This is a genomic window from Heterorhizobium halophytocola, from assembly GCF_017873095.1.
GTDB lineage: Bacteria > Pseudomonadota > Alphaproteobacteria > Rhizobiales > Rhizobiaceae > Allorhizobium > Allorhizobium halophytocola.
In genome coordinates, this window is the sequence record NZ_JAGGJU010000003.1 from 225758 (window position 1) to 452774 (window position 227017).

General features: G+C 63.7%; 212 protein-coding genes, 5 tRNA genes and 3 pseudogenes (2 of these 220 cut by a window edge). 135 read left to right on the forward strand and 85 right to left on the reverse strand.

Annotated elements, in window-relative coordinates; all coding sequences use genetic code 11:
* Positions 1 to 1023 carry the 5' portion of a Si-specific NAD(P)(+) transhydrogenase gene (sthA, locus tag J2Z17_RS06565; RefSeq protein ID WP_209943349.1) on the reverse strand. It extends 393 nt beyond the left edge of the window, so 1023 of the gene's 1416 nt are visible here — the first part of the coding sequence; the start codon lies at positions 1021 to 1023; its stop codon lies off the left edge, out of view.
* 264 nt (positions 1024 to 1287) lie between these two features.
* On the opposite strand from sthA, the gene J2Z17_RS06570 reads away from it, so the two are divergent.
* The 3 genes from J2Z17_RS06570 (at position 1288) to recQ (ending at position 5415) form a co-directional block, all read left to right on the forward strand.
* Positions 1288 to 2022 (forward strand): SDR family NAD(P)-dependent oxidoreductase, encoded by a 735-nt coding sequence (locus tag J2Z17_RS06570; RefSeq protein ID WP_209943351.1) that lies wholly within the window; start codon positions 1288 to 1290, stop codon positions 2020 to 2022.
* 76 nt (positions 2023 to 2098) lie between these two features.
* Positions 2099 to 3451: an aspartate aminotransferase family protein gene (locus J2Z17_RS06575; protein ID WP_209943353.1), complete on the forward strand. Its 1353-nt coding sequence runs from the start codon at positions 2099 to 2101 to the stop codon at positions 3449 to 3451.
* A gap of 101 nt (positions 3452 to 3552) precedes the next feature.
* Entirely contained in the window at positions 3553 to 5415 is a 1863-nt protein-coding gene (gene recQ, locus J2Z17_RS06580) for a DNA helicase RecQ (protein ID WP_209943355.1), read from the forward strand.
* A gap of 11 nt (positions 5416 to 5426) precedes the next feature.
* On the opposite strand, the gene radC is transcribed toward recQ, so the two are convergent.
* From radC to J2Z17_RS06600, 4 genes are all read right to left on the reverse strand, one after another.
* Positions 5427 to 6263, reverse strand: a complete 837-nt coding sequence (radC, locus tag J2Z17_RS06585) for a RadC family protein (RefSeq protein ID WP_209943356.1) — start codon at positions 6261 to 6263, stop codon at positions 5427 to 5429.
* Between the two features lie 3 nt (positions 6264 to 6266).
* Positions 6267 to 7103 (reverse strand): type I methionyl aminopeptidase, encoded by an 837-nt coding sequence (gene map / locus J2Z17_RS06590; RefSeq protein WP_209943357.1) that lies wholly within the window; start codon positions 7101 to 7103, stop codon positions 6267 to 6269.
* Between the two features lie 25 nt (positions 7104 to 7128).
* Positions 7129 to 7857, reverse strand: a complete 729-nt coding sequence (gene sfsA / locus J2Z17_RS06595) for a DNA/RNA nuclease SfsA (protein ID WP_209943358.1) — start codon at positions 7855 to 7857, stop codon at positions 7129 to 7131.
* Between the two features lie 66 nt (positions 7858 to 7923).
* Complete coding sequence (locus J2Z17_RS06600) at positions 7924 to 9783, reverse strand: PHA/PHB synthase family protein (RefSeq protein ID WP_209943359.1); 1860 nt, start codon at positions 9781 to 9783, stop codon at positions 7924 to 7926.
* Between the two features lie 138 nt (positions 9784 to 9921).
* Between J2Z17_RS06600 and J2Z17_RS06605 the strand changes: the two genes are divergently transcribed.
* From J2Z17_RS06605 to recJ, 5 genes are all read left to right on the forward strand, one after another.
* On the forward strand, positions 9922 to 10338 hold the full coding sequence (locus J2Z17_RS06605) for a hypothetical protein (RefSeq protein WP_209943360.1): 417 nt from the start codon (positions 9922 to 9924) through the stop codon (positions 10336 to 10338).
* Positions 10339 to 10553: 215 nt separating this feature from the next.
* Positions 10554 to 11771: an LL-diaminopimelate aminotransferase gene (locus tag J2Z17_RS06610; RefSeq protein WP_209943361.1), complete on the forward strand. Its 1218-nt coding sequence runs from the start codon at positions 10554 to 10556 to the stop codon at positions 11769 to 11771.
* A gap of 73 nt (positions 11772 to 11844) precedes the next feature.
* Complete coding sequence (locus tag J2Z17_RS06615; protein WP_209943362.1) at positions 11845 to 13167, forward strand: homoserine dehydrogenase; 1323 nt, start codon at positions 11845 to 11847, stop codon at positions 13165 to 13167.
* A 210-nt stretch (positions 13168 to 13377) separates the two neighbouring features.
* Complete coding sequence (locus J2Z17_RS06620) at positions 13378 to 13578, forward strand: hypothetical protein (protein ID WP_209943364.1); 201 nt, start codon at positions 13378 to 13380, stop codon at positions 13576 to 13578.
* 143 nt (positions 13579 to 13721) lie between these two features.
* Positions 13722 to 15524 (forward strand): single-stranded-DNA-specific exonuclease RecJ, encoded by a 1803-nt coding sequence (gene recJ / locus J2Z17_RS06625; protein WP_209943366.1) that lies wholly within the window; start codon positions 13722 to 13724, stop codon positions 15522 to 15524.
* 98 nt (positions 15525 to 15622) lie between these two features.
* On the opposite strand, the gene J2Z17_RS06630 is transcribed toward recJ, so the two are convergent.
* A tRNA-Glu gene (locus tag J2Z17_RS06630) sits at positions 15623 to 15697 on the reverse strand.
* A gap of 387 nt (positions 15698 to 16084) precedes the next feature.
* Here J2Z17_RS06630 and J2Z17_RS06635 point away from each other — a divergent pair.
* The 3 genes from J2Z17_RS06635 (at position 16085) to J2Z17_RS06645 (ending at position 19589) form a co-directional block, all read left to right on the forward strand.
* The gene (locus J2Z17_RS06635) at positions 16085 to 16825 is read left to right on the forward strand and encodes a GntR family transcriptional regulator (protein ID WP_209943368.1); all 741 of its coding nucleotides are present in this window, start codon (positions 16085 to 16087) and stop codon (positions 16823 to 16825) included.
* Between the two features lie 122 nt (positions 16826 to 16947).
* Entirely contained in the window at positions 16948 to 18357 is a 1410-nt protein-coding gene (ligM, locus tag J2Z17_RS06640; RefSeq protein WP_209943370.1) for a vanillate/3-O-methylgallate O-demethylase, read from the forward strand.
* 317 nt (positions 18358 to 18674) lie between these two features.
* Positions 18675 to 19589 (forward strand): methylenetetrahydrofolate reductase, encoded by a 915-nt coding sequence (locus J2Z17_RS06645; protein ID WP_342454383.1) that lies wholly within the window; start codon positions 18675 to 18677, stop codon positions 19587 to 19589.
* Between the two features lie 72 nt (positions 19590 to 19661).
* Here the strand turns inward: J2Z17_RS06645 and J2Z17_RS06650 are convergent, their stop codons facing one another.
* The 4 genes from J2Z17_RS06650 to gloA form a co-directional block, all read right to left on the reverse strand.
* Positions 19662 to 20480 carry a sugar phosphate isomerase/epimerase family protein gene (locus J2Z17_RS06650; RefSeq protein WP_209943372.1) on the reverse strand — a complete coding sequence of 273 codons (819 nt, stop codon included), beginning with the start codon at positions 20478 to 20480 and terminating at the stop codon, positions 19662 to 19664.
* A 171-nt stretch (positions 20481 to 20651) separates the two neighbouring features.
* Positions 20652 to 20726, reverse strand: a tRNA-Glu gene (locus J2Z17_RS06655).
* A 209-nt stretch (positions 20727 to 20935) separates the two neighbouring features.
* Positions 20936 to 21472, reverse strand: a complete 537-nt coding sequence (locus tag J2Z17_RS06660; RefSeq protein ID WP_209943374.1) for a hypothetical protein — start codon at positions 21470 to 21472, stop codon at positions 20936 to 20938.
* Between the two features lie 116 nt (positions 21473 to 21588).
* Entirely contained in the window at positions 21589 to 22029 is a 441-nt protein-coding gene (gene gloA, locus J2Z17_RS06665) for a lactoylglutathione lyase (RefSeq protein ID WP_209943376.1), read from the reverse strand.
* A gap of 191 nt (positions 22030 to 22220) precedes the next feature.
* On the opposite strand from gloA, the gene J2Z17_RS06670 reads away from it, so the two are divergent.
* The 5 genes from J2Z17_RS06670 to J2Z17_RS06690 all read left to right on the forward strand — a co-directional run bounded on the left by J2Z17_RS06670 (position 22221) and on the right by J2Z17_RS06690 (position 24044).
* Positions 22221 to 22799: a cold-shock protein gene (locus tag J2Z17_RS06670; protein ID WP_209943377.1), complete on the forward strand. Its 579-nt coding sequence runs from the start codon at positions 22221 to 22223 to the stop codon at positions 22797 to 22799.
* Between the two features lie 31 nt (positions 22800 to 22830).
* Positions 22831 to 23310, forward strand: coding sequence for a DUF192 domain-containing protein (locus J2Z17_RS06675; RefSeq protein WP_209943378.1), 480 nt, complete (start codon positions 22831 to 22833; stop codon positions 23308 to 23310).
* A gap of 99 nt (positions 23311 to 23409) precedes the next feature.
* Positions 23410 to 23486, forward strand: a tRNA-Pro gene (locus J2Z17_RS06680).
* A gap of 98 nt (positions 23487 to 23584) precedes the next feature.
* Positions 23585 to 23890 carry an ETC complex I subunit gene (locus tag J2Z17_RS06685; protein ID WP_209943379.1) on the forward strand — a complete coding sequence of 102 codons (306 nt, stop codon included), beginning with the start codon at positions 23585 to 23587 and terminating at the stop codon, positions 23888 to 23890.
* Between the two features lie 77 nt (positions 23891 to 23967).
* Positions 23968 to 24044 (forward strand) — tRNA-Arg (locus J2Z17_RS06690).
* Between the two features lie 279 nt (positions 24045 to 24323).
* Here J2Z17_RS06690 and J2Z17_RS06695 read toward each other — a convergent pair.
* A complete protein-coding gene (locus tag J2Z17_RS06695; protein WP_209943380.1) occupies positions 24324 to 25487 on the reverse strand; it encodes a mandelate racemase/muconate lactonizing enzyme family protein in 1164 nt (387 codons plus the stop codon).
* Positions 25488 to 25764: 277 nt separating this feature from the next.
* Here J2Z17_RS06695 and J2Z17_RS06700 point away from each other — a divergent pair, with 277 nt between their 5' ends.
* The 3 genes from J2Z17_RS06700 (at position 25765) to J2Z17_RS06710 (ending at position 28235) form a co-directional block, all read left to right on the forward strand.
* Positions 25765 to 26664 carry a LysR family transcriptional regulator gene (locus J2Z17_RS06700; RefSeq protein ID WP_209943381.1) on the forward strand — a complete coding sequence of 300 codons (900 nt, stop codon included), beginning with the start codon at positions 25765 to 25767 and terminating at the stop codon, positions 26662 to 26664.
* Positions 26665 to 26892: 228 nt separating this feature from the next.
* On the forward strand, positions 26893 to 27135 hold the full coding sequence (locus J2Z17_RS06705; RefSeq protein WP_209943382.1) for a DUF6894 family protein: 243 nt from the start codon (positions 26893 to 26895) through the stop codon (positions 27133 to 27135).
* 347 nt (positions 27136 to 27482) lie between these two features.
* Positions 27483 to 28235, forward strand: a complete 753-nt coding sequence (locus tag J2Z17_RS06710; RefSeq protein WP_209943384.1) for a nuclease — start codon at positions 27483 to 27485, stop codon at positions 28233 to 28235.
* A 140-nt stretch (positions 28236 to 28375) separates the two neighbouring features.
* On the opposite strand, the gene J2Z17_RS06715 is transcribed toward J2Z17_RS06710, so the two are convergent.
* The 4 genes from J2Z17_RS06715 to J2Z17_RS06730 all read right to left on the reverse strand — a co-directional run bounded on the left by J2Z17_RS06715 (position 28376) and on the right by J2Z17_RS06730 (position 32674).
* Entirely contained in the window at positions 28376 to 29146 is a 771-nt protein-coding gene (locus tag J2Z17_RS06715) for an amino acid ABC transporter ATP-binding protein (RefSeq protein ID WP_209943386.1), read from the reverse strand.
* A gap of 38 nt (positions 29147 to 29184) precedes the next feature.
* Positions 29185 to 30342 (reverse strand): amino acid ABC transporter permease, encoded by a 1158-nt coding sequence (locus J2Z17_RS06720; protein WP_209943388.1) that lies wholly within the window; start codon positions 30340 to 30342, stop codon positions 29185 to 29187.
* Between the two features lies 1 nt (position 30343).
* Positions 30344 to 31537, reverse strand: a complete 1194-nt coding sequence (locus J2Z17_RS06725; protein WP_209943390.1) for an amino acid ABC transporter permease — start codon at positions 31535 to 31537, stop codon at positions 30344 to 30346.
* Positions 31538 to 31645: 108 nt separating this feature from the next.
* Complete coding sequence (locus J2Z17_RS06730; RefSeq protein WP_209943392.1) at positions 31646 to 32674, reverse strand: amino acid ABC transporter substrate-binding protein; 1029 nt, start codon at positions 32672 to 32674, stop codon at positions 31646 to 31648.
* 378 nt (positions 32675 to 33052) lie between these two features.
* Between J2Z17_RS06730 and J2Z17_RS06735 the strand changes: the two genes are divergently transcribed.
* A complete protein-coding gene (locus J2Z17_RS06735) occupies positions 33053 to 34243 on the forward strand; it encodes a cystathionine beta-lyase (RefSeq protein ID WP_209943394.1) in 1191 nt (396 codons plus the stop codon).
* 3 nt (positions 34244 to 34246) lie between these two features.
* Here the strand turns inward: J2Z17_RS06735 and J2Z17_RS06740 are convergent, their stop codons facing one another.
* A complete protein-coding gene (locus J2Z17_RS06740) occupies positions 34247 to 35410 on the reverse strand; it encodes an FAD-dependent monooxygenase (RefSeq protein WP_209943396.1) in 1164 nt (387 codons plus the stop codon).
* Positions 35411 to 35447: 37 nt separating this feature from the next.
* Positions 35448 to 35693 carry a zinc-finger domain-containing protein gene (locus J2Z17_RS06745; RefSeq protein ID WP_209943398.1) on the reverse strand — a complete coding sequence of 82 codons (246 nt, stop codon included), beginning with the start codon at positions 35691 to 35693 and terminating at the stop codon, positions 35448 to 35450.
* A gap of 170 nt (positions 35694 to 35863) precedes the next feature.
* Here J2Z17_RS06745 and J2Z17_RS06750 point away from each other — a divergent pair, with 170 nt between their 5' ends.
* Positions 35864 to 36646: an alpha/beta fold hydrolase gene (locus J2Z17_RS06750; RefSeq protein WP_209943400.1), complete on the forward strand. Its 783-nt coding sequence runs from the start codon at positions 35864 to 35866 to the stop codon at positions 36644 to 36646.
* A 35-nt stretch (positions 36647 to 36681) separates the two neighbouring features.
* On the opposite strand, the gene J2Z17_RS06755 is transcribed toward J2Z17_RS06750, so the two are convergent.
* The gene (locus J2Z17_RS06755) at positions 36682 to 37485 is read right to left on the reverse strand and encodes an enoyl-CoA hydratase-related protein (RefSeq protein WP_209943402.1); all 804 of its coding nucleotides are present in this window, start codon (positions 37483 to 37485) and stop codon (positions 36682 to 36684) included.
* Positions 37486 to 37558: 73 nt separating this feature from the next.
* On the opposite strand from J2Z17_RS06755, the gene cysE reads away from it, so the two are divergent.
* The 8 genes from cysE to J2Z17_RS06795 all read left to right on the forward strand — a co-directional run bounded on the left by cysE (position 37559) and on the right by J2Z17_RS06795 (position 44241).
* Positions 37559 to 38383 (forward strand): serine O-acetyltransferase, encoded by an 825-nt coding sequence (cysE, locus tag J2Z17_RS06760; protein ID WP_209943404.1) that lies wholly within the window; start codon positions 37559 to 37561, stop codon positions 38381 to 38383.
* Between the two features lie 127 nt (positions 38384 to 38510).
* Positions 38511 to 38714 carry a DUF3126 family protein gene (locus J2Z17_RS06765; protein ID WP_209943759.1) on the forward strand — a complete coding sequence of 68 codons (204 nt, stop codon included), beginning with the start codon at positions 38511 to 38513 and terminating at the stop codon, positions 38712 to 38714.
* 178 nt (positions 38715 to 38892) lie between these two features.
* On the forward strand, positions 38893 to 39243 hold the full coding sequence (locus J2Z17_RS06770) for a phasin family protein (RefSeq protein WP_209943406.1): 351 nt from the start codon (positions 38893 to 38895) through the stop codon (positions 39241 to 39243).
* A gap of 247 nt (positions 39244 to 39490) precedes the next feature.
* Positions 39491 to 39838, forward strand: coding sequence for an ATP-dependent Clp protease adapter ClpS (gene clpS, locus J2Z17_RS06775; protein WP_209943408.1), 348 nt, complete (start codon positions 39491 to 39493; stop codon positions 39836 to 39838).
* Between the two features lie 10 nt (positions 39839 to 39848).
* Positions 39849 to 42326, forward strand: a complete 2478-nt coding sequence (gene clpA / locus J2Z17_RS06780; RefSeq protein ID WP_209943410.1) for an ATP-dependent Clp protease ATP-binding subunit ClpA — start codon at positions 39849 to 39851, stop codon at positions 42324 to 42326.
* Positions 42327 to 42398: 72 nt separating this feature from the next.
* Positions 42399 to 43148 (forward strand): AzlC family ABC transporter permease, encoded by a 750-nt coding sequence (locus tag J2Z17_RS06785; protein ID WP_245223910.1) that lies wholly within the window; start codon positions 42399 to 42401, stop codon positions 43146 to 43148.
* Positions 43145 to 43489: an AzlD domain-containing protein gene (locus tag J2Z17_RS06790; protein WP_209943412.1), complete on the forward strand. Its 345-nt coding sequence runs from the start codon at positions 43145 to 43147 to the stop codon at positions 43487 to 43489. The genes J2Z17_RS06785 and J2Z17_RS06790 overlap by 4 nt, the downstream gene beginning before the upstream one ends.
* A gap of 398 nt (positions 43490 to 43887) precedes the next feature.
* Positions 43888 to 44241: a hypothetical protein gene (locus J2Z17_RS06795; protein WP_209943415.1), complete on the forward strand. Its 354-nt coding sequence runs from the start codon at positions 43888 to 43890 to the stop codon at positions 44239 to 44241.
* A 34-nt stretch (positions 44242 to 44275) separates the two neighbouring features.
* Here J2Z17_RS06795 and J2Z17_RS06800 read toward each other — a convergent pair whose 3' ends face one another.
* From J2Z17_RS06800 to J2Z17_RS06815, 4 genes are all read right to left on the reverse strand, one after another.
* A complete protein-coding gene (locus tag J2Z17_RS06800; RefSeq protein ID WP_209943417.1) occupies positions 44276 to 44698 on the reverse strand; it encodes an HIT family protein in 423 nt (140 codons plus the stop codon).
* A gap of 75 nt (positions 44699 to 44773) precedes the next feature.
* On the reverse strand, positions 44774 to 45976 hold the full coding sequence (locus tag J2Z17_RS06805) for a GNAT family N-acetyltransferase (RefSeq protein WP_209943419.1): 1203 nt from the start codon (positions 45974 to 45976) through the stop codon (positions 44774 to 44776).
* A 97-nt stretch (positions 45977 to 46073) separates the two neighbouring features.
* Positions 46074 to 46811 (reverse strand): glycerophosphodiester phosphodiesterase, encoded by a 738-nt coding sequence (locus tag J2Z17_RS06810; protein ID WP_377300225.1) that lies wholly within the window; start codon positions 46809 to 46811, stop codon positions 46074 to 46076.
* Positions 46811 to 47278 (reverse strand): RidA family protein, encoded by a 468-nt coding sequence (locus J2Z17_RS06815; protein ID WP_209943421.1) that lies wholly within the window; start codon positions 47276 to 47278, stop codon positions 46811 to 46813. Before J2Z17_RS06815 ends, J2Z17_RS06810 begins: the two co-directional genes overlap by 1 nt.
* A gap of 122 nt (positions 47279 to 47400) precedes the next feature.
* Between J2Z17_RS06815 and J2Z17_RS06820 the strand changes: the two genes are divergently transcribed.
* From J2Z17_RS06820 to lpxB, 14 genes are all read left to right on the forward strand, one after another.
* Complete coding sequence (locus tag J2Z17_RS06820; RefSeq protein WP_209943423.1) at positions 47401 to 48231, forward strand: cell envelope integrity EipB family protein; 831 nt, start codon at positions 47401 to 47403, stop codon at positions 48229 to 48231.
* Positions 48232 to 48426: 195 nt separating this feature from the next.
* Positions 48427 to 49200, forward strand: a complete 774-nt coding sequence (gene rpsB / locus J2Z17_RS06825) for a 30S ribosomal protein S2 (RefSeq protein ID WP_209943425.1) — start codon at positions 48427 to 48429, stop codon at positions 49198 to 49200.
* Positions 49201 to 49474: 274 nt separating this feature from the next.
* Positions 49475 to 50401, forward strand: a complete 927-nt coding sequence (gene tsf / locus J2Z17_RS06830) for a translation elongation factor Ts (RefSeq protein WP_209943427.1) — start codon at positions 49475 to 49477, stop codon at positions 50399 to 50401.
* A gap of 103 nt (positions 50402 to 50504) precedes the next feature.
* Positions 50505 to 51227 (forward strand): UMP kinase, encoded by a 723-nt coding sequence (pyrH, locus tag J2Z17_RS06835; protein ID WP_209943429.1) that lies wholly within the window; start codon positions 50505 to 50507, stop codon positions 51225 to 51227.
* 69 nt (positions 51228 to 51296) lie between these two features.
* A complete protein-coding gene (gene frr, locus J2Z17_RS06840) occupies positions 51297 to 51857 on the forward strand; it encodes a ribosome recycling factor (protein ID WP_209943431.1) in 561 nt (186 codons plus the stop codon).
* Positions 51858 to 51899: 42 nt separating this feature from the next.
* Complete coding sequence (locus J2Z17_RS06845; RefSeq protein ID WP_209943433.1) at positions 51900 to 52646, forward strand: isoprenyl transferase; 747 nt, start codon at positions 51900 to 51902, stop codon at positions 52644 to 52646.
* A 6-nt stretch (positions 52647 to 52652) separates the two neighbouring features.
* Positions 52653 to 53486 carry a phosphatidate cytidylyltransferase gene (locus tag J2Z17_RS06850; protein ID WP_209943435.1) on the forward strand — a complete coding sequence of 278 codons (834 nt, stop codon included), beginning with the start codon at positions 52653 to 52655 and terminating at the stop codon, positions 53484 to 53486.
* Between the two features lie 33 nt (positions 53487 to 53519).
* Positions 53520 to 54653: an RIP metalloprotease RseP gene (gene rseP, locus J2Z17_RS06855; protein WP_245223911.1), complete on the forward strand. Its 1134-nt coding sequence runs from the start codon at positions 53520 to 53522 to the stop codon at positions 54651 to 54653.
* A gap of 192 nt (positions 54654 to 54845) precedes the next feature.
* Positions 54846 to 57170, forward strand: coding sequence for an outer membrane protein assembly factor BamA (gene bamA / locus J2Z17_RS06860; RefSeq protein ID WP_209943437.1), 2325 nt, complete (start codon positions 54846 to 54848; stop codon positions 57168 to 57170).
* 53 nt (positions 57171 to 57223) lie between these two features.
* Positions 57224 to 58282: a UDP-3-O-(3-hydroxymyristoyl)glucosamine N-acyltransferase gene (gene lpxD / locus J2Z17_RS06865; protein WP_209943439.1), complete on the forward strand. Its 1059-nt coding sequence runs from the start codon at positions 57224 to 57226 to the stop codon at positions 58280 to 58282.
* Complete coding sequence (gene fabZ / locus J2Z17_RS06870) at positions 58279 to 58743, forward strand: 3-hydroxyacyl-ACP dehydratase FabZ (RefSeq protein ID WP_209943442.1); 465 nt, start codon at positions 58279 to 58281, stop codon at positions 58741 to 58743. Before lpxD ends, fabZ begins: the two co-directional genes overlap by 4 nt.
* Before the next feature lie 4 nt (positions 58744 to 58747).
* Positions 58748 to 59563, forward strand: a complete 816-nt coding sequence (lpxA, locus tag J2Z17_RS06875; protein ID WP_209943444.1) for an acyl-ACP--UDP-N-acetylglucosamine O-acyltransferase — start codon at positions 58748 to 58750, stop codon at positions 59561 to 59563.
* Positions 59564 to 59566: 3 nt separating this feature from the next.
* On the forward strand, positions 59567 to 60445 hold the full coding sequence (locus tag J2Z17_RS06880) for an LpxI family protein (RefSeq protein ID WP_209943446.1): 879 nt from the start codon (positions 59567 to 59569) through the stop codon (positions 60443 to 60445).
* Complete coding sequence (gene lpxB / locus J2Z17_RS06885; RefSeq protein ID WP_209943448.1) at positions 60442 to 61629, forward strand: lipid-A-disaccharide synthase; 1188 nt, start codon at positions 60442 to 60444, stop codon at positions 61627 to 61629. The genes J2Z17_RS06880 and lpxB overlap by 4 nt, the downstream gene beginning before the upstream one ends.
* 6 nt (positions 61630 to 61635) lie before the next feature.
* Here the strand turns inward: lpxB and J2Z17_RS25510 are convergent, their stop codons facing one another.
* Together J2Z17_RS25510 and J2Z17_RS06895 are read right to left on the reverse strand one after the other, a co-directional pair.
* A complete protein-coding gene (locus tag J2Z17_RS25510; RefSeq protein WP_209943450.1) occupies positions 61636 to 63528 on the reverse strand; it encodes an O-linked N-acetylglucosamine transferase, SPINDLY family protein in 1893 nt (630 codons plus the stop codon).
* Positions 63529 to 63598: 70 nt separating this feature from the next.
* Positions 63599 to 64561 carry a zinc ABC transporter substrate-binding protein gene (locus tag J2Z17_RS06895; RefSeq protein WP_377300232.1) on the reverse strand — a complete coding sequence of 321 codons (963 nt, stop codon included), beginning with the start codon at positions 64559 to 64561 and terminating at the stop codon, positions 63599 to 63601.
* Between the two features lie 104 nt (positions 64562 to 64665).
* On the opposite strand from J2Z17_RS06895, the gene J2Z17_RS06900 reads away from it, so the two are divergent.
* From J2Z17_RS06900 to J2Z17_RS06910, 3 genes are read left to right on the forward strand one after another with little or no spacing between them, the layout of a single operon-like run.
* Positions 64666 to 65619, forward strand: coding sequence for an ATP-binding cassette domain-containing protein (locus J2Z17_RS06900; protein ID WP_209943452.1), 954 nt, complete (start codon positions 64666 to 64668; stop codon positions 65617 to 65619).
* Positions 65612 to 66418, forward strand: coding sequence for an iron chelate uptake ABC transporter family permease subunit (locus tag J2Z17_RS06905; RefSeq protein ID WP_209943454.1), 807 nt, complete (start codon positions 65612 to 65614; stop codon positions 66416 to 66418). The genes J2Z17_RS06900 and J2Z17_RS06905 overlap by 8 nt, the downstream gene beginning before the upstream one ends.
* Before the next feature lie 13 nt (positions 66419 to 66431).
* Positions 66432 to 66833: a Fur family transcriptional regulator gene (locus J2Z17_RS06910; RefSeq protein WP_209943455.1), complete on the forward strand. Its 402-nt coding sequence runs from the start codon at positions 66432 to 66434 to the stop codon at positions 66831 to 66833.
* A 9-nt stretch (positions 66834 to 66842) separates the two neighbouring features.
* Here J2Z17_RS06910 and J2Z17_RS06915 read toward each other — a convergent pair whose 3' ends face one another.
* Positions 66843 to 67406, reverse strand: coding sequence for a DUF308 domain-containing protein (locus J2Z17_RS06915; protein ID WP_209943456.1), 564 nt, complete (start codon positions 67404 to 67406; stop codon positions 66843 to 66845).
* A 145-nt stretch (positions 67407 to 67551) separates the two neighbouring features.
* Here J2Z17_RS06915 and J2Z17_RS06920 point away from each other — a divergent pair, with 145 nt between their 5' ends.
* The gene (locus J2Z17_RS06920; protein ID WP_209943457.1) at positions 67552 to 68142 is read left to right on the forward strand and encodes a TetR/AcrR family transcriptional regulator; all 591 of its coding nucleotides are present in this window, start codon (positions 67552 to 67554) and stop codon (positions 68140 to 68142) included.
* A 27-nt stretch (positions 68143 to 68169) separates the two neighbouring features.
* Here the strand turns inward: J2Z17_RS06920 and J2Z17_RS06925 are convergent, their stop codons facing one another.
* From J2Z17_RS06925 to J2Z17_RS06955, 7 genes are all read right to left on the reverse strand, one after another.
* Positions 68170 to 68697, reverse strand: coding sequence for a gamma carbonic anhydrase family protein (locus J2Z17_RS06925; protein WP_209943458.1), 528 nt, complete (start codon positions 68695 to 68697; stop codon positions 68170 to 68172).
* 145 nt (positions 68698 to 68842) lie between these two features.
* Positions 68843 to 69112 carry a hypothetical protein gene (locus tag J2Z17_RS06930; protein ID WP_209943459.1) on the reverse strand — a complete coding sequence of 90 codons (270 nt, stop codon included), beginning with the start codon at positions 69110 to 69112 and terminating at the stop codon, positions 68843 to 68845.
* Between the two features lie 50 nt (positions 69113 to 69162).
* On the reverse strand, positions 69163 to 70596 hold the full coding sequence (locus J2Z17_RS06935; RefSeq protein ID WP_209943460.1) for a D-alanyl-D-alanine carboxypeptidase: 1434 nt from the start codon (positions 70594 to 70596) through the stop codon (positions 69163 to 69165).
* Between the two features lie 106 nt (positions 70597 to 70702).
* On the reverse strand, positions 70703 to 71449 hold the full coding sequence (locus tag J2Z17_RS06940; protein WP_209943462.1) for a hypothetical protein: 747 nt from the start codon (positions 71447 to 71449) through the stop codon (positions 70703 to 70705).
* Between the two features lie 278 nt (positions 71450 to 71727).
* Entirely contained in the window at positions 71728 to 72339 is a 612-nt protein-coding gene (locus J2Z17_RS06945; protein WP_209943464.1) for a transglutaminase-like cysteine peptidase, read from the reverse strand.
* Positions 72340 to 72482: 143 nt separating this feature from the next.
* Positions 72483 to 72779, reverse strand: a complete 297-nt coding sequence (locus J2Z17_RS06950; protein WP_209943466.1) for a hypothetical protein — start codon at positions 72777 to 72779, stop codon at positions 72483 to 72485.
* Positions 72780 to 73016: 237 nt separating this feature from the next.
* Positions 73017 to 73628 carry a PilZ domain-containing protein gene (locus J2Z17_RS06955; protein ID WP_209943467.1) on the reverse strand — a complete coding sequence of 204 codons (612 nt, stop codon included), beginning with the start codon at positions 73626 to 73628 and terminating at the stop codon, positions 73017 to 73019.
* Between the two features lie 308 nt (positions 73629 to 73936).
* Here J2Z17_RS06955 and J2Z17_RS06960 point away from each other — a divergent pair, with 308 nt between their 5' ends.
* Both J2Z17_RS06960 and J2Z17_RS06965 read left to right on the forward strand, forming a co-directional pair.
* Positions 73937 to 74680 (forward strand): rhomboid family intramembrane serine protease, encoded by a 744-nt coding sequence (locus J2Z17_RS06960; RefSeq protein WP_209943468.1) that lies wholly within the window; start codon positions 73937 to 73939, stop codon positions 74678 to 74680.
* Between the two features lie 148 nt (positions 74681 to 74828).
* The gene (locus J2Z17_RS06965) at positions 74829 to 75263 is read left to right on the forward strand and encodes a CBS domain-containing protein (protein ID WP_209943469.1); all 435 of its coding nucleotides are present in this window, start codon (positions 74829 to 74831) and stop codon (positions 75261 to 75263) included.
* Positions 75264 to 75472: 209 nt separating this feature from the next.
* Here J2Z17_RS06965 and J2Z17_RS06970 read toward each other — a convergent pair whose 3' ends face one another.
* From J2Z17_RS06970 to folE, 3 genes are all read right to left on the reverse strand, one after another.
* Positions 75473 to 76426, reverse strand: coding sequence for a patatin-like phospholipase family protein (locus J2Z17_RS06970; RefSeq protein WP_209943470.1), 954 nt, complete (start codon positions 76424 to 76426; stop codon positions 75473 to 75475).
* Between the two features lie 252 nt (positions 76427 to 76678).
* Positions 76679 to 77143: a phosphoribosyl-AMP cyclohydrolase gene (hisI, locus tag J2Z17_RS06975; protein WP_209943471.1), complete on the reverse strand. Its 465-nt coding sequence runs from the start codon at positions 77141 to 77143 to the stop codon at positions 76679 to 76681.
* A gap of 22 nt (positions 77144 to 77165) precedes the next feature.
* Entirely contained in the window at positions 77166 to 77768 is a 603-nt protein-coding gene (gene folE, locus J2Z17_RS06980; protein ID WP_209943473.1) for a GTP cyclohydrolase I FolE, read from the reverse strand.
* Positions 77769 to 78078: 310 nt separating this feature from the next.
* On the opposite strand from folE, the gene J2Z17_RS06985 reads away from it, so the two are divergent.
* From J2Z17_RS06985 to J2Z17_RS07000, 5 genes and pseudogenes are all read left to right on the forward strand, one after another.
* The gene (locus J2Z17_RS06985) at positions 78079 to 78519 is read left to right on the forward strand and encodes an iron-sulfur cluster assembly scaffold protein (protein ID WP_209943475.1); all 441 of its coding nucleotides are present in this window, start codon (positions 78079 to 78081) and stop codon (positions 78517 to 78519) included.
* Positions 78520 to 79575: 1056 nt separating this feature from the next.
* A pseudogene (gene yidD, locus J2Z17_RS25160) lies at positions 79576 to 79914 on the forward strand (membrane protein insertion efficiency factor YidD); the annotation flags it as partial.
* A 75-nt stretch (positions 79915 to 79989) separates the two neighbouring features.
* Positions 79990 to 80313 (forward strand): annotated as a pseudogene (locus J2Z17_RS25165) (nuclear transport factor 2 family protein); the annotation flags it as partial.
* Between the two features lie 131 nt (positions 80314 to 80444).
* A complete protein-coding gene (thrS, locus tag J2Z17_RS06995; protein ID WP_209943479.1) occupies positions 80445 to 82487 on the forward strand; it encodes a threonine--tRNA ligase in 2043 nt (680 codons plus the stop codon).
* Between the two features lie 122 nt (positions 82488 to 82609).
* On the forward strand, positions 82610 to 83491 hold the full coding sequence (locus J2Z17_RS07000) for a lysophospholipid acyltransferase family protein (protein WP_209943481.1): 882 nt from the start codon (positions 82610 to 82612) through the stop codon (positions 83489 to 83491).
* A gap of 51 nt (positions 83492 to 83542) precedes the next feature.
* Here J2Z17_RS07000 and J2Z17_RS07005 read toward each other — a convergent pair whose 3' ends face one another.
* Positions 83543 to 84568, reverse strand: coding sequence for a hypothetical protein (locus J2Z17_RS07005; RefSeq protein WP_245223912.1), 1026 nt, complete (start codon positions 84566 to 84568; stop codon positions 83543 to 83545).
* 101 nt (positions 84569 to 84669) lie between these two features.
* On the opposite strand from J2Z17_RS07005, the gene J2Z17_RS07010 reads away from it, so the two are divergent.
* A complete protein-coding gene (locus J2Z17_RS07010; RefSeq protein ID WP_209943483.1) occupies positions 84670 to 85260 on the forward strand; it encodes a nitroreductase family protein in 591 nt (196 codons plus the stop codon).
* Positions 85260 to 85871, forward strand: coding sequence for a flavin reductase family protein (locus J2Z17_RS07015; RefSeq protein ID WP_209943485.1), 612 nt, complete (start codon positions 85260 to 85262; stop codon positions 85869 to 85871). Before J2Z17_RS07010 ends, J2Z17_RS07015 begins: the two co-directional genes overlap by 1 nt.
* Positions 85872 to 85875: 4 nt before the next feature.
* Here J2Z17_RS07015 and J2Z17_RS07020 read toward each other — a convergent pair whose 3' ends face one another.
* On the reverse strand, positions 85876 to 86571 hold the full coding sequence (locus tag J2Z17_RS07020; RefSeq protein WP_209943487.1) for a hypothetical protein: 696 nt from the start codon (positions 86569 to 86571) through the stop codon (positions 85876 to 85878).
* Positions 86572 to 86695: 124 nt separating this feature from the next.
* Here J2Z17_RS07020 and J2Z17_RS07025 point away from each other — a divergent pair, with 124 nt between their 5' ends.
* Positions 86696 to 87835 (forward strand): DUF2336 domain-containing protein, encoded by a 1140-nt coding sequence (locus J2Z17_RS07025; RefSeq protein ID WP_209943489.1) that lies wholly within the window; start codon positions 86696 to 86698, stop codon positions 87833 to 87835.
* An 81-nt stretch (positions 87836 to 87916) separates the two neighbouring features.
* On the opposite strand, the gene J2Z17_RS07030 is transcribed toward J2Z17_RS07025, so the two are convergent.
* Complete coding sequence (locus J2Z17_RS07030) at positions 87917 to 88435, reverse strand: hypothetical protein (protein ID WP_209943491.1); 519 nt, start codon at positions 88433 to 88435, stop codon at positions 87917 to 87919.
* A 160-nt stretch (positions 88436 to 88595) separates the two neighbouring features.
* Entirely contained in the window at positions 88596 to 89729 is a 1134-nt protein-coding gene (locus tag J2Z17_RS07035) for an esterase-like activity of phytase family protein (RefSeq protein ID WP_209943493.1), read from the reverse strand.
* A gap of 263 nt (positions 89730 to 89992) precedes the next feature.
* On the opposite strand from J2Z17_RS07035, the gene J2Z17_RS07040 reads away from it, so the two are divergent.
* Positions 89993 to 91720: an ABC transporter ATP-binding protein gene (locus J2Z17_RS07040; RefSeq protein ID WP_209943495.1), complete on the forward strand. Its 1728-nt coding sequence runs from the start codon at positions 89993 to 89995 to the stop codon at positions 91718 to 91720.
* Between the two features lie 3 nt (positions 91721 to 91723).
* Here the strand turns inward: J2Z17_RS07040 and J2Z17_RS07045 are convergent, their stop codons facing one another.
* From J2Z17_RS07045 to parE, 5 genes are all read right to left on the reverse strand, one after another.
* On the reverse strand, positions 91724 to 92962 hold the full coding sequence (locus tag J2Z17_RS07045; protein ID WP_209943497.1) for an AI-2E family transporter: 1239 nt from the start codon (positions 92960 to 92962) through the stop codon (positions 91724 to 91726).
* Positions 92963 to 93086: 124 nt separating this feature from the next.
* The gene (gene pdxY, locus J2Z17_RS07050) at positions 93087 to 93935 is read right to left on the reverse strand and encodes a pyridoxal kinase PdxY (protein ID WP_209943499.1); all 849 of its coding nucleotides are present in this window, start codon (positions 93933 to 93935) and stop codon (positions 93087 to 93089) included.
* A gap of 193 nt (positions 93936 to 94128) precedes the next feature.
* Positions 94129 to 94890: a carbonic anhydrase gene (locus J2Z17_RS07055; protein ID WP_209943501.1), complete on the reverse strand. Its 762-nt coding sequence runs from the start codon at positions 94888 to 94890 to the stop codon at positions 94129 to 94131.
* Between the two features lie 563 nt (positions 94891 to 95453).
* A complete protein-coding gene (locus tag J2Z17_RS07060; RefSeq protein ID WP_209943502.1) occupies positions 95454 to 95765 on the reverse strand; it encodes a hypothetical protein in 312 nt (103 codons plus the stop codon).
* Between the two features lie 412 nt (positions 95766 to 96177).
* Complete coding sequence (parE, locus tag J2Z17_RS07065) at positions 96178 to 98259, reverse strand: DNA topoisomerase IV subunit B (RefSeq protein ID WP_209943503.1); 2082 nt, start codon at positions 98257 to 98259, stop codon at positions 96178 to 96180.
* 224 nt (positions 98260 to 98483) lie between these two features.
* On the opposite strand from parE, the gene J2Z17_RS07070 reads away from it, so the two are divergent.
* The 8 genes from J2Z17_RS07070 (at position 98484) to J2Z17_RS07105 (ending at position 106653) form a co-directional block, all read left to right on the forward strand.
* Positions 98484 to 99377 (forward strand): alpha/beta hydrolase, encoded by an 894-nt coding sequence (locus J2Z17_RS07070; RefSeq protein ID WP_209943504.1) that lies wholly within the window; start codon positions 98484 to 98486, stop codon positions 99375 to 99377.
* A gap of 117 nt (positions 99378 to 99494) precedes the next feature.
* The gene (gene tpiA / locus J2Z17_RS07075; RefSeq protein ID WP_209943505.1) at positions 99495 to 100265 is read left to right on the forward strand and encodes a triose-phosphate isomerase; all 771 of its coding nucleotides are present in this window, start codon (positions 99495 to 99497) and stop codon (positions 100263 to 100265) included.
* 187 nt (positions 100266 to 100452) lie between these two features.
* Positions 100453 to 100884, forward strand: coding sequence for a preprotein translocase subunit SecG (secG, locus tag J2Z17_RS07080; RefSeq protein ID WP_209943506.1), 432 nt, complete (start codon positions 100453 to 100455; stop codon positions 100882 to 100884).
* 151 nt (positions 100885 to 101035) lie between these two features.
* On the forward strand, positions 101036 to 102664 hold the full coding sequence (locus tag J2Z17_RS07085) for a CTP synthase (protein WP_209943507.1): 1629 nt from the start codon (positions 101036 to 101038) through the stop codon (positions 102662 to 102664).
* Positions 102665 to 102869: 205 nt separating this feature from the next.
* Positions 102870 to 103544, forward strand: a complete 675-nt coding sequence (locus tag J2Z17_RS07090; RefSeq protein ID WP_209943508.1) for a spermidine synthase — start codon at positions 102870 to 102872, stop codon at positions 103542 to 103544.
* 127 nt (positions 103545 to 103671) lie between these two features.
* The gene (locus J2Z17_RS07095; protein ID WP_209943510.1) at positions 103672 to 104085 is read left to right on the forward strand and encodes a hypothetical protein; all 414 of its coding nucleotides are present in this window, start codon (positions 103672 to 103674) and stop codon (positions 104083 to 104085) included.
* Between the two features lie 1350 nt (positions 104086 to 105435).
* Positions 105436 to 105969 carry a DUF992 domain-containing protein gene (locus tag J2Z17_RS07100; protein WP_209943512.1) on the forward strand — a complete coding sequence of 178 codons (534 nt, stop codon included), beginning with the start codon at positions 105436 to 105438 and terminating at the stop codon, positions 105967 to 105969.
* Between the two features lie 258 nt (positions 105970 to 106227).
* On the forward strand, positions 106228 to 106653 hold the full coding sequence (locus J2Z17_RS07105; protein WP_342454380.1) for a hypothetical protein: 426 nt from the start codon (positions 106228 to 106230) through the stop codon (positions 106651 to 106653).
* 40 nt (positions 106654 to 106693) lie between these two features.
* Here the strand turns inward: J2Z17_RS07105 and J2Z17_RS07110 are convergent, their stop codons facing one another.
* Complete coding sequence (locus J2Z17_RS07110; protein ID WP_209943514.1) at positions 106694 to 106981, reverse strand: putative quinol monooxygenase; 288 nt, start codon at positions 106979 to 106981, stop codon at positions 106694 to 106696.
* 197 nt (positions 106982 to 107178) lie between these two features.
* Between J2Z17_RS07110 and J2Z17_RS07115 the strand changes: the two genes are divergently transcribed.
* The 4 genes from J2Z17_RS07115 (at position 107179) to J2Z17_RS07130 (ending at position 110437) form a co-directional block, all read left to right on the forward strand.
* Entirely contained in the window at positions 107179 to 107595 is a 417-nt protein-coding gene (locus J2Z17_RS07115) for a winged helix-turn-helix transcriptional regulator (protein WP_209943516.1), read from the forward strand.
* A 289-nt stretch (positions 107596 to 107884) separates the two neighbouring features.
* Positions 107885 to 108607 (forward strand): glutaredoxin family protein, encoded by a 723-nt coding sequence (locus tag J2Z17_RS07120; protein ID WP_209943765.1) that lies wholly within the window; start codon positions 107885 to 107887, stop codon positions 108605 to 108607.
* A 115-nt stretch (positions 108608 to 108722) separates the two neighbouring features.
* Positions 108723 to 109187 carry a MarR family winged helix-turn-helix transcriptional regulator gene (locus J2Z17_RS07125; RefSeq protein WP_209943519.1) on the forward strand — a complete coding sequence of 155 codons (465 nt, stop codon included), beginning with the start codon at positions 108723 to 108725 and terminating at the stop codon, positions 109185 to 109187.
* A complete protein-coding gene (locus J2Z17_RS07130; protein WP_245223914.1) occupies positions 109187 to 110437 on the forward strand; it encodes a multidrug effflux MFS transporter in 1251 nt (416 codons plus the stop codon). The genes J2Z17_RS07125 and J2Z17_RS07130 overlap by 1 nt, the downstream gene beginning before the upstream one ends.
* Before the next feature lie 73 nt (positions 110438 to 110510).
* Here J2Z17_RS07130 and J2Z17_RS07135 read toward each other — a convergent pair whose 3' ends face one another.
* Entirely contained in the window at positions 110511 to 111605 is a 1095-nt protein-coding gene (locus tag J2Z17_RS07135) for a citrate synthase (RefSeq protein ID WP_209943521.1), read from the reverse strand.
* An 85-nt stretch (positions 111606 to 111690) separates the two neighbouring features.
* Here J2Z17_RS07135 and J2Z17_RS07140 point away from each other — a divergent pair, with 85 nt between their 5' ends.
* From J2Z17_RS07140 to J2Z17_RS07150, 3 genes are all read left to right on the forward strand, one after another.
* Entirely contained in the window at positions 111691 to 112836 is a 1146-nt protein-coding gene (locus J2Z17_RS07140) for a citrate synthase (RefSeq protein ID WP_209943523.1), read from the forward strand.
* Positions 112837 to 113248: 412 nt separating this feature from the next.
* Positions 113249 to 113665 carry a hypothetical protein gene (locus J2Z17_RS07145; protein ID WP_209943525.1) on the forward strand — a complete coding sequence of 139 codons (417 nt, stop codon included), beginning with the start codon at positions 113249 to 113251 and terminating at the stop codon, positions 113663 to 113665.
* A complete protein-coding gene (locus J2Z17_RS07150) occupies positions 113662 to 116403 on the forward strand; it encodes a KGGVGR-motif variant AAA ATPase (RefSeq protein ID WP_209943527.1) in 2742 nt (913 codons plus the stop codon). Before J2Z17_RS07145 ends, J2Z17_RS07150 begins: the two co-directional genes overlap by 4 nt.
* A 413-nt stretch (positions 116404 to 116816) precedes the next feature.
* Here the strand turns inward: J2Z17_RS07150 and J2Z17_RS07155 are convergent, their stop codons facing one another.
* Genes J2Z17_RS07155 through J2Z17_RS07175 form a run of 5 tightly spaced genes read right to left on the reverse strand, consistent with a single transcriptional unit; the run spans position 116817 to position 122280 of the window.
* Entirely contained in the window at positions 116817 to 118043 is a 1227-nt protein-coding gene (locus J2Z17_RS07155) for a molybdopterin molybdotransferase MoeA (protein WP_209943529.1), read from the reverse strand.
* Positions 118040 to 118537, reverse strand: coding sequence for a cyclic pyranopterin monophosphate synthase MoaC (gene moaC / locus J2Z17_RS07160; protein WP_209943532.1), 498 nt, complete (start codon positions 118535 to 118537; stop codon positions 118040 to 118042). The genes J2Z17_RS07155 and moaC overlap by 4 nt, the downstream gene beginning before the upstream one ends.
* The gene (gene trpC, locus J2Z17_RS07165; protein ID WP_209943534.1) at positions 118534 to 119349 is read right to left on the reverse strand and encodes an indole-3-glycerol phosphate synthase TrpC; all 816 of its coding nucleotides are present in this window, start codon (positions 119347 to 119349) and stop codon (positions 118534 to 118536) included. Before trpC ends, moaC begins: the two co-directional genes overlap by 4 nt.
* Positions 119350 to 119359: 10 nt before the next feature.
* Entirely contained in the window at positions 119360 to 120373 is a 1014-nt protein-coding gene (gene trpD / locus J2Z17_RS07170; RefSeq protein ID WP_209943536.1) for an anthranilate phosphoribosyltransferase, read from the reverse strand.
* A 20-nt stretch (positions 120374 to 120393) separates the two neighbouring features.
* The gene (locus J2Z17_RS07175; RefSeq protein WP_209943537.1) at positions 120394 to 122280 is read right to left on the reverse strand and encodes a peptidylprolyl isomerase; all 1887 of its coding nucleotides are present in this window, start codon (positions 122278 to 122280) and stop codon (positions 120394 to 120396) included.
* Positions 122281 to 122424: 144 nt separating this feature from the next.
* Between J2Z17_RS07175 and J2Z17_RS07180 the strand changes: the two genes are divergently transcribed.
* Positions 122425 to 122652: a hypothetical protein gene (locus J2Z17_RS07180; RefSeq protein WP_209943540.1), complete on the forward strand. Its 228-nt coding sequence runs from the start codon at positions 122425 to 122427 to the stop codon at positions 122650 to 122652.
* A gap of 68 nt (positions 122653 to 122720) precedes the next feature.
* Here the strand turns inward: J2Z17_RS07180 and J2Z17_RS07185 are convergent, their stop codons facing one another.
* Together J2Z17_RS07185 and gltA are read right to left on the reverse strand one after the other, a co-directional pair.
* Positions 122721 to 124106 (reverse strand): hypothetical protein, encoded by a 1386-nt coding sequence (locus J2Z17_RS07185; RefSeq protein ID WP_209943542.1) that lies wholly within the window; start codon positions 124104 to 124106, stop codon positions 122721 to 122723.
* 386 nt (positions 124107 to 124492) lie between these two features.
* Positions 124493 to 125782 (reverse strand): citrate synthase, encoded by a 1290-nt coding sequence (gltA, locus tag J2Z17_RS07190; protein ID WP_209943544.1) that lies wholly within the window; start codon positions 125780 to 125782, stop codon positions 124493 to 124495.
* Positions 125783 to 126070: 288 nt separating this feature from the next.
* Here gltA and J2Z17_RS07195 point away from each other — a divergent pair, with 288 nt between their 5' ends.
* Entirely contained in the window at positions 126071 to 128446 is a 2376-nt protein-coding gene (locus tag J2Z17_RS07195; protein WP_245223915.1) for a ComEC/Rec2 family competence protein, read from the forward strand.
* Here the strand turns inward: J2Z17_RS07195 and lexA are convergent.
* Positions 128427 to 129155: a transcriptional repressor LexA gene (lexA, locus tag J2Z17_RS07200; protein ID WP_209943546.1), complete on the reverse strand. Its 729-nt coding sequence runs from the start codon at positions 129153 to 129155 to the stop codon at positions 128427 to 128429. The genes J2Z17_RS07195 and lexA overlap by 20 nt on opposite strands.
* 240 nt (positions 129156 to 129395) lie before the next feature.
* Between lexA and J2Z17_RS07205 the strand changes: the two genes are divergently transcribed.
* From J2Z17_RS07205 to kdsA, 4 genes are all read left to right on the forward strand, one after another.
* Positions 129396 to 130445 carry an extracellular catalytic domain type 2 short-chain-length polyhydroxyalkanoate depolymerase gene (locus tag J2Z17_RS07205; RefSeq protein WP_209943548.1) on the forward strand — a complete coding sequence of 350 codons (1050 nt, stop codon included), beginning with the start codon at positions 129396 to 129398 and terminating at the stop codon, positions 130443 to 130445.
* Positions 130446 to 130631: 186 nt separating this feature from the next.
* Positions 130632 to 131165 (forward strand): DUF1003 domain-containing protein, encoded by a 534-nt coding sequence (locus J2Z17_RS07210; protein ID WP_209943551.1) that lies wholly within the window; start codon positions 130632 to 130634, stop codon positions 131163 to 131165.
* Positions 131166 to 131240: 75 nt separating this feature from the next.
* On the forward strand, positions 131241 to 132179 hold the full coding sequence (locus J2Z17_RS07215) for a VOC family protein (RefSeq protein ID WP_209943553.1): 939 nt from the start codon (positions 131241 to 131243) through the stop codon (positions 132177 to 132179).
* Positions 132176 to 133021, forward strand: a complete 846-nt coding sequence (kdsA, locus tag J2Z17_RS07220; RefSeq protein WP_209943555.1) for a 3-deoxy-8-phosphooctulonate synthase — start codon at positions 132176 to 132178, stop codon at positions 133019 to 133021. The genes J2Z17_RS07215 and kdsA overlap by 4 nt, the downstream gene beginning before the upstream one ends.
* 107 nt (positions 133022 to 133128) lie before the next feature.
* Here kdsA and J2Z17_RS07225 read toward each other — a convergent pair whose 3' ends face one another.
* Positions 133129 to 134964, reverse strand: coding sequence for a methyl-accepting chemotaxis protein (locus J2Z17_RS07225; protein WP_342454381.1), 1836 nt, complete (start codon positions 134962 to 134964; stop codon positions 133129 to 133131).
* Between the two features lie 346 nt (positions 134965 to 135310).
* Between J2Z17_RS07225 and eno the strand changes: the two genes are divergently transcribed.
* The 14 genes and pseudogenes from eno (at position 135311) to J2Z17_RS07295 (ending at position 147532) form a co-directional block, all read left to right on the forward strand.
* Entirely contained in the window at positions 135311 to 136585 is a 1275-nt protein-coding gene (gene eno, locus J2Z17_RS07230) for a phosphopyruvate hydratase (RefSeq protein ID WP_209943558.1), read from the forward strand.
* Positions 136586 to 136753: 168 nt separating this feature from the next.
* Positions 136754 to 137074 (forward strand): FtsB family cell division protein, encoded by a 321-nt coding sequence (locus J2Z17_RS07235; RefSeq protein ID WP_209943560.1) that lies wholly within the window; start codon positions 136754 to 136756, stop codon positions 137072 to 137074.
* A gap of 139 nt (positions 137075 to 137213) precedes the next feature.
* Positions 137214 to 138260 carry a pyruvate dehydrogenase (acetyl-transferring) E1 component subunit alpha gene (gene pdhA / locus J2Z17_RS07240; RefSeq protein ID WP_209943562.1) on the forward strand — a complete coding sequence of 349 codons (1047 nt, stop codon included), beginning with the start codon at positions 137214 to 137216 and terminating at the stop codon, positions 138258 to 138260.
* 17 nt (positions 138261 to 138277) lie between these two features.
* Entirely contained in the window at positions 138278 to 139681 is a 1404-nt protein-coding gene (locus J2Z17_RS07245; protein WP_209943564.1) for a pyruvate dehydrogenase complex E1 component subunit beta, read from the forward strand.
* 12 nt (positions 139682 to 139693) lie between these two features.
* On the forward strand, positions 139694 to 139987 hold the full coding sequence (locus J2Z17_RS07250; RefSeq protein ID WP_209943566.1) for a hypothetical protein: 294 nt from the start codon (positions 139694 to 139696) through the stop codon (positions 139985 to 139987).
* A 1-nt stretch (position 139988) separates the two neighbouring features.
* On the forward strand, positions 139989 to 141344 hold the full coding sequence (locus J2Z17_RS07255) for a pyruvate dehydrogenase complex dihydrolipoamide acetyltransferase (RefSeq protein WP_209943568.1): 1356 nt from the start codon (positions 139989 to 139991) through the stop codon (positions 141342 to 141344).
* 16 nt (positions 141345 to 141360) lie between these two features.
* The gene (locus tag J2Z17_RS07260; RefSeq protein ID WP_209943570.1) at positions 141361 to 141999 is read left to right on the forward strand and encodes an SGNH/GDSL hydrolase family protein; all 639 of its coding nucleotides are present in this window, start codon (positions 141361 to 141363) and stop codon (positions 141997 to 141999) included.
* 71 nt (positions 142000 to 142070) lie between these two features.
* Entirely contained in the window at positions 142071 to 142340 is a 270-nt protein-coding gene (locus J2Z17_RS07265; RefSeq protein ID WP_209943572.1) for an HP1242/YdcH family protein, read from the forward strand.
* Positions 142341 to 142423: 83 nt separating this feature from the next.
* Positions 142424 to 143869, forward strand: a complete 1446-nt coding sequence (gene lpdA, locus J2Z17_RS07270; protein WP_209943574.1) for a dihydrolipoyl dehydrogenase — start codon at positions 142424 to 142426, stop codon at positions 143867 to 143869.
* Positions 143870 to 143945: 76 nt separating this feature from the next.
* Complete coding sequence (locus J2Z17_RS07275; RefSeq protein ID WP_209943576.1) at positions 143946 to 144200, forward strand: GlsB/YeaQ/YmgE family stress response membrane protein; 255 nt, start codon at positions 143946 to 143948, stop codon at positions 144198 to 144200.
* A 143-nt stretch (positions 144201 to 144343) separates the two neighbouring features.
* Positions 144344 to 145321: a lipoyl synthase gene (lipA, locus tag J2Z17_RS07280; protein ID WP_209943578.1), complete on the forward strand. Its 978-nt coding sequence runs from the start codon at positions 144344 to 144346 to the stop codon at positions 145319 to 145321.
* Between the two features lie 58 nt (positions 145322 to 145379).
* Complete coding sequence (locus J2Z17_RS07285) at positions 145380 to 146426, forward strand: phytanoyl-CoA dioxygenase family protein (protein ID WP_209943580.1); 1047 nt, start codon at positions 145380 to 145382, stop codon at positions 146424 to 146426.
* A 75-nt stretch (positions 146427 to 146501) separates the two neighbouring features.
* Positions 146502 to 147070, forward strand: a pseudogene (locus J2Z17_RS07290) (P-loop NTPase family protein).
* 9 nt (positions 147071 to 147079) lie between these two features.
* On the forward strand, positions 147080 to 147532 hold the full coding sequence (locus tag J2Z17_RS07295) for a type II toxin-antitoxin system RatA family toxin (protein ID WP_209943582.1): 453 nt from the start codon (positions 147080 to 147082) through the stop codon (positions 147530 to 147532).
* Here J2Z17_RS07295 and J2Z17_RS07300 read toward each other — a convergent pair.
* Together J2Z17_RS07300 and J2Z17_RS07305 are read right to left on the reverse strand one after the other, a co-directional pair.
* Positions 147517 to 148023, reverse strand: coding sequence for a CinA family protein (locus tag J2Z17_RS07300; RefSeq protein WP_209943584.1), 507 nt, complete (start codon positions 148021 to 148023; stop codon positions 147517 to 147519). The genes J2Z17_RS07295 and J2Z17_RS07300 overlap by 16 nt on opposite strands.
* 4 nt (positions 148024 to 148027) lie before the next feature.
* On the reverse strand, positions 148028 to 149233 hold the full coding sequence (locus tag J2Z17_RS07305; protein ID WP_209943586.1) for a bifunctional 2-C-methyl-D-erythritol 4-phosphate cytidylyltransferase/2-C-methyl-D-erythritol 2,4-cyclodiphosphate synthase: 1206 nt from the start codon (positions 149231 to 149233) through the stop codon (positions 148028 to 148030).
* A 153-nt stretch (positions 149234 to 149386) separates the two neighbouring features.
* On the opposite strand from J2Z17_RS07305, the gene dusB reads away from it, so the two are divergent.
* The 9 genes from dusB to J2Z17_RS07350 all read left to right on the forward strand — a co-directional run bounded on the left by dusB (position 149387) and on the right by J2Z17_RS07350 (position 161979).
* Positions 149387 to 150412, forward strand: coding sequence for a tRNA dihydrouridine synthase DusB (dusB, locus tag J2Z17_RS07310; protein ID WP_209943588.1), 1026 nt, complete (start codon positions 149387 to 149389; stop codon positions 150410 to 150412).
* Positions 150409 to 151554 carry a two-component system sensor histidine kinase NtrB gene (locus J2Z17_RS07315; protein ID WP_245223916.1) on the forward strand — a complete coding sequence of 382 codons (1146 nt, stop codon included), beginning with the start codon at positions 150409 to 150411 and terminating at the stop codon, positions 151552 to 151554. The genes dusB and J2Z17_RS07315 overlap by 4 nt, the downstream gene beginning before the upstream one ends.
* A complete protein-coding gene (ntrC, locus tag J2Z17_RS07320) occupies positions 151551 to 153002 on the forward strand; it encodes a nitrogen regulation protein NR(I) (protein ID WP_209943590.1) in 1452 nt (483 codons plus the stop codon). The genes J2Z17_RS07315 and ntrC overlap by 4 nt, the downstream gene beginning before the upstream one ends.
* A 161-nt stretch (positions 153003 to 153163) precedes the next feature.
* Positions 153164 to 155434 carry a sensor histidine kinase NtrY-like gene (locus tag J2Z17_RS07325; RefSeq protein ID WP_209943592.1) on the forward strand — a complete coding sequence of 757 codons (2271 nt, stop codon included), beginning with the start codon at positions 153164 to 153166 and terminating at the stop codon, positions 155432 to 155434.
* The gene (gene ntrX / locus J2Z17_RS07330) at positions 155424 to 156788 is read left to right on the forward strand and encodes a nitrogen assimilation response regulator NtrX (protein ID WP_209943594.1); all 1365 of its coding nucleotides are present in this window, start codon (positions 155424 to 155426) and stop codon (positions 156786 to 156788) included. Before J2Z17_RS07325 ends, ntrX begins: the two co-directional genes overlap by 11 nt.
* Before the next feature lie 60 nt (positions 156789 to 156848).
* On the forward strand, positions 156849 to 158225 hold the full coding sequence (gene trkA, locus J2Z17_RS07335; protein ID WP_209943597.1) for a Trk system potassium transporter TrkA: 1377 nt from the start codon (positions 156849 to 156851) through the stop codon (positions 158223 to 158225).
* Positions 158226 to 158433: 208 nt separating this feature from the next.
* Entirely contained in the window at positions 158434 to 158676 is a 243-nt protein-coding gene (hfq, locus tag J2Z17_RS07340; RefSeq protein WP_209943599.1) for an RNA chaperone Hfq, read from the forward strand.
* Positions 158677 to 158751: 75 nt separating this feature from the next.
* The gene (hflX, locus tag J2Z17_RS07345) at positions 158752 to 160083 is read left to right on the forward strand and encodes a GTPase HflX (protein ID WP_209943602.1); all 1332 of its coding nucleotides are present in this window, start codon (positions 158752 to 158754) and stop codon (positions 160081 to 160083) included.
* 171 nt (positions 160084 to 160254) lie between these two features.
* A complete protein-coding gene (locus J2Z17_RS07350) occupies positions 160255 to 161979 on the forward strand; it encodes a peptidoglycan D,D-transpeptidase FtsI family protein (RefSeq protein WP_209943604.1) in 1725 nt (574 codons plus the stop codon).
* A gap of 38 nt (positions 161980 to 162017) precedes the next feature.
* Here J2Z17_RS07350 and J2Z17_RS07355 read toward each other — a convergent pair whose 3' ends face one another.
* From J2Z17_RS07355 to J2Z17_RS07380, 6 genes are all read right to left on the reverse strand, one after another.
* Positions 162018 to 162305, reverse strand: a complete 288-nt coding sequence (locus tag J2Z17_RS07355) for a DUF1330 domain-containing protein (RefSeq protein WP_209943607.1) — start codon at positions 162303 to 162305, stop codon at positions 162018 to 162020.
* Positions 162306 to 162346: 41 nt separating this feature from the next.
* A complete protein-coding gene (locus J2Z17_RS07360) occupies positions 162347 to 162742 on the reverse strand; it encodes a putative quinol monooxygenase (RefSeq protein ID WP_209943609.1) in 396 nt (131 codons plus the stop codon).
* Positions 162743 to 162823: 81 nt separating this feature from the next.
* Complete coding sequence (locus J2Z17_RS07365; protein WP_209943611.1) at positions 162824 to 163243, reverse strand: GlcG/HbpS family heme-binding protein; 420 nt, start codon at positions 163241 to 163243, stop codon at positions 162824 to 162826.
* Positions 163244 to 163540: 297 nt separating this feature from the next.
* Entirely contained in the window at positions 163541 to 164728 is a 1188-nt protein-coding gene (locus J2Z17_RS07370) for an FAD-dependent oxidoreductase (protein ID WP_209943613.1), read from the reverse strand.
* Positions 164725 to 165558, reverse strand: a complete 834-nt coding sequence (gene mazG / locus J2Z17_RS07375; protein ID WP_209943615.1) for a nucleoside triphosphate pyrophosphohydrolase — start codon at positions 165556 to 165558, stop codon at positions 164725 to 164727. Before mazG ends, J2Z17_RS07370 begins: the two co-directional genes overlap by 4 nt.
* A 60-nt stretch (positions 165559 to 165618) precedes the next feature.
* The gene (locus J2Z17_RS07380) at positions 165619 to 166206 is read right to left on the reverse strand and encodes a nucleoside deaminase (RefSeq protein WP_209943617.1); all 588 of its coding nucleotides are present in this window, start codon (positions 166204 to 166206) and stop codon (positions 165619 to 165621) included.
* Between the two features lie 250 nt (positions 166207 to 166456).
* Here J2Z17_RS07380 and cysG point away from each other — a divergent pair, with 250 nt between their 5' ends.
* From cysG to J2Z17_RS07405, 5 genes are all read left to right on the forward strand, one after another.
* On the forward strand, positions 166457 to 167905 hold the full coding sequence (gene cysG, locus J2Z17_RS07385; RefSeq protein ID WP_209943619.1) for a siroheme synthase CysG: 1449 nt from the start codon (positions 166457 to 166459) through the stop codon (positions 167903 to 167905).
* A gap of 1 nt (position 167906) precedes the next feature.
* Positions 167907 to 168221, forward strand: coding sequence for a DUF2849 domain-containing protein (locus tag J2Z17_RS07390; protein WP_209943621.1), 315 nt, complete (start codon positions 167907 to 167909; stop codon positions 168219 to 168221).
* A gap of 8 nt (positions 168222 to 168229) precedes the next feature.
* Positions 168230 to 169900: a nitrite/sulfite reductase gene (locus tag J2Z17_RS07395; protein ID WP_209943623.1), complete on the forward strand. Its 1671-nt coding sequence runs from the start codon at positions 168230 to 168232 to the stop codon at positions 169898 to 169900.
* A 14-nt stretch (positions 169901 to 169914) separates the two neighbouring features.
* On the forward strand, positions 169915 to 170415 hold the full coding sequence (locus J2Z17_RS07400) for a DUF934 domain-containing protein (RefSeq protein ID WP_209943625.1): 501 nt from the start codon (positions 169915 to 169917) through the stop codon (positions 170413 to 170415).
* Positions 170416 to 170604: 189 nt separating this feature from the next.
* Positions 170605 to 171417, forward strand: coding sequence for a ferredoxin--NADP reductase (locus J2Z17_RS07405; RefSeq protein WP_209943627.1), 813 nt, complete (start codon positions 170605 to 170607; stop codon positions 171415 to 171417).
* A 66-nt stretch (positions 171418 to 171483) separates the two neighbouring features.
* Here J2Z17_RS07405 and J2Z17_RS07410 read toward each other — a convergent pair whose 3' ends face one another.
* The 7 genes from J2Z17_RS07410 to J2Z17_RS07440 form a co-directional block, all read right to left on the reverse strand.
* The gene (locus J2Z17_RS07410) at positions 171484 to 171738 is read right to left on the reverse strand and encodes a hypothetical protein (protein WP_209943629.1); all 255 of its coding nucleotides are present in this window, start codon (positions 171736 to 171738) and stop codon (positions 171484 to 171486) included.
* Between the two features lie 365 nt (positions 171739 to 172103).
* Positions 172104 to 173309: an ABC transporter permease gene (locus tag J2Z17_RS07415; RefSeq protein WP_209943631.1), complete on the reverse strand. Its 1206-nt coding sequence runs from the start codon at positions 173307 to 173309 to the stop codon at positions 172104 to 172106.
* Positions 173299 to 174048 (reverse strand): ABC transporter ATP-binding protein, encoded by a 750-nt coding sequence (locus J2Z17_RS07420; RefSeq protein WP_209943633.1) that lies wholly within the window; start codon positions 174046 to 174048, stop codon positions 173299 to 173301. Before J2Z17_RS07420 ends, J2Z17_RS07415 begins: the two co-directional genes overlap by 11 nt.
* Positions 174048 to 175340: an efflux RND transporter periplasmic adaptor subunit gene (locus tag J2Z17_RS07425; protein WP_209943635.1), complete on the reverse strand. Its 1293-nt coding sequence runs from the start codon at positions 175338 to 175340 to the stop codon at positions 174048 to 174050. The genes J2Z17_RS07420 and J2Z17_RS07425 overlap by 1 nt, the downstream gene beginning before the upstream one ends.
* Before the next feature lie 601 nt (positions 175341 to 175941).
* Complete coding sequence (locus J2Z17_RS07430; protein WP_245223917.1) at positions 175942 to 176178, reverse strand: HepT-like ribonuclease domain-containing protein; 237 nt, start codon at positions 176176 to 176178, stop codon at positions 175942 to 175944.
* 115 nt (positions 176179 to 176293) lie between these two features.
* Positions 176294 to 176590 carry a nucleotidyltransferase family protein gene (locus J2Z17_RS07435; protein ID WP_209943638.1) on the reverse strand — a complete coding sequence of 99 codons (297 nt, stop codon included), beginning with the start codon at positions 176588 to 176590 and terminating at the stop codon, positions 176294 to 176296.
* Positions 176591 to 176758: 168 nt separating this feature from the next.
* Positions 176759 to 176834 (reverse strand) — tRNA-Lys (locus tag J2Z17_RS07440).
* Between the two features lie 280 nt (positions 176835 to 177114).
* On the opposite strand from J2Z17_RS07440, the gene J2Z17_RS07445 reads away from it, so the two are divergent.
* On the forward strand, positions 177115 to 177882 hold the full coding sequence (locus J2Z17_RS07445; protein ID WP_209943640.1) for a cytochrome c biogenesis CcdA family protein: 768 nt from the start codon (positions 177115 to 177117) through the stop codon (positions 177880 to 177882).
* A 45-nt stretch (positions 177883 to 177927) separates the two neighbouring features.
* On the forward strand, positions 177928 to 178890 hold the full coding sequence (locus J2Z17_RS07450; protein WP_209943642.1) for an AEC family transporter: 963 nt from the start codon (positions 177928 to 177930) through the stop codon (positions 178888 to 178890).
* On the opposite strand, the gene J2Z17_RS07455 is transcribed toward J2Z17_RS07450, so the two are convergent.
* On the reverse strand, positions 178858 to 180066 hold the full coding sequence (locus tag J2Z17_RS07455; protein ID WP_209943644.1) for a UbiH/UbiF family hydroxylase: 1209 nt from the start codon (positions 180064 to 180066) through the stop codon (positions 178858 to 178860). The genes J2Z17_RS07450 and J2Z17_RS07455 overlap by 33 nt on opposite strands.
* 193 nt (positions 180067 to 180259) lie before the next feature.
* On the opposite strand from J2Z17_RS07455, the gene pcsA reads away from it, so the two are divergent.
* The 10 genes from pcsA to J2Z17_RS07505 all read left to right on the forward strand — a co-directional run bounded on the left by pcsA (position 180260) and on the right by J2Z17_RS07505 (position 191481).
* A complete protein-coding gene (gene pcsA, locus J2Z17_RS07460; protein ID WP_209943646.1) occupies positions 180260 to 180988 on the forward strand; it encodes a phosphatidylcholine synthase in 729 nt (242 codons plus the stop codon).
* Between the two features lie 172 nt (positions 180989 to 181160).
* Positions 181161 to 182735: an ABC transporter ATP-binding protein gene (locus J2Z17_RS07465; protein ID WP_209943648.1), complete on the forward strand. Its 1575-nt coding sequence runs from the start codon at positions 181161 to 181163 to the stop codon at positions 182733 to 182735.
* Complete coding sequence (locus J2Z17_RS07470; RefSeq protein ID WP_209943650.1) at positions 182725 to 183819, forward strand: ABC transporter permease; 1095 nt, start codon at positions 182725 to 182727, stop codon at positions 183817 to 183819. The genes J2Z17_RS07465 and J2Z17_RS07470 overlap by 11 nt, the downstream gene beginning before the upstream one ends.
* Positions 183816 to 184733: an ABC transporter permease gene (locus J2Z17_RS07475; protein WP_209943652.1), complete on the forward strand. Its 918-nt coding sequence runs from the start codon at positions 183816 to 183818 to the stop codon at positions 184731 to 184733. Before J2Z17_RS07470 ends, J2Z17_RS07475 begins: the two co-directional genes overlap by 4 nt.
* Positions 184734 to 184779: 46 nt before the next feature.
* Positions 184780 to 185853: a BMP family ABC transporter substrate-binding protein gene (locus J2Z17_RS07480; protein ID WP_209943654.1), complete on the forward strand. Its 1074-nt coding sequence runs from the start codon at positions 184780 to 184782 to the stop codon at positions 185851 to 185853.
* A 170-nt stretch (positions 185854 to 186023) separates the two neighbouring features.
* Entirely contained in the window at positions 186024 to 186986 is a 963-nt protein-coding gene (gene ytfQ / locus J2Z17_RS07485) for a galactofuranose ABC transporter, galactofuranose-binding protein YtfQ (RefSeq protein ID WP_209943656.1), read from the forward strand.
* Between the two features lie 198 nt (positions 186987 to 187184).
* Positions 187185 to 188744 carry a galactofuranose ABC transporter, ATP-binding protein YtfR gene (ytfR, locus tag J2Z17_RS07490; protein WP_245223918.1) on the forward strand — a complete coding sequence of 520 codons (1560 nt, stop codon included), beginning with the start codon at positions 187185 to 187187 and terminating at the stop codon, positions 188742 to 188744.
* Positions 188741 to 189757, forward strand: a complete 1017-nt coding sequence (locus tag J2Z17_RS07495) for an ABC transporter permease (RefSeq protein WP_209943658.1) — start codon at positions 188741 to 188743, stop codon at positions 189755 to 189757. The genes ytfR and J2Z17_RS07495 overlap by 4 nt, the downstream gene beginning before the upstream one ends.
* Positions 189754 to 190716 carry a galactofuranose ABC transporter, permease protein YjfF gene (gene yjfF, locus J2Z17_RS07500; protein ID WP_209943660.1) on the forward strand — a complete coding sequence of 321 codons (963 nt, stop codon included), beginning with the start codon at positions 189754 to 189756 and terminating at the stop codon, positions 190714 to 190716. The genes J2Z17_RS07495 and yjfF overlap by 4 nt, the downstream gene beginning before the upstream one ends.
* Before the next feature lie 27 nt (positions 190717 to 190743).
* Positions 190744 to 191481, forward strand: a complete 738-nt coding sequence (locus J2Z17_RS07505) for a FadR/GntR family transcriptional regulator (protein ID WP_209943771.1) — start codon at positions 190744 to 190746, stop codon at positions 191479 to 191481.
* Positions 191482 to 191497: 16 nt separating this feature from the next.
* On the opposite strand, the gene J2Z17_RS07510 is transcribed toward J2Z17_RS07505, so the two are convergent.
* Complete coding sequence (locus J2Z17_RS07510; protein ID WP_209943662.1) at positions 191498 to 192391, reverse strand: AraC family transcriptional regulator; 894 nt, start codon at positions 192389 to 192391, stop codon at positions 191498 to 191500.
* A gap of 135 nt (positions 192392 to 192526) precedes the next feature.
* Between J2Z17_RS07510 and J2Z17_RS07515 the strand changes: the two genes are divergently transcribed.
* The 5 genes from J2Z17_RS07515 to J2Z17_RS07535 all read left to right on the forward strand — a co-directional run bounded on the left by J2Z17_RS07515 (position 192527) and on the right by J2Z17_RS07535 (position 198009).
* On the forward strand, positions 192527 to 193282 hold the full coding sequence (locus J2Z17_RS07515) for an SDR family NAD(P)-dependent oxidoreductase (RefSeq protein ID WP_209943663.1): 756 nt from the start codon (positions 192527 to 192529) through the stop codon (positions 193280 to 193282).
* 157 nt (positions 193283 to 193439) lie between these two features.
* Positions 193440 to 194804: a bifunctional UDP-N-acetylglucosamine diphosphorylase/glucosamine-1-phosphate N-acetyltransferase GlmU gene (glmU, locus tag J2Z17_RS07520; protein ID WP_209943665.1), complete on the forward strand. Its 1365-nt coding sequence runs from the start codon at positions 193440 to 193442 to the stop codon at positions 194802 to 194804.
* Positions 194805 to 194939: 135 nt separating this feature from the next.
* A complete protein-coding gene (gene glmS / locus J2Z17_RS07525) occupies positions 194940 to 196766 on the forward strand; it encodes a glutamine--fructose-6-phosphate transaminase (isomerizing) (protein WP_209943667.1) in 1827 nt (608 codons plus the stop codon).
* Positions 196763 to 197266, forward strand: coding sequence for a GNAT family N-acetyltransferase (locus tag J2Z17_RS07530; protein WP_209943669.1), 504 nt, complete (start codon positions 196763 to 196765; stop codon positions 197264 to 197266). The genes glmS and J2Z17_RS07530 overlap by 4 nt, the downstream gene beginning before the upstream one ends.
* A gap of 17 nt (positions 197267 to 197283) precedes the next feature.
* Positions 197284 to 198009 carry a DUF502 domain-containing protein gene (locus J2Z17_RS07535; RefSeq protein ID WP_209943671.1) on the forward strand — a complete coding sequence of 242 codons (726 nt, stop codon included), beginning with the start codon at positions 197284 to 197286 and terminating at the stop codon, positions 198007 to 198009.
* Between the two features lie 15 nt (positions 198010 to 198024).
* On the opposite strand, the gene recG is transcribed toward J2Z17_RS07535, so the two are convergent.
* Positions 198025 to 200130 (reverse strand): ATP-dependent DNA helicase RecG, encoded by a 2106-nt coding sequence (gene recG, locus J2Z17_RS07540; protein WP_209943673.1) that lies wholly within the window; start codon positions 200128 to 200130, stop codon positions 198025 to 198027.
* 97 nt (positions 200131 to 200227) lie between these two features.
* Here recG and J2Z17_RS07545 point away from each other — a divergent pair, with 97 nt between their 5' ends.
* Both J2Z17_RS07545 and mfd read left to right on the forward strand, forming a co-directional pair.
* Positions 200228 to 200545 (forward strand): FAD assembly factor SdhE, encoded by a 318-nt coding sequence (locus tag J2Z17_RS07545; RefSeq protein WP_209943675.1) that lies wholly within the window; start codon positions 200228 to 200230, stop codon positions 200543 to 200545.
* Entirely contained in the window at positions 200542 to 204054 is a 3513-nt protein-coding gene (mfd, locus tag J2Z17_RS07550; protein ID WP_209943677.1) for a transcription-repair coupling factor, read from the forward strand. The genes J2Z17_RS07545 and mfd overlap by 4 nt, the downstream gene beginning before the upstream one ends.
* 107 nt (positions 204055 to 204161) lie before the next feature.
* Here mfd and J2Z17_RS07555 read toward each other — a convergent pair whose 3' ends face one another.
* Positions 204162 to 204668: an MgtC/SapB family protein gene (locus J2Z17_RS07555; RefSeq protein WP_245223919.1), complete on the reverse strand. Its 507-nt coding sequence runs from the start codon at positions 204666 to 204668 to the stop codon at positions 204162 to 204164.
* Between the two features lie 408 nt (positions 204669 to 205076).
* On the opposite strand from J2Z17_RS07555, the gene J2Z17_RS07560 reads away from it, so the two are divergent.
* On the forward strand, positions 205077 to 205796 hold the full coding sequence (locus J2Z17_RS07560; protein ID WP_209943681.1) for a DNA helicase: 720 nt from the start codon (positions 205077 to 205079) through the stop codon (positions 205794 to 205796).
* 57 nt (positions 205797 to 205853) lie between these two features.
* Here J2Z17_RS07560 and J2Z17_RS07565 read toward each other — a convergent pair whose 3' ends face one another.
* The 4 genes from J2Z17_RS07565 to J2Z17_RS07580 form a co-directional block, all read right to left on the reverse strand.
* Positions 205854 to 206246, reverse strand: a complete 393-nt coding sequence (locus J2Z17_RS07565) for a VOC family protein (RefSeq protein WP_209943683.1) — start codon at positions 206244 to 206246, stop codon at positions 205854 to 205856.
* Positions 206247 to 206331: 85 nt separating this feature from the next.
* Positions 206332 to 207273, reverse strand: coding sequence for a DMT family transporter (locus J2Z17_RS07570; RefSeq protein WP_209943685.1), 942 nt, complete (start codon positions 207271 to 207273; stop codon positions 206332 to 206334).
* A 63-nt stretch (positions 207274 to 207336) separates the two neighbouring features.
* On the reverse strand, positions 207337 to 208008 hold the full coding sequence (locus tag J2Z17_RS07575; RefSeq protein WP_209943687.1) for a DsbA family oxidoreductase: 672 nt from the start codon (positions 208006 to 208008) through the stop codon (positions 207337 to 207339).
* Between the two features lie 118 nt (positions 208009 to 208126).
* The gene (locus J2Z17_RS07580; protein WP_245223920.1) at positions 208127 to 209938 is read right to left on the reverse strand and encodes an extracellular solute-binding protein; all 1812 of its coding nucleotides are present in this window, start codon (positions 209936 to 209938) and stop codon (positions 208127 to 208129) included.
* A 292-nt stretch (positions 209939 to 210230) separates the two neighbouring features.
* Here J2Z17_RS07580 and J2Z17_RS07585 point away from each other — a divergent pair, with 292 nt between their 5' ends.
* On the forward strand, positions 210231 to 210866 hold the full coding sequence (locus tag J2Z17_RS07585; protein WP_209943689.1) for an invasion associated locus B family protein: 636 nt from the start codon (positions 210231 to 210233) through the stop codon (positions 210864 to 210866).
* 107 nt (positions 210867 to 210973) lie between these two features.
* On the opposite strand, the gene hspQ is transcribed toward J2Z17_RS07585, so the two are convergent.
* Positions 210974 to 211303: a heat shock protein HspQ gene (gene hspQ / locus J2Z17_RS07590; RefSeq protein WP_209943691.1), complete on the reverse strand. Its 330-nt coding sequence runs from the start codon at positions 211301 to 211303 to the stop codon at positions 210974 to 210976.
* A 754-nt stretch (positions 211304 to 212057) separates the two neighbouring features.
* Here hspQ and J2Z17_RS07595 point away from each other — a divergent pair.
* The 3 genes from J2Z17_RS07595 to J2Z17_RS07605 all read left to right on the forward strand — a co-directional run bounded on the left by J2Z17_RS07595 (position 212058) and on the right by J2Z17_RS07605 (position 215140).
* Positions 212058 to 212927 (forward strand): hypothetical protein, encoded by an 870-nt coding sequence (locus J2Z17_RS07595; protein ID WP_209943693.1) that lies wholly within the window; start codon positions 212058 to 212060, stop codon positions 212925 to 212927.
* A gap of 19 nt (positions 212928 to 212946) precedes the next feature.
* Positions 212947 to 213972 (forward strand): TAXI family TRAP transporter solute-binding subunit, encoded by a 1026-nt coding sequence (locus J2Z17_RS07600; protein ID WP_209943695.1) that lies wholly within the window; start codon positions 212947 to 212949, stop codon positions 213970 to 213972.
* Positions 213973 to 214102: 130 nt separating this feature from the next.
* Positions 214103 to 215140: a TAXI family TRAP transporter solute-binding subunit gene (locus J2Z17_RS07605; RefSeq protein WP_342454382.1), complete on the forward strand. Its 1038-nt coding sequence runs from the start codon at positions 214103 to 214105 to the stop codon at positions 215138 to 215140.
* 93 nt (positions 215141 to 215233) lie between these two features.
* Here the strand turns inward: J2Z17_RS07605 and glnA are convergent, their stop codons facing one another.
* Together glnA and J2Z17_RS07615 are read right to left on the reverse strand one after the other, a co-directional pair.
* Entirely contained in the window at positions 215234 to 216643 is a 1410-nt protein-coding gene (glnA, locus tag J2Z17_RS07610) for a type I glutamate--ammonia ligase (RefSeq protein ID WP_209943696.1), read from the reverse strand.
* Positions 216644 to 216700: 57 nt separating this feature from the next.
* The gene (locus tag J2Z17_RS07615) at positions 216701 to 217039 is read right to left on the reverse strand and encodes a P-II family nitrogen regulator (RefSeq protein WP_029618203.1); all 339 of its coding nucleotides are present in this window, start codon (positions 217037 to 217039) and stop codon (positions 216701 to 216703) included.
* 352 nt (positions 217040 to 217391) lie between these two features.
* On the opposite strand from J2Z17_RS07615, the gene J2Z17_RS07620 reads away from it, so the two are divergent.
* Positions 217392 to 218906, forward strand: a complete 1515-nt coding sequence (locus J2Z17_RS07620) for an NAD(P)H-hydrate dehydratase (protein ID WP_209943698.1) — start codon at positions 217392 to 217394, stop codon at positions 218904 to 218906.
* A 6-nt stretch (positions 218907 to 218912) separates the two neighbouring features.
* On the opposite strand, the gene J2Z17_RS07625 is transcribed toward J2Z17_RS07620, so the two are convergent.
* From J2Z17_RS07625 to uvrA, 4 genes are all read right to left on the reverse strand, one after another.
* A complete protein-coding gene (locus J2Z17_RS07625; RefSeq protein ID WP_245223921.1) occupies positions 218913 to 220610 on the reverse strand; it encodes a Na/Pi cotransporter family protein in 1698 nt (565 codons plus the stop codon).
* A gap of 206 nt (positions 220611 to 220816) precedes the next feature.
* Positions 220817 to 221620, reverse strand: coding sequence for a DUF72 domain-containing protein (locus J2Z17_RS07630; protein ID WP_209943700.1), 804 nt, complete (start codon positions 221618 to 221620; stop codon positions 220817 to 220819).
* A 24-nt stretch (positions 221621 to 221644) separates the two neighbouring features.
* Positions 221645 to 222121 (reverse strand): GNAT family N-acetyltransferase, encoded by a 477-nt coding sequence (locus tag J2Z17_RS07635; protein WP_209943702.1) that lies wholly within the window; start codon positions 222119 to 222121, stop codon positions 221645 to 221647.
* A 7-nt stretch (positions 222122 to 222128) separates the two neighbouring features.
* Positions 222129 to 225053: an excinuclease ABC subunit UvrA gene (uvrA, locus tag J2Z17_RS07640; protein WP_209943704.1), complete on the reverse strand. Its 2925-nt coding sequence runs from the start codon at positions 225051 to 225053 to the stop codon at positions 222129 to 222131.
* Positions 225054 to 225304: 251 nt separating this feature from the next.
* Here uvrA and J2Z17_RS07645 point away from each other — a divergent pair, with 251 nt between their 5' ends.
* From J2Z17_RS07645 to J2Z17_RS07655, 3 genes are all read left to right on the forward strand, one after another.
* The gene (locus tag J2Z17_RS07645) at positions 225305 to 225859 is read left to right on the forward strand and encodes a single-stranded DNA-binding protein (RefSeq protein WP_209943706.1); all 555 of its coding nucleotides are present in this window, start codon (positions 225305 to 225307) and stop codon (positions 225857 to 225859) included.
* Between the two features lie 260 nt (positions 225860 to 226119).
* Positions 226120 to 226740, forward strand: a complete 621-nt coding sequence (locus J2Z17_RS07650) for a LysE family translocator (protein ID WP_209943708.1) — start codon at positions 226120 to 226122, stop codon at positions 226738 to 226740.
* A 141-nt stretch (positions 226741 to 226881) separates the two neighbouring features.
* Positions 226882 to 227017 carry the 5' portion of a hypothetical protein gene (locus J2Z17_RS07655; protein ID WP_245223922.1) on the forward strand. 107 nt of this gene lie beyond the right edge of the window, so 136 of the gene's 243 nt are visible here — the first part of the coding sequence; its start codon is at positions 226882 to 226884; its stop codon lies off the right edge, out of view.

The following is a 227017-nucleotide window of genomic DNA, read 5'->3' on the forward strand; positions in this document are numbered from 1 at the left end:
CGGTTCGCGGGCCGGTGCGTTGACCGCGTGGCGGGCGGCGATCCGGCCCTGTTCCATCGAGGTCGAGGCCAGCGCCGGGAAGCCGACGATGTCGCCTGCGGCATAGATGCCGGGGATATCGGTCTGGAAGGTTTCCGGATCGACCTTGATGCGTCCACGCTTGTCCGGCACGAGGCCGATGGCCTCCAGATTGAGGGTCTCCGTGGCGCCGGAGCGGCCGGCGGCATAGAGCACCATTTCCGCGTTCAGCACCCGGCCATTGGCGAGCGTCACCCGGCATTTGCCGCTGACCTCCTTCTCGATGCTGTCGATCGTCTGGCCGAAGATCAGCTTCATGTTGCGGTCGCGCAATTGATAGGAGAAGTCGTCGACGATCTCCTTGTCGATGAAGTCGAGCATGGTGTCGCGGCCCTCGACCACGGTCACCGTGGTGTCGAGCGCGGAAAAGATCGTGGCATATTCGATGCCGATGACCCCGGCGCCGATGACGACCATCGAGCGCGGCAGCTTCTTGATTTCCAGCAGTTCGTCGCTGTCGATGATCGATTCGCCGTCGAAGGGGATGTTGTCGGGGCGGTAGGGCTTGGTGCCGACAGCCAGCAGGATCGACCCGCCCTTGGCGTGCAGCACCTCGCCGTCATCCTTCTCGATCTCGATGGTCTTGGCATCGACGAATTTGGCGCTGCCGCGGATCTGATGCACGCGGTTGCGTGAAAACTGGTGCTCCAGCACGTCGACTTCGTGGTCGAGCGTGATCAACAGGCGGCGACGCAGATCGTCGATCGAGATTTCCTGCTTGACCCGGTAGCCGCGGCCGTAGAAGCCGCGCTCGCGCCAGCCGGTCAGGTTGAGCGCGGTCTCGCGCAGGGTCTTGGATGGGATCGTGCCGGTATGGACGGAGACGCCGCCCACCCGCCGGCCGCGTTCGACCACGAGCACCTGCTTGTCGAGCTTTGCCGCCTGGATCGCTGCGCGCCGACCTGCGGGTCCGCTGCCGATCACGATCAAATCATACTGGTTCATAGTCTGTCCCGTTTGCATGGGGTGAGTGAATGCCGCGCCGTGGCCGCTCGTCCGGCGCCAGAATAGCGCCTCAGTCTAACTGTTTCGTTATCGCACTGCGGCAAGACATGAGAAAGGCGATGACGGCAAGAATTGCTGCACCGCCGGCCGCGCGCCGCGGCGGCCCCGGAGCGCGGGAGAGGCCTCCGCGGAAAACCGCTGGACGTCCCTCGATATCCCGATATATGCCGGAGAGGCGAGGGCATGAAAGGGAACTGAGACACGATGGCAATTCCTTATATGCTTCTAACCGGAGCCAGCCGCGGCATAGGCCATGCGACGGTCAAGCTGTTTCAGGCGCATGGCTGGCGCATCCTGACCGTCTCCCGCCAGCCGTTTTCCGAGGAATGCCGCTGGCCGACGGCCCGGGAAAGCCATATCCAGGCCGATCTCGGCGATCTCTCCAGCATTGACGACCTGGCCGAAGAGGTCCGCTCGCGCCTGCCGGACGGCAAGCTTGCAGCCTTGGTCAACAATGCCGGCATCTCGCCCAAGGGCTCCGACGGCGCCCGGCTCGGGGTCAGGGAGACGGATGCTGCCACCTGGACGCATGTGCTTAATGTCAATCTGGTGTCCATTGCGCTGCTGGCGCGAGCGCTGATGCCGCAATTGCAGGCGGCCAAGGGCTCGATCGTCAACGTCACCTCGATTGCCGGTTCGCGCGTCCACCCCTTCGCCGGCGTTGCCTATGCCGCCTCCAAGGCCGGGCTCGCGTCGCTGACCCGCGAACTCGCCCATGAATTCGGCCCTCTCGGCATCCGCTCCAACGCCATCGCGCCGGGGGAGATCGACACCGCGATCCTGTCGCCGGGAACAGATGATCTGGTCGCGGCCGAGGTTCCGCTCGGCCGGCTTGGAACGACGCAGGAGGTGGCCGAGACCATCTTCTTCCTCTGCTCCGGCCCGTCCTCGTACATCAACGGCGCCCAGATCCACATCAATGGCGGCCAGCATGTCTGAGCCGGGCCATGTCCTCGGCCGCGCGGCCGCCTGAATCCGTTTCCATTTCCCGCCTTTGCAGCAGAGGAGCAGCACCATGACCGTCATGCCGAATTCCACCGAAGGCCGCGACATCGCCTATCAGATGCATCCCAACGTCAATCTGCGCAAATACGAGAAATCCGGCGGACTGGTGATCGAGCGCGGCGAGGGCATCTATGTCTTCGACAGCAGCGGCAAGCGCTATATCGAGGGTCTTGCCGGTCTCTGGTCGGTGGCACTCGGCTTCGGCGAAAAACGTCTGGCCGAAGTCGCCAAGGCGCAAATGGAGAAGCTGCCCTATTATCACACCTTCGCCTACAAGACGCATGGACCCTCGGTCGACCTCGCCGAAATGCTGATCCAGCTGGCGCCGGTGCCGATGTCCAAGGTGCATTTCACCTCGTCGGGCTCCGAGGCCAACGATCTCGTCGCCAAGATGGTCTGGTACCGGTCGAATGCGCTGGGGCAGAAGGACAAGAAGAAGATCATCGGCCGGATCAAGGGCTATCACGGCGTCACCATCGCCTCGGCCTCGATCACCGGCCTGCCGCGCAACCACGAAAGCTTCGACCTGCCGCTGGACCGGATGCTGCACACGTCCTGCCCGTCCTTCGTCCATTTCGGCGAAGACGGCGAAAGCGAAGCCGATTTCACCGCCCGCATGCTGAAGGATCTGGAGGACCTGATCCTGCGCGAGGGCCCCGAAACTGTCGCCGCCTTCTGGGGCGAACCGGTAATGGGCGCCGGCGGCGTTCTGGTGCCGCCAGCCGGCTATTGGGCGGGCGTGCAGGCCATCCTGAAGCAATACGACATCCTCCTGGTGGTCGACGAGGTCATCTGCGGCTTTGGCCGCACCGGCACCCTGTTTGCCTGCGAACGCTTCGGCATCGCCCCGGATGCGCTGGTGCTCTCCAAGCAGATCTCGTCGTCCTACATGCCGTTGTCGGCGATCCTGCTGAACGACAAGTTCTACCAGCCGATCGCAGACGAGTCGGACCGGATCGGGTCGTTCGGGCATGGCTACACGGCATCCGGCCACCCGGTCGCCACCGCCGTCGGCCTGGAAAACGTCAAGATCATCCTGGAGCGCGACCTGGTCGGCAATGTGCAGCGGCTGGAAGGACAGTTTCTCGACGGGCTTGCCAAGCTGGCCGGGCATCCGCTGGTCGCCTCGTCGCGCGGCGTCGGCTTGCTGGGGGCGCTGGAGATCAAGCCCTGGGCGGGAACGGCCAGCGGGGATGCGGCGACCGCCGTGCAGGCGGCCGTCCAGGATGCGGGCGTCATCACCCGCAATATCGGCGAATCGATCTGCTTCTGCCCGCCGCTGATCATCACGGGCGAGCAGATCGACGACATGTTCGCCGGCGTCGGCAAGGGTCTCGACGCGGCGGCCGCTGCTCGCGGCTGATAGGTCAGGCAGGGCAACAAACCGGCGGATTGCCGGCGTCAGGGTCGAAAGAGAGCCGCATTCCGTGCCATAGATGCGGCTCTTTCCACGAAAGCGATTCCATGCCGCAGTTGCAAGACCGTATCGATCCTGTTTTTGACCGCAAAGGGGTGAAGAACCCGCTTGCGGTGTTGAACGAGGTCTATGGCTATCCGGCCTTTCGCGGCAAACAGGCAGCAGTGGTCGAGCAGGTGGTGGCGGGCGGCGACGCCGTCGTGCTGTTTCCGACCGGTGCCGGCAAGTCGCTCTGCTTCCAGATCCCCGCTCTTTGCCGCGATGGCGTCGGCATCGTCGTCTCGCCGCTGATCGCCCTGATGCGCGATCAGGTCGAGGCGCTGAAACAGCTCGGCGTGCGGGCGGCCGCGCTGAACTCGACGCTGACCCGCGAGGAGTTTCTCGACATTCGCCGGGCGATCGCGGACGGCGAGCTCGATCTTCTCTACGTGACGCCCGAGCGCATCGTCACCCCTGGCTTCCGCGACACGATCGGCAATGCCAGGATCGCGCTGTTTGCCATCGACGAGGCGCATTGCGTCTCTCAGTGGGGCCATGATTTCCGCCCGGAATACCGCGAACTGGGGCGGCTTGCCGAAGACTATCCGGGCGTGCCGCGGCTGGCGCTGACCGCGACCGCAGATCCGCATACCCGCGACGACATCATCGAGCGGCTGGGGCTTGGCGGGGCCGAGGTGTTCACCACCTCCTTCGACCGGCCGAATATCGCCTACGAGATCGTCGAGCGCGACCAGCCGCGCCAGCAGCTGTTGCGCTTCCTGTCCGGCCACAAGGGCGAAAGCGGTATCGTCTACTGCCTGTCGCGCGCCAAGGTCGAGGACACAGCCGAATGGCTGGACAAGCAGGGCATTCGCGCGCTGCCATACCATGCCGGCATGGACCGCCAGAAGCGTGATGCCCACCAGGGTGCCTTCCTGAAGGAAGAGGACCTCTGCCTGGTCGCGACCGTCGCCTTCGGCATGGGTATCGACAAGCCGAATGTGCGCTATGTCGCCCATCTCGACCTGCCGGGCTCGGTCGAGGCCTATTACCAGGAGACGGGCAGGGCGGGGCGTGACGGGCTGCCCTCCGATGTCTGGATGGCCTATGGCATGGCCGATGTGATCCAGCGCGGCCGGATGATCGACGACGGCAAGTCAACAGACGAGATCAAGCGGGTGGAGCGGGCCAAGCTGAATGCGCTGCTGGCGATCTGCGAGACGCCGGGTTGTCGGCGCCAGGCGATCCTGGCCCATTTCGGCGAATCCCATGCCGGCAATTGCGGCAATTGCGACACCTGCCTGAAGCCGGTCGACACCTGGGACGGAACCGAGGCCGCGATCAAGGCCCTGGCCGCCATCTACCGCACCGGCGAACGTTTCGGCGCCGGCCATCTGATCGACGTGCTGCTCGGCAACGAGACGGAGCGCACGCGGCGCTTCGGCCATGCCGACATGCCGGTCTTCGGCGCCGGCAAGGATCTGCCGGCCAAGACCTGGCAATCGGTCTACCGCCAGCTTCTGGCGGCCGGCCTCGTGACCGTCGATCACGCCGCTTATGGTGCGTTGAAACTGGATGCCGAGGCCGCCCGCGCGGTCTTCCGGCATGAGCGCGAAGTGAAGTTTCGTATCGACCGCCCGACCAAGGGCAAGGCGGCGCGGGCGGCCTCGCCCCGCGCGTCGATGGCCAAGGCGTCGCTGGACGAGGCCGATGCCGAACTGTTCGAGGCCTTGCGCATGGCGCGGCTGGAAATCGCCAGGGAATTGTCGGTGCCGCCCTATGTGGTGTTCAACGACGCCACGCTGGTTGCCTTTGCCACCGAGCGCCCGATGGACGAGGAAGAACTGCTCGGCATATCCGGCGTCGGGCAGTCCAAACTCGAGCGCTACGGCGACGCTTTCCTCAAGGTCATTCGCGATAACAGCCGGTAGCGCCGGACGAATCAGATCAGCCGCAGCCCCTTCAGGCTGGCATGGCCGTCCTTGCCGATGATGATGTGGTCGTGGACGGTGATGCCGAGCGGCTTGGCGGTGTCGATGATCATCTTCGTCATCTCGATATCGGCGCGCGACGGGGTCGGATCGCCGCTCGGATGGTTGTGCACGAGGATGATCGCCGTCGATGACAGCTCCAGCGCCCGCTTGACCACCTCGCGGGTATAGACCGGCGTATGGTCGACGGTGCCACGGCCCTGCACCTCGTCGGCGATCAGGCCGTTGCGCTTGTCGAGAAAGAGGATGCGGAACTGTTCGCGCTCTTCATAGGCCATCGCCGCATGACAGTAGTCGATCACCGAGGACCAGGAGGACAGTACCTGCTTGCCCTGCAGCTCGCTTTTCAGCATGCGGTGGGCGACGGCGCCGATCAGCTTCAGGTCACCGGCGACCGTCTCGCCGATGCCGCTGATCTCGGTCAAAAGCGATGCCTTGGCACCGATCACGCCGCCAAGCGTGCCGAAGCGGGCGATCAGCGCCTTGGCGATCGGCTTGGTGTCGCGGCGCGGAATGAGCCGGAAGAGCAGCAGTTCCAGGAGCTCGTAATCGGCCAGCGCCGTATCGCCATTGTCGCGGAAGCGCTGGCGCAGGCGGTCGCGGTGGCCGTGGTAGTGTTCGGTGCCGCCGGCGTTTTCGGTCGCCGACTGGACCTTGCGCGCCTTGTGCGGTTGATCGGCGAAAAAGCCGCGCTCGTCGGCGGCCTCCGTCACGTCCTCCGTTTGCGATGGCTCCAGATCGGGATCGGTGTCGCCGAATTCGGGAAAGTCGCGGGGAGGTCTCGCCATGTCTTATCCTTGCAGCGGTGGCAGGCCCGGTCTGTCGAGGCCACCGGGCGATAGGGTGAAGATCTCGCAGCCATCGGCCGTGACACCGACCGTGTGCTCGTATTGGGCGGTGAGGGAGCGGTCCCGGGTGACGGCGGTCCAGCCATCCGACAGGACTTTGACATGCGGCTTGCCGAGATTGATCATCGGCTCGATGGTGAAGATCATCCCTTCGCGCATTTCCGGGCCCTCGTCGGCGCGTCCGTAGTGCAGGATGTTCGGCGAATCATGGAACAGCTGCCCCACGCCATGGCCGCAGAAGTCGCGCACCACCGAGCAGCGCTCCGCCTCTGCAAAGGTCTGGATGGCTTCGCCGATGGCGCCGGTGCGCGCGCCCGGCCTGACGGCCGCGATGCCACGCGTCAGGCATTCATAGGTGACTTCCATCAGCCGTTCGGCGGCCCGCTTTACCGTGCCGACCGGATACATCCGGCTCGAATCGCCGTGCCAGCCATTGAGGATGAAGGTGACGTCGATATTGACGATATCGCCTTCGCGCAGCGGCTTGTCGTCGGGCATGCCGTGGCAGACGACATGGTTGATCGAGGTGCAGACGGAATATTTGTAGCCGCGATAATTGAGCGTTGCCGGCAATGCGCCATTGTCCGCGCCGAATTCGAAGACGAAACGGTCGATCGCGTTGGTCGTCACGCCCGGCTTGACGATGTCGGCCAGCGCATCGAGGCAGCGTGCCGTCAGCTGGCAGGCCTGGCGCATGCCCTCGAAGGCCTCGGGCCCGTAAAGTCGGATCGCACCGGTATTCTTCGGGGGCGCCGTGGCCGCGTCGATATAGTTGACCATTGCAATGCCTTCGTGTGGATGGACGTCACATCGTACTTAAAGCAGCAAGAGCCGGTTCGTCCATGCCGATCCGTCTGAGAGGCGTGATTTCTGCGGCATTGACCCGGCAATCGACGGCATAGGCTTCGACGCCGCGGGCCGCAGCGGAACGATAGGCGGCGACATAGGCGGGATCGAGATCGCCCGACAGGCGAAACCTTTCGCAGTCGCCACGCTGGATCAGGTAAAGCATCACCGCCCGGTGCCCGGCATCGACCATCTCGCCCAGTTCCGCCAGATGCTTGGCGCCTCTGGCCGTCACCGTATCCGGGAATTCGGCAAGGCCCGGCGCGCGGGTGAAATGGACGTTCTTCACCTCCACATAGGCATCCGGCCGACCGGGCGACGACAGCAGGAAATCCACCCGCGAATTCCGGCCGTATCGCTGCTCGCGGCGGATCGTCTCGTAGCGTGCGAGATCCTCGACGAGGCCCGCCCGGATCGCCTCTTCGGCAAGCCGGTTGGCAAGTGCGGCATGGACGCCGACCACCGTGCCCTGCGCTTCCACCAGTTCGAGCGCATAGCGATGCTTGCGGGTCGATCCGGCATGGTCCGACATCCAGATCCGCGATCCCGGATCGGTCAGCCCCAGCATCGAGCCTGTGTTCGGACAGAAGCCGGTAATCCCGGTTCCGTCATCGAGCACGGCATCGAACAGGAAGCGCTTGTAGCGGCGGACAAGCCGCGCCGGAGTGAGGGCAGGCGAAAAGATCATGGATGCGCCTTTGCCGATCCGGGCGCCGGCTTGCAGGGCCTGATCACCACCCGTCCCGCCAAGGTCTCACACCCGCTCCAGCACATAGGCGCCGGGCGCATCGCCGATGGCGTTCAGCTTGCCGCCGCCCGGCTTGCGCGCGGGCACGCGCTCGGCGTCCTGCGCCTCGATCCAGGTTTGCCAGTTGGGCCACCAGGAGCCGGCCGTTTCCTTGGCGTCCTTCAGCCAGTCCTCGAATTCGCCGACCGGCGCGCCATTGGTCCAGAACTGGTACTTCTTCTTGTCGGGCGGATTGACCACGCCGGCGATATGGCCCGACCCGGACAGCACATAGCGGACATCACCGCCGAAGGCCTTCGAGCCGAGGAACACCGATTGGGCCGGCGCGATATGGTCTTCCTTGGTCGCCAGATTGTAGATCGGGATCGTCACGTCCTTCAGCGACAGCGTCTTGCCGCCAAGCTCCATCTTGCCTTGGCTCAGCGTGTTGTTGAGATAGCAGTTGCGCAGATAGAAGGAGTGGTTGGCAGCCGCCATGCGGGTCGAATCGGAATTCCAGTAGAGCAGGTCGAAGGGCATCGGCTCGCTGCCCTTCAGGTAGTTGTTGACGAAATAGGGCCAGATCAGCTCGGAGGCGCGCAGCATGTTGAAGGCCTGCGCCATTTTCGAGCCGTCGAGATAGCCGGCGGTCTTCATCCGCTTGTCGAGGTCTTCCAGCTGTTCCTCGTCGACGAAGACCTTCAGGTCGCCGGCATGGGTGAAGTCGACCTGCGTGGTAAACAGGGTGGCGCTGGCGATGCGCTGGCGCTTTTCCCTGGCATGCAAGGCCAGGGCGGCCGCCAGCAGCGTGCCGCCGACGCAGTAGCCGATCGCATTGACCTCGGTCTCGCCCGTCACTTTCTCGACCGTATCCAGGCCGAAATCGATGCCGTCGCGGATATAGGCCTCCCAGCCCATGTCGGCATGCCGCTCATCCGGATTGACCCAGGAGATGACGAAGACGGTGTGCCCCTGTTCGACGCACCACTTGATGAAGCTTTTCTGCGGGTTGAGGTCGAGGATGTAGAACTTGTTGATCCAGGGCGGGCAGATCAGCAGCGGACGCTTCAGCACGGTGTCGGTCGCCGGCTCGTACTGGATGATCTCGCAAAGATCGTTTTGCGCGATAACCTTGCCCGGTGTCATCGCCATGTTGCGGCCGACCTCGAATTTCGAGCTGTCGGTCTGGCGGATCTTCAGGTTGCCCTGGCCGGCGGCCAGATCCTCGGCCAGCATCTTCATGCCCTTGACCAGATTGGCGCCGTCGGTGGAGACCAGTTCGCGAAACAGCTGCGGATTGGTCGCGACAAAATTGGCCGGCGACAGGGCCGCCGTCATCTGCCGCACGTAGAAGGCCGCCTTGTGTCGGGTATGCGGGTCGAGATCCTCGGCTTCCGCCACCAGGCGCTCGGCCCAGGCGCTGACGATCAGATAGGTCTGGCGCAGGAAATCGAAGAACGGGTTCTTCTGCCAGTCCTCGTCGGCAAATCGCTTGTCATGGTTCGGGGCAGGCATCGGGGCTGCTGCCTGCTGGCCGCCCCATTTCTGCATGCTCTGCATCCACCCGCCATAGAGCTCCTGCAACAGCATGGATTGGGCCGCAAGGGTGCGCTGCGGATTGGCCATCCAGTATTCGGCGACCTTGCCGAGCGACTTGACCAGCTGGCTCATCGGATCGGCGAGCGGATCGTCGATCTCGCCCCGTTCGCGCGGCGCGATCCACGCGGAGGCGGCTTTTCCGAGATTCTCCAGCGCCCGGGCAAAATTCATTGTCAGCGCCTGCGGATCCCTGACGACATAGGGATCCAGCCTCTCCTGCTCCTTGCCGGGCCCGGCGCCTTGCGCGCCTGTCGTTCCCTTGGTGCTCCTCGCATCCGTCACTGACATCCTCCCGCACGGCGTCTTGTTATCGTTTTATATTTGCACATCATTGCGCAAAAGAGCTAGATGTTTCACCGAATAACAGGGTCAAGGCTCAGGCTTCCAGCCGTGCCGGAGACCCGCCGGCGCCGAAAGTCATCGTTCATGCAGTCTGACCAGTTCCGCAACTCTCTCAGCGCCTGTCTTTCCGGGCGCCGGCTGACGGTTCTGGCAGCCATGGCGCTGCTCGCCGGTTGCTCCGCCCGCGATGTGATGGTGCAGCCGATTTCAGCCGATACGGCCGATTCGTCGATCGTCACCATCGAGGAAGCCCATGACCCGATGTCTTCGGGGCAGCTGCGCACCGCTGACGGCTATCCGAGTTTCTCCACGCCGCTGACGGCTGCCAACAGCCAGATGAGCAACGAGGAGGCCGCCGCCCTGTCGGCCCGGATGAATGCGCTGTCGCATGCCCGCCGCGCCGGGAGCGTGTCGGAGGCCGAGTATCGTCGCCAGATGCTGGCGCTGCAGCAGCTGGCCGCGAATCACGGCCGCGATACCGAGGCGGCGATCGGCAAATAGGAATTGCCTGTCTCCTCGAACGGCCGCAATTCACCCATCAGATGAGGCCTTTCGCACGGCCGGATGCTACGCTAGAAGATGCGGCAATTCCGCTCTTGGGAGCAGGCACGGAAGATGCGATACTTCGGTTTTGACGTTCGTGGCCGAGGATCGCTTGAACCAAGCACGAACGCGCCGCACGCGGCCGGTAGCCGCGCCGTTCCACGGGGAAAGAAATGGAAGAATTTCACAAAGTCAGACGTCTGCCGCCTTACGTTTTCGAACAGGTCAACCGTTTGAAGGCAACGGCGCGAGCGGGTGGCGCTGACATCATCGACCTCGGCATGGGCAACCCCGACCTGCCGACGCCCAAGGCGATCGTCGACAAGCTGTGCGAAGTGGTCCAGGACCCGCGCACCCATCGCTATTCGTCGTCCAAGGGCATTCCCGGGCTTCGTCGTGCGCAGGCCGCCTATTATGCGCGCCGCTTCAACGTCAAGCTCAACCCGGACACCCAGGTCGTCGCCACGCTGGGCTCGAAGGAGGGCTTCGCCAACATGGCGCAGGCGATCACCGCGCCGGGCGACGTCATCCTCTGCCCGAACCCGACCTATCCGATCCATGCTTTCGGCTTCCTGATGGCAGGTGGCGTGATCCGGTCGATGACGGTCGAGCCAGACGAGACCTTTTTCGGCCCGCTCGAGCGCGCCGTGCGCCACTCGATCCCGAAGCCGCTGGCGCTCATTCTCAATTACCCGTCGAACCCGACGGCGCATGTGGCGAGCCTCGACTTCTACAAGGACGTCATCGCCTTTGCCAAGAAGCACGACCTGATCGTGCTGTCGGACCTCGCCTATTCGGAAATCTACTTCAACGACGATCCGCCGCCCTCGGTGCTGGAAGTGCCGGGCGCGATCGATGTGGCGGTCGAATTCACCTCGATGTCGAAGACCTTCTCCATGCCCGGCTGGCGCATGGGCTTTGCCGTCGGCAACGAGCGGCTGATTTCGGCACTGACGCGGGTGAAGTCCTATCTCGACTACGGCGCCTTCACGCCGATCCAGGTGGCGGCCACCCATGCGCTCAACGGTGACGGTGCTGACATTGCCGAAGTGCGTGGCGTCTACAAGCGTCGCCGTGACGTCATGGTCGAGAGCTTCGGCAAGGCCGGCTTCGAGGTTCCGCCGCCGGCGGCCACGATGTTTGCCTGGGCCAAGATCCCGGAAAAATTCCGCGCGCTCGGCTCGCTGGAATTCTCCAAGCTGCTGGTCGAGAAGGCGGACGTGGCCGTGGCGCCCGGCGTCGGCTTCGGTGAACTCGGCGACGACTATGTCCGCATCGCGCTCGTCGAGAACGAGCATCGCATCCGTCAGGCGGCGCGCAATCTGAAGCGTTTCCTGTCGACGGCGGACGACACCCTGCACAACGTGATTTCGCTCAACGCCCATCGTTGATTTCAGGCGCTGATTGCGAAAGGCGGCTCCGGCCGGAGCCGCCCCAAGTTCCAAGAACCATCAGGAAGACTACATGGCAGATGCCCTTAAGATCGGCGTTGCGGGACTGGGGACCGTCGGCGCCTCGCTCGTTCGCATCCTGCAGCAACGCGGCAATGCGCTGGCTGTTGCCTGCGGCCGCGCAATCGAGATCAAGGCCGTTTCGGCCAGGGACCGCACCCGCGGCCGCGGCGTTGACGTGAGCGGCATCGAATGGTTCGACGATCCCGTCACGCTGGCAGCAGAAGCCGATATCGACGTGTTCATCGAACTGATCGGCGGCGCGAGCGGACCGGCGGACCTGTCGGTCCGGCAGGCACTGTCGCGCGGCATTCACGTGGTTACCGCCAACAAGGCGCTGCTGGCGCGCTGCGGCGTCGAACTTGCCTTGCTGGCGGAAGAAAAAGGCGTGCTGCTGAACTATGAAGCAGCGGTCGCGGGGGGCATCCCGGTCATCAAGACCATGCGCGAGAGCCTCACCGGCAACAGCTTCAGCCGCGTCTACGGCATCATGAACGGCACCTGCAATTATATCCTGACGCGGATGGAGAAGGAGAACCTGACCTTCGACGCCTGCCTGAAGGAAGCGCAGCGCCTCGGCTATGCCGAGGCCGATCCGACCTTCGACATCGAAGGCAACGACACCGCCCACAAGCTGGCGATCCTGACGACGCTTGCCTTCGGCAACCAGATTTCCGCCGACGACATCTATCTCGAGGGCATTTCCAACATCACCATCGAGGATATCCAGGCGGCGGCCGATCTCGGCTACCGGATCAAGCTGCTCGGCGTTGCGCAGAAGACCGAAACCGGCGTGGAGCAGCGGGTCCATCCGACCATGGTGCCGCAGGATTCGGTGATCGCGCAGGTCGACGGCGTCACCAATGCGGTGGCCATCGAATCGGATATCCTGGGCGAACTGCTGATGGTCGGGCCCGGTGCCGGCGGCAATGCCACGGCGTCCGCCGTGCTCGGCGACGTTACCGATATCGCCAAGAGCCGGCCCGGCGAGCAGAAGGTTCCGGCCTTCGGCCGTCCGGCGCATCTGCTGGAACCCTATCGCCAGGCCGAGATCAAGAGCCATGAAGGCGGTTATTTCATCCGCCTGACGGTCGAGGATCGCACCGGCGTCTTCGCCTCGATCGCGACGAAGATGGCGGACAACCGCATTTCGCTGGAATCGATCGTGCAGCGGCCGAAAAACGGCGGCGAGACGCATGCCTCGCAGACCATCGTGCTGGTCACCCATGCCACCACGGAAGCCGATGTCCGCACGGCGGTCGCGGCGATCCAGCAGGAGGGATACCTGGTGCGCGAACCGCAGGTGATCCGCATCGAACGCCCCAAGGAAAACTGAGAACGACTCACGCCTCGACCGGCATCCGGCGCCCGGTGGGTGCCGGCTGCCGCGGTATTGCGGAGCGTCTCCGTCAGCGAGACGGAACCTATACTGGCGAAATTGCGCGAAACCTTGGATGACCGCGCAGCCGGTCGCGAATTTCGTCGTCAATACCGCAGAGATGGAGTAACCTCCCGCGATCATCTAAGGTATTGGGAGGTGCCTTCAATGATTGAACACATGGGGCGGCGGTCGTCCGTGCCGCTGAGGCGTGCGGCCGATACGCGCATGAGCATCGGATATCTCGGACATCGCGGCTATCTCTTCGACGGCAGCAGGATCGCGCCGGGCCGCAACTGGACTGTCATCATCGTCTTCGGCACCGTTCTGGCCGCCCCGTTCGTCGTGGCGGCCTCGCTGTTCCTGTAACCGGCTGAACCGGCCGGTCATCGGCGCCGCGATCTGTTGCAGGTGGCGACGACGTCACGATCGATGGCGCGGGCCGTCATGCCCGGGCTTTCCTTCGCATGCCGGCTCTGTCAAAGAAGAGGGGCATACGGAGACGAGCAGGCATGGAGCAGGAAGTCGATCCGGTCCCGCGCGCCTTTCTGGGCGTAGAGCGGTCGGTGACGGGCAAGCGGTGGATTTCGCGGATCGATCAGGCGGGGCAGAACCGGGCGCTGGCAATGAGCCAGCTGCATGGTCTGCCGGAACTGGTGGCGCGGGTGCTGGCCGGGCGCGGCGTCGCTGTCGACGAGGCCGTCGCATTTCTCGATCCGACCCTGCGTGGCCTCATGCCCGACCCCTCGACGCTGACCGATTGCGATGCCGCGGCCGACCGGCTGGCGAAGGCGGTCGCCAAAGGGGAGCGCGTGGCGATCTTCGGCGACTACGATGTCGACGGCGCCGCATCCTCGGCGCTGATGTACCGCTTTCTCACCCATTTCGGCCTTGAGGCGGAAATCTACATTCCCGACCGTATCTTCGAAGGCTACGGCCCGAATCCGGCGGCGATCGAGCAATTGATCGAACGCGGCGCGCAGCTGATCGTGACCGTCGATTGTGGTTCGACCAGCCACGAGGCCTTGCAGACCGCCGCCGATCGCGGTGTGCCGGTGCTTGTCATCGATCATCACCAGATGGGCCATGAACTGCCGCCCTGCCTGGCGCTGGTCAATCCGAACCGGGAGGACGATCTGTCGGGGCAGGGGCATCTTTGCGCGGCAGGCGTCGTCTATCTCGTTCTGGTCGCCACCGTGCGGAAATTGCGCGAGCAGGGCGACATGCGGGTCGGCAGCCTCGATCTGCTATCGCTGCTCGATCTGGTGGCGCTGGCGACCGTCTGCGACGTGGTGCCGCTGAAGGGCCTCAACCGCGCCTATGTGGTCAAGGGGCTGATTGCCGCCCGCCACCAGCAGAATGCCGGCCTTGCCGCGCTGCTGAAGGTGGCCGGCATCGGCGGGCCCGTGACACCTTACCACTTCGGTTTTCTCGTCGGACCGCGAATCAATGCCGGCGGGCGGATCGGCGACGCGGCGCTCGGCAGCCGCCTGCTGACCGTCGATGATGGCGCCAAGGCCGACGAGATCGCCGCACGTCTCGACGAACTGAACCGAGAGCGGCAGGCGATGGAGACGGTCATGCTGGCCGAGGCCGAGGCCGAGGCACTGGCGGAATACGGGACCGGCGATGGCGCCGCCGTGATCGTCACGGCGCGGGAGGGCTGGCATCCGGGCATCGTCGGCCTGCTGGCCGCCCGGTTGAAGGAGAAATTCCAGCGGCCGGCCTTTGCCATTGCCTTCGATCCGAACGGCAAGGGGGCTGGCTCCGGCCGCTCGATTGCCGGCTTCGATCTCGGCCGCATGGTCCGCGCGGCCGTCGACGAGGGGCTGCTGGTCAAGGGCGGCGGCCATGCCATGGCGGCGGGCCTCACCGTCGACCGCAAGAAACTCGGCGTGCTCAGGGCGTTTTTCGACGAGCAGGCGGCGCGTCAGGTCATGGATCTCGTCTCCACCAGCACGCTGAAGATCGACGGGGCGCTGGGCGCCTCCGGGGCCGGGCTCGAGCTGATCGACATGCTGGAAACCGCCGGCCCCTATGGTGCCGGCCATTCGCAGCCGGTCTTCGCCCTGCCGGCGCACCGGTTGAAGGATGCGCGGCCGGTCGGCACCACCCATGTCAAGATCACGCTGGAAGGGCAGGACGGCAAGCGGCTCGACGGCATTGCCTTTCGCGCGGCCGAAACGCCCCTCGGCCACCTGCTTTTGAATGCACGCGGCGAGCAGCTGCATGTCGCGGGGTCGTTGAGTGCCGATGTCTGGCAGGGATCGCGTCGGGTGCAGTTGCGCGTGACGGACGCCGCCAAGGCGTTCTGACGTCTGCAGAGTGGGCGAGGGCCGGCGATATGCGCGAGTAAAACGCGTCAGCGCCATTATCCGGGCATCGGGCTTCAAATTGTCATGAGGATCGACAGTGGCACGCCCTAGGGGAGTCGAACCCCTCTTTCCAGAATGAAAATCTGGCGTCCTAACCGATAGACGAAGGGCGCGTGCTGTGGGCGCCCTTATAGTCAGGCATCGGAAGTCCGGCAAGCGGAAAATGACGTTGTTTCGAAAAGATTTTGCGGCCGCGCAAAGCCGGCGCCGGAGCGTCCGCTGGTACTCATGGGCCGGTCCGGCCGGCGCCTTTTTCCGTGGCGAAACAGGATGGCGCCGGCAGCCTTGATGCGACACTCTTGCGGCAGGTCGCAGACGGGCCTTCGCGGCCTTGGTGGTTGAGACTTTGCCCGGTCGATGTACACAATGTAGGGGATTCAACGCCGCTGCGGCATGTCACTATATGAAAAGTGGCTGGCATGGTGTGGGCGATTCATGCATTGATAGTGCGATTCCAAGGGTTCAATCACAGGTCGCATTAATATTTGGGGGGAGTGGGGATGATGGAAGCGCCTGGAAAGACGCACGCGACCCGCAGTGTCATCGAGTTGCGAAAGAAGATTCTCTCGGGCGAACTGGTCGGGGGGACCCGCCTGCTGGAGGTGCCGCTCGCCGAAGAGCTGGAGATTTCGCGCACCCCCTTGCGGGACGCCTTGTCGCGGCTGGCGGAAGAGGGATTGCTGGAGCGCGGCCGCAGCGGCGGCTTCATCGTCCGCCGGTTCACGCTCGCCGATGTCATCGACGCGATCGAGCTGCGTGGCGTGCTGGAGGGAACGGCGGCACGGCTGGCGGCCGAGCGCGGCATAGAGGGCCCGAGGCTGAACCGGATGCTGGAGATCGTGGCCGCGGTCGACGACTGCTTCGGCAGCGGCCATGCCGACATCGATTTCGAGCGCTATGCCGAAATGAATGCGGCCTTTCACGATGAGCTGGCCAGGCTTCCGCAAAGCGACGTGATCGCCAGGGAGATCGAACGCGCCGCCCGGCTGCCTTTCGCCTCGCCATCCGCCTTCGTGCCCGAGCGGGCCGATGACATGGCCTTCACCCGCTCGCTGCATGTCGCCCATGCCGAACACAAGGCGATCGTCCAGGCGATAGCCGGGCGCGAAGGTGCAAGGGCCGAGGCTCTGGCGCGCGAGCATGCCCGGGCGACCCGGGTCAATCTCGAAAGCGTGCTGATGGCCGGCGACCGAAAAATCCTGGAGCGCGTCCCGAGCCTAGCGCTGGTGTTCAGGGACTGACCCTCCAGCATTTGCATCGCGATGACGGATTTACCGTCCCGGTTGCGAAAAAATCCCTTGCGCCTACCGGTCTCTTGATCAAGAATGTATACATTAACTGACGGATTTTGGGAGGAGTCATCATGTCAGCTACCAGCCTAGAAGGTCTTATCCAGGAATCCGGCAATGTCGTGGAGATGTTGCGGAATTCGAAAACCGGCATGTATGTATACCCGGTGGTGGCGCCGGAGTTCACCAATTGGCGCGACGAGCAGCGCGCCTGGCGCGACAGCGCGGTCCTGTTCGACCAGTCCCACCACATGGACGAGTTGATCGTCGAAGGGCCGCAGGCCGAAGCGTTTCTAAGCTATCACGGTATCAACGCGTTTTCGAATTTCTCGCTCAACCGCGCCAAGCATTTCGTGCCCGTGACGCCGGCCGGCCACGTGATCGGCGACCACATCATCTTCCGCGAGCGTGAGGACAAGTTCATTCTCGTCGGCCGGGCGCCGAACTCCAACTGGCTGCAGTTCTGCGCCGCCTATGGCAAGTGGAATGTACGCATCCGCCACGATCCCCGTTCGCCGTCGCGGCCCGACGGAGAGCGCGTCCAGCGGACCCATTACCGCTTCCAGATCCAGGGACCGGAAGCGCCGAAGATCTTCGAGAAGATGAACGGCGGACCGATCCCCGACATCAAGTTCTTCCACGTCGAGCCGATCAATGTCGGGTCGAAAAAGGTGCAGGCACTGCGCCATGGCATGTCGGGCGCGCCGGGGCTGGAAATCTGGGGCCCCTATGCCGACAAGTCCTATATCCATGCCTGCATCATGCAGGCGGCGAAGGATGCCGGCGTCGATCTGGTCCAATGCGGCGCGCGCGCCTATTCGACCAATACGCTCGAATCGGGCTGGATCCCGTCGCCGCTGCCCGGCATCTATACCGGTGACGGCATGTTGGCCGACTATCGTCAGTGGTTGGGTGCCGACAGCTACGAGGCCAGCGGTGCCATCGGCGGCTCCTTCGTCTCCGACAATATCGAGGACTATTACGTCACCCCCTTCGAGCTCGGCTACGACTTCTATATCGGCTGGAAGAAGGACGATTTCGTCGGCAAGCAGGCGCTCCAGGAGATGAAGGGCAAGGCGAGCCGCAAGAAGGTGACCTTCGAGTGGAATCGCGACGACGTGCTGAAGGTGATCGCCTCGGCCTTCGAGGACGGCACGCCCTACAAGTGGATCGACTTCCCGCAGCCGAACTATGCCTCGACCAGCGCCGACATGATCATGCGCGACGGCCAGATGGTCGGCATGTCGATGTTCAACGGCTATTCGTTCAACGAACGCTGCGTCCTGTCGCTCGGTGTCGTCAATCACGATGTCGAGGTCGGCGATGTGCTGACCCTCGTCTGGGGCGAGCCGGAGACGACGCAGAAGACCTCCACCGAGAAGCACCGCCAGGCCGAAATCAAGGTCCGGGTGGCGCCGACCCCCTATGCCAGCGAGGCCCGCGAAAACTACGCCGACAGCTGGCGCACCCGCAAGGCCGGCTGACGGCGGCGGTCATCGCCGGCTATTGCCGGATGCTGATGCGAGAGCGGGCCGCCCATTGGCGGCCCGCGCAATCCCGGTCGTGCTGACGATTGACGGGCGCGCATGGTCGTTGCCGTCAACTGCGCGACATCGAACGGCGCGGTTTGGCACGCGCGGCGTCGTATTCCTCTGGAAGATCGGGCTGTCGAACGGCCAGGGGTTCCCGGCATGCTCTGTAACGGGGTGAAAACCCGGGTGCCGGGTCGCGTTCGACGTTTTGGAAGGCAGGAGTGCGCGCTTCGGCGCCATGGGGCAAACAGGAGGCCGCCTTGCGGAATGTGTTCAGGACATTGATGGACAGCCAGCCGGCCGAGGCGCCGGTCGCGCCGCAAATGGCAGAGCTGATCCGGGGTTATTCGATCGAGGTGATGCCGCGCACTGCCGCGAAAGTGGAGGACTTTCGCCATTTGCTGCCGGCCGGCACCCGGGTCTATATCGCCCATATCGACGGAACGCCGATCGACGACATGGTGGCAACCGCGGTGCGCATCGCGGGCGAGGGCTTCCCGGTCATGCCGCATCTGCCGGCACGCAGCATCCGTGACGCCGGCGAACTCGAATTATGGCTGAAGCGCTACCGTGACGAAGCGGGCGTCGACCAGGCGCTGCTGCTCGGTGGCGGCAGCCGCAGCCCGGCCGGCATGCTGACAAGCTCGATCGAGATGATCGAGACAGGGCTCTTCGACCGCTATGGCTTTCAGCGGCTGCATGTCGCCGGCCATCCGGAAGGCAATCGCGACATCGACCTCGACGGAACGACAAGGCTCGTCGACGATGCGCTGACCTGGAAGCAGCGTTATAGCAAAAGCACCGATGCGGCGATGGCCATCACGACGCAGTTTGCCTTCGACGCCGAGACGATCATCGCCTGGGATCGGCGCTTGCGCGCGGCCGGCATCACCATGCCGGTGCATATCGGCGTCGCCGGCTCGGCCAAGCTGCAGACGCTGCTGAAATATGCGATCGCCTGCGGCGTCGGTCCCTCGCTGAAGGTGCTGCAGAAGCGGGCGATGGACATCACCAAGCTGATGTTGCCCTATGAACCGACGGATGTGCTGTCGGCGCTGGCCGATCATGTGGCGCAGGAAGACAGCCTGATCGAACAGGTGCATTTCTTCCCGCTCGGCGGGATAAGTGCTGCGGCCGAATGGGCCAATGCTCGGACCGGCGAAACCTTGCCGCAGAGCGCCTGACGCTCAAGCGGCGGGTTCAGTGAGGCGGGCGCACAAGGCGCCGGCCACCGGTTGCCTTGATCAGGCGTGGCGCTACTGCGCCAGGCCGAGATCTGCCAGATAGGCGGCCGAATCGCGGATGCGGTCGTGGTCGCGCAGTTCGAGGATCAGCCGCGGTTCGGACTGCAGATCGGCTATCGCCTCGAACACCGAATGCCAGCGGATATTGCCTTCGCCGAGCGACCAGTGACGGTCCGCATAGCCGTCGACATCCTGCAGGTGCACATGCCGGAGGCGATTGCCGGCGATCCGCACATAGTAGTCGACCGGCGGCGCGCCATGCGAGATGTGGGCGCAGTGGGCATGGCCCGTGTCGAGCGACACCGAGACCGCTTCCGAGCCGAAGGAATTGGCAAGCAGGGTCCGGTGGGCCGGATCCCGGTCCTCGATGTTCTCCAGGACCAGGTTGCAGCCGATCGATTCGGCCCGGCGCACCGCCTCGGCCAGCGTCATGTGGCACCGCTCGATCACGTCCTCGAAAGCGCCGGGATCCTTCGTCATGTTGGTGTAGGACCAGGTGGTGAACGGGCTATGCACCACCATATGGGTCGCTGCGAGCGCCTCGCAGACCTCAAGCCCCTGCAGCAGCCGTTTTGTAACGACGGCGCGTATATCCGGATCCTCGCTGGCGATGGTGAAACCCCAGAAGGGCCCGTGGATGCCCATCCGGCCCTGATAGCCGTCGAGCAGCGCGCGCAACCGTGTGACCAAAGGATGCCAGTCACCGTCAAGAATCTCGGCGTCGATAAAGTCCTGCAATTCAAGGTCACGCTGCCGCTCGATCAGCCAGTCGCGGTGGGTGTCGAGGCTGTCCAGCGTCAAAGCGGCGCCGACGATCGGAAGATCGGTCATCTGGTCTTGCTCCTTGGGCGAGAATGGGGTGGGCCGATCGCGAGGCGGTGTGATCGGTGGCCCCGAGCATGACAAGGCAGCATGACAGGCGCATGTCCGCGCCTGTGGGCAAACGCCGGCGGTGACGGACGTCACGACGGCGGAAAACGGATTTGTTTAAAAGGGAGAGAGTGGCACGCCCTAGGGGAGTCGAACCCCTCTTTCCAGAATGAAAATCTGGCGTCCTAACCGATAGACGAAGGGCGCGTGCGCTGAGCGGTCTTATAGTCAGGGGTTGCGGTTCTCGCAAGCGCAAAATGACGAAATTTTGAAAAATATGTCACGCTTGTCGCGAGCCTGTGGATGAGCGAAAACACCAACTATTTTCAGGCGGTTGGTCGAAATTCTTAAGGAAGTGATAAAGCCCGGGCGCCGGTGGTTTCGCCGTCCGTCATGCCTTGTGGCCTCCGGCGCGTCTAAAGTCCGTCATCCATCCCTGCGCCGGTGTCGGCGGCGGCTGCCACGACCGGGCGGCGGGCGCTGAACAGGCTGGCGCTCGCGGCATTATAGCCATAATGCGGCATGCCGACAGGCATCAGGCTCGCCTGGGTTTCCCGTCCGCCGGGCGTCTCTATTGCCGGCTGGGGAGCCGCGGCAAAGATGCTCGACTGATAGGCGGATACGCCGGTCGGCTGGGTCGTCAATTCGCCGAGATCGGCCGGAGCCGAATTCAGCGCGGTGGCCTGACCGGTGCCGGCCGGATGTCCTGCCGGCATGTCGTCGGCAGTGTCGATCGTCGCATTCGTGCCGGCGATCCGCGCATCGTCGCTCAGCACCATAACGCGGGGATCACTGTATCCGTCGACGGCTGCATCTGCGGTCTTTGCCGCCTTGCCCTTGCCCGCCGTGTTGACCGCCAGCAGTTCGCCGGCCGTCTTGCAGCCCGTGAGTGTCCCCGAAACGAGGCAGACGGCTGCAAGGCCGATGGCAATCCGGTGAAGGGCAGGGGTCATGGGGCCGTCCTCGTGCAAGCAAGACATCCCGGCGATACCTGTGCAGGTGGCCGGGATGCCCTGGTCTGTTCAGTCTCCAGTATCGGGGCTGAAGCTTGCGCGGGGCGTAAAGGGTCTTACCAGGCGCCGGTATTGGCCATCGATGTCCAGGGTTCCTGCGGCGACAGGCTCTCGCCCTTTTGCAGGATTTCGATCGAGATGCCGTCCGGGGAGCGCACGAAAGCCATGTGGCCGTCGCGCGGCGGGCGGTTGATCGTCACGCCATTGTCCATCAGCTTCTGGCAGATCGCATAAATGTCGTCGACCTCATATGCGAGGTGGCCAAAATTGCGGCCTCCGGTATAATCCTCCGGATCCCAGTTGTAGGTGAGTTCGAGGCAGGGTGCCTGGTCCGCCTCTGCGGCGTGCTTGTCCTGCGGGGCGGCAAGGAAGATCAGGGTGAAGCGGCCCTTCTCGTTTTCGATCCGGCGAACCTCTTCCAGTCCGAAGAGCTCGCAGTAGAAACGCAGCGAGCTGTCGATGTCCTTTACGCGGACCATGGTGTGTAGATAACGCATGATTGCCTCCTGGTTGATGGCCCCAGCATATGGCCCACAGCACAGGTTCGAGCAAGGCCGGCAGTGCATAAACAAGCAAACAGGAAACTTTGGAAACTAGGGCTTGCAACCACCCGTTACTGAAATGTTAATCTGTTTTGCAAGAATCAGTTAACTGTTATGAGTGACGCGTTATCGAGGGGCTGAGGGAAATGGCGGAAAGGCTATCATCGAAAGATCTCGAGAGTATCGAGAACTTGTCCGGCGACAACCTTGATCTTGTCGAGATCACGGGCGTCGTGAAATGGTTCGATGTGGCCAAGGGGTTCGGATTCATCATCCCCGACAAAGGGATGCAGGATGTCCTTCTTCACGTCACCTGTCTTCGCCGCGACGGCTACCAGACCATTCTGGAAGGCACCCGCATCGTTGCTCTCGTGCAGAAACGTGATCGCGGCTTCCAGGCCTTCCGCATTCTGTCGATGGACCAGTCCACCGCCATCCACCCCTCGCAGATGCCGCCGGTGCGCACCCATGTCCAGGTCACGCCGACCAGCGGGCTGGAACGGGCGCTGGTCAAGTGGTTCAACCGCACCAAGGGCTTCGGCTTCCTGACGCGCGGCGAGGGCACCGAGGACATCTTCGTCCATATGGAAACCCTGCGCCGCTTCGGCCTCACCGAGCTTCGCCCCGGACAGACGGTGCTGGTGCGCTATGGCGACGGGGAAAAGGGCCTGATGGCGGCCGAGATTCATCCAGATACACCCGGTCCCGCTGCCCGATCCCATTGACGGGTGTCCCTTGCTTATCAGAGAACCGATCATGGTCCGTTTTTCCTTCAGGAGCGCATCTGTTGCGCTCTTTTTGCTGTGTGGGGTGCTGTTTTCGGCCTTGGCCGTCGCGGCCAGGGCAGAGCTTGCCACCCGGGCGCTGACCGTCGAGATGGCCTCCGGCAAGACCCATGCCTTTACCGTCGAAGTGGCCCGCACGGCGCAGGAGCGCGAGCGCGGGCTGATGGAGCGGGATACGCTGGATCCGGATGCGGGCATGCTCTTCGATTTCGGTGCGCCGCGACTGGTCACCATGTGGATGCATGACACGCCGAAGCCACTCGACATGCTGTTTGCCGACAAGACGGGCCGGATCACCCGGATCGCCGCGATGACCACGCCGTTTTCCGAGGACCTGATCAGCTCGGGCGGCGACGTGCTCTATGTCGTCGAGATCAGGGGTGGGCGGGCAAAGGAACTCGGCATCAAGGTCGGCGACAGGCTCGGCGGTGCTGCCTTGCAGCATCCCTGAAATCGACAGCGAAAATGTTGTCTGTTTGGAACGGGATAGGCTTTTTTTAAGGTTGCGGCCCCTATATGAACCGTGTATTGCCACGGGGATAGCAAGGCACGGAGTGTAGCGCAGCCTGGTAGCGCATCTGGTTTGGGACCAGAGGGTCGGGAGTTCGAATCTCTCCACTCCGACCATCGTTCTGTTTCTTCCGCAGGGAAGCGACCGGACGGGCAGGCCTTGATATCGGCGGGGCACGGTAACCCTTTATCTGCTTATGGGAGCTTGAGAGCTGATGTCTGCCAAGATCTATCGCCCAGCAAAGACCGCCATGCAGTCGGGCAAGGCCAAGACGCATCTTTGGGTTCTGGAGTTCGACCAGTCGCAGCCGCGCAAGATCGACCCGATCATGGGGTATACCAGTTCGGTCGACACGCTGCAGCAGGTCAAGCTCACCTTCGAGACCCAGGAACTGGCGGAAGCCTATGCCATGCGCAACGGGATCGAATACCGGGTCGTGGCGCCCAAGGAGCCCAACCGGCAGAACGTCTCCTATACCGACAATTTCCGCTATACGCGCCAGCAACCCTGGACGCACTGAGGCCCGGCTTTCCGCGCCCAGTCGGCAATCGTCCGCTGCCAGCCGCCGGACGCTTCAGATGCCACAGCCTTGAGAAAGGCCCCTTAGCTCAGCTGGATAGAGCACCGGCCTTCTAAGCCGACGGTCGCAGGTTCGAATCCTGCAGGGGTCGCCAATCCTACCCTTAACATGTTGATTTCATTCAAGGTGCGATTGCTCGGGGAATAGGGTGCGCCTGAACTTTGCCAGAGGTGCCGAGGCTGGAATATGTCTTACGAGATCCGCCCCGGCCTCGGGAAAAAGACCGTCGCAAAAACATGGCGCAAAGGCGCGGACGCGAAGCTGCAGGGTCGCGACGGGGTTAGGGCAGTTTTTGTCAGATTGCGCCGGCGTGGATTTTCCCTTGGAACAGGCGCGGCCCGCGAAACCTGACGGGGCCGGGCTGCTCGGCTGCTCAATCCGCCAGTGCGCGCATCACCTTGATGAGGTCTGATTTGCCTTCGAAGCCGATGCCGGGCAGTTCGGGCATGGTGATGTGGCCGTCGATCACCTTCACGGTGTCGGGAAAGCCGCCATAGGGCTGGAACAGGTCGGGATAGCTCTCGTTGCCGCCAAGGCCGAGGCCGGCTGCGATGTTGAGCGACATCTGATGGCCGCCGTGGGGAATGCAGCGCGACCGTGACCAGCCGAACTGGCGCAGTATGTCGAGCGTGCGCAGATATTCCACCAGGCCGTAGGAAAGCGCACAGTCGAACTGCAGGAAGTCGCGGTCGGCGCGCATGCCGCCATAACGCAGGAGATTGCGGGCATCCTGATGCGAGAACAGGTTCTCGCCGGTCGCCATCGGCGCGTCGTAGAATTCCGAGATCGCGGCCTGCAGCGCGTAATCCAGCGGGTCGCCGATTTCCTCGTACCAGAACAGAGGATAGTCGCGCAGCATCTTGGCATAGGCGATGCCGGTTTCGAGGTCGAAGCGGCCATTCGCGTCGACGGCAAGTCTGGCTTCGGAGCCGATTTCCTCAAGCACCGATTCGATGCGGCCGCGATCGTCCTCGATCGACGCGCCGCCGATCTTCATCTTCACCACCGTGTAGCCGCGGTCGAGATAGCTGCGCATCTCCTTGCGCAGCGCGCCATTGTCCTTGCCCGGGTAATAATAGCCGCCGGCGGCATAGACGAAGACCCTGGGGTCGGCTTCGCGCTGCTCCCTTTCGGCAAGCAGGCGAAACAGCGGCTTGCCCTCGATCTTGGCGACGGCATCCCATATAGCCATGTCGATGGTGCCGACGGCGACCGAGCGCTCGCCATGACCGCCGGGCTTCTCGTTCTGCATCATCGCAGCCCAGATCCTGTGCGGATCGAGACTGGTGCCGGCATCGTTCATCAGGCCTGCCGGTTCGGCCTCGAGGATACGGTCCCGGAAGCGTTCGCGGATAAGCCCGCCCGGGCCGTAGCGGCCGTTCGAGTTGAAGCCATAGCCGACGACCCGGCGACCATCCCTGACCACATCCGTCACGACGGCAACCAGGCTGGCGGTCATCTTCGAGAAATCGATATAGGCGTTGCGAATGGGCGAGGCGATCGGCTTTGTCACTTCGCGGACATCGATGATGCGCATGGAGGGCTCCGGTCTTTGTTCGAATAAAGGGGGACTGCAGCCGACCTGCAGGGTGGCAATCCTGGACCAACGAACGTGGCAGGAAAGCGCCACCGAGGACAATCCTAGGAGGGATATCCGGTATGGTCCAATGCCGATCGGGATTGTATCAGTGCCTGATCGGCATAGCCGTTTCTCCCAAATCCAGCTGCGTGCGGCGCATAGCGGTTGAAGAGACCCGCCTTGCTGCTCTACCCTATGCCTCTTTGGCATGGACAAATCGGGATTGGAGTTGATCATGGACACGGCTTGGCTGGCGGACCTCCAGGCGCTGGCCGAAACGCTCAATTTTTCACGGGCCGCCGAGCGGCGGAACGTGACGCAGCCGGCTTTCGGCCGCCGGATCCGGTCGCTCGAAGCCTGGTGCGGCAGCGCGTTGGTCGACCGTTCGACGCACCGGCTTTGCCTGACGCCGGCCGGCGAGACGATGCTGGCGGCAGCGCAAGACGTGGCTGCGCGTCTGGCGCGTGCGCAACGCGACCTCGAACATATCAGCGCGACAGCGTCCACGGTGACTTTTGCGGCCACGCACGCCCTGTCCTTCGTGTTTTTCCCGCGCTGGATCCAGCAGCTGGGCTCGACGACATGGACGCTGCCGATCCGTCTGCTCTCCGACAATATGAACGAATGCGAGAGGATCATGCAGGAGGGGCGCGCGCAATTCCTGCTGTGCCACTACCATGCTGACAGCCCCATGGGCCTGGAGGCGGAGCATTACAGGCATGTCGAACTGTCGAGTGACCGGCTGATCCCGGTCACCGGCAGGGACGAGGCTGGCAAAGCGCTTTATCGGCTGCCGGGCACGGCGGATGCGCCGGTCCCAAGGCTGGCATTCGAAGAGAAATCCGGAATGGGGCGGATCCTGGCCTCATGCCTGTCGGAGCGCGGCGAAGGTCTGCATGCGCAGACGGTCTTCACATCGCATCTTGCCATGGCGCTGAAGGCGCTTGCCGAAGACGGCAAGGGTGTCGCCTGGATTCCAAGAAGCCTCGCCGCCGATCAGCTAAGCGCGGGCGGTCGGCTTGCGGATGCCGCCGGCTCCGACGACTGGTCTGTCGATGTCAGGATCGTTCTGATCAGGCCGCGCTCGCGTATGTCGGATATGGCTGAAGCCTTTTGGGAGCAGGTCCTGCCCTGAATGTGAGCGTGGCGACGCAAGGAGAGCCGTACACCGCATACTATCAATTTGCCGATCAAACCAATAAAAATGTAGGTAAGCCAGCCTGCATACAACTACAAACTTACCGAAAGCTTGCGGCCACTGTCATTTTATTCCCGGAATCTTGGGATTGTTGTGATCCGCTGAAAATGGAAACTCGTAATCATGGAAGCAATGATGTGATCATACGAGGAGCGTAGACAGCCGATGGCCCTGTATCAGTTCAATATTGTTGATGGCAAAAATACGGTTCTGGCGACGGACCGGTTCGACGAGGATAGCAACGGCGCGGCGATCGACGCGGCGATGGGGGCGCTTCGGATCTTCCTCGCCCGCAGCTACGATCTGCCGGACCATTCCTCGATCGAATTGTCCGACGAATGGGGCGCGCCGCTTGCGCGGCTGACATTCACCTTCAATATGGAGCGCTACAGTCCCGCCCTGAATTGAGCCTTGCCCGGTAGGACGAGGCAGGGCCCCCAAAAAAATGCCCCGCCTGGAGACCAGTCGCGGGGCAGGTGGGGAAGCAAGTCGCCTCCTTGCTTGCGGGCCCATTCTGTGCGGCAATGCCGGCGTCTGGCGAGGGCGGATAGCGCGCTTTTGGTACGCATTTGCTAAAAAGGCATGCCATGCGCGGCATTGCGGTGTGGCGCCCTCCCTCAGGGGCCCGCCTGGCCAGGGCCTGACGGCTTCAACCGTCCCGGCATGAGGCGGGATTAAGCACCGGCATTGACGAAGACTTAACCTTCTCCGGCCAAATCTTGAACCCAAGTGGCTCGCGATGATGAGGAGCTGGCATGGCTCGACGAAAATCCAGCAGAAAAACTCCGGTCCGCCGGCGCAAGTCGGCCGGTGGCGGGCGGACATGGCCGTGGGTCCTGTCGCTGCTTGCGGTCGGCGGGGCGATCTATGCCCATGACCACCAGCCGCAGCTGGAGCGGAATTTTGCCGGCTATTTCGGCAAGCCGGCCGCCCGTCACCAGCAGGTGGCGGTTGATGCGTCCAAGCCGAAGCCGATCTGGCGGCCGCCGGGCGGCGTCGATCGCGCGACGGTCGCGGCGATCAGTCCGGCCCGCGCCAAACCTGTCACCCCGGCGCCGGCCGCGACCAATGCCGCCTACATCCCGCCCGCAGCTGTCGGTGTGCCGGAAAAGCGTCCGCTGACCGCCAGCCTTGCCAGTGCCGGGCAGGCGATCAATGGTCGAAGCTTTACCAACACATTCTACTATTGCGGCACGTCCGGCCTCGACAATTGCGTCGCCTCCGGGGATACGCTCTGGTTCCACAAGCAGAAGATCGTCCTGGCCGACGTCACGGCGCCGGCGATGGAACAGGCGAAATGCCAGCAGGAACGCGATCTGGGCTTTGCCGCCAAGGTGCGGCTGCGCGAATTGTTGAATGCCGGCCGCTTCGAGCTCGCCACCACCGATGGTGCGGCGACCGCCGGCGCAGCAAGGCTGGTGATGCGCAATGGCCGTTCCGTCGGCGCCGTGCTGGCTTCGGAAGGTCTGGCGCACCCGCGAGGAGCCGCCGCCGGCTGGTGCCCCTAGCAGCGGGCTTTCCACACGCCCGGATGCGTCGCCATACCCAGCACCAGAACAGAAAAAAGGCCCGCTGCAAATTGCAGCGGGCCTTCAAATTGCAGCGGGCCTTTTTAAATTTGGACGGGCAGGGGCGCCCAGCCGCGTGATCAGTGCAGGATCTGGCTGAGGAACAGCTTGGTGCGCTCGTGCTGCGGATTGTCGAAGAATTCGGCCGGCGAATTCTGCTCGACGATCTGGCCCTGGTCCATGAAGATCACCCGGTTGGCGACCTGCCGGGCGAAACCCATTTCGTGGGTGACGCAGAGCATGGTCATGCCTTCTTCGGCAAGGCCGACCATGGTGTCGAGCACTTCCTTGACCATTTCCGGGTCGAGCGCCGAGGTCGGCTCGTCGAACAGCATGATCTTCGGCTTCATGCAGAGCGCCCGGGCGATCGCCACACGCTGCTGCTGGCCGCCGGAAAGCTGGCCCGGATATTTGTTGGCCTGTTCCGGGATCTTGACGCGCTCCAGATAGTGCATCGCGACCGCTTCGGCCTCCTTCTTCGGCATCTTGCGCACCCAGATCGGCGCCAGCGTGCAGTTCTGCAGGATGGTCAGATGCGGAAAGAGGTTGAAGTGCTGGAACACCATGCCGACTTCGCGGCGCACTTCGTCGATCTTCTTCAGGTCGTTGGTAAGCTCGATCTTGTCGACGAGGATATTGCCCGACTGGTGCTCTTCCAGCCGGTTGATGCAGCGGATCATCGTCGACTTGCCGGAGCCCGACGGTCCGGCAATGACGATGCGTTCGCCGCGCATCACCTTCAGGTTGATGTCGCGCAGCACGTGGAAGTCGCCGTACCACTTGTTCATGTTGATGATGTCGATCGCCACGTCGGTCTTGGAGATCTCTTGTTTTGCGGCGGGTTCAGCCATGGTCGTCATTCCTCTTGATACTGTTCTTGTTCCGCTGGTCAGCGCTTGTGGCCGGTGTCGAGACGCCGTTCGACGAAAGCCGAGTAGCGCGACATGCCGAAGCAGAACAGCCAGTAGATGAAGCCTGCGAAGATCAGGCCGGTAAGCGGTGTCACGGGGGTCTGCCAGGAGGCGTCGCCGAAGCTGGCTTTGACGGTTCCAAGCAGGTCGTACATGTTGATGATCGACACCAGCGAGGTGTCCTTGAACATGCCGATGAAGGTGTTGACGATGCCGGGAATGACCAGCTTGATCGCCTGCGGCATGATGATGAAGGTCATCTTCTGCCCATAGCTGAGGCCGAGGGAATCGGCACCTTCATACTGACCCTTGGGAATGGCCTGCAGGCCGCCGCGGATCACTTCCGCCATATAGGCGGAGGCAAAGATCGAGACGCCGACAAGGGCGCGGACGAACTTGTCGATATTGTTGCCGGGTTCGAGGAACAGCGGCAGCAGCACGCTCGCCATGAACAGCACCGTGATCAGCGGCACGCCGCGAACCAGTTCGATGAAGCCGACACAGGCCGCCTTGACGATCGGCATGTTGGAGCGCCGTCCGAGTGCCAGCAGCACGCCGGCCGGCAGCGACACGACGATGCCGACAAAGGACAGCAGCAGGGTGACCATCAGGCCGCCCCAGAGGCTGGTTTCCACATGGCGCATGCCGAAATAGCCACCGAGCAGCAGGATATAGGCGACGATCGGCAGGACGATCAGCAGCAGGATGGCGTTCAGGCCCTTGCGCGGTGCCGACGGGATCAGCATCGGCACGAGCAGGGCGACGAACAGGAGGGCCACCAGGATCGGCCGCCACAACAGGTCACGGGGGTATGAGCCCACCATGAACTGAGTGAAGTAGTCGCCGACATAGGCCCAGCAGGCACCGCTCCAGCCGTCGGCGCGAATGCCGCCCTGGACATCGGTTGCACAGACCTGGCGTCCGCCGCCCATCCACACGGCGTTGATGAACAGCCAGTCGAAGGTCGAGATCACGAACCAGATGACGATCACGCCGAAGACGACACTGACGATCGAATCGAACGGTGTGGCGAACAGGTTGCGGCGCATCCATCCGGCGGCCGACCGGTTACCGGTGGGGGCGGGCTTGGACTCGAGAAAGTCCTCGCGCACGTAAGGGACGTAATTTTCCTGCATCTCAGCGCTCCACCAGTGCCATCTTGGCGTTGAACCAGTTCATGAACAGCGATGTCACGAGGCTGATCGAGACGTAGACACCCATCCAGATCGCGATGATCTCGATCGAGTGGCCCGACTGGTTGAGGATCGTGCCGCCGACGGCGACGAGATCCGCATAACCGACGGCAACGGCAAGCGACGAGTTCTTCGTCAGGTTGAGATATTGCGAAGTCAGCGGCGGGATGATGATCCGCAGCGCCTGCGGCAGGACCACGAGTCGGGTCGTCAGGCCCGCACGGATGCCGAGGGCAGCGGCGGCTTCCGACTGGCCATGCGATACGCCGCGGATGCCGGCACGAACGATTTCCGCGATGAAGGCAGCGGTGTAGAACGACAGCGCCATGTAGAGCGACAGGAATTCCGGCCCGATCACGGTGCCGCCGCGCATGTTGAACTTGCCCAGCTCCGGAATGTCGAAGGTGAGCGGGGCGCCGACGATGAGGAAGACCAGCACGGGCAGGCCTATGATCAGCGCCAGGTTGACCCACAGAACCGGCGGGCGGATGCCGGTTGCGAGCTGGCGGGCATTGGCCCAGCGGCTGTAGAAGATCGCCGCGATGATGCCGATGGCGAAGGCGACAAGCACGAATTCGAAATTCGCGCCGAAAATCGGCGCCGGCATATAGAGGCCGCGATTGCAGATGAACACCGAGAGCGGCAGCGAGAGCGCATCGCGCACGCCGGGCAGGATGTTCAGGATGGTCATGTACCAGAAGAAGATGACCAGCAGCGGCGGGATGTTGCGGAACACCTCGACATAGACGGTGGTCAGCCGCGCGATCAGCCAGTTGTTGGACAGGCGGCCGACGCCGACCAGCAGTCCGACGATGGTGGCGGTGATGATGCCGGCGACGGCCACGATCAGGGTGTTGATCAGGCCGATGATCAGGGCATCGAAATAGGTTTCGTCGCTCGAATAGGCGAGCGGTGTCTGGGCAATGTCGAAGCCGGCTCGATTGTTCAGGAAGCCGAAACCGGCGGTCATGTTTGCCCGCGCCAGGTTCTCCGCGGCATTTGTGCCAGCGTACCAGATCAGTCCCACCACGAAGATGACGGTCAAAGCCTGGTAAAGAAACTGCCGAAGGACTGGATTATAAAGCAAGGACTTGCCCGAACGGCCTGAGCCGTTCCGGTCTGTCGCGACCAGTGCCATCTGTTATCCCCAACTGCGACGGCCCCCGTTTTTGTTTTTTGCAAGGCCGCATTGTTCTTCTCTAACGAATGGAAGGCGCCGAGGCGCCTTCCATGTTTTTTCGCTGTATTAGCGAATCGGCGGAGCGTACTGCAGACCACCCTTGGTCCACAGCGCGTTCAGGCCGCGCTCGATCTTGAGCGGCGAGCCGGAGCCGACATTGCGCTCGAAGGACTGGCCGTAATTGCCGACCTGCTTGACGATGTTGTAGGCCCACTTCTCGTCGAGACCGAGGTCCTTGCCGATCGTCTGGTCCTTTTCCTCGCCGAGGAAGCGCTTGATGTCCGGGTTGTCGGACTTGGTCATCTCGTCGAGGTTGTCCGAGGTGATGCCGAATTCTTCAGCAGCAACCATGGCGTAGTGAGCCCAGGACACGACGTCGAGCCACTTGGAGTCGTTCTGGCGAACGGCCGGGCCAAGCGGTTCCTTGGAGATGATTTCCGGCAGGATCATGTGATCATCCGGGTTCGACAGCGACAGGCGGATCGAATACAGGCCCGACTGGTCGGTGGTGTAGACGTCGCAACGGCCCGACTGGTAGGCAGCGTCGACTTCTTCCTGCTTTTCGAACACGACCGGCTTGTATTCGAGGCTGTTGGCCTTGAAGTAGTCGGCGAGGTTGAGTTCGGTGGTGGTGCCGGCCTGTACGCAGACGGCAGCGCCCGACAGTTCGAGAGCCGACTTTACGCCCAGTTCCTTGGTGACCATGAAGCCCTGGCCGTCATAGTAGTTGACGGCGCGGAAATCGAGGCCGAGCTGGCTGTCGCGGCTGGCGGTCCAGGTGGTGTTACGCGCCAGCATGTCGACTTCACCCGACTGCAGGGCCGGGAAGCGGTCCTTGGCCGACAGCGGCGTGTACTTGACCTTTTCAGCGTCGCCGAAGACGGCAGCGGCAACGGCGCGGCAGATGTCGACGTCGAGGCCGGACCACTTGCCGGACGAATCCTGCGCGCCGAAGCCGGCGAGGTTCGAACCGTTGACACCGCACTGTACAAAGCCCTTGGCCTTGACGTCGTCAAGCGTACCGGCGAAGGCTGCCGGTGCGACAAAACCGACTGCTGCGGCGCCGAGTACGGCTGACAGAATCTTGTTGTTCATTTTTTCCCAACCTTTGTCTGTTGTATTTTTGTTTACGGTGGATTGCGCGCGAAAAGTCTGAACTGCGCAAGGCCCCCCGTATCCGTTGACCTCCCGGGTACGGATACCCCCACTCTCTTTCGCAAAGGGGTGACGGGTCAAGCCTTCTTGACCAAAATCGGTCATAAAAAGGGCAATTTTCAAAAACGGACTTAAAATGCGGCAGAATGGTTTTCGAGCGGGCAGCTGGTGATCAAAAATGCGTCGCTCGCGCCATGTTTTAGCGATCCCCTTGGGCAAACGGCCGTCCGCGGCCTAAACCGCCGAGCCGTCTTGACCCGCTCGTCAAGCAAGGCCAAAACTTGACGCTCCCGCATTCTGAAAACAGGTATCTCAAGCATGGACGATCGGAAAAACGCGCTGGCTGCAGCCGGCAGGGACACGCAACTTTGCCATCTCGGCAATGATCCCTTCGCATATCATGGTTTCGTCAATCCGCCCGTCGTCCATGCCTCGACCGTGCTGTTTCCCGATGTCCAGACGATGGAAACACGGAATCAGAAATACACCTATGGTACCCATGGCACCCCGACGACGGACGCCCTGTGTTCGGCCATCGATGCACTGGAAGGCTCTGCCGGCACCATCCTCGTGCCGTCTGGGCTTGCCGCCATCACCGTGCCGTTCCTTGCCTATCTGTCGGCAGGCGATCATGCGCTGATCGTCGACAGCGTCTACGGCCCGTGCCGCCGCTTTTGCAACGGCATGCTGAAGCGGCTCGGCGTCGAGGTGGAATATTACGACCCCGAGATCGGCGCCGGAATCGAGGCATTGATCCGGCCCAACACCAGGCTGGTGCACACCGAGGCACCGGGCTCCAACACGTTCGAGATGCAGGACATCCGCGCGATCGCCGAGGCCGCGCACCGGCATGACTGCGTGGTCACGATGGACAATACCTGGGCGACGCCGATCTTCTTCAAGGCACTCGATTTCGGTGTCGACGTGTCGATCCATGCGGCGACCAAATATCCCTCCGGTCATTCGGATATCCTGATGGGCACGGTCTCCGCCAATGCGGCGCACTGGAAGAAGCTCGAGGACGCCTATACCGTGCTCGGCATGTCGGCCTCGCCCGACGACAGCTACATGATCCTGCGCGGTCTGCGGACCATGGGGCTGCGGCTGGAGGCGCATCAAAAGGCGGCCCTGCAGGTGGCCGAATGGCTGGAGCCGCGCGACGACGTCGCCCGCGTATTGCATCCGGCGCTGCCGAGCTTTCCCGGTCACGAGATCTGGAAGCGCGACTTCAAGGGCGCCAGCGGCATCTTCTCCTTCGTCCTGGCCGCCGACGACCCGGCGAAGTTCAAGCCGAAGGCCCGTGCCTTCCTCAATGCCCTCAACATCTTCGGGCTCGGATATTCCTGGGGCGGTTACGAAAGCCTGGCGGTGCCGGTCGATCTGTCGGACCGCACCATCCGCAAGGCGCCCGAGGAGGGGGCCGTGATCCGCCTGCAGATCGGACTGGAAAATGTCGAGGATCTGACCGCCGATCTCGCGCGCGGCTTTGCCGCGGCCGCCGAGGTCTGAGCGTCAGAGCCCGCAGCGGTAGCCGTAGAGCCAGTCGAGGTCTGCGGCCAGCCGCTCGGGCGGGCGCAGCGAAAACACCATGTCGCGTCCGAGCCGGAACGGGCCTCGGGCGTGATAGGCAAACCGGTTGAGGTCGGCGCGGCGGCGAACCTTTGCGATGCGCGGCTTGCGCATCTGCTCGAACTGCAAAAGCGCCTCGCCGAGGGGCCGCGTGGCGACCGCCGAGGCCAGCGCAAACGCATCCTCGATGGCCATGCCGGCCCCTTGGGCGGCAAAGGGCATCATGGCGTGCGCCGCATCGCCGATCAGCACGGTATCGCGATCATTGTGCCAGCGGCCGTCGCCGGCCTGGTACAGGGGCCAGAAGCTGGGATCGGGAGCGCCGGCCAGGAATTGCCGCACCGCCGGGTGCCAGCGTGCAAAGCGGCGCACCAGCATGGCGCGCTCGGCGTCAGACCCCTTGCTCGCCCAGGTCTCGCCGGTGGTCGCCCCGGCGGTGATCGCCACCACGTTGACCGCATCGGTCTCCCGCAGCGGATAGCTGACCAGATGGCTGTCGGGCCCGAGAAAGGCCATCAGGTTTTCGGCCCGGAGGAAATCGGGGGCATCCTTGCGCGGCACGGTGAAGCGCCAGGCGATATTGCCGGAAAAATCGACCTTCGGGCTATTGGCGATCGCGGCCCGCATCACCGACCAGACGCCGTCGGCGCCGATGGTCATCGCGGCCGCGCGGCCGGTCAGTGCCTCGACCGAGGCGCGGTCGGGCGACAGCAGCCGCGCGTCCAGATGCAGGCGGCAGAGGGGATTGTCGATGACCGCCTGCAGCAAGGCCTGCTGCAGGGTGGCCCGGTGCAGCACCCCGTAGGGCGCGCCCCAGCGCCGCTGGGCAAACTGGCCGGCGGGCAGGGCGGTGAGCGGTTTCAGCCGGCGACCATCCATCAGGTTCAGCCAGTCCGGCTCGTTCCACTTGTCTTTGAGCGTGTCCAGCACGCCGAGCGCGTCGAGAATGCGCGAGGCATTGGGCGAGATCTGCAGGCCGGCACCGACTTCGGACAGCTGGGCTGCCTGCTCGATGATATCGCTCTCGATGCCATGGCGGGCGAGGGCGAGGGCAGCCGAAAGTCCTGCGACCCCGGCTCCGACGATCGCTGCAGTTTTGATGGGCATGAAATTTCCTCGACGCTGCGGCAGGTGCCGCAGGCGGTCAGGCGGCCTTGACGTGGTAGACGCAGCCTTGCGGGTTGGTCTGGTCGGCCTTCAGCGAAGGATTGTAGCGGTAGAGGGTCGAGCAGTAGGAGCAGACCTTTTCAGTGTCGCCGCCGAGGTCGATGAAGATGTGCGGATGATCGAAGGGCTGGTTGGCGCCCGTGCACATGAATTCCTTGACGCCGATCTCGATCAGCGAATGGCCACCGTCGTTCTGGAAATGGGGAATGGTGTGCCCGGCCATGGGTTTGTCTCCGATGCATGGTCTGATTTTGCCGGACCTTAGACGCCTTCATGACAAATGTGTAGGGGCGCAATGCCGCACATTGCACAGAAAATCGCCGCGCAGCCGTTTGATCCGGCCCCGCCTTCTCTTACAGTGCGCCCGATTGTGTCCAAGGGATCCCGCCTGCAATGAACCTGAATGCCCCGGCTTTTTCGCTCTTTTATCATGACGGCCTGCAACTTGCCTATTTCGACGTGGGTGAGCGCGATGCGCCGCCGGTGCTGCTGATCCACGGCTTTGCGTCGACGGCATCGGTCAACTGGGTGCATCCGGGATGGGTAAAGACGCTGGTCGAAGCCGGTTACCGGGTAATCGCCATCGACAATCGCGGCCACGGCGCCAGCGACAAGCCGCATGATTCGGATGCCTATTTCCCGCCCGAAATGGCCGAGGATTCGCGCGCGCTTCTCGACCATCTCGGTATCGAGCAGGCGCATGTCATGGGCTATTCGATGGGCGCGCGGCTGTCGGTCTTCCTGACGCTCGCCCATCCTGAGCGCGTCCGCTCGCTGGTCCTTGGCGGACTCGGCATCGGCATGATCGAGGGTGTCGGCGACTGGGACCCGATTGCGGCGGCACTCCTGGCGCCGCAACTCTCCGACGTCACCCACGAGCGCGGGCGCATGTTCCGCATCTTCGCCGACCAGACCCGGTCCGACCGCTTCGCGCTCGCGGCCTGTATCGAGACCTCGCGCCAGCTCGTCACGCCCGAGGAGGTTGCCTCGGTGCGCCAGCCGACGCTGATCGCGGTCGGCACCAAGGACGATATTGCCGGTTCCGGCCAGGCTTTGGCCGATTTGATGCCGGATGCGCACGCCATCGACATCCCCAACCGCGACCACATGCTGGCCGTCGGCGACAAGGTGTTCAAATCCGCCGTTCTCGACTTCTACGGCAGGCTCGACGGCTGAACCGCGGCGCGAGCGGGCAGGGCGCCTTGGCGCCTCTATCGCCCGGTAAACAGCGGCTTGCGCCGGGCGGCAAAGGCCGCGCGTCCCTCGGCGTAATCGGCGCTGTCGACAGTCGAGGCACCGATGACGGCCGCCTCGCTCAGAAGCGCTGCATCGCCCTCCTCGACGGCGCGTATCGCCAGTTTTGCGGCCTGGACCGACAAGGGCGCATTGTCGGCGATCTGTCGGGCAAGCCTGAGCACGGTCTCTTCCAGCGCGACGGCGGCGACACGGTCACTGAGGAACCCTTGCGCCAGGAGCTGATCGGGCGGGATCGGCTGGCCGGTGAAAAGGGCGGTGCGGGCGAGCTGCGAGCCGAGACCATGCAGCAGATCCATCACCGCATCGGCCGGATAGGCAAGGCCCAGCCGCGCGGCCGGGATGCAGAAGCTTGCGGTCTCGTCGGCAAGCCGCACATCGGCTGCCGCGGCAAGGCCGAAGCCGCCGCCGTAACAGATGCCGCGCACGGCGGCGATCACCGGCACGCGCGCCCCCCTGACGGCGGCAAAGCCTGCGGAATTGGCGGCCTCGTAGACCCGCGCCGTCTCGGCATCCTTGCGCACCGTCGGGAATTCGGAAATGTCGGCGCCGGCGGAAAAATCCGTCGCGCCTGCGCCCGACAGCACGATGACGCGGGCACCGGCCTCGCCCGCAAGGAAGTGGATCGCATCCGGAAGGGCCCGCCACATCGCCAGCGTCACGGCGTTTTTGCGGGGCGGATTGTCGAGCACCAGGCTGCCTATGCCGTCGACGGTTGAAGCCGTCAGTCGGTCGCCCGCAAAGGCTTTGTTCATTTTCATCGCATCACGCCCATTTATAACACCCTGTTCTTCATCTATATAGAAGCTTCACCGGACTGACGAGGAGAACGCCATGTCGGCGAAGAGTGAAGAGCTGCGGGTCGAGCATGTGAAGTCGATGGACCCCATCTGGGACAGCCTGCGCCATGAAGCGCGCGCTGCCGCGCAACAGGAGCCCTTGCTGGCTGCCTTTCTCTATTCGACGGTGCTGAATCATCGTTCGCTGGAGGAATGCGTGATCCATCGGATCTGCGAGCGGCTGGATCATGCCGATCTCCAGGCGGTTCTCCTGCGTCAGACCTTCGAGGAAATGCTGGCCGACTGGCCGGAATGGTCGTCGATCCTGCGGGTCGACATCCAGGCCGTCTACGACCGCGATCCGGCATGCCTGCGCTTTCTCGATCCGGTCCTCTATTTCAAGGGCTTCCATGCGATCCAGACCCATCGCCTGGCCCATTGGCTGCATCGCCACGGCCGCCGCGACCTTGCGCTCTATCTGCAAAGCCGCTCGTCGAGCGTGTTCCAGACCGACATCAATCCGGCGGCACAGATCGGCAAGGGCATCTTTCTCGATCATGCCACGGGTCTCGTCGTCGGCGAGACGGCGCGGATCGGCGACAATGTCTCGATCCTGCACGGCGTCACCCTTGGCGGCACCGGCAAGGAAGGCGCCGATCGCCATCCGAAGATTTCCGATGGCGTGCTGATTGGAGCGGGCGCAAAGGTGCTCGGCAATATCGTCGTCGGCAAATGCTCGCGCGTGGCCGCAGGCTCGGTGGTGCTGAAGGCCGTGCCGCCATGCTCGACCGTTGCCGGTGTTCCGGCCCGCGTCGTCGGCGAGGCCGGCTGCGCCGAGCCGGCGCGCTCGATGGACCAGCTGCTGCGCGGCGAGGATTGAGGTCGCAGGCATGGCCGGCCGGTCAAAACCGGCCATGCCGGGAAGAAATCCGGTCGCCTCGGGTTTACACCGCCAATTGCGCCGTGCGACAAGGCGCACCGATTTGAACAGCCCGATGGAGACACTGGTGAAGCCCGACGAAATCAAGAAGCTCGACGTCTATTTCAAGCGCATGTTCAACCCGAACATGGTCGTCAAGGCCCGTCCCCGCAAGGACGATTCCGCCGAGGTCTATATCGGGGAAGAGTTCCTGGGCGTGGTCTTCAAGGACGATGAGGACGGCGACCTGTCCTATAATTTCTCGATGGCGATCCTCGACGTCGATCTCTGAACCGCAAGGCTTGAGACTGCGTCTTGTCAAAAGTCTGCGGCGCATCAGCATCGCAGGCTTTTTTTGACAGAAATAATACAACCACGGGTTTATGTGCGTCGCACAAAAAACACTTGACCAAAAGTTAAGCTTTCCTTATATTTGAGGCTCAACTCGCGATAGGGAAGGAGATTTCAAGATGTTCAATTTTGAAGAAGCCAACAAGCAGAGCAAGGAAGTGATGGACACGGCGCTGAAGAATTATTCGGAAGTCGCCAAGGCCTTTCAGGCGATCGCTGCCGAGGCGTCCGAATATTCGAAGAAGTCTTTCCAGGACATGACCTCCTACATGGAGGCCCTGACCGGTGTGAAAAGCATCGAGGCCGCCGTCGAACTGCAGCAGGGCTATGTGAAATCCTCCTATGAGGGCTTCATTGCCGAGGCCACCAAGCTGAGTGAAATGTATTCGGATCTGGCCAAGACCGCCTACAAGCCGGTAGAGACTCAGATGAAGAAGGCCACACCGGCCGCTGCCAAAGTCGCAGCCTGAGGCCCATCCATGCATCCTTGCGGGTGCAAATTCAGTGGTTTTGTCGGAACCGGCCGTTCATCGCGGCCGGTTCTTCTGTTTTTATCATCGCAAATCCCCCGCTTTGCGCCTACATTGGACGAACCGCTGCACAATTTCCGTTGGCACCGGAGAGTGGTGGGCTTAAAATCGGCTCAAATCGAACTACTTAATGACAGACGCGCTTCGGACGCTTTTCGCTGGCGCCCGGGCAAGGAGAACGAACGGAATGATCGCCAAGCCACTTCTCATGCAACAGCAAGGGGATGGGGACAACGCCAGTCGCAGCACCTCGGTGATCACGCGTACCAAGCCTAAGACGAAAAAGCCCAATCTGTATCGCGTGCTACTTCTCAATGACGACTATACGCCGATGGAGTTCGTCATTCACATTCTGGAGCGGTTTTTCCAGAAAGACCTGGAAGCCGCGACACGTATCATGTTGCATGTGCATAATCACGGCGTAGGCGAATGTGGCGTGTTCACCTACGAGGTTGCCGAGACCAAGGTCAGCCAGGTGATGGACTTCGCAAGACAGCACGAGCATCCGCTTCAATGCGTGATGGAAAAGAAATGAGGATCTGACTGTGCCAACATTTTCTCCCAGCCTCGAGAAAGCACTGCATCAGGCACTGACCTACGCCAACGAGCGTCACCATGAATATGCGACGCTCGAGCACCTGTTGCTCGCCTTGATCGATGATGCTGACGCTGCCGCCGTAATGGGGGCGTGTAACGTCAATCTGGACGCCCTGCGCAAGACCGTGACCGACTATGTCGACAACGAGCTTGCCAACCTGATTACCGGCTACGACGAGGATTCCAAGCCGACATCCGGCTTCCAGCGCGTCATCCAGCGCGCGGTGATCCATGTCCAGTCGTCCGGTCGCGAGGAAGTCACCGGTGCCAATGTGCTGGTGGCGATCTTTGCCGAACGGGAAAGCCATGCTGCCTATTTCCTGCAGGAGCAGGAAATGACCCGCTACGACGCGGTCAACTACATCAGCCACGGTATCGGCAAGCGCCCCGGCGCCACCCCCTCCCGGCCGCCGCGCGGTGCGGAGGAAAGCGAGGGCGAGGCCAAGCAGGGCCGCGACCCGGAAGAGGCCGGTCAGAAGAAGCAGCAGGAAGCCCTCAAGGCCTACTGCGTCAATCTGAACGAAAAGGCCAAGGGTGGCCGGATTGACCCGCTGATCGGCCGCAATGACGAAGTCAACCGGACCATTCAGGTCCTGTGCCGCCGCTCGAAGAACAATCCGCTCTATGTCGGTGATCCCGGCGTCGGCAAGACGGCGATCGCCGAAGGTCTGGCCAAGCGGATCGTCGAGGGCAAGGTTCCCGAAGCACTCGCCGACGCGACGATCTTCTCGCTCGACATGGGCACGCTTCTGGCCGGCACCCGCTATCGCGGCGATTTCGAAGAACGGTTGAAGCAGGTCGTCAAGGAGCTCGAGGACTATCCTGGCGCAGTGCTGTTCATCGACGAGATCCACACCGTCATCGGTGCGGGCGCGACGTCGGGCGGTGCGATGGATGCCTCCAACCTTCTGAAGCCGGCTTTGTCTTCGGGTGCGATCCGCTGCATCGGTTCGACGACCTACAAGGAATACCGCCAGTTCTTCGAAAAGGACCGGGCCCTTGTTCGCCGCTTCCAGAAGATCGACGTCAACGAGCCGTCGATCGACGATGCGATCGAGATCATGAAGGGGTTGAAGCCGTATTTCGAGGATTACCACAAGCTGCGTTATACCAATGACGCGATCAAGGCTGCGGTGGAACTCTCGGCCCGCTACATCTCCGACCGCAAGCTGCCGGACAAGGCGATCGACGTGATCGACGAGACCGGGGCGGCCCAGATGCTTCTGCCGCAGTCGCGTCGCCGCAAGCTGATCACCGACAAGGAGATCGAGGTCACGATCGCCACCATGGCGCGGATCCCGCCGAAGACGGTGTCGAAGGACGACGAGCAGGTGCTTGCCAATCTCGAGCAGGAACTGCGCTCGGTCGTCTACGGCCAGGATGCCGCCATCGAGGCGCTCTCGACCGCGATCAAGCTGGCGCGTGCCGGCCTTCGCGAGCCCGACAAGCCGATCGGTGCCTATGTCTTTTCCGGCCCGACAGGCGTCGGCAAGACGGAGGTCACCAAGCAGCTTGCCTCGTCGCTCGGGGTGGAACTGCTGCGCTTCGACATGTCGGAATACATGGAGCGGCACACGGTTTCGCGTCTGCTCGGTGCACCTCCCGGCTATGTCGGCTTCGACCAGGGCGGTCTCTTGACCGATGGCGTCGACCAGCATCCGCATTCGGTGGTCCTGCTCGACGAGATCGAGAAGGCGCATCCCGACATCTTCAACATCCTGTTGCAGGTGATGGACCATGGCTCGCTGACCGACCATAACGGTAAGAAGATCGACTTCCGCAACGTCATCCTGATCATGACGACGAATGCGGGGGCGTCCGAAATGGCACGCGCGGCGATCGGCTTCGGCTCGTCCAAGCGCAGCGGCGAAGACGAAGAGGCGTTGAACCGCCTGTTCACCCCGGAATTCCGCAACCGTCTGGATGCGGTCATTCCCTTCGCACCGCTGCCCACCGACGTCATCAACCAGGTCGTGCAGAAGTTCGTCATGCAGCTGGAGAGCCAGCTGTCGGAACGCAATGTCACCTTCGACCTCAGCGATGCGGCCGTCGAATGGCTGGCGACACGCGGTTACGACGAGAAGATGGGTGCGCGACCGCTGGGCCGCGTGATCCAGGAATATATCAAGAAGCCGCTCGCCAACGAGATCCTGTTCGGCAAGCTCAAAAAGGGCGGCGTCGTCAAGGTCGGCACGAAGAAGGACGACAAGGGCGAGGATATCCTCGACCTGGAAACCGTCTCCGAACTGGCGCCGGTCAAGCCGAAGAACGAGCCTGAGCTCGAAGATGCCAAGGACGACGGCAAGAAGAAGAAGCCCGCCAAGGCGAAGTCCAAGGCCAAATCGGCCGCGAGCGACTCGGCCAAGGCCGATGCGGACGACGCGCCGAAGCGCAAGAGTGCCGTACCGCGGGTGCCGAAGAAATAACGCCTGCGAGCGTACCGAGAGCAAGGGGACCGGGCATTGCCCGGTCCCCTTTTTTGCGCTAGCGCATAGGGCATGTCCGATATCCTCGATGACCGCCCCGCCTCCTATTGGCTCCTTCAGGGGATGCGCGGGTTGTTCTCCATTCCCGCCCTGATCCTGATGTGTTCCTTCGTCGGCTTCGCCGCCTTTGCCTTCGAGGCAGGCCTGACGCGCGGCGAGGCGATGTTCATGACCTTCAGCGTCTGGGCCTTGCCGGCGGCGATGATCCTGACCGGCATGCTGTCGGGCGGCGCGCCGCTGATTGCGATCATCGTCGCCGTCTCGCTGTCGTCGATCCGGATGATGCCGATGGTCGCAGCCCTCGTGCCGGAAATCCGCACGAAAAAGACCTCCGTCCTGATCCTGCTTCTCTGCTCCCACGTGGTCGCCATCACCGCCTGGGTGTTCGCCATGCAGACGGTGAAGTCGGTGCCGCGCGAGCACCGCGTCATCTATTTTCTTGGCTTCGGCTACACTCTGACGGCGGTCAACACGCTGATCGTCGGCATCTGCTACGGCCTGGTGGCCGGCTTCCCGCCGCTGGTGGCCGGAGCGCTGTTCTTCCTGACGCCGGTCTATTTCATCGCCTCCATCTGGCTCACGTCGAAACAGGCGGTGGTGCGGCTTGCCTATGTCATCGGCCTGGTGTCCGGCCCGACGCTGGCGCTCCTGCTGCCCGGCTGGGATATCCTGATTGCCGGCATCGGCGGCGGCACGCTTGCCTATCTGATCGATCGCGGCTGGCGCAGCCGCAGGGCTGTCGCGGAGGGTGGCAAGGCATGATCGAGAACTGGTGGGTCTATATCGTCATCATCCTCGGCGGGTGGCTGGCGACCGATGTCTGGCGCTGGCTGGGGGTGATTGCCGGGAGCCGGCTGAATGAAGAGTCCGAAGCGCTGAGATGGGTCCGCGCGGTTGCCACCTCGCTGGTCATGGCCGTCACCGCCAAGCTCGTCGTACTGCCGACCGGCACGCTCGCCGATGCACCGCTCTGGCTGAGGATCGGTGCCGCAGCCCTCGGCTTCTGCGCCTTCCTCGCCAGCGGACAGAAGGTCTTCGTCGGCGTCCTCGTCTCCGTCGGGCTGTTGGTGGGCGGCCTGCTGGCGCTCGGTTGGAGCCTCTGAGGCGCGGGCCTCTTCGCGGCGTCCGCTCTGTTCCCATGATACCGCGCCCGCTTCACAGATACGGTTTCGCCCCCCGTCGGCCATGAGCCAACTCGGCATCCGCGATCACTGGTGATTGGCAGAGCCGCCCTCGTGTGTTGGCGCTCTCGTTTGTCCTCGCGACCGCGATGACGCCGGCGCCACCGGGCCGCGAGTTGGCGATGCGGTGAGGACGGCCGGTTTCTCAGATCTATCGTTTCCAATGACATCTCGACGATCAAGGGCTGGTGTCCGTACCAATCAGGGCGCCGCCTACCGGCAGTCCCAACGTCAGAAAAGCGAACAATCAGGACTGTTTCGAACCTTTTCCCTCTGCCTTGGCACACAGAAGCATGGGTATTTCATCATGGAGGCATACGATGCCGGATGACTTGAATTGGCAGCGAGCGGGGCAAGGTATCGGACCCGGGGACACCGTCCTCCGCGGCGCGCCGTGTGCAGCGTCCGGCTCCACCGCCGTCCGACCGCCGCAGGCTACGCGCCGGCTGCAGGACGAAATTGATGAGTCGATGGATGGCATTGTCCATGCCTTGTCGCGGGGCGCCGATATCCTCGCAGCCGCCAGGGCGGACGAGCTGGCTGCCTATTTGCGGGCAAGGCACATCCAGGTGACCGGCACGCAGATCCTGAAATCGGCCGCCCTGCGTCTTCCTGATGTCATCGATTTCAGGTCGACGGCCCGTCCGTCCGGCGGACAACGGCCGCCAAATTGACAGGACCGTCGACCGCCGTGATCGTGTCGGCGTCTCAGAGCACCGCCTTGATGCGCTCCGCCTGTTCCTTCAGCATCTCGACATCGGCCATGCCGCCGGCATGCGGCTTCAGGGGGACGCCGTCCATGCGCGGCACGACGTGGAAATGCAGGTGGAAGACGGTCTGGCCGGCCGCCGGTTCGTTGAACTGGGCGACATAGACGCCGTCGGCGGCAAACGCTGTCTTGGCGGCCTTGGCCAGCATCTGCACCACGGCGATCAGCTTGCCGAGCACGGCGGGGTCGGCGTCGAGAAGGTTGCGGGCGCGCGATTTCGGAATCACCAGCAGATGGCCCGGCGCCTGCGGCATTACATCCATGAAGGCCAGCGTGTCCTCGTCCTCGTAGAGTTTGACCGAGGGAATTTCGCCGGCGATGATCTTGGCGAAGATATTGTCGGGTTCATAAGCGGCGGTCATCGGGAATCTCCTCGGCTGTTTGGCAGCTAGTTAAAGGGTCACGGCCGTCCGGGGCAAGCCTTTGAGCCGGCCCGGCTATTCGTCCGGCTCGACGCAACGCTGCTGCAATTCCCCGCGGCGGAACGGGCTGTGCTCCTGCAGATATTCGCCGGTATGGGCGACGTCCTCCCGCTCGTGATCGAGATAGTCCGATATCGCCTGCCGCAGGCCCGGATGCGGAATGTAGTGGGCGGAATGGGTGGTAACCGGCAGATAGCCCCGCGCCAGCTTGTGCTCGCCCTGCGCGCCCGCCTCCACGGTCTTCATCTTGTGGGCGAGGGCAAAATCGATCGCCTGGTGATAACAGACCTCGAAATGCAGGAAGGGGTGATCCTCGATACATCCCCAGTGGCGCCCATAAAGCGTGTCCGAACCGATGAAATTGATCGCGCCCGCGACATAGCGACCCTCGCGCTTGGCCATGACCAGCAATATGTCGTCCGGCATGCGTTCGCCGATCAGCGAATAGAAGTTCCGCGTCAGATAGGGCTTGCCCCATTTGCGGCCGCCCGTGTCGGCATAGAAGGCATAGAACTGGTCCCACACGTTCTCTGTCAGGTCGCGGCCGGTCAGCCAGTCGATCGTGATCCCGCCTTCCAGCGCCGCCCGTCTTTCCTTGCGCAGGTTCTTGCGCTTGGACGACGAGAGTTCCGCCAGGAACGCCTCGTGATCGGCATAGCCCTTGTTGATGAAATGGAACTGCTGGTCGGTGCGGTGCAGATAGCCGGCGCTTTCGAAGGCGGTCAGCTCGTCTTCCGGCAGGAAGGTGACATGGGCGGAGGATGCGCCGAGGCGCTGGGTGACTTCCGCCAGGCTCTCGGCGAGCACAGCCTGGGCGCTCAACGCCTCGACCCCGCGGCCGGTCAGCAGGCGCGGTCCTGTCGCCGGGGTGAACGGCACCGAACACTGCAGCTTCGGATAATAGCGCCCGCCGGCCCGCTCGAAGGCATCGGCCCAGCCCCAGTCGAAGACATATTCGCCGCGGCTGTGGTTTTTCAGATAGCAGGGCATGGCGCCGATCAGCGGTCCGCCTTCGGTTTCCATCAGCAGATGATGGCCCAGCCAGCCGGTTTCGCGCGTGGCGGAGCCGGACTGTTCGAGCGAGGAAAGGAAGGCGTGGCTGAGAAACGGATTATAGGTCTCGCCGTCGCGCCGGACGGTGCCGGTGAGCCGCCCCCAGTCCTCGGGCGCGATCTCGTCGAAGGATCCTGCGATCCTGATGGTGACGTTTTGCGTCATGCGGTCGCTGTCTGCTGTTTCCTGGAGCATCGGGCCGGAAGTCGGAACGGCCGTTCCGCAAGGCCCGATGCCGGGTTTGAAAGAGCTGGAGCGTTCCCTATGCGTCCGATCGGGCGCCGGTTGCTCCAGGGTCGAAGCCTTCGAAGGTCATCTGATCAGCATGCATATAGGTCCGCTCGCGCATCATTTCATCCCTGACCGTCCAGGTAATGACCGGTAGCCCGCGCGCGCGCTGGGCGGCGATGAAGCTGTTGGGCAGATGCGCCACGGCATAGGAGATGAAGTCCAGGCCATAGGCCATGGCCTCGTCGTGGATGAAGAAGTCTTCCGGCTTGGCGCCTTCCGCCGTCAGTCCGACGGGGTAGGGGCATTTGGCCTCCTTCAGCGCCTTCAGCAGGTGATGATCGAAACTCATCAGCGCGACGGGGCCCTTGTAGCCTTCGAGCACTTCCAGCACGTCGTCGGCAAAGCCGTCATCGTCCTCGGCCTTGGCGCCCTTCAGTTCGATCACCAGCGGCACCTGGCCCTTTACCCGGTCAAACAGCTGTTTCAGCGTCGGAATCTTTTCCTTCGTCCCGCCGATGGAGAGAGCCTGCAGTTCGACGGCGGTGCGCTCGCGCACCTCGCCATTGATGCCGCAAAGCCGCTTCAGGTCGCCGTCATGAAAGACCATCGGCACGCTGTCGGCCGACAGCTGGATATCGCATTCGATGGCAAAGCCCGCCTCGATGGCGCGGGTTGCCGCCGCCAGGGTGTTTTCCCAGACGGCCTTGTTCATGTCGTGAAGCCCGCGATGGGCGATCGGCTGCTCGGTGAGAAAGGCCAGTGGCGCCATCAGGCGATCTCGATGATGGCGTCGATCTCGACGGCGGCGTTCATCGGCAGCGCGGCCATGCCGACGGCGGCGCGGGCGTGGCGGCCGGCATCGCCCAGGATGTCGGCGATCAGGTTGGAGGCGCCGTTGATGACGAGATGCTGGTCGGTGAAGCCGGCGCCGGAAGCGACGAAGCCGTTGAGCTTGATGATCCGCACGATGCGCGACAAGTCGCCGCCGAGCGCCGCCTTTGCCTGCGCCAGGATGTTGATGGCGCAGAGTTCGGCCGCGCGCTGCGCGTCTTCAAGCGCCACTTCGGTGCCCACCAGCCCGGTCACCCCAACTTTGCCGTTTTCCATCGGCAATTGTCCGGAGAGATAGAGCAGGTTGCCGCTGATGACATAAGGAACATAGTTTGCGGCAGGGGCGGCCGCTGCGGGCAGGGCGATGCCCTTGGCCTCGAGGCGGCTTTCGATGGTCTGTGACATTTTAATTACCCGGTTTTGTTGTAAAGTGGCCCGGAATCCTGCATTCAAGGGGCAAGGGGCCGTGAGAGAAACGCACGGGATTCTCATATCGCATCTGTGGCGAGTCCGACAGGAGGAATTGCATGAAACGCGCGACGACGGCGATTGCGTTGAGCGTGGGCGCTCTGTCACTTTGCATCGGCACGGACGGCGCACGCGCCGGCGTCGGTGAGGGCCTGATCGGCCACCGGGCGGTCTATGACGTTGCCCTTCAGGATGCCTCCGACCGCTCCGGCATCGAAGGGCTGGAAGGCCGGCTGGTCTACCAATTCAGCGGCACCGCCTGCTCGGGCTACACCACCAATTTCCGCTTCGTGAACCGGATCGACACCGGCGACGATGTGCGCATCACCGACCAGCAGAGCGTGATGTACGAGGACGTGAAGAGCGGCCGCTTCGAATTCGAGACCAAGTCCTTCACCGACCAGCGTCTCGACAAGGGCGTCAGCGGCGCGGCGCAGGAAGACGACAAGGGCATCAAGATCAATCTGACGAAGCCCGACCAGCGCATGGTCGAGATTGCCGACAGCCGGTTTCCGGCCGCCCACATGATCGAGATCATCAAGCATGCCGAGCGCCACCAGCACATTTTCGAAACCCGGATCTTTGACGGCTCGGAAGACGGCGATATCGGCTATCTGACGACCGTCGTCGTCGGCGACCAGGAAAAGCCGAAAAAGCCGGATGCGGAAACCAGGGCGATGGGGAAGGATCTTGCCTCGATGCCCTATTGGCCTGTGTCCATCGCCTATTACGATGACAAGAACCCGGGCGACCAGCTGCCGGTCTATACCCAGACCTTCAAGCTTTACGAGAACGGCATCACCCGGGATCTGACGCTCGACTATGGCGACTTCGTGCTGAAGGCACGGCTGAAGACGCTGGATGTTCTCGACGACGGCGCCTGCCACTGACGCCTGACCGCTGCCGGGCGGCTTGTCCCGTCTTTTGTCACAAATTCCTTGCTTTCCCGTCCCGGGACCTATATGGGCACCTCCATTCCACACGCGTGGCTTGGGATTGACCGGGAGAAATCCGGTCCGTTCCGCCGGTGGCATCGAAGATGCTGTTTGCTGCGCGGGGGTTAAACCGGAAAAAGGAGAACAGGCATGGCATTGCCCGATTTTACCATGCGCCAGCTGCTGGAAGCAGGCGTACACTTTGGTCACCAGACGCACCGCTGGAACCCGAAGATGAAACCTTACATCTTTGGTGACCGCAGCAACGTCCACATCATCGACCTCGCTCAGACCGTCCCGATGCTTTCGAAGGCCCTTCAGGTCGTTTCCGACACGGTAGCCCGTGGCGGTCGCGTTCTGTTCGTCGGCACCAAGCGTCAGGCATCCGAGCAGATCGCCGATGCTGCCAAGCGTTCGGCCCAGTATTACGTCAACTCCCGCTGGCTCGGCGGCATGATGACCAACTGGAAGACCATCTCGAACTCGATCGCGCGTCTGCGCAAGCTCGACGAGATCCTGAACTCGGAAGCGCAGGGCTTCACCAAGAAGGAGCGTCTGACCCTCGACCGCGAACGCGAGAAGCTTGAAAAGGCCCTCGGCGGTATCCGCGACATGGGCGGCACTCCGGACCTGATGTTCATCATCGACACCAACAAGGAAAAGATCGCGATCGACGAAGCCAAGCGCCTCGGCATCCCGGTCGTCGCGATCATCGACTCGAACTGCGATCCGGACCAGATCGACTATGCGATCCCGGGCAATGACGACGCATCGCGCGCCATCGCCTTCTACTGCGACCTGATCGCACGCGCTGCCATCGACGGCATCGCGCGCCAGCAGGGCGCATCCGGTCGCGATCTCGGTGCTTCGGACGAAGCGCTGATCGAGCCGGCTCTGGAAGAAGAAGCAAGCGCCAGCGCCTGAGGCGTCGGCCATCGAGGCGGGGCCGTTCAGGCGGCCCCGGCTTCGGTCAGGACCTGGCCGCCACACCCTTTGACAAAAGGATGCTTGGGCGGCCTGTTCCTTTGAGGCGTGGCGATCGCCGGATCCGTCCGGCCTGTTGCGCCTTCGGGGACATTTTGACGTGATGGGAGTTTCATCACGACGTCATATTCAAGGGTACATTTCGTGCCTATGCGCGCCGATCGCGGCCGACTGAGCTGCATCTGCGCCGAGCGAAACGATCAAGAGGCAAACAATGGCTGAAATCACTGCTGCACTGGTGAAGGAACTGCGCGAAAAGAGCGGCGCAGGCATGATGGACTGCAAGAAGGCGCTCACCGAGAACAACGGTGACATGGAAGCCGCCATCGACTGGCTGCGCGCCAAGGGCATCGCCAAGGCCGACAAGAAGTCGGGCCGCACGGCCGCCGAAGGTCTGATCGGTGTGGCCAGCGCCGGCACGGCGGCTGTCGTCGTCGAAGTCAACTCGGAAACCGACTTCGTGGCCCGCAACGATGCCTTCCAGGACATGGTCCGCGGCTTTGCCCAGGTCGCCCTGGAAACCGACGGTTCGGTCGAGGCTGTTGCGGCTGCAACCTATCCGGCAACCGGCAAGTCGGTCGCCGACTCGATCAAGGACGCGATCGGCACGATCGGCGAGAACATGAGCCTTCGCCGCGCAGCCCGCCTCGAGGTCGAAGAGGGCGTCGTCGCCACCTACGTCCACAATGCGGTTGCCGACGGTCTCGGCAAGCTCGGCGTTCTCGTGGCGCTGAAGTCGACCGGCGACAAGGAAAAGCTGACGCAGATCGGTCGCCAGATCGCCATGCATGTTGCCGCCACCAACCCGCTCGCCATCCGCGCGGAAGAAGTCGATGCCGCCGTCGCCGAGCGCGAGCGCAACGTCTTCATCGAGCAGTCGCGGGAGTCCGGCAAGCCGGAAGCGATCATCGAGAAGATGGTCGAAGGCCGCATGCGCAAGTTCTTCGAGGAAGTCGCGCTTCTGTCGCAGGCCTTCGTCATCAACCCCGACCTGACGGTCGGTGCTGCGCTGAAGGAAGCCGAAAAGGAGGTCGGCGCGCCGATCGAACTGACCGGCATGGCCCGTCTGCTGCTCGGCGAAGGCGTCGAGAAGGAAGAAAGCGACTTCGCAGCCGAAGTGGCGGCTGCTGCCAAGGGTTGATTCCTGTCGAAGGGATCGCCCTCGTTAGGGAAAACTCAGGGCATCGCGTGACAACGCGATGCCCTTCGTGTATCCGGCTGTGAGTTCATTTTGAGGAGCCGACATGACGTCAAAACCGCTCTATAAACGGGTTCTTCTGAAGGCCTCCGGCGAGGCACTGATGGGCAGTCAGGGCTTCGGCATCGACGTGGCCGTGGCCGACCGGATTGCTTCTGACATTGCCAATGCACGCCAGATGGGCGTCGAGGTCGGCGTTGTCGTCGGCGGCGGCAACATTTTCCGTGGCGTGGCCGTGGCCTCCAAGGGCGGCGACCGGGTAACAGGCGACCACATGGGCATGCTCGGCACGGTGATCAATGCGCTGGCGCTGGCGACCTCGCTGCGCAAGCTCGATGTCGAGACCGTCGTCCTCTCGGCGATCGCCATGCCCGAGATCTGCGAAAGCTTCACCCAGCGTCGTGCCCAGCACCATCTGGCGCAGGGGCGCGTCGTGATCTTCGCCGGCGGCACCGGCAATCCCTATTTCACCACCGACTCCGCCGCCGCCCTGCGCGCGGCCGAAATGAATGCCGAGGCGATCTTCAAGGGCACCCAGGTGGACGGCATCTATTCCGCCGATCCGAAAAAGGTGCCGGACGCCACCCGCTTCGATCAGCTGACCCATAGCGAAGTCCTGGAAAAGGGCCTGGCGGTGATGGATGTGGCGGCCGTGGCCCTGGCCCGCGAAAACGCGATTCCGATCATCGTCTTCTCGATCCACGAGACGGGCGGCTTTTGCGATATCCTGGCAGGCGGTGGCCGCAAGACCATCGTCTCCGACACTTGACTTGAACGAGGCATCCCGCGCGCAATGATGATGCGAGGCGATGCCGGGGAAGAACGGGAGTTACCGACAATGACTGAAGGCATTGACCTGAATGACATCAAGCGCCGCATGGACGGTGCGATCAACGCGTTCCAGAGCGACATCGCGTCGCTGCGCACCGGGCGCGCCTCGGCCAACATTCTCGATCCGGTGACGGTCGAGGCCTATGGATCGCGCGTGCCTTTGAACCAGGTGGCCAATATTACGGTCCCTGAGCCGCGCATGCTCGGCGTCTCGATCTGGGACAAGTCGATGGTCGGCGCCGTCGACCGCGCCATCCGCGAGAGCAATCTCGGCCTCAATCCGATCATGGATGGGCAGAACCTGCGCATCCCGTTGCCGGAACTCAACGAAGAGCGCCGCAAGTCGCTGGTCAAGGTCGCCCATGACTATGCCGAAAAGAGCAAGGTCGCGATTCGTCACGTGCGCCGGGACGGCATGGACGGTCTGAAGAAGTCCGAAAAGGACGGCGTGATCGGCCAGGACGAGAGTCGCGCGCTTTCCGAAAAGGTGCAAAAGATGACCGACGACACGATTTCCGACGTTGATCGCTTGCTCGTCGAAAAGGAAAAGGAAATCATGCAGGTCTAATTGCCTGCGACTGTGCTGAAATCTCGTCTTAGCGGAAAGCCTATGTCGACACACGACCATCGTCAGCCGCCGGAGCATGTGGCCATCATCATGGACGGCAACGGCCGTTGGGCGAGTGCGCGCGGCCTGCCGCGCACGGTCGGGCATCGTCAGGGCGTCGAAGCCGTGCGGGAATGCGTGCGCTGCGCCGGCGAGGTCGGTATCCGCTATCTGACGCTGTTTGCCTTCTCCTCGGAGAACTGGCGCCGCCCGGAAGCGGAGATCTCCGATCTGTTCGGCCTGCTGCGCGCCTTTATCCGCCGCGACCTGGCCGAACTGCATCGGGCCAATGTCCGCGTTCGGGTCATCGGCGACCGCCACAACCTCAAGAGCGACATCCTGCCGCTTCTGGTCGAGGCGGAAGAGACGACCCGCGCCAATACCGGGCTGACGCTTGTGATCGCCTTCAACTACGGCTCGCGCGACGAGATCGCGCGCGCCGCAGCGGCGCTGGCGGCCGACGTGGCCGCCGGCCGGCTGTCGGCCGACGCGGTGACGGCCGATGCGATTGCCGGGCGGCTCGACACGGTCGGCATGCCGGATCCCGATCTCATCATCCGCACCAGCGGTGAGGAACGCCTCTCCAACTTCCTGCTCTGGCAGGCGGCTTATTCCGAATTGATGTTCGTGCCGGAGTTCTGGCCGGATTTCAGCCGGGAAACCTTTCTCGGCGCTCTGGAGCGCTACTATGCGCGCGAACGCCGCTTCGGCGGGTTGACGGCGGAGCCGGCCATTGCGGTCAGGTCCTGAGGTTTGATGTCAGAAGAACTCAGACTGCGCATCCTTTCTTCCATCGTCCTGATTCCCCTGGTGCTCGGCGCGACCTGGCTCGGCGACATTGCCTTCCGGGCGATCTCCGCCCTGATCGGCCTGCTGATCTATTATGAATGGTCGACGATCACCGGCCTGGCCGACAAGTCGCTGCGCGGCAATGCCTGGGGCTGGCTGTCGATCGTCGTCGTCTGCCTGAATTTGCTGTTCGGTTCGCCGGACATGACGCTGCCGCTGCTGTCGGGCTTTGTCGTGACCGTGCTGATCCTCGCCATTCTCGGGCGGGTCTGCGGCTGGCTGCCGGGCGGTATTGCCTATGCCGGCCTGTCGGCCGTGTCCCTTGCCGCGATCCGGGGCGATGATGCCGTCGGCTTCAGCGCCATGATCTTCGTCTTCGTTATCGTCTGGGCCACCGACATTCTGGCCTATTTCGTCGGCCGGGCGATCGGCGGCCCCAAGCTCGCGCCGCGCATCTCGCCCGGCAAGACCTGGTCGGGCGCAATCGGCGGCACGATTGCCGGCGTGATCGGCGGTCTGCTGGTGGCCCTGACGATCTTCCAGACGGTCAGCGTCTGGAACGTCGCGGTCGCCCTGCTGCTGTCGGTCTCCAGCCAGATTGGCGACCTGTTCGAATCCTTCATCAAGCGCCGGTTCGGGGTGAAAGATTCCAGTCGCCTCATTCCGGGCCATGGCGGCGTCATGGATCGGGTGGACGGACTTGTTTTCGCCTGTTTTGCAGCCTTCTTCTTGGCGATTATCTATGCGGCGATCGATGCACGCTCGGTTGACACGCTTGGCAGCTTCCTGTTCGGTCTCTGAGAGCCGATACGCGAGCGAAAGGTTGAAGCTAAAATGCAGTTCATCATGTCGATCGGCCATCTGCTTGTCGGATACATCGTTCCGTTCGTGCTGGTCCTGACGCTGCTCGTCTTCGTTCACGAAATGGGCCACTATCTCGTCGGCCGCTGGTCGGGCATCCGCATTCTGGCCTTTTCGGTCGGCTTCGGGCCGGAGCTGATCGGCCGGACGGATGCCAAGGGCACGCGCTGGAAGATCTGTGCCATTCCGCTTGGCGGCTATGTCCGCTTCTTCGGCGATGCCGATGCGGCGAGCAAGCCGGAACAGGATGAGCTCGAGGCGATGAGCGATGAGGACCGCGCCCAGACGCTGGCAGGTGCCGCGCTGTGGAAGAGGGCGGCCACCGTTGCGGCCGGCCCGATCGCCAATTTCCTGCTGGCGATCCTGATCTTCGCGGTGCTGCTTGGCGTGTACGGCAAGCCGATTGCCGATCCCGTCGTCGCCGAAGTCAAGCCGGAGAGTGCCGCAGCCGTTGCCGGCGTGCGTGCGGGCGACCGGCTGCTGTCGCTGGACGGCGAGAAGGTCGCCACCTTCGACGACGTCCGCCGCTATGTGAGCATGCGCCCCGAGGTCCCGATCGCCGTGTCGCTGGAACGCGGCGGCGAGGTCGTCGATCTTCAGATGACGCCGCGGCGCACCGAGATCACCGACCAGTTCGGCAACAAGATGGAAGTCGGCCTGATCGGAATCGTCACGAATCAGGAAAGCGGCAATTTCCGGATCGAGAATCTCGGGCCCGGTCAGGCCCTCGCGGAGGGTGTTCGGGAGACCTGGCACGTGGTTGCCGGGACGTTCGATTACCTGTCCAACCTGTTCAGGGGCCGGATGAATGCCGATCAGCTGGGCGGACCGGTGCGTGTTGCACAGGCATCCGGTCAAATGGCATCCCTGGGCGTTGCAGCCGTGCTACAGCTTGCGGCAGTACTTTCGGTATCGATCGGTCTTTTGAACCTGATGCCGGTCCCGGTCCTCGACGGTGGTCATCTGGTGCTTTATGCATTGGAGGCGGTCCGTGGGAAACCGGTGGGACCGGGGGTCCAGGAAATTGCATTTCGCATCGGTCTCGCGATGATTTTGTCGCTGATGGTGTTTGCGACATGGAACGACATAAGCAGGTTAATCGGCTGACCCGGCTTGCGGGTCGCAGGAAGGATTTGTTTACGATGTTTCAAACTGATAGTGGCGTATGTGACACGCTTGGAAATGAAGTAAACAGAATTTAACGCTCCTGCTTGCTTGTAGGGAAAAACCGGTTAAAAAACACACGAGCCGGAGTCGGGGCATAGGGCTGCGGGAAACGGAAAAGGTTAAAGTAATACGATGAAAGCTGGTTCAAGATTTTTGAACGCGGTCTCGGCGGTAGCGCTGTCTGCAGGTGTCCTTTCGACAGGCGCAAGCGTAGTCCTGATGGCTTCCACCGTGTCGGCCCAGGCGGCCGTTATCAGACACGTTGAGGTCCGCGGCGCCGAACGCACCGGTCCCGATGCTGTCCGGTCCAACATCACCATCCGCCCCGGTGAGAGTTTTTCCAATACCGACATCGACGATTCGGTGAAGAAGCTGTACGCCACGGGCTTCTTCTCCAATGTCCGCATCTCGGTTTCCGGTAGCACACTGGTCGTCACGGTCTCGGAAAACGAGCTGGTCAACCAGGTCGTGTTCAACGGCAACCGCAAGATCAAGGACGAAAAGCTGGCAGCCGTCGTTCAGACGCAGCCGCTCGGCCCCTACAGCGACAGCCTGATCAAGTCCGACATCGAGCGCATTCGCGAAGCCTACAGCGCCATCGGCCGCAGCGACGTGGAAATCACGACGCAGACCGTTCAGGTCGCTCCCGGCCGCGTCAACCTCGCTTTCGTCATCAACGAGGGCGACCGCACCAAGATCCAGTCGATCAATTTCGTCGGCAACCATGCCTACAGCGATGGCCGCCTTGCAGCCGTTCTGACGACGAAGGAATCGAGCATCCTGTCCTTCATCACCCGCAAGGACGTCTACAATTCCGACAAGCTGCGTTCCGACGAAGAGGCGCTGAGCAAGTTCTACTACGACCACGGCTATGCCGACTTCCGCGTCGTGTCGACCGATGCGCAGCTGGACGAGACCTCGAACCAGTACACCATCACCATCACGGTCGATGAAGGTGAAAAATACCGCTTCGGCAACATTGCCGTCGAGTCAACGGTTCCGGGCGTGGATGGTTCCAGCCTGCAGGGTCTGGTCAAGGCCGGGCAGGGTGATACCTACAGCGCCACCAAGGTTCAGAAGTCGATGGAAGCCATTGCCGACCGCGTGTCGTCTGCCGGCTATCCGTTTGCCCGCGTCGTTCCGCGCGGCGACCGCGACTTCTCCAACAACACGATCGGTGTGACCTATCTGGTCGACCAGGGCGAGCGTGCCTATGTCGAGCGCATCGAAGTGCGCGGCAACACCCGTACCCGCGACTATGTCATTCGCCGCGAATTCGACATCGCCGAAGGGGACGCGTTCAACCAGACCGCCATCACCAAGGCGAAGCGTCGTCTCGAGGCCCTCGGTTACTTCACCAAGGTCAATATCTCGACCCGTCCGGGCAGCGCGTCCGACCGCGTCGTCATCGTCGTCGATGTCGAGGACCAGCCGACCGGTTCGTTCGGTATCGGCGCCGGTTACTCGGTGGGTGACGGTCCGGTGATCGAAGCCTCTGTCGAAGAGAAGAACTTCCTTGGCCGCGGCCAGTTCATCCGTGTCGCCGTGGGTGGCGGTCTCGATGACAACCGCTCCTATAACCTGAACTTCACCGAGCCCTATTTCCTCGGGTATCGTCTGGCCGCCGGCTTCGATCTGTTCAAGAACACGACCAGCAGCTACGACAACTATGATTACGCCGAGCAGGGTGTGACCTTGCGCGTGACCGCGCCGATCACCGACGATCTGGCGACCACGTTCAAATACACCTACAAGGAAATCGACTACGACAGCGACGGCAGCGACTACCTTGATTTGTCGGCGCCGTATCAGGATCTGGTCGATGCAAGCCCGCTCAGCCAGTCGATCATCTCCAACACGATCACCTACAACACGGTGGATGACCGCCTGAACCCGCATGACGGCATCTACGGCACCGTCACCAACGAGTTTGCAGGTCTTGGTGGGGATTCCGAATACTACAAGATCTACGGCAAGTTCCGCTATTTCCACACGCTTTCCGACGAGATGGACCTGGTCGGTTCGGTCGCCGTCGGCGGTGGTTATGTGGCGCCGACCGGCGATCACCTGAACGTCTTCGACCAGTTCCAGATCGGCGGCAAGGAAATCCGCGGCTTCGAAAGCCAGGGTATCGGTCCGCGCCTGGACGGCGATGCGCTCGGCGGCACGACCTACTTCACCGCTTCGGCTGAAGCCAACATGCCGATGCCGTTCGTTCCGCAGGACTTCAACATGCGGCTTGCCGCCTTTGCGGATGCCGGCACGCTCTACGGCAACAAGGTCGACAACAGCGCCGGCGCCCTTGGCACCGACATGGAAATGCGTGCCTCCGTCGGTGCAGGCGTCATCTGGCTTTCGCCGTTCGGGCCTCTGCGCTTCGACTATGCCGTGCCTGTCATGAAGGAAGACTACGACAAGACGCAGAACTTCCGCTTCTCGATGGCCGGCCAGTTCTAATCTCTCGGCGGCCATTGGCCGCCGACCGACGATGTTCAAAGGCAATACGCTCGATGGAGCATGATCACTTTTTTCCGCCCCAGGACGGCATCAGTCTTGGGGCGTTGGCGTCCCGCATAGGCGCTGAGCTTGTCGATCCGACGAAGTCAGACATTGCAATCACCTCTCTTGCGCCGGTCTACCGCGCCAGGGAAGGGGATATCTGCTACATGCTGACCCGCCGCAATCGCGGTGAGCTCGAGACATGCCATGCCTCGGCGATCATCTGCCCGCCGGAGCTGCGCTCCCTGATCCCGGACCACATTCCGATGCTGGTCAGTGCGCAGGCCCATGCGGCCTTTGCCATTGCCGGTTCGATCCTGTTTCCCGATGCCATGCGTCCGCGCACGTCGGCGGTGGTGCCCGAGGGTATTCACCCGACGGCTTTCGTCGATCCGACGGCAAGGCTCGAAGCCGGGGTTATCGTCGATCCCAATGCGGTGATCGGCGCGGATGTCGAAATCGGCACCGGCAGCCGCATAGGCGCCGGCAGCGTCATCGGACGCGGTGTCCGAATCGGCCGCAATACGACGATTGCCACCGGCTGCTCGATCCAGTCGGCCCTGATCGGCGACGCGGTCATCATCTTCGACGGTGCACGTATCGGGCAGGACGGCTTCGGCTATGCGCCCGGCCCGCGCGGCATGCTGAAGATCGTTCAGGTCGGCCGGGTAATCATCCAGGACAGGGTCGAGATCGGCGCCAATTCGACGATCGACCGCGGCACCATGGACGACACGGTGATCGGCGAAGGAACGAAAATCGACAATCTGGTGCAGATCGCCCACAACGTCCGCATCGGCCGCCATTGCGGCATCGTCGCCCAGGTCGGCATTGCCGGCAGCACGGTGATCGGCGACGGTGTGATGATCGGCGGCGCATCGGGCATCAACGGACACATCACCATTGCCGATGGCGCGCAGGTCGCCGCCATGAGCGGTGTGATGGCAAGTCTGGGACCGGGCGAAAAGGTCGCGGGCGTACCGGCGCGACCGATCAAGGATTTTCTGCGCGATGTCGCCCATCTGATCGGACAGGCGGACAAGGCGAAGGCCAAGGGGAAAAAGGAATGAGCGAACAGGAAAAGGCAAGCCTGGGAACGGCGGACATCATGGAGATCATGCGGCTTCTGCCGCATCGCTATCCTTTCCTGCTGGTGGACAGGATCGTGGAGATCGACGGAGACGATTCCGCCATCGGGATCAAGAATGTCACGGCCAACGAGCCGCATTTTACCGGTCATTTTCCCGACAAGCCGATCATGCCGGGCGTCCTGCTGATCGAAGGCATGGCCCAGACGGCGGGCGCCATCTGCGCCCGCAAGCAGGGGGCTGCCGGCGACCTCGTCTATTTCATGACGATCGACAATGCCCGCTTCCGCAAGCCGGTACTGCCGGGTGACCGGGTGGAATACCATGTCGTCAAGCACAAGCAGCGCGGCAATATCTGGAAATTCCACTGTGACGCCAAGGTCGATGGCGTGCTGGTCGCCGAGGCCGATATCGGTGCGATGATCGCTCCAAGGGACAAGTGACATTATGAGTTCGATTGCCCCCAGCGCCCGCATCCACGCGCATGCCGTCATCGAAGACGGTGCCGTTATCGGTGAAAACGTCACGATCGGCCCGTTCTGCCATGTCGGCCCGAAGGTGGTATTGGGCGAAGGCGTCGAACTGATCTCCAATGCGGTGGTGTCCGGCCGGACCGATATCGGTCGCGGCTGCCGGATTTTCCCGGGCGCCGTGATCGGCGGCATCCCGCAGGCGATCGATTATCACGGCGAGGAAACCACGCTGTCGGTCGGCGACAACTGCACGATCCGCGAGGGCGTGACGATGAATTGCGGCACCGTCCATGGCGGCGGCAAGACGGTGGTCGGCAACGACAATCTGTTTCTCGCCAATTCGCATGTCGCGCATGATTGCCAGCTCGGCAGCAACATCATCCTGTCGAACAATGTCATGCTCGCAGGTCACGTGACGATCGAGGACCGCGCCATTCTCGGCGGCGGCTCGGCCGTACACCAGTTCACCCGGGTCGGCCGGCAGGCCTTTGTCGGCGGCCTGGCGGCGGTCAATTACGACGTCATCCCCTATGGCATGCTGAACGGCAATCCCGGCGTGCTCGGCGGCCTCAATGTCGTCGGCATGACGCGGGCAGGGCTTGACCGGGCCACCATCCATCGGGTGCGCAAGGCGTTCAAGGCGATCTTTGCCGAAGACGGTACCGCACGCAGCAATGCGGCCGCCATCCGTGATGATTTTGCCGACTGCAAGGAAGTCATGGAGATCCTCGACTTCATCGCCGTCGACAGCGACCGGCCCCTGTCTTCGCCTTATCGCGGCAAGGCCTGAGCCATGCCCGAAGCGGCCGCGGCATCCTCGGGCCGGTTGGCGATCATCGCCGGCGAGGGGCGGCTGCCGCATTACGTTGCGCAGGCGGCGCGCGACAGCGGCGAAAATCCGCTGATTCTCACCTTGAAGAACGAGGCGGGCGGCGACTGGTCCGGTTTCGACGCCGCGACCATCGGCGTCGGCGACATGGCGGGTCTTGCCCGGCTGATCAAGCGCCACGGCATTGGCCGGGTGGTGATGTCGGGCGGGGTCAAGCGGCGTCCGGATTTCAAGGACATTCACGTCAATCTGAAGACGATCGCCAAGCTGCCCTCGACCATCCGCACGCTGCTGTCGGGGGGCGACGACGCCGTCCTGAAAATGGTGATCTCGCTGATCGAGGCGCAGGGATGCCAGGTGGTGGGCGCGCAGGACATTGCGCCCAATCTCCTGGCGAATCTCGGGCCGGTCGGCCGTCATGCGCCGGATGATGCCGCGCGCCGCGATATCGCCCGCGCCGGCGAGGCGGCCGAATTGCTCGGCAGGCTCGATGTCGGTCAGGGTGCCGTCTCGGTCGGTGGCCGTGTCGTGGCGCTCGAAGGCGTCGAGGGCACCGATGCCATGCTGGAGCGGGTGGCCGCCCTGCGCCAGGCCGGGCGCATCTCGGCCAAGCGTCGCGGCGTGATCGTCAAGCTCTGCAAGCCGCAACAGGACATTCGCGCCGACCTGCCATCAATTGGCCGCTCGACCGTGGAAAATGCCGCGCGGGCGGGCCTTGCCGGCATTGCGGTCGAAGCGGGCAGGGCGCTGGTCATCGAACGGGAGGCCGTCTGCGCGCTTGCAGATGATCTCGGCCTCTTCGTCTGCGGCATCGACCGCAGCCTGGCGGAGGACGGCTTATGACGACAACACGCACACTGAAGATAGCGATCATCGCGGGCGAAGTGTCCGGCGACCTTCTGGGTGGCGACCTCATCCAAAGCCTGAAGTCCAGGCATGACGGTCCGATCGAACTGATGGGCGTCGGCGGCGAGGCGATGCGGGCACAGGGGCTGGAGCCGATCTTCGACGTCTCCGAACTGTCGGTCATGGGCTTTACCGCGGTGTTGAAGACGCTGCCGAAGATCATCCGGCTGATCAACGAGACAGTGGATGCGGTCATCGCCGCCAGGCCCGACCTGCTGATCATCATCGACAGTCCGGATTTCACCCATCGGGTGGCGAAAAAGGTCCGCAAGAAGCTGCCGGACCTGCCGGTTGTCGACTATGTTTGCCCGAGCGTCTGGGCCTGGAAGGAATACCGGGCGCCGGTGATGCGCGACTATGTCGATCTGGTGCTCGCGGTGCTGCCGTTCGAGCCGGAGGTCATGGAGCGGCTTGGCGGACCGAAGACGCATTTCGTCGGCCACCGCCTGTCGGCCGACGAGGATGTGGCCCGGGTGCGTGCCGCCCGCGCCGTCCGCCCCCTGCCGCAGGATGGCGAGCAGCGCACGCTGATGCTGCTGCCCGGTTCGCGCGGCGGGGAAATTCGGGCACTGCTGCCGGTCTTCGGCGAGGCGGCGCTGGAATTCATCAACCGCAATGGCCCGACGCGGCTGCTGTTGCCGACCGTGCCGCGGCAGGAACAGCTGGTCCGCGAAATGACGGCCGGCTGGCGCCATCAACCGGAGATCATGGTCGGTCCGAAGGCCAAGTGGGACGCCTTCGAGGCGGCCGACATGGCGATTGCGGCTTCGGGCACGGTGATCCTGGAACTGGCTCTTGCAGGCATACCGGTCGTATCCGCCTACAAGGCCGACTGGATCGTCAAGATGATGACCTTCCGGATCAAGATCTGGACCGCAGCGCTTCCCAATCTGGTGGCCGACTATGCGGTGGTACCGGAATATATCAACGCGGTGGTGCGCCCCGGCAGCCTCGTGCGCTGGGCCGAACGGCTGACGACCGACACGCTGCAGCGCAAGGCCATGCTGGCCGGTTTCGACACCGTGCTGGAGCGGCTGCAGACCGACGTCCCGCCGGGCGAAAAGGGGGCCGCACTGGTGCTCGACCTGCTGCACGGCCGCGAGATCCTGCCGCTCTCCTGACCCCGACTATCGCGGCAAGGCTTCGACGTCGAAGGCCTGCGGCTCCAGGCCGGCCTTGGCCCGCTCGGTCATCGTCCCATAGGCCTGCTCCAGATGGCGGCAGAACCGGTCGGCATCGAACAGCGGCGTCGACATGCGGTTTGCGGCAAGCCTTTGCTTCAGCTCCGCGATGCGGGCGCGGTCGCTTGCAAGCGCTGCACACAGATCGATGAAACCCTCTGCATCGTCAGCCACGAGCTCGGGCAGGCCGATGGCTTTCAGCAGGCTTTCCGACACCCGCGAGGCGAAATTGGTGCCCCGCTTGGTGACCACCGGCACGCCGGCCCACAGCATGTCCGAGGTCGTCGTATGGCCGTTATAGGGAAACGTGTCGAGGCAGGCATCGGCCGCCTGTGCGCGGGCGAGATGGGCGTGATAGGCCATTTTGGGTGCAAACAGGATGCGGGCCGGATCGATGCCCAGGGAGGCGAAATGGCGGCGGGTCGAGGCCTGTTCCGCGTCACCGTCGACCATCATCCAGTAGACCGCACTCTCGCAGCGCTGCAGCACCCGCGCCCAGAGCGCCATGCTTTCGAGCGAATTCTTCCGCGGGCTGCAGAAATTGGCAAACACCACGGCATCTGCCGGCAGCCCCAGGGTTTCGCGCGGCAGCGGGTCCGGCAGGGGACGCCGATGCGGATCGTTCGGCTGATAGCTCTCCGGCAGGCGGCAGAAAGCTTCGCGGTAATGCGCCTGCGCGGTCTGCGGCAGGACCACCGGGTCGCCGATCACATAGTCGCAATCGACATTGACGCCCGTGCCGGGGAACCCGAGCCAGGCGACATGGACCGGCGCCAGAGGCCGGTTCATCAGCCGTGAACGGGAATCGGCGGAATGGCCTTTCAGGTCGACGAGGATGTCGATTCCGGCCGCGCGGATGGCGTCGGCCGCGGCCTGATCGGACAGTTTCTCCAGCCGCACGATGCGGCCCCAGTCGGCCCGGCCACCGCCGTCGAAGCCGACAAAGCGGGCATTGGTGTAGCAGAACAGGGTGACCTCGAAGCGCGCGCTGTCATGCGCCGTCAGCACGCTCTGGAACAGCCGCATTGTTGCGTGATCGTCCCAGAAATCGTTCGACAGATAGCCGATGCGGATCTTTTCGCCCCAGTGATGCGGCATCGCACGCCGTCTGGCGCTTGCATCGCTTGCCGGCGGCTCCAGCCCGCTGACATTGGTGGCAAGCGCGTTCAGCGCCTCGTCGCCGCACCAGAGCAGGTTCTGGTAGGGTGTCTCGCCGGCCAGAACGGCTGCGGCGTCCTTCTCGACGGCGCGACGCAGCAGCGGTTCCTCGCGTGTGAGAATGTCATAGGCCTGGAAATAGCGCGCGCTGGCCAGCAGCGCCGCGCGAATGAACGGGTCCTCGGGAAAATGGCTCCGCAGCCTGGAAAACAGCGTCAGGTTGCGGCGGTCGCGCTGGTCCTCGGCAATCAGGCCGACCGCCTTCAGCAGGCGTTCGGGATCGTCGCTGGCGATCAGGTCGTCCACCGTCTCCACCTTGCGGCTGGACAGCACGGCGGCGGGCATGGCTTCTGCCAGCACTTCGGCGGCAACCGTGTCCGCCGGGTCGATTCGCCGCAGGCGGGCGGCCAGTGCCATGGCCTTGTCACGCCGGCCGCTGGCAAGCTGCAGACGGGCGGCCCGCTGCAGCAGATAATGCGTCTCGGCGTCGGGCCGCGCAGCGGCCATCTCGAACACCTCCGCCGCCTCGGCAGCCATGCCGAGCCTGTCGAAGGTTTCCCCCAGAAGCGCTACCGGCTGCCAGTCCGGCGTTTCTGCCAGCATCGGCGCCAGCAGGCTGATTGCCTCCTCGTAACGGGCGCCGTCATAGGCAGCCCTTGCGGTGGCGAATATATCCTGCACGTCGTCAAACTCTCCCGGTCGATCGTCAGGCAGGTCTAGTCGAACGGCCTTGTCCCGGGCTTGAGCAGGCTCAGCTGCCGAGGCAGGCGACCAGCGACTTTGCCAGATTGCGCATCAGCTGCGGATAAAGGGCAGGGCCGGGGTTGAGGTCGGCGCCGAGCGGGTCGAGCACACCGCCCCGCGCGTCGGTGCCTTCGGCAACCACATCGATCAGCTTCGAATTGAACTGCGGTTCGGCAAAGACGCAGGCAGCCCCGTGGCGGGCAATCTTGTCCTGGATCTCGCGGACCCTCTCGGCCCCCGGCATGACCTCGGGGCTGACAGTCACCGAGCCGGCGACATAGAGGCCATAGCGATGCTCGAAATAGTGATAGGCGTCGTGAAAGACGATGAACGGCTTGTCCTTTATCGGCGCGACGGCCCGGGCAATCTGCGCGTTCAGCGTATCGAGCGAGGCTTCCATCGCCGCCGCATTCTTCTCGTAGGTTGCGGCATTGTCCGGGTCGAGACGGACAAGGGTCCTGGCGATATCGGCGGTCATAGCCTTGGCATTCATCGGATCGAGCCAGAGATGGGTGTCGTAGCCATGCGGGTCGGCATCGTGATCGTCATGCGCCGCGCCACCGGCCTCCGTCTCGTGGTCATGGGCATCCTCGGCCTCCGGCTCGAACGACCCCCCGTCGCGAAACGCCAGATGGGTGAGGCCCGGCGCGTCTTCGAGCGTCAGGATCGTCGCACCGCCGCCCAGCGTTTCCAGCGGCTTTTCCAGAAAGGCTTCCATGCCGTGGCCAACCCAGACCACCAGGTCGGCCTGTTCCAGATTGCGCGCATTCGACGGCTTCAGGTTGTAGGTATGGGCGGAGGCCGCACCCTCGACGATCAGCGCGGGCACGCCGACCCCCTGCATCACGCCGGCGACCAGTGAATGGATCGGCTTGATCGACACCACCACGTTCGGCGCGGCAAGGGCGAGCTGGGGCAGGAGGGCGAGGGCTGGCAGCCCGAGAAGGCCGGTCATGGCGGCGGATCGCATGGATGTCGCACTCCTTGTAACGCGATAGTAATGTTATTACATTTGTTGCGTTATGCTATAACGTGTGCGATTGTGTGCCGCAAGAGTGAATTTCAAAGCCGAACATGAACAGCTTCACCCCCGTCGACCGTCTCTCCGGCGCTGCCTCCAGGGCCGCTGCAAAACCCTTGGTGCGCCTCGACAATGCCGGCCTGCGGCGTGACGGCCGCTGGCTGGTGCGCGGCATCGAATTCCAGGTGGCGCGCGGCGAGATCGTCACCCTGATCGGTCCCAACGGCTCCGGCAAGTCGACCAGCGCCAAGCTGGCCATCGGTGTCCACAAGCCGGACGAGGGCAGGGTGGAACGTCTCGACGGCCTGCGCGTCGGCTATGTCCCGCAAAAACTGTCGGTCGATCGCACCATGCCGCTGACGGTTCGCCGGCTGATGACCCTGACCGGGCGACTGCCGGCGGCCGTGGTCGACGACGCCCTGGAGCAGGTCGGCATTCCCCATCTGGCCGGGGCCCAGGTTCATAATCTCTCCGGCGGCGAATTCCAGCGCGCCATGCTGGCGCGGGCCATTGCCCGCAGGCCCGATCTGCTGGTGCTGGACGAGCCGGTGCAGGGCGTCGATTTTGCCGGCGAGCTGGCGATCTACGAGCTGATCACCCGCATTCGCAGCGCCACCGGCTGCGGCATCCTTTTGATCTCGCACGACCTGCATGTGGTCATGGCGCAGACCGATACCGTCATCTGCCTCAACGGTCATGTCTGCTGCCGGGGCACGCCGCAGACGGTCAGCCAGAGCGCCGAATACCAGCGCCTGTTCGGCGCGGGGGCGGCGGGCAAGCTTGCCGTCTACAATCACAATCACGACCATACCCACCTGCCGGACGGCCGTGTGCGCCATGCCGACGGTTCGGTGACGGAACATTGCCATCCCGACGACGGCCATCACCAGGGTCATGATCATGGCGCTCGCGATCCCGGGGATCACGCCGGTCACGCCCATGCCCATGGTGAAGAACATGCACACGGCCACGGCCATGAGGCCAGCGGGGAGCACCGCCATGTTTGACGACTTCTTCGTGCGCGCCATTCTGGCCGCCGTCGGTGTGGCGGCGACTGCCGGCCCGCTCGGCGCTTTCGTCATCTGGCGCCGCATGGCCTATTTCGGCGATACCATGGCCCATTCGGCGCTGCTTGGCGTGGCGATCGCCTTCATGTTCGAGCTTAACCTGACGCTCAGCGTGTTTGCCGTCACCGTGGTGATCTCGCTTCTGCTGCTCACCCTGCAGCGGCGCCAGAGCCTGTCGGCCGATGCGCTGCTCGGCATCCTCAGCCATGCGACGCTGGCGATCGGCCTCGTCATGGTCGCCTTCATGAGCTGGATCCGCATCGATCTGATGGCCTATCTGTTCGGCGATATCCTGGCGGTCAGCCGCACCGATCTGGCCACCGTCTGGATCGGTGGCGTCGTGGTTCTCGGCTGTCTGGCGCTGCTTTGGCGGTCGCTGCTGGCCTCCACCGTCTCGGAGGAGATCGCTGCCGCCGAAGGCCTGAGCCCCGAGCGGGCACGCCTGTGCTTCACCCTTTTGATGGCGCTGGTGATCGCCATCGCGATGAAGATCGTCGGCATTCTGCTGATCACCGCGCTGCTGATCATCCCGGCCGCGGCCGCCCGGCGGCTTGCCGCCACGCCCGAACAGATGGCCGCGCTTGCCGGCCTGATCGGTGCCCTTGCGGCGGTCGGCGGGCTGTTCGGCTCGCTCGAATTCGACACGCCCTCCGGGCCCTCGGTGGTGGTGGCCGCCCTGGTGCTCTTCCTGTTGACGCTTCTGCCCCTCACCCGGGGGCTTCGGGCGCAACCCAGCTGACGGAGATATCGACATGGCGAACAGCCTGACCAAGAACCAGTCGCTGGTGCTCGGCGTGCTCCAGAAGTCGGAGCAGCCGCTGTCGGCCTACACCATTCTGGAGCGTCTGCGCGACAACGGTTTTCGCGCACCATTGCAGGTGTACCGCGCCCTGGAAAAACTGCTGGAGGGTGGGCTTGTCCACCGCCTGGAAAGCATCAATTCCTTCGTCGCCTGTGCCCACCAGAGCGAAGCCTGCTGCGCCCATGCGCACGGCGTGGTGGCGTTTGCCATCTGCTCCAATTGCGGCCAGGTTCAGGAATTCCATGATCACGAGATCGAGGCGCGGCTCGGCGCCTGGGCGAGCCGCAAGGCCTTCAAGCCGGAAAAGACCACGATCGAATTGCGTGGTCTTTGTGCCAGCTGCGCCGCCTGACGGGCTGCCTCACACGGTGGCGGCCCGGCGCGACAGCACGACCAGCCACACCGCCGACACCAGGAAATAGAAGGCGCCGAAGCCGACATAGGGCGTGATGTCGAGAATGGTCGGCATGGCGGCTGCGAGCGACCGGCTGATCATGAAGCCGCCGGCCAGCGCCGATTGCCCGCCACTCAGCACCATCGCCCATTGCGCGCCATAGGCCCGCCAGCGCCGGACAGCCGTGTAGAGCTGCAGCAGGCCGGAAAAGATCGCCCATACACCGAAGGCCGCCAGGACCGCATAGGGACTGTGGCCGACGGCGACGATGACGGCCAGTGTCATGGTCGTGCTGACGGCGACGTTCAGCGCCTGCGACGGATTGGCCTTCAGCCCGCCATTGCGCCGGGCATCGACCAGATTGGCCAGCGCATCCCAAGCCGGATAGAGCACCAGCAGCAGGGCGGTTGCCAGCGCCTGACCGTGCAGGGCGACGGCGGCTAGGATCCACAGGATCGAAAAGCCGGCGCGGGCGAAATAATAGGATTGCAGCCAATGGCTGCCGGATTGGTTCAAGACTTGGTTTTGCATGTCGAGGTTCCCGTTGATGAATGAATCTACCAACTGATAGGTAGATTCATTCATTCCGTCAATCTGGCCTGCGTGCACCTTCTCGTGAAGCTGCGACCGGTGGGGAAATGCTTGACAAGCAGCCTACCTGAAGGTAGGCAGCGGCATGACACCAACCGTCTCGACCTCCGAAAAGATCCTGGACATCGCCCAGTCACTTGTCATTGCGGGCGGCTATAACGGCTTCAGTTATGCCGATATCGCGGTGGCGATCGGCATCCGCAAGGCGAGCATCCACCATCACTTTCCGGCCAAGGCCGATCTCGTGGCTGCGCTGGTCGAGCGCTACCGGCTGCAGGCGCGGACGGGTCTCTCCCACCTGCGGGAGCAGGTGCCGCATCCGGCCGATCAACTGCGCGCCTATCTCACCTACTGGAAAACCTGTATCGGCGATGCCTCGCAGCCCTTCTGCGTCTGCGCCATGCTGGCGGGCGAAAAGGACATGCTGCCCAAGCCCGTGGCGGCGGGCGTGCGCGCCCATTTCGAGCATCTGGCAGGATGGCTGACCGAGATCCTGCGTGCCGGCAGCGAGCAGGGGCTGTTTCGCCTGACCAGCTGCCCGCAGGACGAGGCCCAGGCACTGATGGCGACCGTCCACGGCGCCATGCTGTCTGCCCGCGCGCTGGACAACACGCAGATATTTGCCCTCGTCACCGACAGCCAGCTGGAGCGGCTGCTGGCGACGGCCGGCCGGTAGCCGAGCCGCGGCGCCCGGGTGGCCGGCTCAGAGTTCGACCAGATCGGCCCGAAACCGCTTCCAGTTGGCGATATAATGGGCGGCGGAAAGCTTGAGCCCGGCGACCGCCTTGTCGTCGAGGGTGCGCACGGCGCGCGCCGGCGCGCCGACGATTAGCGAATTGTCCGGAAATTCCTTGCCCTCGGTCACCAGCGCATTGGCGCCGATCAGGCAGTTATTGCCGATCTTCGCGCCGTTCAGCACCGTGGCGCCCATGCCGACCAGAACATTGTCGCCGAGCGTGCAGCCATGCACGATCGCGTGGTGGCCGATCGTGCAGCCCTTGCCGATCGTCGTCGGGTAACCGGCATCGGCATGCACCATCACGCCCTCCTGCAGATTGGTACCGGCACCCACCGAAATCGTCGCCTGGTCGCCGCGCAGCACCGTGCCGAACCATATCCCGACATCCTCGCCGATCACGACATCGCCGATCACATGGGCATCCGGCGCGATCCAGTGGCGATCGGCGTCCGGCAGGGTCGGGGTGAGGTCGGCAAGGCGGTAGACAGGCACGTTTTAAATCCTCCGGGGTCGTCGGCATCATCGACGCAATCGCCCTTTGCGGAAACGAAAAGGCGCCGCGCAATAGAAGGATGCGCGGCGCCGTCTAAGGATGCAAGGTGCAATACCGTCCGTTGCTGGAAAAGGCCAAGCTCTCCTAGCGAAGTTTCATCACCACCGGGCACCGCCGCTCGGGCGTGCTGATGTGCAGATGGATGGCGACCGGCGGCTGCGACTGGCGCCAGGCGCGGGCGCCGTGGCCGAGCAGCAGCCCGATCAGGTCCTTGGTCCGCGAACGCTGCCGCCCAAGGCCGATTTCGGCCAGTCGCATCGCCGCTTCGTGCAGCGGATGCAGGGTAGGGCGCTGCGGCATCGCATCGGCAACGTTGTGCCGTGCGAGATCCAGGCCGTTCTCTAAAGTCGCCATCAAAAAATCCTCGTACGCAATACAAAAAATCGAGGTCGGGCAGGCCGGGTTTAAAGCGGCGCCGCCCAGCAGCCGACGCCATGCCGCTTCAGCGACTTGCAGGCATCGACTGCATCATTCTGGTTGTCGAAACCGCCGAACCGGGCGCGATACACGTCGCCGGAACCGGTGTTGTAGGCGACGGCAAAGGGGGAGGCGGAACGCAAAACCTTTCCGCCCTTGTTCTGCGCATGGCGCAGAAGCTCTTCGGCACCGTCGCGGCTTGGCGAGGTGCCGACCTGCACGATCCAGCCGGAACTGGGCTTGATCGAGCCGGTCTTGATAGAATCCGTGGCGGCAAGCTCCGCTGCGGACGAACCGCCCGGCAGGAAGGCCGGGGCGGGCGCAGGCACCGGCACCTCGGCCGACGGTACACGGGCCGCCAGCGCATTGACGGCAGCCGTAGCCGTGCCGGCGGATCCGTCGGCATAGGCAAGTGCAGCGTTTGTCGAGGCCACAGCACCGTTGTCGTAGCGCGGGATCGGCATCGGGCCGACGGCCGGCAGCGACGCGACCGGGACGTTGACATTCGCCGCACCCGGCGTGCGGGCAATGGTGAAGCGCTGCGGGCCGCGGCTTGCCTTGGGCATGTAGCTGGCGATCAGCTTCTTCATCTGCGCGTCGCGGCTGCGGCCGGTCTTGCCGCCGAGCACCACGCCCACCACCGAGCGGCCGCCATATTCGGCGGACGTGGCGAGATTGAAGCCGGAAGCATGGGTATAGCCGGTCTTGATGCCATCGACGCCGCGAACCTTGCCCAGCAGGCGATTGTGATTGCCGATCCGCTGCTTGCCGAACTTGAACACGCGGGTGTTGAAGTAGTGGTAATATTGCGGGAAATGCTGGCGCAGCGCGATGCCGAGCAGCGCCTGGTCGTGCGCCGTGGTCATCTGCGCCTTGTTCGGCAGGCCATTGGCGTTGCGATAGGTGGTGTTGCGCATCCCGAGGCTATGGGCCTTGGCGGTCATCAGCTGCGCGAAATGGGCTTCCGAGCCGCCGCCGACATATTCGCCGAGCGCGGTCGCCATGTCGTTGGCGGACCGCGTGACGAGCGACAGCATGGCCTGTTCGACGGTCAGGCTGCCGCCGGCACGCACGCCGAGCTTGCTCGGCGGCTGGGCCGCCGCATGGCGCGAGACGGTGATCCGGTCGCTGAGCTTGATGCGCCCGGACTCCAGTGCCTCGAACGTCAGGTAGAGCGTCATCATCTTCGTGAGAGAGGCCGGGAAGCGCTTGGAATCCGCATGGCTCTCATAGAGAACCTTGCCCGTCTTGGCATCCATGACGATGCCGGCATAAGGGGCGGCGGCGGCAGGCGCGGCACAGGCAGCAAAGGCAAAACCGGCGACAACCGTCAAGCGTACGAGAGGGTTTGCGAACGGCCGGGAGATGGCCTTCGTCAAACTGCGGGTAAAATTAGATAGTTGCACCGCTGAACTCTTCATTCGTTCGTATTTGTCGGACGCCCCCGCGACCCTTGACCGAAAGACTAGCTTGGTGCCGTTACCAAGAGGTTTATGATGAAGAAAACCTTGCCTGTTCAGGGCGGATTTATTGCAAATCGGCGGTCTGGACCTTGCTGACGCGGTCGGAAACATAGCCGACGACGCTGCTGTCGAGCTTGGCCCAGTCGGGCAGAAGCTTGGCGGAGAACCGGTAGAGCACGGTGAGGTCCTGTCCGACATGGACGTCGCGCTGGCAGTCTCCCGAAGAGGTCGGCTGGCCGGCGGCCGGCATCAGGCAGCGCACCACGTAGTCGGGCTCGCCGGGCCGCGCTGCGGTCAGCACGATCTCACCGTCGAAACCGGTGCCGGGGCGAAGCCGGTGCTCGACGAGCCCGTGGGAAAACGGTTTCGGGCTGCCCTCGAACAGGTGATCATAGATCGCGTCCAGCCGTCCCGACATGTCGCGCGACATGGTGCTTTGCGACAGCTGGAGAAAGATCAGCCCGTCGGAGCGCGAGACGTCGTCGAAGCGGTCGCGATATTCGCGGCGATAGCCGCTCATCTCCGGCCAGAGAAAGGCCAGATCAACCCGCTCGGTCAGCCCGGAATGGCGCTGGCTGGCAAATCGCAGCGTATTGGCCGGCAGGCGCAACGCATCCTGTCCGACGACAATGGTGAGGACCTCGGTGCTGTCGGTATGGCCGGCGATCACCAGCCGGTCGCCGAGCATGCGGGCGCCGATGTTGATTGCGACGGAGAGGGCGGCGATGACCAGTACGACGGCGGTGACCTTGGCCACGAAGCCGCTCGAAAGAAGCGGAAGGTCTTCGGCCTTGCTGCCCGCATTTGACATGATCGTCCTCGCCCCTGTCGCTTTTGCCGCCGAACCCCGCCGGGGCCGGTGGTCAAGCCATGGCCGCATCCCTTGAGTCGGCCTTGGGATCACCGTGATTTACTATGGTTAACGGGCAGTTAAGTGCTTCAGGCGTCAGGGGAGGAAGGCTGCGGTGAAAACGGGGAAGCCGACCCCGGGCGTTCGGGGTCGGCTTTTCTGGCTCCGGTCGGGGACGGGGATGCGGGGGGACGGACCGAGGCCAAAACTGGCTGTTCTTGAGGCGGGCGCTTGTGGCCTCAGTTGCTCGAGACGCTGCCGACGGCGACGGCACGACCGTCCTGCAGCTTGACCCAATGCGCCGGATTGTCGGTCGCCTGGCGCTTCAGGTAGGTGTATTCGGTCTCCGACCACAGCAGCACCTTGTTGCGCATGTTGTCGAGCACGAAGTCGCCGCGGTCTGTGCGGACCGTCAGCACGGCATGGCCTTCGCCATTGGGCTGCAGCACAACGGTCAGCAGCAGGTCGGACGGCGAGAAGCCGGCCTGTTCCAGCAGCTTCTGCTTCAGCAGCGCATAGTCTTCACAGTCGCCGACGGTGCGCGGATAGGTCCACAGTTCCTCGACGCCGTAGATCTGCTGATCGGTCATCGGACGGATCTCGGTGTTGACGTCGTAATTGATCTCCAGAAGACGCTTCCAGCGCGCCTGGGTCAGCACCGACGGCCCCTGGTCGCCGGCTGTCGGCTGGCATTCGGCCTGGTGGGTCTTGCAGAATTCATAATGGCCGATCGGCGGATTGGCGCGGCCGACCACATGCATGCTGATCGGCAGGGCTGCGGCCTGCAGGGCCGAGAGAGCCGCAAAAGCCGCGGCGGCGATGATCGTCTTGGCGAAGGTTGCCGTTGTCATGAGCTTGTCTCCCCGTTGTTGGAAGGACAATCGCACGAAGATTTTTAGCCATCGCAAAATCGCAAAGTAAAACTAAGTCTAAATCAGACTAAACTACGGATCAAATAAGAATAGAATAGTATTAAAATGCGAAGCAAATTTATCTAAAACTGTCGATAAATGCCGTGAAATTTCAGATGCGTGCGCGAGCGTAAGATATGAAAATTCAATGAAAACAGCACGTTGATCCGCGCGATCAGCTGGCGACAGGCGGAAAACCTGTGCCGCGGACGCCGCTGCGGATGGCCCGTTTTGCTTGCGCGGCGCGGGATATTGCACATCGACATGCGCGCGCGGATGCTCAATCGGTCGTTATCGACCGCGAAAAAAACTGTGTCATCGTGAGATTTTTTTGTCGCGCGGCCCGCATTCTCGTCCTGCGAGCTGTCGCAAAGCCGCAATCGGCCGTGCGGTCCCTTCCCATGGAGCCCCGTTGAGGACACTTAGCCAGGCTTCAGCGCCGCCGGCGGCCATCCGGTGATGTCGGCACGACGTCGCGCAGGCGCACTCTGGGTGCGCTCAAGCTTTGGGATATGTGAAGGGGTGGGGCGGCCCGATGGTCATCCGGCCCGACAAGGGGCTCGAAAGATCACAGCCTGGCCGCCGCGGTTGCCGTGCGTAGCGGGGCGAAGCCCCCGTCAGAGAAATTCGGTGAGGTTTTCGCGCGACTGCAGGGTGGCGAACTCGATGGCAATGCCTTCGAGGAAGTGGCGCACCACGCGCCCGCGCATATTGCCGACCTGCACTTCGGTGCCGAGCTTTGGGCGAATGTCGACATCGACTGCGGCACCCGACAGCGACAGGTCGAGCAGGCGGCAATCGAAATAAGTGCCGTCTCCAAGCGTCAGGCGCGTTTTCGTCTGGCGCGGCGACAGGCGGTCATGGCGGCGATCTTCCGGCAGGCCCAGTTCGTGCTTGTTGGCAATCCAGATCAGCTGCGCTGCAAGCTTTTCGCGCTTGCGGTCGGTCGCGTTGATCGACATGACGAAGCCGTTGTCGTTGACCCGTGTGACGATGCCCTCGAGCCGTCCGAGATGATCGATATAGGCGATCACCCGTTCGCTGGTCCGCGGCCGGCCCTGGCAGGCAAAGGCGACATCGCCCGGCGACATATCGGTCGCCGTGCAGACATATTCCTCGTAATTGGCCAGCATCAGACGGCCTTCCAGATTGATCGTGACGCGCTGGAAGGCGCCTTGATCGACATGGGCAGGGTGGGTCGCGCTCGGCTCTGATCTGAATGAATACATCGAATTATCTCAACTGTAATGCCTCAACATAAGACCTGCGCGGTTAACAGAAGGTTTTGCTTTTTAAGATCGCGAAAATTAGAGGCACACCGGTATTAAGGTTAAAAGAGAGTTTCAGTTGCGCGTTACTGGGCCAGATGCGATTGGATCCCCACAAGGCAGCGCGTCATGCAGCTGTCGGCACCAATTGGTAGGGGCTGAAAAACCCCGCTGAGCCGTCCGGTTAACTGCCCGGACGGCTTTTTTTTGGCGCAGCACTGCTGTATGGCTCGCCCGGTGGCGCGAGTGAGAGACAGTCAGGCAGGTCGATGAACGCAGCACTTCCCGAGCAGAGGCCGGATAGCGGCCCCGGTCCCATCCCTCCCGGTCCGACGCCTCCCGGTCGCCCGCCGCGCGAGCCGGTGTTCAACCTGCCGGGCCCGGTGCTGGCGGCACTTGCCGTGATCGTCGTGATCTTCGCCATCCAGTCGATCGTCCCGCCGGATGTCGAGGAATGGATGGTCATCGTCTTCGGCTTTTCGCCGCTGCGCTACGCGCCGGTATTTGCCCCGGACGGGCTTGCCTATCTGTGGACGCCGGTCACCTATTCCCTGCTGCATGGCGGCATTGCCCATCTCGGCTTCAATGCGCTCTGGCTTGCCGCCTTCGGCACGCCGGTCGCCCGCCGCATCGGCCCGCTGCGCTTCCTGCTGTTCTGGATCCTGTCTTCGATTGCCGGCGCCGCCTTCCATCTTGCGGTCAATTTCGGCGATCCGTCGCTGATGATCGGCGCCTCCGGCGTGATATCCGGCCTGATGGGCTCGGCCTGCCGCTTTGCCTTCTCGCCGCCGGTGCTGCGCGCGCCGGGCGTCGTCGCCTGGCCGCGGCTGTCGATCCTGCAGGCGCTGCAGACCCGTACCGTCCTAATGTTCACCATCGCCTGGCTGGTCGGCAATCTGCTGGCGGCCTTCGGCGTCTTTGGCCAGGTCGGCGGCGCGATCGCCTGGGATGCCCATCTCGGCGGTTTTCTCTTCGGCTTCCTGCTGTTCGGTCTGTTCGACCCGCAGCGGTGATCTGCCGTTGGCCGCGGCGGCGGAACCGCGCTTATCTGCGGCGCCCGCGTTGTTATTGCGGATTCCTGCAAATAGAGGCAGACTTGCGATCGCGCGACCCGGTTGGGGGCGGCCGGCAGCGCATGGGACTGTAGCAGAGGAGGACAACATGCCCGTACTCGTGAAAACCATTCTGGACGCAAAGGGCCGCGACGTGGTGACCATCGGTCCGCAGACGACGCTGGCCGAGACCGCAAAAACCCTTGAGACCCACAAGATCGGTGCTGTCGTCGTGGTCGGCATGGAAAACCGCATTGTCGGCATCTTCACCGAGCGCGATCTGGTCAAGGCTGTTGGACAGCGCGGTGCCGCCTGCCTCGACGAGCCGGTCGCAAGCACGATGACGGCGAATGTCTATCGTTGCGGTGACGACACCACGGTCGACGAGCTGATGGAAGTCATGTCATCCCGGCGATTCCGCCATGCGCCCGTCGAGGAAGCGGGCAAGCTTGCCGGCATCATCTCGATCGGTGACGTGGTCAAGAGCCGCATCCGCGAGATCGAAAACGAGGCCGAGCAGATCAAGGCCTATATCGCCGGCTGACAATTCCGGCGCCCGGCGACCGGCCGCGTCTTGCCGGTTCCGTCTCCCGCGTCAGACTGCGCCCCGCCTTGACCGGCGTGGAACGGCGCATCCGTCCTCCATGCGTCGCGGCATGTCGGCAAGAGCGCATGTCGACAATGGAGCATGTCGACAATGGAGCCTGTCGAAGTGGGAGGCGATGGCGAGCGCCATGGCGGCGCTGTGGCCGATCAGCGTGCAATCACTTCCTGCATGCGCCGGATCTCGACGATCCGCGCCTTGGCCTCCTCATAGCCGCGGTCGATCGCTTCGCCGGCCCGGTGGAATTCGGACAGGCCGATATCGTTGACCCGCGGCTGCAGCGCCAGATCCGGCGGATCGCCGGCAAGACGCGCCCGCGACAGCCGGTCCTGAATGATGTTGAAGGCCTGCACCATGACGCTGCCCGCACCGAGGCCGCGCCCCTGGGGCGCCGTTGGTGCCGGCGGCTGGTCGCTGGGCCGGTGCTTGACGACGGCCGAGCGGCCGTAAAGGTCGTAGTTCAGGTTGACCGCCATCACCAGCTGCTGTTCATGCGCGCGACAGACGGAGACCGGTACCGGATTGACCATGGCGCCGTCGACCAGCAGCCGGTTCTCGCTCTTCACCGGCTCGAAAATGCCGGGCAGGGCATAGGAGGCGCGGATCGCGTTGATCAGGCTGCCGCCGTCGATCCAGACCTCGTGGCCGGTGCGCAGTTCGGTGGCGACCGCCACGAAGGGGATCGACAGGTCTTCGATGTTGAGGTCGGCCAGATGCTCCTGCATCCGCTTGGTCAGCCGCATGCCGCCGAGCAGTCCGCCGCCGCCGATGGTCAGGTCCAGCAGGCCGGCAATGCGGCGCATGGTGAGCGAGCGGGCAAAGGTTTCCAGCTCGTCGAGTTTGCCGGCCAGATAGCAGCCGCCGACCAGCGCGCCGATCGAGGTGCCGGCAATCATGCTGACTTCGATCCCGGCCTCGTCGAGCGCCCGCAGCACGCCGATATGGGCCCAGCCGCGCGCCGCACCGCCGCCGAGCGCCAGAGCGATCTTGGCACGAACAGGCTTTGCGGGGGCTTCGTCGTCACCGGGGTGCAGCGGCTCGAGCGCCTTGAGACCCTCGGTCTCGATGGCTGATGTGTGGCGGCTGAGCGTAAAGTTCAGCATGGACGCGGCTCCCGGTATATTAAATGTCCCGAATATTGAATTAGCGCATGACAAGTTTACCATTTCATTTACAGCCCCAATGGGACTGTTCAAAGATGGTGCAGAAAACAACTTGTAACGCAGGCTCGAAGAGTGTGAAGACGGCTTATCAATTGGCCGGCACCCACGAGAGGAGACCGTGCACGCCAAGGCGCCGGCAACGATAATATTGGGCGGTAAAGGCCGGCTCCCGCACCGGGTCGGCGGCGTTTCTCAGGCCTTGTCGGCGCTTTCGGCATAGACCTCTGAGGGGTCGAAATGGCGGTGATCGTCGGTAATCGTCAGGGCGGCCCCGTCGTCGCTGGCGGTCGCCACCCGGTAGAAGCAGGAGCGCCGGCCGGTGTGGCAGGTCGCGTCATGGCCCGCCACCTCGACCTTCAGCCAGATGGCATCCTGGTCGCAGTCGGTGCGCAGTTCCACGACCGTCTGCAGATTGCCGGAGGTCTCGCCCTTCTTCCACAGCGCCTGGCGCGAGCGCGAGAAGTAGTGCGCAATGCCGGTCTCCAGCGTGCGCGACAGCGCCTCGGCATTCATGTGGGCAACCATCAGCAGTTCACCGTCGCGCGCATCCGTCACCACCGCGGTCACAAGACCGTGATCGTCGAATTTCGGAGTGAAGGGGCCATTGCCCTCCAATGCCGATTTGTCGGACGGGGGCGGGGCAAACTCGATCGTCATCGTCGTGTTCCTGCGAAAAGCCTCAGCGGCCGCGCACCATGGTCATGAAGCGCACCTGCTCGGTCGGCTCCTCGAACGAGCCGCGGAAAGTGGTCGTCAGCGTCGTCGAGCCGGATTTGCGCACGCCGCGCATGGACATGCACATATGTTCGGCCTCGATCATCACCGCTATGCCGCGGGGAGCCAGCGCGCTTTCGATCGCCGAGGTGATCTGGGCGGTCATCGCTTCCTGCGTCTGCAGCCGACGGCCGAAGATATCGACCACGCGGGCGAGCTTCGACAGGCCGATCACCCGGTTGTCGGGCAGGTAGCCGATATGGGCCTTGCCGATGATCGGTACCATGTGATGTTCGCAATGGGAAAAGAACGGGATGTCGCGGACAAGCACCATGTCGTTATAGCCGGCCACTTCCTCGAAAGTGGTGCCGAGCACGCTGTCGACGTCGGCGTCATAGCCGCCAAACAGTTCCTGGTAGGCCTTTGCCACGCGCTTGGGCGTGTCCAGCAGGCCTTCGCGGTTCGGATCGTCTCCGGCCCAGCGCAGTAAGACCCGTACGGCCTCTTCGGCCTCTTCGCGGCTCGGTTTGCCCTCCACGGGAACCAGCTTCTTCACAATGGCATCCATACTATTTTTCTCCACGGCAAGCGCGTGTCGCCGCTTTGTCCTTGAATACGGTCCGTAAATGAGGACTTTCCCCCGCCTTGGCAAGTGCGGCTCTCGGTTTTGTCCGGCGCCTTGCTTGGAAAACGCCGTTTTCTTTGATTGGCGCCGGGACATCTCCTATATGGAGGAGAGGCGCTGCTCGGGAAGGGGCTGCGGATACGACGCTGTGTTCGCGCAGGACGCCGCGAACCCTTTTCCGCCGACGCAAATCGGCTCCTGTCATTTCTCGGGCCGGCACGCCGCCCTTGTTTGCCTTCTGGATGTCATGGTCATGGATGAGATTTACAACAGCAAGATCCTCGATTTCGCCGGCAATATCGAGCGCACCGGCGCGCTTGCCGATGCCGATGCCGTTGCCGACAAGCATTCCAAGCTCTGCGGCTCCAAGGTGCGCGTCTACCTGAAGATGGACGGCGATACGGTCAGCGATTTCTCCCACGAGGTGAAGGCCTGCGCCCTCGGCCAGGCCTCGTCCTCGATCATGGCCCGCCACGTGATCGGCGCCACCGCGGACGAACTGCGCCGGGCCCGCACCGCCATGCTCGCCATGCTGAAGGAAGGCGGCGAGGGGCCGGACGGCCGCTTCGAGGACATGCGCTACCTGAAACCGGTCAAGGACTACAAGGCCCGCCATCCCTCCACCATGCTCACCTTCGACGCCGTGGTCGACTGTCTCGACCAGATCGAGGCGAAGGCGGTCGCGACCGCGTGACGGCGCCGGGGCAGATGGCCGGGCTCTTGTTCGCCGGCGACGCCAGTCCAGCTCGGGGCAGGCGTGCGATGACGATGCCGGCTGCCGTTGCCGAACTGTGTGCGGGGGGCGCTCGGGAGCGCTGCGACGGGCGCCGCCGGTTCTCGGCTGTGTCGAGAGACAAAAGGCCCGCCAGCCATGTTCGCGCCGGGCCTACCCCCCTCTGTCCTGCCGGACATCTCCCCCTCAAGGGGGGAGATCGACGTGCGGCACGCGCCCGGCCGCCTCGGATGTCGCATCCGCTGAAGCGGTGCCTCTCGCGTGTCCTCTTCTCTCATCGCGACGATTCCGCAGTCTCCATCAAAGAATATCCTCTCCTTTCTCCCCGAACGCGGCTTGCACCGATTTCCCGCCTCCAACTGATCTCCCCCCTTGAAGGGGAGATGTCCGGCAGGACAGAGGGGTGTATGTCCCAGGCGCTGACCTTCCCGCAGCCACGGGTCCACGCCTCTGGCGCGGCTCGGATCTTTCCGTTTTCCCTAGTCCCGCAGAACCGCGTTTCCTCCCGCCCGGCGCGGCTTGCGCCGATTCCCCGGCTCCAGCCGATCTCCTCCATTGAGGGGGAGATGTCCGGCAGGACAGAGGGGGGTATGCCCCAGGTGTCGACCTTCCCGCAGCCACGGGTCAACGCCCCTGGCGCAGCGTGGATCTTTCCGTTTCCCCTAGTCCCGAAGAACCGCGTTTCCTCCCGCCCGACGCGGCTTGCGCCACGCCTGCGCCTCCAGCCGATCTCCCCCCTTGAGGGGGATATGTCCGGCAGGACAGAGGGGGGTATGCCCCAGGCGCTGACCTTCCCGCAGCCACGGGTCAACGCCTCTGGCGCAGCGTGGATCTTTCCGTTTCGCCTTGTCCCGCAGAACCGCGTTTCCTCCCGCCCGACGCGGCTTGCGCCACGCCTGCGCCTCCAGCCGATCTCCCCCCTTGAGGGGGAGATGTCCGGCAGGACAGAGGGGGGTAGGCCCCAGGCGCTGACTATAGAGAGCATCCCAGACACGTCTCACCGTGGGGCCCGCTGACATGTGCGCCGGCGATCACCATCACCATCCGCGCTCCCGCAACCATCCCGGCCCGTATCGCAAGACCCCGGACCGCCTGCTCGCCATGGGGCTGATCCGCGCCTATCAGCTGACATTTTCCTCCTTGATCGGCCAGGCCTGCCGGCATCAGCCGACCTGTTCGGAATACGGCTATGAGGCGATCGGGCGGCACGGCCTCTGGCAGGGCGGCTGGCTGACCTTGTTCCGGGTCGGACGCTGCGGGCCGGGCGGCACATGGGGTTTCGATCCGGTGCCGGAAACCTTGGCGGGCGATATGCGTTGGTGGGCGCCATGGCGCCTGTTTCGCGTCGGCCACAAGCCTGTCTCGTCAACCAGAGAGGAAAACCAGATGTCCTTTGATCCGGCCGAGCGCCTCCACCTGTTCCATGCGGCGGTCAACGCCATCGATTATCCGGTGCTGCAAGCCATGCTTGCCGAGAACGCCGTCTATCTCTCCGGCGGCACCGGCGATCTGGAAGGCAAGGCGCAGATCATGGCCGCCTTCCGCAAGTATTTCGCCGCCTATCCCGACCAGGTGGCCCATGACGACAGGGTCGAGCGGCTCGGCGATCGCGAGGCCCGCTCCTTCTGGCACCTGACGGCGACCCATGCGCAGACCGGTGCCCCGATGAGCCGCAACGGCGTGGAGACCATCACCTTCGACGAGCGCGGGCTGATCACGACGGTCGTCGTCGAGGACCTCAAGGACTGGAAGTAACCCGCAGCCGCCCGCGCCTTTACTCGCTTGCCTTTTCGGATTATCACGCGAGCCTTCATCATAAGGCATTGCGTGATGCCGCACCGTTTCACCACCCGCATTCGTTGGCGGGACTGGTACAGGAGAGCAGAATGTCCGTTTCCCTTACATTTCCCGATGGCTCCGTGCGCGAATACGACGCTGGCACGACGGGTGCTGCCGTCGCCGAATCGATTTCGAAGTCGCTCGCCAAGAAGGCCGTCGCGATCGCGCTGGACGGCGAACTGCGCGATCTCTCCGATCCCGTGACCAATGGCCGGATCGAGATCGTCACCCGCACCGACCCGCGCGCGCTGGAACTGATCCGCCACGACGCCGCCCATGTGATGGCGGAGGCCGTGCAGGAATTGTGGCCCGGCACCCAGGTCACCATCGGCCCGGTGATCGAAAACGGCTTCTACTACGACTTCAAGCGCCTCCATCCGGACAGCCGCGAGGACTGGCCCTTCACGCCCGACGATCTGCCGAAGATCGAAAAGAAGATGAAGGAGATCATCCAGCGCAACGCCGCCTTCACCAAGCAGGTCTGGTCGCGCGACAAGGCTCGCGACGTGTTCGCCGAAAAGGGCGAGGCCTACAAGGTCGAGCTCGTCGACATGATCCCCGAGGGCCAGGACCTGAAGATCTACAGCCAGGGCGACTGGTTCGACCTCTGCCGCGGCCCGCATATGGCCTCGACCGGCCAGATCGGCACGGCCTTCAAGCTGATGAAGGTGGCCGGTGCCTATTGGCGCGGCGACAGCACCAAGCCCATGCTGACGCGCATCTACGGCACCGCCTGGGCCACCCAGGAGGAGCTCGACAACTATCTCCACATTCTGGAGGAAGCCGAAAAGCGCGACCATCGCAAGCTCGGCCGCGAGATGGATCTGTTCCATTTCCAGGAGGAAGGCCCCGGCGTCGTCTTCTGGCACGGCAAGGGCTGGCGCATGTTCCAGGCGCTGACATCCTATATGCGCCGTCGTCTCGCCGGCGTCTACGAGGAGGTCAACGCCCCGCAGATCCTCGACAAGTCGCTCTGGGAGACCTCCGGTCACTGGGGCTGGTACCAGGAAAACATGTTCGCGGTGAAATCCGCCCATGCCTTCACCCATCCCGATGACGAGGAAGCCGACCAGCGCATCTTCGCCCTGAAGCCGATGAACTGCCCGGGCCACGTGCAGATCTTCAAGCACGGGTTGAAGTCCTACCGCGATCTGCCGATCCGGCTTGCGGAATTCGGCAATGTCCACCGCTACGAGCCGTCCGGCGCCCTGCACGGGCTGATGCGCGTGCGCGGCTTCACCCAGGACGATGCGCATGTGTTCTGCACCGACGAGCAGCTGGCCGCCGAGTGCCTCCGGATCAACGAGCTGATCCTCTCGGTCTACGAGGATTTCGGCTTCCAGGAAGTGGTCGTCAAACTGTCGACCCGCCCGGAAAAGCGCGTCGGTTCGGATGACCTGTGGGACCGCGCCGAGGCGATCATGACCGAGGTGCTGAAGACGATCGAGGACCAGTCGGAAGGCCGCATCAAGACCGGCATCCTGCCGGGCGAGGGCGCCTTCTACGGGCCGAAATTCGAGTACACGCTGAAGGATGCCATCGGCCGGGAATGGCAGTGCGGCACGACGCAGGTCGACTTCAACCTGCCGGAACGCTTCGGCGCCTTCTACATCGACCAGAACTCGGAAAAGCAGCAGCCGGTGATGATCCACCGCGCCATCTGCGGCTCGATGGAGCGTTTCCTCGGCATCCTGATCGAGAACTTCGCCGGCCACATCCCGCTGTGGTTCGCGCCGCTGCAGGTCGTGGTCGCGACGATCACGTCGGAGGCCGACGATTACGGTCGCGAAGTCGCCGAGCAGCTGCGTGACGCCGGCCTGCATGTCGAGACCGACTTCCGCAACGAGAAGATCAACTACAAGGTCCGCGAGCACTCGGTCACCAAGGTGCCGGTGATTCTGGTCTGCGGCAAGCGCGAGGCGGAAGAGAAGAGCGTCAACATCCGCCGTCTCGGTTCGCAGAACCAGACGGCGATGCCGCTTGCCGAAGCGATCGCGCTGCTTTCCGGCGAGGCAACGCCGCCCGACCTGAAGCGCAAGCTTCTGGCCCGCGCGCAAAGGGAAGCGGACGCGGCGGCCAGCGCCTCCTAGGGGCGCCGGATCGAACGGGTCTGAGATCAGGCGGCGGGTCGTTTTTGACGACCCGCCGTTTTTATGTCATCGCCTTGTCACGAATGGCGCCCATAGCACGGTAACAACGACGGAGCGCTGATGTGCAATTCGAGGAACTGACCTATTCCAACGCTGCCGATCCGCGGCTGAAGCGTTGGTTGATCCGCTCGATCGAAAACCTCTCGGGCCGGGACCGCTATGCCCGTCTCTACGACATCTGGCGCACCGACATCGTCGGCAAGTCGGACCGCACCTTCGGCAAGATGCTCGACCTGATCGACGTCCATCTGGAGATCTCCGGTCAGTGGCCACCGATCGACATTCCCGAAGGTCCGATCGTCATCGTCGCCAACCATCCGTTCGGCATCGGTGACGGTATCGCCGTTCTCGCCATGGCCGAGCAGCTCGGCCGACCCTTCCGCGTGCTGATCAACAACGAGCTGCTGAAGGTGCCGGAAATGGCGCCTTACTCGCTGCCGGTCTCCTTCGAGGAGACCAAGGAAGCACTGGCGCTCAACATGAAGACCCGCCACGAGGCCGTCCGGCTGCTGAAGGAAGGCGTCACCATCGTCGTCTTCCCGGCCGGCGGCGTGGCCACCGCGAAGAAGGGCTTCGGGGCCGCCGAGGATCTGCCGTGGAAGATCTTCCCGGCAAAGCTCATCCAGTCGGCCAATGCCAGCGTCGTGCCGGTGCATTTCGCCGGCCAGAACGGCCGCCTGTTCCACCTGGCAAGCCGGATCTCGATGACCTTGCGCGTCTCGCTGCTGATCCGCGAATTTGCCCGGCTGTCGGGCTCGACGATTGCAGCCAGCGTCGGCCGGCTGATGCCCGCAGACGAACTGGCGGCCATTCCCGACCGCAAGCTGTTGCTGGCCAAGCTCTATGACGCCGTGTTCTCGATGAGCGAAAAGGCCCGTCCGCCGAAGGTGCGCGGCGTGCGCTCCATCCGCCGCTTGCGCTTCGGCCGCCAGAAGGCCGCCTGAGCCGCCCATGCCCGGGGCGCCGGTTGTCTGCCGGGGCCGACACCGTGCCGATCAGTCGGTTTCCTCGAAGGTCGGGCCTGTGTCGACCGGCGCGCCGCCGTCGGCGCCGGAGCCGCCCAGCATCAGTTCGACATCCTTGTTGACGCCGGCAGCGACGCTGAAATCGGTCTGGTAGATCTTGTCCTTGTTGCGGGCAACGGCGGTATATTCGCCCTCCGACAGCACCATGGTCGGAAAGGCCGACACGCTTTCGCCGACGATGTCGCCGGCCGAGGTGAGGATCGACCAGGCGGTATCGGCAATTGCCTCGCCGCCCTTTTGCGACACCAGCTTGAAATTGATCTGGGCTGCCCGGTGCTGGATCGAGGCCTCGATCAGCTTGCCGGGCTCGACCTTGATGTCGGCCCGCACCTGCGCATTCAGCTTCCCGTATTCCGAGACGATGTGATAGGTGCCGGCATTCAGCCGCACGATGGTGTTCGGCTTGACGGCCGACATCACCATGCGGCGCTCGCCGTTCTCCCCGACATCCTCGGAATAGATCGAGAATTTCAGTTGCTGGGCGGGAATGCGCGTATCGTCGCCGGACACGGCGTTGAGCACCAGGCCGCCGGCGTCGAGCACCATGACCTGATGCGCCACTTCGCCGTCGGCGGTGACCGAAAGCTTCTTGGTCGCCCCGGCACGCCCGAAGGCGACATTGACGAAATAGTCGCCGGGCGACAGATGGAAATCGGCGGTGCCCCCGCGAAAGCTCGCCACCAGCGGCAGCTTGCCGTCATCGCCGGGGATCGGCGAGAATACGCGCCAGGACAGCCCTTCCTGCATCGGCTCGCTGTCCGAAGTCAGCCGCGCCTCCATCGAGACGTCCTTGGTACCGGCCGCGACCGACGAGCCGGCATTCGGCAGAATCGGTGAAAACGCTTCCACCTTCGGCATTTTCGGCGCGCCGCTCAGCTGCTTGAATTCGGAGAAGGCGTTTTCCGCATCCGCCTGTTGCGCGCACGCGGCCGATGCGAGCAGAAAAACTCCGAAAATGGCGGCAAGCACGGGCTTGGCCGGACACAAGGCTGACATGGAGACGGGCACCGGTTGACTTCTTGATCCAGGAAAGCAAGTTCAAGCGCAATGGCGTGGCTTTTTCAAGTCCGCATGCCCCACGTCCCTCAGGAGTCCCAATGAAAGCCAGTCCGAATACAAGCCTGCTCGACTATCTGAAAACCCGACGCTCGACCCCGGCGTTCCAGATGTGCGAGCCGGGTCCGTCGAAACCGGAGCTCGAGGAGATCCTGCGCCTGGCGATCCGCGTGCCCGATCACGGCAAGATCGCGCCCTGGCGTTTCATCGTCTATCGCGGCGAGCGCCGGGCCGAACTCAGCGCCGAACTGCTGAAAATGGCACTGGAGAACAAGCCGGACCTCAGCGCCGAAATGATCGAGGTCGAGCGCACCCGGCTGACCAGGGCGCCGGTCGTCATTGCCGTCATCTCGACCGCGGCGCCGCACGTCAAGGTGCCGGAATGGGAACAGGTGATGTCGGCCGGCGCCGTCTGCCTCAACCTGCTGATGGCCGCCAACGCCCATGGCTATGTGTCGAACTGGCTGACGGAATGGTATGCCTTCGACGGGCGCGCCCTTGAACTTCTGGGCGTGAGAGACGGCGAGAAGCTCGCGGGCTTCATCCATATCGGCTCGACGGAATTCCCGGTCACCGAACGGCCGCGTCCGGAGCTTGCCGAGGTCGTCAGCTGGGATGGAGGAGATCTCTGATGTTCTATGACACCGAAACCAATGGTCACGGCATGGAGCGCGATCCGTTCAAGGCGATCGTCGTGCCGCGGCCGATCGGATGGATCGGCACGCGCGGGCGCGACGGGGTCAACAATCTCGGCCCCTATTCCTTCTTCAACGCGGTCTCCGACCGGCCGAAACTGGTGATGTTTTCCTCCACCGGCTACAAGGACAGCGCCCGCAATGCGCAGGAGACCGGCGTCTTCACCTGCAATTTCGTCAGCCGCAATCTTCTCGACCGGATGAACCAGTCCTCGGCGGCCTATCCCTCGGAGATCGACGAATTCGCGGAGGCGGGACTGACGCTCGGGCAGGGGCGAATGATCGACGCGCCCTATGTCGCGGACGCCTTCGCCGTGCTCGAATGCAAGGTGACCGAGATCATCCGGCCGAAGGGTCTGGACGGCGAGGCGAGCGACAACTGGGCGGTCTTCGGCCAGGTGGTCGGCATCCATATCCGCGAGGAGATCATCGTCGACGGTCGGCTGGACATGGCCCGCGCCCGTCCTGTCGCCCGCATGGGCTATATGGATTATGCCGAAGGCAGCGATGTCTTCGAGGTCCTGCGCCCGTCGATGAACCGGTCGTGACGACTCAATCCTGACCGGCCGCTGCCGGGCGTGCCGCACGGCCCCGCCGGATGACGCCGGAAAATCCTTGAGCGGTGGCGCTGGCCGTCTGCGCGGCCAGGTCTTGCGCCGCCTCCACCTCGGAAAGCACCGCATGGGCCGGCACGCCGGCGGCGGCCGCGGCCAGCAGCACCAGCCCGGTCGCCGTCCGCACGCCGGCCGAGCCCTGCGGCGCCTTCAGCCTTGCGGCGAGCGATTCGGCGTCGAAGGCCAGCGCGGCGACCCGTGGTGACGCGGCGGCAAGGGAGGCTGCCGAAAACAGCGCGGCGGGATGGACACCGAACAGCACGATGATGCCGGTGCTGCCGTCGCGCCGTCCCGACACCACCTCTTCGACGCGCAGCAGTGTGCAGAGCCTCTCGATCATCGCCGGCGTCTGCGCCTCGACGATCACGGCACAGGCTTCGAGCGCAACCGCGAGCGCGATCTGACGCTCTGTCGGCAGGTTGTCCTGCGGCTCTGCGATCAGGCAGGCAAGCGCTGCCGAATCGCGCCCTTGCCGCAGCGTCTGCGTAAGCTCCGCCCAACCGTCATCCGGCCCCCCAAGACCACGCAGGTCGAGGATCCTGGTCTCTGCGGCCGGCCCGTCCTCTGCGCCGGCGCCTGTTGGCGCTGCCGCCTGCAGATGCCAGACCGGCAGGGCTTCGAACCTCTGCGCCATGCTCTTTTCCGGCTTCGATGAACGCTCTGAAAACATGGTGAACCAATCTTAAACTTTTGCGATCTAATATATATCCAAGGCGCGCACAGTATTGGCGAGCGGGTGTTGGTGAGTAGGACCGGACGTGATTGTACAGGCTTTTCTTCGCTGGGCCGATAAGGCAAAGGCAAACGACAGGGCGCAAGCCGCAAATGCTTTGGCACGGGCCTACATAACCTCCGGCATGGCGCCGGCAGAAAAGCGCGCAGCCGCGATCGCGATGACCTATCTGCTGGACGATCCCGCCCCGCAGGTGCGGGTTGCGCTGTCGCGGGCGCTTGCGCCGTCGGCCGATGCGCCGCATTCCATCGTGTTGGCGCTTGCCGAAGACCAGCTGGAAATCGCAGCCCCCGTTATTCTTTCCTCGCCGGTGCTGTCGGCCGCCGACCTCGTCGATCTGGCCGCCGGCGGCAGTGCCCATACCCGCGCCCTGATCGCCTCGCGCCCCTCGCTCGACATCCGGGTGGTGGCGGCCCTGGCAGAGGTTGCCGGTGTCGAGGAACTGCTGATCCTGCTTGAAAACCCGACGGCCCGTTTCGGCCGGGTGGCGCTGCGCCGCATGGCCGAACGCCACGGTGCCGATGCCAGCCTGCGCGAATGCCTGCTCAACCGCGAAGATCTGCCGGTCGATGCGCGCCACGTGCTGGTCGAACATGTCTCCGACGCGGTCTCGGGCCTGCTGCTTGTCACCGCCGCCATGGGCCGCATGCGCGCCGAAAAGATCGCCGGGGAAGCCAAGGTCAGCGCCGCACTGGAACTCGCCGGTCAGGGTGATGCGCAGGAATGCGACGCGCTGGTCGAACAGATGCGCGCAAGGGGCGAGCTGACACCGGCCTTCCTGATGCAGGTCCTCTGCGCCGGCCGCACCGATTTCTTCGCCGGTGCTCTTTCAGCGCTGACGCAGATGGAAGAGCGCCGCGTGCGCTCGATTCTCGCGACCGGCCGCTACCATTCCGTCCGCGCGCTGATCGAAAGCGCCGGCCTGTCGCGCAGCGTCAGTTCGCTGTTCGTCGATGCGATCCTGCTCTGGCGCCAGACGCTGGAACAGGCGCCGCATGTCGCGGTCTGCGATGTGCTGGAAAAGCTGGTCGAGCGCAGCGGCAAGGTGGGCGAGACCGATGGCGATGCGGCCGAGCTGCTCGAGATCGTGGTGAAATTCCAGCGTCTCGAAGAGCGCCGCCGCGCCCGCGATTTCGCCTCGGCCCTGTCCCTGGCCGCCGCCTGACGGCATCCCTCACCATCATCACGCAAGCTGTGATTGGCCCCGTGTAGCCGACAGCCGGGAAGGCTGGAAGGCTGCGGCGCGTCAGTGCTTGACGCGCTTGGCGACCCAGGAATAGCTGTCGGTAATCACGTGCAGCGGTGCGGTGAACACCATGCGCACGCGCTCCTTGCCCGGCAGCGCACGCTTGATGGTTTCGAGGGCACGGGCTGCCAGGTTCTCATGCGCATGCGGGTCGTCCGCCGGAACCGCCCCGGGGAGGGCTGCCGCAGGCGGTGTGCTGCCGCTGCCCGCCGGCGGCAAAGCGGCGACCTGACCGTCGGCGTTTTCCCCGCCCTCGTCCGACAGGTCGGAAAGGTCCTGCTTGACCGCCCCCGGCGTCGGCGCATCTTCCGGCCGCACGGCACCGCCTGGAAGCGCGGCAACCTGTTGGCCGGGCTTCTGGCATACGGCGATCACGGTCGGATAGTTGATGTCGCCATAGCCGTCGAGAATGTTTTCCGACGCCGCGTCGCAAAGCTCGACGCTGACATAGCGCTCGCGCGCCGTGTCGACGTATTTGCACTGATTGAGGCCGTCGTCACAGCCCAGAATGGTCATCATAATCAGTGCCGCCTGCATGGCTTCGCCTCATTCGTCTCGGTTCGGGTCGAAGGGGCAGAATGCAGAGGATTGTGCCGCAAGCAAGGCCGTGTTTTGCAGGCGGCTTGGCTGACCGGGTATTTGCCACCCGGCGGGCCGCCAAGCCCGGTATCCGGGCCGGTTATTGCGGCCGGGCCAAAACCTTGAAGGCGTAGAACTGGTTTTTCTGCTCTGCCGAGAAATTGTTGTCGGCGGCGAGAATCAGCAGATCCGTGCCGTCCTTCGCCTTGGCAAAGGTCATTGCCTCGATATTGTCCGGCTCCAGTCCGATGCCGCGCAGGTCGAGCAGCTGGGACTTGCGGACCGGGACGATGCCGGCATCGGTCTTGGCAAGCGCGGCGATGTCGCTGACATCGGTGGCGCCGTCGAGGTCGATCATGAACAGCTTGATGCTGCTGCCTAAGCCCTCGGCGAAGCCGCGCTCCAGCACCAGCAGACGGTGTTCGTCGAGCGCCAGCATTTCCGGCACGCCATTGTCGTTCCAGCCGCCGGACTTGTCGGGCGCCTGCGGGATCGGCGATACCGGGTAGACATACTGCGCCTTCGCCTTGCCGGTCTTGGCATCGTAGCGGATCATCCGGGCGAGGCTGCCGGTCGTCAGGCTTGCGGCCGGGCCATCCTGATGGAGCGCTGCCTCCAGTCCGACGATCACATCGCCGGAAGGCAGCACGGTGACGCTTTCGAAGGCATTGTTGTTGCGGATGCCGCTTGACCGGTCGGCCGTCGGGGCAAAGCCGTCGGGCAGGTCGAATTCGCGGAGGAAGGCGCCGTCGCGGTCGTTGACCCGCAGGAACGGCGAAACGCCGGCCTTGGCGTCGCCCTCGCTCGACCAGTAGACGCCCCCGGCCGTCACGCGGATGGCTTCCGGATCGACGCCCTTTGCGGCAAACGGCTTGCCGTCCCGGTCGCGCAGCACCGTTGTCCTGGCGACGCTCACGCCTTTCAGTCCGTCAGTGTCGACATCGATATCGAGGTCGTAGAAGCGGGCCGGCGCCTTTTCCGAGCGGTCGTGGGAAATCGCCACATAGCGACCGCTCGCCGGATCGAAGTCGAGACCGGAAATGCCGCCGAATTCCACGCCGTCGAACACCGTGCCGGTCGGAATGGAGAATGCGCCGAGATAGCCGAGCGCCAGATGCGCTGTGCAATCGCCGAACGGGCAGGGGGTATCGACCACCGTTGCGATCTCGGTTGCCGATGCGGCCCGTGCGACCGCGATCACCAGCGCGGCGACAGTGAAAAAGGTTTTGGTCATGGAAAAACCTCGGGGACGCTTCGCTGTCTGGGGCGCGGCGACGAATGGATAATCGAATAGCCCTCTTGTCGCCGATTTCGATGTCAGGCGTGTGAAGGACCGATCCGTCCGGCAGGGATCGAGCAGATGGCCGCCCGGCGTGGCAGAACGGACACGGCCGCCGCATCCCGGCTCGGGAAAGCGACGGTTCGCACTTGGCCGCGCGTATCAAACATGACAAACAGACACATCTTTCCCGATGTGTCTTGCTGCAAAGCCGTTTCATGTTTTCCCGTTTTTTGACGTTTTATCGCCCCTACCGGGTGCTCTTCTTTCTCGACTTCGGCTGCGCGGTGCTGTCCGGCCTGCTGGAGCTCGGCTTTCCGATGGCGGTGAAGCTGTTCGTCGACCGGCTGATGCCGAGCGGCGACTGGCGGCTGATCGTGGCCGCCTCGGTCGCCCTGATCGTCATCTATGTGCTCAACACCGGCTTGATGGCGACGGTCACCTATTGGGGCCATATGCTCGGCATCAATATCGAGACCGACATGCGCCGGCTCGCCTTCGCCCATGTGCAGAAGCTGTCCTTCCGCTATTTCGACAACGCCAAGACCGGTCACCTGATCACCCATCTGACCAAGGACCTGGAAGAGATCGGCGAGGTCGCCCATCATGGTCCCGAGGATGTGTTCATCGCGGTGATGACCTTTATCGGCGCCTTCCTGCTGATGCTGTCGGTCAATGTGAAGCTCGCCCTGCTGACCGCCCTGATCGTGCCGCTGACGGCCTGGCTCACCGGCCGCTACGGGGCCCGGATGACCGAGAATTTCCGCGCGCTCTACAGCCGCATCGGTGCCTTCAACGTGCGGATCGAAGAGAATGTCGGCGGCATCCGCGTCGTCCAGGCCTTCGCCAACGAGGATCACGAGCGTCGCCTGTTCGAGAGCGAGAACCAGAGCTACCGCACGACCAAGCTTGCCGCCTACCGGATCATGGCCGCCAATGTGTCGATGAGCTATATGAGCATGCGGCTGGTGCAGATGGTGGTGATGATCGCCGGCGCCTGGCTGGTGCTGAAGAACGAGCTGTCGGCCGGCGGCTTCGTGTCCTTCCTGCTGCTGGTCGCCGTCTTCTTCCGCCCGGTCGAGAAGATCAATTCGGTTCTGGAAAGCTATCCGAAGGGGATTGCCGGTTTTCGCCGCTTCCTCGAACTGATGGACACCGAGCCGGAGATCGCCGATGCGCCGCATGCGGTTGAGGCCCCGGCCTTGCGCGGCGCCATCCGCTTCGATCACGTGGCCTTCGGCTATAGCGATGGCCGCACGGTGCTCGACGGCGTCGACCTGTCGATCGCGCCTGGCGAGACGATCGCCTTTGTCGGCCCGTCCGGTGCCGGCAAGACCACGCTCTGTTCGCTCCTGCCGCGCTTTTACGAGCCGACCTCGGGCCGTATCCTGGTCGACGGGCTGGATGTGCGCGATGTCACGCTCGCGTCGCTGCGCGGCCAGATCGGCATCGTCCAGCAGGATGTCTTCCTGTTCGGCGGCTCGGTGCGCGACAATATCTGCTACGGCCGGCTCGGCGCCTCCGATGCCGATGTCTGGGCGGCGGCGCGCAAGGCGCGGCTCGATGGCGTCATCGAGGCCATGCCGCATGGTCTCGACACGACCATCGGCGAGCGCGGCGTCAAGCTGTCCGGCGGACAGAAGCAGCGCATGGCGATCGCCCGCATGTTCCTGAAAAATCCGCCGATCCTGATCCTCGACGAGGCCACCTCGGCGCTCGACACCGAGACAGAGCGGGCGATCCAGCAATCGCTGTCGGAGCTTGCCGAGGGCCGCACGACGCTGGTCATCGCCCACCGGCTGGCCACCATCCGCGACGCCGCCCGCATCGCCGTGGTCGATCGCGGCGGCATAGTCGAGATCGGCAGCCACCGCGAGCTGATCGCGAGGAACGGCGCCTATGCCCGGTTGCACCGGGCGCAGTTCGGCTCGCAGGCGGCAGAGTAATCTCTAGCGGTCGGAGCGGATGACGGTCTTGTGCAGGACGGCGACTTCGCCGTCCTCATCGCGCACGGAGATGATTTCCGTCTCGGTTTCCGTGCGGGGTGTGGTCGTTGCCTCGCGCACATCGGACAGCTCCACCTCGCGCATCCATTCGCGCCAGATCGACACCATCAGCGCCATCAGCACCGGGCCGATGAACAGGCCGAGCAGGCCCATGGTCTTCACCCCGCCGACAAGGCCGAAAAAGGTCGGCAGGAAGGGCAGCTTGATCGGTCCGCCGATCAGCCGCGGGCGGATGGTCTTGTCGACGATGAAGAGTTCGACCGCACCCCAGGCAAACAGCGCTATGCCCGCGACATAGGAGCCGCTCGCCAGCAGATAGAGCGAGACGAGGGTAAAGGAGAGCGGTGCACCGCCGGGGATCAGGGCCATGATGCCGGTGATCAGGCCGAAGGTGACGGGCGAGGGGACGCCGGCCAGCCAATAGGCCGTGCCGAGCACCAGGCCCTCGCCGATGGCGATCAGCGTCATGCCGGTGACGGTCGAGCTGATGGTGGCCGGCACCACGCGGGAAATCCGCTCCCAGCGGGTCGGCAGGATGCGCTCGCCGAGCAGGTCCACCTGCCGGGTGAAGCTGGAGCCGTCGCGATAGACAAAGAACAGGGTGATCAGCATGAACAGCAGCGTCAGCACCAGGTGGAAGGCGCTGCCGCCGGTCGCCACCACCGCGCGGTAGATATTGCCGATATGGGCGCCGCTGACGATCTGCATCAGGTCGCCGATCGCGCCGGGATTGCCGATATAGGCAGCCCATTGATGTCCGAGCCAGCCGCCGATCACCGGCAGGCGCAGGATCCACATCGGCGGCGGCGCGCCGAACTTGTTGACCTCTGCCGCCCAGCCGATCCATTCGCGCACCTCGCCCACCGTATAGGTGATGGCGATGCTGATCGGCACGATGAGGAAGAGCAGGATGAACAGGATGGCCAGGCTTGCGGCAATTGTCCGGCTGCCGCCGACGCGCGCGACCAGCCGCGTGTAGAGCGGCCAGCTGGCAAAGGCGAGCACCAGCGCTGCCAGCATCGGCACGACGAAGCCATGGAAGAAATAGATGCCGGCGATGACGATCAGCACCAGCAGCCAGCGCGCCGCCGTGATCGGCGGAATGAGCGCCGTGCCGTTACGGGCGACCGGCCCGAGCCAGCGGGGCGCGTTCTGCGGCTTTCTGTGTTCTTTGTCTGTCAAGAGCTCTGGTCATCCGCCTTCAAGTCCCTGTGCATATGTGCCCCTTGTGGCCGTCGTGCAAGCACAAAGCGCCAGGGGTGGGCTGAAGAGATGCGTTTGCTGCGGGATTCCTTCAGACGAAATGTCAGAGACGCTGCACGCTAAGGGGAGCTGGATCGGCGAACGCGTCCTGCGCGCCGATCAGGTTCAACTCGCGCCTTTTCAGCGCCATGGTCTTTTCGAACAAAGCCAGGATGCTGGACGCTGTCTTCGACAGCGCCTGATCGAGCGATGCATCCGACAGCAGATGGGCGAGGAAGAGGGCCGATGTGCAGTCGCCGGCGCCATTCGGAGCGGGATCGAGCGGCAGCAGCGGGGTGGTGACGAGATATTGTGCGCCGGACGCCGACGAGGCAAGCATCTGGATCTCGTCGCTTTTCGTGTCCTCGTGGATCAGCGAGGTCAGCAGCACCGTGTCCGGTCCCATCTCGTGTGCTGCCCGCGCGGCCATCCGGGCGTCGTCCAGCGTGGTGATCGTGCGGCCGGTCAGATATTCCAGTTCGAACTGGTTCGGCGTGATGATCGTGGCGCGCGACAGCGCCCGGTCGCGGAAATAGTCGGGAATGCCGGGGCGGACGAAAAAGCCGCGGCCGACATCGCCCATCACCGGGTCGCAAAGCCAGACGGCCTTTTCCGGCAGGCGCTCCCGCAATGCCAGAATGATGTCGCCGACCGCCGGATCGCCGAGATAGCCGGTCAGCAGGGCATCGGTCCTGTCCAGCACCCCGCGTGCGCCCAGCCCGTCGATGACGGCCTCGATATGGGCGGCGGAAAACACCTCGCCGGTCCATTCGCCGTAACCGGTATGGTTGGAAAACTGCACGGTATTGATCGCCGTGACTTCGTGGCCGAGCCGCTGCAGCGGAAACACCGCGGCGCGATTGCCGACATAACCGAAGGCGACATGCGACTGGATGGACAGGATCTGCTTCATGGATCAACGCGATAGCCGATGGAACGATGGCAGAAGCAGTAAAGCCAATGGCCGCGCGATGCCAACCGAAATTTGTCATCATGACAAGGGCAGCCCGTCGGCAGCGGTGCCCGGCGCCGGGCAGGGCCAGGCATCGGGCGGAACCCCCGGCATATCGTCGGCCGCGCCGCCGATATGCCGGGCAGGGCCGTGGTCAGTCTTCGAACGCGGTAATGTCGCGGCCGGTGCTCTGCTGCAGCGGACGGTTGTTGTGCTTGTAGAACTTGTGGAACGCGCTGATCTGCTTCTCAGAAGCGGTGATCGGCTTTTCCATGACCAGCCAGCTGACGCCTTCGGTGCAGGGCGGTGTCGTCAGCGAGCCGGAAAAGCGATAATATTTGCCGTCCGCCGGCAGCAGCTTGGTGATGTCGAATGCGGCATCGCTGAAGGCCGCCGGCGCGGCGCCCGCCTTCGGCGTCTTGGCAAACAGCGCTGCCAGGTCCGGATTGGCCTTGCCGCGCTTGACCATGACGGCCAGCACCGCCAGCGACCCGTCGGCCGCCTTGTTGACGAAGTGGACCTCCATCGGGAAGGCCACGCCCTTGATATGGTTTTCGCTCGGCGTGTGGAAATGGAACTGCGCCAGCGTATAGGTCTTGCCGTCCAGCGTCAGCGTATTGCCGTCGGCGACATCGGCCTGCACCGTATGGCCGTTATTGACGATGTCCTTCGGGCCGAACGTGTAGTGCAGGTCGAGCTTGCTCAGCGGCGCCGCCTTGCCCGGATGGATGTCGATCGGCGACTGGCTGGTCCCGCTGCCGCAGGCCTTGAACGCGTCGGAGAGGGTGGACCAGTGCTCCGGCCCTGTTTTGCCGTCATAGCTCCAGTGCGGGGCGGTTTTGGTCTCGGCGAGGGCCGGTGCCGCGACGCTGGAAGCGGCCAGTACAAGGGCGAGACAGAGAGGGGCGGAGCGCATGGGGAATTCCTCAAATGTGATGGAGGGTTGGAAGGGGCCTTCAATCAGCCCGGTGGGTCCGGGCCTTTAAAACGAGCCCCGGCGTCTTGGACCGTCCGACGATGACATCCCATCCCGGCCTGGCCGCCAAGAAGGGCCGTTGCCCGCCCAATAGACACAGGAGGGATTGCAGAAATGTAGCGGCAACCGGGCGAAAATCGGGCAAGTTCGGGATGATACTAAGACGCATGCTTCGTATAAGATGCGTATGCAAACTAGATCGACTTTGGGTAGTCGAAACAGCGGGGGAACTGGAGGACGAACGGGAAAGCGCAAGCTGTTGCGCCTTGGCGGAGAGCCAGGTTGGCAAAGCAAGCCGGGCGGCTGCAGCCTACCCCTGTTGCGGTTGATCACCACGTCGTCCATGCGGGAAAGCCGACCCATGCGAATAGCGCCATCTTTATAGGCGCCGTCACCGGATCAACGGAATTCACGACCACGTCACGCTACCTGGCCGGGGCGTGCGCAGCCGTGAATTCATCTTGGATGCTAGCGGGAAGGCCAGTCAATTCGCATCAAAGCGATCACTTGTGATCCTTGTTGTATTGATTGACCTCCGTCTGGAGGTGAGCCTTGATCGCCTTCTTGACATTCAACCAGCATGTATAGGGATCTTTCCATCCGTTCATATGCTCCTTGGCGATGATCTTCGCTGTAGGGCCGAATTTGTTGAGGTAATCATATTTCGCGGCCTTGAACTGGTCTACGTCGAGATCCGCGAAGTAGAACATCAGCATATTCCATTTAGACGTGAGGCGCCCAAGAGATAAAGAGAATTCTTTAAAAGCTTTGGCATCCTTTTTGATGGCGTCGATATCTTTGAATGTAACGGCCATTTATGAATTCCTTAAATAAGTTGAACTCTTTTTGCTCCTTTGTGTTGCTGGTTTGCGCGAAAAGGTTCGCAGCCATGGCGCAATATTTGATTTTTTGCCGTGCCCGCATGGATGCGCCGACTGGAAAACCTCTCGCGGTCTGCCAGGCTGTTGCAGGATTTGAGAAAGTTGCCGGCGCGCCCCGCAGGGGATATCGCGAGATCCGCAACAGGAGAGGCGGCGGGCCTGCTGCATCACGGGGATGGCGAACCACAGCCGGCAGGCCGGGGGACCATCGCGGCGTGCCGGAGCCGTACCCTCATTCATCGACGCAGCGGGCCTTGCAAAATGCGCGTCCGATTTCCGGCAGATGCCGTCGTCCTCATGGCACGGTGTGGGCATAGCGCGTCGGCGTGCACCGACGCGTCAGGTCTCAGATGTCGAGATTCTCGGCGAACTCGGCGCGCTCCTGGATGAAGCGGAAACGGGCTTCGGGCTTGGTGCCCATCAGCGCGTCGACCGCACCGCGGGTGCCCTCGAAATCCACCTCGTCGATCTCGACCCGAAGCAGCGTGCGCTTGGCCGGATCCATGGTGGTTTCCTTCAGCTGCGCCGGCATCATTTCGCCCAGGCCCTTGAACCGGCCGATCTCGACCTTCTTGCCCTTGAACACCGTTTCCATCAGTTCTGCCCGGTGCGCATCGTCGCGCGCATAGACGGTCTTGGCCCCCTGACGGATGACATAGAGCGGCGGCACGGCCAGATAGAGATGGCTGCCGCGCACCAGTTCGGGCATTTCCTGGTAGAAGAAGGTGATCAGCAGCGAGGCGATATGCGCGCCGTCGACATCGGCATCGGTCATGATGATGATCCGCTCGTAGCGCAGGTCCTCGTCGCGATATTTCGTCCGCGTGCCGCAGCCGAGCGCCTGGATCAGGTCGGCGATCAGCTGGTTGGCATGCAGCTTGTCGCGACCGGCGCTGGCGACGTTGAGGATCTTGCCGCGCAGCGGCAGGATCGCCTGGTTGGAGCGGTTGCGCGCCTGCTTGGCGGAGCCACCGGCGGAATCGCCCTCGACGATGAACAGCTCGGCGCCCTCGGCGGTGTTCTGCGCGCAGTCGGCAAGCTTGCCCGGCAGGCGCAGCTTGCGCACCGCCGTCTTGCGCGAGACTTCCTTCTCCTTGCGCCGGCGAAGGCGCTCCTCGGCCCGCTCGATCACCCATTCCAGCAGCTTGGCCGCCTCGTTCGGATTGTCGGCGAGATAGTGGTCGAAGGGATCGCGCAGCGCGTTCTCGACGATGCGTTGCGCCTCGACGGTCGCCAGCTTGTCCTTGGTCTGGCCGACGAATTCCGGCTCGCGGATGAAGACCGAGAGCATGCCGACGGCCGAGATCATCACGTCGTCGGTGGAAATCTGCTGGGCGCGCTTGTTCTGGGTCAGCTCGGCATAGGCCTTCAGGCCCTTGGTCAGCGCAATCCGCAGGCCGCTTTCATGCGTGCCGCCCTCAGGCGTGGGAATGGTGTTGCAGTAGGAATGGATCTGCGGATCGCCGCCATACCAGGTGACGGCCCATTCCATGGCGCCGTGGCCGCCGGTCTTCTCGGTCTTGCCGGCGAAGATCTCGCGGGTGACGGTAAAATCCTTGCCGAGGGTGGCGGCCAGATAGTCCTTCAGCCCGCCGGGGAAGTGGAAGACCGCCTTGTCGGGGATCTCGCCGCCTTCCGGCACGACGCCCGGATCGCAGGACCAGCGGATCTCGACGCCGCCGAACAGATAGGCCTTCGAGCGCGCCATGCGGAAGATGCGGCCGCCGTCGAATTTCGCGCCGTCGCCGAAGATCTGCGCGTCCGGGCGGAATCGCACACGGGTGCCGCGCCGGTTCTGCACATCGCCGAGTTCCTCTAGCCCGCCGACCGGCACGCCCCGTGAAAACCGCTGGCGGTAGAGCTTGCGATTGCGCGCAACCTCGACTTCCAGATCGTCGGAGAGCGCGTTGACCACCGAAACGCCGACGCCATGCAGGCCGCCGGAGGTCTCATAGGCCTTGCCGTCGAACTTGCCGCCGGCATGCAGCTTGGTGAGGATCACTTCGAGCGTCGACTTGCCGGGCACCTGTGGATGGTTCTCGACCGGGATGCCGCGTCCGTTGTCGGTCACCGTCAGATAGCCGTCGGCGCCCAGATGCACGTCGATGAAATTGGCATGCCCCGCCACCGCCTCGTCCATCGAGTTGTCGATGACTTCGGCAAACAGGTGATGCATCGCCTTTTCGTCGGTGCCGCCGATATACATGCCGGGCCGCATGCGCACCGGCTCCAGGCCTTCGAGCACGCGGATCGAGGAGGCGCCGTAGTCGTCGCCTGCATTGCCGTTCCCGGCCGGTGGGGCAGGGGCTGCCGGGCGTGCGTCTGCTGCCGGGCGCGCAGCGGCCGGCCGGCTCTCGGCTGCGGGGGCCTCGGGCGCTGCCGGCTTCTGGCCGCCGGGCACACCGGAAAAAAGGTCGTTGTCTTCCATCGTCAATCGGTACCGTGAACTCTGTCGGGTCGGCGCGCTGAGCGGCAAGGGGGCGATCCGCATCTCGGGGGGTAGCCCCGGCTCCGCGAATCGGCGAGATTTTGCCAGAAAGGCAGGTCGGACGCGAGCTTGCCGCATATCGCGTGCAGGTATGGGCCGGATTGTTGGGGGCCGCGCGCCGCGAAGGCAAGCCCCTTGCCCCTCACTGGCCCCGTTGGAGACCAATGTCCACAAGTCATTTCCCCCGCTTTGCATTTTTCGCCCTGCTCACGGCGCTTGTCGCCCTGCCGCTGCCGCTGCGGGCGGCCGGTGCCGATGGTCCGCTGGCCCCTTACCGCGACGACCAGTTCGCCGGCCAGGCGGTGTTGTCCAGCGACGACAACGGCGATTTCGAGGTGCTCGACTATCAGGAGCTGCGCGACATCAATGGCCGCGACCGCATTCCCGAGCGCCGGGTCAAGGATGCCTATGTTTCGCTCGGCGTGCGCCGCCAGCAGCAGAACCAGACGCTGTCGCTGCCCAATGGCACGCTCCAGCTCGCCCGCGTCGGTGTCGACCAGGGACAGGCCTTTACCGTCATCTTCATCCATGGCCGGGGTGGCGACCGCCGCCTCGGTGTCAACGATTTCACCTTCGGCGGCAATTTCAATCGCCTGAAGAACCTGGTGGTGCGCGCCCATGCCACCTATTACGCGCCGAGCGTGCCGGCCTTCGACACCGGCGGCGTTGCGCTGATCGGCGATCTGATCGCCCATGCGAAATCAAGCTCCGGCGGCAAGCCGGTGGTGCTGGCCTGCGCCTCGATGGGCAGCATTCTCTGCTGGGGGGCGGCCCGCGACCAGACCGTCGTCGACAATCTCGCCGGCATGATGATCATGGGCGGCGCCCCCGATCCGGACTATGCCAAGAGTGCCGGCTATGCGGCAAAGCTGCCGATCTATTTTACCCATGGCGGCAATGATCCGGTCTATGCGCCCGATGCCCAGATCGCGCTCTACCGCAAGCTCCATGCCAGGGGCGAGGCCACCCGCTTCCGGCTGTTTGCCACCGGCTCGCACGGCACGCCGGTCCGGATGACCGACTGGCGCGAGGCGCTGAATTTCCTCCTGACACGCTAATAGACGCCGCGTAATTCGCCTCATTCCCCCTGCAATCGATTAAATCGGCGGCTTATCTTTCTATCCCCTGTCAGGTTTGCTAGAGGGCTTGTCGTGACAATACAGACGGAGGACTGCATGACGCCGGAAATTCGCCCGCTCGTCGCTGGCAATTGGAAGATGAACGGCACGCGGTCAGCGCTTCCGCAGATCAAGGCGATTGCCGAAGGCATCGAGGGCCCGCTCGGCGCAAAGCTCGACGTGCTGCTCTGCCCGCCGTCGACGCTGCTGTATGTGGCGACCGCGCTCTGCGACGAAAGCCCGCTCCTGATCGGCGCGCAGGACTGCCACCAGCAGGTCTCCGGCGCCCATACCGGCGACGTGTCGGCCGAGATGATCGCCGACTGCTTCGGCACCCATGTGATCGTGGGCCATTCCGAGCGGCGCAAGGACCATGCCGAAACCGACCATCTGGTGCGCGCCAAGGCCGAGGCGGCGCATGCGGCCGAACTGACGGCGATCGTCTGCATCGGCGAGACCGGCGACGAGCGCTCCGCCGGCCAGGCGCTCGACGTGCTGAAGCGCCAGCTCGACGGCTCGCTGCCTGACGGTTTGACGGCGCAAAACACCGTGATCGCCTATGAGCCCGTCTGGGCGATCGGCACCGGTGTGACGCCGACGCCCGACGACGTGAAGGCCGCCCATGCCTTCATCCGCGCCGAGCTGACATCCCGTTTCGCGGAGGAGGGCGCCAGGACCCGCATTCTCTATGGCGGCTCGGTCAATCCGCGCAATGCCGCAACGCTGATGGCGATCGACAATGTCGATGGTTGCCTGGTCGGCGGCGCGAGCTTGAAGGCGGAGGACTTCCTCGCCATATACCGCGTCTATGAGGGGCTTCTGGCCTGACAGATGATCTCGGCGACCCGCCCGCGCTCGCCCGTTTGGGCTAGCGCAGGCACCGCCGGTTGAAGGGCGAATTTGCGGCACCGTCGCGGATTTGGCTGAATTATGGCTTTTCATGCCGCGGCGCCTCATGTAAAGAGCCGCAAAACCCGAATTGCATGAGCCCCGTCTAGGGCAGGTGGATTTATATATGCAGACCGTCTTGATCGTCATTCATCTCATGATCGTGCTTGCGCTCGTCGGCGTCGTGCTGATCCAGCGCTCCGAGGGCGGTGGCCTTGGGATCGGCGGCGGTTCCGGCTTCATGTCGGCGCGCGGCACGGCCAATGCGCTGACCCGCACGACCGGCATCCTGGCGGCCCTGTTCTTCGTCACCTCGATGGCGCTGACGATCCTGGCGCGCTACGAGGCCAAGCCGACCGACATTCTCGACCGGATCAACCAGACCGAACAGCAGTCGGAAGGCTCCAGCGTTCTCGACCAGCTTCCGGGCGCAGCACCGGCCACCAATGGCACGGCACCGGCGGCCAATGGCGCGGCACCGGCCACCGACGGCGCGGCAACGCCCGCCAAGCCCGCGGCCCCCGCCCAGGACCCGAACGCGGTCCCGACCGGCAACTGATCGGTCGAGCATGACATCGCTCCGGCGGACTTCGTGAAAAGGGTCCGCCGGTTTTCTTTTGCGTGAATTCAGTCCGCCAACCGTAAAAAGCCTGTGTGTTGTGCTTTTAGGGGTGGCGGAATCAGAAGTGAAAAGGTAACCGGTGACTCCCATGGCGCGATATGTATTCATCACTGGCGGCGTGGTATCCTCACTTGGTAAGGGCATCGCAGCAGCCGCACTCGGAGCATTGTTGCAGGCGCGGGGCTACCGCGTGCGCCTGCGCAAACTGGACCCCTATCTCAATGTCGACCCGGGCACCATGAGCCCGACCCAGCACGGGGAAGTCTTCGTCACCGACGACGGTGCCGAGACCGATCTCGATCTCGGTCACTACGAGCGCTTCACCGGGCGCTCGGCGACCAAGACCGACAACATCACCACGGGTCGCATCTACAAGAACATCATCGACAAGGAACGGCGCGGCGACTATCTCGGCGCCACCGTCCAGGTGATCCCGCATGTCACCAACGAGATCAAGGATTTCGTCATCGAGGGCAATGACGATTACGATTTCGTCATCTGCGAGATCGGCGGCACGGTCGGCGACATCGAGGCGATGCCGTTCATGGAGGCGATCCGCCAGCTCGGCAACGACCTGCCGCGCGGCACCGCCGTCTATCTCCATCTGACGCTGATGCCCTATATCCCGGCCGCCGGCGAACTGAAGACCAAGCCCACCCAGCATTCGGTCAAGGAACTGCAGGCCCTCGGCATCCATCCCGACATCCTGCTGGTGCGCGCCGACCGCGAGATCCCGCAGGCCGAGCGCCGCAAGCTGTCGCTGTTCTGCAATGTGCGCGAAAGCGCCGTCATCCAGGCGCTCGACGTTGCCAATATCTACGACGTGCCGGTCGCCTATCACCGCGAGGGTCTCGACAACGAAGTGCTTTCGGCCTTCGGCATCGAGCCGGCACCGAAGCCGCGGCTCGACCCCTGGGAAGAGGTCTGCAACCGCATCCGCACGCCGGAAGGCGAGGTGACGATTGCCATTGTCGGCAAATACACCGGTCTGAAGGACGCCTACAAGTCGCTGATCGAGGCGCTTTATCACGGCGGCATCGCCAACCGTGTCAAGGTCAATCTCGAATGGATCGAGTCGGAGGTCTTCGAAAAGGAAGATCCCACGCCCTGGCTCGACAAGGTCCACGGCATTCTGGTGCCCGGCGGCTTCGGCGAGCGCGGCTCGGAAGGCAAGATCCGGGCGGCCCAGTTCGCCCGCGAGCGCAAGGTGCCGTATTTCGGCATCTGCTTCGGCATGCAGATGGCCGTCGTCGAGGCGGCCCGGCATCTGGCCGGCATCGAAAAGGCCTCGTCGACCGAATTCGGCAAGGCGGAGGAACCGGTCGTCGGCCTGATGACCGAATGGGTCAAGGGCAATGCGCTGGAGAAGCGCGCCGCATCCGGCGATCTCGGCGGCACCATGCGTCTCGGCGCCTACAAGGCGGCGCTGAAGAAGGACACCCGGATCGCGGAGATCTACGGCTCGACCGACATTTCCGAGCGTCATCGTCACCGCTACGAGGTGAATGTCGACTACAAGGAACGTCTCGAATCATGCGGCCTCGTCTTTTCCGGCATGTCGCCGGATGGCGTGCTGCCGGAGACGGTCGAATATGCCGACCATCCCTGGTTCATCGGCGTCCAGTACCACCCGGAACTGAAGTCCCGCCCGCTCGACCCGCACCCGCTGTTCGCCAGCTTCGTCGAGGCGGCACTCGCCCAGAGCCGCCTGGTCTGAGGGCAGGGCGCTTTCGCTTGCGTGATTATCGGAACCCGGCGGAAACGCCGGGTTCTCTGCTTTTCGGGGCTGGCGGATCAGCGCGGGCGCACCACGCAGGATGCCGGCCGCCCTGGCTCGTCCCTTTCCGAGCGCGGCATTTTCCCGTGACCTTCCGCCCCGATATGCTATGTCGCGGACAATCACACCAGCCAAGGCCGATCCCATGCTTCCCTGGATCCAACTCGACAGCGCGAAAATCCCCGGCGAAGCCGGCGATCTGAGGCTCAAGCAGCGCGGCCAGGAATTTTCGATCATGCTCGGCACCAACGAGTTGATGAACAGCCGGTTGAGCGGCTCGGAGGAGGCGCTGGCGACACTGGCCGAAGCGCGCATCCGCGGCCGGCCCGGACCCTGCGTGCTGATCGGCGGCCTCGGCATGGGCTTTACCCTGCGCGCCGCCCTTGCCGTGTTGCCGGCCGATGCGCGCATCACCGTCTGCGAACTCGTGCCCGCTGTCGTCGCCTGGGCGCGCGGCCCGATGGCGCAGGTGTTCAAGGGCTGCCTCGACGATCCGCGCGTGAGCGTCCACGAAGGCGATGTGAAGGCGCTGATCCGCGCCGGCCGCAACGCCTATGACGCGATCCTGCTCGATGTCGACAACGGCCCGGACGGGCTCACCCGTGCCGACAATGACGGGCTCTATGACGCGGCGGGGCTTGCGGCGTCCAATCTTGCGCTGCGCCCCGGCGGCGTGTTGGGCGTCTGGTCGGCGCATCCCGACGCCGCCTTCACCCGGCGGCTCACCCAGGCCGGCTTCACGGCCGAGGCGATCAATACCCGCGCCAATGGCAGGCGCGGCGGCGCCCGCCATGTCATCTGGATGGCCGGGAAGCGCTGAGGCGATGTCGGCCCTGACACCGCGCCCGGCAACCCCGCAGCGTTTGCCACCTTCAACCTCGGCCGGGAATCCGTGTTTCCCGACGCCCCGCTCCGAGCACCCCTTCGATGTGTCCGATACGCCGGACATGCCTGCTGCGAAACTGGCTTTGCCGGAGCGCGCCTGCGACGGCTGCATTCTCTGCTGCTGGCTCCCCGATATCGACGAACTCGACAAGCCGGCCAACCGGCCCTGCCGTCATTGCCGGGCGGGCGACGGCTGCTCGATCTATGCCGAACGCCCGCAGACCTGCCGCGACTTCCTCTGCCTCTGGCGCACCGATCTTCGATTCGGCGATCACTGGGACCCCAAACGGTCCGGCATGATGCTCTACCGCCAGGGCCTGCAATTGACCGTGCTGGTCGATCCCGCCATGCCGGACGCCTGGCGAGCGCCCCCCTATGCCGAGGCACTCGTCGACTGGGCGACGACCCTTGCCGCGACCGGCGGCTACGTCATCGTCTTCGTCGGCGACGACGTGTTCAAGATCGATCCGCGATAGCGATTGGCCTGCGCCGTCCTGCCGGAACCGTCAAGCCGAGGGGCAACCCGTAACCCGCCGACGCGCGCTCTCGCCTTTATGGAAAGGGTTGGGGAGGGGTCTTGCCTGCAACGCTCTCCCAAGATCTCCTCGCGCTGCGCCCGCCGAACCCAAAACCCCTCCCCGTCGCTGCGCTCCGACCCTTCCCACAAGGGGGAGGGTTATGTCGCGCAAGCCGCGAGGCCATGCCACAGGCGACGACGACGGGGAAAATCAAAACCGAAAAATCTCGGTGACAGCGATTTTTCCTCGCTCTCCGCTCGCTGCCGGGATCGTTTCACCGCAAGCCGGGACAGAACCACGCCGCACCCGTTCACGTTCAGCGCGGCTGATGGCGTTCATCAACGAAAGCATTGTGGGATCAAGATGCTGGCCCTTGCCGAGCCACCGCATCACCCCCGGCGGTCTCACCATCGCCACACTTTCCTCCTCCCCGCACGCAGCCAAAACCTGTCCCCCCAGCCTCGCATCAACCGCGCTCCACCAACCCAGACCCCACAAAAAACTTGCCCCCGTTTTCCCCACCCTCCGACCCCGTGCCACACTCAACCCGTCCCGCCCTCGGATACACCGGTGAACGTCGCCGGCGAGGCGGGGCCGGTGCCCTGGGGGCGTGGTCGATGACGTGGACCGCGATGCCAGGGGCCGCGTGATGACGGATCTCCCTCTCGCCTGACTGCAGGCGGGGCGTGCCTGTGGGGCACACATGACATGACCGGTGACTGTCGGGGTTTCCCGGCTTTCGCGGTGCCGGACCTGACACGTCCCAAGGGGGTAGCGCCCCGATGAGCACCGTCCCTGGAAAAGGCACCGGATCCGCGCAGAGGGATCGCACAGCACCGGCACAAGAACACCGAACGGGGCGCCTGCGGGTGTCTTATTTAATTACTTAACGCGGCAGCCGGAGGCGCCCCGTCCGTCTTCCCGAGAGGAAGACAACAGAAATGGCAGCATCCACCGGAGGGTCTCTGGCCCGGCCGGGGTTTTGCCGTGGGTGGACGGCGGCACCATCGGGGGAGGGTGCTTGCCGACACGAGACAAGGCGCCGTCGCAAGCTGCGACGTCACAGCTGGCCGGCAAGCGGGTCTGTCGGTGAGGCCTTGCCTGCGCACCGTCTGTCACGCATCGGCCGCAATCCCGTGAGACGGCGTCAGGGCAAGCAAATTCACACGAAAACATAATTTGTGACATTTCGTGTGCGGTCGCATGGATCATATCGGCCGCGCTTGCGTTTTGTTCGGGACTGCCGGGCTGCAAGGGTGACGACGCATCATCCTTGACCGCAGCATATGGAATTCGAAGGAGTGCATTATGAACAAGATCCTCGCAACCGCCGTCGCCACCCTGCCAGTTCTGGCCACTGCCGCAAACGCCTTTGCCGCAGACATGGTCGTTGCCGACCCCGCACCGGCTCCGGTCTATCAGGATGGCGCCCGTGACGGCGTTCGCATCGGCTACCTGACCTGCGACATCGGTGGCGGTGTCGGCTATGTCATCGGCTCGTCCAAGTCGGCTGACTGCACCTTCTCGTCCGCCATCGGCAGCGAGCCGCTGGATCACTATTCGGGCGTCGTGCGCAAGATGGGTGTCGATCTGGGCTTCACCACCCAGGCCAAGCTCGTCTGGGCCGTCTTTGCCCCGACCGCCGGCTATCACCACGGTTCGCTCGGTGGCCTCTACCAGGGCGCCACGGCGGAAGCCACGGTCGGTCTCGGCGTCGGTGCCAATGTCTTGGTCGGCGGCACCTCCGGCTCGATCCAGCTGCAGACCATTTCGGTACAGGGCCAGGTCGGCCTGAACCTCGCTGCCACAGGCACCTCGGTGACGCTGACGCCGGAAGGCTGATCCGTCTCGACTTAAGCGACAGCTCCAAGAACAGGACCCGGTGCCACGCGCCGGGTCTTTTGCCATGCGGGTCACGCGATTGGCTTGACGATACGCATGCGGCCTAATAGAGGTCGGAGGTCCGGCGCTACTGCCGGGACGGCAATGCGCATCCGGCCGGGCCACACCGCCGCGGCCAGACAGCCATCGCCTGACCCCGTGCCGAGGCGTCCGGCCAGCCTCTCTGTCCTCCTCCCCTTTTGATCTGCCGGAGTTCCCATGATGTTCAGGTCCGCCATGACGGCCGCCACGCTCCTGGCCGCCACTGTTCTTGGCCATGCGACAAGTGCTTCCGCCGCAGCCTGCACCAGCCATTATGCCCAGACGGGCATACCGCTGGTCACCGGCGTCACCTACAAGAGCTGGGACAGCTTCTCGCTGAAACCGGCGACCGCGCTCAACAATGTCGCCCGCGCGATCATGGCCGAGGGCTTTTCCGACGTCACGGTCCAGCAGGAATACGGCACGGTGACAGCCGTCCAGGAAACCAGCGGTTCCGGCCGGCCGCAGACGCTGCAGGTCGTGGTGCGCCAGAGCGGCAAGGGCAGTCGCGTCGATGCCACCTTCACTGTCCAGCCCGGCCAGAGCGCCCCCAATATGCGCGCCAATATCTGCCGGATCATCGCCGGCGCCGGCGGCGTCTGATCCTGCCGATGGTGCGAGAGGCGGCGAGGTCCCGTCGCCTCTAGAGCCGCTGGTAATGCCGCATCTCGCGGATATCCTTCAGATAGGGCTGGATATGGGCGAAGAAGGCGCGGAAGTCCTGACTGGCGCGAAACCGCTGCATGTGGTCCTCGGCACTCGTCCATTCGATGCGCAGGATGAAGTGCGCCGGGTCCTCGACGCATTGACAGAGGTCGAAACTGGTCGCATAGGGCGAGGCGAGCAGCGGTGTCTCGGCCGCCTTGTAGGCCGAGACGAAGGCCGCCTGGCGCGCGGCATCGATTTCATAACGCAGATATTCGACGATCATCGGTGGAGTTCCTGATTGGGTGCGACGATGCCGGCGACAGACGATGGCCGCCCCTGTCTGACGGGGCGCATCCCTCTGCCGGGCCGGCGAGAACGAACGGTTGTCTGAGTGCTGCCGGAATGTCTCTTTCCTCGGCCGGCGGTATCCGGCAAACTTCGCGCCTGCCTTCAAGGCGGCACTCTAGCGAGGCGGTTTCGATGACCACAAGAGGTTACCTTCAGGTGACGACCCCGGACGATGACAGAAAGCTGTTCGACTGCCCGGTGCTGACGGCGCTCGGTGTGATCGCCGGCAAGTGGAAGACCCGCATCCTCTGGCTGCTGCGCGAGCGGCCCTATCATTTCGGCGAACTGCGCCGCCGGCTGCCCGGCGTCTCGGCCAAGGTGCTTGCCGCACAATTGCAGGAACTGGAGGCGGACGGGCTGATCGAGCGCAACGAGGAGCGGCGCGATGCGGTCGTCTTCGTCCGCTACTCCTATTCCGACTATGGCCGCCGACAGATGCCGGTGCTCGACATGCTGGCCGCATGGGGCCTGGAGATCGCCGGCCGGCGGGTCGAGGAGGGCGAGAGCGCAGGCCGGGAAAGCGACGGCCGAAAGATGTCCGGGACCTGAACACGCTCCGGCGGCCAGCAGGTCTGGACTTGCAATTGCGGAACCTTGCCCCATGGGAAGGCCGTTAACCCTTCGAATGTGACGATAAGGAGGAACGGCCATGCTGCGCAAGGATGCGAACCCGCAAGACACGCCAGACGACGACATGCTCGGCCTGGACCAGACGCCGCCGCTCGGAACCCCGATCCCGCTTGCAACCCCGCTTGCCGCCGGCATCTCGGTGCCGGACCCGGGGCTGGAACCGGTATCGCAGGCCCCGGCGCAGGACCGCACCGCCAGCCTTTACCGCATGGTCATGCCCAAGCATATCTGCCCCTATGGCCAGAAGGCCAGATGGCTGCTGGAACGCAACGGCTACACGGTCGACGACCATTGGCTCGAGACCCGCGAGGCGACCGATCGCTTCCAGCGGGAGCACGACGTCGAGACGACGCCGCAGGTCTTCATCGGCGGCGAGCGGATCGGTGGCTATGACGAGCTGGGCCAGTTCTTCGGACACCCTCTGCCGGTAGAGGGATCGACGAGCTACAAGCCGGTAATCGCGATCTTTGCAACCGCGTTGCTGATGGCGATCGCCGTCTCCATCGCGGCCCTCGGCACGCTCGCGCCGGTGCGGATCGTCGAATGGTTCATCGCCATCTCGATGTGCATCCTCGGCATCCAGAAGCTGCAGGATGTCGAGAGTTTCTCGACCATGTTCCTGAACTACGACCTCGCCGCCCAGCGCTTCGTGCCCTATGCCTATCTCTATCCCTTCCTCGAGACCGGCGCGGGCATCCTGATGCTCGCCGGCATCCTGACCTTTGTCTCGGCGCCGATCGCGCTGGTGATCGGGACCATCGGCGCGGTCTCGGTCTTCCGGGCGGTCTACGTGCAGAAGCGAGAGCTCAAATGCGCCTGTGTCGGCGGATCGTCCAACGTGCCGCTCGGCTTCGTCTCTCTGACCGAAGACCTGATGATGGTGGCGATGGGGCTCTGGATGGGGGCGCGGGCACTCGGCATCCTCGGATAGGCGTATGCTTGGCTGCCGAAATCGCCGGATCTTGCCGCACGCACCCCCTTGTCGTCTGTCATGCGGTAAATTAGATGTAGCAGCAACAATTGCGAATGCATCTAAGCAGGTCTTCATGTCTCAGCACCAGTTCGAGCGCGCGGTGGATATCGCGCGCCTTCTCAGCCAGACCGCCAGGCTCTGGCGCCGCGCCGCCGACCGGCGGCTTCAGCCCTATGGTCTCGGCGAATCCGCCTGGCGGGCGCTGTTGATGATTTCGAATGCGGACAAGCCGCCGCGGCAGAAGGACCTAGCCGATTTCCTGTCGCTGGACGGTTCCTCGGTGGCCCGGCTGGTCGACGGGCTGGAAAAGTCCGGCCATGTGCGCCGCACCGAGGGGACGCAGGATCGACGGGCCAAGCAGCTGGCGCTGACCGAGCAGGGCGCCGAACTCGTCGCCTCCGTTCAGGAGGTGGTGTTCACGCTCTCGGCCGAGGCCGTCGCCACCCTTGCGGCGTCCGAGGTCGCGGCCGTCGAAGCCGGGCTGTCGGCGCTGCGTGGCTTCTTCGAGGCGGAGATCTCCGGTCAGGACGCGGTCTGATGGCGGACACCGACTTTGCCGCTGTTCCGGACATGGTCTGCGACAGGTCCGGGCGTGCCGGGCCGCAAGACGGGCTGCCCGCTGCCCGGCCGAAGGTCGCGATCTGGCTTCTGGCACTGATCACGCTGTCCGGCACGCTGGCCATGCATATCTTCGTGCCGGCCATGCCGGCGGCCGCCGAAGGGCTGGGCGTCGGAATCGGCCGGATGCAGATGGCGGTCAGCCTCTATATCCTCGGTCTTGCCGTCGGCCAGCTTTTCTACGGCCCGATCTCCGACCGCTATGGTCGCCGGCCGGTGCTGATGGCGGGACTGGTGATCTATACGGTCGCCGGCGCGGTGGCGCTGTTTGCGCCGGGCATCACCTCGCTTCTGGCCGCCAGGCTGTTTCAGGCGCTGGGCGGCTGTGCGGGCCTGGTGCTGGGGCGGGCGATCGTGCGCGACATCACCGCGGCGGAAGACACGGCCCGCAAGATGGCGCTGATGAACCTGATGACGGTGATCGGCCCGGGTTTGGCGCCGATCATCGGCGGCGCGCTGACGGTGACGCTCGGCTGGCGTTCGATCTTCGTCGTGCTGACCGCCATGGGCTGCGGCCTGCTGCTGCTCGCCTGGCGCAAGGTGCCGGAAACCGCGTCGCCCGGCCAGGGCGCCTCGGCCCGCGAGGTCGGGCGCAATTACAGGGCGCTGGTCTCCTCGCCGGTGTTTCTCGGCTTTGCCATCGGCGGCGGCTGCGCCACCACCTCGATGTATGCCTTCGTCACGGCGGCCCCCTTCATCTTTACCCAGGATCTCGGCCGTCCGGCCAGCGAGACCGGTTTTTATATCGCGACCCTCGTCTTCGGCGTCTGGATCGGCTCGATGATCGTCAGCCGGCTGATCGGCAGGCTGGCGATGCGCACCATCCTGATCGGCGCCAACCTGATCAGCGTGGCGGCTGCGGCGGCGCTGTTTGCCACCGTCGTCACCGGCACGATGACGGTCGCCGGCACGGTGGCGCTGATCTTCATCTTCACCCTTGGCTGCGGCGGCGCCTCGCCGATGGCGCTGACCCAGGCGGTGAGCGTCAATCCGAAGGTGACGGGCTCTGCCTCCGGGCTCTATGGCTGCGCGCAGATGCTGGTCGGCGCGCTCTGCAGCGCGCTGTCCGGCGTCGGCACGGACCCCGCTTTTTCGGCGGCCCTCATCCTGCTCTGCGCCGGTCTGGTGGCGCAGATCTCCTTCTGGGTCGCCCTGCGGCTCAGCCGCTGAAAAGCCGGGCCCGCACGCGGCATGCCGGCGACGGGCCGACAGGCCCGGCGCAAGCGATGCTCTTTGCAGTCCGTCAGGCGGCGCGCGGCAGCGGGCCGATATAGACGGAACTCGGCCGGATCAGCCGCCCTTCGAGCGCCTGTTCGCGGGCATGGGCAATCCAGCCGGTCATCCGCCCGATGGCGAACACACCGGTAAAGGCGTCCCGGGGAAAGCCGAGGCTTTCCAGCAGCAGCGCCGTGTAGAACTCGACATTGACGTCGAGCGGCCGGTCCGGCTTGCGGGTCTTCAGGATGTCGAGTGCGGCGGCCTCGATCGCTTCGGCCAGTTCGATGCGGCCGGAATCGACCTGGCCGCTTGCGATGAGCGGCCTCAGCGCCTGTTTCAGGGCATCGGCGCGGGGGTCGCGCACCCGGTAGACCCGGTGGCCGAACCCCATCAGCCGGTCGCCACGGTCGAGCGCCGCATTCAGCCAGGCGGCGGCATTTGCCGGAGTGGCGACTGCATCGAGCATGTCGAGCACCGGGCCCGGTGCGCCACCATGCAGCGGCCCTTTCAATGCGCCAAGCGCGGCCAGCGCCGACGAGGTCAACCCGGCACGGGTCGAGGCGATCACCCGCGAGGCGAAGGTCGAGGCATTCAGCCCATGATCCGAGATCGTCACCAGATAGGCATCCAGCGCGGATGTCTGTTCCGGCGTGGGGTGGTTGCCGGTCAGCATCCGCAGGATATCGGCGGACTGCGACAACGCGGCATCCGGGGCGACGGCCGGCAGTCCCTGCTGCAGGCGCAGGACCGCCGGCAGGAAGACGGCCGGCGCCGCCAGGAGCCGCAGTGCCGTCGCGGCATCCTCGCCGTCGGGGAGGCGCGCCACGAGCGCCCGCATGGCATCGACCGGCGGCAGTGCCAGGATCGTGGCATCGATGGCCGCCACTTGCCCGAACGCCGCCGCACGGGCAGCGCCCAGGGCCGACTGCAACGCCGCGACGTCGCGCGGGCCGTCGGCGTCGAAGAGCCCGTCGAGCAGCAGGACCGCCACGCTTTCGAACGTGCCGTCGCGCACCAGCGTGTCGAGCGACACGCCGCGGATCACCAGCCGGCCTGCGGCGCCATCCACATCCGAGAGCCGGGTTTCGGCGGCCACCACATTTTCCAAACCGTTTGTCATCAACAATTCTCCTTTGCTCCGGCAAGGATCGGGTCTAGGTTGATTGACGTCAATCTTGATGAAAAAGATCAATGTGAGGTCGTCCATGTCTTGGCTCACCGCCGGCGATGCGCTCGCCCGTCTCGGCACCAAACCGCAGACCCTCTATGCCAATGTCAGCCGCGGGCGGATCAAGGCAAAGCCGGATCCGGCCGATCCAAGGCGCAGCCTCTATCACGCAGCCGATGTCGAGCGGATGGCGAAGCGCCGCCAGGGCCGGCGCAAATCCGAGACCTTGGCGGCAGAGACGATCCACTGGGGCGATCCGATCCTGCCCTCGGCGGTCTCCACGGTGGTGGATGGACGGCTGTACTATCGCGGTCGCGATGCTGTCGGTTTGGCGGCGCGCGCGACACTTGAAGAGATCGCTGTAATTCAATGGGATCATACGGAATTAAACGTTGGCACACCTGCCGTCGGGACGGCGCCGACCAATCCTTCGCTGGCCGCCGCCTTCGTCATGCTGGCCTCGCGCGTGCCGAACGATCTGCCGACCATGGGGCGCAGCCGGCGGGCGCTGGTGGGCGATGCCGGCTCGGTCTTTTCCGACTTGAGAGCAACCCTGGCGCCGGGGTTTCCCGCCCTTGCCGCGCATGAGGCGCTGGCGCGGGCCTTCGGCCGGCCGGATGCGGCAGAGAGCATCCGCTGCGCCCTGGTGCTGATGGCCGATCACGAACTGAACGCCTCGACCTTTGCCGCCCGTGTCGCGACCTCGTCAGGAGCGTCGCTTTCGGCAGCGGTGCTGGCCGGCCTGTCAACATTGACGGGGCCATTGCACGGCTCGGCCTGGCTGGCGGTGGCGAACCTCGCCGAGGCCGCCAAAGCCGATGGCGTCGAGACCGCGCTCCGCCGCGCGCTTGCCCGCGACCAGACCCTGCCGGCTTTCGGCCACGCGCTCTATCCGAACGGCGATATCCGCGCCGAAGCCCTGCTTGCCGGGCTCGATCTGCCGCCTGTTTTGGCCGAGATCCGCCGACGCGGCGAGGAGATCACCGGCGAAAAGGTCAATATCGATTTCGCCCTGACGGCGCTTGCCGCGACCTACAGCCTGCCGCCCGACGCTCCGATCATCCTCTTCGCGCTCGCCCGTTCGGTCGGCTGGCTGGCGCATGCGCTGGAACAGGCAGATGGCGGCGCGCTGATCCGGCCGAGGGCACGCTATGTGGGACCGGCGGTGGAGGGGGCGGGGTGAGGCGGGTGACGAGCTTGGCCGGATATCGGTGGTTGACCGTATTGGGGCCGGAAGCGGACCGTCCGCTTCTGGGGCCTGAATTGTGCTGACTGACGTACACCAGACAATCGGCAAAAGGCAGCTCCCGACTCCAAATCGGTCAGTACGGGCCGATTTTCGACGCGGAAAGCTGTCGTTGGCTGTTGTCCCCATAGGCGCAGCAACACGCCCCATTCTGCTATTGTGATAGCTGCCACCATCATGGAAGCAGACCCTACTGTTTGGCAGGATGGAAATGCTTGAGATAAGGCAGTTAATACTATGATAGAATGCGTCCTGGCCAGCGCCGTATCGACTATCGACATCGCCTCGTTTCTACGGGATAAGGGGACACTACCCGCTCGCTGAATGTGGCAAGGAGCATTAGAGCCTCGTGATCAACCCTCCAGCGATGGCACTGCGTCGACGATCAGAGGAGCTCTTCGCATCCGCTGAGCGCGAGAAGCCGAACGATTCTGACTCCGCTGCATTGCTGCTATTCTATGCGGTCGAATGTGGTCTCAAGTCCGTTTACATGCTGCAGAACAACCTGAAATACACCGACGAAGAGCGCGGCAGCGCAAGATCGGCGCGCAGCTTTTCGCACAACATCGTCGCGCTAATTCAGGCGCTGAACATCCCCCGTGCGAGTGTGGTATCGGCACCGGCTGTAGTGACGGTTCGGCTCCGCTTGAATGGGACGCCAACGGTCCTCCACGAGGCATGGCGGTATGGCGAAAAGATCCAGGGTACCGACGCAATCTACGATTGGCTAAAATCTTTGCTAGAATGGTGTAAGAAAAACCGATGAGCACTCCCGATCATTCCCCGGTAACCTGGGTTGACGTTGCCCGCTGCCTGGCGGGTATCGATCCTGCGCATTCCCCCTTGCCCAAAGAAATCGCAAGCGCACGGGTTGGCTGGTTCGGTTTGTTGTTTCAAGCTACCGCAGCCGTAGACACCGCGCAGCTCATCGTCGGGCTCGAAGCGCTGTTCCCCTCGCGTATCAAAGATAACCCGGTGCGAATCGAACTCGAAGGCAGCCAGTCAGCAAGCGACCTTGCGGTAGAGATCGACATCGTCACCGATCAGGGGGCATCAAGACAGCCTTTCGGCGTGATCGACGGTTGGATTGATTTCCGGCCTGCCGAAGCACAAAGCATGCAAAGGCGCATCCCGATCGCGGCGGCGCTGAGTGTCAAGGGGGGCACGGGCCGAACAACGACTGCTGTCGCATTCGCCCTACATTGGGCTTCCACAGGCGGAACTCCTATACTGCTTGTCGACGCGGATCTCGAGGCGCCGGGGATCAGCTATTTGTTTGAGGCATTCGCCGGACAACCTAAGACGTCCTTGGAGGACCTGATCGCCCTGGCACATGCCGAAGAGACTGATGGCGCGCCGGAGACCACGCGTTTCGTTGCTGAACGCCTTCGCGACCATCTGCTGCCCGGCAATATCTTTGTTCTGCCCCTGCGGCGCGACATTGCCGAGCTGGCAAGTTCGTCAGTCCGATCAGAACATCTTTCCACTCCAGAGAGGCCATTCGCGCTTGCTGATCTGCTTGCTGAAGTTGCGGCCCATCTCGGCGTCGCGGGGGTTGTTGTGGATGTAAGAGCGGGTCTGGTCCCGATCGGAGTCAACCTGGCGATGGACCCAAACGTGTCGCCCATCTTCGTCACTACCTTGGCCGACCAGTCGATCAAAGCGACGGCGGGCTTCGTCAGCTTCCTCGCACGCGAATTTCGCAGAAACGGCGCGACGCCGCGCCGACCATTACTGGTCGTAAATCGCGTGCCCGTTCTCTTCCGACAGACGGGAATGGACAAGAAGGTCACCGAACCCTTGACCACCGAGCTCCTGAATTCGCTTGTCGGAGATGCCTCGGTCGAGATAGGTGCGGGCGAAGACCTGTTCTCAAGCGCTTTCGACATTCAGCCTTTTGTCCAGGTCGACGTACCGGAACTTCCAGACATCCAAGTACCTACGGGAAATTGGCGCGACTTCGTCGAGCAGCTCGGCAGCAGCGGATTTTCGCGTGCCTTAGCAAATGGCAGTGAAGAATTTGTCGCCACCGAATTGTCCTTCAGTACGCTGCCGAGCGGCATCGAACCGGAAAGATCATCGCCGGCCGTCGCCGAAAAGCGCCTAGCACTTAGCGACTTCGCCAACCAACTGATCGCTGCCGAGAATGTCCAGGGGACAGTGCCGCGCCCTCTGGTCACCCAGCCGCTCAGTGCCCTGGCGTTGCGGTATAAGTCCGAGGTACCGATCGCGATCGCGGAAGGCGCTAAGGGCACCGGCAAGACTCTCGCGGCACGCTTCATCGTTTCCAAAGCTGAATGGAGCCAGGTCGCCACAGATTTGGTCGGCGGCGATAATGCCGTTACCGCCGCGGTTTTGCCAATCGCCGCATCGATACAGTCAAGCGCCATCTTGCAGCAGGAGGCAGACGATGCCCGTCGCGCCGCTGCCACTAGAATGGGTCACGGTTCGCCGCTGAACATCTTCGAGACAACGAGCCATATTAAGGAGAAGCTCCAGAGCAATCTGAGCGAAAGCAAATGGGTATCGGTCTGGCTCGATGTGATTGCATGGAGCGTAGGCTACAACGTTAAAATCGAAGGGGCAGGTGAAGCGCTCTTCGACGCGCTTCGCGCGGGTACTAAGACAATCGTGGCCGTTTTTGAAGGGCTAGAGGAACTCTATACTTCCGCCACTGACGCAGGTGTCGAAGTGGCGATGCGTGCGCTCCTTGTCTCGCTTCCACAGAGACTCCGGTCCGAATTGCGGCGGCCGATCGGGATGATAGCCTTTGTGCGCCGAGATACCGTTGAAGCCGCGATCCGTCAGAACCTTGATCAGTTTAGGCGCGAATATGCAGCCTTCGCGCTCACCTGGACGGAAGATGACGTCCTGGAGCTGGCCGCATGGCTCGCATCGCAGTCTGGGGCGATTCCAACCCTTTGGGATCCAAATTTTCAGAATCTTTCTTCGGCGGAACGCGCCGCAAAGCTTGAGCCGCTCTGGGGCACCAAACTTGGCCCAGATGACAAGCCGGGCCAACGCACACGGGAGGCCTATACGGCCACCTGGATCGTCGCCGTCCTTTCTGATCTGCGCGGGCGTCTTGTGCCTCGCGATCTCGTCCGTCTTCTCGCCAACGCGGCAGCGGTCCCGCCAGAAGGGGAGGAAGCCACGCTCTATGCGGGACGTCTGTTGACGCCCCGCTCGTTACGGGTGGCGGTCGAATCCACGAGCAAATCGAAGGTGGAAGAGACCGAGGAAGAGATTGGCGAGCTCAAACCTGCCTTCGCTAAGTTCAAGTCGCAGGCCGATGAGCTTGCCGTTCCGCTCAGCCAGGAAGTAGTTGATAAGCTTGGCCTCACAGAAACAGAACTCTCCGCCCTGATCCGTCACGGCATCATCTTTGGCGAGAAACCGCCATACGAGGTACCGGAACTCTTTCGGCGAGGGCTTGGCCTGAAGCATGCCGGGGCGCGGCGAAGCGTGGTAAACCTCTACAATCGTGCACGAAAGCGATCCTAGGAGGCGGCACCGCGCGCCCGCCGCTGACGGGTCTCGGATTTACAGGTTAGCTGCCGCCTCGCGAGTTGCCGATCAGGAGGTGGCAAACCGCCGGTTCAGCGCAGTTACTCTGCAGCGTCCTCCCTATACCTGCCAGTCAGCTTGCGGGCCCTACACGCCAAGCGGGAAACGTCCGCTCTTTGCTGCCCGAAGATCAAAAGCGGACTGTCAGGTTTCCACCCCATATTGCCGACGCTGGCTTGTTAGCGGAGCGACAGCTTTTGGGGCATCGTCGAGGTGGACTTAATGTCTGAAATGGAGGGCGCAAAGCAGCCAGGCCTTTTCAATAAGTGATGACCTTTCGGCTCGAGTCAGACGACCACCACCACGCTTCCAGTTCTAAAACGACGAACGTGTAGCAAATCCGCAACCCCTCACACCCCAACCGGCCTTAACAGCAGCACGTCGACCGCGCTCCCCGCCTCCGCCTTCGGCGCGAACGGGGGGCGGACGATCAGGCAATCGGCTTCGGCGAAGATGCGGGTCATCGAGGAGTCCTGCTTCTCGAAGGGCATGGCCAGCATCTGGCCGGTGCTGTCGCGGGCGAGCGTGGCGCGCAGGTGATCCTGGCGCTTGTCGTTGGCCTTCAGGCTCACGCCGGCGATGGCCGGCATCAAACGCGCGGTGCGGCCGCGATGGGCGAGCTTGAGGATCAGCGGTTCGAGGAACAGCAGGCTGCAGACCATGCTGGAAACCGGGTTGCCGGGAAGGCCGAGCACCGCCATGCCGTTCAGATCGCCGACCATCAGCGGCTTGCCGGGACGCATGGCGATGCGCCAGAAATCGAGCGTCATGCCGGCCGCAACCAGCGTCGACTGGACGAGATCGTGATCGCCGACAGAAGCGCCGCCGAGGGTGACCAGTATATCGGCTTTGGCGGCAACGGCTGCATCGACGGCGGCGGTGATCGCTTCCGGGCTGTCGGCGGCAATGCCGAGATCGATCACGTCCGCGCCGCATCCGCGGGCAAGGGCCGCCACGCCGAAAGTGTTGGAGCAGACGATCTGCGAGGGCCCGAGCGCGGAGCCGGGCGTCACCAGTTCGTCGCCGGTCGCAAGGATGGCGACGCGCGGCCGTCGGTAGACGGAAAGTGCTGCATGGTTGGCGGCGGCCGCCAGCGTCAGGCGGGGAAAGTCGAGCAGGGTGCCGGCTGCAAGCACCGTCTCGCCCTCGGTGAAATCCTGGCCGCGCGGACGGATATGGCGTCCGGGGGCCACCGGAAAGGTGGTGCGGATCGTCTTCTCGTCGAGGCGCTCGGCATCTTCCTGCAGCAGGATCGCATCGGCATTGTCCGGCACCGGCGCGCCGGTGAAGATCCTGACGGCCTCGCCCGGGCCGATCTCGCCGTCAAAGGCATGGCCGGCCGCCGATTCGCCGATCACCGTCAGCGCCGCGCCGGGCCTGGGCGCATCCTCGGCGCGCAGCGCATAGCCGTCCATGGCCGATGCATTGAACGGCGGCTGGGTCAGGCGGGCGGTGACGGCGTCTGCGAGGATACGGCCGGCGGCGGTGTCGAGCGGCAGCGTTTCGGTCTCGATGACCGGCACGGCCGCATCCAGAATGCGGGCCAGCGCATCGGCGACCGGCAGCAGATCGCTCATGCCGTGGCCTCGGGATTGCGGTAGTCTCCCGACTTGCCGCCGGTCTTTGCGACGAGACGGATGCCGGAGATCTCCATGCCCTTGTCGACGGCTTTCGCCATGTCGTAGATCGTCAGGCAGGCGACCGAGACGGCGGTCAGCGCTTCCATCTCGACACCGGTGCGGCCGGTGAGCTTGGCGGTGGCTGTGACCCGCAGGCCGGGCAGGGCGGCATCTTCCGCGATCTCGACGGTGACCTTGGTCAGCATCAGCGGGTGGCAAAGCGGGATCAGGCTGGCCGTCTGCTTGGCCGCCATGATGCCGGCGATCCGGGCGGTGGCGATCACGTCGCCCTTTTTGGCATTGCCGTCGCGGATCAGCGTCAGCGTGTCTGCCAGCATGCGCACCGATCCCTCGGCGACGGCGACCCGCACGGTCTCGCCCTTGTCGCCGACATCGACCATATGGGCTTCGCCCGTGGCGCCGATATGGGTGAGGCGGGGTGCGTCGCTCATGGGGCCGCCTGAGCGGCCGTTTCGCCGAACAGCAGGGTTCTTGTCGCGGCCGCGACATCGTCTTGGCGCATCAGGCTTTCGCCGACGAGGAAGGTGGATATGCCGACCTTTTCCAGGCGCCGGCAATCGGCATGGGTGAAGATGCCGCTTTCGCCGACCAGCAGTCTGCCCTCCGGCACCATGGAAACCAGGCGCTCGGAGGTTTCGAGGCTGACCGCGAACGTGCGCAGATTGCGGTTGTTGATGCCGAGCAGCGGGGAGGCGAGCTTCAGCGCGCGCTCCATTTCCGGCTCGTCATGCACCTCCACCAGCACGTCCATGCCGAGATCGAAGGCGACCTGTTCCAGTTCGCTCGCTTCCCCGTCCGACAGCGAGGCCATGATCAGCAGGATGCAGTCGGCGCCCCAGGCGCGCGCTTCATAGACCTGATAGGCCTCGAACATGAAATCCTTGCGCAGCGCCGGCAGCGAACAGGCATTGCGCGCGGCGGCCAGAAATTCCGGGGCGCCCTGGAAGCTCGGGCCGTCGGTGAGCACCGAGAGGCAGGCGGCGCCACCGGCTTCATAGGCTCTGGCAAATCCCGGCGGATCGAAATCCGGACGGATGAGACCCTTGGACGGGCTTGCCTTCTTGATCTCGGCGATCAGGCCGTAGCGACCGGCCGCCCTCTTTGCCTCGAGCGCCTGCAGGAAGCCGCGCGGCGGCTCGATATCGGCAAGCCGGGCCTTGAGCTCGGCCAGCGAGACCGTGGCCTTGGCGGCGGCGATCTCCTGGCGCTTATAGGCTTCGATGCGGGTCAGGATATCGCTCATGCAATCCTCCTCAGGCGCGGTTGGAGACGTTTACCAGGCGGGCAAGGGCGGCCTTCGCCGCGCCGCCGTCGAGCGACTGGGCGGCCAGCATCATGCCGTCGGCGATCGATGCGGCGCGGCCGGCAATCACCAGGCCCGCGGCCGCATTGCAGAGCGCAACGTCGCGGTAGGCATTGCGCGCACCGTCGAGCACGGCGGTCAGGGCGGCCGCATTGACGACGCCGTCGCCGCCTTTCAGCTGGTCGAGTTCGACCATCGGCACGCCGAAATCATCCGGCGTCAGTTCGAATTCGCGGATCTCGCCATTTTCCAGCGCCGCGACCGAGGTCGTGCCGGTGGTGGTGATCTCGTCGAGGCCGTTGCCATGCACGACCCACACGCTTTGCGAGCCGAGATCGCGCAGCGCGACGGCGAGCGGGCGCACCCATTCCGGGGCAAACACGCCGAGCAGCTGCTTCTTCACGCCGGCCGGATTGGTCAGCGGGCCGAGCAGGTTGAAGATCGTGCGGGTGCCGAGCTCGACGCGGGCCGGGCCCACATGGCGCATGGCCGAATGATGCAGCTGGGCGAACATGAAGCCGATGCCGGCCTCGCGAATGCAGGCGGCGATCGTCTCCGGCGGAATGTCGAGCTTGACGCCCAGCGCCGCGAGGCTGTCGGAGGCACCCGACTTGGAGCTCAGCGCGCGGTTGCCGTGCTTGGCGACCGGCACGCCGGCGCCGGCGACGATCAGGGCGGCCAGCGTCGAGATATTGTAGGTGCCGGTGCCGTCGCCACCCGTGCCGACAATGTCGATCGCATCGACAGGCGCCTCGACCGGCAGCATCTTGGCACGCATCACCGACACGGCGCCGGTGATCTCGTCGACGGTCTCCCCGCGCACGCGCAGCGCCATCAGGAAGCCGCCGATCTGGGCGGGGCTTGCCTCGCCCGACATGATGATGCCGAAGGCCTCGCGCGCGTCTTCGCTGGTCATCGGTTGTCCGGCGGCCAGCGCGGCGATATGGGTCTTCAGATTTCTCATCGCGACGCGCTTCCTTCCGCTCAGCGAACCATGGCCTGTTCGGCCAGCTGCTGGTTGATGCTGACACCGTACTGGCTCTGCAACTTCTGTACCATCTGGTCGAGGATGTCGTCGCCGGCCGCATTGGCAAGCGCGGTGACCTGGCGGTTGTCGTTTTCCAGAACGTCGGCGCTCGGCGTGTCGTCCACATGGGTGACGGACAGCACGATCTGGGTCGAAGGGTCGCCGCCGGGGGCGGAGCCCGCGGTGCCGACCGGACCGCTGAAGGCGGCCGCAATGGCGGCCGGGCCGAGCACGCTGTCCTGCGCGCCGCGCTTCAGGCCGGCCTTGGTCTCGACCGCGATCTTCAGTTCGCCGGCGATGTCGGCAAGCTTGTCGCCCTTCTGCAGGCGTGCCTTCAGGCTTTCGGCCTTGGCGCCGAGGGCGGTGCGCTGCTGTTCCGTCGTCCAGTCCTTCACCGCCTGGTCATGCACTTCGTCGAGCGATCGATCGCGGGCTTCCTCGATATTGGTGACGTCGAACCAGAGGAAGCCGTCGGCGCCGATCGACAGCGGCTGGGTTTCGCTGCCGACATCGGCCTGGAAGACCTGGGTGACGAGCGTCTTGCCCTGGGGCACGTCGATCGCCTTGCCGTCGCGGTCCTGTCCCTGGCTGTCGATCGCCGGGATCTTGACGACGTTGAGCTTCAGCTGGCGGGCGACGTCTTCCAGCGTGGCGCCGGAGGCGCGCAGGTCCTCGAAATTGTCATGGACGCTCAGGATGTCGTCGGCAGCCGCCGTGGTTGCCAGCTGCTGGCGGATCTCGTCCTTCACCTCGTCGAGGCTCTTGACGCGGGTCGGCTTGATATTGGTGACGCGCAGGATCACGGGGCCGAAGGCGCCGTCGATGACCGGCGTCGTGCCGCCGTCCTTGTCGACCGCGAATGCGGCGTCGGCAAGCGTCTGGTCGGGCATGTTGTCGTGGCTGAAGTCGCCGAGCAGCACGTCGGTCGGGGTCTTGCCGGTATCGGTGACCAGCTGGTCGAAGGAGGTGCCGGAGGACAGCTTGGCTGCGGCGGCATCCGCCGCCGCCTTGTCGGCGAAGGTCAGCTGCTCGATCGTGCGGGTGCCGGCAATCTCGAACGACTTCTTGCGCGCCGCGTATTCGTCGGCGATCTGCTGGTCGGTGATGTCGCCGGGATGGGCGATGTCGGCGGGCTCGAGCTTGACATAGGAGAAGCTGCGATATTCCGGCGCGCGGTAGCGGCTCTTGACGGTGTCGAACCACTTTTTCAGCACCTCGTCGGAGGGCGCCGGGATCGGATCGATATTGGCATTGGTCAGCAGCAGATAGTCGATGTCGCGGCTTTCGGTGCTGTATTTCGTCATCGCGTCGACGAGCACCTTCGGCGGCTTGAAGCCGTCGGAGATCGCCTCGACCACCTGGCTGCGCACGGCCACGTCCGAGCGTTCCTTGATATAGTCTTCCTGGCGGATGCCCGAATTGGCCAGGCGCGAGGCAAACAGCTGCCGGTCGAAGCGACCGTTCGAGCCCTTGAAGGCCGGATCCTCGGCGATCAGCTGCGCCAGCCGGTCCTGGGACAGCCCCAGATGCATCTCGTCGGCCAGCTGGTCGAGCGAGGCGCCGGCCGAAAGTTCGGCATAGACCTGGTTGACGACGCCGAAGGCGCGCGCCTGCTCGGTCGTCAGTCTGGTGCCGAACTGCTGGCTGAGGGCATCGAGGCGGCGCTGATAGGCAAAGCGGAATTCATTGGACGAGATCTGCTGGTCGCCGACCGTCATCACCGTGTCGGCCTGACCCGAGACGAGCGAGCGCGACACGCCCCATACCCCGAAAGAGGCAACGAGCAGCAGCAGCAACAATTTGGCGACCCAGGTCTGGGCGGCGTTTCGCAGGGAATCGAGCATCGGGACGGCAAACCTCTAGTCTGTGCTTTCAATGGGCAAAGCAGTGGAGGTTCCTTAAAGCAAAGCGCCGGCGAATTGAAGGGATCTTTGGCGAAAATGGCAGGCGGCCGTCGAGGGCCCGATCCGGACGGTTGCCCAGTCTCGATGCCGCTGCTGTTTCTCGGAATCTGGACGAGCCAGGCGCTCCATCTCGTCGGCATCTGTCTTCCGGACCTCAGCTCTCTGCGCCGTATCCGGCGGTCCGGCCTTTCGCAATGGGGACATATGGTCCTGCTGGCCTCCGGCCCGCTGCTGGTGGGCGAGGTCGACAAGCTGTGGGCGCGCCATCCGCGGAGAGCTTGCCCTGCCGGCCTGGCGAGCCGTGATCGGTGAATGGCGACGATCGCCTGCCGCGGGACCGGAGAGCCCACGACTGGGCGCGGTCTCTCCGGGTGCAGGTCCTAACTTTCGTCGTCCTGCTCCGACATTTTCCAATTGCGGCTGTACTTGATGACCTTTTTGACCGGTTTATCCCGGAGCTTCAGATTTGCAGCCTGCCAGAGCGCCTGTGCCAGATGGTCACTGTTTTCGAATTTCGTTCCTGCCAGCGATATTTTGCTTTTCTTGAGCAATGTTTCGCAGGCCGCCTTGCGTCCAGCGGGCTGTTCCTTTTTGGCAACCGCGACGGCGAAGTCTTTTAGCTGCTTGTCACTCATAAGCTTCTTCGTGCCGTATATCGTGTGGAAATTGGCACATTCCAGCCGCCTGGCTGCCTTGACGATTTCGGATTCCGCGCTGGGCACATTCGCCATGTTGCGAACTGGCGCCGCAGGAGGCTGTGCATCACGAGTGGCGAAGTATTCCCGAAGCGAATCATGTTCCGGATCTTCCTCAGTGGAATCGTCGCTTTCACCCCACTCCCAATCGTCTGGGTCAAAAGACGTTAGAGAGTCGTCATCACTCTCCTCGACTTCGTAGCGGTCCGGCGTGTGCTGTTCCACCTCTTCCTTGAATCTGACGAGCCTCTTTTTCATGGCGCGCTTCTTGCGCTGCCCGATGCGATTAGAGTCAGCGATCGACTTGCGAAGCTGCGCGGCATCCAACTCGCTACCTCCAGGAAGGCTTCGGAAGAGAGCGACGAGATCGTCGATTATTTTTCTCGCTTCTCGCAGGTCCACCGCACTGCCCTTCTCGAGCGCCTCGATTAGGGCGGCGTCAAGCCGCTTGATGTTTTGCCTGTCTTTGCCCGTGCCTGCAGCGACGACCTCTTGCAGGGTCTTTGCTGTTAACGTCTGAGGGTCTTTCTGTTTTCCGTCCATCCTGACGCGCTTCTTGGTAGACCGAACGATCATCTGGCGAAGCTGCTCGGCGTTCAAAAGATCGCCTCCAGGAAGCCTTTGGAAGAGCCTGACGAGGGCTGCGAGTGCCTGACCCGCCAACTTGAACCCTTCCTCACCTCCCTTGCGGTACTCGGTGTAGATGACAGAGTTGAGCCGGAGGATGTCTTGCCTGTCTTTGTTCGTGCCTGCATCGACGAGGTCTTGCAGCGCCTCAGCCGTTATCTTCGTGAGGTCTTTCTGCTCTCCGCCCATCCGGAGGTGATGTTCCCTGAAGATATCGGATTCCCAGAAGGCGGCCATCTTCGTTTGAATGGATGTCTCCAATTTGTAAGCGCGCCGTTTCGGTTTCAGGTCGTCAATTGTCCACTCTGTATTATAGAAGTCTTCCAGCTGGCGGAATTCCCGCTTCATGTTGCAGAACGCCTTGAGCGCTTCCCACAACCCATCTTTCCGTAAGAAAATCTCCTCTGGGATCTCGGGATAATCCTTGGTGCCAAACTTCTTCATTCAGAGTGATCTCCCGCGCTCATAGCCGTAGAGCGCTGCTTTATGGCCGCGTTATTGCTAAGTGTCGGCGAACGCGCGGGAGGTTCATGTGGAGAGTGCAGGGGGCATGGATGTGGGGGCAGTGAGCCGGTCGGCGGGCTATTTGCGGATTGCGCGGGGACCGGCGCGGCACTGGTCAGGTCGTGCGCGAACGACTGGCGTGCGAGACGCCGCGTCGTGGCGAGGCTGCCGAGACGTCAGGGATACCGAGAGATGTCCGGCGGAGTGGACGAGGGGCGATACCGGTCGCCTTGCCCGCGTCCGCACGCCAACCCAGCGGCATGCCGGCCAAAGAAAAAGCCCGGCGCGACGGCCGGGCTTGGAGGTCTTCGGGTACTGCGTGCCAATCAGCGCTTTTCGCAGGGCACGTAGTCGCGCTGGGCAGCACCGGTGTAGAGCTGGCGCGGACGGCCGATGCGCTGCTGCGGGTCCTCGATCATCTCGTTCCACTGGGCGATCCAGCCGACGGTGCGGGCGAGCGCGAACAGCACGGTGAACATGGTCGTCGGGAAGCCGAGCGCACGCAGCGTGATGCCGGAATAGAAGTCGACATTCGGGTAGAGCTTCTTTTCCTTGAAGTAGGGATCGTTGAGCGCGATCTTCTCGAGCTCGAGCGCCACCTGCATCAACGGATCGTCGGCGCGGCCGGTCGCTTCCAGCACCTCGTACATGGTCTTCTGCATGATCTTGGCGCGCGGGTCGTAGTTCTTGTAGACCCGGTGACCGAAGCCCATCAGACGGAACGGATCGTTCTTGTCCTTGGCACGCTCGATATATTCCGGGATACGGTCGACCGAGCCGATTTCCGTCAGCATGTTGAGTGCTGCCTCGTTGGCGCCGCCATGGGCAGGCCCCCAGAGGCAGGCAATGCCGGCCGCGATGCAGGCGAACGGATTGGCGCCAGACGAGCCGGCCAGACGCACGGTAGAAGTCGAGGCGTTCTGCTCGTGATCGGCATGCAGGATGAAGATGCGATCCATGGCGCGGGCCAGAACCGGGTTCACCTTGTAGTCTTCGCAAGGCACGGCAAAGCACATGCGCAGGAAGTTCGACGCATAGTCGAGGTCGTTCTGCGGATAGATGAACGGCTGGCCGATATGGTACTTGTAAGCCATGGCGGCGATCGTCGGCATCTTGGCGATCATGCGCAGCGACGCGACCATGCGCTGGTGCGGATCGGTGATGTCGGTCGAGTCGTGATAAAAGGCCGAGAGCGCCCCGACGGTGCCGACCATGACGGCCATCGGATGGGCGTCGCGGCGGTAGCCGGTGAAGAAGCGGCTCATCTGTTCGTGCACCATCGTGTGGTGAACGACGCGGTCATCGAAATCCTTCTTCTGGGATTCGGTCGGAAGTTCACCGTAGAGCAGCAGGTAGCAGACTTCGAGGAAGTCGCCCTTTTCGGCCAGCTGTTCGATCGGATAGCCGCGGTGCAGGAGGACACCTTCGTCGCCATCGATATAGGTGATCTTGGATTCGCACGACGCCGTCGAGGTAAAGCCCGGGTCGTAGGTGAAAGCCCCGGTGTGTTTGTAGAGGGCGCCGATATCAACGACGTCCGGCCCAAGCGTACCTGACTTGACCGAGAGCTCGACCGTGCTCTCACCCAGTTTAAGTTCAGCGCTTTTTTCCGTCATTCTAGTTCTCCAAAGTGGCAGAAGGCGCCCAAAAAAAAGGCGCCACCGGTGAAGCGTAGACCTTAGCTATATGAGTTTCGGGCGAATGCCAAGTTCAAGCGCAGGCAAATTGTGCGTTGCGAAAGCTTGGGCCTTAAACTCAGCGTGTGTATGGCGTTGCGCTCTTTTCGCGCCTGCAACCTGCTGTTAGTTTGGCTTCAATCGCAGAGGTAGGGCGCAGCGGGCCGAAGGGCAATGTCGCTTGGAGAGGGCGTACCACGGAACGAGCCTGGGAATGCGGCAGCCGACATGTTTCCGGCCCCTGCCGGCGTGTTCGCGCGGCGCTCCCTGACGGCCGCCCGGCTGATGGCGTATCTCGAGGCCGAGGCCGATCACGGCCACCTCTTCCTGTTCGTGCCGGTCGCCCTTGCCACGGGCGCCGCCTATCATCTTTCCACATCGCAACCGTTCCACCTCCTGCCCTTGCTGGCCGGCCTTTGCCTCGCCCTGGCGGCGCTCGTCCATCTGCGGGGCAGGGGCGATCTCGCCTGGCGCGTGCCGGCGGCCGCAGCACTGGTCGCCGGCGGCATGCTGCTGGCGGAAGCGGAAACGCAGCGGTGCCAGACGGTGGTTCTGGACAGCCCGGTGACCACCCATATCCGCGGCATCGTCGATGCGCGCGAGGTCGATTCGAGTGGCGTGTGGCGCTACCGGATCCATCTCCTCGACACCGCCCAGCCGACGCTGCGGCGGCCGCCCGAGACGGTGCAACTGGTGGCGCGCAGCCGCCACGATCCGGTTGACATCGGTGCGCCGATCGCCGGCCATGCGCGGTTGAGCCCGCCGTCCGGGCCGGCCTTGCCGCGCCTGCATGATTTTGCTTTCCCGTCCTATTTCGACGGCCTCGGAGCGATTGGCTATTTTTTAGGCAGTCCTGCGCATATCGCTCCGGAGGCCGCCGTCCTGCCGGACGATCCCGGTCTGTCGGGGCGGCTGGAAAGACGGCTGGTGGCGCTGCGCTCGGCGATCACCGGACGGATCCGCGCGGTGCTGCCGGGCGACGCCGGCGGTTTTGCCGCGGCGATCATCACCGGCGAGCGCCGCGGCCTGTCCGATGAGACGACCGAGCAGTTGCGGGTCTCCGGGCTTGCCCATATCATCTCGATCTCGGGCCTGCACATGGCGCTGGCGGCCGGGCTTTTCTTCGTCGGCCTGCGCATTCTCCTCAGTCTTTCGCCGACGATCGCGCAGCGCTGGCCGACCAAGAAGGTCGCGGCTGCCGGCGCGCTGATTGCCGCCCTGATCTATCTGCTGATCTCCGGCGCGCAGGTGAGCGCCACCCGCGCCTTCATCATGACAGCGGTCATGCTGGTCGCGGTGATGACCGACCGACCGGCCATCAGCCTGCGCAACCTGGCACTGGCGGCGATCGTTGTCGTCATCGTCTGGCCGCACGAGGTGCTGGGGCCGAGCTTCCAGATGTCCTTTGCCGCCACGGCGGCGCTGATTGCCGGTTATGCCGCCTTGCGCGGACGAAGCCGCCGCGACGGTGTGCTGCCGGCCGGTATCGTCCCCGGGCCGGTCGGCGCCATGGCCACGGTGATCGGCGCGATCGCGCTGAGTTCGACGATCGGCGGGCTCTCGACCGCGATGTTCGCCGCCGAGCATTTCCACCGGGTCAGCCTATACGGCCTTCCGGCCAATCTGGGGGCCATGCCGATCGTCTCCTTCATCGTCATGCCGGCCGGACTGGTGGCCATGGTGCTGATGCCGTTCGGGCTGGACTGGCTGCCGCTGAAGGTGATGGGGCTCGGGCTCGACCTGGTGATCCGGATCGCCGCCACCGTCGCCGGCTGGGGCGGCAATGGCGGCGTCGAGAGGCTGCCGGGCTGGTTCCTGCCGCTGGCCGTCTGCGGCTTCGTCCTGCTGACATTGCTGCGCACCCGGCTGCGCCATCTGGGCACCGGGCTGATCGCTTTGGCGCTTTTGGGCCTGATCGCCCTGCCGCGCCAGGCTCCGGGAGACATCCTGATTGCCGAGACCGGCGATCTTGTCGCCTTCACCGGCCCGGCCGGTCTTGCCACGAACCGCACACGCCCGCCGTCCTTCCTCTTCGCACAATGGCAGGAGGCGCTGGAGCGCAACGCGCATATGGCGCCCGACCGGCTCGAGGGGAGCGACACCCATGCCGGGCTAATGGCGGCTCTGGCCGACCGCGAGACGCCGCTGCCCGCGGTCCGGGCACTGGCGCTGCCGGTGGTGGTGGGCTTGGCCGCCGCGGCGCGGCAGACACGCGGGCGTTTCGTCTGTTTCGGCAAGGACTTCTGCCTGGGACAGTCAGCCAGCAGGGATGGGGGGAGAGGGCTGCTGGTTGCGACCATCGAGGACCCCCGTCTGATCGGCCTTGCCTGCGATCACGCCGATATGGTCGTGACGCCGAGGCATCTGCGCTTCGATACCTGCCGGTCCGGCGCCCGGCTGATCCATGGCCAAACCCTGCGCATCACCGGAGCGCTTGAAATCACCCCCGACACGGCAAGGCCGGCGCATCTGCAGATCCGGTCCGCCTTTGCCGGCGCTGCCAGGGCCTGGCAACGCCATCGCCGCTATGACTGGAGAAGCGGGACGTACCGGCCGGCGCCCGTCGAAGCGACGCTGGCGCGGCTCAGTGATAGCGGCGGATGAGGCCGACGAGCTTGCCCTGGATCTTGACGCGGTCGGGACCGAATATCCGGGTCTCATAGGCCGGATTGGCGGCCTCCAGCGCAATCGAGGCGCCGCGTCGGCGAAACCGCTTCAGCGTCGCTTCCTCGTCGTCGACCAGGGCGACGATGATGTCGCCGGGGCTGGCGGTCGAGGTGTTGCGAATGATCACCGTGTCGCCGTCGAGAATGCCGGCCTCGATCATCGAATCGCCGCGCACCTCGAGGGCGTAGTGCTCGCTATTGGCATTGGCCAGCATCTCCATCGGCACCGAGATGTCGTGGGTGTTGTTCTGGATCGCCGAGATCGGCACACCGGCGGCAATCCTCCCCATCACCGGCACATTGACCGAATTGGAATTGTCGGCCGGCGCGGACTTGGCGGAGAAATTGACAGGCGGCTGCTTCTTGCCGAGGCTGCCCTCGATCACCGCCGGCTCGAAACCGCCGCGGCGCGGCTGCAGACTGGCCGAATAGGCCTCCGGCAGCTTGATGACCTCCAGAGCGCGGGCCCGGTTGGGCAGCCGTCGAATGAAGCCGCGTTCCTCCAGCGCCGTGATCAGCCGGTGAATGCCGGATTTCGAGGCCAGATCGAGCGCGTCCTTCATCTCGTCGAACGATGGAGGAACGCCTGATTCCTTCATGCGCTCGTGGATGAACAGAAGCAGTTCTTGTTGTTTGCGGGTCAGCATGAGGTGAGTCCTGCGTGAAACAAATGCAGAACGAACACTATCTGTTCCAGTTGTGTTCCGCAAGACATTTAATTTGCGTGATGCGTGCGACAGTCAAATTGAAGCATCGGGCGTGTCGTGAGGGCAGGCCTGCACTGTTGCTTGGCGAAATGTGCGCCGCAGCATTTCGTTGCTTCCCTCATAGGGAAATGTGCGGTAATGTCGCAACCAGAAATTGATCAGTTCAAGATAGGGGGCCTCATGCGTAGCCTGCTTTTCATGCTGACGATCCTTCTGCTGTCCCTGAATGTGTCGCTGCAGCCTTCGGTGGCGCACGCGGCCGAGCCCCTGCCGAAGCTGAACCTCGACATATCCAAGACCACCGTATCGGGGCTTTCGAGCGGTGCCTTCATGGCCGTGCAGCTGGAGACGGCCTTTTCCAGCGCCATTGCCGGGGCCGGGGTGGTGTCGGGCGGCCCCTATAATTGCGCCGAGGACAGCGTCTACAAAGCGGTGTTCGGCTGCCTCGTGCCGCCGTGGTATATGTACTGGCCGGCCCCGGTGGCCGACGAGAGCTTCGCAGCCTTCAAGACACTGGAAGGCAGGATCGATCCGCTCTCCGATATCGCCTCCGACAGGATCTATCTTTTTCACGGCACTGCCGACGATACCGTGCGGCGCAAGAGCATGGACGTGCTGGCCGAGGTCTATGGCCGTCTCGACGTTCCGGCGGCCAATATCCGCTATGTCACCGATGTCGGCGCAGGGCATGGTTTCCTGACCGATGAAGGGCCGGTCGCCTGTGGCGTCACCAAGCCGGATTTCCTCAACGACTGCGATATCGACCAGGCGGGCGACATCCTGAAATGGCTCTATGGGGAGCTCGCCCCGCCGGTCGGCCCCACCGGTGTGGCGGACAATCTGCTGAGCTTCGACCAGTCGGCCTATACCGAGGGGGCGCTCGGCATGGACGATACCGGTTTCGTCTATATCCCCGCCAGCTGCCGGTCGGGCGCGCCGTGCAGGCTGCATATCGCTCTGCATGGCTGCCAGCAGGGCCGCAAGACGATCGGCGACGCCTATGCGCGGCTCACCGGCTATAATGGCTGGGCCGAGGCCAATGGCATTGTCGTGCTCTATCCGCAGGCGGTGGTGATCCCGGCCTCGGCATTTTCGCCCTTTGCCGGCAATCCGAAGGGCTGCTGGGACTGGTGGGGCTATTCCGCCGACGATTATCTGAGCCGCGATGCGCCGCAACTGGCCGCCATCGCCCGCATGGCCGCAGCGCTGGGGGCGCCGATCCGCCGCTGATCGCGGCCTGCTGCCCCGCACAGCACGCCCGGCATGGGATGCACAGCAGTCTGCTGAAACCGCGCGGGCGCCGGTCGCATCCGCTCTCTTCCTGTTTCGCCGTCTTGACGACTCGGGCGCGTCGTTCTCCTTGTAGCCTCGGTGCCGCCATGTCGCGGCGCGATCAAACAAGCGCGGAGCACGACAATGACGGGCAGTCTGGGGCAGCGCCTGCTGGGCAAGCCGGCGGAAGAGTTGAACGCCGTGGAAAAGCGGGTGCTGCGGCACGCGCGCGAACGGCGGGTGGTGTCGAGCGATGCGAACGAGGATTTCCTCTCCAATGCCAGCTTCGGCGACCGGCTGGCCGATTCGATTGCCCGGATCGGTGGCTCCTGGGCCTTCATCATTGCCTTCCTGGTCTTTCTGCTGGCCTGGGTCGCGATCAACACGCTCATCCTGACGCGGGGCGCGCCCGACCCGTTTCCCTTCATCTTCCTCAATCTTCTGCTCTCGATGCTGGCGGCCATCCAGGCGCCGATCATCATGATGAGCCAGAACCGCCAGGCCGAGCGCGATCGCTTCATGGCGGCCAAGGATTACGAGGTGAATCTCAAGGCGGAAATCGAGGTGCTGGCGCTCGACAGCAAGATCGACCTGCAGGTGCTGCAGGAATTGCGCGCCGCGCGCGAGGAGATCGCCGCGCTGCGCAGCGCCGTGGACGCGCTGGCAGGGCCGCGCTAGACACAGGGACAACAAGCCGGGATGGGTCTTGCAGGCTTTTGCATGCCCCAAAGCCCGATGCAGAAGGATCCGGCCATGCCCGAGATTGCAACCCCCGCTGCGGCCATCGACCATCTGGTCCTGCCGGTGACGGAGCTCGCCGTGGCGCGCCAGCGTCTGACGCAGCTCGGCTTTACCGTTGCCAGTGACGCCCGCCATCCCTTCGGCACGGAAAACGCCTGCGTGTTCTTTGCCGACGACACCTATCTGGAGCCGCTGGCGATCGGCGATAGGGCGGCCTATGCCGCGGCGATCGAGGCCGGCAATGTCTTCGTCGCCCGCGACCGGCAATACCGGATGGCGAAGGAGGCGGGCCTGTCGGCGATCGTCGCGAAGTCTGGCGATGCCGCAGCCGACGATGCGCGGTTCAGAGCGGCCGGCGTTTCGGCCGGACCGATGCTCGATTTCGAGCGGCCGCTTGCCCTGCCGGATGGCAGCCGCACGGTTGCCGGCTTCCGCCTGGCCTTTGCCGCCACGCGGAAATCCGAGCCGCTGTTCGCCTTTGCCTGCGAGCGGATCAACGCGCTGCCGGCCGATCGCGGCGCGCTGCAGCGCCATGCCAATGCGGTGCACGGCATGGCCGGCCTGGTGCTGGTCGCAGCACAGCCGCAGGCGCCGGCTACGCTGCTTGCGGCATTGCTGGGGGTACGTGAAGCACCGGCGACGGACGCGGACACCACGGTGAGGGGCACGACAGACAGGGATGCGACGGGCTCGGTGTTGACATTCCGCACCGGCAATCTGCGCCTCGAGGTCGTCACACCGGACGCATTCGAGCCGCTGTATGGCGCGCCGCTGCCGGAGGATCAGGGCGGCGTCGAAGCCGGTCTGGTGCTGTTTGCCACCGCGGATATGCAGGTGACAGAAAAGCTGCTGGCTGCTAAGGGGCTGCCATTCAGCCGCAGTCACGGCCGCTTGGTCGTTCCGCCGGCAGCGGGACAGGGTGTGGCCTTCGCGTTCGAGGAGATTTCATGAGCATGTCACCGAATTCCGTCGTCACCGTCGGCGAAGGGTCGACCAGGGTTTCGTTTTCCAACACCGCCCGGTTCTCGCTGATCTGCGGACCCTGCCAGATGGAAAGCCGCGACCATGCCTTCATGATGGCCGGCAAGATCAAGGAGATCTGCGACACGCTCGGCATCGGTCTGGTCTACAAGTCGTCCTTCGACAAGGCCAACCGCACCTCGCTGAAAGGCGCGCGCGGCATCGGCCTTGACCAGGCGCTGGAGATTTTTGCCGACCTGAAGAAGGAATTCGGCTTTCCGGTGCTGACCGACGTGCACACCGAAGGCCATTGCGCGACCGTCGCCCCCGTCGTCGACATCTTGCAGATCCCGGCCTTTCTTTGCCGCCAGACCGACCTGCTGATTGCCGCGGCCAAGACCGGCCGGGCGATCAACGTCAAGAAAGGCCAGTTCCTGGCCCCCTGGGACATGAAGAACGTGCTGGCCAAGATCGTCGACAGCGGCAATCCGAATGTGCTGCTGTGCGAACGCGGCGCGTCCTTCGGCTACAACACGCTGGTCTCGGACTTCCGCGCACTGCCGATCATGGCGGACATGGGATCGCCGGTCGTCTTCGATGCCACCCATTCGGTGCAGCAGCCGGGCGGGCAGGGCGGTTCGACCGGTGGCGACCGCCGCTTCGTCGAGACGCTGGCGCGTGCCGCCGTCGCCGTCGGTGTCGGCGGGCTGTTCATCGAGGCGCATGACGATCCGGACAACGCGCCCTCCGACGGTCCGAACATGGTCAAGCTGGAAAACCTCTCCGAACTCCTGGAAAAGCTGCTCGCCTTCGACGCGATCGCCAAGGGCTGACGGTCGACAATGCGCCGCTCATGCAGCAAGCGCCGCTCCAACCGGGCGGCGCTTGCCTTCGGTGTGTCGCCACCGACAGCGGGGCCCTCAAACCCCGGGCGACCTCTTCACGCGGCGCGCGACGTCTGGACGCGGGAACCCGCGCCGCTGTCGGTTGGCGACAGCTGAAACCGCGAGATCAGATCGTTCAGGTTGAGCGCGCGGCCGTTGAGCTCGCGACAGGCCGCATTGGTCTTTTCCACCATCGAGGTGTTCTGCTGCGTGACCTGGTCCATCTGGTTGACCGCCTGGTTGACCTCGGCGAGAGCATGGGACTGCTCCTGCGACGCCTGAACGATCGAGCCGATCAGCGTATTGACCTGCTGCACCTGCTCATCGATCGCCGTCAGCGCCTCGCCGGTCCGGTAGACGAGGGAGACCCCGGTCGAGACCTGATTGGACGACGTCTGGATGAGCGCCTTGATTTCCTTGGCGGCCGTTGCAGACCGCTGGGCAAGTTCGCGCACCTCCTGGGCGACGACGGCGAAACCCTTGCCGGCTTCCCCGGCGCGGGCCGCCTCGACGCCGGCGTTCAGGGCCAGCAGATTGGTCTGGAAGGCGATCTCGTCGATGACGTTGATGATCTGGCTGATCTGGCTGGACGACCCCTCGATCTCTTCCATGGCGGCAACCGCTTCCTTCATGATCCGTGAAGACTGTTCGGCGCTGTTCTTGGTCTTGCCGACCATGGTGCTGGCCTCACGGGCCCGTTCCGTCGCCGTCTGCACGGTGACGGTGATCTGATCCAGCGCCGCGGCGGCCTCCTCGAGCGATGCCGCCTGCGTTTCGGTGCGCCGGGCGAGGTCGTCCGTTGCCATTGCGATCTCCGAGGAGCCGCCACGCACCGCATCGGTGACGCTGGCGATCTCGCCCAGCGTCGTCGCCAGGATCTGCAGGCTGTCGTTCAGCTCTCCGCGCAAGGCCTCGTAGCTCTCAGAAAAGGTCTCGCCGATCTTGCAGGTCAGGTCGCCCTGGGACAGTCGCGACAGCGAGGCGCTGATGCGATCGATAACCAGCGCCCGCTGACGGTCCTCTTCGGCGCGGTCGGCCATCTGCCGCCGCTCCTGGTCGATCGCCTTTTCCCGGTCCTCGTCCTGACGCTTGCGCAGGGCAATGCGCTCCAGCGCCGCCTCGCGGAACACCGACACGGCGTTCGACATTTCGCCGATCTCGTCCGTGCGCTCGGCATAGGGTACCTTTTTGCCGTAGTCGCCACCGGCCAGCAGCGCCATGTAATCGCGCATGGCAGAAAGCGGCCGCACGACCCGCCTGCGCATGCCATAGAGGCCGGCCATCAGGATGGTCAGCGACAGGGCACCGGCGCCGAGGGCAAGGCCGGAGCGGATTGCGGTCTCCTGCGCCGCTGCCGTCTCGGTCGTTGTCTGGAAGGCCGTTGCCATGCCCACGAGTTCGGTGACGGCGTCCTCGTGCCGGTGGAACGCGTCCTTCAGCGCGTCGAAGGCGGCCATCGCGTTTTGTGCCTGGGAAGCCTGAAGCACCGGCAGGATCTGCTGCGTCATGACCTGCCAGTATGCGTCGCCGCGCTGGAGGACGTCGTTTAGCAATTTGTCCTTCAGACCGGCTTCCAGATCCGATGCCTGCCAGTAGCGGCGGCGCTCCTCATACTCGGTCTTCAGGGTATCGGCGATGCGGGTTGCATGCTGTGGCCCGAGCTCCGGATGCTCCGCGCCCTCAAGCGCGAGCATGTAGGATTCGACGACATAGAGCGGTGGCGGCAGGATGTCGGCGACAAGATCCTTGCCGTTGACGATCTGGTGGTAGACCGGTCCGTTGACCTTGAGTTCGTGGAAGCTGGTAGTCTGAATGCCGATCGAGGCTGCGACCGCCATGCCGACGACCGCGCCGAATATGACCAGACTGCGTGCAATTGTTATCTTCATCATTACCCCCAAAACATGCACAGGCGCCCGGCGGCGCAAGTGCGTGCGACAAGCCCGGAATCCCAGGCAAAACGGCGGTTTTGCAGGTCCAAGCGTTAAGGGCTTAGATCGGGCAAATTGCCGAAATATTAACGGGATGGTACATTCGCATGGCATGATTTCGCATATGTCTGTTTTTCATTATGTATTTTATTAGCAAAACCAATTGTTGCGGAGGGTGCGGGTCGGACTTTTGCATTGCTGTCGGCCCTTGCGCGTAGTTTTACATTGTTGCCATTGTCTTTTTCGCTCCGTGGATTAAGACATGCCCCGACCCAATGTCCCCACCCATAAGCCAGGGAGGCCTCCCATGACCGCCATCACCGACATCATCGGCCGCGAAATTCTCGACAGCCGCGGCAATCCGACCGTCGAAGTCGACGTCTATCTCGAAGACGGCAGCATGGGGCGCGCAGCGGTTCCCTCGGGTGCTTCGACCGGTGCCCACGAGGCCGTCGAACTGCGTGACGGCGGCAGCCGCTATCACGGCAAGGGCGTGGAAAAGGCGGTCGAAGCCGTCAATACCGAACTGTTCGACGCCATCGGCGGCCATGACGCGGAAAACCAGATCCAGATCGACAACATCATGCTCGAGCTGGACGGCACGCCGAACAAGGGCCGCCTCGGCGCCAACGCCATTCTCGGCGTCTCGCTCGCCGTTGCCAAGGCCGCTGCCGAATCGGCCGGCCTGCCGCTCTACCGCTATGTCGGCGGCGCCAATGCCCATGTGCTGCCGGTGCCGATGATGAACATCATCAATGGCGGTGCGCATGCGGACAACCCGATCGACTTCCAGGAGTTCATGATCATGCCGGTCGGCGCCGACACGCTGCGCGATGCCGTGCGGATGGGCTCGGAAGTCTTCCACGTGCTGAAGAAGGAACTGAGCGCCAAGGGCCTCAACACCAATGTCGGCGATGAAGGCGGCTTTGCACCCGACCTGAAGAGCGCGCCCGAAGCGCTCGACCTGATCATGAAGGCGATCGAAAAGGCCGGCTACAAGCCGGGCGAAGACATCTGCCTGGCGCTCGATCCGGCCTCGACCGAATTCTTCAAGGACGGCAAATACGACCTGCAGGGCGAAGGCCGCGTGCTCGAAAGCGCCGAAATGGCCGCCTACTACGCCGAACTGGTCGCCAAATATCCGATCATCTCGATCGAGGACGGCATGGCCGAGGACGACTGGGATGGCTGGAAGACGCTGACCGAGATGATCGGCTCCAAGTGCCAGCTGGTCGGCGACGATCTGTTCGTCACCAATTCGCAGCGCCTGCGCGACGGCATCAAGATGGGTGTCGCCAACTCGATCCTGATCAAGGTCAACCAGATCGGCTCGCTGTCGGAAACCCTGGACGCCGTGCAGACCGCGCACATGGCCGGCTATTCCGCTGTCATGTCGCATCGCTCCGGCGAGACGGAAGACTCGACCATTGCCGATCTGGCGGTCGCCACCAATTGCGGGCAGATCAAGACCGGCTCGCTGTCGCGCTCGGACCGTCTGGCCAAGTATAACCAGCTGATCCGAATCGAGGAGGGTCTGGGCCCGCAGGCCGTCTATGCCGGCACCTCGATCCTGAAGGCGTAAACGCCACAGCGACCGTTGCTGGCCGGTGCTGCCCGGCTTTGACGATCCGGACCCGCGCCTTCACGGCGCGGGTATTTTTTTTGACTGCGGCCGGTCAGAGTCAACAATCGGTTAAGCAATACGCACTAGCATTGGAATCCTAGTATTGCGTACCCAAGGCTTATCTGTATGTGGACCCGCTACCACAAGAAACGGAAGACCGGCCGGCTGATATTGCCCGCCGTGACCATCGCTTTCCTCGGCTATTTCGGCTATCATTCCGTTCATGGCGAATATGGACTGATCGCTGCGCAGCGGTTCGAACAGGTTCGATTCGAACGGGAGAGGGAACTCGCGGGCCTGGTCAAGAAGCGCAAGTCGCTCGAAACCCAGGTGCAGCTGATGAGCGACGGATCGCTCGAACGCGACATGATCGACGAGGAGGCGCGGTACCAGCTGAACGTGTCGCGTCCGGACGAGATCGTGATTTTCAACTCCTACATGGATTAACCTGTAATTGGTTAAGTTGAATATGTCCATGTATTTCAGATGCTTATCCGGAATACAAGGCATGCATTTATAGCATTGCCGTGCCTCCCTTTTCTGCTTATGGTGGTTTCAAAGACTTCTATCAAACAGGGAGGTTTGTATGGCGCCGCGCAAAACCGCGTCTGCTGCCGGTCGTAAATCCGCAGTCAAAACCCAGAAACAGGATCTCGAGTCCGGCAGGATCGCCGAGTTCGACAAGAAGGCCGAACTGACGGCCTATCGCGAGATGCTGTTGATCCGCCGATTCGAAGAGAAGGCCGGCCAGCTTTATGGCATGGGCTTCATCGGCGGCTTCTGTCACCTCTATATCGGCCAGGAAGCTGTCGTCATCGGCATGCAGATGGCGCAGAAGGACGGCGACCAGGTCATTACCGGCTACCGTGACCACGGTCACATGCTGGCAACCGGCATGGAAGCCCGCGGCGTGATGGCCGAGCTGACCGGCCGCATGAGCGGCTATTCCCACGGGAAGGGCGGCTCGATGCACATGTTTTCCAAGGAAAAGAATTTCTACGGCGGGCACGGCATCGTCGGTGGTCAGGTCTCGCTCGGCACGGGCTTGGCCTTTGCCAACCGCTACCGCGAGAACAAGGCGGTCTCGATCGCCTATTTCGGCGACGGCGCGGCCAACCAGGGCCAGGTCTATGAGAGCTTCAACATGGCGCAGCTGTGGAAGCTTCCGGTCGTCTACGTGATCGAGAACAACCGCTATGCCATGGGCACCTCGAACGCCCGTTCGACCGCCCAGTCCGACTATTCCAAGCGCGGTGCCTCGTTCGGCATCCCCGGCATTCAGGTCGACGGCATGGATGTGCGCGCTGTCATGGCCGCTGCCGAGCAGGCGCTCGAGCATGCCCGCTCCGGCAAGGGGCCGGTCATCCTGGAAATGATGACCTACCGCTATCGTGGTCACTCGATGTCCGACCCGGCCAAGTACCGCTCCAAGGACGAAGTGCAGAAGATGCGCTCCGACCATGATCCGATCGAGCAGGTCAAGGCCCGTCTGATCGACAAGGGCTGGGCCACCGAAGACGAGCTCAAGGCGATCGACAAGGACGTCCGGGATATCGTCGCCGACAGCGCCGACTTCGCCCAGAACGAACCGGAGCCGGATGCATCCGAGCTCTACACCGATATTCTTCTGTGAGCGGGGAGGCCTGATCCATGACTGTTGAAATCCTTATGCCTGCCCTGTCTCCGACGATGGAAGAGGGCACACTTTCCAAATGGCTGAAGAAGGAAGGTGACAAGGTCACCTCCGGCGACGTCATCGCGGAAATCGAGACCGACAAGGCGACCATGGAAGTGGAAGCCGTTGATGAAGGCGTGATCGGCAAGCTGCTGATCGAGGCCGGCACCGAAAACGTCAAGGTCAACACGCCGATCGCGGTGCTGCTGGAAGAAGGCGAGAGCGCCGACGACATCAAGTCGGGTGGCTCTGCCGCCAAGAGCGAGGACGCCGCCCCCGCTTCCGACGCTGCCGCCGGCAAGGCGCGCGAAGCCAAGGAAGAGGCCCCGTCGGAAAAGGCGCCGGCTGCTCCCAAGGTCGATGTGGCCGCCGATCCGGATATTCCCGAAGGCACCGAAATGGTGATGACGACCGTGCGCGAAGCGCTGCGCGACGCCATGGCCGAGGAAATGCGGGCCGACCCCAATGTTTTCGTCATGGGTGAGGAAGTCGCCGAATACCAGGGCGCCTACAAGATTACCCAGGGCCTGCTGCAGGAATTCGGCGAGAAGCGCGTCGTCGACACCCCGATCACCGAGCACGGCTTTGCTGGCGTCGGCGTCGGTGCGGCGATGGCCGGCCTGAAGCCGATCGTCGAGTTCATGACCTTCAACTTCGCCATGCAGGCGATCGACCAGATCATCAACTCGGCGGCCAAGACGCTCTATATGTCCGGCGGCCAGATGGGCGCGCCCATGGTGTTCCGCGGCCCGAACGGGGCGGCTGCCCGCGTCGGCGCACAGCACTCCCAGGACTATGCGGCCTGGTACAGCCAGATCCCGGGCCTCAAGGTGATCATGCCCTACACGGCAGCCGACGCCAAGGGCCTGCTGAAGGCCGCGATCCGCGATCCGAACCCGGTCATCTTCCTCGAAAACGAGATCCTCTACGGCCAGTCCTTCGAGGTTCCCAAGCTCGACGACTTCGTCCTGCCGATCGGCAAGGCGCGCATCCACCGCAAGGGCAAGGATGTGACCATGGTCTCCTTCGGCATCGGCATGACCTATGCGGTCAAGGCGATCGAGGAACTGGAAAAGGATGGCATCGATGTCGAGCTGATCGACCTGCGCACCATCCGTCCGATGGACCTGCCGACGGTGATCGAATCGGTCAAGAAGACCGGCCGTCTGGTGACCGTCGAGGAAGGCTATCCGCAGAACTCGGTCGGCGACTTCATCGCCAACTCGGTCCAGCGCGCGGCCTTCGACTATCTCGATGCGCCGATCCTGTCGATCGCCGGCAAGGACGTGCCCATGCCCTACGCCGCCAACCTTGAAAAGCTGGCGCTGCCGAATGTCGGCGAAGTCGTCCAGGCGGTGAAGACCGTTTGCTACAAGTGAGGGAGCTGGCTCATGGCTAAGTCTTCTGTGAAGCAAATCCTTCCCGTTTCAGGGTCGTGGTTCAGGGTCGTCAATACGAAGCAGAACCCGGTTCTGGACAAAATCGTGTTGTGGGCCCTGGTAAAGGCCGAGGATACCGAGGTCATCGTCGGTGTTCCCCAGCAAGAGATCGGTGTCATCGGTGCAGTCGACGGGTGGCTCGAAAACGTTGCTGGCTACATCGAAGTGTCTAGCGAGCAGGCGGTCCGGCTGATGGAAAATCCGGAAGAACTTGCTGAATTCGAACTTTTGTGGGCGGAGGATTAATATGCCAATCAATATCACGATGCCGGCGCTCTCCCCGACCATGGAAGAGGGCAACCTTTCGAAATGGCTGGTCAAGGAAGGCGACAAGATCGGTCCTGGCGATGTGATCGCCGAGATCGAGACCGACAAGGCGACGATGGAAGTCGAAGCCGTCGATGAAGGCACGGTCGCCAAGATCGTCGTTCCGGCCGGGACCGAAGGCGTCAAGGTCAATGCGCTGATCGCGATCCTTGCCGAGGAAGGCGAAGACGTGAAGGCGGCAGCGGCGTCGGGCGGTGACGCACCGGCACCCAAGGCCGAGGCAGCACCGGCAAAGGCCGAGGCAGCACCGGCCGACAAGGCCGCCGAAAAGGCACCGGTCGCCGATCAGGGCCCCGCGCCCTCGACGCCGGCACCGAAGTCGCAGAGCGGGGAGCGGATCTTCGCCTCGCCGCTGGCACGCCGCCTGGCCAAGGAAGCCGGTCTCGACCTGACCGCGATTTCCGGTTCCGGTCCGAAGGGCCGCATCGTCAAGTCGGATGTCGAGACGGCCAAGTCTTCGGGCGGCGCCAAGGCACCGGCCGCAGCTGCGGCTGGCGGTGCTGCTGCACCGGCCATGGCCAAGGGCCCGTCGGACGACGCCGTGCTGAAGCTGTTTGCGGAAGGCTCCTACGAGCTGCTGCCGCATGACGGCATGCGCAAGACGATCGCCGCGCGCCTGACGGAATCGACCCAGACGGTTCCCGCCTACACCATTTCGATGGAGTGCAGCCTCGACGCGCTGATGAAGCTGCGCGGCGAGATCAACGCCTCGGCACCGACGAAGAAGACCGAAAAGGGCGATGTCCCGGCTTTCAAGCTTTCGGTCAACGACTTCATCATCAAGGCGATGGCGCTGGCGCTGCGCGACGTGCCGATGGCCAATGCCTCGTGGACCTCGACGGCGCGCGTGCTGCACAAGTTCTCCGATGTCGGCGTTGCGGTTTCCATTCCGGACGGACTGATCACCCCGATCGTGCGCAAGGCGGAAACCAAGACCCTGTCTGCCATCTCCAACGAGGTGAAGGACATGGCCAAGCGCGCCCGCGACAAGAAGCTGAAGCCGGAGGAATACCAGGGCGGGACCACGTCGGTGTCGAATCTGGGCATGTTCGGCGTCTCGTCCTTCACCTCGATCGTCAACCTGCCGCAGGCCTCGATCGTCTCGATCGGCGCCGGCGTCGAGAAACCGGTCGTCAAGAACGGCGAGATCAAGGTCGGCACGGTGATGACCGCGACCTTCGCCTTCGATCACCGCGTGATCGACGGCGCGCTCGGCGCGGAACTCGCAGCGGCCTTCAAGCGGCATATCGAGAACCCGATGGGCATGCTCGTCTAAGCGGGGACCTGGGCCGATGAAGTCCGTTCTCTGCTATGGCGACAGTCTGACCTGGGGCTACGATCCGGAAAATCTGGGTCGTCACGCCCTGGAGGACCGTTGGCCGAGCGTCCTGCAAAGGGCGCTCGGGGCAGGGGTGAACGTTATCGCCGAGGGGTTGAACGGCCGCACCACCGCCTATGACGACTATCTGGCGGATGCCGAGCGCAATGGCGTGAAGCTTCTGCCGAGCGTGCTTGAAACCCATGCGCCGCTCGACCTGGTGGTCATCATGCTCGGCACCAACGACATGAAGCGCGGGGTCGCCGGCACGGCGATGGATGCGGTCAAGGGCATGGACCGGCTGGTCAAGCTGATCCGCCATCACGAATGGGCCTTCGGCTACGAGGTGCCGGATGTGCTGCTGGTCTCGCCGCCGGCCATCTGCGAAACGGCCAATGCGCCGTTTTCGGCGATGTTCCAGGGCGCGATCGGCGAGTCGGCGATGATGGCGAGCCTCTACAGGGATCTGGCGGACGAAACCGGCTGCGGTTTCTATGATGCGGGATCGGTGGCGAAAACGACGCCGCTCGACGGCATTCATCTGGATGCGGACAATACCCGCGCCATCGGGCGCGGGCTGGAGCCAGTCGTCCGGATGATGCTTGGGGTTTGATCGGGATCAAGGAGGAACGGCAGGGCGTATTTAAGCTGGCGAGATGAAACCCCACATGAAGGAGGCTCATCATGTCGCATACGCCCCATGAACTGGCCGCGGAATTTCCGCAGTTCACCGCACTGATGCGTCATCTGCGAGAAACGGATGGTCACTTTGCCAGGCTCTGTGAGAGCTATCACGCGGTGAACGGCGAGATCCACAGGGCCGAAACGGATATCGCGCCGGTCGGCGACTTTCGCATGGAGGACATGCGCAAGGAGCGGATGCGGCTGAAGGATGAAATTTACGGGATGCTGGTTCGAGCCGAACCGGAAGCCGAATTGCCGACCACGCACTGACAGCGGGCGGCCGGACGCTTCCAGTCCCATCGGATGCCGGACCAACCGGTGCCCGAGGCAAACCCCAAGGAGTGGAAGCGCCCATGTCCAATGCCTATGACGTCATTATCATCGGGTCCGGTCCCGGCGGCTACGTCACCGCGATCCGCTCGGCCCAGCTGGGCCTGAAGACCGCCATCGTCGAGCGCGAGCATCTCGGTGGCATCTGCCTCAACTGGGGCTGCATTCCGACCAAGGCGCTGCTGCGCAGCGCCGACGTCATGGACCAGGCCAATCACGCGAAAAGCTACGGCCTGACGCTGGAAGGCAAGATGACGGCCGACGTCAAGGACGTGGTCGCCCGCTCGCGCGGCGTGTCGCAGCGCCTGAACGGCGGCGTCGGCTTCCTGATGAAGAAGAACAAGATCGACGTCATCTGGGGCGAGGCGAAGCTGACCAAGCCCGGCGAGATCAAGGTCGGCAAGTCGACCAAGCCGGTCGTCGAGCCGCAGAACCCGATCCCGAAGAACACGCTGGGCGAGGGCACCTATACCGCCAAGCACATCATCGTCGCCACCGGTGCACGCCCGCGCGCGCTGCCCGGCATCGAGCCGGACGGCAAGCTGATCTGGACCTATTTCGAGGCGATGAAGCCCGATGTCATGCCGAAATCGATCGTCGTGATGGGCTCCGGCGCCATCGGCATCGAATTCGCCTCCTTCTACCGCTCGATGGGCGTCGATGTCACTGTCGTCGAAGTGATGAGCCAGGTGATGCCGGTCGAGGACAAGGAAATCTCCGCCCTTGCCCGCAAGCAGCTGGAAAAGCGCGGCATGAAGATCCTGCTCGAGTCCAAGGTCGCCAAGGTTGAGAAGGGGTCGAACTCGATCACCGCCCATGTCGAGACCAAGGACGGCAAGGTCGAGAAGATCACCGCCGACCGGCTGATCTCGGCCGTCGGCGTGCAGGGCAATATCGAGAATCTCGGGCTCGAGACGCTGGGCGTGAAGACCGACCGCGGCTGCATCGTCATCGATGGCTACGGCAAGACCAATGTGCCGGGCCTCTACGCGATCGGCGACGTTGCCGGCCCGCCGATGCTGGCCCACAAGGCCGAGCACGAAGGCGTGGTCTGCATCGAGAAGATTGCCGGCCTGCCCAATGTCCATGCGATGGACAAGAGCAAGATCCCCGGCTGCACCTATTGCAACCCGCAGGTTGCCTCGGTGGGTCTGACCGAAGACAAGGCCAAGGAGGCCGGCCGCGACATCCGCGTCGGCCGCTATTCCTTCGGCGCCAACGGCAAGGCGATCGCGCTTGGCGAGGACCAGGGCCTGGTCAAGGTGATCTTCGACAAGAAGTCGGGAGAACTCCTGGGTGCCCACATGGTCGGCACGGAAGTGACCGAACTGATCCAGGGCTTCGTCGTCGCCATGAACCTGGAGACCACCGAAGAGGAACTGATGCACACGATCTTCCCGCATCCGACCCTGTCGGAAATGATGAAGGAAGCGGTGCTCGATGCCTATGGGCGCGTGCTGAACGCCTGATGAGGCCAAGCGCCGGGAACTTTGTCGACGCCGTGCCATTCTCCTTCAAGATTTTCGAAAGAGAGGGAGAAATCAAATGGATCTGAACGGCGTCGGTTTCCTCGGTGCGATCATTATCGGCGGTCTCGCCGGCTGGCTTGCGGAAAAGTTCATGCGCTCCGACATGGGGCTGATCATGAACATCATCCTCGGCATTGTCGGCGCGATCGTGCTGAACTTCATTCTGGCGGCGATCTTTCACGTGGGATACACGGGCTGGCTCGCCTACCTGCTGATCGGCTTTATCGGCGCATGCCTGCTGATCGCTGTGGCCAGGGTGGTCCGACGATAGTCTGTGTCGCAAGACATATGCAGATCTGCTCGGGCCGCCATGCAAATGGCGGCCTGACTTTTTCCGTCGGACCGTTTATGTAAGACGCCATAAAAGGAAAGCGCAGGCGCCATGGGCGCCCCCGCGCAACCGACGAGGACTTGATGGTTACGATCCTGGACAGAACGGCCCCGGAAAAGCGGCAGCGTCACCCGGAAAAGGCCCACCGGCCTGATACCGAAGTGCTGCGCAAGCCGGAATGGATCCGGGTCAAGGCGCCGACCTCCAAGGGCTACCACGAAACCCGCGATCTGGTGCGGTCCCACAAGCTGGTGACGGTCTGCGAAGAAGCGGGCTGCCCGAATATCGGCGAGTGCTGGGACAAGAAGCACGCCACGTTCATGATCATGGGCGAGATCTGCACCCGCGCCTGCGCGTTCTGCAATGTCTCGACCGGCAAGCCGAACGCGCTCGACATGGACGAGCCGCAAAACGTCGCCAAGGCCGTGGCCCAGATGGGGCTCAACCACGTGGTGATCACCTCGGTCGACCGGGACGATCTGGAGGACGGCGGTGCCGAGCACTTCGAGAAGGTGATCTGGGCGATCCGCGCGGCCTCGCCTGAGACGACGATCGAGATCCTGACGCCGGACTTCCTGAAGAAGCCGGGTGCCCTGGAGCGGGTCGTCGCGGCCAAGCCCGACGTGTTCAACCACAACATGGAAACGGTGCCGGGCAATTACCTGACGGTGCGCCCGGGCGCACGCTATTTCCATTCGATCCGTCTGCTGCAGCGGGTCAAGGAACTCGATCCGACGATGTTCACCAAGTCGGGCATCATGGTCGGGCTTGGCGAAGAGCGCAACGAAGTGCTGCAGCTGATGGACGACCTGCGCACCGCCGATGTCGACTTCCTGACCATCGGCCAATATCTGCAGCCGACCCGCAAGCACCACCAGGTAATGGCCTTCGTCACCCCGGACGAGTTCAAGTCCTATGAGACGGTTGCCTATTCCAAGGGCTTCCTGATGGTGTCGTCGAGCCCGCTGACGCGCTCCTCGCACCACGCCGGCGACGATTTCGCCCGGCTGAAGGCCAACCGCGAAAAGAAACTTGCGGTCAGACCATCGACAGTATCGTAGGTTGCGCTAAATTTGCTCCGCATTGGCAAGATTCATTGCATATTGCGGAGCAGATTCCATGACGCGGTTTACGGATATTCTGAAAATGCCCTGGTATCTGTTTCAGATCATCAGCGGGCAGAAGGCATTCAACAACAATCCGGTCCTGAAGAGCGAGCGGCTCAACCGTCGCGGCCTGCATGTCTGGCGGGTGAAGACGGCAGCCCGTCTCGCCGCCTATCGCCGCCGCAAGCTGCAGAACCTGATACCGGAACCCGAGCGGCTGTTCTTCGAGCAGAACGGCTATATCGAGAAACGGGACTTCCTGCCGCCTGAGCAGTTTGCCGCCCTCGTGCAGGAAGTCGAGACGCTGCGCGTCCCGGCGCGCGAGATGTATGAGGGCAATGCCGTGACCCGCCGCACGCCCTTGACGCCGGAGGTTCTGGCACGGCTGCCAGCGGTGAAGGCGCTGGTCGACAGCCTCGAATGGCGCAACCGCATCTATTATGTCGGCAGCTTCAAGAACGAGCCGATCATCTCGATCCAGACGATCTTTTCCGATGCCACCGCCCAGCAGAAAGGCGGCAAGGATCCGCAGACCAATCTGCACATGGATACCTTTCACCCGACGGTGAAGGCCTGGTTCTTCCTCCACGACGTCGAGGAGGCGGAGGGGCCGTTCAACTATGTCGCCGGCTCGCACCGCTTGACCAAGCGGCGGCTTGCCTGGCAGAAGCGAAAGAGCATCCTCGCCTCGCGCAAGTCGGACAACGGCTCCTTCCGGCTGAGGCCGATCGATCTGAAGCTGATGCGCCTGCCGCAGCCGACATCCTTTGCCGTTCCAGGCAATACGCTGGTCGTCGGCGACACTTTCGGTTTCCACGCCCGCGGTCCGTCGTCGAAACCCTCGGTGCGCATCGAGATCTATGTGACCCAGCGGCCCAATCCCTTCGTGCCCTTCGTCCACTACGACACGGCCTCGCTGATGCCCTATGTGCGGGGACGCAAGCAGGTGTTGCCGTGGATCTGGGAGGATCTGCTGGTGCGCTGGGGCATGGGGCGCCGCAAGTGGTACGAGGTCGGGTCACCGCTTCCAAGCGAGCGGGTGCCGAAGGCCAAGCTCTGAGCTGATCTGTGGCCTGGCGGAATTAGGCTGCGGCTTTTTCCATCCCAGCCAACCATGGCGTCATCAGGGGTTTCCATGCCGAATTTCATTGACAACGACCGGGCGGCCGCCCGCCTGAAACAGGCAGGTCGCGTGCTGGTCATCGGCTGCTCCGGCGGTGGCAAATCGACCTTGTCGCGGAAGATCGCCGCGCGGTTCGGGCACGAATATCAGTCCCTCGACCGCGACGTTTTCTGGCTGCCAGGCTGGCGGAAGCGGGAAATGCTGCAGCAGCGACGATCATCGTCGACCTCGTCGGGCGTGAGCGCTGGGTGATGGATGGGCGCGGATCCTCGAGTTTCGATCTGCGGCTTCCGCGCGCGGATCTGGTGCTTCGGCTCCGGTTGCCGCGATGACGCTGCCTGCTGGGTGTCGCACGGCGGGTCTGTCGGTCCTATGGACGCGTGCGGCCGGACATGGCGCCCGGTTGTCCGGAGCAATTGCCGGACAGGGAATTTCTCTCCTATATCTGGAATTTCGAGCGCGTCACGACGCCGAAGGTAATTGCGGGACTGGATAAGCATGGCCCGCAAGTGCCGGTTTGCATACGGAAATCCCATGCAGAAATGACGCAACTTCTTGATCTTGCCGGCCAGCCGACTTAAGTGGCTGACATGGCCAAGTTCGAGACCCGCAGACCCGTAAAGCATTCGCCCCAGCAGATGTTCGATCTCGTCGCCGATATCGAGCGCTATCCGGAATTCGTGCCGCTGTGCGACAGCCTCACCGTGCGCTCGCGCAAGGAGCGGGACGGCAAGCAATTGCTGGTTTCGGAAATGACCGTCGGCTACAAGGCGATCCGCGAGACCTTTACCACGCAGGTCCTGCTCAACGATGCGGAAAAGGCGATCGACGTCAAATATATCGACGGCCCGTTTCGCTATCTCGACAATCGCTGGCGCTTCGAGCCGACGGACGACGGCGGCTGCATCGTGCATTTCTTCATCGACTACGAGTTCAAGAACCGCATTCTCGGCGCCCTGATGGGCTCGATGTTCGACCGCGCCTTTCGCATGTTCACCGAGGCCTTCGAGGCGCGCGCCGACAAGATCTACGCGACCGCCTGAGCCGCCTCGCGCAGCATTTCGAGCGCTGTCCTCACGGTCGCCAGACGGATGCCGGTGCGGCCGAGATCGCCGTAGCGCATCTCGCGGTGGATCAGCGTGGCATTGCGTCCTGACGCACAGAGATGGACCAAGCCGACCGGCTTTTGTGCCGATCCGCCACCGGGACCGGCGATGCCGGTGACGGCGACCGCGATATCCGTGCCGGCTCTCAGCCGCGCCCCCCTTGCCATCTGCAGCGCCGTTTCCCGCGATACCGCACCGTAGCGCTCGAGCGTTTCTGCGTCGACGCCGATCATCTGACGTTTGGCGGTGTTGGAATAGGTGACGAAGCCGCGGTCGACGACGGCCGACGAGCCCGATATTTCGGTGAGCGCACCGGCAATCAGGCCGCCGGTGCAGGATTCGGCCGTGGCAAGTGTCAGACCGCGCGCCGCCAGATCGCGGATGATCTGTTCTGCAAGCTGCTCGATATCGGGCGGAAACAAGGGCATGGCGCTAGCCCGCGTAGACCACGGTGGCCGTGGCGATCGCGGCGATGCCTTCGCCGCGGCCGACAAAGCCGATCTTCTCGTTGGTCGTCGCCTTGACCGAGCAACGATCGATGGTGATGTCGAGGATTTCAGAGAGTTTCGCGCGCATCGCCTGGCGATGCGGACCGACCTTCGGGGCCTCGGCGATCAGCGAGACATCGGCATTCATGATCGTGCCGCCGGCATCGCGCACGATCCTGGCCGCATGCTCGAGGAAGATCCGCGATGCAGCACCTTTCCACTGGAGATCGGACGGCGGGAAATGATCGCCGATATCCCCGGCGCCGCAGGTGGCCAGCAAGGCGTCGGTCAGCGCATGCAGCGCGACATCGGCATCCGAATGGCCCGAGAGTTTCTGGTCGTGCGGAATGAAGACACCGCACAGCGTGACGCCGTCGCCTTCGACCAACTGGTGCACGTCGTAGCCATTGCCGGTGCGAACATCGGGCAGGGCGGTGCGGGAGAGCCGTTCATCGGCCATGGCGAGATCCTTGGCTAGGGTGAGTTTGACATTGTCGGGCGAGCCCTCGACCAGCCGGACCGGTAGGCCGGCCCATTCGGCGATGGCGCAGTCATCGGTAAAATCATGCCGCCCGGCTGTGGCGGCCTTGTGGTGGGCGTCCAGGATGGCGGCAAAGTCGAAGCTCTGCGGCGTCTGGGCGGCATAGAGGCCAGTGCGCGACACCGTGTCCTCAACGAGGCCGTCGGCAGTGCCACGCTTCAACGTGTCGGCAACGGCGACCGCCGGCAGCACCGCCGGCGCGCCGGACGCCAGCGCGCAGCCGACCCGCTGCAGTGTCTCGGCATCGATGAAGGGGCGCACGGCGTCGTGGATCATCACGTGGCGCAGCGCATCGCTCGCCGCAAGCGCATCGAGGCCGTTCAGCACCGATTGCTGGCGGGTCTGGCCGCCGAAGACATGGGCGATGCCGCGCCTGTGTTCGAGCGCGTCGAGGGCTGCCTCGAACAGCATCGTGTCGTCGCGATGGATGACGACGACGATCGGGGAGGCCGGGGCAAAGCGGCGAAATGTCGCGAGCGTATGGCAAAGGACCGGCGCGCCGCCTATCCGGCGATACTGCTTCGGGCCATCTGCGGGCGAGCCGGCCCGCTCGCCGCGTCCGGCGGCGACGACAACGATTCCCAGGCTTTCGTCGGGCACATATTGCATTTGCGAACAAAATCCTGAACAACACGGCAGTTTCCGTGCCTGCTCTAGCGGCAGGCCAGACACTTTTCCAGCACTTGCCTGATTTTTGTCGATTTACCAGCGATTTCTCTTGGCAAGTCCAATGCTTCTGGCTAAAAATCGTGCAGTAAGATTGTGTGCCCGAAAGATCATCATTTGCCGATTCCCGCGTTAGAGACGCCCTTCAAGATCGGACCGGTCACCGTTCGCAACAGGCTCGTGCTGGCGCCGATGTCGGGCGTGACGGATCTGCCGTTTCGCAAGCTTGCCATGCGCTACGGTGCCGGGCTGGTCGTCACCGAAATGGTGGCGAGCCGCGAACTGGTGCAGAACGCCGCCGAATCCTGGACCCGTCTGAAGGGCGCGGACTTCCGCCCGCATATGGTCCAGCTCGCCGGCCGTGATCCGCACTGGATGGCGCAGGCGGCGCGGATCTGCGAGGCCGAGGGTGCCGACATCATCGACATCAACATGGGCTGCCCGGCCAAGAAGGTGATCGGCGGCTATGCCGGTTCGGCGCTGATGCGCGAGCCCGACCACGCGCTCGATATCATCGAACAGGTGGTCAAGGCCGTCTCGGTGCCGGTGACGGTGAAGATGCGGCTCGGCTGGGACACGCAGTCGATCAATGCGCCGGCGCTTGCCGGCCGTGCCGAACGGGCGGGCGCGCAGATGATCACCGTGCATGGCCGTACCCGGATGCAGTTCTACGAGGGACGCGCCGACTGGGATGCGATCGGCGATGTGCGGGCCGCGATCTCGATTCCGCTGATTGCCAATGGCGATGTCGAGACGGTGGCCGATGCTGGCGAGATCCTGCGTCGTTCGGGCGCCGACGCGGTGATGATCGGCCGGGGATGCCAGGGCCGACCCTGGCATGCCGGCGTGCTGGCCGGCCATCCGGCGCCGCTGCAGGGCGAGATCGCCGCCATCGCCGAGGAGCATTATGCCATGATGATCGACCACTACGGCGCCAAGACCGGCATTCGCCATGCGCGCAAGCATCTCGGCTGGTATCTCGAGCGCTTCGCGCCGTCGATGACGGCGGACGAGCGTGTGGCGGTGATGACCTCGAACGATCCGGATTTCGTCTCTGCCTGCCTTCGCCGGCTTCTGTCGGGCGATCGGGGCCGAAGCGCAACCTGCCAGGAGGCAGCATGACAAACCCCAATTTGCTGGCCGAAAACAGCGGTCTGGCGATGGATGTGCTGAATGCCATCCAGAACCCGGTCATCCTGATCGACGGGGAGGGCCACATCGCCTTTGCCAACTGGGATGCGGAAACCTTTTTCGGGGCCAGCGCCAGCCATCTGGCCCGCTATCCGATCTCGACCTTCATTCCGTTCGGCAGCCCGCTGCTGGCGCTGATCGACCAGGTGCGCGAGCGCCGTGGACCGGTCAACGAATACCGCGTCGACCTGTCGTCGCCGCGGCTGGGGCAGGACAAGCTGGTCGACCTCTATGTCGCGCCGGTCGTCACCGATCCGCATGCCGTCGTCGTGGTCTTCCAGGAACGCTCGATGGCCGACAAGATCGACCGGCAGCTGGTGCACCGCGCCGCCGCGCGGTCCGTGACCGGTCTCGCCTCGATGCTGGCGCATGAGATCAAGAACCCGCTGTCGGGCATTCGCGGCGCAGCCCAGCTGCTGGAAAGCTCCGTACCCGACGAGGACCGGCCGCTGACGCGACTGATCTGCGACGAGACCGACCGGATCGTCTCGCTGGTCGATCGCATGGAGGTGTTTTCCGACGAGCGGCCGATCGACCGCACGGCGGTCAACATCCATTCCGTGCTCGATCACGTGAAGGCGGTCGCCAAGGCGGGTTTTGCCCGCGACATCAAGATCACAGAGAGCTACGACCCGTCGCTGCCGCCGGTTTATGCCAATCGCGACCAGCTGGTGCAGGTCTTCCTGAACCTGGTGAAGAATGCCGCCGAGGCCGTCGTCGACCGGGCCGATGGCGAGATCCAGCTGAGCACGGCCTATCGGCCCGGCATGAAGCTGTCGGTCTCCGGCTCGCGCGAGAAGATTTCGCTGCCTCTCGAATTCTGCGTGCATGACAATGGTCCGGGCGTACCCTCCGACCTGCTGCCGCATCTGTTCGATCCCTTCATCACCACCAAGACGAACGGTTCGGGTCTCGGCCTGGCGCTGGTTGCCAAGATCATCGGCACCCATGGCGGCATTGTCGAATGCGACAGCCAGTCGAGCCGAACCACATTCCGCGTTCTGATGCCCGTGTCCAAGGTGACAGGCGGTCAGGATCCATTTGACGCGAACCCCACAGGACCGAATTCATGACTGCAACGATCCTTGTCGCCGACGATGACGCTGCCATCCGCACCGTATTGAACCAGGCGCTGAGCCGCGCCGGCTACGACGTGCGCATCACCTCGAATGCCGCCACGCTGTGGCGCTGGATCTCAGCCGGCGAGGGCGATCTGGTGGTCACCGACGTGATCATGCCCGACGAGAACGCGTTCGACCTTCTGCCACGGATCAAGAAGGCGCGGCCGGACCTGCCGGTTCTGGTGATGAGCGCGCAGAACACCTTCATGACGGCGATCAAGGCCTCCGAGCGCGGCGCCTATGACTATCTGCCGAAACCCTTCGACCTGACCGAGCTGATCGCGATCATCGGCCGGGCGCTGGCCGAGCCGAAGAAGAAGCCGGTCCACCCCGAAGACGACACGCAGGACGGCATGCCGCTTGTCGGCCGTTCGGCCGCCATGCAGGAGATCTACCGGGTGCTGGCGCGCCTGATGCAGACCGACCTGACGCTGATGATCACCGGCGAGTCCGGCACCGGCAAGGAACTGGTGGCCAAGGCGCTGCATGATTACGGCAAGCGCCGCAACGGTCCCTTTGTCGCGATCAACATGGCGGCAATTCCGCGCGACCTGATCGAGTCGGAACTGTTCGGCCACGAAAAGGGCGCGTTTACCGGCGCGCAGTCGCGCTCGACCGGACGGTTCGAGCAGGCCGAAGGCGGCACGCTGTTCCTCGACGAGATCGGCGACATGCCGATGGATGCGCAGACCCGTTTGCTGCGCGTGCTGCAGCAGGGCGAATACACCACCGTCGGCGGCCGCACGCCGATCCGCACCGATGTGCGGATCGTGGCTGCCACCAACAAGGACCTGAAGCAGTCGATCAATCAGGGCCTGTTCCGCGAGGATCTCTATTACCGGCTGAACGTCGTGCCGCTGCGCCTGCCGCCGCTGCGCGACCGGGCCGAGGACATTCCCGATCTGGTTCGTCATTTCGTTCAGGTGGGCGAGAAGGAAGGTCTCGATTCCAAGCGGTTCGACACCGAGGCCGTCGATGCGATGAAGGCCTATCCGTGGCCGGGCAATGTGCGTGAACTGGAAAACCTGATTCGCCGGCTGATGGCGCTTTATCCGCAGGATGTGATCACCCGCGAGATCATCGAATCGGAATTGCGCTCCGAGGTCACCGACAGCCCGATCGCCAAGTCGGGCGGCGCGACGGGGTCGATGACCATCGCCCAGTCGGTCGAGGAAAACATGCGGACCTATTTCGCCAGCTTCGACGACGCGCTTCCGCCGTCGGGCCTCTACGAGCGCGTGCTGCGGGAAATGGAGTATCCGCTGATCCTTGCGGCGCTCACCGCCACGCGCGGCAACCAGATCAAGGCGGCGGATCTTCTCGGCCTCAACCGCAATACGCTGCGCAAGAAGATCCGCGAGCTCGGCGTCTCGGTCTACCGCAGTTCCCGCTCCGCTTGACAAGCTTCGACCACAGTTGCAATTTCGCCACATTGCGTTGCTGAAAGGACACGGTGGGGTCGGTACGCCCGGCCCATGACGTTCTGCCTCGACCTGCAAAGGTCGGTCTGCAGCTCTGGTGTTTCTTTTCGCCCTGCAACGGGGTCAGGAGTTTGATGAACATGGCGAAGACGAGCGTCGGCACAATCGCCGAAGGCGACGGCGCGGTCGCCCATGACAGGCGAGCGTCTTTTGCATTGCCCGGCCTGTTGCTGGCCGGAGGTGCGCTTGCCTGCGCGATCCTGACGCTGCCGATCCTGCTGGGGCTGACGCCGATCGAGCCGACTTCGAAGGTGCTGATTGCCTCCGCCGCGGTCAATTCGCTGTTCGTCGTCGGCCTGCTGATGCTGATCGGGCGCGAACTGTTCCGCCTCGTGCGCGCCCGCACCAAGGGCCGCGCGGCCGCAAGGCTGCATGTGCGGATCGTCGCGCTGTTCTCGATCGTCGCCATCACCCCGGCGATCATGGTGGCGATCTTCGCCTCTATCACCCTGAATGTCGGTCTCGACCGCTGGTTCTCGATCCGCACGCAGTCGATTGTCCAGTCCTCGATGAATGTCGCGCAGGCCTATATGCTGGAGAATGCCAGCTATCTGCAGGGCCAGACGATCTCGATGGCCAACGACCTGGAGCGTAACCGGGCGCTCTATTATCTCGATCGCACCGGCTTCGTCGATTTGTTGACCCGGCAGGCCAAGGGCCGGGGACTGCTGGGCGCCTTCCTGGTGCGCTCCGACGGTTCGGTGCTGACCCAGGCGCAGATCGACACGGAAAAGCCGCTGCCGGCCATCCCGACCGATGCGCTGAAAAGTGCGGTTGCCGGCCAGCCGACGCTGATCCCGCCCGGCGTCACCAATCTGGTCGGCGCGATGATCAAGCTGGAGCAGATTTCCGGTGCCTATCTCTACACCATCCGCGCGGTCGACCCGAAGGTCATGGGCGCGATGCGCGAGATGGAGGACAACACCGCCGAGTACAAGGCGATGGAAGCCGGCCGCACCTCGCTGCAGATCGCCTTTGCCGTTCTCTATGTCGGCTTTGCCCTGGTCGTGCTGCTGGCGGCAATCTGGACCGCCATCGCGGTGGCCGACAGGATCGTCCGGCCGATCCGCACGCTGATCGGGGCGGCCGACAATGTCGCCGGCGGCAATCTGAATGTCGTCGTGCCGGTGCGCGGCGCCGATGGCGATGTCGGCAGCCTGTCGCGAACCTTCAACAAGATGATTTCGCAGATCCGCACCCAGCGCAACGAGATCCTCGAGGCCAAGGACGAGGTCGACGACCGCCGTCGCTTCATCGAGGCGGTGCTGTCGGGCGTGACGGCGGCCGTGATCGGCGTCGAGGACGACCGGGTGATCACCATCGTCAATCCGTCGGCCGAATATTTCCTCGGCCTTGGGGTCGATGAACTGGTGGGACGCAAGCTGGTCGAGATCGCGCCGGAGATCGATCAGGTCCTGTCGGAGGCCGCCGCCCGCCACCGCACGGATTATCGCCGGCAGGTCAATCTGGTGCGTGGCGGCAAGGAACGGACGCTGAACGTGCAGGTGACCCGCGAGGAGACCCGCGGCAGCGACGATTCCTATGTGGTGACGCTCGACGACATTACCGATCTGGTGATCGCCCAGCGCTCGACCGCCTGGGCCGACGTCGCGCGGCGCATCGCCCACGAGATCAAGAATCCGCTGACCCCGATCCAGCTGTCGGCCGAGCGCCTGAAGCGCCGCTACGGCCGCCAGATCGCCGAGGATGACCGCGTCGTCTTCGACCAGTGCACCGACACGATCGTGCGCCAGGTCGAGGATATCGGCCGCATGGTCGACGAATTCTCGTCCTTTGCCCGCATGCCGAAGCCGACCAAGCAGGCGAGCGACCTGCGCGGTATCCTCAAGGATTCCGTCTTCCTGCGGGAAATGGGCAGCCACGACATAACCTATGAACGCGACTTCGGCGATGTGCCGCTGGAGGGGCAATTCGATTCGCGGATGCTCGGCCAGGCCTTTGCCAATCTGATCAAGAATGCCGCCGAGGCGATCGAGGCGGTGGCATCCGAGAGACCTGCGGCCAGCGGACGGATCGCGGTGCGCTCACGCTACGAGGCCGCGCGGGAGCGGTATGTCGTCGACGTGATCGACAACGGCAAGGGGTTGCCGGAGGAGAACCGTCACCGGATTCTCGAACCTTACATGACGATGCGCGACAAGGGCACGGGCCTTGGTCTGGCGATCGTCAAGAAGATCATTGAAGAGCATGGCGGGCAGATCGAACTGCATGACGCGCCACACGATTTTGACGAAGGACGCGGGGCGATGATCCGCGTGGTCCTGCCGCCGAGCGGCACGGAGCATGGTCCGTCCAGCGAACACGACAAGGAAATAGTACATGGCCTCTGATATTCTGGTCGTCGATGATGAAGAAGACATTCGCGAAATCGTTTCGGGCATCCTGAGCGACGAGGGACACGAAACCCGCACCGCCCACGATGCCGACAGCGCCCTTGCGGCGATCTCCGATCGCGTGCCCCGGCTGGTGTTTCTCGACATCTGGATGCAGGGCAGCCGGCTGGACGGCCTGACCCTGCTGGACGAGATCAAGTCGCGCCATCCCGATCTGCCGGTGGTGATGATCTCCGGTCACGGGACGGTGGAGACCGCCGTGTCGGCCATCAAGCGCGGTGCCTTTGACTTCATCGAAAAGCCGTTCAAGGCAGACCGGCTGGTGCTGATCGCAGAGCGGGCGCTGGAAAATTCCAAGCTCAAGCGCGAAGTCTCCGAACTGAAGCGGCGCACCGGCGATTCGACCGAACTGATCGGTACCTCGGTCGGCGTGTCGCAGCTGCGCCAGACGATCGACAAGGTTGCGCCGACCAATAGCCGCATCATGATCGTCGGCCCGTCCGGCTCCGGCAAGGAGCTGGTGGCGCGGATGATCCACAAGCGCTCGGCCCGCTCGGCCGGGCCCTTCGTGACGCTGAATGCCGCGGCGATCACGCCGGACCGGATGGAGATCGCGCTGTTCGGCACCGAGGGCGGCCCCGGCCAGCCGCGCAAGATCGGCGCGCTTGAGGAAGCCCATCGCGGCATTCTCTATCTCGACGAGATCGGCGAGATGCCGCGCGAGACGCAGAACAAGATCCTGCGCGTGCTGGTCGACCAGCAGTTCGAGCGTGTCGGCGGCAACAAGCGGGTCAAGGTCGATGTGCGGATCATCTCGTCCAGTGCCTACAATCTGGAAAGCATGATTGCGGAGGGCCGGTTCCGCGAGGACCTTTTCCACCGGCTGGCCGTGGTTCCGGTCAAGGTGCCGGCGCTGGCCGAGCGCCGGGAGGACATCCCCTTCCTGGTCGACGTCTTCATGCGGCAGATCTGCGAGCAGGCCGGCATTCGCCAGCGCCGCATCGGCGAGGACGCCATGGCGGTGCTGCAGGCCAATGACTGGCCCGGCAACAATCGCCAGCTGCGCAACAATATCGAGCGGCTGCTGATCCTGACGAAGAACGAGGATTCCGATCAGGTGATCGGCGCCGAAATGCTGCCGCCGGATTTGTCAGACATGTTGCCCAAGGTCTCGGCCCATAGCGACACCCACATCATGACCCTGCCGCTGCGCGAGGCGCGCGAAATGTTCGAGCGCGATTATCTGGTGGCCCAGATCAACCGTTTCGGCGGCAATATTTCGCGGACTGCCGAATTTGTCGGCATGGAACGGTCAGCTTTGCATCGAAAACTGAAATCGCTTGGCGTATAACGAACGGCGTTCCGGACGATTGCAGCCGGACGCGTCGAGTGAAGTGATGAAAGTGTATCGATGAAAGTCATTATCTGCGGGGCGGGACAGGTTGGATACGGCATCGCCGAGCGCCTGTCCCAGGAAGACAACGATGTGTCCGTCATCGATACCTCCGCCTCTCTGGTCACCCGGGTGACCGAGACGCTGGACGTGCGCGGCTATGTCGGCCATGGCGCCCATCCGGACGTGCTGGCAAAGGCCGGCGCCGACCAGGCCGACATGATCATCGCCGTCACCCTGCATGACGAGATCAACATGACCGCCTGCCAGGTGGCCCATTCGCTGTTCAACGTGCCGACCAAGATCGCCCGCATCCGCGCCCAGGCCTATATGGAGCCGGAATATTCCGACCTGTTCTCGCGCGATCATCTGCCGATCGACGTGATCATCTCGCCGGAGATCGAGGTCGGCAAGATGGTGCTGCGGCGCATTTCGTTTCCGGGCGCCAACGATATCGTGCGCTTTGCCGAAGACCATATCGCCATGGTCGCGATCGAATGCACCGAGGATTGCCCGGTCCTCAACACGCCGCTGAAACAGCTGAGCCAGCTTTTTCCCGACCTGATGGCAACCGTGGTCGGCGTCTACCGCAATGGCCGGCTGCATGTGGCGCGCTCGACCGACCAACTGCTCGCCGGCGATCTGGCCTATGTGATCTGCCAGCGCGACCACACGCGCCGCACGCTCGGCCTGTTCGGCCATGAGGAGCAGGAAGCGGGTCGCATCGTCATCGCCGGTGCGGGCAATATCGGCTACTATGTGGCCCACACGATCGAACAGCTGCAGCCGAAGACCCGAATCAAGATCATCGAGAGCGACCGGGTGCGCGCCGCCATGGTGTCGGAACAGCTGAAGCATGCGATCGTGCTGCATGGGTCGGCGCTCGACCAGAATATTCTGGCCCAGGCGGATGTGCCGGAAGCCGACCTGATGGTGACGGTCACCAACAGCGACCAGACGAACCTGTTGGCGGCAGCGCTCGCCAAGCGGATCGGCTGCCGTTCGACCATGGTGCTGGTCAACGACCCGACCTATCAGGAGCTGACGGGTTCGATCGGCATCGATGCCTATATCAATCCGCGTGCCGTGACCATTTCGCGCATTCTCCAGCATGTCCGCAAGGGCCGCATCCGCTCGGTCTATGCGGTGCAGAAGGGGGCCGCCGAAGTGATCGAGGCCGAGGCGCTGGAAACCTCGCCGCTGGTCGGCGTGCCGTTCCGCGAACTCGAATTGCCCGACGGTATCCGCATCGGCGCCATCTACCGCGACAAGCAGGTGCTGAGGCCCGACGGCGAGCTGAAGATCAAGGCCAAGGATCGGGTCGTGCTGTTCGTCACGGCCAATTCGGTGCGCCATGTGGAGCAGATGTTTCGCGTGTCGATCCAGTATTTCTGAAGGCTGCGGCGGCGGACATCCGGCATCCGCGGGCACAGGAACAGCTCCGGCGCGGCATCAACGGGCAGCCACTTTTTCGACATTGCGGAAAAGACGCCAATTTGATACCAACTGCCTCGGAGGGGTTTTCGGGCACCTCGGCCAAGCTTTTGAACTAATACGATAAGAACCCGACAAAAACGTCGGCAACTAAGAAAGAATCGGCGCCATGGCGGAACGTTCTCAGAATCTGCAGGATCTTTTCCTCAACACCGTACGCAAGCAGAAGATTTCGCTGACGATCTTTTTGATCAATGGTGTAAAGCTCACCGGGGTCGTGACATCTTTCGACAATTTCTGTGTGCTTCTGCGTCGTGACGGCCACTCCCAGCTGGTCTACAAGCACGCCATCTCGACAATCATGCCCGGTCAGCCGCTGCAGATGTTCGAGAGCGAAGAAGCCGCAGGCTGATAGGATCGGGCCATAGCCATCCGCGATACAAACAATGATTCGATCATTCCGGAGCAGGAGAAGCACCGGGATGACATGCGTGCGATCGTCATCGTGCCGGTGCTCAAGCAGACCGGCCGCGGTGCCGCGTCGGAGACGCGTGGCCTGCAGCTGCGCAGTCACGAAAGCCGGCTGGAGGAAGCAATCGGACTGGCCCGCGCCATCGATCTCGAGGTGGCCGAAGGCCTGATCGTCATGATCGCCAGCCCGAAGCCCGGCACGCTGCTCGGCACCGGCAAGATCGCCGAGATCGGCGAGAGCCTCGACAGCCACAATGCCGGCCTGGTGATCGTCGACCATCCGCTGACGCCGATCCAGCAGCGCAATCTGGAAAAGGAATGGGGCGCCAAGGTGATCGACCGCACCGGCCTCATTCTCGAAATCTTCGGCCGCCGCGCCTCCACCAAGGAAGGCACGCTGCAGGTCGAGCTTGCGCATCTGAACTACCAGAAGGGTCGCCTTGTGCGGTCCTGGACCCACCTTGAACGCCAGCGCGGTGGTGCCGGCTTCATGGGCGGTCCGGGGGAAACCCAGATCGAGGCCGACCGCCGGCTCTTGCAGGACCGCATCGTCAAGCTCGAGAAGGAACTCGAGCAGGTCGTGCGCACCCGCCAGCTGCACCGCGCCAAGCGGCGCAAGGTGCCGCATCCGATCGTGGCCCTGGTCGGCTATACCAATGCCGGCAAGTCGACGCTGTTCAACCGCATCACCGGGGCCGGGGTTCTGGCCGAGGACATGCTGTTTGCCACGCTTGACCCGACGCTGCGCCGGATGAAGCTGCCGCAGGGCCGCACCGTGATCCTGTCCGACACCGTGGGCTTCATCTCCAATCTTCCGACCCATCTGGTGGCCGCCTTCCGCGCGACGCTGGAAGAGGTCCTGGAAGCCGATCTCATCCTGCATGTGCGCGACATGTCCGATCCGGACAATGCCGCCCAGGCCGAGGACGTGACGCGCATTCTGGAGGAACTCGGGATCGACCAGAAGGCCCGGGACGCACGGCTGATCGAGATCTGGAACAAGATCGACCGGCTGGAGCCGGAAACCCACGATGCGCTGATCGAGCGCGCCGAGGTGCGCTCGGATGTCTATACCGCCTCGGCGATCACCGGCGAGGGGATCGATCCGCTGCTGCAGACGATCTCCGAGCGGCTTTCGGGCGTGCTGACGGAAGCGACCGTGACGATCCCGGCCGACAAGCATGCGCTGATTTCCTGGCTCTACGACAATGCCGTGGTCGATGGTCGCACCGACAACGAGGACGGCTCCGTCGATCTCGACGTGAAACTGACCGACCGCCAGGCGAGCGAGCTGGAAAAAAAGCTTGGCACCACACCACCGGCTGCGCGGGAAGACTGGGAGCGCTGAGCGCCCGCTCTTTTTCCCGTGCCCGCAGGCGCGTTGAGGCCGTTCACGATCGTGCGATCGGCCATCGATATCCGGCAATCCGCACCGCAGACCGCGAACCGCTTAAGGCCTCGTTAACCAAGGAGGTCTAGTCAGGGTTTGTTAAGAGTTTCTGACCGGTAGCACTTCGCCATGTCGATCATCCGCAGCCTCGGTCTCAAGAGTGGCCGTCTCACGCAACTGACAATCGGGTCCAAGGCGCATGGCAAGGCCAGCGCCAAGATGATCGGCCGCTCGAAGCGTGCGCGCTCCCGGATCGTCACGCTGGTGAGCTGCGTGATTGCGGGAAACCTGCTGATCGCCGGCAAGCTCGTCTATTTCGGCATGGAGCCCGACGACGAGACGTCCTCCATTCCCCCCGTGCATGTTGTGGCCTCGAGGCCCGATATCATCGACCGCAATGGCGAATTGCTGGCGACCGATCTGCGCATGGTATCGCTCTATGCCGAGCCGAACCGGGTGGTCGATGTCGATGACGCCGTCGACAAGCTGATCCAGGTGTTTCCCGATCTCGACCGCCGTGCCACCTATCGCAAGCTTGCCAATGCGCGCTCGCGATTTACCTGGCTGGAGCGGCAGATCACGCCGAAGCAGGAAAGCGAAGTGCTGGCGCTCGGCATCCCGGCCGTCGGTTTCCGCCCGGAGGTCAAGCGCTTCTACCCCGAAGGCCGCACCGCCGCCCATGTCGTCGGCTATGTCGATATCGACAATCACGGCAAGGCCGGCATGGAACGCTATCTCGATAGCCAGGGGCTTTCGGACCTGGCAATGACGGGTCTGACGGCAACCGACGCGCTGAAGCCGGTGAAGCTCTCGATCGACCTGCGGGTGCAGAATATCGTCCACGATGTCGTCGAGGACGCGCTGGCCCGCTACAAGGGGCAGTCCGCAGGGGCCGTGGTGCTCAACGTCCATACCGGCGAGGTCGTCGCCATGGTGTCGGATCCCGACTTCGATCCGAATGATCCGCAGGCGAGCGGCGGCGACGGCTGGCTGAACCGGATGAGCGACGGCACGTTCGAGATGGGCTCGACCTTCAAGACCTTCTCCATGGCCATGGCCTTCGACCTCGGCGCGGTCAAGGCGACCGACAAGTTCGACGCCTCGGCGCCGCTGCATTACGGCCGCTACACCATCCATGACGACCACGACGTGCCGCGCCGCTGGCTGACCGTGCCGGAAATCTTCCGCTATTCCTCCAATATCGGCACGGCCAAGATGATGGACACGGTCGGCATGGAGAACCAGCAGGCCTATCTGACCCGCTTCGGCCTGCTGACCAAGATGGATACGGAGCTTCCGGAAGTGAAGATGCCGAGCCAGCCGAAGGTGTGGAAGAAGATCAACTCGATCACGATTTCCTTCGGCCATGGGGTCGCCACCACGCCGCTGCAGACGGCGGTGGCAGGCGCTGCGATGATCAATGGCGGAAAGCTGATCGAGCCGACCTTCCTGCCGCGGACCCAGGCTGAGGCGAGCGAGATCGCCAAGACCGTGGTCAAGCCTTCGACCTCCGACATCATGCGCTCGCTGTTCAAGCTGAACGGGCAGGAGGGCTCCGGCGTGCCGGCGCAGGTGCCGGGCTTCCAGGTGGGCGGCAAGACCGGGACGGCCAACAAGGTGATCAACGGGGTCTATTCGCACAAGCTCAGCTTCAACGCCTTTCTCGGCGCCTTCCCGATCGATCACCCTGACTACGTCGTGCTGTCCTTCATCGACCAGCCTTTGACCGGCGAACACGGCCTGACCTTTGCCACCAGCACGGCGGCGCCGATGGTCAAGCAGATCGTCAGCCGCGCGGCACCGCTGCTGGGCGTCGAGCCGCAATTCTCCGACAACCTGCTGGTAGGCTTCTAGTTCGTCTCGCCAGGGCCGCTGCTACTCTGGACCGGCAGTCACTGGCCCTCGACGATAAAGGCGCGGTACTTGGCGCCTCTGAACCGATGCTCTGCCGCCTGCTGATAGGCAGGGCTGTGGTACCAGTCCCGGGCGGCAGTCATGTCGGCAAATTCCAGAATGACGGCACCTTCGATCGGCGGCCCCTCCAGGGTTTCGTGTGGCCCATAGGCAGCGAGAAACGCGACGTCGCGACCGGCAAAGCTGTCTTTGACATCGGCGGAATAGGTATCGAGGGCACTCCGATCTGTGGTGTTCTCGCGGGTGAAGACGACATAGGCGGGCATGGCTGTAATCTTTCGATGGTTGCGGGTGTAACGATATCGATTCAGGGCAGCGGCGTGAGGACTGTTGCTTCGAGACCTGGGCCGAGCATGGGCTTCAGGGAGTTGAGAAACCGCTTCGTTTCCGGAAGGGCCTCGAAGGCATGCGCCGCCGCCTTGTCTCGGAACCGTTCGACGGCAATGAAGGTGTTGTCGTCCGGCGTCGAAAGAACCTCGAAGTCGATGACCTCGGCCATGGCGCGGCTTTCGGCGATGCGGGACTTGATGAGCTTCAGGAATTGCTGCCGTTGTCCGGCGTGGATCGGCAGCTTGACAAGCAGCCCGTATGGGGCGGCGTCAAGCCGGGCATAGGTCTCGGATGGTGTCTGGGCTTGCACATTGGTGGCGGAAACGAGGGCGCCAAGGGCCGTCGCCAGCAGAGGGGACGTCGGTCTGATCATGGTGAAATCCGCTTGCGGAAGGAAGATAGGGGTGGGTGGACGGCAGGACATCTGCCGCCCTTTATCGACACGGGTGCCGCGCTACTGGCCGAACGCGCGAAGGGCCTCTTCGCCGGCTTCCTGGTCCTGCGCCCAGCTGCCGCCGGAAATGCCCAACCCACCGATGATCCGGCCGTCTTCCATGATCGGAAAACCGCCGGCGACCGCCGTCACGCGCGGGACGTGACGAAGGTTGGAGGCGCCGCGATCATCCACGAGATCGTTCCACTGTGCGGTCGAGAGACCGAAGGACGCCGCGGTATAGGCCTTGTCGATGGCGATGGTGACGGCGAGATAGGAGCTCCGGTCACTGCGCTCGAAGGCCTTGAGATTGCCCGAGGCATCGACAATCGCGATGACCGGTTCGAAGCCGGCGCGTTCGGAGGCGGTGAGGGTCTCGGCGATCAGCCGCGCTGCGGCCTCGCGGGTGATGGAGAGGGAGGTGAAGCTGTTCTGCGACATGGGGGAAATCCTGCTGTTGTTCCTTGCACCGCGACCGCCCGCCCTCTCAATGAGACAGGGCGTGCCGCTGGAGCACAGCAGATGTAGCGACGATGATCCGCCGCCGGGATACGCACAACGTTTGCCGATAGTACAGAACAGGATACCGTCGCTTTTTCGCGCATCAGGCAAAATTCAAAGAAACAGGCGCTTGAACACGGTCGCCATCGACCGGATACGTCGCCCTTGCCGTAGCTTACTGTGAACGACGTCGCGGCCATGAAGCGGCTAGCGCATCAATCTTTCGCGCTGGCCGCATCACGGCTTGCCAACGAGGCCGATCCGCTTGATCGGGTTCATCAGGTCGCCGGTGACCACGCGGGTGATCAGATGGCGCACCACCGGCATCGTCGTCATCGGGCCGATCAGCAGGTCGCGGGTGGCCGGCAGAAGGCGGCTGTCGGACTGATAGAATGGCGTCAGGACGCGGCTTAGCGTCTGGTAGACCTTGATGTGACTGCGGCGCTGTTTCAGGTGGGTCGCGACCGAGGAGCGCAGGGTCTCGCCGCGCTGCAGCGCCAGAAACAGCGATGCGGCATCGATCAGCGCCATATTGGCGCCCTGGCCGAGCTGCGGACTGGTGGCATGCCAGGCATCGCCGATCCGGATCGCGCCGCGGCCGATGACGGGATGGCGCGTCTGGTGGCGATAGCGCGCATAGATCGGCTGGGCCTGGGCAGCGAAAGGTGCGGCCTCCGGCCAAAGCTTCTCGACTTCCTTGACCCAGGCGCCGCGGCCTGCCTTGCTCCAGGCATTGATGTCGCGATTGCGCAGGCTCCAGAAGAAGGTCGCCATCTCGGGCGCGCCTTCCCGCTCGGTGCCGACCGGCAGGACGCCTGCCATGCGCCGCGCCCGCTCGTAGCGCTGTTCCAGCAGGTCGGCCTGGAACGGCCCGTCGACCGGCCAGGGCACCGTCGCCCAGAGCGCGCCATAGGCAAGCTCGGTGCGGGGCGACAGTTCGATCGGCGAATTGGCGCCCATGGTGTCGACGACGAGATCGACGGCGGGCGACTTCTGTCCGTTGGCGAAGATCAGCGCCGGCTTGCTGCCGGTCTCGACCTCGCGCACGGCCCTGCCGGTCTCGAAACGGACGCCGGCGGCGATCGCGGTTCTGAGCAGCAGGTTGAACAGCGTCACCCGCTGGATGGCGGTGCCATGTTCGCCCTCGCGATATCCGACATCGAGCACGCGGCGGCCATTGCGCGACAGGCGGCCGAGCATGCGGTGGATGCGCGCGCCGCGGGCCTCGACTTCGGCAAGCAGGCCGAGGGATTCGATCACCAAGGCGCCGGGCGGCTGCAGCACGAAGCCGGAGCCGACGGCGCGCGGCCGTTCCAGCTGGTCGTAGATGGTCACGCGCACGCCGCCGCGCGCCAGCATGATGGCCAGCGAAAGGCCGCCAATGCCGGCTCCGGCAATCGCCACGTCAAGGTCTGTCAGTCTCATGGGGTATCGCGTTCCGCAGCCTTGGCCGCCTGCCAGAGCGCTTCCATGCGCTCGAGGCCGGCCGTTTCCAGCGACACGTCAAGCGCCTTCAATTCTGCCTCGATATGGCTGAAACGACGCCGGAATTTCGTGTTGGTGCCGCGCAGCGCCTGCTCCGGATCGGCCTTCACGTGGCGGCCGATATTGACCAGCGCAAAGATCAGGTCGCCCAGTTCGTCGGTGATCCGATGCTTCTGCCCGCTTGCCAGCGCCTCGCGCAATTCGCCGATTTCCTCCTCGATCTTGTCGAGGATCGGCTCGGGGTCGGACCAGTCGAAGCCGACCTTGGCGGCGCGTTCCTGCAGCTTCAGGGCTTCGGTGAGCGCCGGGAAGGACCGCTGGACGGAGCCGAGATGGCTGGGATCCGCGTCTTCGGTAAGGCCGCGCGCCGCGCGCCGTTCGGCGCGGGTCGCCTTTTCCTGGCGCTTGATCTCGTCCCACTGGCGCTTGACCGCTTCGGGCGTATCGGCCTCGGTGCGGGCGAAGACATGCGGGTGCCGGCGGATCATCTTCGCGGTAATCGCCTCGACGACGTTGTCGAAGGAGAACTGCCCGGCCTCCTCGGCGATGCGGGCGTGAAACACCACCTGCAGCAGAAGGTCGCCCAGTTCGTCGCAGAGATCATCGGGATCCTTGCGCTCGATCGCATCGGCAACCTCGTAGGCTTCCTCGATCGTATAGGGCTTGATGGTTTCGAAGGTCTGGACGACATCCCAGGGGCAGCCGGTCTTCGGGTCGCGCAGCGCGGCCATGATTTCGATCAGCCGTGATATATCCTTGGATGGTTCCAATTGCGTCCTCCTCGTCTGGAACTCTCGGAAAGCCGCCTTGATGCGGCGAAATTGGGGCGCTCAGCTGAGCGGGATGTCGTTTTTCGATTTTCCGGACTGGTATTGGGCAGAAAGGTCGGCATACGACGCTTTTATCCGGTCGGTCTGGTCTTCCAGCGGTGTTCTGGCTGCCGCCGGCTCTGCGGCGACAAGGTCGCCGATCCGGTGGCAATGCCAGAACGCGTTCTGCTTGCGATAGCCGCCCGGCTCGAGGCCGAAGACCTCTTTCAAGATCTTCAGATCGTGCGGAATGGCGAAGGCGTCGCGGCTGTCCTCGTGGCTGAAGAAATAGTAGAAATTGTCGAACCCGGCCCAGGTGATCGCCGACATGCACATGGTGCAGGGTTCATGTGTCGACAGGAAGATGAGATCCCTTGTATCGGGTCTCTCGCCTAGCTCGTAGAAGCGCTTCAGGGCATGGACCTCGCCATGCCAGAGCGGATTGTCGGTCTCGTTGTTGGTTTCGGCCAGCACCAGCGACAGATCCGATTTCTTCAGGATCGCGGCGCCGAAGACCTTGTTGCCGGCGGCAACGCCCTTTGTCGTCAGCGGCAGGATATCGTGCTCGATGACGTCGAGCAGGCGGGCGGCAGACGGTAGCGCGGTCACTGGGATGATCCTTGAAAGGGCGGGACTGTTGTTGGCTGGCGACGTTAGCGACGCCGGTCGGGGATGTAAATCGACAGGCGTGGCAAAGCCCGGGTCGCTCCCAAGGAAAGCCGAGGGGTCGAATTTGCTCGCACATCCGCTCCCGCTAGGAAAGAAATGTCTGCACCATGGGCGCACCCGCATTTCTCTTTCTTCATATTTATGCTGCAAGAACCGATAGTGTCGCCGATCCTGACGAAGGAGTGAGCTCATGGCCCGATCGCAACACCAGCTAGGAACATTTCCCGCCTTCTTCCGTGTGACGGACGAAGTGGTGGCCGTGTTCGGCTGCGGCGAAGAGGCTTTTGCCAAGGTGCGGCTGCTCGGCAATACCAAGGCGAAGATCATCGCTTACGGCGCCGAACCGGATCCCGCCTTTGCCGCCTACCTGGCGAAACACATGGTCGCCCATGTCGCCGAGGATTTCGATGTCCGGCAGGTCGAAGGCGCGAAACTGGTATTTGCCGCGACCGGCGAAAACGCCATGGACCGGGCCATTGTCGATGCCGCCCGGGCCGCGAAAATTCCGGCCAATGCCGTCGACCAGCCCGACTATTGCGATTTCTTCACCCCGGCGCTGGTCAATCGTGCACCGATTGCCGTGGCGATCGGCACCGAAGGCGCGGGACCCGTGCTCGCCCAGATGATCCGCGCCGATATCGACCGGCTGCTGCCGAAATCGCTCGGCATGCTGGCCGTGCTTGCCAATGGCTACCGCTCCGCCGTCGATGCGCTGCTGCCGAAGGGCGTTGCCCGCCGGCTGTTCTGGCGCGGCTTCTTCAAGGGCGATGTCGCCGATGCCGTCGAGACGGGCGATCTTTCCACCGCCCGCCGCCGGGCGACGGGCCTGTTGAAGCAGGCGCGGGCCGAAGGCGTCGAGGGCCGGGTGTTCCTGATCGGCGCCGGACCGGGCGCCGAAGACCTGTTAACGCTGCGCGCCCACCGTCTGCTGATGGAGGCAGACGTCATCCTGTTCGACGCCCTCGTGCCGCAGGGAGTGGTCGACATGGGCCGGCGCGATGCCGAGCGCATCTCCGTCGGCAAGCGCAAGGGCTGTCATTCGAAGTCGCAGAACGAGATCAACGACCTACTGATCGAACTGGCCCGCGAGGGCAAGCGCGTGGTGCGGCTGAAGGCCGGCGATCCGCTGGTGTTCGGAAGGGCCGGCGAGGAAATGGCGGCGATGCGCGCGGCCGGCGTCGCCTATGAGGTCGTGCCCGGCATTACCTCGGCCCTGGCAGCTGCCGCCGATTTCGAATTGCCGCTGACACTGCGCGGCGTCGCCTCGACACTTGTGTTCACCACCGGTCACGATCTGCAGGGCGCCGTCCTACCCGATTGGGCAAGGCTTGCCCTTTCCGGCGCCACCGTCGCGGTCTATATGGGCCGGACAGTGGCGGCATCCGTTGCCGGCCGGCTGATGGAGGCTGGCCTTGCGCCGGATACCACCGTTGCCGTGGTCGAGAATGCCGGGCGGTCCGATCGCCGCCTGCTGCATGGCACGCTGGCCGAGCTGCCGCGCCTCGAGCACGAGACGAGCCTTTCTGGCCCCGTGATGGTCATCATCGGCGATGCGGTTGCCGGTGCGAATTTTACCCGTTCCGAAGCGCTTCGTAGCCTCACGGCCGTCGAAGCCGAAACTGCCCTTGCGAGGATCTGACATGGTTGAAAAGGTACTCACCGCGAACCGCCTGACCGATGGCATTGCCGTATGGCTCGATGCCGCAGGCGGATGGAGCGAGGATCTCCAGACGGCCTTCGTGGCCCGCCACGACGAGGCCGTCGCAGCACTGGAAGAGACGGGCCGCAAGGCCCTCAGCGACAATCTCGTCGTTGATGTCAACGTCATCGAGGTCGAGGAAACCGACGGCAAGCTCTGGCCGACAAGGTTGCGCGAGCGCGTGCGTGCCGGCGGTCCGACCATTCCCTATGCCAAGGGACACGGTTTTGCCGATCCCGACTTTATTGCCGCCTGAGGACTCTCATGTATCGTTACGATGAATTCGACCAAGCCTTCGTCAAGGCCCGCGTCGCCCAGTTTACCGACCAGGTGGAGCGCCGTCTGTCCGGCGAGATCACCGAGGATGCGTTCAAGCCGCTGCGCCTGATGAACGGCGTCTATCTGCAGCTGCATGCCTATATGCTGCGCGTCGCCGTGCCCTATGGCACGCTGAATGCCAAGCAGATGCGGATGCTGGCCCATGTCGCGCGCAAATATGACCGCGGCTATGGCCACTTCACCACGCGCCAGAACATCCAGTACAACTGGCCCAAGCTCTCCGACATTCCGGCAATCCTGACGGATCTGGCAAGCGTCGAGATGCACGCGATCCAGACCTCGGGCAATTGCATCCGCAATGTCACCGCCGACCATTTTGCCGGTGCCGCGGCCGACGAACTTGCCGATCCCAGGCCCTATGCCGAGATCCTGCGCCAGTGGTCGTCCGTTCATCCGGAGTTCTCCTACCTGCCGCGCAAGTTCAAGATCGCCGTCACCGGCGCCCCGCGGGACCGCGCGGCGATCCAGGTGCACGATATCGGCCTGCAGCTGAAGAAAGACGAGAACGGCAAGCTCGGTTTCGCCGTCTATGTCGGCGGTGGCCAGGGCCGCACGCCGATGGTGGCCAAACTGATCCGCGACTTCCTGCCGGAAGAGGACCTGCTGACCTATGTGACCGCGATCGTGCGCGTCTACAATCTGCACGGCCGCCGCGACAACAAGTACAAGGCGCGCATCAAGATCCTCGTGCACGAGACCGGCACGGAAGAACTGACGCGCCAGGTCGAGGCGGAATTCGCCGAACTGCAGGGCGGCGAACTGAAGCTGCCGGACGAGGACATCCGTGCGATCGAATCCTATTTCGCGCCGCCGGAACTGCCCGAGCGGGCCGAAGGCTGGGGCCGGCTGGCCGAACAGCAGAAGGCCGACGAGGGCTTCTCGATCTGGGTGCGCCGCAATGTCACCGAGCACCAGCATCCGGATTATGCCAGCGTCACCATCTCGCTGAAGCCGATCGGCGGCATTCCGGGCGATGCGACCGATGTGCAGATGGAGCGCGTCGCCGACATTGCCGAGCAGTTCGCCTTCGACGAGATCCGTGTCAGCCACGAGCAGAACCTGATCCTGCCGCATGTCGCGCGCGCCGACCTGAAGGCCGTCTACGACGCGCTGCTGGAAGAGGGGCTTGCGACCGGCAATGCCGGGCTGATCACCGACATGATCGTCTGTCCCGGGCTCGACTACTGCGCGCTTGCCAATGCCCGCTCGATCCCGGTCGCCCAGGCGATCTCGGAGCGTTTCGGCTCGGCCGCACGCCAGGACGAGATCGGCGACCTGAAGATCAAGATCTCCGGCTGCATCAATGCCTGCGGCCACCACCATGTCGGCCATATCGGCCTGCTGGGTGTTGAAAAGAAGGGTGCCGAACTCTACCAGATCACGCTTGGCGGATCCGGTGACGAGCACACCTCGATCGGCGAGATCATCGGCCGCGGCTTTGTCCCCGAAAAGGTGACCGACGCCGTCGAGACCATCGTCGACACCTATCTTGGCCTGCGCCAATCGAAGGAAGAGACCTTCCTGGACGCCTATCGCCGTGTCGGGCCGCAGCCGTTCAAGGACGCGCTCTATCCGACCGCCGTCGAAGCCGCTTGAGGAGAGTGATCGTAATGACCCGTATCTGGAAAGAGACCGGCTTCGTCGGTGACGATCCGTGGATCGTCGAAACAGACGAGACGAAGGCCGGCGAGGGCGAGCGCGCCCTGCTGCCGCTCGCAGCCTTCATCGAGGCCGCCGAGGCGTCCAATGATGTCGGCATGGGCGTTCTGCTCGGCCCGGCCGATGACGTGATGGCGCTGGAGCCCTATCTCTACCGTCTGGAGATCGTGGCGCTGACCTTTGCCGCCTTCAGCGACGGTCGCGGCTACAGCCAGGCCTCGCTGCTGCGAGACCGGCTCGACTACAAGAACGAGCTGAGGGCCACCGGCGACGTGCTGATCGACCAGATCCCGCTGATGCTGCGCACCGGCATCGACAGCTTTGCCGTCAGGAATCCGGTGGCATTGAAGCGGCTGGAAGAGGGCCGGCTGCCCGGTATCGCCGAACACTACCAGCCGGCAGCCACAAGCTCGGAGGCCGTTGCTGGCTACAGCTGGCGCCGTCGCGCCTGAACCCCAAGGGTTTTCGCAGACCGGCTATGCCGTGCCGGCGATTGACGGGGATCAAGGTTTTGGGGCATGTGCTGCCCCAAACTGCCACAGACGGCAAATCGACCATGTCCGGGTGCCGGATGCACGCCATCCGTCGCCCGTCGGCACGTGGTCATGATGCAAGATGAGATCGACAGGAAGCAAACACCGATGAACGCTCCAGTGAAGACCGACAAGGCGGAGATGATCGTGCCGGAAGGCGTATTCGCCGAGACCGTGCTCGAGGTCCAGCACTATACCGACCACCTGTTCCGCTTTCGGATGACCCGCCCGGATTCGTTCCGCTTCCGCTCGGGCGAATTCGCCATGATCGGCCTGATGGTCGGCGAGAAGCCGATCTACCGCGCCTATTCGGTCGCGAGCCCGTCCTGGGACGAGGAGCTGGAATTCTTCTCGATCAAGGTCCCGGACGGCCCGCTGACCTCGCATCTGCAGAAGATCCAGCCGGGCGACACGGTGCTGATGCGCAAGAAGCCGACCGGCACGCTGGTGCTCGACGCGCTGACGCCCGGCAAGCGGCTCTACATGTTCTCGACCGGCACCGGCATCGCGCCGTTCGCCAGCCTGATCCGCGACCCCGAGACCTATGAGAAGTTCGAGGAAGTGATCCTGACGCACACCTGCCGCGAGGTGGCCGAGCTGCAATACGGGCTGGATCTCGTCGAGGAGATCAGGGGCCACGAATTCCTGAGCGAGCTCGTCGGCGACAAGCTGAAGCTTTATTCGACCGCGACCCGCGAGGACTATCCGTTCATGGGCCGCATCACCGACCTGATCGAAAACGGCAAGATGTTTTCCGATCTCGGCGTGCCGGCCTTCGATCCGGCCATCGATCGCGGCATGATCTGCGGCTCGACCGCCATGCTGAAGGAGACCAAGGCCCTGCTGGAAAAGGCGGGTCTCACCGAAGGCGCCAACAACAAGCCGGCGGAATTCGTCATCGAACGGGCCTTTGTCGGCTGAGCCTTAGACGGCCAGAGCAACCAGAGCATCGAAGCGCTCGTCTGCCGACGGGCGCTTTTTTTCGTCTCAGGACCGGATGATTTCCAGTGCCTTGGCATAGCAGCGGCCGGAGACCACGACGCCGTTGATCCAGATCTTCGTCTCGCGCCCGTCGATGCAGGGAATGACGCGGTGCGAATAGTTGAGCGGGGCCGAGGGGCGCGGCAGGTCGATCAGCGACGAGATGTCCTGCGGCATGGTGTAGGCAAAGGCCGGTGCGCCGGCCGAAAGGGCGGCGAACGCCGCAAAGGTCAGGCGAAGCAATGCGGTCGGTCTGGTCATGGCGCATCCTGTTCCCGTGAGCTCCTTCAGGGTGAGGAGCCTTCCAAACTCGTCTGACGCCTCGTCTCCCGCTGTGGGCGGGAAAGCCCGGCTGGAGAGCGCGGCGCAGACGATTACAGGAAAATGATCTCGAATTGTCCTTACCCGAAGCTTAACGAATGGGCGATTTTTCGATCTGTCTAATTTTCAAGCGTTCGCGGGGGAGCGGGGCGGGGGGCGGGCCGGGCGCCTCTGGAGACCGTGGCTATTGACGCCATGAAAATCGTTTTCGGCAACAGGAAAACAATCCTACCGCGTGAAATGGTTTTCTAATTGCAACTATGCTGGCCTGTTAGTCAATGACAATCAATGGTTTGACGTTGGCGCTATTCGTGCCGCAGCGCGTCGATCGGGTTGAGCCGGGCAGCGCTGCGGGCCGGAAAATAGCCGAAGACCATGCCTATTGCCGCGGAAAACAGGAAGGCAATCAGGATGATCGAAGGACTGGTGACGAAGGGCAGATGCATCAGGCTGGTGGCGCCATAGGCAAGCGCAAGGCCGAGCAGGATGCCGACCACGCCGCCGAACACCGACAGCGTCACGGCTTCGACGAGGAACTGCATCAGCACCTGGCCCTCCAGCGCGCCGATCGCGAGTCGCGTCCCGATCTCGCGCGTGCGCTCGGTGACCGAGACCAGCATGATGTTCATGATGCCGATGCCGCCGACCAGCAGGCTGACGGCGGCGACCGCGCTCAACAGCCCGGTCATCAGCGTCGTCGTGCCGGTCAGCGTCGAGGCCATCTGGGTCATGTCATTGACCGAGAAATCGTCCTTGCGGCCGGCGACGATCTTGCGCCGCTCGCGCAGCAGGCGTTCGACCGAGGCCTGGATCTTCTGCGTCGAGACACCGTCGCGCGCCGACAACACGATCGAGGGGATGGTGTTGGAGCCGCCGATGCGGCGCTGGAACACCTTCAGCGGCATCAGGATCACGTCGTCCTGGTCGTTGCCCATGCCGCTCTGGCCCTTCTTTTCCAGCAGTCCGATGACGGTGCAGGCGACCGCGCCGACGCGCACCGATTTGCCGAGCGGCGGGGTCGAGCCGAACAGTTCCTGGCGTACAGTGGCACCGAGCATGCAGACGGCCTGGGCGCCGCGGTCTTCTGAACTGGAGAAACCGCGCCCTTCGCCGATCGTCCAGTTCTGGGCGATCAGATAGTCGCTGACGGTGCCGACCACCGAGGTGCTGTGGCTCTGGCCGGAAAAGATCGCCGTTGCCGTCGACTGGTCGACGCCCGCGACCGCCTGCAGGCCTGCCACCTGGTTGCGGATCGCATCGACATCGCGCTCGGAGAATTTCTTCGCGTCGGTGCTGGCGCGGCCCGGACCGAATTGCCCCGGCCGGACAAACAGCATGTTGGTGCCGAGCTTGGAGATCTGGGCGGTGACCTGCGCCGTCGTGCCATTGCCGATCGTCACCATGGCGATGACGGCGGCAACGCCGATGACGACCCCGAGCACGGTGAGGAAGGAGCGCAGCAGATTGCGGGTGATGGCCCTCAGCGCCAGCTTGACGGTCTCAAGAAACATCGGCGCCCTCGAGGTTCTGCATGTCGGACTGGATATGGCCATCGACGAAACGGACGATGCGCCGGGCATAGCCGGCAATGTCGTCCTCGTGCGTGACCATGATGACGGAAATGCCGTGATCGGCATTGAGCCCGGTGATCAGGTCCATGATCTCGCCACTGGTGCGGCTGTCGAGATTGCCGGTCGGCTCGTCGGCGAGCAGCACCTGCGGGTTGGAGACGATGGCGCGGGCGATCGCCACACGCTGCTGCTGGCCGCCGGAAAGCTCCTGCGTCTTGTGATTCTCGCGCCCGGCAAGGCCGACCTGGGCCAGCGCATGGCGGGCCATGTCGCGCCGCTGGCGCACCTCCATGCCGCGGTAGATCAGCGGCAGTTCGACATTCTCGATGGCCGACGTGCGGGCGAGCAGGTTGAAGCCCTGGAAGACGAAGCCCAGCATATGGCGCCTGAGGATCGTCCGCTGAGCCTGGTCGAGGCTACCGACATCGATGCCCTGAAAGAGATAATCGCCGGAACTGGGCACGTCGAGGCAGCCGAGAATGTTCATGGCGGTCGATTTTCCCGAGCCCGACGGCCCCATGATCGCGACGAATTCGCCGGTGGCGATCGTCAGGTCGATAGTGTCGAGGGCGCGGATCGTCGCCTCGCCGCGGCCATAGACCTTGGAGACGCCGCGAAACGCGACCAGTGGGGGAGGCGGCCGGTCGACGATTGCCGAGGAAGGAGGGATGTCCGCCATCAGCGGCCGCCAGCCGTGTCGTCGGTGATAATCGTATCGCCCTCTGCGATCTCGCCCTTGGCGACCACCGTGTTCTGGCCGTCGGTGGGGCCGATGGTGATGTTGACGGCGTTCGGCTGCCCGTTTTTCAGCAGCCAGACGGTGCGCTGGTCGCCGGTCGGCTCGGGCGCGGTGATCGGGCCCATGCGCGGCGGACGGAACATGCCGAACATGCTGCCGCCCTTGCTCTGCGACGCCTGGGCCGCGACGGCTGCCGGCGTATAGCGCAGCGCCGCATTGGGCACCACCAGGGCGTCCTTCACCTGGTCGACGACGATATCGGCGGTGGCGGTCATCCCCTGGCGCAGCTTCATCGCGGCATTGTCGACCGACAGGATGCCGGTATAGGTGACGACATCGTTTTCCGTCGTCGAGGCATAGCGCACGGAGGTGATCTCGGCCGGGAACCGCTGACCGGGAAAGGCGTCGACGGTAAATGTCGCCTTCTGTCCGACGGCGACCTCACCGACATCGGCCTCGTCGATCGCCACTTCGAGCTGCATCTTCTTCAGGTCGCCGGCAATGGTGAACAGCGTCGGCGCCTCGAGCGAGGCGGCGACGGTGGCGCCCGGATCGACATCCCGCGACAGCACGATGCCGTCGGTCGGCGAGATGATGGTCGCCTTGGAAAGATTGGTGCGGGCGGTGTCGAGGGCGGCCTCGCCGAGCAGCACATTGGCCTTGGCGCTGTCGCGGGTGGCGACGGCGGCCTCGTAGTTATATTGCGCCGCGTCGAGATCCTGCTGGGTGGAGACGCGGTTGCTGACCAGCGAGGTCAGCCGGTCGAGCGAGGCCTTGGCGGACTTCATGTCGGCTTCGGCCTTGGCGACGGCCGCCTTATAGGCAAGCAGGCTCGCCTTAGCACTTTTCAGCGAGGCTTCGAGCGATGTGGTGTCGAGCCTTGCGATCACTTCGCCCTTCTTCACCTGGCTGTTATAGTCGACCATGACCTCGCGCACGGTGCCCGACTGCTCGCTCGACACGTCAATCTGCACTGTCGGCTCCAGCGATCCCGTGGCGGTCACCAGTACCGTGACGTCGCCCTTTTTCACGGCGGTGGTGGTGTAGCTATAGGTGGTCTCGCCGCCGGTGACAAAGAGATAGAGGCCGGCGCCCGCGACAAGCGCCAGCACGACCACGATGCGCCAGAGCCACACCGACCCGCGGCGCCGCTTGGCCGAGGATTTCAACAGTGCGGAAAGCTCCTCTGACGAGGTCTTGGTCGGGGAGGCTTGGTCGGGCGGGTTGCTCATGAAAGGACGTCGTCTCGCAAGGGTGTCGAAAAATCGGAAATGCGCCGAACCGTCCTGCCATCAGAAACACGGCGAGGTGAAGGCGCGCAGCAATTCACGCGAAACAGGATTCCATGCAACCTGGCGGTTGGCCAGTGAAAATCCGGTAATATTTGCGGGATGTTAGGTGTGGGTAGCATCTGTCCGGATAATGGATCGACGGACTGGTCACGCTGAGGCTGAGGCGGTGTGCCCGGCGTCTCTCGACGGCTGCGCCGGCTGAAACGGGCGGACGCCTGCGGGCGGGGAGTTGATGGTCGGACGGGAGCGAGCGGCTGGCGGAGGCGTCGGGCGCACTCCGCCATGGCTCGACTTGTTCTTCAGCCCAGTCCGATAAAGGACAGGATGGCACCGACAACGACGATGAGGCCGACGAGATAAATAATACCATTCATGATAGTTCTCCCTGGTTTACGAGGACCCAACGGGATGAGCATGCGAATGGTTCCAACGAAGATGCGGTTCTCCACAGCAGCGGCAACCGTTTGTGCGTCGCGCGCCGATCCTTGCTCATGGAAGTAAGCCCGAGGCTTCGGTAAAAAGACGTCTCGGCCGCGCACTGTCAAACGTCTGGCCCGCTGATTTCGGACATGGCCAGCACGGCGGCTTTCAGGGGTTCAAGGTGGTCGGTGACGACGGCCCAGATCACATCGTCTGCAATCTGGTGATACTGGTGGCGCAATATGTTGCCTATGCCGCGGATCTGTTTCCACGGCACACCGGGCGCGTGCGCCAGCAGTTCATCCGGAAGGTGTCGTGCCGCCTGCGAAATGATCTCCAGTGCTCTCTGGCCTGCCAACCGCAGAAGCCAGTTTTGACTGAAATCGTCGAGCGAAGGTCGGCTGTGTGTCTCTCGATGCCCTCCATGGCTTGCAGCATCTCGAAAAGTACCGGCTCCACCTTCCGGTTGGCCATCAGAAGACGCGGATGGCGGATTGCTCGATCTCGTCCCGCAGCAGCGCATGGAGTCTGTTGCGGGTCGTCAGATCCACCTCGAGCGCCAGCATTGCTTCCAGAAACTGCTTGATTTCCACCAGTTGAACCAGGGAGAAACGCGACGAAGGATCATAGTCGATGAAGATGTCCAGATCACTGGATGACTGGGCTTCGTTGCGCGCCGTAGATCCGAAACGATAAAGAGCCGTCGCGCCCATATCCCTCACGGCATGGGCATTCTGAGTCAGCAGGTCTATCGCATCGGCTCTCTTCATCGGAGCATCTTATACGATACCCCGCAAGTCATCCACTTCGTTTGCACGCGGCATCGTCAGCAGCTGTAATTGCGGATCTCATACGTCAGACGCGAGCCGGGCGTAGAAGTACGACCGGCGTCCCGCTCGGCATGACCGACGGCAATTTGCGGAATGATCGCGAGAATATGGTGAGAGCGCAGGGGTTCGAACCCTGGACCTACTGATTAAAAGTCAGTTGCTCTACCGGCTGAGCTACGCTCTCCCAAAGGCGGCCAAATCGGGGCCGTCGGAAGTGCGCGGAACATAGGCAGGTCGATTTGTCCGGTCAACCCGGAAAATCGTGAAAATCCCCAGTGTCGTGGCGGGGGCAAAACGGGCTGCCTGAAGCGTGCCGGATCGGCTGCCGGCCAGGGCGGAGAGGTCGTGGACGCGACCGGACCGAATGTCGCGGCGAACGGAAAGGTGATTGGCAAGTGAGGGGTGGCGGGGTTAGGTAGGCGCCACCGCCGTCAGCACGAAAACTTAGCCAGGAGCCCCGTTCGTTGTCGATTGCCGAAATCTCGTTCTTCAGCGCGCTGCTGGCCGGTGCACTTTCGTTTCTGTCGCCCTGCGTGCTGCCGCTGGTTCCGCCCTATCTCTGCTACATGGCCGGCATCTCGGTCGATCAGTTTCGCGGCGGCGCCGTGGCGCAAGGGCCGGATGCGGATGGATCGCAGGCGGCTGCCCGTCGCGCGGTGATGTTCTCGTCGCTTGCCTTCACCCTCGGCTTTGCCACCGTCTTCGTCGCCCTCGGTGCCGGCGCCTCGACCATCGGCATGGTCCTGCGCCAACATCTGGACGTGCTGGCCAAGATCGGCGGCCTCGTCATCGTCGTCATGGGCCTCAACTTCCTCGGCGTCTTCCGCATCGGCTTCCTGTCCAGCGAGGCGCGCTTCCAGGGCGGCGGCAAGCCGGCGACGCTGACCGGCGCCTATGTCATGGGCCTTGCCTTTGCCTTCGGCTGGACGCCCTGCATCGGGCCGGTGCTGGGCGCCATTCTGGGTATCGCCGCGTCGCGCGACACGGTGGGAGAGGGCGCCCTGATGCTGGCGGTCTATTCGCTGGGTCTGGCCGTGCCGTTCTGGATCGCGGCCGCTTTTTCCGGCGCCTTCATGCGCTTCCTCACCCGCTTCCGCCGCCATCTCGGCCTGGTCGAGAAGTTGATCGGCGGGCTGCTGGTTGCGACCGGGCTTGCCTTCATCTTCGGATTCGTCAGCGATCTGGCGATCTGGTTCCAGCAGACCTTTCCAATCCTGTCGCAAATCGGCTAAGGCCAGATCCGGGTTTAAAGAGCACGCGTCCGGGTGGGGTTTGGCATGGCAGACATCGTTGCACTGGTTCTGCCGTTTTTCGGGCTGATCCTGATCGGCTTCCTGGTCGCCAAGGTCAAGCATCATCCGGCCGAGGCGCTCGGCTGGCTGAATGTCTTCATCATCTATGTCGCGCTGCCGGCGTTGTTCTTCAAGCTGGTCGCGCAGACGCCGATCGAGGATCTGGCGCAGGTCGATTTCATCGCCGCCGATCTGTTCGGCACCTATCTGGTCTTCGCCCTGGTCTTCATCATCGGCCGCTATCTGCGCCGCAATGCCTTCGACGAGTCGGTGATCCAGGCGTTCGGCGGATCCTACGGCAATATCGGCTATATGGGGCCGGGCCTCGGCCTGCTGGCCTTCGGCGAACAGGCGGCGGTGCCGGTGGCCCTGGTCGTCTGCTTCGAAAACGCCCTGCATTTCATGGTGGCGCCGGCGATGATGGCGATGGCCGGCGACGAGAAGCGTCCGCCCCATCAGGTGGCATGGGAGGTGGTCAGGAAGGTCAGCACCCATCCCTTCATCGTGGCGACCGCGCTCGGCTTTCTGGTGGCCGCCCTGCAGGTCCAGCCGCCGGTGGCGCTGCAGCGCCTGATCGACTATCTGGCGCAGGCAGCGGCCCCCTGCGCGCTGTTTGCCATGGGTGTCACGCTGGCGCTGCGGCCGCTGAAGCGCATTCCGGTCGAGATCGGCTACATCGTGCCGGTCAAGCTCGTCGTCCATCCGCTCCTGATGTGGGTGGTGCTGAGCCTTGCCGGCAATTTCGATCCGGTGTGGATCCAGGCTTCGATGCTGCTGGCGGCGTTGCCGGCGGCCACCAATGTCTTCGTGCTCGCCCAGCAATACGGTGTCTGGCAGGAGCGGGCCTCGGCGACGATCCTGATCACCACGGCGCTCTCCGTCGTCACCGTCTCGCTGTTTCTCTACGCCATGAAGTCAGGCCTTTTTCCGGCGGACCTTTTCCCGTAGGCCCTGGCCGATCCGGGTAAAACCGAAACCGGGCGCGACGCCCTCCTGCATCACGAGATGGCGCAGCGGCGCCAGATTGGCGAGCACGTGCAGGCCCGCGGCGCGCAGCATCTGGACCGGCAGGAAGGACGACAGCAGCGAGCGGTTGAGCAGATCGACGCTGGCCGTGCGGCTCCACACGTCGGCGCGCCGCTTGGCATCGTAGCGATCCCCGACATCCGCCCGGATCTCCGTGCCGGATGCCGCAAGCAGGCTTTCCAGCGCCATCACATCCCGCAGCGATAGATTGAGCCCCTGCGCGCCAATCGGCGGGAAGGCATGCGCCGCTTCCCCGATAAAGGCCGCGCGACCCTTGCCATAGCGCCGTGCGCTCATGCCGGACAGCGGCCAGGCCTGCGCCGTGCCCTCGACGGTCACCTTGCCGAGCAGGGCGTCCATCCGCGTTTCGACCGCGCGGGAAAGCTCCGCCGCCCCAAGACCTGTCAGCCGTTCCGCTTCCTTCGGCGCGACCACCCAGACAAGGCTCGAGCGGTCGCCCGGCAGCGGCACCTGGGTAAATGGTCCATGGTCCGTGTGGAACTCGGTCGAAACATTGCGATGCGGCAGGCGGTGGGCGAAATTCAGCACCACGGCGGTTTGCGGATAGGTCCAGGTCTTGACCGCGACGCCCGCGGCCTCCCGGGTCTTCGACGCCCGACCGTCCGCGCCGACGATGAAATCCGCCGTGACGCCGTCGCCGGTCGTCAGGGTGATGCTGACGGAGTCGGCCGTCATGTCGATGGTCTCGGCGCTGGCCTCGATCAGCGTCAGATTGGGTTCGGTCTCAGCCGCCGGGCGAAGCGCCTCGATCAGTGCCGCGTTCGGCATGTTGTAGCCGAAGGCATCGAGCCCGATCTCGCCGGCGCGAAAGGCGATCGGCGGCGCGCGCAGCAGGCGCCTGGTGCCGTCGAGGATCTGCATGACCTGCAACGGCGCGGCGGCGGGGCGGATCGCCTCCCACAGGCCGAGGCGGTCGAGATAGCCGATCGACTGGTCCATCAGCGCGGTTGTCCGCTGGTCATCGGGCCGTGTCGCCGGGGCGATCAGCGCGACCTTGCGGCCGCGGCGGGCCAGCGCGATGGCGGCGATGGTGCCGGCAAGTCCGGCGCCGATGACGGCGATCTCGAAATGCTTCATGGTTTTTCCACCTGTTTTCCGATGATTATCTAGGACGGATGACCGGCAAAATCCATGGGCGATCCGCCGCAGTCCTGTTCTTTGTCAAGGCGCGGCAACCGTAAAAACACGAAGTCGCCAGGGGCAAGGCGGTTGCAAATCTCCTGTTTTCGGGGAATATCGCGGCACCGCTGAGAGAGGGTCCCGGTCCGGTATGAAAATATTCAATTACAGGCGTGTGCCATACGCCGAAATTCGCGCGTTTTCGGTTCACATCCTGACGGCTTCCGGGTCGTTTCTGGCCTTTCTGGGGGTGGTCGCCGCAGCCGAGCACCGGTTCGTCGACATGTGGTGGTGGCTCGGCCTGGCGCTTGCGGTCGACGGCATCGACGGCCCGATCGCCCGTCGGCTGAAGGTCAAGGAAGTGCTGCCGAACTGGTCGGGCGTCATGCTCGACAACATCATCGACTACGTCACCTATGTGCTGCTGCCGGCCTTTGCGCTTTATGAAAGCGGCATGATCGGCCAGCCCTGGTCGTTTGCCGCGGCCGGCATGATCGTCGTCTCCAGCGCGATCTATTATGCCGATACCGGCATGAAGACCGGCGAGAACTTCTTCTCCGGCTTCCCCGTGGTGTGGAACATGATGATCTTCGGCTTCTTCGTCGTCGAGCCGACTGCCGAGGTGGCGCTGGTCTTCGTCGTCGTCTCTGTCATCCTCACCTTCCTGCCGATCAATTTCCTGCATCCGGTCCGGGTGCAGCGGCTGCGGCCGCTCAATCTTGCCATGTTCGCCGTCTGGTGCATCTGCGGCGGCTATGCGCTGCTTGCCCATTTCCAGACGCCGCCCTGGTTGCTCTATCCGTTCATCGTCAGCAGTCTCTATCTCTACGTCATCGGCGCCGTGCTGCAATTCTTCCCCAGGCTTGGCCGCCGCGGCTGAGCCCGATTGCCCGGGTTTTAGGCGCTGCCCACAAAAAAGTCGGGCAGGGGACGTTGTGCACGGCAACAATCCGGGTATCAATAAGGGCCTGTCGCCACCCTTCGGGGTTGCGCACTGAAGGGAACTGGCCGGGGAAAGCAACAACAAACCCGGTGGCATCTAAGGGGAACCCGTGTCGCCTTCGCATCAGCCGAACACGGCCGCACTGTTGTCTGTCGCAGGACTGACCAAGCGTTTCGGTCATTTCGCCGCCTGTGACGCGATCGATCTTGCGATCGCGCCGGGCGAGATTCATGCCCTGCTCGGTGAAAACGGGGCGGGAAAATCGACCCTGGTGAAGATGCTGTTCGGTGTGCTGGAGCCGAGTGAAGGCGCCATCCTGTGGGAAGGGCGCCCGGTGACGATCGCCACCCCCGCCGAAGCCCGGACGCTGGGCATCGGCATGGTGTTCCAGCATTTCTCGCTGTTCGAATCGCTGACGGTCGCGGAAAACATCGCGCTCTCGCTCGACGACAGCGTGCCGCTGGCAACCATTGCCGAAAAGGCGGCCGAGCTGTCGAAGGCCTATGGTCTGCCGCTCGATCCGAATGCCCATGTCGCCGATCTCTCGGTCGGCGAGCGCCAGCGCATCGAGATCGTCCGGGCGCTGCTGCAGAACCCCAAGCTGATCATTCTCGACGAACCGACCTCGGTGCTGACGCCGCAGGAGGCGGACCGGCTGTTCGAGACGCTGGAGACGCTGCGGGCCGAGGGGCGCTCCGTGCTCTATATCTCCCACCGGCTGGAAGAGGTGCAGCGGCTCTGCGATGGCGCGACCGTGCTGCGCCATGGCAAGGTGACCGGCGCCTGCGATCCGCGGCAGGAAACCGCAGCCTCGCTCGCCCGGATGATGGTCGGCAGCAATGTCGCGGCGGTCGACCGCGACGTGGGCTCCGCGCGCGGCGACGTGGCGCTGCAGCTGTCGCGAGTCTCGCTTTCGCCGCGCACGCCCTTTGCCATGCCGCTGCGCGAGGTCGATCTTGCCGTGCGGGCCGGCGAAATCCTGGCGATCGCCGGCGTGGCCGGCAACGGCCAGGGCGAACTGTTCGACGTGGTCTCGGGCGAAAGCCCGGTCGCGGATGCAGAAGCCGTGCGCATTCTCGGCAAGCCGGTCGGACGCAAGGGGATTTCCGCCCGCCGCCTGATGGGCGCCTCCTTCGTGCCGGAGGAGCGCCACGGCCACGGCGCCGTCACCGAGCTGGCACTGACCGACAATCTGCTAATGTCGCGCTGGAAATCCGACCGGCGCGCCTTCCTTTCCGGCGGCCTGCTTGACGTCATTCGCTCCGACGCGATCCGCACGGCAACCCAAAGGGTCTGCGCGGCCATGGATGTGCGCAAGAGCGGTGAGGATCCGCCGGCAGGCGCGCTTTCGGGCGGTAACCTGCAGAAATTCATCATCGGCCGCGAGCTCGATCGCCAGCCCTCGGTGCTGGTCGTCAACCAGCCGACCTGGGGCGTCGATGCCGGGGCCGCAAGCCGCATCCGCCAGGCGCTGGTCGATCTGGCACGCGCCGGCTCGGCCGTGCTGGTGATCAGCCAGGACCTGGACGAGATCTTCGAGATCGCCTCGGAGATCGCGGTGATTTCGGAAGGACGGCTGTCGAGGGCCTATCCGGCCGGCGAGCTGACGCGCCAGTCGATCGGCCTGCTGATGGGCGGCCTGCATGACGGCACCGCCGGCAGGGAGCCTGCCCATGCGCATTGAACTGCAAAAGCGCGCCGGCATCTCGCCCCTGTTTTCCATGCTGTCACCCTTGCTCGCCTTCGCGCTGACAAACGTCTTCGGCGGCATCATGTTCATGCTGCTCGGCAAGGACCCGATAGAGGCTCTCTACAGCTTCTTCATCGAACCGCTGACCGAGGTCTGGTCGCTGCACGAGCTGGCGATCAAGGCCGCGCCGCTGATCCTGATCGCGGTCGGACTTGCCGTGTGCTACCGCGGCAATACCTGGAATATCGGCGCCGAGGGCCAGTTTACCGTCGGTGCGATCACCGGCTCGATCCTGCCGATCCTGGTGCCGGATTTCCACTCCTTCCTCGTGCTGCCGCTGATGCTGGTGATGGGGATGATCGGCGGCGCGCTCTATGCGGCAATCCCGGCCTTTCTGAAGACGCGGCTCAACACCAACGAGATCCTCACAAGCCTGATGCTGGTCTATGTCGCCCAGCTGTTTCTCGATTGGCTGGTGCGCGGTGCCTGGCGCGATCCGAAGGGTTACAACTTCCCGCAATCGATCTCGTTTTCGCCCGACGCCGTGCTGCCGGAAGTGCTTTCGTCCGGCCGCGCCCACTGGGCGATCGTCTTTGCCATCGTGATCGCCATCGTCCTGTGGCTGGTCGACCGTTTCACGCTGAAGGGCTTCGAGATTTCCGTTCTCGGCCGGTCGGAACGGGCAGGGCGGTTTGCCGGCTTCTCGCCATCGCGGATGATCTGGTTCTCGATGATGCTGTCGGGCGCGCTTGCCGGTCTGGCCGGAATTTCGGAGGTTTCCGGCTCGATCGGCCATCTGCAGCCGACGATCTCGCCGGGCTATGGCTTTACCGCGATCATCGTTGCCTTTCTCGGCCGTCTCAACCCGCTCGGCATCATCGTGTCGGGCTTCGTGCTGGCGCTCACCTATCTCGGCGGCGAGGGGGCGCAGCTGTCGATCGGGATATCCGACAAGGTGACCCGCGTGTTCCAGGGACTGCTGCTGTTCTTCGTGCTCTCGGCCGATACCGTCATCCACTACAAGATCCGGCTGGTTCGCCAGAAGGTCGCATCCACCCTGACGCGGAGCGGCACATGATCGCCGAGGCCATTCTTCTGACCATCATCACAGCCTCGACGCCGCTGGTGCTGGCAGCGCTCGGCGAACTGGTGACCGAGCGTTCGGGAGTCCTCAATCTCGGTGTCGAGGGGATGATGGTGGTCGGTGCCGTCAGCGCCTTCATCGGCTCGCAGATGTCCGGCTCACCCTATATCGGCATCGTCTGCGGTGTGGCGGCCGGGGCGCTCTACTCGCAGCTTTTCGCCTTCCTCACTCTGACGCTGGTCAGCAACCAGGTGGCAACCGGGCTGGCGCTCAGCATTCTGGGTCTCGGAATCTCCTCGATGATGGGGGAAAACTTCGTCGGCCAGCCGGGCCTGCGCCTGCCCAATATCGCCATTCCCGGCCTGTCGCAGATCCCGGTGGTCGGCAAGCTGCTGTTCAATCAGGACCTGATCTTCTACCTGTCGATCGCGCTGGTGATCGGCGTCAACTGGTTCCTGTTCAAGACCCGCGCCGGGCTGAAGCTGCGGGCGATCGGCGACAATCACGGGTCGGCCCATGCGCTCGGCATCGGCGTCATCCGCACCCGCTATCTGGCGGTGATGTTCGGCGGCGCCTGTTCCGGGCTTGCCGGCGCGCAGCTGTCGCTGATCTATACCCCGCAATGGGTGGAGAACATGACCGCCGGACGCGGCTGGATCGCGCTGGCGCTGGTGGTCTTCGCCTCCTGGCGTCCCTGGCGGCTGCTGGCGGGCGGTTACCTGTTCGGCGCGGTCTCCATCCTGCAGCTGCACGTGCAGGCGCTCGGGATCAACATCCCCTCGCAGCTGATGTCGGCGCTGCCCTATGTGGCGACCATTGTCGTTCTGATCGTGATATCGCACAATCGCCGCACCACGCTCATCAACACCCCCGCATCGCTCGGCAAGCCATTCGTGCCGGACCGGTAGGGCGCTCATAGTCAACAAGAACTTCCAAGAACAAGGAGAGGCAACAATGAAAAGATTTGCAACATTGCTCGCGGCCACCGCCGCCACCGTATTCAGCCTGGCAGCAGGCGCCCAGGCCGAGGACAAGACGAAGATCTGCTTCGTCTATGTCGGCTCGATCACCGATGGCGGCTGGACCCAGGCGCAGGAGCGCGGCCGCCAGGAACTGTTGAAGGAGATGGGCGACAAGGTCGACGCGCCCTATCTCGAAAACGTGCCGGAAGGCCCCGACGCCGAGCGTGCGATCGAGCGCATGGCCCGCTCCGGCTGCAAGCTGATCTTCACCACCTCGTTCGGCTTCATGGACGCCACCTTGAAGGTTGCCGCCAAGTTCCCCGACGTGAAGTTCGAGCACGCGACCGGATTCAAGACGGCTGACAATGTCGGCACCTACAACTCACGCTTCTACCAGGGCCGCTATATCCTCGGCCAGATCGCCGCGAAGATGTCGAAGACCCACACGGCCGGCTACATCGCCTCCTTCCCGATCCCGGAAGTGGTGATGGGCATCAACGCCTTCGAACTGGGCGCGAAGTCCGTCGATCCCGAGTTCAAGATGAAGGTGATCTGGGTCAACACTTGGTTCGACCCCGGCAAGGAAGCCGATGCCGCCAAGGCCTTCATCGACCAGGGCGTCGACATCCTGACCCAGCACACCGACACCACGGCGCCGATGCAGGTGGCCCAGGAGCGCGGCATCAAGGCCTTCGGCCAGGCCTCCGACATGATCGCGGCCGGTCCCGACGCCCAGCTGACGGCCATTGTCGACACCTGGGGCGCCTATTACGTCAAGCGCGCCAAGGCGCTTCTCGACGGCAACTGGAAGGCTGAACAGAGCTGGGACGGCCTGAAGGAAGGCATCCTGACCATGGCCCCCTACACCAACATGCCGGAAGACGTGAAGAAGATGGCGGGCGAGACCGAAGCCGAGATCAAGGCCGGCACGCTGCACCCCTTCACCGGCCCGATCAACAAGCAGGACGGCACGCCCTGGCTGAAGGAAGGCGAAGTGGCCGATGACGGCACGCTGCTCGGCATGAATTTCTACGTCGAAGGCGTGGACGACAAGCTGCCGCAATAAGCCGCCGGGCGCCTTTGGTGCTGGGCACCGGAAACTTGCAGAAGGGCGTCGCTTGCGGCGCCCTTTTTGCTGATTGCAATTTTCACGGGAGGCCGATTTACAAAAGTAATATAGTATGATTTAAAAATTGCACGCCGTTGGAGGACGGTGTTTTTTGGGAGGATACCTACATGAAACGCTTTACTGCGCTTGCCAGCGCCACGGTTCTTGCTGGCCTGATGTTTACGCCCGTCATGGCTGCCGACATGACCGTCGGCTTCTCGCAGATCGGTTCGGAATCCGGCTGGCGCGCCGCCGAAACCACGCTCACCAAGCAGCAGGCGGAAGAGCGCGGCATCGATCTGAAATTCGCCGACGCCCAGCAGAAGCAGGAAAACCAGATCAAGGCGCTCCGCTCGTTTATCGCGCAAGGGGTCGACGCCATCCTCGTCGCCCCGGTTGTCGCCACCGGCTGGGACGAAGTGCTGGAAGAAGCCAAGGATGCGGACATTCCGGTCATCCTGCTCGACCGCACGGTCGACTCGTCCAAGGATCTCTACATGACCGCCGTCACCTCCGACCTCGTGCATGAGGGCAAGGTTGCCGGCGAGTGGCTGGCCAAGGAGGTCGGCGACAAGGATTGCAACATCGTCGAACTGCAGGGGACGACGGGATCGTCGCCGGCGATCGACCGCAAGAAGGGCTTCGAGGAAGGCATTGCCGGCCACGCCAACCTGAAGATCATCCGCAGCCAGACCGGTGATTTCACCCGCACCAAGGGCAAGGAAGTCATGGAAAGCTTCCTGAAGGCGGAAGACGGCGGCAAGAACATCTGCGCGCTCTATGCCCATAACGACGACATGGCCGTCGGCGCCATCCAGGCGATCAAGGAAGCGGGCCTGAAGCCGGGCACCGACATCAAGGTCGTCTCGATCGATGCCGTACCGGATATCTTCCTGGCCATGGAAAACGGCGAGGCCAATGCCACGGTCGAACTGACCCCGAACATGGCAGGTCCCGCCTTCGACGCTTTGGCCGCCTACAAGAAGGACGGCACCATGCCGCCCAAATGGATCCAGACCGAATCCAAGCTCTACACCCAGGCCGACGACCCGAAGGCCGTCTACGAAGAGAAGAAGGGCCTCGGCTACTGATCCTGAGCTGATGCCGGGTGGGGCGTTCCCGCATCCACCCTCAAACGGAAGACCGGCGGCAGTCCAGCTGCCGGCCTCACGCATCGCACAGCCGGGTTCGAGCGGCCACGGCGTCCCCTTGGGGGGCGTCGATCGCTCGTCCGCGCCGGAGGATGCCTTCCCGTTTTGCGTGCCAGCCGCAAGGATGACGATCCGAGTATGACCTCCGCACAATCCGACAGCATGAAAGACGATCCGGGCGAAGACGTTCTCGCCGCAAAGCGGATCACCAAAAGCTTCCCCGGCGCCAAGGCGCTCGACAATGTCGATTTCTCGCTGCGACGCGGCGAGATCCACGCTCTGCTCGGCGAGAACGGCGCCGGCAAGTCGACGCTGGTCAAATGTCTGACCGGTGCCTATCACCGCGACACCGGCCAGATCCTGCTCGACGGCCGGCCGATCGATCCGCGCGACACCCATGACGCCCAGACGCTCGGCATCGGCACGGTCTACCAGGAGGTGAACCTGCTCGCAAACCTGTCGGTGGCCGAAAATCTCTATCTCGGCCGGCAGCCGACGCGGTTCGGCATGGTCTCCGGCAGCCGGATGAACGCCATGGCGCGCGATCTTCTGGCGAGCTACGGCCTCGACATCGACGTCAAGGCCGAGCTTGCCCGCTATTCCGTGGCAATCCAGCAGGTGATCGCGATCGCCCGCGCGGTGGATCTCTCCGGCAAGGTGCTGATCCTCGACGAGCCGACCGCCAGCCTCGACGCGCGCGAAGTGGAGATGCTGTTCGGCGTGATGCGCGACCTGAAGGCGCGGGGGCTCGGCATCGTCTTCATTACCCATTTTCTCGGCCAGGTATTCGACGTGACCGACCGCGTCACCGTGCTGCGCAATGGCTGCCTTGTCGGCACCGACGAGACGGCCAGGCTGGAGCGCCGCGACCTGATCGCGATGATGCTCGGCCGTGATCTGGAAGCGGCCGAGGCCCGGCCGCACCGTGTCGACGCCGCCCGTTCGCCGGTGCGTTTTGCCTTTTCCGGTCTCGGCCGCAGCGGCAAGATCGAGCCCTTCGATCTCGACATCCACGCCGGAGAGGTGGTCGGCATGGCCGGCCTTCTGGGATCGGGCCGGACGGAGACGGCCGAAACGATCTTCGGCATCACGCCGGCCGACAAGGGGTCGCTCAAGGTCGACGGCCGCGAGACGAGCATCCGCAATCCGCGCGACGCGGTCGGCCACGGCTTCGGCTTCTGCCCGGAGGACCGCAAGACCGACGGCATTGTCGGCGACCTGTCGGTGCGCGAAAACATCGCTCTGGCGCTGCAGGCCAGACGCGGCTGGTGGCGGCCGATCCGGCTTGCCGAACAGGTCGAGCTTGCAGATCGCTATATCGACATGCTCGATATCCGCACCAGCGGCCGCGAAAAGCCGATCCGCGAGCTTTCGGGCGGCAACCAGCAGAAGGTGATCCTCGCCCGCTGGCTGGCTACCAATCCCGATTTCCTGATCCTCGACGAGCCGACCCGCGGCATCGACGTCGGCGCCCATGCGGAAATCATCCGGCTGATCGAGACGCTCTGCGACCAGGGCCTTTCGCTGCTGGTGATTTCCTCCGAGCTCGAGGAGCTGCTTGCCTATTCCTCGCGCATCATCGTCGTGCGCGACCGGCGGCATGTGGCGGAGCTTTCGGGAGAAGATATGACCACCAATGCCGTCGTCAACGCGATTGCCTCGCTGCCGGCGCAGACGAAGACCGCGAGGACCCCATGACGGCAGCGCTTGTCAAACGCCTGAAGCGGCTTGCCCCGCAACTGATCGCACTGGCGGTGATCCTTCTGCTCAACGTTGCCGCCTTTCCGGATTTCTTCAATATCGGCGTGCAGAACGGCCGGCTCTATGGCAGCCTGATCGACGTGCTGAACCGCGGCGCACCGGTGGCACTGCTGGCCGTCGGCATGACGCTGGTGATCGCCACCAAGGGAATCGATCTTTCCGTCGGCGCGGTGATCGCGATCTGCGGTGCGGTGGCCGCAGCCGTCGTGGCGAGCGGCCAACCGCTCTCGATCGCGCTCTTGGCGGCGGTCGCCACCGGTCTTGGATGTGGCCTGTGGAACGGCGTGCTCGTGGCCTTTCTCGACATCCAGCCCTTCGTCGCGACCCTCGTGCTGATGGTGGCGGGCAGGGGCATCGCCCAGCTGATCACCGAAGGCACGATCCTGACCTTCGTCAATCCGGGCTTCGAATTCATCGGCTCGGGTGCCTGGTTCTACGTTCCGGTGCCCGTGGTCATCGCTCTCGCCTTCGCGCTGGTCGTCGGCCTTGTGGTGCGGCGAACAGCCCTCGGCCTGCTGGTCGAGGCGGTCGGCATCAACCGGCGCGCCAGCATGCTGGCGGGCGTGGCAGCGCCCGTGCTGCTGGTCACCGTCTACCTGATCAGCGGGCTTGCCGCCTCGATCGCCGGCATCATCATCGCCGCCGATATCCGTGGCGCCGATGCCAACAATGCCGGCCTCTGGCTGGAGCTCGACGCGATCCTGGCCGTCGTGCTCGGCGGCAATTCGCTGCTCGGCGGGCGGTTCTCGATCGCCGGCTCGGTGCTCGGCGCGCTGATCATCCAGGCGATCAATACCGGCATCCTGCTGTCGGGCTTCCCGCCGGAGTTCAATCTCATCATCAAGGCCGCCGTCATCGTCATGATCCTGGTCGTCCAGTCTCCCTCGGTGCAGTCGGCGATCGCCTTCTGGTGGGCCCAGAGATCGCGTAGCCGGGAGGGCAGCCGATGAGCACCCGTCATCTGCCGCTTCTGGCCACCATCCTGATCTTCTTCGTCGCCTATGCCGTCTGCGCCTTCCAGTTTCCGGCCATGCTGTCGCTGCGGGTCTTTGCCAATCTTCTGACCGACAACGCCTTTCTCGGTGTCGTTGCCGTCGGCATGACCTTCGTCATCCTGTCGGGCGGCATCGATCTGTCGGTCGGTGCGGTGATCGGCTTTTCCGGCGTCTTCCTGGCGGTGCTGCTGCGCGACACCGGCGTTCATCCGCTGGTCGCCTTCGTGCTGCTGCTGATCGTCACGACGCTGTTCGGCGCCGTGATGGGCGCGGTCATCCACTATCTGGAAATGCCGGCCTTCATCGTCACGCTGGCCGGCATGTTCCTGGCGCGCGGCATGGCTTTCGTGCTGTCGATCGACAGCGTGCCGATCGCCCATGATTTCTACAAGGTGCTGCGCAAGGTCTATTACAAGCTACCGGGCGGCGGGCGCCTGACGCTGATCGGCATGGTCGTCATCGTCGTCTTCATCGTCGGTGCCGTCATTGCCCACCGCACCCGCTTCGGCGCCAATGTCTATGCGCTGGGCGGCGGTATCCAGACGGCGCAGCTGATGGGCGTCCCCATTGCCGCAACCACGATCGGCATCTACGCGCTGTCCGGCTTCCTGGCCGGTCTCTCCGGCATCGTCTTCTCGCTCTATACGTCTGCCGGCTACCCGCTGTCGGCGGTCGGGGTGGAGCTCGACGCGATTGCGGCGGTGGTGATCGGCGGCACGCTGCTGACCGGCGGATCGGGCTATGTGCTCGGCACCTTTATCGGGATTCTGATCCAGGGACTGATCCAGACCTACATCACTTTCGACGGGACGCTGTCGAGCTGGTGGACCAAGATTCTCATCGGTTTCTTGCTCTTCGCCTTCATCTTGATGCAGAAGATCATCCTGACGCTGTCGCGAAGGCAGAACAGATGAGCTGAAAGGAATGGTGGATTGCAGGAGATGACCGGTTTCGAGCCGACAGGCGGTCTTTCGCGCAACAGCCACGGTCAGGTGGTGCGAGAACTCGGGCGCGCGATCGTCAGCGGCGAGCTGTCGGTGGGCAGTCTGCTGCCGAATGACGCCGAGCTGGCAAGCCGTTTCCGGGTATCGCGCACGGTGCTGCGCGAAGCGATGAAAACCCTGTCGGCCAAGGGGCTTGTCGTGCCCAAGGCGCGGATCGGCACACGGGTCACCGAGCGGGCCTCCTGGAACATGTTCGACGGCGATATTCTCGCCTGGCATTTCGATGTCGGTGTCGATGAAGACTTCCTGATGCATCTCTACGACATCCGGCTGGCCTTCGAGCCGGCGGCGGCAGCGCTGGCCGCGACGCGGGCAAGTGTCGAGGAGATCGAGGCGCTCGGACAGCTGGCCGATGCACTGGGCGACGCGGACCACAGCATCGAGAGCCTCGCCTTCGCCGATCTGCGCTTTCATCTGGCGCTTGCCACGGCCTCGCGCAATCCCTTCATGCGCACGCTGGGCGGGCTGATCAAGGCCGCACTTGTCGGCGCCTTCCGCATGTCGTCGCTGCTTCCGGCCGGCGGGCGGGGCGACGAGGTGCGCGCATCGCATATGGAAATCGTCGATGCCTTGCGGGCGCGCGACCCGGCCGCCGCGAGACTTGCCATGGAGCAGGTGATCCTGACCGGCCAGGAGCGGGCCCGCATAACCTATGCCCAGGAGCACGGCCTGTAGCGGAGAAGGTTCTGGTTCACGCGGCCTCGCCTGCTTTCGTCCGCGCGACTTCTGTTTCCTGCGCCGGCGGCAATCCGAACATCCGCCGGTATTCGCGGTTGAACTGCGACACGCTTTCATAGCCGACCGCGAAGGCCGCACTGCTGGCTGTCATGCCACCGGCCAGCATCATCCGTCGCGCCTCGATCAGCCGCAGCTGCTTTTGAAACTGGAGCGGCGACAGGGAGGTGACATTGCGGAAATGCTTGTGGAAGGAGGATGCGCTCATGCCGGCGATCTCCGCCAGCTGGTCGATGGCCATGGTTTCGGCAAACCGGCTGCGCAGGGCCGCCACGGCCTTGCCGATCCGCCGGGCGGCACCGTCCGGCCAGCCGAGCCGCCGGATCGCGGCACAATGCCTTCCGGCCAGCAGCCAGTAGTGCATTTCCCGCACCAGTTGTTGGTGCAGCACCGGCACGGAGGAAGGCCGGTCGAGCAGCCGCATCAACCGCAGCGCGGCCTCCTCGACCTCGCGGTCGGTTGGACTGGAATGCACGGCCATACCGTCGATCTCGGGTAGCGCGTCCATCTGCATTGCGAGATCGGCGATCACGGCCGGCTCGAGATCCAGGACGAGCGACAGATAAGGCTTCTCCGGCGATGCCAAGGCGATCTGGCTGACCGTTGGCACGTCGGCGGTGATCAGCAGGCTGTCACCGGCCTCGAATGTGAAGGTCCGGCTTCCCATCGTCACATGCTTGCGGCCCTGCAGCACAAGGCAGGCGAGCGGTCGCGAGATCGCGTAATCGAGTCCACTCGGCGCCGTGGTGCGGATCGTCGTCAGGCCGGGAATGGGCGTTTGGGCAAGCCCGTTTGGATCGGCGCAGCTGTCGACATAGGCGGAAACGGTTTCGAGCAGGCTATTTGTCATGCGGCGATCATAACGGCATTTCCAGCGGCGCACCACGGGCTGAGAGGATTGGGCAAAGAACGGCGAGCTCTCGGCAACGACGCAGCAGCGCGGCGGTCCTAGGAAAGGCGACATCCAGAACCCAAGGAGTTCCCCATGACCAAGATCGCACTCGTCACCGGCGCCAGCCGCGGCCTCGGCCGCAATACGGCGCTCAGCATCGCCGCCCGCGGCGGTGATGTCGTCATCACCTATCAGAACCGCCGGGAGGATGCCGAGGCCGTCGTCGCCGAGGTCGCGGCACGCGGTCGCAAGGCGGTTGCCCTCAAGCTCGACACCACCGATATTGCCGGCCTCGGCGTCTTCACCGACACCCTGTCGCAGGCGCTGGCCGATCTCTGGCAGCGCGATACCTTCGACCATCTGGTCAACAATGCCGGGCATGGCGACATGGCGGCAATCGCCGACACCACCGAGGCGCAGTTCGACCGGCTGGTCGACGTGCATTTCAAGGGGGTCTTCTTTCTGACCCAGGCGCTGCTGCCGCTGATCGCCGATGGCGGCCGGATCGTCAACCTGTCGTCCGGGCTCACCCGGATTTCCTTTCCGGGCTTTTCAGCCTATTCGGCGGTGAAGGGGGCGGTCGAGATCCTCAGCCTCTATATGGCCAAGGAGTTCGCCGGCCGCGGCATCGCCGTCAACACGGTCGCCCCCGGCGCCATCGAGACCGATTTCCTCGGCGGCGCGGTGCGCGACATGCCGGACCTCAACCGGCAGTTCGCCGAGATGACGGCGCTCGGACGCGTCGGTGTACCCGACGACATCGGGCCGATGATCGCCAGTCTGCTGAAGGACGACAATCGCTGGATCACCGCCCAGCGCATCGAGGTGTCCGGCGGCCAGACCATCTGAGCGCTTCGGATCGCGAGACATAGGCAGGACAATGGCGTCGCCCGTTTGCACGGGCGGCGCCATTCTTCTTGCGGGTTCCGGCCGCTGCCGTTAGGTGTATCGCCGAATTCCGGCCGGTAGCGCGGCCGATTGCCCAAGGATTGGAAGAGGTCGTTTCATGAGCCGCAGTTGTCTTGCCGTCATTCTTGCCGCTGGTGAAAGCACGCGGATGAAATCGTCGATGTCGAAGGTGCTGCACCCGGTGGCCGGCCTGCCGATGATCGGCCATGTGACGCGCGCCGTGGCCAAAGCCGGCATTTCCGATATTGCCCTTGTGGTCGGGCGGGATGCCGAAAAGGTTGCCGCAGCTGCCGCCGTCGATGGCGTCGAGATCACGACGGTCGTGCAGACCCAACGCCTCGGCACCGGCCATGCCGTGCTGACCGCCCGCGACAGTATCGCCAGGGGATATGACGACGTCCTGGTGACCTATGGCGATGCGCCGCTGATCACCGAGGCGCCGTTTGCCGCTGCGCGTGCCCGACTGGCGGCAGGGGCCGATATCGTGGTCATCGGCTTCAACACCGACAAGCCGACCGGCTATGGCCGCCTGATCGTCAGGGACGGCGAACTGGTGGCGATCCGCGAGGAGAAGGACGCCAGCGAAGCCGAACGGGCGATCACCTGGTGCAATAGCGGCCTGATGGTGATCGATGGCCACAAGGCCATCGGCTACCTGGAGAAGATCGGCAATGCCAATGCCAAGGGCGAGTACTATCTGACGGATATCGTCGAGGTCGCCCGCGCCGAGGGCAGCAAGGTGGAAGCAGTCGAGGCCCCCGAGGCGGAACTGGCCGGTGCCAACAACCGCGCCGAACTCGCCGTGGTCGAGCGCCTGTGGCAGGAACGCCGCCGCCGCGAACTGATGATCTCGGGTGTCACCATGATCGCGCCGGAAACCGTGTTCCTCGCCCATGATACCGCGATCGCCGCCGATGCGCTGATCGAGCCGAATGTCGTCTTCGGGCCGGGCGTGACGATCGACGCCGGTGCCGTCATCCATGCCTTCAGCCATATCGAGGGCGCGCATGTCGCCTCCGGCGCCACTGTCGGCCCGTTTGCCCGTCTGCGCCCGGGCGCGGATCTGGCCGAAGGCGCCAAGGTCGGCAATTTCTGCGAGGTGAAGAACGCCGATATCGGCCGTGGCGCCAAGGTCAACCACCTGACCTATATCGGCGATGCCTCGGTCGGCGAAGCGACGAATATCGGCGCCGGCACGATCACCTGCAATTACGATGGCGTGAACAAGCACAAGACGGAGATCGGCGCCAATGCCTTTATCGGCTCGAACTCCGCGCTCGTCGCGCCGGTGACGATCGGGAACGGCGCCTATATCGCCTCCGGCAGCGTGATCACCGAGGCCGTGCCGGACAATGCACTGGCGCTCGGCCGGGCGCGGCAGGAGATCAAGCCGGAGCGGGCCACCGTGCTGCGCGAGCGCGCGCTGGCGATCAAGGCTGCGAAAAAGGTCGCCAAGGGATGAATACCACTTCCGCTAACCGGCTGCCGTAACAGGACGAAACCCTTTGTGACCGCCGGTTTCCATTGTCCGGATTGCGCATTCGCGCAAAATCGCTAGGAGTGGCGCGATAATACCAATTGGGCGACGGAGAGTTACATGTGCGGCATTGTCGGAATAGTCGGAAACCAGCCTGTCGCCGGACGACTGGTCGATGCGCTCCGGCGGCTCGAATATCGCGGCTATGATTCGGCCGGGGTGGCGACCATCCACGACGGCGCGATGAACCGCCGCCGCGCCAAGGGCAAGCTGTTCAACCTGGAAAAGGTGCTCGACGACCAGCCGCTCGACGGCGCGGTCGGCATTGCCCATACCCGCTGGGCCACCCATGGCGTGCCGAACGAGGACAACGCCCATCCGCATTTCGTCGAAGGCGTCGCCGTCGTCCACAACGGCATCATCGAGAACTTCTCCGAACTGAAGGACGGCCTCGTCGCCGACGGCGCGACCTTCACCAGCCAGACCGACACGGAAGTGGTCGCCCAGCTGATCGCCCGCCATATCCGCCAGGGCCTCGACAACCGCGCCGCCATGCTGGCGGCCCTCAACGAGATCACCGGTGCCTATGCGCTCGTTGTCATGTTCCGGGACGATCCGGGGACGATCATGGCCGCCCGCTTCGGGCCGCCGCTCGCCGTCGGCTTTGGCAGGGACGAGATGTTTCTCGGCTCCGACGCGATCGCCTTGTCGCCGTTCACCAATGACATCGTCTATCTGGTCGACGGCGACTGCGCGATCGTCCATCGCACCGGTGCCGAAATCATCGACTTTGCCGGCAATCCGGTCGAGCGGCCGCACCAGATCTCCCAGGCGACCGCCTATATGGTCGACAAGGGCAATCACCGCCATTTCATGGAAAAGGAGATCTACGAGCAGCCGGAGGTTATCAGCCATGCGCTGTCGCATTATGTCGATCTTGCCAGCTATTCGATCCGTCCCGATATCGCCGGCATCGACTTCGAGCACCTGAAGGGGCTTGCGATCTCCGCCTGCGGTACCGCCTACCTATCCGGTCTGGTCGGCAAGTACTGGTTCGAGCGCTATGCCCGTCTCCCGGTCGAGATCGATGTCGCCTCCGAGTTCCGCTACCGCGAACTGCCGCTGTCGAAGGACCAGGCGGCGCTGTTCATCTCGCAGTCGGGCGAGACGGCCGATACGCTGGCCTCGCTGCGCTACTGCAAGGACGAGGGGCTGTCGATCGGTGCCGTGGTGAATGTCAGCGAATCGACCATCGCCCGCGAGGCCGATGCCGTGTTCCCGATCCTGGCCGGCCCGGAAATCGGGGTCGCATCGACCAAGGCCTTTACCTGCCAGCTGGCCGTGCTTGCCTCGCTGTCGATCGCCGCCGGCCGCGCGCGCGGCAGGATTACCGCCGAAGAGGAGCGCGAGATGGTCCGCCATCTCTCCGAGATGCCGCGGATCATGAGCCGGGTGCTGAATTCGATCCATGACCCGATCGAACAGCTGTCGCGCGAACTGTCGAAGTTCCGCCATGTGCTCTATCTCGGTCGCGGCACCAGCTATCCGCTGGCGCTCGAAGGCGCGCTGAAGCTGAAGGAAATTTCCTATATCCATGCCGAAGGCTATGCCGCCGGCGAGCTGAAGCACGGGCCGATCGCGCTGATCGACGAGACCATGCCGGTGATCGTGATCGCCCCGCATGACCGGTTCTTCGAAAAGACCGTGTCGAACATGCAGGAAGTCGCCGCCCGCGGCGGCAAGATCATCTTCATCACCGACGAGAAGGGGGCCGCCGCCTCCAAGCTCGAGACCATGGCGACGATCGTGCTGCCGGATGTCGCCGAGATCATCGCCCCCATGGTGTTCTCGCTGCCGATCCAGCTGCTCGCCTACCATACGGCCGTCTTCATGGGCACCGATGTGGACCAGCCGCGCAACCTGGCGAAATCGGTGACCGTGGAATGATCATCCGGCCGGAGCGGCCGTCGGACGCGGCCGCGATCGGCACGGTCACGGCGCAGGCCTTTACCGACAAATGGTATAGCGACGGCAGCGAGCCGGCCATCATCGTGCGGCTGCGGACAGCCGGGGTGCTCGCCGTGTCGCTGGTCGCGGAAGGCGAGGGCGCCGTCATCGGCCATATCGGCTTTTCGCCGGTGGAACTGTCGGGCGGTGAAAAGGGTTGGTATGCGTTGGGTCCGGTGGCCGTTCGTCCCGACTGGCAGGGCACCGGCATCGGCGGCGAACTGGTCCGCCGCGGTATCGATGCATTGCGGGAGAGGGATGCGGCGGGCTGCGTTCTCGTCGGCGCGCCGAAATATTATCGCCGGTTCGGCTTTGCCCATCCGGATGGCCTGTCGGCCATCGGCGAGCGGGCCGAATATTTCATGGCCCTGACCTTGCGTGCACCGCAACCCTTGGGCATTGTCACGTTCCATCCTGCCTTTTACGGCGACGTGGCCTGAACAGAGCTTATGAGCCGATGAACGACAGACCGGAGCGCATTTCGCTTGCGACGCGCCTCAGAAACAGTTTCCTCACGGGGCTGATCATCTGTGCGCCGATGGCGATTACCATCTATCTCACCTGGACCTTCGTGCACTGGGCCGACAGCTGGGTTACGCCCTATCTGCCGAACCGCTACAACCCGGCCTCCTACACGAAGTTCGCGGTGCCCGGCACCGGTCTGGTCATCGCCGTCATCGTCATCACCATCGTCGGCATTCTCGGCCGCAACCTGATCGGCCGGTCGATCGTCCAGTACGGCGAATCGATCCTCAACCGCATGCCGCTGGTGCGCACGGTCTACAAGACCACCAAGCAGATCTTCGAGACCGTGCTGAAGGAACAGTCGAACTCGTTCAAGAAGTGCGGGCTGATCGAGTTTCCGAGCCCCGGCATGTGGGCACTGGTGTTCATCTCGACGGATGCGCAAGGGGAGATCGCGGCCAAGCTCAACGAGGAAGGCGAGGAAATGGTCGCCGTCTTCCTGCCGCCGACACCGGTGCCGACCGCCGGCTTCCTGATGTTCGTGCCGCGCTCGAAGCTGAAACTGCTCGACATGACCCCGGAAGAGGGCATCAAGCTGCTGATTTCGGCCGGTCTGGTGACGCCGGAATACAAGCCCGCCAAGCCGCAGGATGGGCCGCCGCCGCTGCCGACCGCCGTGCCGCCCGTTTCCCCGCAGACCGTTTCTTCCGAGCCGTAAACGTCCGACCGGTCGTCAGCCGGCACGCAGAAACCGGATCGCCTCGTCGCGGCGATGCAGGTAGAGCAGCGTGCGCACCGCCTGGCCGCGCTCGCTTTCCAGATCGGGATCCTTTTCCAGCAGATATTGCGCATCCTTGCGGGCGATCTCCAGCAGGTCGCCATGCGCCTCGAGGCTGGCAATCTTGAAGCCCGGCGTGCCCGACTGGCGGGTGCCGAGAAGTTCGCCTTCGCCGCGCAGCCTCAAGTCCTCCTCGGCGATGAGGAAACCGTCTTCCGAATCGCGCAGGATCTTCAGCCGCGCCTGGCCGGTTTCCGACAGCGGGCCCTTGTAGAGCAGGATGCAGGAGGAGGCCTCTTCGCCGCGCCCGACACGGCCGCGCAGCTGGTGCAGCTGCGCCAGGCCGAAGCGCTCGGCATGCTCGATCACCATGATCGAGGCATCCGGTACATCGACACCGACCTCGACCACGGTGGTGGCCACCAGCAACCGTGTCTCGCCCGACTTGAAGGCCAGCATGGCGGCATCCTTGTCGGGACCGGCCATCTTGCCGTGGACGAGGCCGATCGGCGCGCCGACGGCCTTTTCCAGTACCGCATGCCGCTCCTCGGCGCTCATCAGGTCTGAGACGTCCGACTCCTCGACCAGCGGGCAGATCCAGTAGGCCTTCTTGCCCTCGGCGATCGCGGCGCGCAGGCGCTCGACGATCTCGCCGGTGCGCTCCATCGGCACGGTCACCGTCTGGATCGGCTTGCGGCCTGCCGGCTTCTCGGTGAGCTTGGAGACGTCCATGTCGCCGAAGGCGGCGAGCACCAGCGTGCGCGGGATCGGCGTTGCCGTCATCACCAGCATATGCGGCGAGACGCCCTTGGCGGTCAGGCGCAGGCGCTGATGCACGCCGAAGCGATGCTGCTCGTCGACGACCGCCAGCATCAGGTCGTGATAGCTGACGCTATCCTGGAACAGCGCGTGCGTGCCGATGATGATCTGCGCCTCGCCGGAGGCGATCCGCTCCAGGATCGCCTCGCGCTCCTTGCCCTTCGTGCGCCCGGTCAGCACCTCGACCCTGATCCCGACGATCTCGGCAAGCTTCGAAATGGTCGCATGGTGCTGGCGGGCGAGAATTTCGGTCGGCGCCATCAGCACCGCCTGGCCGCCGGCCTCGACGGCCGTCGCCATCGACAGCAGCGCCACCAGCGTCTTGCCGGCGCCGACATCGCCCTGCAGCAGCCTGAGCATGCGCTGCTGGCCGGCCATGTCGGCGAGAATGTCGCGCACCGCGGCCTCCTGGCTGCCGGTCGGCGAAAAGGGCAGTGCGGCGCGAATCTTCTCCGACAGCGCGCCGGTGCCGACCACCGGCTTGCCCGGTGCACGGCGCACCTTCTGCCTGACCAGCGCCAGCGATACCTGGCCTGCGAGGAATTCGTCATAGCCGAGCCGCCGACGGGCGGGGGCCTGCGGGTCGATATCACTCTCGTCGCGGGGGTGGTGCAAAGCCCGCACGGCATCGCCAGGGGTCATGAAGCCCTGTTTTTGCACCAGCGCCGCATCGGCCCATTCCGGCAGGTCGGGCAGGGCGGCGACCGCGGTCTCGATCGCCTTGCGCAGCGTCTTCGGCGACAGGCCCGCGGTCAGCGGATAGACCGGCTCGGTAAGCGGCATGTCGCCGGCCTCCGATACCTTCACCATCATGTCGGGATGGACCATGGAGGCGCGGCCGTTGAACCAGTCCACCTTGCCGGAGACCATGACCTTCTCGTCGAGCGGCAGCGTCTTTTCCAGCCAGTTGCCCTTGGCGCGAAAGAATGTGAGTGCCAGTTCGCCTGTTTCATCGCGGACGATCACCCGGTAGGGCTGGTTGGAGCGGGCATTCTGCGGCGGAAGGTGCCGCTCCACCGTGCCGGTGATCGTGACGATCTGCCCCTCCTGGGCAAAGGCGATGCCGGGCTGGTGGCGCCGGTCGATCAGCCGGAAGGGCGCAAGGAAGAGAAGGTCGATGACCTTCGCCTCGTCGGCGCTGTCGCGCTGAAGCACGGTCGCCATCATCTCGGCGACCTTGGGGCCGACGCCGGCAAGCGAGGTGATGGAGGCAAAAAGCGGATCGAGTATGGCTGGTCTCATGGCGGCCAAGATGCGACGGAAATTAGGACCAAGGCAAGGCTGACAAGCGGCGACCGGGACGCTATAGAGGCGCATCAACAGGAAGGTGACCAAGACCATGACAGGGCTAGCGCGCTCCAGTGCCGATCTCGACCCCCGCCGCCGGCGTATTCTGTTCCGCTGCTGGCATCGCGGCATCCGCGAGATGGACCTGATGCTGGGTCAGTTCGCCGAAGCCGAGATCGCGGATCTGTGCGAGGCGGACCTCGACGAACTCGAGCGCATCATGGCCGAGGAAGACAACGACCTGATCAAGTGGATCAACGGTGCCGAGCCGGTGCCGGAGCGGCACCAGACCGCTCTGTTCACGCGGATAGCTGCCCTTCGCCCGGATTTTTCCCTCGTCACCCGGGAGCCTGACGGCACCGCCAAATGATCCGCTTCATCGATCCGAAAATTCTCCAGTCCACGGCCGTCGCGCCGCTGACGGTCTCCAACGTGCCGCAGGGCATCGATGCCTTCCTGCTCGCCGAACTTGCGCGCGAGGGGCGGTCCGTCGCCTATATCGTCTCCGACGGCCAGCGGCTCTCCGACGTCGAGCAGGTGATCGGTTTTGCAGCGCCTGAGATTCCGGTGCTGACCTTGCCGGCCTGGGACTGTCTGCCCTATGACCGCGTGTCACCGTCCGCCGATGTGTCGGCCAGACGGCTCGCCGCCCTGTCTGGACTGATGGCGCATGCGAAAAAGCCGCATCCGGCGATCGTGCTGGTGACGGTCAATGCGGCGCTGCAGAAGATGGCGCCGGCCGAGGTGATCGAGAGCCTGGGCTTTTCGGCGAGACCCGGCCAGCAGATCAAGCTGGAGGACGTCGCCTCCCGGCTGGAGCGCAACGGGTTCGATCGCGTCGCCACCGTGCGCGAGGTCGGCGAGTTTGCCGTGCGCGGCGGCATTCTCGATGTTTTCGTCCCCGGTGCGGAAGAGCCGGTCCGGCTCGACTTCTTCGGCGATACGCTGGAGAGCATCCGTGCCTTCGATCCGGCAAGCCAGCGCACCACCGGACAGGTCCGCTCGCTCGATCTCAATCCGATGAGCGAGGTCACGCTGACGCCGGAGACGATCAGCCGGTTCCGCAAGAATTACCTGTCGCTGTTCGGTGCCGCCACCCGAGACGACGCGCTTTATGCCGCCGTGTCGGAAGGTCGGCGCTATGCCGGCATGGAACACTGGCTGCCGCTGTTCTACGAGAATGTCTGCTCGGTCTTCGATTATCTCGACGGCTTCACCATCGTCACAGACCATACGGTACGGGAAGCCGCCGAAGAGCGCGCCAAGCTGATCCGCGACTATTTCGAGGCCCGGCATGCCTCCAGCGAACCGGGCAAGGGCCAGCTTTCCGGCGGCACGCCCTACAAGCCGATCCCGCCGGAACATCTCTATCTGGGCGCCGGCCAGTTCGGCCGCATGCTCGACACCGTCAATCCGATCCGGCTGACGCCCTTTGCCGAGCCGGAAAGCGGCGCGCGCCGCGTCGTCGAACTGCAGGCGCGGCAAAGCCCGCGCTGGGCCAAGGCGGCATTGGACGAAAGCGGCGAGGGCAGCCGCGTCAACGTCTTCGAGCAGGCGGTCAAATACGTCGCCAACAAGCGCGCCGACGGCTTCAAGGTCGTCATCACCGGCTGGTCCGAGGGATCGCTCGACCGGCTGCTGCAGGTGATGAACGAGCATGGCCTGGAGAACCTGACGCCGATCGCGGCGCTCAAGGATCTCGACACGCTGAAGAAGGGCCAGGCGGCGACCGCGGTCGTCTCGCTGGAGGCGGGCTTCGAGGCCGATGGGCTGATCGTCATCGGCGAGCAGGACATTCTCGGCGACCGCATGGTGCGCCGGACCAAGCGCCGCAAGCGCGCCGCCGACTTCATCTCGGAAGTGACCGCGCTGGAGGAAGGGTCGATCGTCGTCCATGCCGAACACGGCATCGGTCGCTTTATCGGGCTTCGAACGATCGAGGCGATCGGCGCGCCACATGCCTGTCTCGAATTGATGTATGCCGGCGAGGCCAAGCTCTTCCTGCCGGTCGAAAACATCGAGCTCCTGTCCCGCTACGGCTCCGAGACCTCCGACGCGCAGCTAGACAGGCTCGGCGGCGGCGCCTGGCAGATGCGCAAGGCCAAGCTGAAGAAGAACCTGCTCGACATGGCCGGCGGCCTGATCCGCGTCGCCGCCGAGCGGCTGACGCGCAGCGCCCCGACCCTGACCACCACAGAAGGCTTCTACGACGAATTTTCCGCCCGCTTCCCCTATGACGAGACCGAGGACCAGATGAACGCCATCGAGGCGGTCCGCGGTGATCTGGGAGCCGGACGGCCGATGGACCGGCTGATCTGTGGCGATGTCGGCTTCGGCAAGACCGAAGTTGCGCTGCGCGCCGCCTTCATCGCGGCGATGAACGGCGTTCAGGTGGCGGTCGTGGTGCCGACGACGCTGTTGGCCCGCCAGCATTTCAAGACCTTTTCCGAACGCTTCCGCGGCCTGCCGATCCGCATCCAGCAGGCCTCGCGCCTGGTTGGCACCAAGGAATTGAACCTCGTCAAGAAGGAGCTCGCCGAGGGCAAGACCGACATCGTCGTCGGCACCCATGCGCTGCTCGGCTCCAGCATCCAGTTTGCCAATCTGGGTTTGCTGATCATCGACGAGGAACAGCATTTCGGCGTCAAGCACAAGGAGCGGCTGAAGGACCTGAAATCGGACGTCCACGTGCTGACGCTGTCGGCGACGCCGATTCCGCGTACGCTGCAGCTGGCCATGACCGGCGTGCGCGAACTGTCGCTGATCACCACGGCACCCGTAGACCGCATGGCCGTGCGCACCTTCGTGTCGCCCTTCGATCCGCTTGTGATCCGCGAAACGCTGATGCGCGAGCATTATCGCGGTGGCCAGAGTTTCTATGTCTGCCCAAGGCTTGCCGATCTTCCGGAGATCCAGGCCTTCCTGCAATCGGATGTGCCGGAACTGAAGGTGGCGGTCGCCCATGGGCAGATGGCGGCAAGCGAACTCGAAGACATCATGAATGCTTTCTATGACGGGCGCTACGACGTGCTGCTGTCGACGACCATCGTCGAATCGGGCCTGGACGTGCCGACCGCCAACACCATGATCGTCCATAGGGCGGACATGTTCGGTCTCGCCCAGCTCTACCAGCTGCGCGGCCGCGTCGGGCGTTCAAAGGTGCGGGCTTTCGCGCTTTTGACGCTGCCGGTCAACAAGCTGCTGACGACCACCGCCGAGCGGCGGCTGAAGGTGCTGCAGTCGCTCGACACGCTGGGCGCCGGTTTCCAGCTGGCAAGCCACGACCTCGACATTCGCGGCGCCGGCAATCTGCTCGGCGAAGAACAGTCGGGCCATATCAAGGAAGTCGGCTTCGAGCTCTATCAGACGATGCTGGAAGAGGCGGTCGCCGAGGTAAAGGGCGATCCGGACATCCAGGACAGCAGCTGGTCGCCGCAGATCTCCGTCGGCACCTCGGTGATGATCCCGGACGAATACGTGCCGGACCTGCATCTGCGTCTGGCGCTCTACCGTCGTCTCGGCGAAGTGACCGAGCTCTCCGATATCGACGGTTTCGGCGCGGAGATGATCGACCGGTTCGGCCCCTTGCCGCCCGAGGTCCAGAGCCTGTTGAAGGTCGTCTATATCAAGGCGCTCTGCCGCAAGGCCAATGTCGAAAAGCTCGAGGCCGGGCCGAAGGGCGTGGTCGTGCAGTTCCGCAACAAGGAATTCCCCAATCCGGCGGCACTTGTCGGCTATATCGGCAAGCAGGGCACCATGGCGAAGATCCGCCCCGACCATTCGGTCTTCCTCACCCGCGACCTGCCGACGCCTGAAAAACGCCTGCAGGGCGCGGCCGTGGTGATGACGCAGCTGGCGGAGCTTGCGAAGGCGGTCTGACGGGGACACCAGAGCGGACGGGCGACAGTGGCATCGGCAGGCTCACCTTGTCGCCGGAGATCAGCTAACAGAGGCGATCGCTCATGGCAAAACCCCGGCGGACTGAACTACCGACGTTCATCGGGCCCTGATTCATCGCCATTTTCGATGTCCTTCGGCAGGATCAACGGTACGGCTGCGAGAATGATCAGGACAAGCACGGTCGAAAGGATCGCCGTTGCTTCCAGGCCGAGCCCTGCGATCACGCCGATGCCGGCCGTGGCCCAGATATTGGCGGCTGTGGTCAGCCCCTCGATCTGATGCCTCGACGAGCGCACCATGATGGCGCCGGCGCCCAGAAAACCAATGCCCTGGATGATGCCCTGCAAGACGCGCGAAAGGTCGCCGGTCTGCATGCCGATCTGCAGCGGGCCGATGACGAAAAGAGCCGCGCCGACGGCAACCAGCATATGCGTCCGGACCCCCGCACTTCTGCGCTTGCGCTCCCGCTCATAACCGAGGATGCCGCCGAGGACCGCGGCAATGACAAGACGGACGGTGACAAGCGTGACGGTAGAGAGGTCAGGGAGATCGGAGAATTCCTGCGTGACACTCGACCAAAACTGCTCTCCCATCAGCTGTCCCCACTCTCGTTCTCGGATGTGTCTTTTCGACCCGGATACCATGCCGGGAGATCGGCGACAAATGTGCTTGAGACGGGGACAGGCAGGCGCACACCGGCAGGAGAGGATCAGGGCGTATCGAGCGCCTCGCAATTCCCCTCTATCGGCAGATAGCCGAAGAACAGATAGCCGAAGGCAATCGCCCAAAGCATCTCGCTGTACTGGATCGGACTGTTCACGGACGAATTTTGCACTGGTCAGCCACCATGGAATCGGGCGAGGAAGGGGCAGGGCAAGCCCATGCCTCCCCCCTCCATCCGGGGCAGCATCGATCATGCAGGGTATTTGATTTCAGAGCCGACCTTTCGGGCGCTCGCATAAGGAGGGATTGCAAGAACGGCCCGCACAGGAGGTTCTTCAATGGCATTATCCGCTCCCATATTCATGCTCAAACGAAAAGCCAAGCTGATGTCCCGCAGGGACAAGATGAAGCTTGGCGATGCTCTCGATCGCGTTGCGCGCGCCGAGGGCTATAACGCATGGAGCCATTTGGCCGGCTCCATCGGTACGGACGGGCGAACGCAGGATCTTGCGCAACTGGCGCGGTTTGTTGCCGGCGAAACCGTGCTGATCGGCGCCCGGCCAGGCCAGGGCAAGACACTGTTCGGATTGCGTCTTTTGATTGCCGCCGCGAAAACGGGTCGCACCGGCGCCTTCTTCACGCTCGATTATACGCAACGCGACTTTGACGCGCGGCTTTCACGGCTCGGGACAAACAGGGACCAGCTCGGGCCAGATTTTGCCTTTCACGATTCCGACGGGATCAATGCGGACTATATCATCGCGGCCCTGGCTGAAGCCGGGGCTGGCAGCATTGGCGTCATCGACTATCTGCAACTGCTCGACCAGCGTCGCGACAATCCACCCTTGCAGGACCAGATCGCGGCACTGAAGGCGTTTGCGAGGTCCAGCGGCGTCATACTCGTCTTCATTTCACAGATCGACCGAATGTTCGACGACAGCGGACGGACACTGCCGGACCTCTCCGACATCCGGCTGCCAAACCATCTCGACCTCCAGCTATTCGACAAATTCGTCTTCCTGAATGCCGGTGAAACGGGTTTCCGGGACGCGGCGTAGACGCGGCAATTCCGGGACGCGACCCGGCTGGCACGATCGGCTGCCTGGCATGCTCGGTCAACCCTCGGCCTTGCAGACCGCCTGCAGCTTGTTGCCGTCCGGGTCGCGGACATAGGCTGCATAATAGTTCGGGCCATAGTGTCGGCAAAGGCCGGGCTGGCCTTCGCTCATGCCGCCGAGCCTCAGCGCCTGCGCATGAAACTGGTCGACCTGATCGCGCGTGTCGGCGAGAAACGCCACATGCGTCCCGTTGCCCCAGGTGGCGGGTCGACCGTCGTCCGGCGGGTAGAGAAACAGCGTCGGCAACTCGCCGTTCTTCTCGTAGGCCGGCGCCTTTTCGGGCGGTCGTGGCAAGCGGGCGAAGCCGAGGACACCGAGGACGCTGTCATAGAAGCGGATCGACCGGTCCTTGTCGTTCGTTCCGAGGGTGATGTGGCTGAGAACCGACATCGCATGCGCCTTTCGCCTAGCCTTGTCTATACCCGGATAGAACCGGACTTTGCCGCGCGTGTCGATGCGACGGGCGCCTCCTGCGCTAGCCTTCAGTGCTCTCGTCTTCCGGCACCATCGCCAGCGCGCCTTCGGCATTCGGGCCGACCGACGGGGGCAGGGCGACGTCGCGGACGCGTTCGCGGGCGATGGTCATAAGGCCCGAGCCGACGATCAGCACGATGCCGGCGACCATCGGCAGGTCGATATGGTCGCCGAAGATCAGGTAGCCGAACGCGATCGCCCAGAGCATCTGGCTGTACTGGATCGGACCGATGACGGCCGCGGGCGCCCGGGCTGCGGCGAACATCATGAAGATATTGCCGACGCCGCCCAGGATGCCATAGGCGGCCAGCAGCAGCCAGTCGCTGCCGACCGGCGTCGCATAGTCCGGGATCATCGCGATACCGCAGATCACCAGTCCGCCCCAGAGGCCGGCGCCATACAGCGAGATATTCTTCTCGCTCGGCCCGATCGCGCGGTAGATGACGATCGACAAGGCGCCGCCCATGCCGGCGAAGATCGCGCCCAGATGGCCGATCGACAATTCGCGAAAGCCGGGCCGGAGGACCACGAGCACGCCGAGGAAGCCGATCGCCACCGCCCCCCAGCGCCGGACCCCGACCGTCTCCTTCAGGAACACGACACTCATGATCGTCACGAAGGACGGTAGCAGGAAGATCAGGCAGAAGGCCTCGGCCATCGACAGATGGGTAAAGGCGGTGACCGATCCGATGATCCCGACGCCCGAGGCAAAGAAGCGGACGATCCACAGCGGCCAGTTGTTGGTGCGGAACATGTCGACATAGCGGTCGCCTTTCCGCAACAGGAAGGGCAGGCAGGCTATGCCGAACAGCGCGCCGAAAAAGCCGGATTCATAAGGCGTGATCCGCCCCTCGATGAGCTTGACCGAGGCGTCGGAGATCGAATAGGCGGCAAAACCTGCAAAGGCGATCAGGATACCGGTGAAAATGCTGTCGGCGCGCACGGACGAGATCCCTGACGATGGGGGGAGGCGTGATGCCCTGCTTAGGACCGCAGGTCCTGCGCGTCAATTCAGTTTATTGTGCGCTGCACTCTTCTCTTCGGCCAGCTCCCGGAAGGCACTGGCGAGCACCTGCTGCGGCTGGGCGCCGGAGACCGCATATTGCTGGTCGAGAATGAAAAAGGGCACGCCGTTGACGCCCATCTTCTGGGCAGCCTCGATCTCGGCCAAGACGTGGTCCGCATCGGCATCGCTGTCGAGCAGGCGGCCGATCAGCGCCGCATCGAGCCCGGCCGCCGTGGCAATCTCCAGCAGAACGGCGCGGTCGCCGATATTGCGGCCTTCCTCGAAATTGGCCCTGAACAGGGCGGATACGACCGTGTCCTGATGTTCGCGGCTCTCGGTGCCGGCCCAGTGGATCAGGCGGTGGGCATCGAGCGTGTTCGGGCCGACCTTGATCGCGGCGAAGTCGAAGTTTATCCCGACCTCCTCGCCGAGCGCTGCAAGCTTGGCATGTGCCTCGTCCATCGCCGCCTTGCCGCCGAGCTTTTCGGCCAGCACCGTCTGGTGGTCGACGCCTTCGGCCGGATAGTCCGGATTGAGCCGGTAGGGACGCCAGTTGACGTCGATGCCGATCTCGTCCTGGACATCGGCGATCGCAAGATCGAGCCTGGCCTTGCCGAGATAGCACCATGGGCAGACCACGTCGGAGACGATATCGATGGTGATGCGGGCCATGATGGGTCCTTTCAGGCACGTAAAGCGTGGGCGAGCCAGGCGTTGGATTGGTCGACGAGGTAGGTCATCGCCACCGCAACTTCAATCGCCGATGGTTCGTTTTTGAGCGGGGTCGTGGCTATTTCTGTGCGCTCGCGTCATACCAGACCGGCAGCTGGTAGCCGTAGAGCGGCGTCTCGTCCGGATGTCCGATATGCTTCCAGTGCGCCACCCACTGGCTGTCGACATGGTAGAGCGGCACGACATAGTGGCCGGCGACCAGCAGGCGGTCGAGCGCCCGCACGGCGACCTCGAAATCCTCCTGGCTGCGCGCATCGACCAGCGCGTTGATCGCCTTGTCGACATTCGGATCGGCAACGCCGGCATAGTTGAAGGAGCCCTGCGCATCGCGCGAGGCGGAACCCCAGCGGTTAAACTGCTCGGCCCCCGGCGACAGCGAGGAGGTGTAGGACTTGACGATCATGTCATAGTCGAAGCTGTTGGAGCGGGCCTGGTACTGGGCGTCGTCGACGGTGCGGATCGCCATGGCGACGCCGATCAGCTGCAAGGTGCGCTGGTAGGCGATCGCCATCTTTTCCTGATCGGGGCTCTGGGTCATCACCTCGAAAGCGAGCTGGCGGCCATTCTTGTCGACCATCTTCGCGCCCTTGATCGTGTAGCCCGCCTGTTTCAGCAGATTGACCGCCGCGCGCAGGTTCTTCCGGTCTGCGCCCGAGCCGTCACTGGCCGGAAGCGTGTATTCACCCTCGAGCAGCGTCGGCGGCATGGCTTTGGCGGCATCGCCCAGCAGCGCAAGTTCGCTGTCATTGGCCGCATTGCCATAGGCGCCGAGCGCGGAATTCTGCCAGAAGCTTTCGGTGCGCTGATAGGCGCTGTCGAACAGGTTCTTGTTCAGCCAGTGGAAGTCGAAAGCGATCGACAGGGCTTCGCGCACCTTCTCGTCGGCAAAGATCGGCCGTCTCGTGTTGAAGACGAAGCCGAGCATGCCGGTCGGCAGGCCGGACTTGAATTCCTCCTTCACCACGTCGCCCGCGCTGGCGGCCGGAAAATCGTAGGCCCGCTCCCAGTGACCGGCGCTGCCGTCGGGATAGACATCGACATTGCCTTTCTTGAAGGCCTCGAACAGGGTGGAATCCTGGAGGAAGTAGGACACCGAAATTTCATCGTAATTGTCGAAGCCGACCTTGGAGGGAATGTCCTTGCCCCAATAGTTTGGGTCGCGTTCCCAGGTGATCTTCTCGCCTGGCTGCAGCGACTTGATCTTGTACGGGCCGGAGGCGACGCGGCTTTCCAGCGACGACTGGTCGAAGCTGTCGGGATCGATCGCGTGCTTCGGCAGCACCGGCGACATGGCGATCAGCAGCGGTGTCTCGCGGTTGGCCTGGTCGTTGAAGGTGAAGCGCACGGTGTGCTCGTCGATCTTGTCGATCTTGTCGATCACCTTCATCCGGCTCGAATAGGGCGGGCGACCCTTGTCGGCGAGCAGGTTGAAGGAGAAGATCACGTCGTCGGCCGTCACCGGCTCGCCGTCGTTCCAGTGCGCCTTGGGGTTGAGGTTGAACTGGATATAGCTGCGGTCGTCGTCCCATTCGACGCTTTCGGCGAGCAGCGGATAGAGGCTGAAGGGTTCGGCTGAGCTCCGCTGCATCAGCGATTCATAGAAGAGATTCCCGTATTCCGGGTCCCAGATGCCGCGGGCGCTTGTGCGCATGCCTTTCAGCACGAAGGGGTTCAGCGCGTCGAAGGTGCCGACCACCCCATAGGCGATCTTGCCGCCCTTCTTGACGTTCGGGTCCGCATAGGAAAAATGCTGAAAGTCTGAAGGCAGCGCCGGGGCGCCATGCATCGCGATGCCACCGAGCGTTTCGGCCGATGCCGACGCCGGCAGGCCGGCGCAAAGGAGAAGGGTGGCAGCAAGGATCTGTCGCAAGAGGCGGCCTTTCGTCTTTCTGTTCGGAATCGCGCATGCACGGTTTTAAAAGCTTAGCACGGCCGTCCCATATTGGCAGCGTCGGCCCCCGGATAATGCGGGATCGTGGCGCCAGGGCGGCTGCGGATAAAGAAAAGCTGGAAATTCCGGTCCCTGCATTGTAACTGAATGCCTCAGATGACCCAGGTCATTTCTTTGCCTCATTTTCCCTACAGGTGACGGCGCAAGGATCGGGTCAATTCTGGATCGTCAGTTTGCGATTCACCCCGAGTTTCAGGAGACGGATTTAGTTATGAAACTGAACAAAACCCTTTCGCTGCGGACTGCGCTTTCCGCCCTTGTCCTGTCGTTTGCCGGAGGCACCGCTGGCGTAGCCACCGCCCAGGACGCAGCGTCGCAGGAAAAGCCGCCGCAGGGCTGGTTCAAGACCTGCAGCAAGCAGGAAGAGTCCGATGTCTGCATCGTGCAGAACCAGGTCCTGGCGCAGAATGGCCAGTTGATCACCGCCGTCGGCCTGATCGACGTCACCGGCAAGGTGAACCGCAAGTTCATGCAGGTGACCGTGCCGACCGCGCGCATCCTGCCCCCGGGCATCCAGATGCAGATCGACGGCGGCAAGGGCCAGAAGCTCGACTATGCCGTCTGCCTTCCGGATCGCTGCACGGCGGAAATTCCGCTGACCGACGAGACCATTGCCAATCTGAAGAAGGGTGGCGAAGTGGTCTTCACCTCGATCAATGTTCGCCGCGCCCCGAACCCGATCAAGATTTCGCTGAGCGGCTTTACCGGCGCCTATGACGGCCAGCCGATCTCGCAGTCGCAGGCCGAACAGCGCCAGAAACTGCTGCAGGAAATGATGCAGAAGAAGGCCGACGCCAGCCGCGCCGCGCTGGAAAAAGCCCAGCAGGACGCCAAGCAGGGCAACTGATAGGGCCGCTTATCGCGACCATTCCACGACAAAGGCCCGGGCGGAAACGCCCGGGCCTTTGTCGTTTTCACTAGCGGCACGCTGGCGTACGCCGGGTCCGGCAACCGTCAGTGGGCGAAATTCGCCTTCGGACGATAATGGCCTGCGTCTTCCATGACGAAGATCTGCCCGATCTGCGAATTCCGCAACGGAATGGCGCTCTCGTCCGGGATCAGGTTCTGCTCCGAGACATAGGCGACATATTCCGACTCCTCGTTTTCGGCGAGCAGATGGTAGAAGGGCTGGTCCTTTTCCGGACGGGCCTCGTCGGGGATAGAATTCCACCATTCCTCGGAGTTGGCGAATTCCGGGTCCACATCGAACACCACGCCGCGGAACGGGAAGATCCTGTGCTTCACGACGTCGCCGATGCCAAATTTTGCGGTGCGTTGTTTCATGGTGCTTGTTCCTTTCCCTACAAGATTTGGGGATTTTGCTCGCCAGATCAAGGGCTCAGGGACGGTCCGGACATAACGTTATATGACTCTCCCTTACGCCAGGCCGGGTTGCAGCGGGGCTCGGACCTCATCGTTTCTAAGGGAAATACGCCGGTAGAGCCCACGGCCATTCGCTGCGCGGCAGGGTAGGGCCCGACAGGGGTGTGCTACCAAATAACGATCCCGGAAGGGTTGGTGGACGAGCCGCTGACGGGGTCACTGACGGCACGGCTGGCCAAATTGGCCGGGATCTCGATCAAAAACGCCGCACTACCGGGCGCCTGGCTGAAAAACGCCATAATGCCAATGTCACCGTCCTTGCGGAGGAACAGGCTTGAAAGAAGCTTGTTTATGAGGAACTATAACAGCAATGCTAAGAAACGATCAACTTTTGGTTGATATGGGGCTGTACTGTAACTCAAGGAGGAGATATTTTCAAGGTTTTATAAGATTTTCGAAATTTTTTACAGATAAATCAAGTAGCCACTAACGCTGTTAACCGAAAATAGGCGGTTTTAAGACAAACAGCTAATTCGAAGTTGCTGATTGAAGCCAGCTTGGTTACAAAAAGCCCAATTAACAAGGGGTAATGTAATTGCGTACTCGTTGGGACGAAGAAGACGAAGTCAGCGCAGGTTCGCGCGGCAAATTTAGCATGATTCCGCTTGCCATGGGCATGGCTGTGCCTGTGGCCTTCATCGCGGGAGCTGCCATCATGAACTATTACGACCTGTCACGGACGCCGCCGGCAGCGGCCCCGCAGCCGTCGACGGTGAGCGGAAATACTGTTTCAAAAGCCGACAGTGACGCCAAGCTTGCCGCCGAGCGGATCAAGTGGGCGGCGGCTGCCAAGGAGGCGCAGAACGAAGTCGCCGCCTTGCGCAAGCAGGTCGACAAGCTCCAGCAGCAATCCGAAATCAGCGCGCGAGAGCAGGAGACGGCGCAGCGCGCCTTCAATGAGCGGATCGCCAATGCCGAGGAGCGGGCAGCAGAGGCCGTGCAGGCCAAGACGGCTGCCGAAGCCAAGTTGACCGCGGCACAGCAGAAGCAGGCCACAGCCGAAAGCATTGCCGTTGCAACGCCACCCGCCGACCTCATGCAGCGCAAGGTCAATGAGCTTGCCAGCCAGCCGGATGCCAATCTCGTCGAAGCCGAAAGCAATTTCGCTCCGGCCAATGATGCCTCCGGTCGCTTCATACCTGTGACCAATTCGGCGTCTTCCGATAGTGCGCATACAGATAGCCAGCGCACGATCAATCCAAGTGTCCAGAAGATCATGGAAAGGTCGTCCAGCCAGCTCGGCTCCTCCGTCGTCTCGCAGAGCGACAGTGCCGGGTCTGCGGGTGCAACGGCCAATAGCCCTTCCACCAAGCAGGGCAGGCCCGGACGCAGCGCCGAGACGGTCGAAGCGGCCATGCAGAAGGCCACCGGCCTCGACGACGTTTCCACCAGTGAGCGGGACGGACTGAAACGCCAATTGATGGCCGGCGAGTGTGTGGCGACCAGTCTCGAAGAGCTGTTCGGCAACCCCGTTCCGGTGGTTCCCCTGCGCAACCTGATCCGTGATCTCAATAGTGATTGTTAATTAAAATCAAAGGTGTACTGTGAAATTAGCGACCCTTTCGGTCCTTGCTCTGACCTTGGTAGCCGGCCTTGCGCCCAGCCTCGTCCGGGCGGAAGAACCAGAACGCAATATTATGGCCAGCAAGCCCGGCGGCACCCATTGGCCGTTCGCCGAAGACATTGCAAAGCTCGGCAAGAAATGCGGCCTGGACCTGAACCTGGTCCAGTCCGGTGGCTCGCTGGAAAACTTCTTCGGCGTGCGCAACCGTCACAACACCCAGTTCGGGATCGTCGCCGGCGACGTTCTGAACTACATGAATTCCTATCAGAGCCAGAACGCCGATGTGCGTTCGGCGGTGCAGGGCATGCGTATCATGCTGCCGCTCTATGATGCCGAAGTGCAGGTCGTTGCCCGCTCCGGCATCAATTCGCTGGCCGATCTTGCCGGCCGCCGCGTGGGTGTCGGCCCGGAAGACAGTGCCGCAAACCTTACCGGCCAGCTGATGTTCGACATCCTGCATGTTAAGCCGAGCGAACTGGTCAAGGGTTCCAACGACGACATGATCGAACTGCTGCGCCAAGGCGAGATCGACGCGCTGATCCGCGTTGCCGGTGCGCCGGTCGATGCGCTGGCCGACGGCCGCCTGGACGAGCGCTTCCACATGGTGCCGATCACCGAAAGTGTGCTGAAGGCAAGCTACAAGCCGACGACGCTGAAGGCCGGCACCTACAAGTTCCAGCCCAATGCGGTCGAGACCATCGCCGTCAAGACGGTCATCATGACCTATGAATACGGCTCGATGAAGAACGCCTATTACCAGAAGTCCTGCAAGACCGTGGCCGACTTCACCAAGCTGATCGTCGACAATATCGACGAACTGCGCCGCACCGGTCACCCGAAGTGGAAGGACATCGACCTGACGGAAATTCCGAATGGCTGGGAAATCGGCGACTGCGTCCGCAAGGGCCTGGACCCGAACTACGAAGTCCAGTGCACCAAGGCACCTGCCGACGATAGCGCCAACCAGGCCTATCTCGACCTGCTGCGCAAGCACCTGAAGGAATAATCCACCGCAGCCCGCATCGGGAGGCGGGGACGACGAAAAAACCGGCAGCGCTTTGGCGACTGCCGGTCCTCGCCTTGCGTATTCCGATCCGCGATCTCGATAGCGGCGGTCGACGAAAGGACATGATCCCGTGAACGCCTTCACCACTCTCGTCCGCCTGATTGTCGTGACCGCCGGATTGATGGCCGCGACGATGGCGAACGGCGCCGAATTCGAGCGCAACATCATGACCGGGGGCCCGACAGGCACCTATATTCGCATCGGCAAGGATATCGCTGCGCTGGGCGCGGAATGCGGACTGACGCTCAATGTCGTGGAAAGCGCCGGCTCGCTCGAAAATTTCGTCGGCGTGCGCAACCGCCGCAACACCCAGTTCGGTATCGTTCAGAGCGACGTGCTGGAATATCTGAAGACCTATGAGGCCAATGACGCCGAGGTGCAGGATGCGGTGCGCGGCGTGCGGATCATGTTCCCGCTCTACAACGAGGAAGTCCATGTGCTCGCGCGCGCCGACATTAGCGGCGTGCGGGATCTCGCCGGCAAAAAGGTGGCCATCGGGGTAAAAGACAGCGGTACCTATCTCACGGCCTCGCTGATCCTCGATATTCTGCAGGTCAACGACGCCGAGCGCCTGCCTCTCAATCCGGACCAGGCGCTGCCAAAGCTTCTCTCGGGCGAGATCGACGCTTTCTTCTACGTCGCCGGCGCGCCCGCCTCGCTATTTGCCGACGCCGATATCGATGCGGCCAACTTCCATCTGTTGCCGATCACCGAGGCGCCGCTGCTTGCGACCTATACCGCCGCCAGCATTCCGGCCGGCACCTACGCGTTCCAGAAGGACCCCGTCGATCTGGTCGCCGTGAAGGCCGTTTTGATGACCTATGATTACGATCCGAAGAAGAACGCCTATCACCGCGATAGCTGCACGACCGTCTCGGATTTTTCCAGCCTCATCCTGAATGGTCTCGACACGCTCAAGCAGACCGGTCATCCGAAGTGGAAGACCGTCGATCTTTCGGCGCTGCCGCCCGGTTGGCAGGTCGGCTCCTGCGTGGAGGTGGGCATGACGGTCGACTATGCGCCGAAATGTACCAGGAAGCCGGAAGCGCCGGCAACGATCGGAAACGACCAGTATCTCGACTTGCTGAGGCAACGTCTCAAGATGTGACGATAACCCGTTCGCCCAATAAAAAACCGGCGGAGCCTCGCGGCCCGCCGGTTGATTTTTTGCGGCCCGACAGGCGGGCCGGCGATTGGTCGATCAGACCGAGTAGTACATGTCGTACTCGACCGGGTGCGGCGTCATTTCATAGCGCTGCACCTCGGCCATCTTCAACTCGATGAAGGCGTCGATCTGGTCGTCGTCGAACACGCCGCCGGCGGTGAGGAACTTGCGATCCTTGTCGAGGCTCTCAAGTGCTTCGCGCAGCGAGGCGCAGACCGTCGGGATCTTCCGCAACTCCTTGACCGGCAGGTCGTAGAGATCCTTGTCCATGGCCTTGCCAGGGTGGATCTTGTTCTTGATGCCGTCGAGGCCGGCCATCAGCATGGCGGCAAAGGCCAGATAGGAGTTGGCCGTCGGGTCGGGGAAACGGACCTCGACGCGCTTGGCCTTCGGGTTCGAGCCGAACGGAATGCGGCAGGAGGCAGACCGGTTGCGGGCCGAATAGGCGAGCAGCACAGGCGCTTCATAGCCCGGGACCAGGCGCTTGTAGGAGTTGGTTGACGGGTTGGTGAAGGCATTCAGCGCCTTGGCATGCTTGATGATGCCGCCGATGTAATAGAGGCAGCTTTCCGACAGGCCTGCATATTCGTCGCCGGCAAAAGTCGGCTTGCCGTCCTTCCAGATCGACTGGTGCACATGCATGCCCGAGCCGTTGTCGCCGAAAACGGGCTTCGGCATGAAGGTCGCGGTCTTGCCATAGGCATTGGCGACCTGATGCACGACATATTTGTAGATCTGCATCTTGTCGGCATTGCGCACCAAGGTGTCGAACTTGATGCCGAGCTCGTGCTGGGCGGCCGCCACTTCATGGTGATGCTTCTCGACGGTGACGCCCATTTCGGACAGGACCGTCAGCATTTCCGAGCGCATGTCCTGAGCGCTGTCGACCGGCGGCACCGGGAAATAGCCGCCCTTGACGCGCGGACGGTGACCCAGATTGCCGGTTTCGTAGTCGGTGTCGTCGTTCGACGGCAGTTCCGACGAATCGAGCTTGAAGCCGGTATTGTAGGGGTCGGCCTTGTACTTCACGTCATCGAAGATGAAGAACTCGGCTTCCGGGCCGAAGAAGGCGGTGTCGCCGATACCGGAGGCCTTGAGATAGGCCTCGGCCTTCTTGGCGGTACCACGCGGATCGCGGTTATAGGGCTCGCCCGAAACAGGGTCGAGGATGTCGCACATGATTGCCATGGTCGACTGGGCGAAGAACGGGTCCATGTGCACGGTCGCCGGGTCGGGCATCAGCACCATGTCGGACTCGTTGATGGCCTTCCAGCCACCGATCGAGGAACCGTCGAACATGACGCCGTCGGTGAACATGTCTTCATCGACGCAGACGACATCCATCGTCACATGCTGCAGCTTGCCCTTCGGATCGGTGAAGCGGAGGTCGACGAATTTGACGTCGTTGTCCTTGATTTGCTTGAGGATTTCGTTTGCAGTCGTCATGTATCGGTTTCCTTGGGTGATGTGACGATGGTGTCCGTTCCCTGGTCCGGCTTGTTGTTATATGGCGTCGACGCCTGTTTCACCGGTACGGATGCGGACGACTTCTTCGACGTTGGAAACGAAGATTTTTCCGTCCCCGATACGGCCGGTCTGCGCCGCATTGCGGATGGCCTCGATGACGGCATCGACATTCTCGTCGGCCAGGACCACTTCCACTTTTACCTTGGGAAGGAAGTCAACGACATATTCCGCGCCCCGGTAGAGTTCGGTATGGCCCTTTTGACGCCCGAAACCCTTGGCTTCGGTCACGGTGATGCCCTGCAAGCCGACTTCCTGAAGGGCTTCCTTCACTTCGTCCAGCTTGAAAGGTTTGATGATCGCCTCGATCTTCTTCATGAGAAAATGTCTCTCCGTTCCCTCAATGTCGCAGGGGATTCCCCGCTCGCCCGGTTGGATGCATGGAATGTGCCAGTTCTGCCATCTGGCGATGGCAAGAGGACAACGGTTCAACCGGGCCGCTGCAAATCTTCACCAATCCGAATGAAAAGGCCAGACGGTCCTGCCTATTTTTTATGATCAAACCGGGTTTTTCGCTGATTTGACGGTTTGTCCTCTTGTTGCACTGCGTCATGGATCGTCAAAACAGATTAAACAATGGGCAAATGGGAAAAATATAAGCAAAAACATGTCGTCGGCGCGCGGCAGTGCCGGCTTGCGGCGCATCGCCTAACCAGCTTAGATGGGCCGCATGTTGATCCCGTCGCACACTCTGCTTGCCCCCGACGAGATGGCCGAAGCCGACAGGCGGGCGGCTTTGTCGGGGCTCTCATCCTATGGCCTGATGGAGCAGGCCGGTCGTGCCGTCGCGGCCGAGGTGCTGCGCCATTTCCCGGTTCTTGAGCGCGCCGTGGTGCTTTGCGGCCCCGGCAATAACGGCGGCGACGGCTATGTCGCGGCGCGGGTGCTGGCAGAGAGCGGGGTGCCGGTGGCGCTGTTTTACCTGGGCGACCCCGACAGGCTGAAGGGGGACGCCGAGAGGGCGCACCGGAATTGCAAAATCAATGGCGCGCCGCTTTCCGCCTACCGGCCCGATGGTGGTAAGGCAGATGGCGATGTGGTGATCGACGCCCTGTTCGGGGCAGGCCTTGCCCGGCCGCTGGAGGGCGAGGTGAAGGCCCTGGTCGAGGCGGTGAATGAGGCGGAATGTCCGGTCGTCGCCGTCGATCTGCCGTCCGGCATTGACGGGCGAACGGGCAGGGTGATGGGGGCGGCGCTTCGCGCGCAGCACACGATCACCTTCATGGCGCGCAAGCCCGGCCATCTGCTGCTGCCCGGCCGCGACCTTTGCGGTCACGTCACCGTCACCGATATCGGCATTCCCGCACGGATCGTCGCTGCCTGTGCGGGGCGGCTGGCGGAGAACGGGCCGGCTGTCTGGCAGGCAAGCCTGCCGCGGCCCGAGACGGCGCAGCACAAATTCGTGCGCGGCCACCTGATGGTGTTTTCCGGCGGGCCGAGCGCGACCGGGGCGGGGCGGCTGTCGGCAGCCGCGGGCCTCCGGACCGGCGCCGGCCTCGTCACCATTGCCGCACCCGGCAACGCTCTTTCGGTTCTGGCGACCCAGCTGACGGCGGTGATGCTGAAGCGGATCGATGATCTCGATGGCCTGGAGGGCGTGCTGGAGGACAAGCGCCTGACGGCCTTCGTCCTCGGACCCGGCTTCGGCATCGGCGAAAGGGCGCGCGCCTTTGCCCTGGCGCTTTCAGGCCGGGCGCTGGTGCTCGATGCCGACGGCATCAGCAGTTTCAGCGAGGACCCGCAATCGCTGTTCGATGCCTTCCGGCAGGAGAGGGGAGAGGAGCAGGGGCAACGGGTGCTGACCCCGCACGAGGGGGAATTCGCCCGGCTTTTTGCCGACATCGCCGGCGATCGAAGCCTCGGCAAGGTGGAGAAGGCGCGGGCGGCGGCCAGCCGCGCCAATGCGGTGATCGTCTACAAGGGCGCCGACACGGTGATTGCCGCGCCGGACGGCCGCGCGCTGATCAACGCCAACGCCCCCCCCTGGCTCGCCACGGCCGGTTCCGGCGATGTGCTGGCCGGCATCATCGGCGCCCTGCTGGCGCAGAAAATGCCGGCCTTCGAGGCGGCGGCGGCCGGCGTCTGGCTGCACGGCGATGCCGGCGGCCGGCTCGGGGCAGGCCTTACGGCCGAGGATCTGGTCGGCGCGATCGGTCCGGCATTGGCCGGATTGCTCGCCGGCTGATGCGCCTCAGAGCAGGCGGCTTCGCCGCAGCAGGCCTTCGCCCTCCAGCAGCGGATAACCGATCGCCGCCAGCAGCGAATTGATCTCCTTCAGGTCGCGCATGGTGTCGATATGCAGCGAACTCGATTCAAAGCTCAGCTCGTTGCCGTCCCGCAGGCGCTGCAGATGCCGTTCCTCGCTGATCCGCACCAGGTTGCGCACCGCCTCCTTGCGGGTGGCGAGCTGGCGGGCATGTTCCACGTCGCGGTTGACTAGGAGGTTGAAGGCAAGCCGCGCATTGCTGGCGACTTCGCTGTGCAGCGCCGTCAGCTCGGCCCAGCCTTCCGGCGAGAACACCACCTTGCGCTCATGCTTCTTGCGCGCCCGGGTCAGCATGTTCTGCGCGATGATGTCGGCGGCCTGTTCCAGCTTGATCACGGTTCCCAGCAGGTCCTGCGAGCGGGTGGCCGCGGCCTCGTCCAGCGCATGTTCCGAGATCCGCGCGAGGTAGAACTTGATCTCCCGGTGATCGAGGTCGATCTGGTCGTCGAGGGCGGCGATGCGCCGGTCCAGCGATCCGTCATAGCGGTCGAAGAGGTCGAATATCGACACCAGCATGGTCTCGGTCTTCTGGCAGACGCCGAAGATTTCGCGCGTCGCGTTGGAGATCGCCTGGGGCGGCGTCTTAAGGTCGTCGGGGTTGAGCGCCGAAAGCCGCGGCACGGGCGGTGCATTGTCGTTGGCAGCCGGCACCAGGAGGCGCTGCATCCAGCCGGCGACCAGCCCGGCAAAGGGCAGGCCGAGCACGACGACCGCCGCGTTGATGGCGAGATGCACATAGACCACCGCATCGCCCGGATTGGAGGAGAACAGCAGCGGGTCGATCTGCAGCAACATCTGCAGGCCGAGCGCCAGGATCGCCATCAGGCCGCGGATGACGACATTGCCGGCCGGCACGACGCGTGCGGCACCCTCCGCATTCTTGGTCAGGATGGCGGCGATCACCGCCGCGCCGAAATTGATTCCCAGCACCAGTGGGATGATCAGCGCCGGCGGCAGCAGGTGGCGGTCGGCCAGGGACGCGACAAGCAGGATCGAGGCGACGCTGGAATGAAAGGCCCAGGCGAGTATCGCCGCGATGATGAAGGCGGATATCCAGTCCTGCGCGAGATAGTTGAAGACCATCGGCACGACCTCGCTCGACCGCAGCGGATCGGAGGCGCGTCCGATCAGTTCGAGCGACAGCAGCAGCAGCCCGAGGCCGAACAGGATGCGGCCGATCTGGCGCCAGTTGCGCTCCTCCGACATGCGAAAGGCGATGGTTCCGGCCAGCAGCAGCAGCGGCACCATCAGCGTCAGGTCGTAGCGCAGCACGCGCACGATGAAGGCCGAGCCGAAATCGGCACCCAGCAGAGTTGCCACCCCGATCGTCGAGCTGACATAGCCGCCGGCGACGAAGGAGGAAATGATCAGGCCGACCGCGGTCGCGCTTTGCAGCGCCACGGCAAAGCCGAAGCCGGCAAAGGCGGCGGTCATGCGGTTGGCGATCGCCTTTTTCAGCTTCTGGCGCAGGAAGCTGCCATAGGCGCGCTCGATGCCGGTTCGCACCATGCGCGTAGCCCACAGCAGAAGTGCGACGGCGCCCGCAAGATTGATGAAAACGACAATGCCCGACATGATCTGCTCCTTGGCGCCGCGGCCATGACGGATCGCGACGATGGCCATAGGCGCCGCCGCATCGGCGGGTTGCCGACGGGGCGCCGTGTGCACGCTTGAAATACCGCTGCAGCGACGATGTTGCACCGCGAAAGATGCGCGACGCTGGATTTACCGGCAGCGGGCCTACCCGCCGATCGGCAATCGCGCAGCATAGCGCCGGATCCGCAAAAAGCAAAAAACCGTCCTGCGCATTCCCCCGAGCCCCTCAGCGCTCAGCCGAGGGTCTTCTGCAAAGCCTGGGCGCCATTGGGCGCATTGACCTTGCCGCCATGAATGAAGAAGGCGAAGACATCGCGCGGCTTTACCTCAACCTTGCGGTCCGTGTCGATCAGGTCGAGATCGTCCGGAACGCCGCCGGCGGCATAGGTTTCGAAGCGCCTGGCCCAGGTCGCGATATCCTTCGTCGGATAGCAGGTCGGCGTGTCGTCGGAGCCCTTCTGCAGCCGGGCATAGACGAAATCGGAGGTGACATCGGCAAACATCGGATAGTCGGCATGGTCGGCGCAGACCGCCGCCACGTCATGCTTGCGCAGCATGGCGACGAATTCCGGCACCTTGAAGCTGTCATGCCGGGGCTCGACCACGTGGCGCAGCCTGATGCCGTCGATCTCGCGCGGCAACAGCGCAAGAAAGGCCTCGAAATCGTCGGGTTCGAATTTCTTCGTGCCCATGAACTGCCAGAGGATCGGACCGAGCCGGTCGCCGAGCTCGGCTATGCCTTGCGTGACGAATTTCTCGACCGATGGCGCCGCTTCGGCCAGAACCTTGCGATTGGTGCAATAGCGGCTGGCCTTCAGCGAAAAGACGAAGCCGTCGGGTACGTCCGAAGCCCATTTGGCGAAGGTCGCCGGTTTCTGGCTTGAATAATAGGTGCCGTTGACCTCGATCGCGGCCAGCTTGCCGGCGGCATATTCCAGCTGGCGCTTCTTCGCCAGCTTCTCCGGATAGAAACTCGTGTCCCACGGCTCGAAGGTCCAGCCGCCGATGCCTGCGCGGATTTTGCCGCTCTTCGTCATGCAAATACCTCCTCTTGAAAAAATCTAGGTCGCAACCGGTTTCACCATGTCGACGATGGTGAACTGCGGTCGTTTCGGATTGGCCCGCCGCCCGGTTTCGCGGTAGCCGAACCGCGTGTAGATGGCGATGTTCCGCTCCATCCGCGCATTGGTATAGAGCCGGATCTCTGCCTTGCCGAGCGCCTTCGCGCGCGCGTCGAGCCACTGCAACATGGCCCGGCCGACGCCACCGGACTGCCCGGCGGGCGCAACTGCGATGCTGAACAGTTCCAGATGCCTGTCATGCTCCTCGACGACCATCAGCCCCAGATCGGCCCCCGCGCGGGAAAAGACGAAGACCTCGCCGCGGCCGATGCGCGGCCCATAGTCCTCGTCGACCGGCACCGGCGGGTAACCCAGCACCGGCAGATAGATTGCGTAAGCCTCTGTCGTCGTCCGCCGCACCCAGTCGAGATCGCTCGCTTCGGCTTGCCGGACATCGAGGCGGGCGGACGCGGTCATCGCCGGACTACTCCGCCGCCTCGATCTTCTTCATCGGCCGCCGCTCCAGCAGCTCCTTCAGGAACTGGCCGGTATAGGAGGCCTCGGCATTGACCACGTCTTCCGGCGTGCCTTCGGCCACGATCGTGCCACCGCCATCGCCACCCTCGGGGCCGAAATCGATGATCCAGTCGGCCGTCTTGATGACCTCCAGATTGTGCTCGATGACGACAACCGAATTGCCCTGTTTTACCAGTTCCTGCAGCATCTCCAGCAGTTTGGAGACGTCGTGGAAATGCAGGCCGGTGGTCGGCTCGTCGAGGATATAGAGCGTGCGGCCGGTCGAGCGCTTGGACAGTTCCTTGGCGAGCTTGACGCGCTGCGCCTCGCCGCCCGACAGCGTGTTGGCCTGCTGGCCGACCTTGATATAGCCAAGCCCCACGTCGAACAGCGCCTGCAGCTTGTCGCGCACCGCCGGCACGGCCTGGAAGAATTCCACACCTTCCTCCACGGTCATGTCGAGCACGTCGGCGATCGACTTGCCCTTGAAGGCGACATCCAGCGTCTCGCGGTTGTAGCGCTTGCCGTGGCAGACGTCGCAGGTGACATAGACGTCCGGCAGGAAGTGCATCTCGATCTTGATCACGCCGTCGCCCTGGCAGGCCTCGCAGCGGCCGCCCTTGACGTTGAACGAGAAACGGCCCGGCTGGTAGCCGCGGGCCTTGGCTTCCGGCAGACCGGCAAACCAGTCGCGAATGGGCGTGAAGGCGCCGGTATAGGTGGCCGGGTTGGAGCGCGGCGTGCGCCCGATCGGCGACTGGTCGATGTCGATCACCTTGTCGATGAATTCGAAACCGTCGATCCTATCGTGATCGGCCGGATTTTCGCGCGCACCCATGATCCGGCGCGCCGCCGACTTGTAGAGCGTCTCGATCAGGAAGGTGGACTTGCCGCCGCCCGACACGCCGGTGACGGCGGTAAAGACGCCGAGCGGGATTTCCGCGGTGACGTTTTTCAGATTGTTGCCGCGCGCGCCGACGACCTTCAGCCGCTGGCCCTTTTTCGGCTTGCGGCGCTTGTCCGGCACGGCGACGCCCATCTCTCCGGTCAGGTATTTGCCGGTCAGCGACTTCGGATGGGCCATGATTTCGCGCGGCGTGCCCTGGGCCACCACATGGCCGCCGTGAATGCCGGCGGCAGGCCCGATATCGACGACATAGTCGGCATTGAGGATCGCGTCCTCGTCGTGCTCGACGACGATCACCGTATTGCCGATGTCGCGCAGATGCTTCAGCGTGTCGAGCAGGCGGGCATTGTCGCGCTGGTGCAGGCCGATCGACGGCTCGTCGAGCACGTAGAGCACGCCGGTCAGGCCCGAGCCGATCTGCGAGGCCAGCCGGATGCGCTGGCTTTCGCCGCCCGATAGCGTGCCGGAATTGCGCGACATCGAGAGATAATCAAGCCCGACATCGTTGAGGAAGCGCAGGCGCTCGCGGATCTCTTTAAGGATCCGCGTGGCGATCTCGTTCTGCTTGGCCGTCAGCTTCTCCGGCAGCGTCTCGAACCAGTGGCCGGCGACCTTGATCGACATTTCCGTCACCTGGCCGATATGCAGGCCGTCGATCTTGACGGCCAGCGCCTCGGGCTTCAGCCGGTAGCCGTTGCAGGCCGGGCAGGGGGCCGCCGACATATAGCGCTCGATCTCCTCGCGCGCCCAGGCACTGTCGGTCTCCTTCCAGCGGCGCTCCAGATTGGGCACGATGCCTTCGAAGGTCTTCGACGTCGTATAGGTCCTGGCACCATCGGCATAGTTGAATTCGATCTTCTCGTTGGTGCCGTGCAGGATCGCCTTCTTGCCCTTGTCCGACAGATCGGACCACTTGCTGGAGAGCTTGAAGCCGAAGGCCTTGCCGAGCCCCTCCAGCGTCTGGTTGTAATAGGGCGAGGACGACTTGGCCCAGGGTGCCACGGCACCGTCGTTGAGGCGGCGTTCGGTCTCGGGAATGATCAGGTTCTCGTCGATCTTCTGCTGGAAGCCGAGGCCGTCGCAGGTCGGGCAGGCGCCGAACGGATTGTTGAACGAGAACAGCCGCGGCTCGATTTCCGAAATGGTGAAGCCGGAGACGGGGCAGGCGAATTTTTCCGAGAACAGCACCCGCTCATGGGTCTCGTTCAGCGACTTGTTGGCCGACCCGCCGGCGGAGGTCTCTTCCGCCGGAAGCGGCTTGTCGGCGAATTCGGCGATCGCCAGACCGTCGGCCAGCACGTGCAGGCAGGTCTCCAGGCTGTCGGCCAGGCGGCTGCCGATATCCGGGCGCACGACCAGACGGTCGACGACCACGTCGATATCGTGCTTGTATTTCTTGTCGAGCGTCGGCACGTCGGCGATCTCGTAGAACTGGCCGTCGACCTTGACGCGCTGGAAGCCGCGCTTCATCAGGTCGGCCATTTCCTTCTTGTACTCGCCCTTTCGGCCGCGCACGATCGGCGCCAGGATATAGAGGCGCGTGCCCTCCTCGAAGGCGAGGATGCGGTCGACCATCTGGCTGATCGTCTGGCTCTCGATCGGCAGGCCGGTCGCCGGCGAATAGGGCACGCCGGCGCGGGCAAACAGCAGGCGCATATAGTCGTAGATTTCGGTGACCGTGCCGACCGTCGAGCGCGGATTGCGCGAGGTCGTCTTCTGCTCGATCGAGATTGCCGGCGACAGTCCGTCGATCTGGTCGACATCCGGCTTCTGCATCATTTCCAGGAACTGACGGGCATAGGCCGAGAGGCTTTCCACATAGCGCCGCTGCCCTTCGGCATAGATCGTGTCGAAGGCCAGCGACGACTTGCCCGAGCCGGACAGCCCGGTCATCACGATCAGACTGTCGCGCGGCAGTTCCAGGTCGACGCCCTTGAGATTGTGCTCGCGTGCACCGCGAATGGAGATCGTCTTCAGTTCACTCATCACATTGCCTGTCTGGGGGAGAAACGCTACTTATGTAGGGACCAACATGCGTCTGTCGAGACATTAGCCGAAAACCTCTGGAAAAGGCGATTCGGTTTGACTTCACTATAGACAGATTGTAGAACAAAAAAAGAACATTATTCTTTGTGGATTGTCTGCCGGCGCGCCCCAATTAGCGCATGCGATGCTCTATTGTGGCAGCAGAGTGTAGATAAGAGGCCGCGGTGGCAAGCGGCAGTGAGGTAAATGCAATGGCTGGCAGCGTGAACAAGGTTATTCTCATCGGCAATGTCGGCGCCGATCCCGAAATTCGCCGCACGCAGGACGGTCGTCCGATCGGCAATATACGGCTGGCGACCTCGGAAACCTGGCGCGACCGCAACAGCGGCGAGCGCCGCGAAAAGACCGAATGGCACACGATCGTGGTGTTCAACGAGGGCCTCTGCAAGGTCGTCGAACAGTATGTGAAGAAGGGCGCCAAGCTCTATATCGAAGGCGCATTGCAGACCCGCAAATGGCAGGACCAGAGCGGCAATGACCGTTACTCGACGGAAATCGTGCTGCAGGGCTTCAACTCGACGCTGACCATGCTCGACGGTCGCGGCGAGGGCGGTGGCGCCGGTCGCGGTGGCGACTTCGGCGGCAGCAGTGATTTCGGTGGCGGCGGCGGTGGCTACGATGATTACGGCAATGGCGGCGGTGGCGGCGGTGCACGAGGCGGAGCGTCCGGCGGTCGCAGCCAGGGTGGCAATGCGCCGGCCGCCGGCAACTTTTCGCGCGATCTCGACGACGACATTCCGTTTTGATCTGATATCCCGCTTCGGCCGAGGGTCTTTCGGCCAGGCGAGGCGCGGATACGGGTGTCTGCTGATCGGCGTGCCGCAAGGCGCATTCCGAACGGCTAGAGGGACATGTGTCCGCTGGACGACGTGATAGAAATGCCGGGTCATCCGGCGATCACGACAGGTGCGGGTTCTCCGCACCTGTTGCCATGTGGATCGGGTCCCTTGCCGCGCATCTCGCGATGTCGGCCTGCCGCGGTACCCCGGGAAGAAAGCGTCAAAGCATGGTCTTCATTCTCTCTGTCGTCGCGATCTGGACGGTGGCGGCGATCACGCCGGGTCCGAACTTCTTCCTCACCGTCAGGACGGTGCTGGAAAGCGGCCGCAGTGCCGGTATGGCGAGCGCCGCCGGCACCGTGGTCGGCACCATCTGCTGGGGTATTGCCGGCTGGTTCGGCGTGTCCGCCGTCTTTGCCGTCGCGCCCTATGCCTATGTCTTTCTGAAGCTTCTGGGCGGCACCTATCTGATCTGGCTCGGCCTGCGGGTGCTGGTCCGGCTGCGCCGCGGCGAGACGGCCGACGCGGGGACGGTCGAGCGTCCACGCCCGGATTTCAGGCGCAATTTCCTGCTCGGCCTTGCCACCAATCTCGCCAATCCGAAGACGGCGCTCTTCGTCGCCTCGCTGTTCATGGCGACCCTGCCGCGCAATCCCGACTGGCTGCATGGCGCCAGTGCCGTCGCCATCATGGCGGTGGTGTCCACCCTCTGGTACACCGTGGTGCTGAGCGCGCTGTCGCATCCGAAGGTGCTGGCGGGCTATCGCCGCGGCCGCAAATGGGTGGATGCGGCAGCCGGTGCGATTTTCGTCGGCTTTGGCCTGCGGCTGCTCGCCTCGGCGCGCTGAGCTTGCGCATGTCTGCCGAACCCGGGTCCGGTTTCCGGAAGGGACGGGCGCCGAAACCGGGCTTTGAGGCAGTCGAGCGGGCCGGAAGGATCCCGACAGGCTCGAGGCCCGTGATCCGAATGCAATCAGGGAGTTTCAATCTTGAGTGACGTTGACAACCGTCCATCGACCTGGCGGGTCGTGCTTGCCGCAATCTTCGATTTCCTGACGATCTTCATCCTGGGCGGATGGCTGATCGCCGCACTGACCGGAGGCCTGACCGGGCACGGTTTCGCCC

Bases quoted from the DNA above. Each gene is read 5' to 3' on its own strand.
- gloA (WP_209943376.1), bottom strand. From the start codon at position 22,029: ATGCGTTATCTACACACCATGGTCCGCGTAAAGGACATCGACAGCTCG.
- J2Z17_RS07060 (WP_209943502.1), bottom strand. From the start codon at position 95,765: ATGGCCGTTACATTCAAAGATATCGACGCCATCAAAAAGGATGCCAAA.
- recG (WP_209943673.1), bottom strand. From the start codon at position 200,130: ATGAGACCAGCCATACTCGATCCGCTTTTTGCCTCCATCACCTCGCTT.
- J2Z17_RS06985 (WP_209943475.1), top strand. From the start codon at position 78,079: ATGGATGAGATTTACAACAGCAAGATCCTCGATTTCGCCGGCAATATC.
- J2Z17_RS07205 (WP_209943548.1), top strand. From the start codon at position 129,396: ATGCGTAGCCTGCTTTTCATGCTGACGATCCTTCTGCTGTCCCTGAAT.
- J2Z17_RS07620 (WP_209943698.1), top strand. From the start codon at position 217,392: ATGTTGATCCCGTCGCACACTCTGCTTGCCCCCGACGAGATGGCCGAA.
- ytfQ (WP_209943656.1), top strand. From the start codon at position 186,024: ATGAAACGCTTTACTGCGCTTGCCAGCGCCACGGTTCTTGCTGGCCTG.
- yjfF (WP_209943660.1), top strand. From the start codon at position 189,754: ATGAGCACCCGTCATCTGCCGCTTCTGGCCACCATCCTGATCTTCTTC.
- J2Z17_RS07410 (WP_209943629.1), bottom strand. From the start codon at position 171,738: ATGACCAGACCGACCGCATTGCTTCGCCTGACCTTTGCGGCGTTCGCC.
- J2Z17_RS07180 (WP_209943540.1), top strand. From the start codon at position 122,425: ATGCCGCTGCTGTTTCTCGGAATCTGGACGAGCCAGGCGCTCCATCTC.
- pcsA (WP_209943646.1), top strand. From the start codon at position 180,260: ATGAAAATATTCAATTACAGGCGTGTGCCATACGCCGAAATTCGCGCG.
- J2Z17_RS06755 (WP_209943402.1), bottom strand. From the start codon at position 37,485: ATGAAAATGAACAAAGCCTTTGCGGGCGACCGACTGACGGCTTCAACC.
- J2Z17_RS07395 (WP_209943623.1), top strand. From the start codon at position 168,230: ATGTATCGTTACGATGAATTCGACCAAGCCTTCGTCAAGGCCCGCGTC.
- J2Z17_RS07250 (WP_209943566.1), top strand. From the start codon at position 139,694: ATGGCTAAGTCTTCTGTGAAGCAAATCCTTCCCGTTTCAGGGTCGTGG.
- J2Z17_RS07585 (WP_209943689.1), top strand. From the start codon at position 210,231: ATGAAACTGAACAAAACCCTTTCGCTGCGGACTGCGCTTTCCGCCCTT.
- trkA (WP_209943597.1), top strand. From the start codon at position 156,849: ATGAAAGTCATTATCTGCGGGGCGGGACAGGTTGGATACGGCATCGCC.
- J2Z17_RS06915 (WP_209943456.1), bottom strand. From the start codon at position 67,406: ATGCAAAACCAAGTCTTGAACCAATCCGGCAGCCATTGGCTGCAATCC.
- J2Z17_RS07635 (WP_209943702.1), bottom strand. From the start codon at position 222,121: ATGACCGCGTCCGCCCGCCTCGATGTCCGGCAAGCCGAAGCGAGCGAT.
- J2Z17_RS07260 (WP_209943570.1), top strand. From the start codon at position 141,361: ATGAAGTCCGTTCTCTGCTATGGCGACAGTCTGACCTGGGGCTACGAT.
- map (WP_209943357.1), bottom strand. From the start codon at position 7,103: ATGGTCAACTATATCGACGCGGCCACGGCGCCCCCGAAGAATACCGGT.
- ligM (WP_209943370.1), top strand. From the start codon at position 16,948: ATGTCAGCTACCAGCCTAGAAGGTCTTATCCAGGAATCCGGCAATGTC.
- J2Z17_RS06895 (WP_377300232.1), bottom strand. From the start codon at position 64,561: ATGCGATCCGCCGCCATGACCGGCCTTCTCGGGCTGCCAGCCCTCGCC.
- J2Z17_RS06900 (WP_209943452.1), top strand. From the start codon at position 64,666: ATGAACAGCTTCACCCCCGTCGACCGTCTCTCCGGCGCTGCCTCCAGG.
- J2Z17_RS07325 (WP_209943592.1), top strand. From the start codon at position 153,164: ATGGCGAAGACGAGCGTCGGCACAATCGCCGAAGGCGACGGCGCGGTC.
- J2Z17_RS06600 (WP_209943359.1), bottom strand. From the start codon at position 9,783: ATGTCAGTGACGGATGCGAGGAGCACCAAGGGAACGACAGGCGCGCAA.
- J2Z17_RS07425 (WP_209943635.1), bottom strand. From the start codon at position 175,340: ATGAGCAACCCGCCCGACCAAGCCTCCCCGACCAAGACCTCGTCAGAG.
- J2Z17_RS06620 (WP_209943364.1), top strand. From the start codon at position 13,378: ATGATTGAACACATGGGGCGGCGGTCGTCCGTGCCGCTGAGGCGTGCG.
- pdxY (WP_209943499.1), bottom strand. From the start codon at position 93,935: ATGAAGCAGATCCTGTCCATCCAGTCGCATGTCGCCTTCGGTTATGTC.
- J2Z17_RS06785 (WP_245223910.1), top strand. From the start codon at position 42,399: ATGTCCGATATCCTCGATGACCGCCCCGCCTCCTATTGGCTCCTTCAG.
- uvrA (WP_209943704.1), bottom strand. From the start codon at position 225,053: ATGAGTGAACTGAAGACGATCTCCATTCGCGGTGCACGCGAGCACAAT.
- eno (WP_209943558.1), top strand. From the start codon at position 135,311: ATGACCGCCATCACCGACATCATCGGCCGCGAAATTCTCGACAGCCGC.
- J2Z17_RS06910 (WP_209943455.1), top strand. From the start codon at position 66,432: ATGGCGAACAGCCTGACCAAGAACCAGTCGCTGGTGCTCGGCGTGCTC.
- J2Z17_RS07100 (WP_209943512.1), top strand. From the start codon at position 105,436: ATGAACAAGATCCTCGCAACCGCCGTCGCCACCCTGCCAGTTCTGGCC.
- cysE (WP_209943404.1), top strand. From the start codon at position 37,559: ATGTCGGCGAAGAGTGAAGAGCTGCGGGTCGAGCATGTGAAGTCGATG.
- J2Z17_RS06675 (WP_209943378.1), top strand. From the start codon at position 22,831: ATGGTCCGTTTTTCCTTCAGGAGCGCATCTGTTGCGCTCTTTTTGCTG.
- cysG (WP_209943619.1), top strand. From the start codon at position 166,457: ATGGCCCGATCGCAACACCAGCTAGGAACATTTCCCGCCTTCTTCCGT.
- J2Z17_RS06735 (WP_209943394.1), top strand. From the start codon at position 33,053: ATGGACGATCGGAAAAACGCGCTGGCTGCAGCCGGCAGGGACACGCAA.
- J2Z17_RS07595 (WP_209943693.1), top strand. From the start codon at position 212,058: ATGAACTATTACGACCTGTCACGGACGCCGCCGGCAGCGGCCCCGCAG.
- J2Z17_RS07475 (WP_209943652.1), top strand. From the start codon at position 183,816: ATGATCGCCGAGGCCATTCTTCTGACCATCATCACAGCCTCGACGCCG.
- tsf (WP_209943427.1), top strand. From the start codon at position 49,475: ATGGCTGAAATCACTGCTGCACTGGTGAAGGAACTGCGCGAAAAGAGC.
- J2Z17_RS07275 (WP_209943576.1), top strand. From the start codon at position 143,946: ATGGATCTGAACGGCGTCGGTTTCCTCGGTGCGATCATTATCGGCGGT.
- sfsA (WP_209943358.1), bottom strand. From the start codon at position 7,857: ATGATCTTTTCGCCTGCCCTCACTCCGGCGCGGCTTGTCCGCCGCTAC.
- J2Z17_RS07155 (WP_209943529.1), bottom strand. From the start codon at position 118,043: ATGAGCGATCTGCTGCCGGTCGCCGATGCGCTGGCCCGCATTCTGGAT.
- J2Z17_RS07390 (WP_209943621.1), top strand. From the start codon at position 167,907: ATGGTTGAAAAGGTACTCACCGCGAACCGCCTGACCGATGGCATTGCC.
- hfq (WP_209943599.1), top strand. From the start codon at position 158,434: ATGGCGGAACGTTCTCAGAATCTGCAGGATCTTTTCCTCAACACCGTA.
- J2Z17_RS07455 (WP_209943644.1), bottom strand. From the start codon at position 180,066: ATGAAGCATTTCGAGATCGCCGTCATCGGCGCCGGACTTGCCGGCACC.
- J2Z17_RS06960 (WP_209943468.1), top strand. From the start codon at position 73,937: ATGAACGCAGCACTTCCCGAGCAGAGGCCGGATAGCGGCCCCGGTCCC.
- kdsA (WP_209943555.1), top strand. From the start codon at position 132,176: ATGAGCATGTCACCGAATTCCGTCGTCACCGTCGGCGAAGGGTCGACC.
- lipA (WP_209943578.1), top strand. From the start codon at position 144,344: ATGGTTACGATCCTGGACAGAACGGCCCCGGAAAAGCGGCAGCGTCAC.
- J2Z17_RS07125 (WP_209943519.1), top strand. From the start codon at position 108,723: ATGTCTCAGCACCAGTTCGAGCGCGCGGTGGATATCGCGCGCCTTCTC.
- J2Z17_RS07035 (WP_209943493.1), bottom strand. From the start codon at position 89,729: ATGACCAAAACCTTTTTCACTGTCGCCGCGCTGGTGATCGCGGTCGCA.
- J2Z17_RS07495 (WP_209943658.1), top strand. From the start codon at position 188,741: ATGACGGCAGCGCTTGTCAAACGCCTGAAGCGGCTTGCCCCGCAACTG.
- J2Z17_RS06745 (WP_209943398.1), bottom strand. From the start codon at position 35,693: ATGGCCGGGCACACCATTCCCCATTTCCAGAACGACGGTGGCCATTCG.
- J2Z17_RS06805 (WP_209943419.1), bottom strand. From the start codon at position 45,976: ATGACGCAAAACGTCACCATCAGGATCGCAGGATCCTTCGACGAGATC.
- J2Z17_RS06850 (WP_209943435.1), top strand. From the start codon at position 52,653: ATGTCAGAAGAACTCAGACTGCGCATCCTTTCTTCCATCGTCCTGATT.
- hspQ (WP_209943691.1), bottom strand. From the start codon at position 211,303: ATGAAACAACGCACCGCAAAATTTGGCATCGGCGACGTCGTGAAGCAC.
- J2Z17_RS06720 (WP_209943388.1), bottom strand. From the start codon at position 30,342: ATGCAGGAAAATTACGTCCCTTACGTGCGCGAGGACTTTCTCGAGTCC.
- glmS (WP_209943667.1), top strand. From the start codon at position 194,940: ATGTGCGGCATTGTCGGAATAGTCGGAAACCAGCCTGTCGCCGGACGA.
- J2Z17_RS06730 (WP_209943392.1), bottom strand. From the start codon at position 32,674: ATGAACAACAAGATTCTGTCAGCCGTACTCGGCGCCGCAGCAGTCGGT.
- J2Z17_RS07130 (WP_245223914.1), top strand. From the start codon at position 109,187: ATGGCGGACACCGACTTTGCCGCTGTTCCGGACATGGTCTGCGACAGG.
- hisI (WP_209943471.1), bottom strand. From the start codon at position 77,143: ATGACGATCGAGTTTGCCCCGCCCCCGTCCGACAAATCGGCATTGGAG.
- J2Z17_RS06750 (WP_209943400.1), top strand. From the start codon at position 35,864: ATGAACCTGAATGCCCCGGCTTTTTCGCTCTTTTATCATGACGGCCTG.
- J2Z17_RS06815 (WP_209943421.1), bottom strand. From the start codon at position 47,278: ATGTCACAGACCATCGAAAGCCGCCTCGAGGCCAAGGGCATCGCCCTG.
- J2Z17_RS06845 (WP_209943433.1), top strand. From the start codon at position 51,900: ATGTCGACACACGACCATCGTCAGCCGCCGGAGCATGTGGCCATCATC.
- rseP (WP_245223911.1), top strand. From the start codon at position 53,520: ATGCAGTTCATCATGTCGATCGGCCATCTGCTTGTCGGATACATCGTT.
- J2Z17_RS06615 (WP_209943362.1), top strand. From the start codon at position 11,845: ATGGCAGATGCCCTTAAGATCGGCGTTGCGGGACTGGGGACCGTCGGC.
- thrS (WP_209943479.1), top strand. From the start codon at position 80,445: ATGTCCGTTTCCCTTACATTTCCCGATGGCTCCGTGCGCGAATACGAC.
- J2Z17_RS07365 (WP_209943611.1), bottom strand. From the start codon at position 163,243: ATGTCGCAGAACAGCTTCACCTCCCTCTCCATCACCCGCGAGGCCGCA.
- J2Z17_RS06770 (WP_209943406.1), top strand. From the start codon at position 38,893: ATGTTCAATTTTGAAGAAGCCAACAAGCAGAGCAAGGAAGTGATGGAC.
- J2Z17_RS07235 (WP_209943560.1), top strand. From the start codon at position 136,754: ATGTGGACCCGCTACCACAAGAAACGGAAGACCGGCCGGCTGATATTG.
- J2Z17_RS07510 (WP_209943662.1), bottom strand. From the start codon at position 192,391: ATGACAAATAGCCTGCTCGAAACCGTTTCCGCCTATGTCGACAGCTGC.
- J2Z17_RS07435 (WP_209943638.1), bottom strand. From the start codon at position 176,590: ATGAAGAGAGCCGATGCGATAGACCTGCTGACTCAGAATGCCCATGCC.
- moaC (WP_209943532.1), bottom strand. From the start codon at position 118,537: ATGAGCGACGCACCCCGCCTCACCCATATCGGCGCCACGGGCGAAGCC.
- J2Z17_RS07350 (WP_209943604.1), top strand. From the start codon at position 160,255: ATGTCGATCATCCGCAGCCTCGGTCTCAAGAGTGGCCGTCTCACGCAA.
- tpiA (WP_209943505.1), top strand. From the start codon at position 99,495: ATGACGCCGGAAATTCGCCCGCTCGTCGCTGGCAATTGGAAGATGAAC.
- J2Z17_RS06670 (WP_209943377.1), top strand. From the start codon at position 22,221: ATGGCGGAAAGGCTATCATCGAAAGATCTCGAGAGTATCGAGAACTTG.
- ntrX (WP_209943594.1), top strand. From the start codon at position 155,424: ATGGCCTCTGATATTCTGGTCGTCGATGATGAAGAAGACATTCGCGAA.
- J2Z17_RS07355 (WP_209943607.1), bottom strand. From the start codon at position 162,305: ATGCCCGCCTATGTCGTCTTCACCCGCGAGAACACCACAGATCGGAGT.
- J2Z17_RS07470 (WP_209943650.1), top strand. From the start codon at position 182,725: ATGCGCATTGAACTGCAAAAGCGCGCCGGCATCTCGCCCCTGTTTTCC.
- ntrC (WP_209943590.1), top strand. From the start codon at position 151,551: ATGACTGCAACGATCCTTGTCGCCGACGATGACGCTGCCATCCGCACC.
- J2Z17_RS06800 (WP_209943417.1), bottom strand. From the start codon at position 44,698: ATGACCGCCGCTTATGAACCCGACAATATCTTCGCCAAGATCATCGCC.
- J2Z17_RS06935 (WP_209943460.1), bottom strand. From the start codon at position 70,596: ATGAAGAGTTCAGCGGTGCAACTATCTAATTTTACCCGCAGTTTGACG.
- J2Z17_RS06660 (WP_209943374.1), bottom strand. From the start codon at position 21,472: ATGACCCCTGCCCTTCACCGGATTGCCATCGGCCTTGCAGCCGTCTGC.
- fabZ (WP_209943442.1), top strand. From the start codon at position 58,279: ATGAGCGAACAGGAAAAGGCAAGCCTGGGAACGGCGGACATCATGGAG.
- J2Z17_RS06710 (WP_209943384.1), top strand. From the start codon at position 27,483: ATGGCTCGACGAAAATCCAGCAGAAAAACTCCGGTCCGCCGGCGCAAG.
- J2Z17_RS07135 (WP_209943521.1), bottom strand. From the start codon at position 111,605: ATGACAAACGGTTTGGAAAATGTGGTGGCCGCCGAAACCCGGCTCTCG.
- rpsB (WP_209943425.1), top strand. From the start codon at position 48,427: ATGGCATTGCCCGATTTTACCATGCGCCAGCTGCTGGAAGCAGGCGTA.
- J2Z17_RS07210 (WP_209943551.1), top strand. From the start codon at position 130,632: ATGACGGGCAGTCTGGGGCAGCGCCTGCTGGGCAAGCCGGCGGAAGAG.
- J2Z17_RS07150 (WP_209943527.1), top strand. From the start codon at position 113,662: ATGAGCACTCCCGATCATTCCCCGGTAACCTGGGTTGACGTTGCCCGC.
- J2Z17_RS07285 (WP_209943580.1), top strand. From the start codon at position 145,380: ATGACGCGGTTTACGGATATTCTGAAAATGCCCTGGTATCTGTTTCAG.
- gltA (WP_209943544.1), bottom strand. From the start codon at position 125,782: ATGACGGAAAAAAGCGCTGAACTTAAACTGGGTGAGAGCACGGTCGAG.
- glnA (WP_209943696.1), bottom strand. From the start codon at position 216,643: ATGACGACTGCAAACGAAATCCTCAAGCAAATCAAGGACAACGACGTC.
- lpxA (WP_209943444.1), top strand. From the start codon at position 58,748: ATGAGTTCGATTGCCCCCAGCGCCCGCATCCACGCGCATGCCGTCATC.
- J2Z17_RS07515 (WP_209943663.1), top strand. From the start codon at position 192,527: ATGACCAAGATCGCACTCGTCACCGGCGCCAGCCGCGGCCTCGGCCGC.
- J2Z17_RS07040 (WP_209943495.1), top strand. From the start codon at position 89,993: ATGTTTTCCCGTTTTTTGACGTTTTATCGCCCCTACCGGGTGCTCTTC.
- J2Z17_RS07265 (WP_209943572.1), top strand. From the start codon at position 142,071: ATGTCGCATACGCCCCATGAACTGGCCGCGGAATTTCCGCAGTTCACC.
- J2Z17_RS07565 (WP_209943683.1), bottom strand. From the start codon at position 206,246: ATGTCGGTTCTCAGCCACATCACCCTCGGAACGAACGACAAGGACCGG.
- J2Z17_RS06605 (WP_209943360.1), top strand. From the start codon at position 9,922: ATGCAGTCTGACCAGTTCCGCAACTCTCTCAGCGCCTGTCTTTCCGGG.
- J2Z17_RS07030 (WP_209943491.1), bottom strand. From the start codon at position 88,435: ATGATGACCATTCTGGGCTGTGACGACGGCCTCAATCAGTGCAAATAC.
- hflX (WP_209943602.1), top strand. From the start codon at position 158,752: ATGCGTGCGATCGTCATCGTGCCGGTGCTCAAGCAGACCGGCCGCGGT.
- J2Z17_RS06650 (WP_209943372.1), bottom strand. From the start codon at position 20,480: ATGACCGATCTTCCGATCGTCGGCGCCGCTTTGACGCTGGACAGCCTC.
- J2Z17_RS06820 (WP_209943423.1), top strand. From the start codon at position 47,401: ATGAAACGCGCGACGACGGCGATTGCGTTGAGCGTGGGCGCTCTGTCA.
- J2Z17_RS06955 (WP_209943467.1), bottom strand. From the start codon at position 73,628: ATGTATTCATTCAGATCAGAGCCGAGCGCGACCCACCCTGCCCATGTC.
- J2Z17_RS07085 (WP_209943507.1), top strand. From the start codon at position 101,036: ATGGCGCGATATGTATTCATCACTGGCGGCGTGGTATCCTCACTTGGT.
- J2Z17_RS07295 (WP_209943582.1), top strand. From the start codon at position 147,080: ATGGCCAAGTTCGAGACCCGCAGACCCGTAAAGCATTCGCCCCAGCAG.
- J2Z17_RS06725 (WP_209943390.1), bottom strand. From the start codon at position 31,537: ATGGCACTGGTCGCGACAGACCGGAACGGCTCAGGCCGTTCGGGCAAG.
- pdhA (WP_209943562.1), top strand. From the start codon at position 137,214: ATGGCGCCGCGCAAAACCGCGTCTGCTGCCGGTCGTAAATCCGCAGTC.
- J2Z17_RS07255 (WP_209943568.1), top strand. From the start codon at position 139,989: ATGCCAATCAATATCACGATGCCGGCGCTCTCCCCGACCATGGAAGAG.
- J2Z17_RS07015 (WP_209943485.1), top strand. From the start codon at position 85,260: ATGTTCTATGACACCGAAACCAATGGTCACGGCATGGAGCGCGATCCG.
- J2Z17_RS07360 (WP_209943609.1), bottom strand. From the start codon at position 162,742: ATGATCAGACCGACGTCCCCTCTGCTGGCGACGGCCCTTGGCGCCCTC.
- lpxD (WP_209943439.1), top strand. From the start codon at position 57,224: ATGGAGCATGATCACTTTTTTCCGCCCCAGGACGGCATCAGTCTTGGG.
- J2Z17_RS07625 (WP_245223921.1), bottom strand. From the start codon at position 220,610: ATGGCCATCGTCGCGATCCGTCATGGCCGCGGCGCCAAGGAGCAGATC.
- mfd (WP_209943677.1), top strand. From the start codon at position 200,542: ATGATCCGCTTCATCGATCCGAAAATTCTCCAGTCCACGGCCGTCGCG.
- folE (WP_209943473.1), bottom strand. From the start codon at position 77,768: ATGGATGCCATTGTGAAGAAGCTGGTTCCCGTGGAGGGCAAACCGAGC.
- J2Z17_RS06930 (WP_209943459.1), bottom strand. From the start codon at position 69,112: ATGGCGACTTTAGAGAACGGCCTGGATCTCGCACGGCACAACGTTGCC.
- J2Z17_RS07305 (WP_209943586.1), bottom strand. From the start codon at position 149,233: ATGCAATATGTGCCCGACGAAAGCCTGGGAATCGTTGTCGTCGCCGCC.
- lexA (WP_209943546.1), bottom strand. From the start codon at position 129,155: ATGCTGACCCGCAAACAACAAGAACTGCTTCTGTTCATCCACGAGCGC.
- J2Z17_RS07535 (WP_209943671.1), top strand. From the start codon at position 197,284: ATGAACGACAGACCGGAGCGCATTTCGCTTGCGACGCGCCTCAGAAAC.
- J2Z17_RS06635 (WP_209943368.1), top strand. From the start codon at position 16,085: ATGATGGAAGCGCCTGGAAAGACGCACGCGACCCGCAGTGTCATCGAG.
- J2Z17_RS07140 (WP_209943523.1), top strand. From the start codon at position 111,691: ATGTCTTGGCTCACCGCCGGCGATGCGCTCGCCCGTCTCGGCACCAAA.
- J2Z17_RS06970 (WP_209943470.1), bottom strand. From the start codon at position 76,426: ATGCTGAACTTTACGCTCAGCCGCCACACATCAGCCATCGAGACCGAG.
- J2Z17_RS07630 (WP_209943700.1), bottom strand. From the start codon at position 221,620: ATGACGAAGAGCGGCAAAATCCGCGCAGGCATCGGCGGCTGGACCTTC.
- J2Z17_RS07300 (WP_209943584.1), bottom strand. From the start codon at position 148,023: ATGCCCTTGTTTCCGCCCGATATCGAGCAGCTTGCAGAACAGATCATC.
- J2Z17_RS06810 (WP_377300225.1), bottom strand. From the start codon at position 46,811: ATGGCGCCACTGGCCTTTCTCACCGAGCAGCCGATCGCCCATCGCGGG.
- J2Z17_RS07450 (WP_209943642.1), top strand. From the start codon at position 177,928: ATGGCAGACATCGTTGCACTGGTTCTGCCGTTTTTCGGGCTGATCCTG.
- J2Z17_RS07245 (WP_209943564.1), top strand. From the start codon at position 138,278: ATGACTGTTGAAATCCTTATGCCTGCCCTGTCTCCGACGATGGAAGAG.
- J2Z17_RS07650 (WP_209943708.1), top strand. From the start codon at position 226,120: ATGGTCTTCATTCTCTCTGTCGTCGCGATCTGGACGGTGGCGGCGATC.
- J2Z17_RS07215 (WP_209943553.1), top strand. From the start codon at position 131,241: ATGCCCGAGATTGCAACCCCCGCTGCGGCCATCGACCATCTGGTCCTG.
- J2Z17_RS07415 (WP_209943631.1), bottom strand. From the start codon at position 173,309: ATGTTTCTTGAGACCGTCAAGCTGGCGCTGAGGGCCATCACCCGCAAT.
- J2Z17_RS06740 (WP_209943396.1), bottom strand. From the start codon at position 35,410: ATGCCCATCAAAACTGCAGCGATCGTCGGAGCCGGGGTCGCAGGACTT.
- J2Z17_RS07195 (WP_245223915.1), top strand. From the start codon at position 126,071: ATGTTTCCGGCCCCTGCCGGCGTGTTCGCGCGGCGCTCCCTGACGGCC.
- J2Z17_RS07120 (WP_209943765.1), top strand. From the start codon at position 107,885: ATGGTCATGCCCAAGCATATCTGCCCCTATGGCCAGAAGGCCAGATGG.
- bamA (WP_209943437.1), top strand. From the start codon at position 54,846: ATGAAAGCTGGTTCAAGATTTTTGAACGCGGTCTCGGCGGTAGCGCTG.
- J2Z17_RS07070 (WP_209943504.1), top strand. From the start codon at position 98,484: ATGTCCACAAGTCATTTCCCCCGCTTTGCATTTTTCGCCCTGCTCACG.
- pyrH (WP_209943429.1), top strand. From the start codon at position 50,505: ATGACGTCAAAACCGCTCTATAAACGGGTTCTTCTGAAGGCCTCCGGC.
- J2Z17_RS07055 (WP_209943501.1), bottom strand. From the start codon at position 94,890: ATGCGCTCCGCCCCTCTCTGTCTCGCCCTTGTACTGGCCGCTTCCAGC.
- J2Z17_RS06905 (WP_209943454.1), top strand. From the start codon at position 65,612: ATGTTTGACGACTTCTTCGTGCGCGCCATTCTGGCCGCCGTCGGTGTG.
- J2Z17_RS07560 (WP_209943681.1), top strand. From the start codon at position 205,077: ATGGCATTATCCGCTCCCATATTCATGCTCAAACGAAAAGCCAAGCTG.
- J2Z17_RS06685 (WP_209943379.1), top strand. From the start codon at position 23,585: ATGTCTGCCAAGATCTATCGCCCAGCAAAGACCGCCATGCAGTCGGGC.
- recQ (WP_209943355.1), top strand. From the start codon at position 3,553: ATGCCGCAGTTGCAAGACCGTATCGATCCTGTTTTTGACCGCAAAGGG.
- J2Z17_RS07185 (WP_209943542.1), bottom strand. From the start codon at position 124,106: ATGAAGAAGTTTGGCACCAAGGATTATCCCGAGATCCCAGAGGAGATT.
- ytfR (WP_245223918.1), top strand. From the start codon at position 187,185: ATGACCTCCGCACAATCCGACAGCATGAAAGACGATCCGGGCGAAGAC.
- J2Z17_RS07005 (WP_245223912.1), bottom strand. From the start codon at position 84,568: ATGTCAGCCTTGTGTCCGGCCAAGCCCGTGCTTGCCGCCATTTTCGGA.
- J2Z17_RS06695 (WP_209943380.1), bottom strand. From the start codon at position 25,487: ATGCGCATCATCGATGTCCGCGAAGTGACAAAGCCGATCGCCTCGCCC.
- J2Z17_RS07505 (WP_209943771.1), top strand. From the start codon at position 190,744: ATGACCGGTTTCGAGCCGACAGGCGGTCTTTCGCGCAACAGCCACGGT.
- J2Z17_RS07645 (WP_209943706.1), top strand. From the start codon at position 225,305: ATGGCTGGCAGCGTGAACAAGGTTATTCTCATCGGCAATGTCGGCGCC.
- J2Z17_RS06610 (WP_209943361.1), top strand. From the start codon at position 10,554: ATGGAAGAATTTCACAAAGTCAGACGTCTGCCGCCTTACGTTTTCGAA.
- J2Z17_RS07110 (WP_209943514.1), bottom strand. From the start codon at position 106,981: ATGATCGTCGAATATCTGCGTTATGAAATCGATGCCGCGCGCCAGGCG.
- J2Z17_RS06880 (WP_209943446.1), top strand. From the start codon at position 59,567: ATGCCCGAAGCGGCCGCGGCATCCTCGGGCCGGTTGGCGATCATCGCC.
- J2Z17_RS07545 (WP_209943675.1), top strand. From the start codon at position 200,228: ATGACAGGGCTAGCGCGCTCCAGTGCCGATCTCGACCCCCGCCGCCGG.
- J2Z17_RS07020 (WP_209943487.1), bottom strand. From the start codon at position 86,571: ATGGCGCAGAGGTTCGAAGCCCTGCCGGTCTGGCATCTGCAGGCGGCA.
- clpS (WP_209943408.1), top strand. From the start codon at position 39,491: ATGATCGCCAAGCCACTTCTCATGCAACAGCAAGGGGATGGGGACAAC.
- lpdA (WP_209943574.1), top strand. From the start codon at position 142,424: ATGTCCAATGCCTATGACGTCATTATCATCGGGTCCGGTCCCGGCGGC.
- J2Z17_RS07315 (WP_245223916.1), top strand. From the start codon at position 150,409: ATGACAAACCCCAATTTGCTGGCCGAAAACAGCGGTCTGGCGATGGAT.
- radC (WP_209943356.1), bottom strand. From the start codon at position 6,263: ATGGCGAGACCTCCCCGCGACTTTCCCGAATTCGGCGACACCGATCCC.
- J2Z17_RS06705 (WP_209943382.1), top strand. From the start codon at position 26,893: ATGGCCCTGTATCAGTTCAATATTGTTGATGGCAAAAATACGGTTCTG.
- J2Z17_RS07010 (WP_209943483.1), top strand. From the start codon at position 84,670: ATGAAAGCCAGTCCGAATACAAGCCTGCTCGACTATCTGAAAACCCGA.
- glmU (WP_209943665.1), top strand. From the start codon at position 193,440: ATGAGCCGCAGTTGTCTTGCCGTCATTCTTGCCGCTGGTGAAAGCACG.
- secG (WP_209943506.1), top strand. From the start codon at position 100,453: ATGCAGACCGTCTTGATCGTCATTCATCTCATGATCGTGCTTGCGCTC.
- J2Z17_RS07105 (WP_342454380.1), top strand. From the start codon at position 106,228: ATGATGTTCAGGTCCGCCATGACGGCCGCCACGCTCCTGGCCGCCACT.
- parE (WP_209943503.1), bottom strand. From the start codon at position 98,259: ATGGAAGACAACGACCTTTTTTCCGGTGTGCCCGGCGGCCAGAAGCCG.
- J2Z17_RS06920 (WP_209943457.1), top strand. From the start codon at position 67,552: ATGACACCAACCGTCTCGACCTCCGAAAAGATCCTGGACATCGCCCAG.
- J2Z17_RS06940 (WP_209943462.1), bottom strand. From the start codon at position 71,449: ATGTCAAATGCGGGCAGCAAGGCCGAAGACCTTCCGCTTCTTTCGAGC.
- J2Z17_RS06945 (WP_209943464.1), bottom strand. From the start codon at position 72,339: ATGACAACGGCAACCTTCGCCAAGACGATCATCGCCGCCGCGGCTTTT.
- J2Z17_RS07480 (WP_209943654.1), top strand. From the start codon at position 184,780: ATGAAAAGATTTGCAACATTGCTCGCGGCCACCGCCGCCACCGTATTC.
- J2Z17_RS06795 (WP_209943415.1), top strand. From the start codon at position 43,888: ATGCCGGATGACTTGAATTGGCAGCGAGCGGGGCAAGGTATCGGACCC.
- J2Z17_RS06965 (WP_209943469.1), top strand. From the start codon at position 74,829: ATGCCCGTACTCGTGAAAACCATTCTGGACGCAAAGGGCCGCGACGTG.
- trpD (WP_209943536.1), bottom strand. From the start codon at position 120,373: ATGAGAAATCTGAAGACCCATATCGCCGCGCTGGCCGCCGGACAACCG.
- J2Z17_RS06575 (WP_209943353.1), top strand. From the start codon at position 2,099: ATGACCGTCATGCCGAATTCCACCGAAGGCCGCGACATCGCCTATCAG.
- J2Z17_RS07095 (WP_209943510.1), top strand. From the start codon at position 103,672: ATGCCTGCTGCGAAACTGGCTTTGCCGGAGCGCGCCTGCGACGGCTGC.
- J2Z17_RS06570 (WP_209943351.1), top strand. From the start codon at position 1,288: ATGGCAATTCCTTATATGCTTCTAACCGGAGCCAGCCGCGGCATAGGC.
- J2Z17_RS07090 (WP_209943508.1), top strand. From the start codon at position 102,870: ATGCTTCCCTGGATCCAACTCGACAGCGCGAAAATCCCCGGCGAAGCC.
- J2Z17_RS07530 (WP_209943669.1), top strand. From the start codon at position 196,763: ATGATCATCCGGCCGGAGCGGCCGTCGGACGCGGCCGCGATCGGCACG.
- J2Z17_RS07370 (WP_209943613.1), bottom strand. From the start codon at position 164,728: ATGAGACTGACAGACCTTGACGTGGCGATTGCCGGAGCCGGCATTGGC.
- lpxB (WP_209943448.1), top strand. From the start codon at position 60,442: ATGACGACAACACGCACACTGAAGATAGCGATCATCGCGGGCGAAGTG.
- J2Z17_RS07400 (WP_209943625.1), top strand. From the start codon at position 169,915: ATGACCCGTATCTGGAAAGAGACCGGCTTCGTCGGTGACGATCCGTGG.
- J2Z17_RS07615 (WP_029618203.1), bottom strand. From the start codon at position 217,039: ATGAAGAAGATCGAGGCGATCATCAAACCTTTCAAGCTGGACGAAGTG.
- J2Z17_RS07115 (WP_209943516.1), top strand. From the start codon at position 107,179: ATGACCACAAGAGGTTACCTTCAGGTGACGACCCCGGACGATGACAGA.
- J2Z17_RS06790 (WP_209943412.1), top strand. From the start codon at position 43,145: ATGATCGAGAACTGGTGGGTCTATATCGTCATCATCCTCGGCGGGTGG.
- J2Z17_RS06715 (WP_209943386.1), bottom strand. From the start codon at position 29,146: ATGGCTGAACCCGCCGCAAAACAAGAGATCTCCAAGACCGACGTGGCG.
- J2Z17_RS07405 (WP_209943627.1), top strand. From the start codon at position 170,605: ATGAACGCTCCAGTGAAGACCGACAAGGCGGAGATGATCGTGCCGGAA.
- frr (WP_209943431.1), top strand. From the start codon at position 51,297: ATGACTGAAGGCATTGACCTGAATGACATCAAGCGCCGCATGGACGGT.
- J2Z17_RS07225 (WP_342454381.1), bottom strand. From the start codon at position 134,964: ATGATGAAGATAACAATTGCACGCAGTCTGGTCATATTCGGCGCGGTC.
- J2Z17_RS07175 (WP_209943537.1), bottom strand. From the start codon at position 122,280: ATGCTCGATTCCCTGCGAAACGCCGCCCAGACCTGGGTCGCCAAATTG.
- J2Z17_RS07420 (WP_209943633.1), bottom strand. From the start codon at position 174,048: ATGGCGGACATCCCTCCTTCCTCGGCAATCGTCGACCGGCCGCCTCCC.
- trpC (WP_209943534.1), bottom strand. From the start codon at position 119,349: ATGAGCGATATCCTGACCCGCATCGAAGCCTATAAGCGCCAGGAGATC.
- recJ (WP_209943366.1), top strand. From the start codon at position 13,722: ATGGAGCAGGAAGTCGATCCGGTCCCGCGCGCCTTTCTGGGCGTAGAG.
- J2Z17_RS07555 (WP_245223919.1), bottom strand. From the start codon at position 204,668: ATGGGAGAGCAGTTTTGGTCGAGTGTCACGCAGGAATTCTCCGATCTC.
- J2Z17_RS06700 (WP_209943381.1), top strand. From the start codon at position 25,765: ATGGACACGGCTTGGCTGGCGGACCTCCAGGCGCTGGCCGAAACGCTC.
- J2Z17_RS07575 (WP_209943687.1), bottom strand. From the start codon at position 208,008: ATGGCCCGCATCACCATCGATATCGTCTCCGACGTGGTCTGCCCATGG.